The 185,490-nt window shown below is 65.8% G+C and carries 193 protein-coding genes and 1 pseudogene (1 of these 194 cut by a window edge); 84 read left to right on the forward strand and 110 right to left on the reverse strand.

Annotated features, from left to right (window positions below):
• Nucleotides 1-2,735, forward strand: the 3' portion of a protein-coding gene (mfd, locus tag ACQKIE_RS15275; RefSeq protein WP_427460615.1) for a transcription-repair coupling factor. Its footprint begins 715 nt before the window's first position; 2,735 of the gene's 3,450 nt are visible here — the last part of the coding sequence; its start codon lies off the left edge, out of view; it ends in the stop codon at nucleotides 2,733-2,735.
• 106 nt (nucleotides 2,736-2,841) lie between these two features.
• Here the strand turns inward: mfd and egtD are convergent, their stop codons facing one another.
• The gene (gene egtD, locus ACQKIE_RS15280; protein WP_427460617.1) at nucleotides 2,842-3,825 is read right to left on the reverse strand and encodes an L-histidine N(alpha)-methyltransferase; all 984 of its coding nucleotides are present in this window, start codon (nucleotides 3,823-3,825) and stop codon (nucleotides 2,842-2,844) included.
• Complete coding sequence (gene egtB / locus ACQKIE_RS15285; RefSeq protein WP_427460619.1) at nucleotides 3,822-5,090, reverse strand: ergothioneine biosynthesis protein EgtB; 1,269 nt, start codon at nucleotides 5,088-5,090, stop codon at nucleotides 3,822-3,824. Before egtB ends, egtD begins: the two co-directional genes overlap by 4 nt.
• Nucleotides 5,091-5,268: 178 nt before the next feature.
• Here egtB and ACQKIE_RS15290 point away from each other — a divergent pair, with 178 nt between their 5' ends.
• Nucleotides 5,269-5,703 carry a DUF6491 family protein gene (locus ACQKIE_RS15290; protein ID WP_427460621.1) on the forward strand — a complete coding sequence of 145 codons (435 nt, stop codon included), beginning with the start codon at nucleotides 5,269-5,271 and terminating at the stop codon, nucleotides 5,701-5,703.
• A 22-nt stretch (nucleotides 5,704-5,725) separates the two neighbouring features.
• On the opposite strand, the gene ACQKIE_RS15295 is transcribed toward ACQKIE_RS15290, so the two are convergent.
• Together ACQKIE_RS15295 and ACQKIE_RS15300 are read right to left on the reverse strand one after the other, a co-directional pair.
• Nucleotides 5,726-6,283 carry a hypothetical protein gene (locus ACQKIE_RS15295; RefSeq protein ID WP_427460623.1) on the reverse strand — a complete coding sequence of 186 codons (558 nt, stop codon included), beginning with the start codon at nucleotides 6,281-6,283 and terminating at the stop codon, nucleotides 5,726-5,728.
• Between the two features lie 14 nt (nucleotides 6,284-6,297).
• A complete protein-coding gene (locus ACQKIE_RS15300; RefSeq protein WP_427460625.1) occupies nucleotides 6,298-6,972 on the reverse strand; it encodes a pyridoxamine 5'-phosphate oxidase family protein in 675 nt (224 codons plus the stop codon).
• Nucleotides 6,973-7,082: 110 nt separating this feature from the next.
• Between ACQKIE_RS15300 and ACQKIE_RS15305 the strand changes: the two genes are divergently transcribed.
• On the forward strand, nucleotides 7,083-8,528 hold the full coding sequence (locus ACQKIE_RS15305) for a PLP-dependent aminotransferase family protein (protein WP_427460627.1): 1,446 nt from the start codon (nucleotides 7,083-7,085) through the stop codon (nucleotides 8,526-8,528).
• A gap of 49 nt (nucleotides 8,529-8,577) precedes the next feature.
• Here ACQKIE_RS15305 and ACQKIE_RS15310 read toward each other — a convergent pair whose 3' ends face one another.
• From ACQKIE_RS15310 to ACQKIE_RS15320, 3 genes are all read right to left on the reverse strand, one after another.
• The gene (locus tag ACQKIE_RS15310; RefSeq protein ID WP_427460629.1) at nucleotides 8,578-8,979 is read right to left on the reverse strand and encodes a hypothetical protein; all 402 of its coding nucleotides are present in this window, start codon (nucleotides 8,977-8,979) and stop codon (nucleotides 8,578-8,580) included.
• Between the two features lie 77 nt (nucleotides 8,980-9,056).
• Nucleotides 9,057-11,201 (reverse strand): bifunctional 23S rRNA (guanine(2069)-N(7))-methyltransferase RlmK/23S rRNA (guanine(2445)-N(2))-methyltransferase RlmL, encoded by a 2,145-nt coding sequence (gene rlmKL, locus ACQKIE_RS15315; RefSeq protein ID WP_427460631.1) that lies wholly within the window; start codon nucleotides 11,199-11,201, stop codon nucleotides 9,057-9,059.
• Entirely contained in the window at nucleotides 11,198-11,716 is a 519-nt protein-coding gene (locus tag ACQKIE_RS15320; protein ID WP_427460633.1) for an alpha/beta hydrolase, read from the reverse strand. The genes rlmKL and ACQKIE_RS15320 overlap by 4 nt, the downstream gene beginning before the upstream one ends.
• Nucleotides 11,717-11,761: 45 nt before the next feature.
• Here ACQKIE_RS15320 and ACQKIE_RS15325 point away from each other — a divergent pair, with 45 nt between their 5' ends.
• The 3 genes from ACQKIE_RS15325 to ACQKIE_RS15335 are packed head-to-tail and all read left to right on the forward strand — an operon-like array spanning nucleotide 11,762 to nucleotide 14,127.
• Nucleotides 11,762-12,316, forward strand: coding sequence for an N-acetylmuramoyl-L-alanine amidase (locus tag ACQKIE_RS15325; RefSeq protein ID WP_427460635.1), 555 nt, complete (start codon nucleotides 11,762-11,764; stop codon nucleotides 12,314-12,316).
• Nucleotides 12,317-12,365: 49 nt separating this feature from the next.
• Nucleotides 12,366-13,232 (forward strand): acyl-CoA thioesterase II, encoded by an 867-nt coding sequence (gene tesB / locus ACQKIE_RS15330; RefSeq protein ID WP_427460637.1) that lies wholly within the window; start codon nucleotides 12,366-12,368, stop codon nucleotides 13,230-13,232.
• A 4-nt stretch (nucleotides 13,233-13,236) separates the two neighbouring features.
• Nucleotides 13,237-14,127, forward strand: coding sequence for a LysR family transcriptional regulator (locus ACQKIE_RS15335; protein WP_427460639.1), 891 nt, complete (start codon nucleotides 13,237-13,239; stop codon nucleotides 14,125-14,127).
• Here the strand turns inward: ACQKIE_RS15335 and ACQKIE_RS15340 are convergent.
• From ACQKIE_RS15340 to ACQKIE_RS15355, 4 genes are all read right to left on the reverse strand, one after another.
• Entirely contained in the window at nucleotides 14,102-15,334 is a 1,233-nt protein-coding gene (locus ACQKIE_RS15340; RefSeq protein ID WP_427460641.1) for an MFS transporter, read from the reverse strand. The genes ACQKIE_RS15335 and ACQKIE_RS15340 overlap by 26 nt on opposite strands.
• A 166-nt stretch (nucleotides 15,335-15,500) precedes the next feature.
• Nucleotides 15,501-16,205, reverse strand: coding sequence for a C40 family peptidase (locus ACQKIE_RS15345; protein WP_427460643.1), 705 nt, complete (start codon nucleotides 16,203-16,205; stop codon nucleotides 15,501-15,503).
• A gap of 256 nt (nucleotides 16,206-16,461) precedes the next feature.
• Nucleotides 16,462-17,166: a YggS family pyridoxal phosphate-dependent enzyme gene (locus tag ACQKIE_RS15350; RefSeq protein WP_427460646.1), complete on the reverse strand. Its 705-nt coding sequence runs from the start codon at nucleotides 17,164-17,166 to the stop codon at nucleotides 16,462-16,464.
• The gene (locus tag ACQKIE_RS15355; RefSeq protein WP_427460648.1) at nucleotides 17,163-18,605 is read right to left on the reverse strand and encodes a M20 family metallopeptidase; all 1,443 of its coding nucleotides are present in this window, start codon (nucleotides 18,603-18,605) and stop codon (nucleotides 17,163-17,165) included. The genes ACQKIE_RS15350 and ACQKIE_RS15355 overlap by 4 nt, the downstream gene beginning before the upstream one ends.
• Before the next feature lie 191 nt (nucleotides 18,606-18,796).
• Between ACQKIE_RS15355 and ACQKIE_RS15360 the strand changes: the two genes are divergently transcribed.
• The 3 genes from ACQKIE_RS15360 (at nucleotide 18,797) to ACQKIE_RS15370 (ending at nucleotide 20,249) form a co-directional block, all read left to right on the forward strand.
• Entirely contained in the window at nucleotides 18,797-19,114 is a 318-nt protein-coding gene (locus tag ACQKIE_RS15360; RefSeq protein ID WP_427460650.1) for a ComEA family DNA-binding protein, read from the forward strand.
• A gap of 115 nt (nucleotides 19,115-19,229) precedes the next feature.
• Nucleotides 19,230-19,691 carry a hypothetical protein gene (locus ACQKIE_RS15365; protein ID WP_427460652.1) on the forward strand — a complete coding sequence of 154 codons (462 nt, stop codon included), beginning with the start codon at nucleotides 19,230-19,232 and terminating at the stop codon, nucleotides 19,689-19,691.
• Nucleotides 19,692-19,706: 15 nt separating this feature from the next.
• Nucleotides 19,707-20,249, forward strand: a complete 543-nt coding sequence (locus tag ACQKIE_RS15370; RefSeq protein ID WP_427460654.1) for a GNAT family N-acetyltransferase — start codon at nucleotides 19,707-19,709, stop codon at nucleotides 20,247-20,249.
• 6 nt (nucleotides 20,250-20,255) lie between these two features.
• On the opposite strand, the gene ACQKIE_RS15375 is transcribed toward ACQKIE_RS15370, so the two are convergent.
• The 4 genes from ACQKIE_RS15375 to ACQKIE_RS15390 form a co-directional block, all read right to left on the reverse strand.
• Nucleotides 20,256-21,140, reverse strand: coding sequence for a hypothetical protein (locus tag ACQKIE_RS15375; protein WP_427460656.1), 885 nt, complete (start codon nucleotides 21,138-21,140; stop codon nucleotides 20,256-20,258).
• 23 nt (nucleotides 21,141-21,163) lie between these two features.
• Nucleotides 21,164-23,401 carry a M1 family metallopeptidase gene (locus tag ACQKIE_RS15380; RefSeq protein ID WP_427460658.1) on the reverse strand — a complete coding sequence of 746 codons (2,238 nt, stop codon included), beginning with the start codon at nucleotides 23,399-23,401 and terminating at the stop codon, nucleotides 21,164-21,166.
• 82 nt (nucleotides 23,402-23,483) lie between these two features.
• A complete protein-coding gene (locus ACQKIE_RS15385) occupies nucleotides 23,484-24,344 on the reverse strand; it encodes a 2OG-Fe(II) oxygenase (RefSeq protein ID WP_427460660.1) in 861 nt (286 codons plus the stop codon).
• Nucleotides 24,345-24,391: 47 nt separating this feature from the next.
• A complete protein-coding gene (locus tag ACQKIE_RS15390; RefSeq protein WP_427460662.1) occupies nucleotides 24,392-24,637 on the reverse strand; it encodes a GIY-YIG nuclease family protein in 246 nt (81 codons plus the stop codon).
• Nucleotides 24,638-24,665: 28 nt separating this feature from the next.
• Between ACQKIE_RS15390 and ACQKIE_RS15395 the strand changes: the two genes are divergently transcribed.
• Entirely contained in the window at nucleotides 24,666-25,736 is a 1,071-nt protein-coding gene (locus ACQKIE_RS15395; RefSeq protein WP_427460664.1) for a PLP-dependent aminotransferase family protein, read from the forward strand.
• 3 nt (nucleotides 25,737-25,739) lie between these two features.
• Here ACQKIE_RS15395 and ACQKIE_RS15400 read toward each other — a convergent pair whose 3' ends face one another.
• Entirely contained in the window at nucleotides 25,740-26,555 is an 816-nt protein-coding gene (locus tag ACQKIE_RS15400) for a tRNA threonylcarbamoyladenosine dehydratase (RefSeq protein WP_427460666.1), read from the reverse strand.
• Between the two features lie 65 nt (nucleotides 26,556-26,620).
• Between ACQKIE_RS15400 and ACQKIE_RS15405 the strand changes: the two genes are divergently transcribed.
• From ACQKIE_RS15405 to cqsA, 4 genes are all read left to right on the forward strand, one after another.
• Nucleotides 26,621-27,010 (forward strand): cytochrome c, encoded by a 390-nt coding sequence (locus ACQKIE_RS15405; protein ID WP_427460668.1) that lies wholly within the window; start codon nucleotides 26,621-26,623, stop codon nucleotides 27,008-27,010.
• Between the two features lie 25 nt (nucleotides 27,011-27,035).
• Nucleotides 27,036-28,412 carry a sensor histidine kinase gene (locus ACQKIE_RS15410; protein ID WP_427460670.1) on the forward strand — a complete coding sequence of 459 codons (1,377 nt, stop codon included), beginning with the start codon at nucleotides 27,036-27,038 and terminating at the stop codon, nucleotides 28,410-28,412.
• Nucleotides 28,412-29,449 (forward strand): response regulator, encoded by a 1,038-nt coding sequence (locus tag ACQKIE_RS15415; RefSeq protein ID WP_427460672.1) that lies wholly within the window; start codon nucleotides 28,412-28,414, stop codon nucleotides 29,447-29,449. The genes ACQKIE_RS15410 and ACQKIE_RS15415 overlap by 1 nt, the downstream gene beginning before the upstream one ends.
• A gap of 273 nt (nucleotides 29,450-29,722) precedes the next feature.
• The gene (cqsA, locus tag ACQKIE_RS15420; protein WP_427460674.1) at nucleotides 29,723-30,988 is read left to right on the forward strand and encodes an alpha-hydroxyketone-type quorum-sensing autoinducer synthase; all 1,266 of its coding nucleotides are present in this window, start codon (nucleotides 29,723-29,725) and stop codon (nucleotides 30,986-30,988) included.
• 18 nt (nucleotides 30,989-31,006) lie between these two features.
• Here cqsA and ACQKIE_RS15425 read toward each other — a convergent pair whose 3' ends face one another.
• The 4 genes from ACQKIE_RS15425 to ACQKIE_RS15440 all read right to left on the reverse strand — a co-directional run bounded on the left by ACQKIE_RS15425 (nucleotide 31,007) and on the right by ACQKIE_RS15440 (nucleotide 33,118).
• Nucleotides 31,007-31,312, reverse strand: coding sequence for an Mpo1-like protein (locus ACQKIE_RS15425; RefSeq protein WP_427460676.1), 306 nt, complete (start codon nucleotides 31,310-31,312; stop codon nucleotides 31,007-31,009).
• A gap of 12 nt (nucleotides 31,313-31,324) precedes the next feature.
• Entirely contained in the window at nucleotides 31,325-32,194 is an 870-nt protein-coding gene (locus ACQKIE_RS15430) for a pirin family protein (protein WP_427460678.1), read from the reverse strand.
• Nucleotides 32,195-32,361: 167 nt separating this feature from the next.
• Nucleotides 32,362-32,565 carry a transcription antiterminator/RNA stability regulator CspE gene (cspE, locus tag ACQKIE_RS15435; protein ID WP_036111837.1) on the reverse strand — a complete coding sequence of 68 codons (204 nt, stop codon included), beginning with the start codon at nucleotides 32,563-32,565 and terminating at the stop codon, nucleotides 32,362-32,364.
• A gap of 343 nt (nucleotides 32,566-32,908) precedes the next feature.
• Nucleotides 32,909-33,118 (reverse strand): cold-shock protein, encoded by a 210-nt coding sequence (locus ACQKIE_RS15440; RefSeq protein ID WP_371024729.1) that lies wholly within the window; start codon nucleotides 33,116-33,118, stop codon nucleotides 32,909-32,911.
• A gap of 328 nt (nucleotides 33,119-33,446) precedes the next feature.
• Between ACQKIE_RS15440 and ACQKIE_RS15445 the strand changes: the two genes are divergently transcribed.
• Entirely contained in the window at nucleotides 33,447-33,917 is a 471-nt protein-coding gene (locus tag ACQKIE_RS15445) for a hypothetical protein (protein WP_427460681.1), read from the forward strand.
• Here the strand turns inward: ACQKIE_RS15445 and ACQKIE_RS15450 are convergent, their stop codons facing one another.
• Nucleotides 33,918-35,186: a winged helix-turn-helix domain-containing protein gene (locus ACQKIE_RS15450; RefSeq protein WP_427460683.1), complete on the reverse strand. Its 1,269-nt coding sequence runs from the start codon at nucleotides 35,184-35,186 to the stop codon at nucleotides 33,918-33,920.
• Between the two features lie 116 nt (nucleotides 35,187-35,302).
• Between ACQKIE_RS15450 and ACQKIE_RS15455 the strand changes: the two genes are divergently transcribed.
• Nucleotides 35,303-35,899 (forward strand): EF-hand domain-containing protein, encoded by a 597-nt coding sequence (locus ACQKIE_RS15455; RefSeq protein ID WP_427460685.1) that lies wholly within the window; start codon nucleotides 35,303-35,305, stop codon nucleotides 35,897-35,899.
• A gap of 155 nt (nucleotides 35,900-36,054) precedes the next feature.
• Nucleotides 36,055-37,122, forward strand: a complete 1,068-nt coding sequence (locus ACQKIE_RS15460; RefSeq protein WP_427460687.1) for a phospholipase A — start codon at nucleotides 36,055-36,057, stop codon at nucleotides 37,120-37,122.
• Nucleotides 37,123-37,160: 38 nt separating this feature from the next.
• Here ACQKIE_RS15460 and ACQKIE_RS15465 read toward each other — a convergent pair whose 3' ends face one another.
• Nucleotides 37,161-37,643 carry an FKBP-type peptidyl-prolyl cis-trans isomerase gene (locus ACQKIE_RS15465; RefSeq protein ID WP_427460689.1) on the reverse strand — a complete coding sequence of 161 codons (483 nt, stop codon included), beginning with the start codon at nucleotides 37,641-37,643 and terminating at the stop codon, nucleotides 37,161-37,163.
• Between the two features lie 193 nt (nucleotides 37,644-37,836).
• Here ACQKIE_RS15465 and ACQKIE_RS15470 point away from each other — a divergent pair, with 193 nt between their 5' ends.
• From ACQKIE_RS15470 to kynU, 11 genes and pseudogenes are all read left to right on the forward strand, one after another.
• The gene (locus tag ACQKIE_RS15470) at nucleotides 37,837-39,831 is read left to right on the forward strand and encodes an acetyl/propionyl/methylcrotonyl-CoA carboxylase subunit alpha (protein ID WP_427460691.1); all 1,995 of its coding nucleotides are present in this window, start codon (nucleotides 37,837-37,839) and stop codon (nucleotides 39,829-39,831) included.
• A gap of 11 nt (nucleotides 39,832-39,842) precedes the next feature.
• Complete coding sequence (locus ACQKIE_RS15475) at nucleotides 39,843-40,742, forward strand: hydroxymethylglutaryl-CoA lyase (protein WP_427460693.1); 900 nt, start codon at nucleotides 39,843-39,845, stop codon at nucleotides 40,740-40,742.
• A gap of 67 nt (nucleotides 40,743-40,809) precedes the next feature.
• A pseudogene (locus ACQKIE_RS15480) lies at nucleotides 40,810-41,295 on the forward strand (GNAT family N-acetyltransferase); the annotation flags it as partial.
• An 18-nt stretch (nucleotides 41,296-41,313) separates the two neighbouring features.
• Nucleotides 41,314-41,781 (forward strand): GNAT family N-acetyltransferase, encoded by a 468-nt coding sequence (locus ACQKIE_RS15485; protein WP_427460992.1) that lies wholly within the window; start codon nucleotides 41,314-41,316, stop codon nucleotides 41,779-41,781.
• Nucleotides 41,778-42,356, forward strand: coding sequence for an N-acetyltransferase family protein (locus ACQKIE_RS15490; protein ID WP_427460695.1), 579 nt, complete (start codon nucleotides 41,778-41,780; stop codon nucleotides 42,354-42,356). The genes ACQKIE_RS15485 and ACQKIE_RS15490 overlap by 4 nt, the downstream gene beginning before the upstream one ends.
• Nucleotides 42,357-42,419: 63 nt before the next feature.
• Nucleotides 42,420-43,187, forward strand: a complete 768-nt coding sequence (locus ACQKIE_RS15495; RefSeq protein ID WP_427460697.1) for an SDR family oxidoreductase — start codon at nucleotides 42,420-42,422, stop codon at nucleotides 43,185-43,187.
• A gap of 29 nt (nucleotides 43,188-43,216) precedes the next feature.
• A complete protein-coding gene (gene efpL, locus ACQKIE_RS15500; RefSeq protein ID WP_427460699.1) occupies nucleotides 43,217-43,780 on the forward strand; it encodes an elongation factor P-like protein EfpL in 564 nt (187 codons plus the stop codon).
• An 80-nt stretch (nucleotides 43,781-43,860) separates the two neighbouring features.
• Entirely contained in the window at nucleotides 43,861-45,930 is a 2,070-nt protein-coding gene (locus tag ACQKIE_RS15505; protein WP_427460701.1) for an FUSC family protein, read from the forward strand.
• 54 nt (nucleotides 45,931-45,984) lie between these two features.
• Complete coding sequence (locus ACQKIE_RS15510; protein ID WP_427460703.1) at nucleotides 45,985-47,010, forward strand: amidohydrolase family protein; 1,026 nt, start codon at nucleotides 45,985-45,987, stop codon at nucleotides 47,008-47,010.
• 95 nt (nucleotides 47,011-47,105) lie between these two features.
• Complete coding sequence (locus ACQKIE_RS15515; RefSeq protein ID WP_427460705.1) at nucleotides 47,106-47,603, forward strand: hypothetical protein; 498 nt, start codon at nucleotides 47,106-47,108, stop codon at nucleotides 47,601-47,603.
• 15 nt (nucleotides 47,604-47,618) lie between these two features.
• Complete coding sequence (gene kynU, locus ACQKIE_RS15520) at nucleotides 47,619-48,899, forward strand: kynureninase (RefSeq protein ID WP_427460707.1); 1,281 nt, start codon at nucleotides 47,619-47,621, stop codon at nucleotides 48,897-48,899.
• 97 nt (nucleotides 48,900-48,996) lie between these two features.
• Here kynU and ACQKIE_RS15525 read toward each other — a convergent pair whose 3' ends face one another.
• The 7 genes from ACQKIE_RS15525 to ACQKIE_RS15555 all read right to left on the reverse strand — a co-directional run bounded on the left by ACQKIE_RS15525 (nucleotide 48,997) and on the right by ACQKIE_RS15555 (nucleotide 56,770).
• Complete coding sequence (locus ACQKIE_RS15525) at nucleotides 48,997-50,289, reverse strand: argininosuccinate lyase (RefSeq protein ID WP_427460709.1); 1,293 nt, start codon at nucleotides 50,287-50,289, stop codon at nucleotides 48,997-48,999.
• A gap of 9 nt (nucleotides 50,290-50,298) precedes the next feature.
• Nucleotides 50,299-51,246 (reverse strand): N-acetyl-gamma-glutamyl-phosphate reductase, encoded by a 948-nt coding sequence (argC, locus tag ACQKIE_RS15530; protein ID WP_427460711.1) that lies wholly within the window; start codon nucleotides 51,244-51,246, stop codon nucleotides 50,299-50,301.
• 6 nt (nucleotides 51,247-51,252) lie between these two features.
• The gene (locus ACQKIE_RS15535) at nucleotides 51,253-52,569 is read right to left on the reverse strand and encodes an acetylglutamate kinase (protein ID WP_427460713.1); all 1,317 of its coding nucleotides are present in this window, start codon (nucleotides 52,567-52,569) and stop codon (nucleotides 51,253-51,255) included.
• On the reverse strand, nucleotides 52,559-53,656 hold the full coding sequence (locus ACQKIE_RS15540) for an acetylornithine deacetylase (RefSeq protein WP_427460715.1): 1,098 nt from the start codon (nucleotides 53,654-53,656) through the stop codon (nucleotides 52,559-52,561). Before ACQKIE_RS15540 ends, ACQKIE_RS15535 begins: the two co-directional genes overlap by 11 nt.
• 7 nt (nucleotides 53,657-53,663) lie before the next feature.
• On the reverse strand, nucleotides 53,664-54,869 hold the full coding sequence (locus ACQKIE_RS15545; RefSeq protein WP_427460717.1) for an argininosuccinate synthase: 1,206 nt from the start codon (nucleotides 54,867-54,869) through the stop codon (nucleotides 53,664-53,666).
• Between the two features lie 41 nt (nucleotides 54,870-54,910).
• Nucleotides 54,911-55,918, reverse strand: coding sequence for an N-acetylornithine carbamoyltransferase (locus ACQKIE_RS15550; protein ID WP_427460718.1), 1,008 nt, complete (start codon nucleotides 55,916-55,918; stop codon nucleotides 54,911-54,913).
• Nucleotides 55,919-56,218: 300 nt separating this feature from the next.
• Entirely contained in the window at nucleotides 56,219-56,770 is a 552-nt protein-coding gene (locus ACQKIE_RS15555; RefSeq protein WP_427460720.1) for a glycine zipper 2TM domain-containing protein, read from the reverse strand.
• A 206-nt stretch (nucleotides 56,771-56,976) separates the two neighbouring features.
• On the opposite strand from ACQKIE_RS15555, the gene cysS reads away from it, so the two are divergent.
• Both cysS and ACQKIE_RS15565 read left to right on the forward strand, forming a co-directional pair.
• Nucleotides 56,977-58,356 (forward strand): cysteine--tRNA ligase, encoded by a 1,380-nt coding sequence (gene cysS, locus ACQKIE_RS15560; protein ID WP_427460722.1) that lies wholly within the window; start codon nucleotides 56,977-56,979, stop codon nucleotides 58,354-58,356.
• Entirely contained in the window at nucleotides 58,353-58,799 is a 447-nt protein-coding gene (locus ACQKIE_RS15565; RefSeq protein WP_427460724.1) for a SufE family protein, read from the forward strand. The genes cysS and ACQKIE_RS15565 overlap by 4 nt, the downstream gene beginning before the upstream one ends.
• Nucleotides 58,800-58,873: 74 nt before the next feature.
• On the opposite strand, the gene dksA is transcribed toward ACQKIE_RS15565, so the two are convergent.
• Nucleotides 58,874-59,980: an RNA polymerase-binding protein DksA gene (gene dksA, locus ACQKIE_RS15570; RefSeq protein WP_427460726.1), complete on the reverse strand. Its 1,107-nt coding sequence runs from the start codon at nucleotides 59,978-59,980 to the stop codon at nucleotides 58,874-58,876.
• 169 nt (nucleotides 59,981-60,149) lie between these two features.
• Between dksA and yidD the strand changes: the two genes are divergently transcribed.
• Genes yidD through ACQKIE_RS15585 form a run of 3 tightly spaced genes read left to right on the forward strand, consistent with a single transcriptional unit; the run spans nucleotide 60,150 to nucleotide 62,483 of the window.
• Nucleotides 60,150-60,356: a membrane protein insertion efficiency factor YidD gene (yidD, locus tag ACQKIE_RS15575; RefSeq protein WP_427460994.1), complete on the forward strand. Its 207-nt coding sequence runs from the start codon at nucleotides 60,150-60,152 to the stop codon at nucleotides 60,354-60,356.
• Entirely contained in the window at nucleotides 60,349-61,686 is a 1,338-nt protein-coding gene (locus ACQKIE_RS15580) for a dihydroorotase (protein WP_427460727.1), read from the forward strand. The genes yidD and ACQKIE_RS15580 overlap by 8 nt, the downstream gene beginning before the upstream one ends.
• Nucleotides 61,683-62,483, forward strand: a complete 801-nt coding sequence (locus ACQKIE_RS15585) for a M23 family metallopeptidase (protein WP_427460729.1) — start codon at nucleotides 61,683-61,685, stop codon at nucleotides 62,481-62,483. The genes ACQKIE_RS15580 and ACQKIE_RS15585 overlap by 4 nt, the downstream gene beginning before the upstream one ends.
• 54 nt (nucleotides 62,484-62,537) lie before the next feature.
• Here ACQKIE_RS15585 and folE2 read toward each other — a convergent pair whose 3' ends face one another.
• From folE2 to efp, 7 genes are all read right to left on the reverse strand, one after another.
• Entirely contained in the window at nucleotides 62,538-63,461 is a 924-nt protein-coding gene (folE2, locus tag ACQKIE_RS15590) for a GTP cyclohydrolase FolE2 (RefSeq protein WP_427460731.1), read from the reverse strand.
• Between the two features lie 98 nt (nucleotides 63,462-63,559).
• On the reverse strand, nucleotides 63,560-64,396 hold the full coding sequence (locus ACQKIE_RS15595; protein WP_427460733.1) for a squalene/phytoene synthase family protein: 837 nt from the start codon (nucleotides 64,394-64,396) through the stop codon (nucleotides 63,560-63,562).
• The gene (locus tag ACQKIE_RS15600) at nucleotides 64,393-65,073 is read right to left on the reverse strand and encodes an HAD family hydrolase (protein ID WP_427460735.1); all 681 of its coding nucleotides are present in this window, start codon (nucleotides 65,071-65,073) and stop codon (nucleotides 64,393-64,395) included. Before ACQKIE_RS15600 ends, ACQKIE_RS15595 begins: the two co-directional genes overlap by 4 nt.
• Nucleotides 65,070-65,777: a bifunctional 2-polyprenyl-6-hydroxyphenol methylase/3-demethylubiquinol 3-O-methyltransferase UbiG gene (ubiG, locus tag ACQKIE_RS15605; RefSeq protein ID WP_427460738.1), complete on the reverse strand. Its 708-nt coding sequence runs from the start codon at nucleotides 65,775-65,777 to the stop codon at nucleotides 65,070-65,072. Before ubiG ends, ACQKIE_RS15600 begins: the two co-directional genes overlap by 4 nt.
• A 5-nt stretch (nucleotides 65,778-65,782) precedes the next feature.
• Nucleotides 65,783-66,067: a YciI family protein gene (locus ACQKIE_RS15610; protein ID WP_427460740.1), complete on the reverse strand. Its 285-nt coding sequence runs from the start codon at nucleotides 66,065-66,067 to the stop codon at nucleotides 65,783-65,785.
• Nucleotides 66,064-67,401, reverse strand: coding sequence for a TRZ/ATZ family hydrolase (locus ACQKIE_RS15615; RefSeq protein WP_427460741.1), 1,338 nt, complete (start codon nucleotides 67,399-67,401; stop codon nucleotides 66,064-66,066). The genes ACQKIE_RS15610 and ACQKIE_RS15615 overlap by 4 nt, the downstream gene beginning before the upstream one ends.
• A gap of 93 nt (nucleotides 67,402-67,494) precedes the next feature.
• Nucleotides 67,495-68,073 (reverse strand): elongation factor P, encoded by a 579-nt coding sequence (gene efp / locus ACQKIE_RS15620; RefSeq protein WP_427460743.1) that lies wholly within the window; start codon nucleotides 68,071-68,073, stop codon nucleotides 67,495-67,497.
• A gap of 65 nt (nucleotides 68,074-68,138) precedes the next feature.
• Between efp and epmB the strand changes: the two genes are divergently transcribed.
• Together epmB and ACQKIE_RS15630 are read left to right on the forward strand one after the other, a co-directional pair.
• Complete coding sequence (epmB, locus tag ACQKIE_RS15625; protein WP_427460745.1) at nucleotides 68,139-69,164, forward strand: EF-P beta-lysylation protein EpmB; 1,026 nt, start codon at nucleotides 68,139-68,141, stop codon at nucleotides 69,162-69,164.
• A gap of 99 nt (nucleotides 69,165-69,263) precedes the next feature.
• Entirely contained in the window at nucleotides 69,264-71,327 is a 2,064-nt protein-coding gene (locus ACQKIE_RS15630) for an EAL domain-containing response regulator (protein ID WP_427460748.1), read from the forward strand.
• 75 nt (nucleotides 71,328-71,402) lie between these two features.
• Here the strand turns inward: ACQKIE_RS15630 and rplS are convergent, their stop codons facing one another.
• From rplS to ffh, 5 genes are all read right to left on the reverse strand, one after another.
• Nucleotides 71,403-71,801, reverse strand: a complete 399-nt coding sequence (gene rplS / locus ACQKIE_RS15635) for a 50S ribosomal protein L19 (protein WP_427460750.1) — start codon at nucleotides 71,799-71,801, stop codon at nucleotides 71,403-71,405.
• 17 nt (nucleotides 71,802-71,818) lie between these two features.
• The gene (gene trmD, locus ACQKIE_RS15640) at nucleotides 71,819-72,565 is read right to left on the reverse strand and encodes a tRNA (guanosine(37)-N1)-methyltransferase TrmD (RefSeq protein ID WP_427460752.1); all 747 of its coding nucleotides are present in this window, start codon (nucleotides 72,563-72,565) and stop codon (nucleotides 71,819-71,821) included.
• Nucleotides 72,566-72,584: 19 nt separating this feature from the next.
• Nucleotides 72,585-73,100: a ribosome maturation factor RimM gene (gene rimM, locus ACQKIE_RS15645; protein WP_427460754.1), complete on the reverse strand. Its 516-nt coding sequence runs from the start codon at nucleotides 73,098-73,100 to the stop codon at nucleotides 72,585-72,587.
• Nucleotides 73,100-73,351 carry a 30S ribosomal protein S16 gene (gene rpsP / locus ACQKIE_RS15650; protein ID WP_166699047.1) on the reverse strand — a complete coding sequence of 84 codons (252 nt, stop codon included), beginning with the start codon at nucleotides 73,349-73,351 and terminating at the stop codon, nucleotides 73,100-73,102. The genes rimM and rpsP overlap by 1 nt, the downstream gene beginning before the upstream one ends.
• 126 nt (nucleotides 73,352-73,477) lie before the next feature.
• Nucleotides 73,478-74,857, reverse strand: coding sequence for a signal recognition particle protein (gene ffh, locus ACQKIE_RS15655; protein WP_427460757.1), 1,380 nt, complete (start codon nucleotides 74,855-74,857; stop codon nucleotides 73,478-73,480).
• Between the two features lie 211 nt (nucleotides 74,858-75,068).
• Here ffh and ACQKIE_RS15660 point away from each other — a divergent pair, with 211 nt between their 5' ends.
• Entirely contained in the window at nucleotides 75,069-75,866 is a 798-nt protein-coding gene (locus ACQKIE_RS15660) for a cytochrome C assembly family protein (RefSeq protein ID WP_427460759.1), read from the forward strand.
• A gap of 90 nt (nucleotides 75,867-75,956) precedes the next feature.
• Here the strand turns inward: ACQKIE_RS15660 and radA are convergent, their stop codons facing one another.
• From radA to ACQKIE_RS15710, 10 genes are all read right to left on the reverse strand, one after another.
• Nucleotides 75,957-77,348 (reverse strand): DNA repair protein RadA, encoded by a 1,392-nt coding sequence (gene radA / locus ACQKIE_RS15665; protein WP_427460761.1) that lies wholly within the window; start codon nucleotides 77,346-77,348, stop codon nucleotides 75,957-75,959.
• A 61-nt stretch (nucleotides 77,349-77,409) separates the two neighbouring features.
• Nucleotides 77,410-78,498 (reverse strand): alanine racemase, encoded by a 1,089-nt coding sequence (gene alr, locus ACQKIE_RS15670; protein ID WP_427460763.1) that lies wholly within the window; start codon nucleotides 78,496-78,498, stop codon nucleotides 77,410-77,412.
• Between the two features lie 106 nt (nucleotides 78,499-78,604).
• Nucleotides 78,605-79,567: a CsgG/HfaB family protein gene (locus tag ACQKIE_RS15675; protein ID WP_427460765.1), complete on the reverse strand. Its 963-nt coding sequence runs from the start codon at nucleotides 79,565-79,567 to the stop codon at nucleotides 78,605-78,607.
• A gap of 116 nt (nucleotides 79,568-79,683) precedes the next feature.
• Complete coding sequence (locus ACQKIE_RS15680) at nucleotides 79,684-80,442, reverse strand: SGNH/GDSL hydrolase family protein (RefSeq protein WP_427460767.1); 759 nt, start codon at nucleotides 80,440-80,442, stop codon at nucleotides 79,684-79,686.
• 156 nt (nucleotides 80,443-80,598) lie between these two features.
• Nucleotides 80,599-82,044, reverse strand: coding sequence for a flavin-containing monooxygenase (locus ACQKIE_RS15685; protein WP_427460769.1), 1,446 nt, complete (start codon nucleotides 82,042-82,044; stop codon nucleotides 80,599-80,601).
• A gap of 96 nt (nucleotides 82,045-82,140) precedes the next feature.
• Entirely contained in the window at nucleotides 82,141-83,559 is a 1,419-nt protein-coding gene (locus ACQKIE_RS15690) for a replicative DNA helicase (protein WP_427460771.1), read from the reverse strand.
• Nucleotides 83,560-83,729: 170 nt separating this feature from the next.
• Entirely contained in the window at nucleotides 83,730-84,176 is a 447-nt protein-coding gene (gene rplI, locus ACQKIE_RS15695) for a 50S ribosomal protein L9 (protein ID WP_427460773.1), read from the reverse strand.
• Nucleotides 84,177-84,277: 101 nt separating this feature from the next.
• Complete coding sequence (gene rpsR, locus ACQKIE_RS15700; protein WP_029214018.1) at nucleotides 84,278-84,508, reverse strand: 30S ribosomal protein S18; 231 nt, start codon at nucleotides 84,506-84,508, stop codon at nucleotides 84,278-84,280.
• Nucleotides 84,509-84,523: 15 nt separating this feature from the next.
• Nucleotides 84,524-84,946: a 30S ribosomal protein S6 gene (gene rpsF / locus ACQKIE_RS15705; RefSeq protein WP_166699056.1), complete on the reverse strand. Its 423-nt coding sequence runs from the start codon at nucleotides 84,944-84,946 to the stop codon at nucleotides 84,524-84,526.
• A 132-nt stretch (nucleotides 84,947-85,078) separates the two neighbouring features.
• Nucleotides 85,079-85,402 (reverse strand): HesB/IscA family protein, encoded by a 324-nt coding sequence (locus tag ACQKIE_RS15710; protein WP_427460776.1) that lies wholly within the window; start codon nucleotides 85,400-85,402, stop codon nucleotides 85,079-85,081.
• Between the two features lie 118 nt (nucleotides 85,403-85,520).
• Here ACQKIE_RS15710 and asnS point away from each other — a divergent pair, with 118 nt between their 5' ends.
• The 6 genes from asnS to ACQKIE_RS15740 are packed head-to-tail and all read left to right on the forward strand — an operon-like array spanning nucleotide 85,521 to nucleotide 90,781.
• A complete protein-coding gene (asnS, locus tag ACQKIE_RS15715) occupies nucleotides 85,521-86,924 on the forward strand; it encodes an asparagine--tRNA ligase (RefSeq protein WP_427460778.1) in 1,404 nt (467 codons plus the stop codon).
• Nucleotides 86,925-86,936: 12 nt separating this feature from the next.
• Complete coding sequence (locus ACQKIE_RS15720) at nucleotides 86,937-87,755, forward strand: MalM family protein (RefSeq protein ID WP_427460780.1); 819 nt, start codon at nucleotides 86,937-86,939, stop codon at nucleotides 87,753-87,755.
• Nucleotides 87,756-87,760: 5 nt separating this feature from the next.
• A complete protein-coding gene (locus ACQKIE_RS15725; RefSeq protein ID WP_427460782.1) occupies nucleotides 87,761-88,093 on the forward strand; it encodes a hypothetical protein in 333 nt (110 codons plus the stop codon).
• Between the two features lie 31 nt (nucleotides 88,094-88,124).
• On the forward strand, nucleotides 88,125-88,913 hold the full coding sequence (locus tag ACQKIE_RS15730; RefSeq protein WP_427460783.1) for an SDR family oxidoreductase: 789 nt from the start codon (nucleotides 88,125-88,127) through the stop codon (nucleotides 88,911-88,913).
• Between the two features lie 7 nt (nucleotides 88,914-88,920).
• Nucleotides 88,921-90,372, forward strand: a complete 1,452-nt coding sequence (locus tag ACQKIE_RS15735) for an aldehyde dehydrogenase (protein ID WP_427460785.1) — start codon at nucleotides 88,921-88,923, stop codon at nucleotides 90,370-90,372.
• Nucleotides 90,362-90,781 carry a RidA family protein gene (locus ACQKIE_RS15740; protein ID WP_427460787.1) on the forward strand — a complete coding sequence of 140 codons (420 nt, stop codon included), beginning with the start codon at nucleotides 90,362-90,364 and terminating at the stop codon, nucleotides 90,779-90,781. Before ACQKIE_RS15735 ends, ACQKIE_RS15740 begins: the two co-directional genes overlap by 11 nt.
• 28 nt (nucleotides 90,782-90,809) lie before the next feature.
• On the opposite strand, the gene hutG is transcribed toward ACQKIE_RS15740, so the two are convergent.
• Both hutG and gorA read right to left on the reverse strand, forming a co-directional pair.
• Complete coding sequence (gene hutG / locus ACQKIE_RS15745; RefSeq protein WP_427460789.1) at nucleotides 90,810-91,601, reverse strand: N-formylglutamate deformylase; 792 nt, start codon at nucleotides 91,599-91,601, stop codon at nucleotides 90,810-90,812.
• A 16-nt stretch (nucleotides 91,602-91,617) separates the two neighbouring features.
• Complete coding sequence (gorA, locus tag ACQKIE_RS15750) at nucleotides 91,618-92,979, reverse strand: glutathione-disulfide reductase (protein WP_427460791.1); 1,362 nt, start codon at nucleotides 92,977-92,979, stop codon at nucleotides 91,618-91,620.
• Between the two features lie 137 nt (nucleotides 92,980-93,116).
• Between gorA and ACQKIE_RS15755 the strand changes: the two genes are divergently transcribed.
• Nucleotides 93,117-93,689: a C40 family peptidase gene (locus ACQKIE_RS15755; RefSeq protein WP_427460793.1), complete on the forward strand. Its 573-nt coding sequence runs from the start codon at nucleotides 93,117-93,119 to the stop codon at nucleotides 93,687-93,689.
• 27 nt (nucleotides 93,690-93,716) lie between these two features.
• The gene (locus tag ACQKIE_RS15760; RefSeq protein ID WP_427460795.1) at nucleotides 93,717-94,169 is read left to right on the forward strand and encodes an organic hydroperoxide resistance protein; all 453 of its coding nucleotides are present in this window, start codon (nucleotides 93,717-93,719) and stop codon (nucleotides 94,167-94,169) included.
• A 69-nt stretch (nucleotides 94,170-94,238) separates the two neighbouring features.
• Here the strand turns inward: ACQKIE_RS15760 and ACQKIE_RS15765 are convergent, their stop codons facing one another.
• Both ACQKIE_RS15765 and ACQKIE_RS15770 read right to left on the reverse strand, forming a co-directional pair.
• Entirely contained in the window at nucleotides 94,239-94,727 is a 489-nt protein-coding gene (locus ACQKIE_RS15765; RefSeq protein ID WP_427460797.1) for an FKBP-type peptidyl-prolyl cis-trans isomerase, read from the reverse strand.
• A 31-nt stretch (nucleotides 94,728-94,758) separates the two neighbouring features.
• A complete protein-coding gene (locus tag ACQKIE_RS15770; protein ID WP_427460799.1) occupies nucleotides 94,759-96,015 on the reverse strand; it encodes an MFS transporter in 1,257 nt (418 codons plus the stop codon).
• A gap of 122 nt (nucleotides 96,016-96,137) precedes the next feature.
• On the opposite strand from ACQKIE_RS15770, the gene ACQKIE_RS15775 reads away from it, so the two are divergent.
• The 4 genes from ACQKIE_RS15775 (at nucleotide 96,138) to ACQKIE_RS15790 (ending at nucleotide 99,373) form a co-directional block, all read left to right on the forward strand.
• The gene (locus ACQKIE_RS15775; RefSeq protein ID WP_427460801.1) at nucleotides 96,138-96,434 is read left to right on the forward strand and encodes an EF-hand domain-containing protein; all 297 of its coding nucleotides are present in this window, start codon (nucleotides 96,138-96,140) and stop codon (nucleotides 96,432-96,434) included.
• Nucleotides 96,435-96,489: 55 nt separating this feature from the next.
• Complete coding sequence (locus ACQKIE_RS15780) at nucleotides 96,490-97,164, forward strand: SAM-dependent methyltransferase (protein WP_427460803.1); 675 nt, start codon at nucleotides 96,490-96,492, stop codon at nucleotides 97,162-97,164.
• 294 nt (nucleotides 97,165-97,458) lie between these two features.
• The gene (locus ACQKIE_RS15785; RefSeq protein WP_427460805.1) at nucleotides 97,459-98,835 is read left to right on the forward strand and encodes a DEAD/DEAH box helicase; all 1,377 of its coding nucleotides are present in this window, start codon (nucleotides 97,459-97,461) and stop codon (nucleotides 98,833-98,835) included.
• A gap of 100 nt (nucleotides 98,836-98,935) precedes the next feature.
• Nucleotides 98,936-99,373, forward strand: coding sequence for a hypothetical protein (locus ACQKIE_RS15790; protein WP_427460807.1), 438 nt, complete (start codon nucleotides 98,936-98,938; stop codon nucleotides 99,371-99,373).
• On the opposite strand, the gene rimJ is transcribed toward ACQKIE_RS15790, so the two are convergent.
• Entirely contained in the window at nucleotides 99,357-99,911 is a 555-nt protein-coding gene (gene rimJ, locus ACQKIE_RS15795) for a ribosomal protein S5-alanine N-acetyltransferase (RefSeq protein WP_427460809.1), read from the reverse strand. The two genes, ACQKIE_RS15790 and rimJ, sit on opposite strands and share 17 nt — an antisense overlap.
• Nucleotides 99,908-100,756: an S-formylglutathione hydrolase gene (gene fghA, locus ACQKIE_RS15800; protein ID WP_427460811.1), complete on the reverse strand. Its 849-nt coding sequence runs from the start codon at nucleotides 100,754-100,756 to the stop codon at nucleotides 99,908-99,910. The genes rimJ and fghA overlap by 4 nt, the downstream gene beginning before the upstream one ends.
• Before the next feature lie 149 nt (nucleotides 100,757-100,905).
• Between fghA and ACQKIE_RS15805 the strand changes: the two genes are divergently transcribed.
• Nucleotides 100,906-102,756 carry a DEAD/DEAH box helicase gene (locus ACQKIE_RS15805; protein ID WP_427460813.1) on the forward strand — a complete coding sequence of 617 codons (1,851 nt, stop codon included), beginning with the start codon at nucleotides 100,906-100,908 and terminating at the stop codon, nucleotides 102,754-102,756.
• A gap of 82 nt (nucleotides 102,757-102,838) precedes the next feature.
• On the opposite strand, the gene ACQKIE_RS15810 is transcribed toward ACQKIE_RS15805, so the two are convergent.
• Both ACQKIE_RS15810 and ypfJ read right to left on the reverse strand, forming a co-directional pair.
• Complete coding sequence (locus tag ACQKIE_RS15810; protein WP_427460815.1) at nucleotides 102,839-103,180, reverse strand: YkgJ family cysteine cluster protein; 342 nt, start codon at nucleotides 103,178-103,180, stop codon at nucleotides 102,839-102,841.
• 3 nt (nucleotides 103,181-103,183) lie between these two features.
• The gene (ypfJ, locus tag ACQKIE_RS15815; RefSeq protein WP_427460817.1) at nucleotides 103,184-104,053 is read right to left on the reverse strand and encodes a KPN_02809 family neutral zinc metallopeptidase; all 870 of its coding nucleotides are present in this window, start codon (nucleotides 104,051-104,053) and stop codon (nucleotides 103,184-103,186) included.
• 100 nt (nucleotides 104,054-104,153) lie between these two features.
• Here ypfJ and ACQKIE_RS15820 point away from each other — a divergent pair, with 100 nt between their 5' ends.
• Entirely contained in the window at nucleotides 104,154-104,582 is a 429-nt protein-coding gene (locus ACQKIE_RS15820; protein WP_427460819.1) for an MAPEG family protein, read from the forward strand.
• 59 nt (nucleotides 104,583-104,641) lie between these two features.
• On the opposite strand, the gene ACQKIE_RS15825 is transcribed toward ACQKIE_RS15820, so the two are convergent.
• Complete coding sequence (locus tag ACQKIE_RS15825; protein ID WP_427460821.1) at nucleotides 104,642-106,216, reverse strand: TerC family protein; 1,575 nt, start codon at nucleotides 106,214-106,216, stop codon at nucleotides 104,642-104,644.
• Nucleotides 106,217-106,338: 122 nt separating this feature from the next.
• Between ACQKIE_RS15825 and ACQKIE_RS15830 the strand changes: the two genes are divergently transcribed.
• Nucleotides 106,339-107,118: a CPBP family intramembrane glutamic endopeptidase gene (locus ACQKIE_RS15830; protein ID WP_427460823.1), complete on the forward strand. Its 780-nt coding sequence runs from the start codon at nucleotides 106,339-106,341 to the stop codon at nucleotides 107,116-107,118.
• On the opposite strand, the gene ACQKIE_RS15835 is transcribed toward ACQKIE_RS15830, so the two are convergent.
• Nucleotides 107,115-107,711, reverse strand: a complete 597-nt coding sequence (locus ACQKIE_RS15835) for a class I SAM-dependent DNA methyltransferase (RefSeq protein WP_427460825.1) — start codon at nucleotides 107,709-107,711, stop codon at nucleotides 107,115-107,117. The genes ACQKIE_RS15830 and ACQKIE_RS15835 overlap by 4 nt on opposite strands.
• Nucleotides 107,712-107,809: 98 nt before the next feature.
• Between ACQKIE_RS15835 and ACQKIE_RS15840 the strand changes: the two genes are divergently transcribed.
• Nucleotides 107,810-108,109, forward strand: a complete 300-nt coding sequence (locus ACQKIE_RS15840) for a hypothetical protein (RefSeq protein ID WP_427460827.1) — start codon at nucleotides 107,810-107,812, stop codon at nucleotides 108,107-108,109.
• 6 nt (nucleotides 108,110-108,115) lie between these two features.
• On the opposite strand, the gene ACQKIE_RS15845 is transcribed toward ACQKIE_RS15840, so the two are convergent.
• From ACQKIE_RS15845 to ACQKIE_RS15855, 3 genes are all read right to left on the reverse strand, one after another.
• Nucleotides 108,116-109,912 carry a glycoside hydrolase family 15 protein gene (locus ACQKIE_RS15845; RefSeq protein WP_427460829.1) on the reverse strand — a complete coding sequence of 599 codons (1,797 nt, stop codon included), beginning with the start codon at nucleotides 109,910-109,912 and terminating at the stop codon, nucleotides 108,116-108,118.
• A 96-nt stretch (nucleotides 109,913-110,008) separates the two neighbouring features.
• Complete coding sequence (locus tag ACQKIE_RS15850; RefSeq protein WP_427460830.1) at nucleotides 110,009-112,240, reverse strand: DUF5916 domain-containing protein; 2,232 nt, start codon at nucleotides 112,238-112,240, stop codon at nucleotides 110,009-110,011.
• A gap of 81 nt (nucleotides 112,241-112,321) precedes the next feature.
• Nucleotides 112,322-113,209: a LysR family transcriptional regulator gene (locus tag ACQKIE_RS15855; RefSeq protein WP_427460832.1), complete on the reverse strand. Its 888-nt coding sequence runs from the start codon at nucleotides 113,207-113,209 to the stop codon at nucleotides 112,322-112,324.
• 100 nt (nucleotides 113,210-113,309) lie between these two features.
• Here ACQKIE_RS15855 and ACQKIE_RS15860 point away from each other — a divergent pair, with 100 nt between their 5' ends.
• Both ACQKIE_RS15860 and ACQKIE_RS15865 read left to right on the forward strand, forming a co-directional pair.
• A complete protein-coding gene (locus tag ACQKIE_RS15860) occupies nucleotides 113,310-114,728 on the forward strand; it encodes an aldehyde dehydrogenase family protein (RefSeq protein ID WP_427460834.1) in 1,419 nt (472 codons plus the stop codon).
• A gap of 57 nt (nucleotides 114,729-114,785) precedes the next feature.
• Nucleotides 114,786-115,697: a peptidylprolyl isomerase gene (locus ACQKIE_RS15865; RefSeq protein ID WP_427460836.1), complete on the forward strand. Its 912-nt coding sequence runs from the start codon at nucleotides 114,786-114,788 to the stop codon at nucleotides 115,695-115,697.
• A 126-nt stretch (nucleotides 115,698-115,823) separates the two neighbouring features.
• Here the strand turns inward: ACQKIE_RS15865 and ACQKIE_RS15870 are convergent, their stop codons facing one another.
• The 4 genes from ACQKIE_RS15870 to ACQKIE_RS15885 all read right to left on the reverse strand — a co-directional run bounded on the left by ACQKIE_RS15870 (nucleotide 115,824) and on the right by ACQKIE_RS15885 (nucleotide 121,983).
• On the reverse strand, nucleotides 115,824-116,648 hold the full coding sequence (locus ACQKIE_RS15870; protein ID WP_427460838.1) for a DUF3014 domain-containing protein: 825 nt from the start codon (nucleotides 116,646-116,648) through the stop codon (nucleotides 115,824-115,826).
• 55 nt (nucleotides 116,649-116,703) lie between these two features.
• Nucleotides 116,704-117,471 (reverse strand): SGNH/GDSL hydrolase family protein, encoded by a 768-nt coding sequence (locus ACQKIE_RS15875; RefSeq protein WP_427460840.1) that lies wholly within the window; start codon nucleotides 117,469-117,471, stop codon nucleotides 116,704-116,706.
• A gap of 80 nt (nucleotides 117,472-117,551) precedes the next feature.
• A complete protein-coding gene (locus ACQKIE_RS15880; protein WP_427460842.1) occupies nucleotides 117,552-121,004 on the reverse strand; it encodes a methylmalonyl-CoA mutase family protein in 3,453 nt (1,150 codons plus the stop codon).
• Between the two features lie 109 nt (nucleotides 121,005-121,113).
• Nucleotides 121,114-121,983 carry an alpha/beta fold hydrolase gene (locus ACQKIE_RS15885; RefSeq protein WP_427460844.1) on the reverse strand — a complete coding sequence of 290 codons (870 nt, stop codon included), beginning with the start codon at nucleotides 121,981-121,983 and terminating at the stop codon, nucleotides 121,114-121,116.
• A 154-nt stretch (nucleotides 121,984-122,137) separates the two neighbouring features.
• Between ACQKIE_RS15885 and ACQKIE_RS15890 the strand changes: the two genes are divergently transcribed.
• Entirely contained in the window at nucleotides 122,138-122,476 is a 339-nt protein-coding gene (locus ACQKIE_RS15890) for a YXWGXW repeat-containing protein (RefSeq protein ID WP_427460846.1), read from the forward strand.
• A 187-nt stretch (nucleotides 122,477-122,663) separates the two neighbouring features.
• Nucleotides 122,664-123,767 (forward strand): Glu/Leu/Phe/Val dehydrogenase dimerization domain-containing protein, encoded by a 1,104-nt coding sequence (locus ACQKIE_RS15895; RefSeq protein WP_427460848.1) that lies wholly within the window; start codon nucleotides 122,664-122,666, stop codon nucleotides 123,765-123,767.
• Nucleotides 123,768-123,833: 66 nt separating this feature from the next.
• Here ACQKIE_RS15895 and ACQKIE_RS15900 read toward each other — a convergent pair whose 3' ends face one another.
• Nucleotides 123,834-123,962 (reverse strand): hypothetical protein, encoded by a 129-nt coding sequence (locus ACQKIE_RS15900; protein WP_427460850.1) that lies wholly within the window; start codon nucleotides 123,960-123,962, stop codon nucleotides 123,834-123,836.
• 421 nt (nucleotides 123,963-124,383) lie between these two features.
• Between ACQKIE_RS15900 and ACQKIE_RS15905 the strand changes: the two genes are divergently transcribed.
• From ACQKIE_RS15905 to ACQKIE_RS15980, 16 genes are all read left to right on the forward strand, one after another.
• Entirely contained in the window at nucleotides 124,384-124,653 is a 270-nt protein-coding gene (locus ACQKIE_RS15905; protein WP_427460852.1) for an acyl carrier protein, read from the forward strand.
• 8 nt (nucleotides 124,654-124,661) lie between these two features.
• Entirely contained in the window at nucleotides 124,662-125,447 is a 786-nt protein-coding gene (locus ACQKIE_RS15910) for a glycosyltransferase family 2 protein (RefSeq protein WP_427460854.1), read from the forward strand.
• Nucleotides 125,448-125,508: 61 nt separating this feature from the next.
• A complete protein-coding gene (locus ACQKIE_RS15915; protein WP_427460856.1) occupies nucleotides 125,509-126,735 on the forward strand; it encodes a beta-ketoacyl-ACP synthase in 1,227 nt (408 codons plus the stop codon).
• On the forward strand, nucleotides 126,735-127,961 hold the full coding sequence (locus ACQKIE_RS15920) for a beta-ketoacyl-[acyl-carrier-protein] synthase family protein (protein ID WP_427460858.1): 1,227 nt from the start codon (nucleotides 126,735-126,737) through the stop codon (nucleotides 127,959-127,961). Before ACQKIE_RS15915 ends, ACQKIE_RS15920 begins: the two co-directional genes overlap by 1 nt.
• Complete coding sequence (locus tag ACQKIE_RS15925) at nucleotides 127,958-128,683, forward strand: beta-ketoacyl synthase chain length factor (protein WP_427460860.1); 726 nt, start codon at nucleotides 127,958-127,960, stop codon at nucleotides 128,681-128,683. Before ACQKIE_RS15920 ends, ACQKIE_RS15925 begins: the two co-directional genes overlap by 4 nt.
• Nucleotides 128,659-129,444: a lysophospholipid acyltransferase family protein gene (locus ACQKIE_RS15930; protein WP_427460862.1), complete on the forward strand. Its 786-nt coding sequence runs from the start codon at nucleotides 128,659-128,661 to the stop codon at nucleotides 129,442-129,444. The genes ACQKIE_RS15925 and ACQKIE_RS15930 overlap by 25 nt, the downstream gene beginning before the upstream one ends.
• The gene (locus ACQKIE_RS15935) at nucleotides 129,441-129,704 is read left to right on the forward strand and encodes a phosphopantetheine-binding protein (protein WP_427460864.1); all 264 of its coding nucleotides are present in this window, start codon (nucleotides 129,441-129,443) and stop codon (nucleotides 129,702-129,704) included. The genes ACQKIE_RS15930 and ACQKIE_RS15935 overlap by 4 nt, the downstream gene beginning before the upstream one ends.
• Nucleotides 129,692-130,864: a hypothetical protein gene (locus tag ACQKIE_RS15940; protein ID WP_427460866.1), complete on the forward strand. Its 1,173-nt coding sequence runs from the start codon at nucleotides 129,692-129,694 to the stop codon at nucleotides 130,862-130,864. The genes ACQKIE_RS15935 and ACQKIE_RS15940 overlap by 13 nt, the downstream gene beginning before the upstream one ends.
• Entirely contained in the window at nucleotides 130,857-131,810 is a 954-nt protein-coding gene (locus ACQKIE_RS15945; protein ID WP_427460868.1) for a glycosyl transferase, read from the forward strand. Before ACQKIE_RS15940 ends, ACQKIE_RS15945 begins: the two co-directional genes overlap by 8 nt.
• Nucleotides 131,800-132,258 carry an acyl-CoA thioesterase gene (locus ACQKIE_RS15950; RefSeq protein ID WP_427460870.1) on the forward strand — a complete coding sequence of 153 codons (459 nt, stop codon included), beginning with the start codon at nucleotides 131,800-131,802 and terminating at the stop codon, nucleotides 132,256-132,258. Before ACQKIE_RS15945 ends, ACQKIE_RS15950 begins: the two co-directional genes overlap by 11 nt.
• Nucleotides 132,255-132,977 (forward strand): class I SAM-dependent methyltransferase, encoded by a 723-nt coding sequence (locus ACQKIE_RS15955; RefSeq protein WP_427460872.1) that lies wholly within the window; start codon nucleotides 132,255-132,257, stop codon nucleotides 132,975-132,977. Before ACQKIE_RS15950 ends, ACQKIE_RS15955 begins: the two co-directional genes overlap by 4 nt.
• Nucleotides 132,974-134,152 carry a beta-ketoacyl-ACP synthase gene (locus tag ACQKIE_RS15960; RefSeq protein WP_427460874.1) on the forward strand — a complete coding sequence of 393 codons (1,179 nt, stop codon included), beginning with the start codon at nucleotides 132,974-132,976 and terminating at the stop codon, nucleotides 134,150-134,152. Before ACQKIE_RS15955 ends, ACQKIE_RS15960 begins: the two co-directional genes overlap by 4 nt.
• Nucleotides 134,149-134,622, forward strand: coding sequence for a 3-hydroxylacyl-ACP dehydratase (locus tag ACQKIE_RS15965; protein ID WP_427460876.1), 474 nt, complete (start codon nucleotides 134,149-134,151; stop codon nucleotides 134,620-134,622). Before ACQKIE_RS15960 ends, ACQKIE_RS15965 begins: the two co-directional genes overlap by 4 nt.
• Nucleotides 134,619-135,347 (forward strand): 3-oxoacyl-ACP reductase FabG, encoded by a 729-nt coding sequence (gene fabG / locus ACQKIE_RS15970; RefSeq protein ID WP_427460878.1) that lies wholly within the window; start codon nucleotides 134,619-134,621, stop codon nucleotides 135,345-135,347. Before ACQKIE_RS15965 ends, fabG begins: the two co-directional genes overlap by 4 nt.
• 36 nt (nucleotides 135,348-135,383) lie before the next feature.
• The gene (yccS, locus tag ACQKIE_RS15975) at nucleotides 135,384-137,501 is read left to right on the forward strand and encodes a YccS family putative transporter (RefSeq protein WP_427460880.1); all 2,118 of its coding nucleotides are present in this window, start codon (nucleotides 135,384-135,386) and stop codon (nucleotides 137,499-137,501) included.
• Nucleotides 137,502-137,578: 77 nt separating this feature from the next.
• Nucleotides 137,579-138,736 (forward strand): isovaleryl-CoA dehydrogenase, encoded by a 1,158-nt coding sequence (locus ACQKIE_RS15980; RefSeq protein ID WP_427460882.1) that lies wholly within the window; start codon nucleotides 137,579-137,581, stop codon nucleotides 138,734-138,736.
• 63 nt (nucleotides 138,737-138,799) lie between these two features.
• Here ACQKIE_RS15980 and ACQKIE_RS15985 read toward each other — a convergent pair whose 3' ends face one another.
• Nucleotides 138,800-141,604, reverse strand: a complete 2,805-nt coding sequence (locus ACQKIE_RS15985; RefSeq protein ID WP_427460884.1) for a S8 family serine peptidase — start codon at nucleotides 141,602-141,604, stop codon at nucleotides 138,800-138,802.
• Nucleotides 141,605-141,800: 196 nt separating this feature from the next.
• Between ACQKIE_RS15985 and ACQKIE_RS15990 the strand changes: the two genes are divergently transcribed.
• The 5 genes from ACQKIE_RS15990 (at nucleotide 141,801) to ACQKIE_RS16010 (ending at nucleotide 148,200) form a co-directional block, all read left to right on the forward strand.
• Complete coding sequence (locus ACQKIE_RS15990) at nucleotides 141,801-142,976, forward strand: thiolase family protein (protein WP_427460886.1); 1,176 nt, start codon at nucleotides 141,801-141,803, stop codon at nucleotides 142,974-142,976.
• Between the two features lie 156 nt (nucleotides 142,977-143,132).
• Nucleotides 143,133-143,513, forward strand: a complete 381-nt coding sequence (locus ACQKIE_RS15995; RefSeq protein WP_427460888.1) for a hypothetical protein — start codon at nucleotides 143,133-143,135, stop codon at nucleotides 143,511-143,513.
• Between the two features lie 153 nt (nucleotides 143,514-143,666).
• Entirely contained in the window at nucleotides 143,667-145,274 is a 1,608-nt protein-coding gene (locus ACQKIE_RS16000) for a carboxyl transferase domain-containing protein (protein WP_427460890.1), read from the forward strand.
• Between the two features lie 74 nt (nucleotides 145,275-145,348).
• Nucleotides 145,349-146,695: an exodeoxyribonuclease VII large subunit gene (xseA, locus tag ACQKIE_RS16005; RefSeq protein ID WP_427460892.1), complete on the forward strand. Its 1,347-nt coding sequence runs from the start codon at nucleotides 145,349-145,351 to the stop codon at nucleotides 146,693-146,695.
• A 74-nt stretch (nucleotides 146,696-146,769) separates the two neighbouring features.
• On the forward strand, nucleotides 146,770-148,200 hold the full coding sequence (locus ACQKIE_RS16010; protein WP_427460894.1) for an aldehyde dehydrogenase family protein: 1,431 nt from the start codon (nucleotides 146,770-146,772) through the stop codon (nucleotides 148,198-148,200).
• A 9-nt stretch (nucleotides 148,201-148,209) separates the two neighbouring features.
• Here the strand turns inward: ACQKIE_RS16010 and ACQKIE_RS16015 are convergent, their stop codons facing one another.
• The 38 genes from ACQKIE_RS16015 to ACQKIE_RS16200 all read right to left on the reverse strand — a co-directional run bounded on the left by ACQKIE_RS16015 (nucleotide 148,210) and on the right by ACQKIE_RS16200 (nucleotide 180,745).
• Nucleotides 148,210-149,601, reverse strand: coding sequence for an FAD-containing oxidoreductase (locus ACQKIE_RS16015; protein ID WP_427460896.1), 1,392 nt, complete (start codon nucleotides 149,599-149,601; stop codon nucleotides 148,210-148,212).
• A 798-nt stretch (nucleotides 149,602-150,399) separates the two neighbouring features.
• Complete coding sequence (locus ACQKIE_RS16020) at nucleotides 150,400-152,679, reverse strand: hypothetical protein (protein WP_427460898.1); 2,280 nt, start codon at nucleotides 152,677-152,679, stop codon at nucleotides 150,400-150,402.
• 37 nt (nucleotides 152,680-152,716) lie between these two features.
• Entirely contained in the window at nucleotides 152,717-155,254 is a 2,538-nt protein-coding gene (locus tag ACQKIE_RS16025; RefSeq protein ID WP_427460900.1) for a hypothetical protein, read from the reverse strand.
• The gene (locus tag ACQKIE_RS16030) at nucleotides 155,251-157,500 is read right to left on the reverse strand and encodes a zeta toxin family protein (protein WP_427460902.1); all 2,250 of its coding nucleotides are present in this window, start codon (nucleotides 157,498-157,500) and stop codon (nucleotides 155,251-155,253) included. The genes ACQKIE_RS16025 and ACQKIE_RS16030 overlap by 4 nt, the downstream gene beginning before the upstream one ends.
• Entirely contained in the window at nucleotides 157,497-160,253 is a 2,757-nt protein-coding gene (locus ACQKIE_RS16035; protein WP_427460904.1) for a hypothetical protein, read from the reverse strand. Before ACQKIE_RS16035 ends, ACQKIE_RS16030 begins: the two co-directional genes overlap by 4 nt.
• Complete coding sequence (locus ACQKIE_RS16040; protein ID WP_427460906.1) at nucleotides 160,253-160,858, reverse strand: hypothetical protein; 606 nt, start codon at nucleotides 160,856-160,858, stop codon at nucleotides 160,253-160,255. Before ACQKIE_RS16040 ends, ACQKIE_RS16035 begins: the two co-directional genes overlap by 1 nt.
• A complete protein-coding gene (locus ACQKIE_RS16045) occupies nucleotides 160,846-161,289 on the reverse strand; it encodes a hypothetical protein (RefSeq protein ID WP_427460908.1) in 444 nt (147 codons plus the stop codon). Before ACQKIE_RS16045 ends, ACQKIE_RS16040 begins: the two co-directional genes overlap by 13 nt.
• On the reverse strand, nucleotides 161,282-162,940 hold the full coding sequence (locus ACQKIE_RS16050; protein ID WP_427460910.1) for a hypothetical protein: 1,659 nt from the start codon (nucleotides 162,938-162,940) through the stop codon (nucleotides 161,282-161,284). Before ACQKIE_RS16050 ends, ACQKIE_RS16045 begins: the two co-directional genes overlap by 8 nt.
• Before the next feature lies 1 nt (nucleotide 162,941).
• Nucleotides 162,942-164,465, reverse strand: coding sequence for a hypothetical protein (locus ACQKIE_RS16055; RefSeq protein ID WP_427460912.1), 1,524 nt, complete (start codon nucleotides 164,463-164,465; stop codon nucleotides 162,942-162,944).
• Complete coding sequence (locus ACQKIE_RS16060) at nucleotides 164,462-165,136, reverse strand: hypothetical protein (RefSeq protein WP_427460914.1); 675 nt, start codon at nucleotides 165,134-165,136, stop codon at nucleotides 164,462-164,464. The genes ACQKIE_RS16055 and ACQKIE_RS16060 overlap by 4 nt, the downstream gene beginning before the upstream one ends.
• A gap of 77 nt (nucleotides 165,137-165,213) precedes the next feature.
• Nucleotides 165,214-165,570 carry a hypothetical protein gene (locus ACQKIE_RS16065; protein WP_427460916.1) on the reverse strand — a complete coding sequence of 119 codons (357 nt, stop codon included), beginning with the start codon at nucleotides 165,568-165,570 and terminating at the stop codon, nucleotides 165,214-165,216.
• A gap of 15 nt (nucleotides 165,571-165,585) precedes the next feature.
• The gene (locus ACQKIE_RS16070) at nucleotides 165,586-166,032 is read right to left on the reverse strand and encodes a Bbp16 family capsid cement protein (RefSeq protein WP_427460918.1); all 447 of its coding nucleotides are present in this window, start codon (nucleotides 166,030-166,032) and stop codon (nucleotides 165,586-165,588) included.
• A gap of 69 nt (nucleotides 166,033-166,101) precedes the next feature.
• Nucleotides 166,102-167,109 carry a major capsid protein gene (locus tag ACQKIE_RS16075; RefSeq protein ID WP_427460920.1) on the reverse strand — a complete coding sequence of 336 codons (1,008 nt, stop codon included), beginning with the start codon at nucleotides 167,107-167,109 and terminating at the stop codon, nucleotides 166,102-166,104.
• Between the two features lie 6 nt (nucleotides 167,110-167,115).
• Nucleotides 167,116-167,790: a hypothetical protein gene (locus tag ACQKIE_RS16080; protein ID WP_427460922.1), complete on the reverse strand. Its 675-nt coding sequence runs from the start codon at nucleotides 167,788-167,790 to the stop codon at nucleotides 167,116-167,118.
• 58 nt (nucleotides 167,791-167,848) lie between these two features.
• A complete protein-coding gene (locus ACQKIE_RS16085) occupies nucleotides 167,849-168,166 on the reverse strand; it encodes a hypothetical protein (RefSeq protein ID WP_427460924.1) in 318 nt (105 codons plus the stop codon).
• Complete coding sequence (locus ACQKIE_RS16090) at nucleotides 168,166-169,884, reverse strand: portal protein (protein ID WP_427460926.1); 1,719 nt, start codon at nucleotides 169,882-169,884, stop codon at nucleotides 168,166-168,168. The genes ACQKIE_RS16085 and ACQKIE_RS16090 overlap by 1 nt, the downstream gene beginning before the upstream one ends.
• A gap of 2 nt (nucleotides 169,885-169,886) precedes the next feature.
• A complete protein-coding gene (locus ACQKIE_RS16095) occupies nucleotides 169,887-170,102 on the reverse strand; it encodes a hypothetical protein (protein ID WP_427460928.1) in 216 nt (71 codons plus the stop codon).
• Nucleotides 170,102-171,547 (reverse strand): hypothetical protein, encoded by a 1,446-nt coding sequence (locus tag ACQKIE_RS16100; protein ID WP_427460930.1) that lies wholly within the window; start codon nucleotides 171,545-171,547, stop codon nucleotides 170,102-170,104. Before ACQKIE_RS16100 ends, ACQKIE_RS16095 begins: the two co-directional genes overlap by 1 nt.
• On the reverse strand, nucleotides 171,544-171,978 hold the full coding sequence (locus ACQKIE_RS16105) for a terminase (RefSeq protein WP_427460932.1): 435 nt from the start codon (nucleotides 171,976-171,978) through the stop codon (nucleotides 171,544-171,546). Before ACQKIE_RS16105 ends, ACQKIE_RS16100 begins: the two co-directional genes overlap by 4 nt.
• 191 nt (nucleotides 171,979-172,169) lie before the next feature.
• Nucleotides 172,170-172,319, reverse strand: a complete 150-nt coding sequence (locus tag ACQKIE_RS16110) for a hypothetical protein (RefSeq protein WP_427460934.1) — start codon at nucleotides 172,317-172,319, stop codon at nucleotides 172,170-172,172.
• Nucleotides 172,316-172,474 carry a hypothetical protein gene (locus tag ACQKIE_RS16115; protein ID WP_427460936.1) on the reverse strand — a complete coding sequence of 53 codons (159 nt, stop codon included), beginning with the start codon at nucleotides 172,472-172,474 and terminating at the stop codon, nucleotides 172,316-172,318. The genes ACQKIE_RS16110 and ACQKIE_RS16115 overlap by 4 nt, the downstream gene beginning before the upstream one ends.
• On the reverse strand, nucleotides 172,471-172,956 hold the full coding sequence (locus tag ACQKIE_RS16120; protein WP_427460938.1) for a hypothetical protein: 486 nt from the start codon (nucleotides 172,954-172,956) through the stop codon (nucleotides 172,471-172,473). Before ACQKIE_RS16120 ends, ACQKIE_RS16115 begins: the two co-directional genes overlap by 4 nt.
• Nucleotides 172,953-173,168, reverse strand: coding sequence for a hypothetical protein (locus ACQKIE_RS16125; RefSeq protein ID WP_427460940.1), 216 nt, complete (start codon nucleotides 173,166-173,168; stop codon nucleotides 172,953-172,955). The genes ACQKIE_RS16120 and ACQKIE_RS16125 overlap by 4 nt, the downstream gene beginning before the upstream one ends.
• A gap of 13 nt (nucleotides 173,169-173,181) precedes the next feature.
• Nucleotides 173,182-173,673, reverse strand: a complete 492-nt coding sequence (locus tag ACQKIE_RS16130; RefSeq protein ID WP_427460942.1) for a hypothetical protein — start codon at nucleotides 173,671-173,673, stop codon at nucleotides 173,182-173,184.
• Between the two features lie 16 nt (nucleotides 173,674-173,689).
• Nucleotides 173,690-174,130, reverse strand: a complete 441-nt coding sequence (locus ACQKIE_RS16135; RefSeq protein ID WP_427460944.1) for a lysozyme — start codon at nucleotides 174,128-174,130, stop codon at nucleotides 173,690-173,692.
• 169 nt (nucleotides 174,131-174,299) lie between these two features.
• The gene (locus ACQKIE_RS16140; RefSeq protein ID WP_427460946.1) at nucleotides 174,300-174,953 is read right to left on the reverse strand and encodes a hypothetical protein; all 654 of its coding nucleotides are present in this window, start codon (nucleotides 174,951-174,953) and stop codon (nucleotides 174,300-174,302) included.
• 496 nt (nucleotides 174,954-175,449) lie between these two features.
• Nucleotides 175,450-175,893, reverse strand: a complete 444-nt coding sequence (locus tag ACQKIE_RS16145; RefSeq protein ID WP_427460948.1) for a hypothetical protein — start codon at nucleotides 175,891-175,893, stop codon at nucleotides 175,450-175,452.
• Between the two features lie 11 nt (nucleotides 175,894-175,904).
• Nucleotides 175,905-176,192 (reverse strand): hypothetical protein, encoded by a 288-nt coding sequence (locus tag ACQKIE_RS16150; protein ID WP_427460950.1) that lies wholly within the window; start codon nucleotides 176,190-176,192, stop codon nucleotides 175,905-175,907.
• A gap of 20 nt (nucleotides 176,193-176,212) precedes the next feature.
• Nucleotides 176,213-176,494 carry a hypothetical protein gene (locus tag ACQKIE_RS16155; protein ID WP_427460952.1) on the reverse strand — a complete coding sequence of 94 codons (282 nt, stop codon included), beginning with the start codon at nucleotides 176,492-176,494 and terminating at the stop codon, nucleotides 176,213-176,215.
• On the reverse strand, nucleotides 176,491-176,661 hold the full coding sequence (locus ACQKIE_RS16160; protein ID WP_427460954.1) for a hypothetical protein: 171 nt from the start codon (nucleotides 176,659-176,661) through the stop codon (nucleotides 176,491-176,493). Before ACQKIE_RS16160 ends, ACQKIE_RS16155 begins: the two co-directional genes overlap by 4 nt.
• The gene (locus ACQKIE_RS16165) at nucleotides 176,654-177,064 is read right to left on the reverse strand and encodes a recombination protein NinB (protein ID WP_427460956.1); all 411 of its coding nucleotides are present in this window, start codon (nucleotides 177,062-177,064) and stop codon (nucleotides 176,654-176,656) included. Before ACQKIE_RS16165 ends, ACQKIE_RS16160 begins: the two co-directional genes overlap by 8 nt.
• A 207-nt stretch (nucleotides 177,065-177,271) precedes the next feature.
• Nucleotides 177,272-177,571: a hypothetical protein gene (locus tag ACQKIE_RS16170; protein WP_427460958.1), complete on the reverse strand. Its 300-nt coding sequence runs from the start codon at nucleotides 177,569-177,571 to the stop codon at nucleotides 177,272-177,274.
• Nucleotides 177,568-178,371 (reverse strand): ATP-binding protein, encoded by an 804-nt coding sequence (locus tag ACQKIE_RS16175; RefSeq protein ID WP_427460960.1) that lies wholly within the window; start codon nucleotides 178,369-178,371, stop codon nucleotides 177,568-177,570. Before ACQKIE_RS16175 ends, ACQKIE_RS16170 begins: the two co-directional genes overlap by 4 nt.
• Entirely contained in the window at nucleotides 178,334-179,122 is a 789-nt protein-coding gene (locus ACQKIE_RS16180) for a helix-turn-helix domain-containing protein (RefSeq protein WP_427460962.1), read from the reverse strand. Before ACQKIE_RS16180 ends, ACQKIE_RS16175 begins: the two co-directional genes overlap by 38 nt.
• Nucleotides 179,123-179,140: 18 nt before the next feature.
• A complete protein-coding gene (locus ACQKIE_RS16185; protein ID WP_427460964.1) occupies nucleotides 179,141-179,479 on the reverse strand; it encodes a hypothetical protein in 339 nt (112 codons plus the stop codon).
• On the reverse strand, nucleotides 179,476-179,988 hold the full coding sequence (locus tag ACQKIE_RS16190; protein ID WP_427460966.1) for an HNH endonuclease: 513 nt from the start codon (nucleotides 179,986-179,988) through the stop codon (nucleotides 179,476-179,478). The genes ACQKIE_RS16185 and ACQKIE_RS16190 overlap by 4 nt, the downstream gene beginning before the upstream one ends.
• A 224-nt stretch (nucleotides 179,989-180,212) precedes the next feature.
• Nucleotides 180,213-180,398, reverse strand: a complete 186-nt coding sequence (locus tag ACQKIE_RS16195; RefSeq protein ID WP_427460968.1) for a hypothetical protein — start codon at nucleotides 180,396-180,398, stop codon at nucleotides 180,213-180,215.
• 65 nt (nucleotides 180,399-180,463) lie between these two features.
• Nucleotides 180,464-180,745 (reverse strand): Cro/CI family transcriptional regulator, encoded by a 282-nt coding sequence (locus ACQKIE_RS16200; protein ID WP_427460970.1) that lies wholly within the window; start codon nucleotides 180,743-180,745, stop codon nucleotides 180,464-180,466.
• Between ACQKIE_RS16200 and ACQKIE_RS16205 the strand changes: the two genes are divergently transcribed.
• Both ACQKIE_RS16205 and ACQKIE_RS16210 read left to right on the forward strand, forming a co-directional pair.
• Nucleotides 180,744-181,535, forward strand: coding sequence for a LexA family transcriptional regulator (locus tag ACQKIE_RS16205; RefSeq protein WP_427460972.1), 792 nt, complete (start codon nucleotides 180,744-180,746; stop codon nucleotides 181,533-181,535). The genes ACQKIE_RS16200 and ACQKIE_RS16205 overlap by 2 nt on opposite strands.
• A 950-nt stretch (nucleotides 181,536-182,485) precedes the next feature.
• Nucleotides 182,486-183,418 (forward strand): hypothetical protein, encoded by a 933-nt coding sequence (locus tag ACQKIE_RS16210; protein WP_427460974.1) that lies wholly within the window; start codon nucleotides 182,486-182,488, stop codon nucleotides 183,416-183,418.
• Between the two features lie 25 nt (nucleotides 183,419-183,443).
• Here the strand turns inward: ACQKIE_RS16210 and ACQKIE_RS16215 are convergent, their stop codons facing one another.
• A complete protein-coding gene (locus tag ACQKIE_RS16215) occupies nucleotides 183,444-183,677 on the reverse strand; it encodes a hypothetical protein (protein WP_427460976.1) in 234 nt (77 codons plus the stop codon).
• A gap of 200 nt (nucleotides 183,678-183,877) precedes the next feature.
• Here ACQKIE_RS16215 and ACQKIE_RS16220 point away from each other — a divergent pair, with 200 nt between their 5' ends.
• The 5 genes from ACQKIE_RS16220 to ACQKIE_RS16240 all read left to right on the forward strand — a co-directional run.
• Nucleotides 183,878-184,084: a hypothetical protein gene (locus ACQKIE_RS16220; protein ID WP_427460978.1), complete on the forward strand. Its 207-nt coding sequence runs from the start codon at nucleotides 183,878-183,880 to the stop codon at nucleotides 184,082-184,084.
• Nucleotides 184,085-184,139: 55 nt separating this feature from the next.
• Entirely contained in the window at nucleotides 184,140-184,466 is a 327-nt protein-coding gene (locus ACQKIE_RS16225; protein WP_427460980.1) for a hypothetical protein, read from the forward strand.
• 144 nt (nucleotides 184,467-184,610) lie between these two features.
• Complete coding sequence (locus ACQKIE_RS16230) at nucleotides 184,611-184,991, forward strand: hypothetical protein (protein ID WP_427460982.1); 381 nt, start codon at nucleotides 184,611-184,613, stop codon at nucleotides 184,989-184,991.
• Complete coding sequence (locus tag ACQKIE_RS16235) at nucleotides 184,988-185,137, forward strand: hypothetical protein (protein WP_427460984.1); 150 nt, start codon at nucleotides 184,988-184,990, stop codon at nucleotides 185,135-185,137. Before ACQKIE_RS16230 ends, ACQKIE_RS16235 begins: the two co-directional genes overlap by 4 nt.
• Nucleotides 185,138-185,167: 30 nt before the next feature.
• A partial coding sequence (locus tag ACQKIE_RS16240) for a pentapeptide repeat-containing protein (RefSeq protein ID WP_427460986.1) occupies nucleotides 185,168-185,490 on the forward strand: 323 nt, incomplete at its 3' end.

The raw sequence follows: 185,490 nt of genomic DNA on the forward strand, positions 1-185,490 counted from the left end.
TCGACATCCGGCGCTGCCCGCTCTACCAGGACATGAAGGAAGGCGTCACGCCGGGCGGCATCGAGTACTACCTGCCCCTCTTCTTCAAGGCCACGGAAACCCTGTTCGACTACATCGCCGGCGACGCACTGTTCGTGCTCGGCGAGGGCGTGCTGGAATCCTCCGAGCAGTTCTGGGCGCAGACGGCCGAGCGTTACGAACAACGTGCCCACGACATCGAACGTCCCGTGCTGCCGCCTGGCGAGATCTACCTGCCGCCGGAGCAGTTGCGCGAACGGCTGAATCGCCAGGTCCGCGTGGACGTCGTCGCGAAGGGCCACGAGCACGCCGTGGACCTCGGCACCCAACCCGCGCCCGAGGTACCGCTGAACCGCAAGGGCGAAGAGCCCGGCACCGCACTCCGGCATTTCCTAAAGAGCTACCCCGGTCGCGTGCTGATCGCCGCCGACTCGGCCGGCCGCCGCGAGGCCCTGATCGAACAGTTGGCCGGCGCCGGTCTGAAGCCCGTCAACGTCGACGGCTGGAAGGACTTCCTGGCCCGCAGTGAGCCGTTGGCGATTACCGCCGCGTCGCTGGAACAAGGCTTTGCCCTCACCCGGCCTGCCCTCACCGTGCTCACGGAACGCGAGCTGTTCGGTGAACGGGTGCGCACGGACCGCAAGCGTCGCGCCGGCGCCGCGCGTGATCCCGAAAGCATCATCAAGGACCTCACCGAACTGTCGATCGGCTCACCGATCGTGCACATCGACCACGGCGTCGGCCGTTACCAGGGGCTTGTCTCCCTCGATGTGGGCGACATGCCTGGCGAGTTCCTGACGATCGAATACGCGAAGGGCGACAAGCTCTACGTACCGGTGGCCCAGCTCGGCCTCGTCAGCCGTTACACGGGCACCGCGCCGGAACTGGCGCCCCTGCACTCCCTCGGCGGCGACGCCTGGGAACGGGCGCGCAAGAAAGCCGCGGAGAAGGTCCGCGACGTGGCCGCCGAACTGCTCGCGATCTACGCACAGCGCGAGGCACGGCAGGGCGAGTCGCTGCCGGTCGACCGGCAGATGATCGAGGAGTTCGCCGCCACGTTCCCCTTCGAGGAAACCGCCGACCAGCAAGCCGCGATCGATGCCGTGATCGTCGACCTCGCCGCCCCGCGCGCCATGGACCGAGTGGTCTGCGGCGACGTGGGCTTCGGAAAGACCGAGGTCGCCTTGCGTGCGGCGTTCGCGGCAGCCACGGCCGGCAAACAGGTAGCCGTGCTGGTACCGACCACGCTGCTGGCCCAGCAGCACTACCGTAACTTCGCCGACCGCTTCGCCGACTGGCCCGTCCGCGTGGACGTCCTCTCGCGCTTCAAGTCGAAAAAGGAAGTCGATGCCGCGCTGGAACGACTGGCGGACGGCCAGATCGACGTCATGGTTGGCACGCACAAGCTCTTGCAGTCGGACATCCGCTTCAAGAACCTGGGCCTTGTCATCGTGGACGAGGAACAGCGTTTCGGCGTCCGGCAGAAGGAGCAGCTGAAGAAGCTGCGCGCCGAGGTGGATCTCCTGACGCTGACGGCCACCCCCATCCCGCGCACGCTGAACATGGCGATGAGCGGTCTGCGCGACCTCTCCATCATCGCGACGCCACCCGCCCATCGCACGGCGGTGCGCACGCTCATCTCCACTTACCAGCCGGCGCTGATCCGCGAGGCGATCCAGCGCGAACTCGCGCGCGGCGGCCAGGTGTACTTCCTGCACAACGAGGTGCAGACGATCGACCGCACCGCCCGCGAACTCGGCGAACTGGTGCCTGAAGCGCGTATTCGCGTGGCGCACGGCCAGATGCCCGAGCGCGAACTGGAGGCGGTCATGGCGGACTTCCACCGTCAACGCTTCAACGTGCTGGTCTCGACGACCATCATCGAGTCGGGCATCGACATTCCCACCGCCAACACGATCGTCGTCAATCGCGCGGACCGCTTCGGCCTCGCACAGCTGCACCAGTTGCGTGGCCGCGTGGGCCGTTCGCACCACCGTGCGTACGCGTACCTGATCGTGCCCGATCGCAAGGCCATGACGGCCGACGCGGAGAAGCGGCTCGAGGCGCTGGCGTCGCTGGAGGAACTCGGCGCGGGCTTCACCCTGGCGACGCACGACCTGGAAATTCGCGGCGCGGGCGAGATGCTCGGTGAAGAACAGTCGGGCCAGATCCAGGAGATCGGCTTCGGCCTCTACACGGAGTTGCTCGACCGCGCGGTCCGCGCGTTGAAGTCCGGCAAGGTGCCGGACTTCGACCTCACGTCGGAGCACGAGACCGAGGTGGAACTACACCTGCCGGCACTGATTCCCGAAGATTACCTGCCCGACGTGCACACGCGCCTTACGCTGTACAAGCGCATCGCGAGCGCGCGCAACGACGACGGGCTACGCGAACTCCAGGTCGAAATGATCGACCGCTTCGGCCTGCTGCCGGACCAGACGAAGTGCCTGTTCGCAGTTGCCCAGTTGAAGCTGATGGCGACGCCGCTCGGTATCCGCAAGCTCGACTTCGGCCCCAGTGGCGGCCGAATCACGTTCCGCGACAAGCCCGACATCGACCCGATGGCGCTGATCAAGCTGATCCAGCAGCAGCCCCGGGTCTTCAAGATGGACGGCCAGGACAAGTTACGCGTGATCATGGAACTGCCCGGCTCCAGCGAGCGCCTCCGCGCCGCGCAGGACCTGCTCGTATCGCTGGGAGCGCCCAGGCCGTCCTGACGAGGATCGCCGACAGGGTCGGCTCCCACCGGTTCGGTGGCGGAGCCCACGGCTCGGCTCCGGCGTCCGCCCGATAGGAGCCGACCCTGTCGGCGATGCAAACGGATCAGCTGACGGGCGTGGCGCGTACCAGGTATTGGACGCTGAAGCGGTGCTCGTCGTCCATCCAGACCTCGGCAACCGACAAGCCGGCCTTGGCCGCCATCTGCGCGAAATCCTCGAGCGAGTACTTGCAGCTGTACTCCACGTGCATCGCTTCGTCCTCGCGGAACGCGAACGTTTCACCCCCCACGTGCACGTCCTGACGCGTCGTACTCACGAGATCCGTTTCGATCCGGCCCGCCAGGGCGTTGTAGCGCGCGCGGTGGCGGAACGCCGCAACATCGAAGTCGGCGCCGACCTCCTTGTTCAGTCGCACGAGCATGTTCAGGGTGAAGTCCCGCGTGACGCCGGCGGCATCGTTGTACGCCGCTTCGATCACGGCAGGATCCTTCTTCAGGTCCACGCCCACGAGGATGCCGCCGCCATCGCTCATCTCGGCGCGCATCTGGCGCAGGATGCGGATGGCTTCCTTTGTTTCGAAGTTGCCGATGGTCGAACCCGGGAAGTAGATGACGGTGCGCCGCTGGGGTCGCATCGCCACAGGTAGCCGCAAGGGCTGCGTGAAGTCCGCGCACACCGGCTGCATCGGAACGTCGGGAAAGCGCGTCGCCAGTTCGGCCACGCTTTCCATCAGCGCACTGCGGGAAATCTCGACGGGCACGTAAGCGGCCGGCGTTTCGAGGTGCTCCAGCAGCATGCGCGTCTTGATGCCGCTGCCACTGCCGTACTCGACCAGGCGCACGTCCGGCCCGAGCACCTTCGCGATGTCGCCAGCGTGATCGCGCATGATCGCGATCTCGGTGCGCGTGAGGTAGTACTCGGGCTGTTCACAGATGGCTTCAAAAAGCGCGGAGCCGCGCTCGTCGTAGAACAGGCGGGAAGGAAGTTTCTTCGGCTTCGCAGCGAGTCCGCGCCGCACGACGTCGAGGGTGTCCTCTACATCCGGATGGCGGTCGTCGACGCGGATGTCCTTCGGTTGAGCACTCATCGATCGGTTCCCAGTCGTATCCCCGAAAACTGCCAGCGGGCATGGGGAGGAAAAAAATTGCGGTACGTCGCGCGCATATGGTCGGCGGGCGTGGCGCAGGATCCGCCGCGGAGGATCCACTGCCCATTCATGAACTTTCCGTTGTATTCACCCAGCGCGCCGGCCAGGGGCCGGAAGCCCGGATAACTGATATAGGGGCTCATCGTCCATTCCCAAACATCACCGTACATCTGCCCGAGCGCCGTCTCGAACGACGCCGCAACGGGTTGGAACATACCCTTGTCCTGAAGGTTCCCATGAACGGGAATGTCCACCGCCATCGTCTCCCACTCCACCTCCGTGGGTAGGCGTGCGCCGGCCCAGCGCGCAAACGCGTCGGCTTCGAAATAGCTGACGTGGCATACGGGCGCGTGCGGATCGATCGCGCGACGGCCCTGCAAGGTGAATTCGGTTTCCAGCGCCTCGTCCCAGTACAACGGCCGTTGCCATCCTTCCGCTTGTACCGTTGCCCATCCGTCCGAGAGCCAAAGCGTCGGTTCGCGGTAACCGCCATCGGCGATGAAAGCCATGAATTCCGCGTTGGTCACGGGACGGTTCGCGATGGCGCCCGCCTGGCGGTAGGTACGATGTCGGGGGCCCTCGTTGTCGAAGGCGAATCCGTTACCGTCATGACCGATCGTCACGACAGCTTCGTCGAACGGGACGTAACGCAACGGTTGCGCGGCCATCGCCAGCGCACGGGGCGCACCGACCTGGTAGGCAGGTTCCAGAGGGTTCTGCGCGAGCGCGTGCTTGATATCCGTCAGCAACAGCTCCTGGTGCTGTTGCTCGTGCTGCAGGCCAAGCTCGACGAGACCGGGCAATGCCTCGTCGTCATCGCGCGCGATGCGCTCGGCGACAGCGTCGTCGACCCGCCGCCGGTAAGCCAACACTTCATCGAGGGTCGGGCGCGTGAGCATGCCGCGGCGCGGCCGTGCGTGCATGGGCCCGACCGACTGGTAATAGGAGTTGAACAGGTAATGCCACTCCGGATTCGCGGCAACATAGTCGGTGTCCCGTCCCAGCACGAACTGCTCGAAGAACCACGTCGTATGGGCCAGGTGCCATTTCGTGGGGCTGGCGTCGGGCATCGACTGGATCACGGTGTCCTCGGGGCGCAGCGGCGCGGCCAGCTCCGTGGAACGGTGGCGGATACGGAGGAAGCGTCGGGCGAGGTCCGCGCAGGCAGGCGGGGGCGATGGGATGCCTGGCTGGCGGACGGTCATGCGGGTGTTCCGTTACGGCCGGGGGAGCCGCGGTCACGGGGCACGATGCCCTAGGAAACGTTCAACGAACGTGAGCGAGCCCTGCCAGCGGCTTAACGACGAATGCACCCAGGCCCCGTGCACTCTCGCCTCCGGGCCCATTCGGGCTTAACGTTGGCTACCACTCGGAGGATGTGCCATGAACGTCCGCTACCTGCTCGCCGCCTCGCTCCTCGTCACCTGCGCCGTACAGGCACAGGATGCCCGTCCGCAGGCGCGTCACGAACTCCCCGTGAACGATTGCATGCGCACCGACCGCATCAGCAACTGGGCCATGGTCGATGATCGCACCGTGGTCGTGGCGAATGGTCCGAACTTCTTCAAGATCACTACCAGCACGGACTGTCCGCGCATGGATCTCGGCGGCGGGGTCCGATTCCGTGGTGCGGAGAATATCCAGGCAGTGGCGCCGATGCGCATCTGCGGGAGCATCACCGAGAAGATCGTACGCCGCAACGAACCGCCGTGTGACATCGCCTCGGTCGAGAAGATCGACAAGGAAACCTACAAGAGCCTGGAAAAGAAAGCCAAACGTAAGGGCTCCGGCGCGGAACCGAACGGCATGGTGCATTGACCCCTCGCACCAAGGCGCCCTCCTACGGCCTTTCGATCATGTCGGTCGCGACCCAGTTGGTTTCCCAGGTCGCGCCGCCATCGGCCGAGTAAGCCTGCTCGAAACGGGCAGAACCCGGTGACGCCCGGGTTATTACGAAGCGCACCAGGATTGCCTTGCCGTCGAGCACGTCCTGCCCAACGAACGTCCCCGCTCCTTTCTCGTCAAACCGGCCATAGACCGGCGCCGTCAGCATGCCGTTCCGAAGGCTGGCGAAGTTGAGGCTCCACTGCCTCGATCGCGGGTTGTACAGGCGAAGCGAGCCACCTTCAATGCGGCCGGCGCTTCCGGCGACCGAGAGTTCGACGAAGTTCGCCTTGCCGTCGAGTAGCGGCTTGATCACGCTCGTTCCCGCGAACTCGGCCCACTTCGGCGCCTCACCCGAGAGCGGGTTCTGCAGGACCCGCACCTTGGTGGTCCAGCGGCCCCACTCCCAATCGAAATCGCGCTGACCGTCGCGGGGAGCGGTTGGCGATGCCGCGGCTGCGGGCCGGACCGTGGCGGCTGAACTCGCCGCAGCGACGATTGCCAGGACGAGCATGTAGCAAGGCCACCTCACGGCACGTCCTCGCCGATGGTCTCCGCCGCGCGGCCCATGGCCATGCGTCCTGCAAAGTCTCCGATCTCTTCGAGATAGCGAGGGAGTCCCAGCCCCGGGTCGAGCTGTGGATCGGCCATTGGCGTCGCGGTCACCGTCGACAGGGGCAGCACGCCTGCCCAGACCGGACGCGGGAGGTCGGCCTCGTCGTCGATGGGCGGCCCTGCCCGAACCTTGGCAGACGCGTCCTCGATGTCCAGCTGCAAGACGGCGGTCTGCGCGAGTTCGGCGCGGTTGGGACCTCGCACGTCGGACCAGCGCCCCCTGAGCAGATGGTCCGAGATCGCGCGGAGCGCCTGCAGCTTGCCCCGCGGGTCGTCGATGAGCCGCGCCGTGCCGAAGGCGACCACTGAGCGGTAATTCATGGAGTGATTGAAAGCGGACCGGGCCAGGACCACGCCATCGACCAGGGTGATCGACGCACAGACGGGTGTCGATCCTCCCAACGCGGTCATGATGCGAGCGCTCGCCGCCCCGTGGAGGAAGAGCGCGCGACCGCTCCGGCCATAAAGCATCGGGAGGACGAAGGGCTGGCCGTCCACGGCGAAACCGATGCTCGCCAGGAAGCCCGCGTCCAGGATGGCGGCGATCGCCTCCCAGTCGTGGGTGCCGCGAGTGGCGATCTGCCTCAATTCGGATCGCGGTGAGTGTTCCAAGCTTTTTGCCCCTCACAAGCCGCCTGCCGGCTTTCGTCAGGGAAATGCTCGCGCGTTATAGTGGCATCACTGAAGAGCCATTTTTCATGGAACTGACGATACCACTTCACTTACAAGGGCCGCTCGGGCGGCAGGTCTTCGAGGGCCTCAGGGACGCCATTCTGTCGGGCCGGCTGCGCGCCGGGGATCGCCTGCCCTCCACGCGCGAGCTGGCGGAACAATGGGGCGTCTCGCGCACTGTCGTCGTGCTCGCCTTCGAACAACTCCTCGCCGAGGGCTACGTCGAAGGCCGGCGCGGTTCGGGAACTTACGTCCTGCCCGGGATAGGCGCGCGGCCGAGCGACCGCCGCATCGCCGCCATCGCGCTATCGACCTACGGGAAACGGGCAGCCGAGGTGCCGCGCGCCGCGTCCGTTTCGCCTGCTGGCACAGCGAGTCGTCGGTTCGACTTCGCCTATGGGCGCGGCGACATCGGCGACTTCCCTTTCGCCCACTGGCGGCGCCTCCTGGCGAAGCACGCCCGGCAGACCTCGATTCGCGAACTGGACTATGGTCCCGCAGCCGGGCATGCCGCCCTGCGGGAGGCGATCTGCCACCACGTACGGCGCTCAAGGAGTGTCGTCTGCGATCCGGACCAGGTCATCGTGGTCAACGGCTCCCAACAAGCGATCGACCTCCTGACCCGCGTGCTGGTCGACGCCGGAGACACGATCGCGATCGAAGATCCGCATTACCAGGGTACGCGCGCCATCCTCGCGACCGCCGGCGCGCGACTCGTCCCCGTGCCCGTGGACGATGCGGGCCTCGATCCGGGCAAGCTGCCTCCTTCCGCGAGGGCGCTTTTCCTCACGCCGTCCCACCAGTTCCCCATGGGGTCCGTGCTCACGCTGGCGCGCAGGCTCGCCATCCTCGAGTGGGCCAACCGCTGCGAGGCCGTCGTCGTGGAAGACGATTACGACGGCGAATTCCGTTATGACGGGCAGCCGCTGGAATCGCTCCAGGGCCTCGATGGCGGCGGAAGGGTGATCTATGTCGGAACCTTTTCCCGCACGATCTTCCCGGCCCTGCGTGTCGGCTACCTGATCGTTCCCAAAGCGCTGGTGGGCGTCTTCGAGACGGCGAAGTGGCTCACCGACCGGCACACCGCAGGGCTCGAACAGCGGGTGCTCGCGGAGTTCATCGCCGCGGGGACGTATGAATTCTACCTGCGCCGGGTTCGCCGGAGCCTCGCGGCCCGGCGCGACGCACTCGTCGAGGCGATCGATGGAGCCTGGCGAGGCACGATGCGCCTGAGCGGCGCGGCTTCCGGCGCCCACGTGGTGTTGTGGCCCGACGCGCCCTTCGACGAACCAGAGGCTATCCGCGCGGCAGCCGGCAACGACGTCGCTGTCTACCCGGTCTCGGGCTACTTCTTCGGCGAGGGACGGCCTGGATTACTGCTCGGCTATGCGCAGATGAGCGTCGACGACATTCGCGAAGGCATACGTCGCCTTGCACTGTCGCTCGAAGCGATTCGTCACGCTCGCGCATAAAAAAAGCCCGGCCTGCCAAGCCGGGCTTTTGATGCGTCACCGCGACGGATCAATAACCGTCGTCGCGGACGTAGCGCGTGCCGTAGCCATCGTCCACGTAGGTCGTGGTGGTGGTCACGCGGCGCGTCACGACCGGCGCGTCTTCGTAGACGACCGTCGACGGACGGCTGTAGTACACCGGGCGGTCGTAGACGACCGTGCGCGGCGCGGTGGCATTCGCCACGAGGCCGACGACGGCACCGGCGACGATGGCGCCGGCGATCCAACGACCCGCGTGGTCGTAATGACCGCCACCGCGGTAGTAACCGCCGTGATAACCACCGTGGTATCCGTACCCGCCATGGTAGCCGCCGCCGTAGTAGCCGTGTCCGCGCGCGAACGCGCCGGGCGCGAACGCCATCAGACCAGCGGCGGCAAGGGCGAGACTCGACTTGACGAACTTACCTTTCATGACAGTTACCTCCGGGTGTCGAGCGCAGATTCGCGCTTTGGCGCTGAATCCGGACTGAAGTTTTCTCGACCGTCCCTTCACGTTTTCCACGGGTTCACGAACGGCTTTCGGAGCAGCCAGCAGCCATGGATGTCGTGCCGCCGCGTGAAGTCGAAGGGGATGCTCGGGGCGCTCCAGTCTTCAATGGAGAAATGGGGTTCGAGCGCCGCCCGATCAAGCTGGAAACGCCGGAAGTTGTTTGAGAAAACGATCACGCCGTCGGGCAGCAGACGCTCCGCGCAGAGCATAAGGAGTTCGACGTGATCGCGCTGGACGTCGAAGTCGTCCGCCTTCTTCGAATTGGAGAACGTCGGCGGGTCCACGTAGATCAGCCCGTACTGCATCGACCGGTTGCGCAGGAAGGTGAACGCGTCCTCCTGGACGAGACGGTGCCGGTTGCCGGTGAATCCGTTCAACGCGAGGTTGCGCGAGGCCCAGTCCAGGTAGGTGCCGGAGAGGTCGACCGTGGTCGTGTCGCGGGCATCGCCGGCCGCCGCGTAGACGCTCGCGGTACCGGTGTAGGCGAACAGGTTCAAGAAGTGCTTTCCGGCCGCCAGTTCACGAATGCGCGCGCGCACGAGGCGATGATCGAGGAACAAACCGGTATCGAGGTAATCCGTGGGATTGATGAGGAAGGCCAGCCCGCCCTCGTGCACCTCCACGAACTCCCCCTTCTGGTCGAACTGGCCGTACTTCGAACCACCCTTGCCGCGCTCGCGCGTCTTCACCGCGATCCGCTCGCGCGGCACGCCGAAGACCTCGCCGGCCACGCGCACGATCTCGCGCACGCGGATGCGCGCAACGTCCACCGGCACGTCCTGCGGCGCCTTGTATTCCTGGACGTGCAGCCAGTCCTCGTACACGTCGACGGCGGCGGCGTACTCGGGCAAGTCCTGATCGTAGGCGCGCCAGCAGGTGATGCCTTCCCGAGCGAGACGCTTGCGCAGGTGGCGAACGTTCTTCTCGAGCCGGTTCTTCAGCATCTGCGCACCGGTCGAGAGCGGCTTCACCTCGCGCGGCGCTTCGTCCCTCGCACGCAACGCGAACGTCAATAGCGGTGTTTCCAGCGCGCCGTTGTACAGCGCGTAGCGCTTGTCGGGGCTGAGGCGCAGCGCGCGGCCCAGTTCTTCGTCGCCCGCGAGCACGGCGGCGCGCCAGCCGGCAAACCGATCCTTGAGGGCCTGGCCGAAGTCGCGGTACAGCAGCGGCAGTTCCGCGCGGTCGCCCAGGCGTTCGCCGTAGGGCGGGTTCGTGATGACCAGGCCGAGCGGCGTACCGGGCGGCGGCTCCACGTGCACCGCGTCGCGACGGTCGAGGTGGAGGAAGCCCGCCACGCCGGCGCTTTGCGCGTTGCGCTTCGCGGTCTGCACCATGTGCGGATCGGAGTCGCTGCCGAAGAAGACGGGGCGCAGGTTTCGCAGGCCCTCATCGGCGCGCGTCTTCGCTTCGTCATAGATCGAACGCCAGAGCGCGTAGTCGTGCTTCAGCCAACCGAGGAAGCCGTAGTAGTCGCGGCGCAGGCCCGGTGCGACGTCGGCGGCCATCAGCGCGCCTTCGATGAGCAGCGTGCCCGATCCGCACATGGGGTCGACCAGCGCGCCGCCTTCCGCGTAGATACGCGGCCATTGCGCACGAACCAGCATCGCCGCCGCGAGGTTTTCCTTCAGCGGCGCCTCGCCTTGCTGCTCGCGCCAACCGCGACGATGCAGGGGCGAACCGGACAGGTCGATCGAGACCGTGGCGCGGTCGCGTCGCACGCGCACGTTCACGCGCAGGTCCGGCTCCTCCGGGTCCACGTCGGGCCGCGCGCCGCTGGCGGCGCGGAACTGGTCGACGATGCCGTCCTTCGTCTTCAACGCGATGAACTGGCTGTGGGTGAGCTTGCTCTGCGCGGTGTTCGCGTCGACGGCGAGCGTGCCGTGCGGCGCGACGTGTTCCGCCCAGTCGATGCCCTGCACGCCCGCATAGAGCGCGTCCGCGTCCGCGGCGTCGAATTCCGCCAGCGGCAGGAGCACGCGGCTGGCCATGCGCGACCACAGGCAGGCCCGGTAAGCCGTTTCCAGCGCGCCGGTGAAAGACACGCCCGCCAGCGCCTCGCGCACGTCGCCGGCACCCAGCGCGACGAGCTCGTCCTTCAGCAGGTATTCGAGGCCTTTCGGGCAGGTGGCGAAGAAGTTGCTCATGCGAGCCCGTCCAGGAAGCGGCGGAAGGCCGCCTCGATATCCGGCAGGCTCGCGCCGAGGCGATGATCGTCCTCCACCAGGAGGGCCGGCATGGCATGGCCACGGGCGAAGGCCACCGCCTCGTCCAGCGGGCATACGTCGTCCGCATAACCGTGCACGAGGAAGGAAGGGACACCTTCGCGAACGGCGAATGGCCGCGGGTAGCCGGGAATCCGCGTCGGCAAGGCAAGCAGGAAAAGGCCCGCCACGGGCGCGTCGATGGACGCAAGGCCGGAAACGAAGGCGCCCATGCTCGACCCCACGAGCACCGGCGGTACCGGCGAGGCCGCGATGGACGCCGCCAGCCGCGCCAGGCGCGGCGCGATCGAGCCGGCGTGGCCCTGGGCATCGTCTTCACGGTAATCCGGGCGAGCCGTGCGCCAGCCGAGCGATTCGGCGAGCGCCGCCAGCGCGCTTACCTTGGTGGCGTCGGGCCCGGAATCGGAACCGTGGGAAAGGATGATGTGGCCGCGCATGGCGGTCTCCGTACGCGGAATGACCGCCTATGTTATCAAAGCGGCATGATCGACATCCTCCACGCCCCCCTGCCCTACGAGTCGCGCCTGCCCGAACGCAGGCCGGACGACATCGACCTCGTGGTAATCCACTGCACGGAGTTGCCCGACCTGGCCATGGCCCGGGAGTACGGCGAACGGGTCCTCCATGACTCCGGCGCGGGCAACAGCGGCCATTACTACATCGACCGGGACGGCTCGGTGCTGTGCTACGTCGACCCGCTGCGCGTCGCCCACCACACCCGCGGGTACAACCCGCGCTCCATCGGGATCGAACTCGTGAACACGGGCCGTTACCCCGACTGGTTCCATTCCGCGCGCCAGACGATGACCGAGCCTTACCCCGACCGGCAGATCGCGGCGCTCCGCGCCTTGCTGGACCACCTCGTGGAACGTTTCCCGTCGCTTCGCCACATCGCCGGCCACGAAGACCTGGACACGGCCATGGTGCCGTCCAGCGACGATCCCGAAAACGAGGTACCGCGGAAGCGCGATCCGGGCCCGCAGTTCCCCTGGGCGCGCGCGTACGACACAGGGCGCCTCGGGCGGCTCGCCGGCTAGCCCCGGTATACTGCCGCCCTTCGCGCCACCGCCTTATCCAGGGATCCCCATGTCGGACAACCACGTCGGCGAACTCGTCGAACTGCTCGAACTCGAACGCCTGGAAGACAACCTGTTCCGCGGCCAGAGCCGCGACATCGGCACGCGCTTCGTCTTCGGCGGCCAGGTGCTCGGGCAAGCGCTATCGGCTGCGCAACGCACGGTGGATGCGGGACGCGAAGCGCACTCCCTCCACGCCTACTTCCTGCGTGCCGGCGATATCAACGCGCCGATCGTCTACAGCGTCGAACGCACCCGCGACGGCGGCTCGTTCTCCTCCCGCCGCGTGGTGGCGATCCAGCACGGCCAGCCGATCCTCAACAGCTCCATCTCGTTCCAGGAACCGGAAACGGGCTACGAACACCAGATGTCCATGCCCGAGGTGCCCGCGCCCGAGGACGTGGAACCGATGCCGTCGGTGTCCGCCGAGCAGCTTGGCCGGTTGCCCGAAAAGACCCAGCGCTGGCTCGGCGTCGACGGCCCGTTCGAGTTCCGCCATGTCTGGCCGCGTGACGAACTGCGCCCGGCGAAGCGGCCGCCCTACCAGCACATCTGGTTCCGCCTCACGGCGCCCATCGAAGACACACTGTCGTTGCACCAGGCACTGCTGGCCTACGCTTCCGACTTCCACCTGATCGGCACCGCCACGCTGCCGCACGGCATCTCGTACCTCACCCGCAACATGCAGATGGCGAGCCTGGACCATGCACTGTGGTTCCACCGGCCGTTCCGCATCGACGAGTGGCTGCTGTATTCGTTCGACAGCCCGACGTCGCAGGGTTCGCGCGGCCTCGCCCGCGGCACTATCTACACCCGCGACGGCGTCCTCGTCGCCTCCACGGCACAGGAAGGCCTGATCCGCGTCCGCCCGGACTGACGGCATGGGCATCGAGCTCCGCCACCTGCGCTATTTCATCGCCGTGGCCGAGGAGCTCCACTTCAGTCGCGCGGCGGAACGGCTGGGCATGTCCCAGCCGCCGCTGAGCCAGCAGATTCGCGACCTGGAAAGCGCGCTCGGCGTGCGTTTGCTCCGCCGCACCAATCGCCGTGTCGAGCTTACCGCCGCCGGCCAGTTCTACCTCGACGCGGCAAAGGACATCGTGGCCCGCGTGGACGATGCGGGCGACATGGCCCGCCGCGCCGAGCGTGGCGAGATCGGCGAACTCCAGGTCGCCTTCACGCGCAGCACGCCGCTCAGCGACGTCTTTCCCCGGGCGATCCGCGCATTTCGCGACGCCTATCCCGCCGTGCGTCTCGTGCTGCAGGAACGGAACACGCTGCAGCAGGTGGAATGCCTGCTGGACGGCCGCCAGCAGGTCGGTCTCGTGCGCGGTACCCGCGTGCCTCCCGCACTGGTCACGCACAAGCTCGTCGACGACCCGCTGGTTGCCGTCTTACGCGCCGACCATCCCCTGGCGCGGCGGAAGCGCGGCTCATTGCAGATGGAGGAACTGGCGGATGAGAACTTCGTCGTGTTCGTCCGCGCCGCGGGCACCGGCATCCATGACCAATTGCTCACGATGTGCCGCAATGCCGGATTCGTACCGCGCATCGCCCAGGAAGCCGGCGAGTCGTCCACGATGATCGGACTCGTGGCCGCCGGCATGGGCGTGGCGGTGCTGCCGCGTTCGCTGCGACAGGTGCAGGTGAAAGGCGTGGCCTATGTGGCCATCGACTCGCCCGATGCGGCAAGCGCGCTCTACCTAACCCACCGCCGCGACGACGCCTCGCCCCTCGTGAAAGCCTTCATGAAGCTGATGCTGAAGGCGTGAGGCTGCGGAGCTTCAGCGCGATGACGAGGCCCACCACGACCAGCGCCGCCACGTAGCAGCCCACGCCGTTCCACCCCCCGTGCGTCCAGGCGAATCCGCCGAGCGACCCGGCGATACTCGATCCCATGTAGTACGAGAACAGGTAGAACGAGGACGCGTGCGCACGAGCGAACGTGGCGCGCTTGCCGACCCAGCTGCTCGCGATGGAATGGCCGCCAAAGAACCCGAAGGTAAGGACGGCGATACCGAGGACGATCGCCCATACCGACGCACTCAGCGTCAGCGCCACCCCTGCCAGCATCATCACGAACGTGCTCCAGAACACGCGGCGGCGGCCCAGGGTTCCCGCGATCGAACCGATCCAGGCCGAGCCCACGACGCCGACGAGGTAGACCAGGAAGATCGCCCCGACGAAGGCCTGCGACAGCGAGAACGGCGGCGCGAGGAGACGGAACGACACGTAGTTGTAGATCGTGACGAACGCGCCCATCAGCAGGAAACCCTCGACGAAGAGCCACGGCAGTCCCTTGTCGCGCCATAGCGACGCGAAGGAGGCAAGCAACGCGCGCGGACGCGCGCGACGCTTCACGAAGTGCAGCGACGGCGGCAGCCCGCGTGCTACCAGCACGGCGGCGACCAGGCCCATGGCACCAATGACGGCGACGGCGACGCGCCACGAGCTGTGGCCTGCCGCGAACCCGGAGATCAGCCGCCCACCCATGCCACCGATGGCGTTGCCACCGATATACAAGCCCATGGCGAAGCCCAGCGAGTCGCCGTGGATCTCCTCGCTGACGTAGGTCATCGCCACGGCCGGCAGGCCCGCCAGCGTGATGCCAAGTAGCGTGCGCAGCACCAGCAGCGACGACCAGTTCGGCGCCACTGCCGCCGCAAGGACCAGTACGGACGAGCCGATCAAGGAAGCCAGCATGACCGGCTTGCGTCCCCATGCATCGGAGATGGCGCCCGCGAAGAGCATCGCGACCGCGAGCACGCCCGTGGTCAGCGACAGCGACAGACTGCTGCCCGCCGCATCGACGCCGAACGCACGTGAGAACGCCGGCATCAGCGGCTGCACGCAATACAGCAGACCGAAGGTGGCGAAGCCCGAGGAGAACAAGGCGAGATTGGTGCGCCGGAACGCCGGCGTGCCATGACGTATGCGCCGATCGACAACCGCCGGCGCGGCGGACGAAGAGCCGTCCACGATGACCTCCAGGAATGAGCCGATGACAGTAGGCTAGTCCCTGAATTGAGTCGAATCGATAAGGGAAGAGATCCTCTTCCATACATGAAACGTATCGTTCGACGCGGCGAAAAAAAACGGCATGCCGGAGCATGCCGTTTCGGAAATATGCGTTGAAGGGTGCCCGTCAGATCTTTGCGATGCCTTCGGGACGCTTGGCGCCGACGAAGTGCTTGGCCCAGTAGGCCTCGTTGAGGCTGTCGACGCGGACGGTCTTGCCCGCCGACGGCGAATGGATGAACTGTCCGTTGTCGATGTAGATACCCACGTGCGAGATCGCCTTGCCGCGGGTGCGGAAGAAGACGAGGTCGCCCGTCTTCATTTCGCTGCGCTTGACCTTCAGGCCGGCAAGGAACTGGCTGGCCGAGTTGGTCGGGAGGTCGAGGCCGATGCTGTGCAGGAAGACGTAGCGGACGAACCCGCTGCAGTCGAAACCGGTGGAGGGCTTGCGGCCGCCGCGGTGGTAGCGGATGTCGCGAAGCTTCATGGCGAAGGAGAGCAGTGCCTCCCGAGCGTGGCCATCGACGTGGCCGGCGAGCTTGGTGGTGGCGGCGGCGACGAGGCTGTCGTCGTCATCGTCGGAGAGCGCGTCGTCATCGGAGGCAATCGCCGTATCCGTATCGACAGCCTTCGGAGCGGTGAGCGATGCGGCGTCGGGGACGGCGGACTGGGCCAGGGCGGTGGCCGGGGCAAACACCGGCAGGTCGGTCAGGAGGAGCGTTGCGGACTGATCAAGGGCCTGTGGAGCGGTGATCGTGTCGGCGATGACGGGTGTTACGGTGGCGAGACAGCAGGAGGCTAACGCGAGAGCGGTCAGTCGCTTTAAATACATGAGCGAAAAGGCCTATTCATCGTGGAGTTAAGCCGCCGTGAAGGTGAGACGACCGTGAACGAGCGGTGAAGTTACCAAACCCGTTCCCCCTAGTTGTTCGCATAAAGTTAAAAACCGCCATTCCTAGGAAAGATTCAGACTAGTCGCAAAAAACTGCGGCCTGGAAGGCGAAAACCTGAACAGGTATAGGCACTTGGCTTCACATACGTGAGGACGCGGCGGGCTGCGGAGCTCCGCCCGCGGGCCAGCGTCAGCCTCAAGGCTTGTAAGCCCTTGCCCCGAAGATCGCGGAGCCGATGCGCACTTCGGTGCTTCCTTCGGCGATGGCCAGCGCGTAGTCGCCACTCATGCCCATCGACAGCCGGTCCACCGCATGGCCCGCCTCGCGAGCCCTGTCACGCAGGCGATACAGGGTGCGGAAACACGCCCTGACCCGCTCCTCGTCCTCGCTCGCCTCGGCCAGCGTCATCAGACCGCGGACACGCAAGGATGGGAAGGCCTTCAGGTCATCGAGGAAGGACAGGAGCTCCTCGGGGGCGATGCCCGACTTCGTTTCCTCGGGCGAGGTCTTCACCTGCACCAGCACGTCCATGCCCCGGCCACGCGCCTGGAGAGCCTTGTCCAGGGCGATCGCGAGGTCGATCCGGTCCAGCGACTGGACCTCACTGGCGAACTGGGCCACGACCTTGGCCTTGTTCGTCTGCAGGTGGCCGATGACCACCCATGCCAGGTCGTCCGCCGCGAGCGCCGTCGCCTTTGCCTGGAGTTCCTGTGCCTTGTTCTCGCCGAAGCGGCGGAGCCCGAGGCCGACGGCCTCGCGCACCACGTCATCCCCGAAGGTCTTGCTCACCGGCAGCAGGATGACCTCCGCCGGATCGCGGCCGGCGCGTTGGCATGCCGCCGCGATCGACGCCTGAACGGCACCGAGGCGTCCGGCAAGCGTCGCCGACGCCGCGGTCATGCCTTCGACGCTTCCTGGAAGTGCCGGGCCACGACATCCGCCACCACCATGCTCACGCGCTTGCCGGTGGGAATGTGCAGGAACTCGTTGGGGCCATGCGCGTTCGAGTGCGGCCCGAGCACACCCGTGATCAGGAACTGGGCCTGGGGGAACTTCTCTCCGAGCATGCCCATGAAGGGAATACTGCCGCCTTCGCCCATGTAGGCCGCGGGCGCGCCGAAGTAATGCTCCGACGCCTTCGCCACGGCTTCCTCGAGCCACGGCGACAGGGCAGGCGCATTCCAGCCGCTGCCGTCCTTCTCGAGGTCGAAGGTGACTTTCGCGCCGTAGGGCGGATCTTTTTCGAGCAACTGCTTGAGGAACTGGCCGGCCTCGGCCCCGGACAGCGTGGGCGGCACGCGCAGGCTGAGTTTCACGGCCGTCTTCGGACGCAGCACATTGCCGGCGCTGTCGAGCGGCGGCATCCCGCCGATGCCGGTGACGGCCAGCTGCGGGCGCCACGTCCGGTTGAGCACCAGTTCCGAAAGGTCGTCCGTCACGGGCTTCATGCCCTCGACGAAGGGGAATTTGTCGTAGACGGCCGTGCCGAGCACCTCCGCCGAACGGCGTGCCTGCTCCATGCGCTGCGGCGGGATATCGACATAGAGTTCCTTCGGCACGATCCGTCCGGTCGCCGGGTCTTCGAGACGTCCCAGGATCTCGCGCAGAATGCGAAAGCTCGACGGCACCACGCCGGATGCGTCACCGGAGTGCACACCTTCTTCCAGTACCTGCACCGTGAGGTTGCCGCCGGTCATGCCGCGCAGCGACGTCGTGAGCCAGAGCTGGTCGTAGTTGCCACACCCCGAATCGAGGCAGACGACCAGCGCGGGATTGCCGATCCGGTCGGCGAGATGGTCAACGTAGTACGGCAAGTCGTAACTGCCGGACTCCTCGCAGGCCTCGATGAGGATGACGCAGCGCGCATGCTGCACGCCCTGGTCGCGCAGCGCCAGCAGCGCCGCCAGCGAGCCGAAGATGGCGTAGCCGTCGTCCGCGCCACCGCGGCCGTAAAGCTTGTCGCCCTTGATGACGGGCGTCCATGGGCCGAGGTCATCGGCCCAACCCGTCATCTCGGGCTGCTTGTCGAGGTGGCCGTAGAGGACAACGGTTTCATCCGTGCCCTGCCCCTGCACGCCTTGCGCGGGCACGTCGATGTAGATGAGCGGCGTGCGCCCTTCCAGGCGCACGACGTCGAGCGAGGCGCCGTCGAGGGCCGGCAGTTTGGATCGCGCCCAGGTCTCCATGAGAGCCACCGCCTGGTCCATGTACCCATGCTCCCGCCACTGGGCGTCGAACATCGGCGACTTGTTCGGAATGCGGATGTACTCGACGAGTTGCGGGACGATTTCCGCGTCCCAGAGGCCACTGACGAAGGAGGAAATTCGGGAGGTATCCATGGCTGGCCACGATCGTTGGTCAAAAGTGGATTGTAACAGCGACGACAGCGCGGCCCGGGAGCGTGTGGGCGGGCGCGGCCACGCGCTGCGGTAACCACGCACGCGCATTTCCGTCGCCCGCCGGTTCGCCTGCATGACGGCGCATCCCAGAGTGCCCCAGCGCCATCCGGCGCTCCATGAGGAGAACCACCGTGAATCGTTATCTCATCGCCCTCGCAGGGCTCCTGCTCTCGCCGCTCGCGATCGCCTCCACGCCCGTGAACATCAACACCGCCGATGCCGCCACGCTGGCCGAGTCGCTCGATGGCGTGGGCATGGCGAAGGCCCAGGCCATCGTGGATTGGCGCGACGCCAATGGCGCCTTCGAGTCCGCCGACCAGCTCGCCCAGGTGAAGGGCATCGGCGCGTCGCTCGTCGACCGCAACCGCGACGCCATCCAGGTGGACGGGGGCAAGCCCGCCAAGGAGGCGAAGCCGACCCGGCGGTCAAAGGGCGGCGACGAGGACTGAGGCAGGATCGCGGGCGGCGCGCTCGCCGCTTCCCACCGGCGGCGAAAGCGCTACACTCGCGCCCCATGCTGGGACGCACCTGCGTCCCCGCATGGAACAGGGATTCGATGAAGCAATGATCCTGCCGCGTTACCGCATCGCCGATTCCGCCATTCCCGGCGCCGGCAAGGGCTTGTTCGTCGACGAATTCGTCGCGGCCGGCCGTATCGTCACCGCGCCCGATCGCATCGACGAGACCTACGGCTGGGCGGAGGTCACGACCTCCCCGGCGCTCGCGGCGGACCTCCACGCCGCCGCCCGTTGGTTCGAGGACCGCTACACCGTCTCGCCGGATTGGCCGGACGAGTGCTACGTCAACCACAGCTTCGAGCCCACGGGCCTCTGGCACCTGGGCTTCATCTTCGCCGCGAAGGACCTCGCGCAAGGTACTGAAATCACGGTGGATTACAGGCACCTTCTCGCACCAGGGCAGGAAGAAAGCTTCCAAGACGCCTCCACTGGTGAGAAAATAACCGGCTTGTCCTGGCAAGAAAGCCTCGCGCAGAGCACCCGCGCGCTGGCACGTCTGCTGGGCTGACACCTGGTCACTTCGATGGCACTAGCAGACATTCCCGTCCTGGAAACGCCGCGCCTGCGGCTTACCGCCCTTACCGAACGCCACTTCGACGATTACGCGGCCATGCTCGCGGACGCCGACAGCACGCGTTGGATCGGCGACGGCCAGCCCCTGGACCGGATGAACGCCTGGCGCTCCATGGCGATGCTCCTGGGTCACTGGGCGTTGCGCGGCTGCGGCATGTGGGCCATCGAGCTCAGGGACACCGGCGAATTCATTGGCCGCGCCGGCCTGATGAAGCCCGAAGGCTGGCCCGATCTTGAGTTGGGCTGGATGCTGAAGCCGGAGCACCGTCACCACGGTTATGCCACCGAAGCGGGCGAGGCGATCCTCGACTTTGCGTGGAAGCAGATGCACGCGCAGCGCGTCATCAGCCTCGTGCGCATCGGCAACGAGGCGTCCGACCATGTCGCCGAACGCCTCGGCGGCGAGCACATCGACAACATCGATTTCCTCGGCGGCGCGACCCACCTGTTCGCGTACTACCCGCCGCACCGGGCCGTCCGCCGCGTCGGCTGATCGGTCCTACAACACCGGCGCGAAATCCGTCCGGCGGCGCCGATGCTGGCTGGCCGCCACGAGGCCCGCGAGGGCCAACAAACGCGCCGTGCGCATCCAGGCCACCACGATCACGCCCAGCTGCACGATGAGGAGGCCCAGCGGGAGCCCGCTATCGGCCGCCGCTGTGTGACCGCGCCATGATGCGATGGCGACCAGGAGCACCGTGCCCACCAGCGTGATCACGAGATAGACGAACAATGTCGCGAATGGGCGGCGAACGAATTGCACGAAGCCGCGACCGAGCGCGAGGAAGGCGGAACGCAATCCGATATCCGCGATGAACTGGGCTCGCGCCGACTCGACGATCGCTTGCGCAATGACGAAGAACAAAAGCGTGACGGCGAGCGCGCCATGTTCGTACCAGTCCGCTGTCGACGCGAGCAAGGCGGCATCGACCTTGTCCTGCGCGAACGACGACGTGCCGTAAGCGACCGCGGCGAAGAGCCCATACGGAATGAGCGCAAGGATCGACAGGCGAAGCATCCGACCGTACTCCGCGGCACCGCCCTGGAGCAGCCCGCCAAAACCGAGCGCACGATGGGCGCGACCGCCCGCCACGATCATGCCGGCGAGGAATGGGGCGGTGAGCAGCGTCAGCAGCATGCCTGCGACGAAGGCCATCCCGGTCCAGCCGTTGTCGTTGTGCAGCGCCGCCATCACGTCGCCGAACATGAGGCCGTCCAGGTGCGCGGCCCACGCCTCCGCGTGCACGGAATGCCCTAGCAGGTCGTCCAGCACCCGCCACAAAGGCAGGGCCACCACCATCGTCGGGAGCAGCGTGACGAAGATCCAGAGGAGCATCAGCCGCCACTGCAGCCCGGCGACGCTCGCGCCTCCGATGGCCGACAAGGAGGAACGTCGTTTGTGACCGTTCATAGGGTCCCCAGGAGCGCGTAGAAACCTTGCAGGAGGGCCGCGACGTCCGCCCCCCAGCGATGCGACGCCGCGTGATCGGCCTCTACCGTGCGGCTGTCGTTGAGCTTGTTCGAATCCAGGTAGATCTTCCGGTCCGGATCCAGTTCGGCCGAGGCACCCTTCACCGGCTTGGTGAAGACGAAGCGCGCCCAGCGACGGTCGTCATCCCAGCGCACCGTTTCCACCGAGCCGTCCATGAAAGTCACCTTGAGCATCTGCGGAACACGGGCGGCGTCACGACGGACCGTGACGGTCGTCTTCCAGGGGAAGGGACCCGTTCCCGGCGCCGCCTTCGGATGCGCTTTCTCCCAGGCGTCCCGTTGCTTCTCCACCGCGGCCGCGTTGTCGTCGGAGGTCAGTTCCTCACGACGGCCGTCCTTCGTGCGATTGCCGGCGAGCGGCAGCACTTCCTCACTGACGATCTCGCTCACGCTGTCGTCGATGCGTTCGGTGCCGTACACGTACTGGTCGAATACCTGTGCCACCACGTCCGGCTTGCCGGAGACGGCGGCGAGCGTGGCCTGCAGGTCGGCGATGCCGGGATGACGAAAATGCCACGTCGCGTAGTACTGCCTGAAGGCCTCCTCGGTCACGTCCTTGCCGAGTCGCTCCTCCAGGTCGTGCATCGCCGTGGCCGTGCGCGAATACACGGTGCCGTAATCCGCGCTGGACAAACGATCCCATGCGTTCTGGCCGAGAGGATCGGAGGGATGGCGCAGCGTCGCCGACAGGCGCTCGAGGGTGAACACGTCGAGGGGCGGTTCCACGCCGAAGAAGCGCCAGAACGGCTTGGTCAGGTACACCGCCTGACCCCGGTCACGAAGCATCCGGTCGTCCCAATATTCGTTCAGCCCCTCGTCGAGCATCGGCTCTTCGAATTCGTTCGAGGCTAGCAAGCCGTAGAAATACCCGTGGCCGAACTCATGGATCGTCACGAAGTCGAGCTCGTACTCGTCCAGCGTCTTCGGCGCCACCTTGGTGAAACTCTCGGCAGTGAAGAACGTGGGGTACTCCATGCCACCCGCCTCCGCCGCGTTGAACGGCGGAACGACGGCGGTCACCGTCTTGTAGGGGTACGGACCCAGCGTGCTCGAAAAATAGGCAAGGGAATCGATCGACGCCTCGAGCACGGGCTTCGCGCTGGCGGCGTATTCCGGTGGATAGACCACCCTGACCTTCACCTTCGGGCTGCCTGGGCCCGCGTATTCGCCATCGAGCGTCTTGTAACCCGGTGCCGCCATCCAGGCGAAATCGTGCACGTCGCCCTGGATGAAGTGCCAGGTGAGGTCGTTGCCCTCGGGGGCGGGAGCGCCCTGCTGCTCCCCGACCGCGGCCACGACGTACTCCTTCGGGGCCGTCACCCGCACATCGTACTCACCGAAGTCCGCATAGAACTCGCTGTTGAAGTGGAACTCGTGCACGTTCCAGCGCGGTTCGGTGGCGCCGCGTTCGCCCGGTAACTCGAGGACGCCGATCTTCGGGAACCACTGGCCCACCATGTGGAACGTGCCCACATAGCCCGTGCGGAGGATGACTCGCGGCAACTGGCTGTGGAAATTCATGTCGAGCGTGATGCTACCGCCTGCCGGCACGGGCTGCGCCAGGTCGACGCGCACGACGGTGTGATCGGTATCGGGGCCGCCGTCCGGATGCACGTAGCGCCAGCGCAGTGCCGCACCGTCCTGCTCCACGTTCCCGAGGTCGATGTAACCCCATTCGCCTTTCTTCACAGGGGCGATGCCGCGCGATCCGCCGTGCGCGGCGAGGAGGCGCCGCTCGGTGAAAAAGGTGCTGCCTTCGCTCTCGAACGCGTTGAGGTACAGATGGAGGAATACCGCCGACACCGGCCGGTCGCTGCGATTGCGCCAGGTGAGCTGTTGCTGGCCGTCGACCGTATGCTTGTCGGGATCCAGGCGTGCCTGGATGCGGTAGGACACGACGCGATCGGAGAGTGTCGGCTCATTGCCGGTGCGCGGTCCGCCCCATGCCTCCGGCGCGCTGGGTGTGCGAACGAACCCGGCGCGGGGCGATGCGAAGGGTATGTCCGCCGGCACAGCCGTCACCGCCGGCGGCGTCGCTGCCGTGGATGCGGCTGCCGGCTGCGGCGCCGGAGATACCTGCGCCCACGCGCCGCCGGCGTATGACAGCGCACCGGCCATGGCCGAAAAGACGAATCTGGCTAACTCGCGACGCATCGCTCCACCCTCCCCTGGAAGCCGACGAGATTGCGTTTCCCCGCGCGTGGCCGATATAGGCCAAAGGTCACGGTACGGCTCGTCAACCGGCGAAGGATCGCTCGCGCATCCACTTGGTCAGGATCCATTTCTCGCCCGAGAGGACGGGCGCTCCGCCGTGCAAGGACAGCGGGTCGAGCGAGCCGTCGGGCGCGGTGTATTCGAAATACAAGGCTTGGCCGCGACGGGGGACATAGCTGAAGTCGATGCGGGGGAAGACCGTCTCGCCGCCGGCTTCGACATCGTCGAGGTACATGATGAGCGTCGAAACGCGCTGGCCACCATGGCGCAGGTGCGGCTCGCTGCCCGGATCGTCGGGCGGGAAGAAGTCGAAGTGCGGCACGTACTCGGCCCCCACGCCGTAGCGCATCGCCTGCAAGCCTTCCCCGTGTTCTTCGTCCAGGCCCATGATCGCGGCGGCGCGCGCGTCGATGCGCGCGATCAACTCGGTTTCGCCCCTGCCGAAGTTGGCGCCTTCGCTCGTGCGGATATCCTGCACCACGCCAATACCCGTGCCCGGATTGACGACCTGCGACCGCTCGAGCCGCGACTTCGCCAACTCGCGGAGCATGAAGCATTCGTCCGTATCGAGCACGCCGTCGAGCACCGCGATGGTTGGGCGCGACACGCGCACGAGCACGCGGATGTCACGGTCGCCCGCGTGCAACGTGTGGCCTGCGGCCAACCGGCTCCTGAACGTCGCGGCCGTCATGGTGGGTGACGGCGCGACAGGCGACACGGAGCCGAACATCGCGTCGGCGATCGCCTCGCGCGCGACGCGCTCGTCGAAGCGATTCTCCTTCATGGTGGCCAGCAGTTCCGCGGGCGGGTTCCCGGCGGCCAGTGCTTCGCCGATCCAGCGGTGCCAATCCGCGGTAACCTTCGTGTGCAAGCGAGTGTTCATCGCGCCCATCGTAAGCCACGCCAATGACCACGGGTACCCCGCTCCCATCACCCGCCGTACGACAGCCAGGCCAGCTTTTTCGCCTTGGGCAGGCGCTTCACCTCGTGCTCGGCCTTGGACGCGGCGGAACGGTCGGGAAACGCTCGCGAGCCGAGCAACCGGACGGGCGGGTTCGCGCGCGTATAGCGGGCGCCCTTCCCTGCGACGTGCGCAGCATAGCGCGCCTCCAGGTCATTGGTGATTCCCGCGTACCAGGCGCCGTTACGGCATTCGATGAGATAGACACACCACATGGCGCGCAGCCTAACCGATGATGTGCCGATGAATCCGACTTACAACCTCGCGGTCAACCTGCCGCTCCTACGCCAGGCTGCGACACGGCTCTGCGAAGCGCTCTCGACCACACGCGTGGACGCGGACGACCTGGGCTATCCGGATCCCGCGGGACCGTTCGAGGTAAGGCAGTCCGTCGCGCGCTGGCTGGAGCGCACCGGCGGGCACGGCGCCGTCGATCCCGCCCTCCTCATGTTGACCAACGGCGCGCGGCACGCCCTGCGCCTCGCGCTCCTCTCCGGGCAAGCAGACGAGTCGTCTGCCGTGCTCGTCGAAGAGCGGACGTACCAGGGGTTCCGGACGATCGCGCAAGCGTCCGGACTGCGCTGCGTCGCGGTGGCCATGGACCAGCACGGCATGCGACCGGACGCCCTCGCGCAGTCCAAGCGCGAGAGCGCCGCCAACGCGGTCTACCTGCAGCCCACCCTGCACAACCCCACGACCGCGACCATGCCGTTCTCCCGTCGCGTGGAGCTCGCCCAGGTCGCCGAGCAGCTGGACCTGCGCATCATCGAGGGCGACGTGTACGCGCCACTCGCCTGGCACGGAGGAACCCCACTCCCTCCGTTCTCGGTCGTCGCGCCATGCCGGACCGTGCATGCCGGCGGCATCGGGAAGATCCTCGGACCCGGCTTGCGAATGGGTTGGCTGCTGCATCCCGACCCGCCCTCGCATGCACGAGCGACCCGCGCCGTCGAGCGCGACCTGGACGGCCTGCCTGCCCTCTGGCCGCGCGTGGTCGGCCGCCTGATGGACGACGGCACGGCCGACGTGCTCCTCGACGACCTGGCGAGCGCGATGAAGGAACGTGCCGCCATCGCACGGCGAATCCTCGGCCCCGGGCTCGTCACCGCCGGTGCGAGCTTGCACGCGTGGCTACCGTGCGCCGAAGCGACCACGCTCGAAAGTCGCCTGCTCGCGCGAGGCGTTCGCGTGGCGGCACCAACGGGCTTCGTGGGCGAGGGACGGCCGGTCGACGGCATCCGCATCGCCCTCGGCGCTGAGGAACGTCTCGATCGACTGGAGGAGGCCCTCCGCATCGTGGCGGACGCGCGCTGAGCCTCAGCCCTTCGTCGCCGTCAGCTTTTCAAGCGCCTTACCCACCGCCGCAAAGGCGAACGCGCCCGTGACATGGGTGGCCGCACCGAGGCCGCCGCCGCAGTCGAGCTTCAACGCATCCGCGCCGGGAGGCCGAACACCGCAGACACTGCCGTCCGCCTGCGGATACTGCACGTTCTGCAGCGAGTAGACCGCCGACACGCCGAAGAAGCGATCGGGATTGCGGGGAAAGCCGTGCTCCTGGCGCAGCTTCTTCCGGATCATGCTGAGCATCGCGTCATGCTCGGTACGCGACAGGTCGCGCACGCGGACCTGCGTCGGGTCCGTTCGCCCGCCTGCCGCACCGACGGTCACCAGCGGCACCTTGCGCCGGCGGCACCAGACGATCGTTTCCAGCTTCACCTTCAACGCGTCGCACGCGTCGATCACCACGTCGTAATTCCGGTCGAGGAGGTCGTCCAGGGTGGACGGCGTGAGGAACCGTTCGACCGCCTCCAGACGGATGGTCGGGCTGATGGCATGCATCCGCTCCGCCACGACGCCGACCTTGGGCTTGCCGTACTGACCGTCCAGCGCGTGCAGCTGGCGATTGGTGTTGGACAGGCAAACGTCGTCGCCGTCGATCAAGGTCAGCCGACCGATACCGCTGCGAGCGAGGGCCTCGGCCGCCCACGAACCGACCCCTCCCACGCCGATGACGCAGACGTGGGCGTGGCCCAGCCGGTCGAGGCTGCCACGGCCATACAGGCGTTCGATGCCGGCGAAACGTTCGGCCTGCGCCGTGCTCACGGAAGACTCGCTGGTGGAAGGTGCGTCCATTGTCTCATATCGAAAAATCATGGCCCTGGGCTATGCTGGCGCCCTCGTGTTGCGATGGACCCCCGATGCGCCCGCTGCTACTCGTCTTTCTCGGCCTTGTCGTGGGCGCGATGGGGGCCACATTCGCCCTGTCGGCACTCCACCAGGGCACGCCGTTCCACCGCGGCGTCATGGCCGTGATGCAGCACCACATGGGTGTGCTGCGCGAGAACGTGCGGGCGAAGCAGTGCGATGCCAAGGCCTCCGCGGACCACCTGTCGCGCATGCGCCAGGCGGCGGGTGATCTGCGCGATGCCTTCCCGGACATGGACGCGCCCTTCTACGAGGTGGCTGGCCGGCTGGGCAAGGTCATCGACGGTGCGACCGCGGCGGTACCCGCCACCTGCGAAGCGCTTACCCGGGCGATCGCCCCCATCGGCGAGGCCTGCCAGGCCTGCCACCGACAGTATCGATAGCGTGGGTTCGGGGATGCCACCGTCCATGTCGACGCCGGCTGACAAGCAGCATCGACCGCGGCACTTCATCCGCATGCAGCTTTGGTTGCTGCTTCGGGCGATGGCACGTTTCGAAAACACGATGTTCCTGCGCACGCGCTACTCGCAGCCCAAGATGGTGGCGATCGGCGTCGTGGGCAGTTTTTCCCTGGCAGTGTACTACCCGGTCTGGGCCTACTTGTTCCCGCAGCCCTACGAAAACCTGCCAATGCGGCTCGTCTGCAGCGCGACGTTCATTCCCCTGGCGCTGCTGCCGTGGTGGCCGCGCCGGCTACGCACGCACCTGCCGACGTATTGGTACTTCGCGATAACGGTGGCGATGCCGTTCTTCGTGGGATACATGACATTGCGTAACGCGACGCCGGCGTGGCTGATGACCCACCTCGCTTGCGTCATGCTGCTGATGATGCTGTTCGACATCGCCAGTTTCGTCGTGGTTTTCAGCATCGGCAGCCTGCTCGCCGCGCTGGTGTTCGTGCTGTCTCCCGAGGCGCACCTGCAGACACGGACGATGCTCGAATACATTCCCCTGCTCCTCTTCGCCATGGTCGGCGGCGCCACCTGCACGGTCTCATCGAACATGGCCGAGCAGTCGCGTATCGACGCACTGACCGCGGCGTCGAACAACATCGCGCACGAACTGCGCACGCCGCTGGGCTCCCTGCGGATCGCCGCGCGTGCCGTGGCGCGTTTCATGCCGGACCTGATCCGCAGCCACCGGCTGGCCGAGGGCGAGGGCCTGGCCGTGCCCGAGGTGCGCGCGCAGAACCTCCATGCGCTGGAGCGAAGCATCGGCGTCATGGAGCGCGAGGTCACCTACGCGAACACCATCATCGACATGCTGCTGCTCTCGGCCCGGCCGATCGGCGAAATCCCGCTGTCGCCGCTCGTCGCGCGGGAATGCGTCGAGCAGGCCCTCCGCCGGTTCCCCTACGGTTCACGTGCGGAGCGGGAACGTATCACCCTCTCGCCCACGGGCGATTTCCGCCTCCTGGGCGAGGAGGCGCTGGTGGTCCATATCCTGTTCAACCTGCTCCGAAACGCCCTTTTCCACACCGACAGGGCCGGCAAGGGGGACATCCAGGTGTTCATCGAGCCGGACGAGCTGGCCAACCGGATCCGCATCTACGATACGGGTCCCGGCATCCCGCCGGACGTGCTTCCCCGCATTTTCAACCGCTTTTACTCCTATGGCAGCGACAGCGCGGGGGCGGGCACCGTGACCGGCCTCGGAGTAGGACTCGCTTTTTGTCGCGCGGCGATGGAGCATATGGGCGGTGGCATCGCATGCCGTACCAACCTGGGCGAATTCACCGAGTTCACCCTCACCTTCCCGCATCCGGAGACCGGGGACCGGCAGTGATGACGTTGAACTCGCAGGGCGACATCCAGCCCTTCCACTTCCCGACGACCACGGTGCTCGTCGACGACCACGAGGAGTACCTCGAGGTCGTGCCGTTGCTGCTCGACCCGATGATGCGGGTCCGCACGTTCAGCTCCCCGCGCAGCGCGCTCGCCACCCTCGGGAACAACGGCAGCCGCCCCGTGCCCGGTGGCGGCTGGCTCTACCGCTGGAAGGACCGCCCCTCCGAGACGCAGGAACTGGTGGCCCTCGACATCGACTCGATCCACCGCGTGGTCTACGACCCGGAGCGCTTCGCGGAGATCTCGGTCGTCGTCGTGGACCAGGCCATGCCGGAGATGGACGGCATCACCTTCTGCAAGCGCCTGCCCAACCCGCACATCGGCAAGATCCTGCTTACCGGCCGGGCTGACGATGCGACCGCCATCGACGCGTTCAATTCCGGCGTGATCGATCGCTTCATCCGCAAGAACGATCCCGCGGCGATCGAGAAACTGCAGACCGCCATCAGCGAGCTCCAGCACCGCTACTTCGAGCGGGCCAGCGCCTTCGTGGCCGAGACGCTGGCCCTCGGCAACTTCCGGTTCCTGCGCGACCCCGCGTTCCGCGAGGTCCTCCAGTCGGTAACCGCCACCTTCCAGCCCGTGGAGTGCTACGTCCATTGCAATCCCACCGGGCTGCTCCTGGTCGACGCCTGGGGCATCGGCCGGTTCCTCCTCGTCCAGACCGACGAGGACCTGCGCACCCACTATGAAATTGCGGCAGATCTCGGTGCCCCGCAGGGGGTGCTCGAGGCGCTGCGGCGGGGCACGGCCCTGCCCTGGTTCAATTCGCGCGACGGTTTCTACCATAAGGGCGTGGTGGATCCCGAGTCGCAGCTCCACGTCGCGACGGCGGTTTCCGGCGAACAGTGGTACTACTACGCGCTCATCGACGACGTGCAGCGTTTCCGGCTGCAGCACGTGAAGTCGTACCGCACCTGGTTGCGCGAGCAGGACTTGAGCCTCGCCGCCGACAGCAGGTCGCGGTTCATCTAGGGATTCGTTCCGTCAATTCTCAAGCGAGCGAAGCACTTCGCGCCGGCCTGTCCGGCGCGCAGGGCCCGTGTCGCCTGGATTCATCTCATTCGGACGACGCTGTCCGCATAACGTCTCTCTGTTAATGGCATGAGGGGCCAGGGTCTCGACGTCGTGCCGTCGACACCCTCCCCCTTCCGCTACGCGCCTGCCTGGGCGAGGCCGGCGCGCGCGCCGTCGTGGCACGCGACGGCGCGAACCCGCCTGTCCCTTGACCACAGAGAGAGATGATCCATGGAAAACGTTTCCATTCTTTACCCGATCGCCAAGGCACCGGCTCTTCCGGACTTCGTTGCGTGCAGGGTCGATCGATTTCACAACGAACGGGTGGCCGTCGATTGGGGCGGACGTCACATTTTGCGTGGACGGCGGCCAGAAGGAGGCGATCTCATGCTCCAGAGCAACGACTACCTCGCGATCGCGGGTCACCCGGCCATCGTCGAGGCACAGCGAGGCGCGCTGGCTCGAGGTGGGCTAGGCATGATGATGTCCGCGCTGTTCCAGCAGGACGAGGGACAGCCGCTGCACCGGGTCGAGGCAGAGCTTGCCCGGGCCGTCGGCAGCGAGGACGGCATCCTCGCCCAATCGGGCTTCGCCGCCAACGTCGGACTGATCCAGTCGATCGCCGGGGAGCGCGTGCCGGTATACATCGACATGCTCGCCCATGCGTCGCTGTGGGAAGGCATCCGCAGCGCCGGCGCGAAGGCCGTGCCCGTCCTGCACAACGACATGGCGCACCTGGAACGGCAGGTGCTGCGCAATGGGCCCGGCGTCATCGTCGTCGACGCGGTCTACAGCACCAACGGCAGCCTGGCACCGCTCGCGGAGATCGCCGCCATCGCGCATGCCCAAGGATGCGTGCTGGTGGTCGACGAGTCCCACTCGCTTGGGACACACGGCCAGCGGGGCGAAGGCCTTGTTGCCAGTCTCGGCCTGACGGACCGCGTGCACTTCGTCACCGCGAGTCTTGCCAAGGCCTACTGTTCCCGCGCCGGCTTCATCGCCTGCACCACGCGGTTCAAGGACTATTTCGGCTGCGAGGCATTGCCGGCGATCTTCAGCTCCTCGTTGCTGCCACACGAACTGGCGGGACTTTCGGCGTCGCACCGGGTCATCCAGACCGAGGGCTGGCGACGCCAGCGGCTCCGGGCGATCACTCGCCAGGTCCGGAGCGAACTGACCGCGATGGGCTACCCGATCAGTGACGGCACGGAGCAGATCGTGGCGTTCGAGGCAGGACAGGAAATCCTGACCGGGCGCGTGCGCGACATCATGGAACGGCACGGCGTCTTCGGCTCGGTGTTCAGCGCACCGGCGACAACGGTCAACCGCTCGCTCCTTCGTCTCACCCTCAATGCGGGCATGAGCGATGGCGACGTGGAACGACTGCTTGCCGTCTGCCGGACGGCGCGCGACGAACTGGAACTGGACGCGTGGAGCGCCTCCCGTCGGGCGCAGCGTGAAACGACCCGGTCGCCGGCGCCGGCGGAAGTCGCTTGAGGGCCAGCGCGGGCGTGCTCAGCGCAAGGAGACGCGCCCGCGCAGGATGTCCCCGAACATCGCCCAGTCGCCCATCAGGCTGTAGAGCGGGTGACGGAAGGTTGCGGGCCGGTTCTTCTCGTAGACGAAGTGCCCGATCCATGCGAAGCCATAGCCTCCGACCAGCGCCAGCAACAGCCACAGGAACTGACCCGTGACGACGAGCATGACGAGGGCGAAGAGGACTATCCAGCTGCCCGCGAAATGCAGGCGGCGGCATCGGACATCGGCGTGTTCGCCGAGGTAATAGGGATAGAACTCGCGAAAGCTCGCAAAACGGGCCATGGCGCCTCCCGCTCAGTAGGTGGGTAACGGAATCCGCTCGTATTCGTCGCCGGGCACAAGGGGAAACCGCCCTGCCGCCCAGTCGGCCTTCGCCGTCTCGATCAGTTCCGGCGAACTGGCAACGAAATTCCACCACAAATGTCGCTCGCCATCGAGCGGTGCTCCACCGAACAGCATCACCAGCGAGCGCTCCTTTGCCTCCAGCACCGGCGGCGGCCCGTCATGCGCCACCGCCATGTCGAGGGCATCGAGTTCCACGTCATCGAAACGAGCGGATCCCTCGACGACGTAGGCGCCCCACTCCGCGTGCTGTTCCGGCATGGTCAGCCGCGCGCCGGCCTCGAGGCGGGCTTCGACGAAGAACATGGGCGCGAAGACGCGCACGGGCGACGTCGCGCCGAAGGCCTCACCGGCGATGACGACCATGCGGGCGCCGTCCCGATCGACCTTCGGGAGTTCGGCAGCCGGATGATGATGGAATTCCGGTTCAATCCGCTCGTGCGACCTGGGCAAGGCGACCCAGACCTGGATGCCGTGCAGGCTCGCGTGGTGGTGACGCGCCTCCGGCGGCGTCCGTTCCGAGTGCGCGATGCCGCGCCCGGCCGTCATCCAGTTCACGTCGCCCGGATGGATATCCACGGCGCTACCCAGGCTGTCCCGATGACGGATCACCCCGTCGAACAGCCAGGTGACTGTCGCCAGGCCGATATGTGGATGCGGTCGCACGTCCAGGCCGGCATCGTCGTCGAAAGCGGCCGGGCCCATCTGGTCGAAGAAGACGAAGGGGCCGACGTGGCGCGCCTTCAGATGCGGCAGCATGCGCCGCACGACGAAGCCGCCGCCGAGGTCGCGTTGCTTGCCGTCGATGGAAAGAGTGGTCATGGCTGGCTCCCGTGATGCGTGGAGCCTAGCAAAGCCGCGCCGATCCGGCTGGCATGAATCTATCGGCGGTGCTGGCGCCCGAGGAAACGCCAAAAACTCCCCCGGCGCAGGGCACCGGGGGAGTCGAAGTCATGCAAGGACGGGCGGCGGTAGCCGGCCCGAACGGATTACTTCGGAACGACGTTGTCCGCCTGCGGGCCCTTCTGGCCCTGGGTCACGGTGTATTCCACCTTCTGGCCCTCGGCAAGCGACTTGAAGCCGTTGCCCTGGATGGAACGGAAATGCACGAACACATCCGGACCACCTTCATCCTGAGTGATGAAGCCAAAGCCCTTGGCGTCGTTGAACCACTTCACAGTACCTGTTGCCATCACACACACCTCTATCCAACACACGAAAACCCGGCTCGCGAGCCGGCGACTTACTGGGCATGCAGGACCGGGTGAGGCGATGGAGCGCAAGAACTGCTCGCTTACATCGGGTCACTCTCGTGACCGCGCAGACACAGTAGGGTGGATCATAACCACATTTTCCCAAACTTCTGTAGGGGAACCCCTACAGAAGTCGGATTTTTGACGCCGATCACGAGGAAAGATGTGAAGAAGATCGAATAACCGGCGATTTTCTTGCCGATAATGCATGTGGATACCTCGCGCGCATAAAAAAAGCCGGGCGTTGCCGCCCGGCTTTTTTCGCGAGAATGGTCCGGGCCGATTAGGCGGCCTGGACTTCCTCAGCCTGCAGACCCTTCTGGCCGTTCACGACCTTGAAGGAGACCTTCTGGCCTTCGGCGAGGGACTTGAAGCCGTTGCCCTGGATGGCGCGGAAGTGAACGAACACGTCCGGACCCGCCTCACGGGAAATGAAGCCGAAGCCCTTGGCATCGTTGAACCACTTTACGGTGCCGATCTCACGATCCGACATAGAAACACTCCAATACGATTTTTACGAATGAAACCAGCGACTTGAAATAAGTCGCCGCATTACTGGTGTGCAAGGAAACGCGAGGAGCGAAGCGATGTTGCGGATCCGTGATCAGCGGCATCGGGTCAACGTAACTCTATGACCCCGGCAAACACAGTGCGCGGACTATACCTGTACCCGCGGGAAATAGCGATGGTGTCGAATCCGCGTCCTCCCATGATCGCTGACATCGATTTCACCCCTCGTGGGCACATGCTTGCTTCGCGTCGCATCAATGCTGCGACTTGGCTACCATCCGTCCACGCTTGCCAAAGGGGGACCCGTCGACATGAACCGCTCTATGACCCGCCTCATTCCTCTGCTCGCCGGCGCTCTCGCGCTGGCCGCCTGCTCCGATCACAAGACCAAGCCCGAAAGCAGCACGGGCCGTACCGCCAGCCCGACGACAACCACGACGATGAGCAGCAGTCCAAGCAAACGCTCCTCGACCAGCACGACGTCGCCCGCGCCTCGCTCGGGGAGCAAGAAGGAGGCTGCGCTGCCTGAAAGCACCGGCATCGCCGCCTGCGACGAATACCTCGCCAGCTACAAGAGCTGCCATCTCGCGGCCGGCATCTACGCCCGCGACCAGATCGACAGCCGCTATGACCTCATGCGGACCAGCCTGTTGCGGCAGTCGCAGGATCCCGACATGCGCGGCCAGCTCGGTGCGCGCTGCACGTCGCTGGCGTCACAGCTGAAAGATGCCTTGCACGGCAAGTCGTGCGCCGACGTGCCGGCCCCGGCTTCCACGCGTTGATCAAACGCTAGCGGCCTTCCGCAACCGCGTAGCCAGTCCGGTGGGCTGGCTGCGCTCGATGGCGATGCGCGGTGTGCCATGCCATGCCGCGCATTCACCTATCGCACCGGCGATGCCCTCGACAAGGTCGGGCGACACCGCGGTGCCGTCCTCGAGCCAGATGCCCAGGACCTGGAACAAGCCCGCCTGGCGGTGCGCCTTCGCGTCGAGGCGGCCGACGAGACGGCCGCGATGCAGGATCGGAAGCACGTAGTAGCCGTATTTCCTCTTCGCCGCTGGTGTATAGCACTCGATCGTGTATTCGAAGCCGAAGAGGTCCTGCGCACGCGCACGGTCCCACACGACCGGGTCGAAGGGCGAAAGGAGCGTGGTGCGCGTCGCCCGCAGCCCGTTCCGGCTCGCGTCCGCGAGCACCGTGGCCTGCGCACGATGCACGTAGGCCGGCTCATCCCATCCGTCCACCGACACCTGGAGCAGGCTGCCGTCGGCGACCAATGGCTCCAGCTCCACGTCGGTCACGCGCGGCCGCAACCGGAAGTAATCCGCGATCCAGCGTGCCTTCGCGATACCTAGCGCGCGCACGCTCTCCAGGACGAAGTGCCGCCGCACGATGGCCTCGTCGAGCGTGCCGGCCGGTGGCGGCTCGGGCCACGTCGCCGTCACCCGTTCGGCCAGGTCGTAGACACGCTGGAAGCGCTCCCGCCTCGCCACCATGAGGCGACCCAGCGCGAACCAGGCCTCCAGCCAGCGCTTCTCCGGTTTCCATCCCCACCATCCCTTGCCGCCGGGGCCCTCGCGTTCGAAATCGGCCGCGCGTAGCGGACCCTCGCGGCGAATCCTCTCGATCAGCGCGTCCATGTCCGCACGCGCCTCGGCGTGCGTCCTCTCCGCGATCTTGTGCGCCCAGTGCCCTGCCCTTCCGGAACGGTAATCGCGGTGGTAACGGTACGCCGGGGACGGCACGAAACACGCCTCGTGCGCCCAGCACTCGGCAATGGCGCCCTCCGCCAATGCCTCGTCCAGCCATTCGTTGCGATAGGCACCCAGGCGCGAGAACAGGGTCATGTAAGGACTTCGCGCGACGACGTTGATCGTGTCGATCTGCAACAGTCCCATGCGTGCGATCGCGTCGACGACATCGGTCTTTCGCGCCTTGCGCGTCCGGCGCTTCAGGAGTCCCTGGGCAGCGAGGTGCATCAACTGCGCCGACCGCTGGGAAAGGCGGAGCACGTTGCCCGTGGAGGGCGCGTCGGATACGCGTGACGGCACGGTAGAGGCCTTTCGCCAGTTGGGTCGCCATTAAATCGCTCCTTGCTAGCGTCGGCAACGATGCCGCGATGCAGGACATCGCAGCACCCCAACCACGTGACGAAAGGAGGCCATCCATGAAGAAGCAAGTTCGCGCCGTTGCCATCGGCGCTTCGCTGCTGCTGGCAGGCGCGGCATTCGCCCAGGTTCCGCCGCCGCCGAACCAGGTTCCGCCTCCACCCCCGGGCGAGGCCACGCCGCCGCCCCCTCCGCCGCCGGGCGCAGTGCCGCCTCCGCCGCCTGGCGAACCCCTGCCGCCGACCACCCAGGCACCCGATCCGACCATGCCGCCACCGGCCAGCCAGCCGGCCGACCCGGCCATGCCACCGCCGGCGAGTGAAGCGCCACCTCCGCCGCCGGCCGCGCCCGCCGCTCCGATGCCGCCTGCGCCACCGGCGCCGCCCGGGTCGGAATCGGGTTCCACCGGAGCCACGATGCAAACGCCGCAAGGACAGGTCAGCGTGAACAGCGGCCCGGCCCCGGCTAAGCCGGCAGGTCCGGCGCCTGACTTCGCCACGCTGGCGGGGGGCAAGGGCTCCATCTCCGAGAGCGGCGCGTCGGCCTATCCGCTCCTGGCCAACGACTTCCAGTACGCGGACAGCAACCGCGACGGAAAAATCTCGAAGGCCGAGTACCAGCGCTGGGTGGCGAAGTCCGGCGCGGGCGGTCAATAACGAGACGCCGGGACGACCCGGCCCATGCCGTGGGAAGCCCGCTCGCGGGCTTCCCACCTTTCGCGACCCTGAACGCTGCACGTTCTGCTGACGGCCATGGCCGCTACACTCCCCCGCCTCACCGGCCCGCCCGGTCCGCAGGGAGTCACCTCACCATGAAGCCATTCCGCGCCGCCGGCGCCCTCGGCGTCTATGCGTGCCTGCATGCAGGTATCGCCGTGGCGCAGAACCCTAGCCCGCTGGACATCCGCGCGTGCTCCGCCATCGAAACCGATTCGCAGCGCCTCTTGTGCTACGACAAGGCGGTGGGCCGCGATCGGCTTCCTCAGGCCGCGAAGAAAGAGGATCCCTCGGCGCATTCGATCAGCGTGGACCTCGCCACACGCGATTCGGGCAATGTCGCCCGGCCGTTGTCGCTGCTCGACAGCCGCTGGGAACTGTCGCCGGAGTCCAAGCTGGGGACCTTCAACCTGCGTGGCTACAAGCCGACCTACGCGCTCCCGTTCTTCGGCGCGTCCCGGCAGAACACTCGCCCGCACAGCCCGGCGCCTGACCACACGGTGGCGACGCCGCAACAACTGGACGATGTCGAGGCCAAGTTTCAGATCAGCCTCAAGACCAAGGTGGTCGAGAACCTGTTCGGCGAGAACGGCGACCTCTGGGTCGGCTATACCCAGTCCTCGCGCTGGCAGGTCTACAACACCGACAACTCGCGCCCGTTCCGCGAAACGAACTACGAACCCGAGGCGATGCTCGCGTTCAACACGCACTACGAGATACTGGGGTGGACAGGTCGCCTCGCCAGCATCGGCATCAACCATCAGTCGAACGGTCGCGCGGACCCGTTGTCGCGCAGCTGGAATCGTGTGGTCGCGGACATCGGCCTGGAACGCGACGGCTGGACCGTCATGCTGCGCCCGTGGTGGCGCATCCCCGAGGACCGGAAGGACGACGACAACCCGGATATCCAGGACTACATGGGGCGCGGCGAGATCCAGGTCGTCCACGAAGTGGGCCGGCAGGAATTCGGCCTGACCGCGCGGCACTCGTTCCGCAGCGGCGATCGCTCGCACGGCTCGCTACGCGGCACCTGGAGCTTCCCCGTCGTCGGCAACCTGCGCGGTTACATGGAAATCTTCAACGGCTACGGTGAGAGTCTGATCGACTACAACCACCGCGCGACCTACCTCGGTATCGGCGTGTCGTTGCTTGATTGGTACTAAGGCATGTGGGAGCCGCCATGGCGGCTCCCCCACCATCATCAATGGTGGTGGCCACCCTCACCGTGCACGTGGCCGTGCGACAGCTCTTCCTCGGTCGCCTCGCGGACATTGGCGATCTCGACCGCGAAATGCAGGGTCTGCCCGGCGAGCGGGTGGTTGCCGTCGACGGTGACGTTGTCGCCCTCGATCTTGCTCACGGTGACGTTGATGCTGCCCTGGTCGTTCCGACCCTGGAACTGCATGCCCGGCTGGAGGTCTTCCACGCCCTGGAACGCCGCGCGCGGCACGACCTGGACCAGCTCCTGGTGGCGCGGGCCGTAGCCCTCTTCCGGCGTGACGTCGACCTTGAACTGATCGCCCGCCGAGCGGCCTTCCAGCGCCTTCTCGAGGCCCGGGACGATATGGCCTTCGCCATGGATATAAGCCAGCGGCTCGCGCCCTTCCGAGCTGTCGATGACGTTGCCCTGGTCGTCGGTCAGCGTGTAGTGGAAGGAAACGGCGTGGCGGTTGGCGATCTGCATGGAATTCTCGCTCTGGAGGAGGGGGATCGTGGAAGGCAGGGAACGCCCTCCCGGGCCTCCAAGGCTAGGCGACCGGCCATCAGATCGCAAATCACGAAACCGTCGCGATGCTGCGGCGCAACCCGCCGCGGGGCCGCAATCTGCTAGTTTTCTCCCTTTTTCCCCCACCATCCGACACCGTGCCGGGAGCCGCATGTTCGACTGCATTCTGATCGCCAACCGTGGCGAAATCGCCTGCCGCGTGATCCGGACCTGCCGCCGCCTGGGTATCCGTACCGTCGCGGTGTATTCCAGTGCCGACGCGGGAGCCCAGCACGTACGGCTCGCGGACGAGGCGTGGCCGATCGGCGGCCCGCGTCCGGCGGAATCCTACCTGCGCGGCGACGCGATCATCGAGGTCGCGCGACGCACCGGTGCGCAAGCGATCCATCCCGGGTACGGCTTCCTGTCGGAAAACACGGGCTTCGCGCGTGCCTGCGCCGAGGCCGGCATCGCCTTCATCGGCCCACGGCCCGAGAGCATCGACGCCATGGGTTCCAAAGCGGCGGCAAAAGCCCTCATGGAGCGCCATGCCGTTCCGCTCGTTCCCGGCTACCACGGCGAGGACCAGGAACCCGAACAACTGGCCACCGAGGCGAGGCGTACCGGCTTCCCGCTCATGATCAAGGCGGCGGCGGGTGGCGGCGGCAAGGGCATGCGCATCGTGCGCGACGACGCCGGCTTCGCGGAGGCGCTCGCCTCGGCCCAGCGCGAAGCCGCGAACGCCTTCGGCGACACGCGCGTGATCCTCGAGCGCTACGTCGAGCATCCGCGCCATATCGAGTTCCAGGTGTTCGGCGACACGCACGGCAACATCGTCCACCTCAACGAGCGCGAATGCTCGGCGCAACGTCGTTACCAGAAGGTGCTGGAGGAAACCCCCTCGCCCTTCCTCGACGAGGCACGCCGGGCGCGCATGGGTGCCGCCGCGGTAGCCGCGGCGCGCGCGGTGGATTACGTGGGCGCGGGCACGGTCGAGTTCATCGTCGGGCAAGACGGCGAGTTCTTCTTCATGGAAATGAACACCCGCCTGCAGGTGGAGCATCCGGTCACCGAGGAAACCCTCGGCCTCGACCTGGTGGAATGGCAGCTGCGCGTCGCCGCGGGTGAACCGTTGCCGCTGGCGCAGGACGCGATACGGGCACACGGTCATGCGATCGAGGTGCGCCTCTACGCCGAGGATCCCGAAGCGAACTTCCTTCCCGGTTCCGGCCGGCTCGTTTCCCTCGAGTTGCCATCGCCGTCAGAACACGTGCGGCTCGACGGCGGCGTGGTCGCCGGCGACACGGTCACGATCTTTTACGACCCCATGATCGCGAAGCTCATCGTGCACGACCGCAATCGCACACAGGCCCTCGAGCGCCTGCGCGAAGCGCTCGCGCAGACGGACATCGTGGGACCGAAATCGAACGTGGCCTTCCTGGAGCGGCTGGCGCGCCATCCCGTCGTCGTCGAAGGCCGGATCGATACCGGTTACCTCGATCGTCACCTCGATGAATTCCTGGTCGGCGCTGCCGAAGCAGCCGAGCTCGACCTGTTCGCCGCGGCGACCGCCATGCTCCTCGCGGACGAGGTGTCGTCGCGCAACGGCGATGGCGATCCGCATTCGCCGTGGGGCAGTGCCGATGCCTGGCGCATCGGCCACCCGGGTAAGCGTGTCGTCGCACTGGTCGAAGGGGGGCGTCGCCACGAGATCGAAGCGCACGGCCACGACGGCGATTACGTCCTTCATCTGCACGACGGCTCGTGCACCGTATCCGGTGCGCGGCTCGCCGACGGTACGCTTTCCGCCCGCTTCGACGATCGTGCGCGACGCGTACCACTGTCGCTGACACATGGACGCGTGCGGCTGCATGACGAACAAGGCCGCCGCTGGACGTTCGAGCGCGCCCCCGCCTATGCATGGCAGGGCGAGGCGGCGGCCGGCGCCAGGCAACTCGTCGCGCCCATGCCTGGCCGCATCGTGCTGGTGCGGGCCGCCGTCGGCGACGTCGTGGAAGAAGGCCAGGAATTGCTGGTGATGGAAGCGATGAAGATGGAACTGGCCTTGAAGGCGCCCCGCGCCGGCAGCATTGAGTCCCTATCCGTCGTACAGGGCGACTTCGTGGACGCCGATGCCGTCCTCGTTCGCTTCGTCGAAACGGCTTGACCGGAGACTGCATGAACGCTTCCAACCATGTTCGCATCGTCGAGGTCGGCCCCCGCGATGGTTTGCAGAACGAAAAGACGATGCTTCCCTCGGCGGTCAAGATCGCCTTGATCGACCGCCTGTCCGACACGGGCCTCGCCACCATCGAGGCCACCAGCTTCGTCAGCCCCAAATGGGTCCCTCAACTCGCCGATGCCGCCGAGGTCTATCGCGCCATCCGTAAAGCGCCCGGCGTCGTCTACCCTGTCCTGGTGCCGAACCTGCAAGGCTACGAGCGCGCGCGGGACGTCGGCGCCGGCGAAGTCGCCGTCTTCACGGCCGCGTCGGAAGCGTTCAACCGCAAGAACATCAACGCCTCGATCGACGAATCCATCGATCGGTTCCTGCCCGTGCTCGAGCGCGCGCGTGCCGACGGCGTCGCCGTGCGCGGCTATGTCTCCACCGTGCTGGGCTGCCCGTACCAGGGCGAGGTACCTATCGCCGACGTCGTGCGCGTCGCCCGTCGCCTGCACGAACTCGGCTGCCATGAGGTATCGCTCGGCGACACCATCGGCGTCGGCACCCCTGCGAAAGCCCGGGCCATGTTGCGCGCCGTGGCGAGCGAGGTGCCGATGGCGTCGCTTGCCGTCCACTTCCATGACACCTACGGGCAGGCCCTCGCCAACATCCTCGCCTGCCTCGAGGAAGGCGTCCGCGTCGTGGACAGCGCCGTCTCGGGCACCGGTGGATGCCCCTATGCGAAGGGCGCCACGGGAAACGTGGCGAGCGAGGACGTGGTGTACATGCTGCACGGCATGGGCATGACCACAGGGGTAAACCTCGACCGCCTGGTGGAAACCGGTGCATGGCTGGCCGGCCAGCTCGGCAAGGCCACGGCCAGCAGGGTGACCCAGGCCCGCACCGCCGTCTGATACGCCGGCCCCCGGTGGGACCCGAGGCTCCCTTCATTGCCGGCACCATCCATGGCAGCATCCACGTATGCCTGCCGACTACCTCATCCGCCCCATCGAGCCGCGCGACGATGCCGACATCGCCGCCGTGATCCGCACCGTCATGCCCGAGTTCGGCGCCGACGGCCCCGGCTTCGCCATACACGACACGGAGGTCGACACGATGTCGACCGCCTATGCGCGGCCCCGTGCCGCGTACTTCGTCGTCGAGATGGGCGGCCGTGCGGTCGGTGGTGGCGGAATGGCGCCGCTGGAAGGCGGGGACGCGGAAACGTGCGAACTGCGCAAGATGTACTTCCTGCCCGAGGCCCGTGGCACGGGCGCCGCTTCACAGCTTCTCCGCCGCTGCTTCGACGCCGCGCGGCGCGCCGGATTCTCGCGCTGCTACCTCGAGACATTGACCGGCATGGACGCGGCACAGGCGCTGTACCAGCGCCACGGCTTCACGCGCATCGACGCGCCCATGGGCGGCACCGGGCATTTCAGTTGCGATCGTTTTTTCCTGCGCAGCCTCAACGATGGTGACCTCACGGTGGCACCGACACCGCCGTCGCTGGTCTTCGCGATTGACGATCCCGGCAGTGAGGACGTCCTGCCCCTCATCGAGCAACTGCACGGCTACCTCTCGGACCTGGACAGGCACCTGCCGCCGCCCTCGGTCGGCGTCGAAAGCCTGCGCCAGCCGCACACTACCTTCATGACCGCGCGCGTCGACGGTCTCCCGCTCGCCTGCGGCGCAAGCGTCGACCACGGCGATTATGTGGAGCTCAAGTACATGTACGTGCTTCCTGCCTGCCGAGGCATGGGCCTGGGGAAACAGATGCTCGAGGCGCTCGAGCAACAGGTCCGCTCCGCTGGCGGCAAGGTCGTCAAGCTCGAGACTGGCACGGCGCAGACCGAATCGATCGAGTTGTACGAGCGCGCAGGCTACCGCCGCTGCCGGCCGTTCGGTGACCACCGCGCCAACGCGTCGAGCATCTTCATGGAAAAGAGCCTGTGATCCGCGTGGCCGTCGAAGGCGATGCCGCCGCCTGTCATGCCATCTATGCGCCCGTCGTCGAAAGCAGCGCGATCACGTTCGAAACCGAGTTCCCCGGCAACGACGCGATGGCGGCACGCATCCGCGCCCGCCTCGCGAGCCATCCGTGGCTGGTGTGGGAAGAGGACGGCGAGGTGCTCGCCTATGCGTATGCCGGCCGTTTTCGCGAGCGCGCCGCCTACGACTGGATCGCTGAAACCTCGATCTACGTGCACGAGAAGGCGCGGCGGCGCGGCATCGCCCGCCGCCTCTACGGCGCCTTGCTGGACGCCATGCGCCTGCAGGGCATCAACCAGGCCGTGGGCGTGATCACCCTGCCCGGCGAGACCAGCGTCGCGATGCATGAGGCCATGGGCTTCGTCCCCGCCGGTGTCTGGCCGAAGGCCGGCTACAAGCTGGGCCGCTGGTGGGACGTCGGCGTATGGAGCCTTTTCCTCGCCGAGCCAGCCAATCCACCCGCGCCGGTGCTCCCTTTCGCGGAGCTGGCGAATTCCGCCGCGTTGGCCGGGCTGCTGCAGGGATCCACGCCGAAGTAGGCTGCCGTCGCTTGTGCGCTCCGCTAAGATGCGCTTCTTTGCCATTCGCAACGCGGAGTCCCCATGAAGCTCGAACAGGTCAAGGCGGTGATCACCGGCGGCGCATCCGGCCTGGGTCACGCCGTCGCCCAACGGCTCGTCGCCGCAGGCGCCCGGGTCGCCCTCTTCGATGTGAACGAGGAGAAGGGCCAGGCCGCCGCGGCCGCGCTCGGCAGCAAAGCGTCCTTCCATCGCACCGACGTCACCTCCGAGGACGGCGTGACCGCCAACATCACTGCCGCCAGCGAGGCGATGGGCGGACTGAACGTGGTGGTGAACTGCGCGGGCATCCTCGGCGCGGGCCGGGTGCTGGGCAAGGAAGGTCCGATGCCGCTGGCAAATTTCTCGACCACGGTCATGGTGAACCTGGTCGGCAGCTTCAACGTCGCGAAGGCCGCCGCGCAGTTGATGCAGGGCAACCCCGCCGGCGAAGACGGCGAGCGCGGCGTGATCGTCAACACGGCTTCCGTGGCCGCGTACGAAGGGCAGATCGGACAAGCCGCCTATTCCGCGTCGAAGGGCGGCGTGGTGGGCATGACGCTGCCCATGGCGCGTGAGCTCGCGCGCTTCGGCATCCGCGTCAACACGATCGCCCCCGGCATCTTCTGGACGCCGATGGTCGACGGCATGCCCCCACAGGTGCAGGAATCGCTGTCCGCGTCCATCCCCTTCCCGTCGCGCCTGGGCAAGCCGGAAGAGTTCGCCGACACCGTTGCTTTCATCCTCGCCAGCCGCTACGTCAACGGCGAGACGATCCGGCTCGACGGCGCCGTCCGCCTCGCGCCGAAATAATCCAACCCACGACACGAAGTCGAACAGCCATGAAAGCATCCGAAGTCAAGAAAGGTAACGTCGTCGAGAACGAAGGCACGGTGTACCAGGTCCGCGACATCGAACGCAGCGCGCCCACCGCGCGCGGCGGCAACGTCACCTTCCGGTTCACCCTGTACTCGATCCCCGGCAACCGCAAGTACGACCTCAGTCTCCGCGCGGACGATGAACTGAAGGAAGTCGAGCTCACCCGCCGCCAGGCGAAGTTCTCGTACATGGACGGCGACGCGTTCGTGTTCATGGACGACGAGGATTACACGCAGTACACCCTCGGTGCGGAAGTGATCGGCGACAACGCCGGCTACATCGTGGAAGACCTCGAGGGTTATTACGTGCAGGTGATCGACGATGCGCCGGTCGGCCTGCAGGTACCGACCTCGGTGGTGCTCACCGTGACCGACACCGCACCGGAGCTCAAGGGGGCCAGCGCCACCAAGCGCACGAAGCCGGCGACCCTGCAGACCGGCATCGAAGTGCAGGTCCCCGAGTACATCACCACCGGCGAGAAGGTCACCGTGAATACCGTCACCGGCGAGTTCTCGGGCCGCGCCTGATCGGCAACCGTTCCGCTCGCCATCCAGTCAGGCGAATTGCGGCAGAATCGGAGGCTCACAGGACGAGCCTCCCCGACACCATGAGCAACGGCTACTCGCTCCGCGCCAGCGTCATCGGCACGCTGATCCGGACGAAACGACCCGACGTCCCCATGCGGGTCGCGCTGCGCAACACCGCGGCCGTGGTCCTGCCGCTCGCCCTCGGCCTCGCGCTGGGCTACCCGCAGGTGGGCATCGGTATCGCCGCCGGCGCGCTGGACACGATGTTCTCCGACCAGCCCGGGCCGTACCAGCAGCGCCTTAACCGCTTGTTCCTCGCCGCGCTGGCCGCGGGTGCCGCGTCGCTGGTCGGCTTCCTGATCGGCGACTGGGTCGGCCCGATGTCGGTGGCCTGCGCGGTCTGCGGCTTCTTCGGAGGCCTCCTCGTCGTCTTCGGTCCCGACATTGCACGCGTCGGCATGACAAGCATGCTGCTGCTCGTGATCACCGCCGCCACGCCCACCGATCTGCGCGGTGCGCTCGCGGGCGGCGCCCTGATCTTTTCCGGCGGCATGTTGCTGGCTCTGTTCTCTATCGCGGCGTGGCCGCTGCAACGATACCGGCCCGAGCGAATGGCGCTCGCCGCCGTCTACCGCGGACTGGCGGTGCTCGCCCGCAAACCGCAGCAGGACGGCGAGGCGCCCGGCCTCACCGACGCCATGGACGCCTTGCAGGTCACGCTGCTCGGCCGGCACCACGCGCGCGGCCGCGCGATGGAAGCCTTCCGCGTGCTGTTGGAACTGGCGGAGCGCATCCGCCTCGAACTCATCGCCATGGCCGTCCTGGAAACGAGCCGCGACGGCATGGGGGAGATGTTTCGCAACGACGCGGCCCGTGTCCTGATCGCGACGGCCGACGCACTCGACGCGGCCGAGCCCCCGCAACGCGCCGAGCGCGCGCTCGCGACGTTACAGGCCAGCGAGCGTGCGCTGCTCGCGGGCGGCACGGCCGTCGGGCTGGGGGCGCACATCCAGGCCTTGTCGGGACAGCTCGCGGCCGTCGTGCGCAACACGAACTGGGCCGGTTCACGCGGCGAAGAGCGCGCGCAGCGGGCTGAAACCACTCTTCCCGAGACGCTGCGTAGCGCGTCGGCGCTGTCGACGCTGCGCGCGAACCTTACCCCGGGCTCGGTCGCGTTCCGGCACGCCGTGCGCTGCGCCGTCGTGCTAACGCTCGCCTTCGCCATCTCCCGCTACTACGCGCTGCCACACGGCTACTGGCTGCCGATGACGGCGGCGATCGTGCTGCGCCCGGATTTCGCCGCCACGTTCAATTTCGGGCTCCTGCGCGTGGTGGGAACGATCCTTGGGCTCATGCTCACCACGCTCGTCCTTCGCCTGACGCCCGATGTCGTCTGGGCGCATATCGCGGTAATGGGCGTGCTCTGCGTCATCTTCCGCTACCTCGCCGGCGCGCATTACGGCATCGCCGTCGCCGCCCTGACCGGCACCGTGGTGGTGCTGCTTTCGTTCGAGGGCGTGGATCCGTTCAACGCGATGTCGGACCGCGTACTCAACACCGCGCTCGGCAGCGCCCTCGCCTTGCTCGCCTACCTGCTCTGGCCCACCTGGGAGCGCCACCGGGCTCGCAGCGCGCTCTCGGACATGCTCTGCGCCTATGCGGACTATCTGGAAGCCCTCGTCGCGCCCGCGGACAGCCGCACACGCTACGAGGTGCGCGCCGCGACGCGCACGGCCCGCACGAACGCCCAGGCGTCGCTCGATCGCATGCTTGCCGAACCCGGGACGCCCGCCGTGCTGAGCGAATTGGCCGAGACCCTCTACGCCAATGGCAACCGCCTCGCCCGTACCGCGATGGCATTGGAGTCGCTGATCGACGCGGGGGAGGTGCCCGAAGCGTGGCCTGGCGTGGGGGCGTTCATCCACGAGGCTTCGATCGCGCTGCGTGCGCAGGGAGGAGCATTGACCCGAGGCGAGCCCATCGCGATGCCGGTCGGATTGCGCGAGCACCAGCGAGCGCTGGTCGACGCGCTGGCCCGGCACAAGGACCGCGAGTTCGTGGAAGCGGTCTCCCGCCTTACCGACCGCCTGACCGACAACGTCGACACGATCGCGCACGTGGTCAACCGCAGGTCGACCGCGCCGGCCTGAGGGTTGCTGCACCGCGAGAGGCTCCTCCGGGCCGGCGGCGCTACACTCGGCCCCATGCTCAAGATCGACACCCACGCGCACATCCTGCCCCGTGACTGGCCCGATCTCGCCGCCCGCCATGGCGACGAGCGCTTCCCGGTGATGACCCATTCCAGTGGGCACCACCGGATCTACAAGGACGGAAAGTTCTTCCGCGAAGTCTGGGACTCGGCCTTCGACGCCGAACACCGCATCGCCGACTACGCCCGTTTCGGCGTCGGCGTGCAGGTCGTCTCCACGGTGCCGGTCATGTTCTCGTATTGGGCGAAGGGCCACCAGGCACTGGAACTGCACACGCACCTCAACGACGCCATGGCGGAGGTATGCGAGGCGCACCCGCGACATTACGCGGGCATCGGTACGGTGCCGCTGCAATCGCCATCCCTCGCCATCCGCGAGATGGAACGTTGCATCCAGGAACTGGGGCTGCAGGGCGTGCAGATCGGGTCGCATTGCAATGCGTGGAACCTCGACGCGCCGGAGTTGTTCCCGTTCTTCGAGGCCGCCGCCGACCTCGGCGCGGCCATTCTCGTGCATCCCTGGGACATGATGGGCACCGATACGATGCCCAAGTACTGGCTGCCCTGGCTCGTGGGCATGCCGGCTGAACAATCGCGCGCCGCCTGCGCCTTGATCTTCGGCGGCGTACTCGAACGATTGCCCGCGCTCAGGGTCATGCTCGCCCACGGCGGCGGCAGCTTCCCCTATTCCATCGGCCGCATCGAGCACGGTTTCCGCATGCGTCCCGATCTCGTCGCGACGGACAACGCGCGCAATCCGCGCGAATACATGTCGCGTCTTTATTTTGATTCCTGCGTGCACGACGAGGCCGCGCTGCGCTACCTGCTCGCCACTGCCGGTAGCGATCGCGTCATGCTCGGCACGGACTATCCCTTCCCGCTCGGGGAGCAGGAACCGGGAAGTGGCATCGAGGCCCTCGGGCTCGACGACGCGGAGCGCGCACGGCTGTTCCACGGCACCGCGCTGGAGTGGCTTGGCGTGCCCATGTCGCGTTTCCAGTCCGTTGCCGCCGTGGCGTGACCTGGCGCACAGCCTGCACGCCATGCCGGCGCGCGCGCTGTGCCAGAATGCCGCCGTTACGCGGCGCCGCCGCGTCCTCCAAGGGGACCCCGATCGTGAACCGCCTTCCGCGCCTCCTCCTGACTGCCCTGGTCTTCGCGAGCCCCGCGCTCGGCGCCACCGACGTGTCCATGATGGGGGGCGATCTCCGCTTCACGGTACCCGACGCATGGGTGCCGATCATGCAATCGGAAGGCGAGAAGGAAACGCAGGTGTTCCAGGTACCGGGCTCGAGCGCCGCGGACGCCACACTGGCGCGCGTCTCGATCACCTCGCAGAAGGTGCCGAACCTCAACGGTTTCCAGCAGTTCGCAGGCAACCTGCGGAGCCACGCCACGGCCCTTCCCGAGTACGCAGCGGGCAAGGCGGGCTCACCCACGGAGAATGTCTATACCGCAAAGGAAGGCACCGTGAAACTGAACTATTTCGAGCGCTATTTCTATAGCAGCGGTTACGCCATCCAGTTGCGCTGCATCCGCCCGGCGGACGATGCGCGCTTCGGCGCCGCTTTCGACAAGGGTTGTGCCGAGGTGGCCGCCCGCATGTCTTCCTGATTCCAGGATGTCCCAATGACCGTTTTCGAAGCGACGCGCGCGTGGGCAGACGCCCAGGACGCCGCCGATCCGCTACACGCCTTCCGCGATGAATTCCACATTCCGTCGCACGAGGGACGCGACGCCCTGTACTTCTGCGGCAACTCGCTCGGATTGCAACCAAAGGGCGTGCGCGCCGCGATCGAAGCGGAGCTGGCGGACTGGGCGGACCTAGCGGTCGAGGCACATTTCCGCGGCCGTTCGCCGTGGATGCATTACCACGAGTACGTGCGCGACGCGATGGCCGAGGTCGTCGGCGCGCAACCGCATGAAGTGGTCGCGATGAATTCCCTCGGTGCCAACCTGCACCTCATGATGGTGAGCTTCTACCAACCGACGGCAGAGCGCCCCGCCATCCTGATGGAAGCAGGCGCGTTTCCCACCGATCGCTATGCGCTTGAATCGCAAGTGCGCTTCCACGGTTTCGACCCTTCGCGCGACCTCATCGAATTACAACCTGACGGCCCCGGCGGCACGTTGTCGATGGCGGCGATCGAGCGCGCCATCACGGAGCATGGCCATCGCGTCGCGTTAATCATGCTGCCCGGTGTGCAGTACAGGACGGGGCAGGTCTTCGATCTGGAGACGATCGTGCGCCTTGGCCATGCGCGGGGCTGCGTCGTCGGCTTCGATCTCGCGCACGCCGTGGGTAACTTGCCGCTGGCCCTGCACGAGAGCGGCGCGGACTTCGCCGTCTGGTGTACGTACAAATACCTCAACGCCGGTCCAGGCGCCGTCGCGGGTGCCTTCGTGCACGATCGCCACGCACGGGCCGACCTGCCGCGATTCGCCGGCTGGTGGGGTCATGACAAGGCCACGCGTTTCCAGATGGGTCCGCACTTCGTGCCCACGCCGGGAGCCGACGGCTGGCAGCTCTCCAATCCCCCGATCCTCGCGCTCGCGCCACTGCGCGCATCGCTCGACGTCTTCGCCCGCGCCACGATGCCGCGCCTGGTGGAGAAAAGCCGTCGCCTGACCGCCTACCTCGACTGGCTCATTCGCACGCGGCTCGACGAGGTGCTGGATGTCGTGACACCGAACGATCCGGCCCAGCGCGGCGCGCAGTTATCGATTCGCGTGCGTGCCGGTCGCGATGCGGGACGTGCGCTGTTCGAGCACCTCGAAAAGCACGGCGTCATCGGGGACTGGCGCGAACCGGACGTCATCCGACTGTCGCCGACGCCGCTCTATAACCGGTTTGCGGATTGCTTCGGGGCCGTGGAGGCCATTGAGGCGTGGCTCAGCCAAAGGACGTGAGCGAGCATGGCATGTAGGAGCCGCTACAGCGGCGAGAGCAGTCCCGCAATGACGTCGCGAGGTTCTTCGCCGCTATAGCGGCTCCTACAACGCTCGTTCAGCGCATGGCGGTCAGTCGCGCCTGCAGCGAATCCAGCATGAGGTCGTAGCCAGCGCCTGGCGACGTGCGGGCCGCCAGGCTCGACTCGGGCGTGCGCCCTTCCCCTGCCGACGCCGCCGTTTCCGCCGCGGCGCGATACGCATCGCGGAACGGAACACCGGCCACGGCCTGCTCGATCGCCACGTCGGTCGCGTACATCGCCGGCTCGATCGCCGCGCGCATCCTGTCCGCTTTCCATTCGAAGCGGGCGAGCATGTCCGGCAGCAGTTCGAGGGCGCCAAGGCCCATCGAGAAGCCGTGGAACAGCGAGCCCTTGGAGAACTGCAGGTCGCGCTGGTAACCGGAGGGCAGCGAGAGCAGCTGCTCGATCTCCGTGCGCGCGGCGGCGACACTGGCATAGCTGGCACGCAGCAGTTCGACGACGTCGGGATTGCGCTTGTTCGGCATGATCGAGGAGCCGGTGGTGTACTCCGCCGGTAGCTTCACGAAATCGAATTCCGCCGTGGTGAACAGCGACAGGTCCCACGCGAGCCGGCGCGTGTCCAGTAGCGCCGTACCGACGGCGTCGAGTGCCGCCATCTCGAACTTGCCGCGGGAAAGCTGTGCGTAGATCGGCGACACCTGCATGCGCCCGAAGCCCAATGCCGACGTCGTGTGCGCACGGTCGAGCGCGACGTTGACACCGTAGCCCGCCGCGGTACCAAGCGGGTTGGCGTCGATGAGTTCCAGCGCCTGTCGTGCCCGCAGCGTGTTGTCGATGAAGGCTTCGGCGAAGGCGGCGAACCACATGCCCGTCGAGGACACCACCGCGCGCTGGATGTGCGTATAACCGGGCATCGGCAGTGCCTCGCCCGCGGCCCGCTCGAGGCAGACTTCGGCGACACGGCGACACAGCGATTCCAGCGTCGACAGTTTCTCCTTCAGCCACAGGCGCGTCGCCACGAGGATCTGGTCGTTGCGGCTGCGCCCGGTGTGCACGCGGCGGCCGGCGTCGCCCAGTCGCTCGGTCAGCCTCGCCTCAATGGCGGAATGACCGTCTTCGAAGCGTTCGTCCAGGATGAAGCTGCCCTCCGTGAAGTCGGCCGCCAGCGCATCGAGCTCGCGCAGCAAGGCATCGCGCTCATCGGCCGACACGACGCCGATGTTGGCGAGGCCTTCGACATGCGCCTTGCTCGCAACGATGTCGTGCAGGAAGAACTCGCGGTCGAGCACGACATCGTTTCCCGCCAGGAAGCGCATGATGCGCGCGTCGACCTGCGTGTCGGACTTCTGCCAGAGCGGCTGGGTCATGGGGGTTCCTCAGAGCGGGATGGCGGTGAGCTCGTCGAAGCCGAGCGCGCGGTTGACGTTTTGCATGGCCTGCGTGGCGGCGCCCTTGAGCAGGTTGTCGAGCGTCGCGACCACGACGACCCGGCGGCCGTCGGTGGACAGCGCGAAACCGCCCACGTCGAGGTGGTGCCGGTTCGCCACATGGCTGACCCACGGCGCCTCGTCGACCACGTGGATCAACGGCTCCTTCTCGTAACGCGCCTCGAAGCGACGGACAATGTCCTCGCGCTTCGCCTGCTTCGCGAGATAGAGGTTCGTGGTGACCGTGAGACCCCGGAAATGTGGCGCCACGTGCGGCATGAACTCGACAGGCAGGCCGAGGTGGCGGCTGGCTTCCTTCTCGTGCATGTGCCCCGTGAGCGAGTACGGCATGAGGTTGTCGCGCAGCTTGTCGGGATCGTTGCGGTCGGACGGCGTGGTGCCCGCGCCCGAGTAACCCGACACGCCGAAGGACACGGGCGGCGCGGCGAGCAGATCCTTCACCGGTGCGATGGAGACCTGGATCGCCGTGGCGTAGCAACCGGGGTTGCTGATGCGCTTCTCGCCGCGCCAGCGCTCGCGATACAGCTCCGGCAGCCCGTAGTACCAGCGCTCGTCGAAGCGGTAATCGGCCGAAAGGTCGACGATCACGGTACTTGCGCCCGCCTTGTCTATCGCCTCGACGTAAGGCGCGGCCTTGCCGTTGGGCAGTGCGAGGACGACCGCGTCGACGCCTGCCGCGGACACCGCGGCCGGGTCCAGGTTGCCGTACGCGAGGTCGCCCCGGTACGCATCGCTATGCTCCGCGAGGCGCTGTCCGTCGAGTTCCCGCGACGAAACGAAGGCCAGTTCGAGGCCGGGATGCCCGGCGACGAGCCGGATGAGTTCGGCGCCCGTGTGGCCGCGCGCGCCGACGATGCCGATGGTCTTCTTGGCCATGACGCTTCAGTCCTGCAAGGTGGGTTCACGCGCGGCGCAGTGCGTCACGCAACGCTCGATGTCGTCGAAGTTGTCCAGGCCATACCAGAACACCTTCCACCGGGCCTGCTTGAGGCAGCCGTCCGATTCCGAGTAATAGAACGGGTTGATCGGGTTGCCATGGCGCGAGCGCCAGAACAGCTTCGGATTTTCGTCCCGCATCACCTGCCATACGGCACGGCCGAGGCCTTCGCCCTGGGCGTCGTCGAGCACGGCGAACTTGTCCAGATAGGCAAAGCCTTCTTCTTCCGTGAGGACCATCGCGGCGCGGTAATTCTCCGAGACGTACAGGCGGTGCAGCCTGGTACGTTCGAAATAGCCGTCCACCAGGGTACGGCCGAAGCTCGATTCGATGAGCTGCCGCATGCGCGCCAGGTCCACGCCGCTCCACGACGTGAAGCGCAGGACGCGCTCGCCCCGGCGCACGAGCGTGCCCGAACCTTTATGGGTGAACAGTTCCTTCGCCAGTTCCGCCGGACGCGTGATCGATACCGAGGACGTGAGTGGCAAGCCGTCCAGCAGGTCCTTGATCTGCTCGATCTTCAGGCGCATGCCCGAATGCAGCCAGGGCTGCTGGATGAGCTGGTCGTACTCGGTGGAAAGATTGATCGAGTCGATGACGTTGCCATCCCCGTCGAGCAAGCCGCCCGTGCCGGTGAGGAACACGATCTTGTACGGCTGCAGCACGCGCACGAGCTCGTTCGCCGCGAAATCGGCATTGATGTTGAGGATCTGCCCCTCGGCGGTCTCGCCGAGGCTCGCAATGACCGGAATCGACCCTGCGCGAAGGCTCGCCTCGATCGGCGCAAGGTTGATGTCGCGCACGCGACCCACCAGGCCGAAGGTGCCGCGGTCGAGGAAGTCGGCAGTGAAGACCCCCGACGGCACCGAGGTGGCGCGGGTATCGGCTTCCTGCAGCGATTCCACCAGCCGCAGGTTCTGCGCCTGGAACACGCGTCGGACGATCGCGAGGGCCTCGGGCGAGGTGACGCGCAAGCCATTGACCGTCTTCTTCTCGATGCCGGCCGCCGCGAGTTCCTCGTCCAGCTGCGGCCCTGCCCCGTGCAGCACGATCGGCGTGAGACCGACCTGCTGGAGGAAGGACAGCGAGGACGTAAGGTCCGGCAGTTCGTCGCGCAACACGGCCCCGCCGACCTTCACGACCGCGAAGCGCGCGGCGTCGAGTTGCGAGAACCGCTTCAGGTATTGCTGGATTTCGCGCGCGCTGCCCATGGAGGAAAGCAGGCGGACGATCGTCTTGCGGGTGTGTTTGTCAGAGTGCACGGTCGACAATCCGGTGGATGGTCCTGGCGTACGCCGCCAGTTGGTCGAGGGCAACCCACTCGTCGGCGCTGTGCGCCTGGGCGATGTCGCCAGGGCCATAGACGATGGAGGTATAGCCTGCCTTGGAGAACAACGCGGCTTCGGTCCAGAAGTCGACCGCGTTGCCGACCGGGATGCCGAGCTCGTCGGCGAGGTCGCGGGCGGCAAGCCGGCGCGCCTCGGCCGTCGCGGTGTCGCCCGCCGGCAGCGAATCGCCGCGGAAGGTCTCGCCGTACTCGACCGGATGCGGCTCCACGAGTGTGCGGAATGCCTCGAGGAGCGCATCCGCATCCATCGACGGCAGGGGGCGGAAGCCGAAGCGGACATCGGCCGTCGGCGCGATCACGTTGGCCTTGATGCCGCCCTCCACCTTGCCGACGTTGAAGCGCAAGCCCGTGAGGCCGCCAAAACGTTCGTGCGACTGCGCCTGCACGTGGTCCAGCGCGGCGGCGCCCCAGCGAATCGCCTGGTGCAGGGCGCTATCGGAGGGTTTCTGCTCTCCCGAAGCATGCCCTGCCCTGCCCTGGAAACGCATCTGCACCGAGTGGATGCCACGATGCGCGAGCACTGCTTCGCCGCGGGTGGGCTCGGCGACGATGATGGCCTCGTAATCGCGCGGCACCTTGAGAAAGCCGTCGATGCAACGAGCATCGTTGGCCTCCTCATCGGTCGACAACAGCAGCGCCATGTCGCCCTGGGTGGCGTTCGCGACGGCGACCAGCGCGGCGGCGGCCCCCTTGATGTCGCAGGCGCCGAGGCCGATGGCACGATCGGCGGTCACGCGAAGGTCGAACGGGCTCGCGGTCCAGTGCGGCGAGTCCGGCACCGTGTCCATGTGCACGTTGAACACGTACTTCGGCTTGCCTCGCACGGCGTACAGGTTGACGGCACCGGCACCGAAGTCGGTCACCTGCAGGTCGAACCCCGGAAGGTTCGCACGCAGGTAATCGAAGATGCCGCCGGTGCCGATCGTTCGCGGCGGATTGCGCGTGTCGAAGCCGACCAGCGCGCGCAAGTGGGTGAGCGTATCGGTCAGGAGGGAGTCCATGGGTTCGTCACTTCCCGTTCGCGCGGTCGACTTCGGCCCAGAGCGTGGAGCTCATGCCGTAGAGCTTGATGAAGCCCTCCGCCTCGGCCACGCCCCAGTCGGCGGCTTGCGCGTACGTGGCCTTCGCGGACTGCAGGATGTTCTTCGATTCCACCTTCACGGCGTACACGGTGCCGCCACGCGTCTCGATGATCACCTTGCCGTCCACCTTGCGCTGCGTGGAGACGAGGTAGGCTTCGAGGTCCGCCTTGATCGGGTCGTTGAAGAAGCCTTCGTAAGCGACTTCCGTCCACTTCCGGCCGATGTCGGGCTTGAAGCGGTTCTGCTGCTTCGACAGCACGGTTTCCTCGAGCGCGCGGTGCGCGGTCAGCAACGCGGTGAGCGCCGGCGCCTCGAACACGATGCGGCCCTTCAGGCCGATGTTGGTGTCGCCCGTGTACATGCTGCGGCCCACGCCGTACTTAGCCAGTTCGCGATTGAGGAAGCCGAGGATTTCCGGACCCGACGCCGCCTTGCCGTTCAGCGACACCGCGGTGCCCTGCTCGAAGCCCAGCTCGACGCGCAACGGTTCGGACGGCCATTCGGAACGCGGTGCGCACCAGGCGACGGCACCTTCTTCCGGGATGTCCCATGCGTCGATTTCGCCGCCGGAAATCGTGACGCCGAGGACGTTCTCGTTGATCGTGTAATGCTTCGTCTTGGCGCGTACCTCGAAACCCTTGTCCTCGAGGTACTTCTGCTCGTACGCGCGGACCTGTGTGTGCTCGCGCTGGATCTCGCGGATCGGAGCGATGATCGTGTAATCGCCGAGCGCCTTCACGGTGAGGTCGAAGCGCACCTGGTCGTTGCCCATGCCCGTGCAGCCGTGGGCGAACAGCTTCGTGCCGAGCTCGTCGCAACGCTCCAGCGATGCCTTCACGATGAGGTAGCGGTCGGAGACCAGCAGCGGATATTGGCCCTGATAGAACTCGCCGGCCCAAATCAGCGGCGTCACGAAGCTGTCCCAGATGGCCTGCGCGGCATCGACGGTGCGGTGCGAGGCGGCGCCGAGTTCATTCGCGCGCTGCTCGATGTAATCGCGCTCTTCGGCGGAGACACCGCCGGTGTCGACGAACACCGTGTGCACGGCGTAGCCGCGCTCGATCAGGTAAGGAACGCAAAAACTGGTGTCGAGGCCGCCCGAGAAGGCGAGGACGATATCGTTGCTGGACATGCGGACTCCGAAGGAAGCGTTGGACCGAAAGATGGGGCGAATCAGGATTGCGAAATGAGCGAGGCCATCACGGCCTTCTGCACGTGCAGGCGGTTCTCGGCTTCGTCGATGGCGATGCAGGCCGGCGAATCCATCACCGCATCGGTCGCCTTGATGTTCCTGCGCAGCGGCAGGCAGTGGCTGAAGAGCCCGTTGTCCGTGAGCGCCATCTTGGCCTCGTCGACGATGAAATGTTTGTTCGCGTCGCGGATCGCCTTCTCCTCGTCCCAGCGGCCGAAGTACGGGATGGCGCCCCAGCTCTTGGCGTAGACCACGTGCGCGCCGCTATACGCCGATTCGATGTCGTGCGATACCTGCAGCGAACCGCCGTTCTCACGCGCATTGTCGCGGGCGAACGCCATGTAGCGCTCGTCGAGCACGTATTCCGGCGTGGGGCACAACAGCGTCACGTCCATGCCCATCTTCGTCGCGATCAGCAGCGCGGAATTCGCCACGGCGGTATTCAGCGGCTTCGGGTGGTAGGTCCAGGTCAACACGTACTTGCGGTTCTGCAGGTCGCCCAGGTGCTCCTTGAGCGCCAGCGCATGGGCCAGCTCCTGGCAAGGATGGGTGATCGTCTCCAGGTTGATGACCGGTACCGTGGCGTACTGCGCGAACGCGGCCAGCACCTTGTCCTGACGATCCACCGACCAGTCGACGAACTTCGGGAAGGCCCGCACGCCGATCAGGTCCACATAGCGCGACAGCACGCGCGCCACCTCCGCAATGTGCTCCTCCGTGTCGCCGTCCATGACCGCGCCGACCTCGAACTCGATCGGCCATGCGTCCTTGCCGGGCGAGAGGACCACCGCGTGACCACCCAACTGGAAGGCGCCCAGTTCGAAGCTGGTACGCGTGCGCATGGAGGAATTGAAGAACAGGAGCGCGATGGACTTGCCGGCCAGGTGGCGGCCCTGGGGCGATCGCTTGAACTCGGCGGCCTGCTCGAGCAGCGCGTCGATCTCGCCGCGGCTGTAGTCCTGGGTGGAGAGGAAGTGGCGAACGGTCATGGCGATCCGGATCGGTCGGTGGCCCAGGGGGCGTGGAGGAAAGGAGGAATCGGAAACGAAAAAACCCGGCACATGGCCGGGTTTTTTAGTCGGTACGAATGAAACGCGCGCGACAGCCTACCCGGCAGTGGGTCCGATGTTCGGTCGACGAGCACGCGACGTCATCCCCGCGGCCATACGGGCGCTGGTCAGGACGATCGCGGTGTAGACGGTGTGGGACACGGAGGAGCCTGGGTAGGTGGAACGGCGATCATGCCGTGGATTGCTGCGTTGCGCAACAGGGCACGGCGCCGGCGACGATCAGTCGGCCGGCGACACGCTCACGCGGACGCGCAGGCGCTCGCCCGGGTCGTAGTTGAGCCGCGAAACGTACACCTCGCCGCGATAGCGATATTCCACGTCGTAGCCGGCGATGCGCCGCTGTTCGGACACCGTGCTCACGTCGCGGCAGCGGGTTTCCGTGCTTTCGTACGTGCGATCGCCGCGGCGGGAGAGGCCGTTGCCGACCGCGCCGCCAGCCACCGCACCCGCCACGGTCGCGGCCTTGCGCCCGTCGCCCTTGCCCACGGTATTGCCGAGCACGCCGCCGACCACGGCGCCGAGGATGGTGCCCGCGGTGCTGCTGCCACCCGACTCCTGGCGGACTACCGGCTGGTCGTAGCATTCCTGGCGCGGCGTCTCGACGCGCGAGACGCCATACACGGGATCGACGCGCAGCACGTCGGCCCACCCGTAGTGGGTGTTGTCGTCTGGGCCCGGGCCGCCCGGGCCGGGACCGTAACGACCGTCCTGGGCTTGGGCACCGGTGGCGAAAACCGCGAGCATGAGCGCGGGGATGAGCAAGCGAGACATGTAGGAGAACCTCCAGCCAGGCGCACGAGAGCGCCTACTGGCATGCATTTCATCAAGTTCACGCTGAATCCACGCTTAGAACCCGGGAGCGTAGTATCCAGGGCTCTGTCAACCAAATCCGCGCCCGCGCGTGGGCCGATTCCGGGGCCGCCCTTGTTACTATTCCGGACTGGCTGCCTCGCCGCGACCCGCCCCACGGATTCCCGATGCCGATCTCGCTCTACAACACCTTGTCGCGCCGCACGGAGGCGTTTACCCCGGTCGACCCCGAACGGGTGACGATGTATCTCTGCGGGCCCACGGTCTACAACTACATCCACATCGGGAACGCCCGTCCGGCGGTCGTCTTCGACGTCCTGGCGAGCCTGCTCCGCCGGCATTACCCGAGGCTGGTCTTTGCCCGCAACATCACGGACGTGGACGACAAGATCAACGCCGCCGCCGCCGCGGCCGGCGTGCCGATCGAGCAGATCACCGATCGCTACGCCCAGGCCTATCGCGAGGACATCGCCCGCCTCGGCGTCGCCCCGCCCGACGTGGAGCCGCACGCCACCGCCCATATCCCTCAGATCGTCGCCATGATCGAGCGGCTGATCGCCGGTGGCCACGCCTATGAGGCGGAAGGCCATGTCCTGTTCCACGTCGAATCGTTTCCTGAATACGGCGCGCTGTCCGGCCGAGACCCGGACGAACTGCTGGCCGGTGCCCGCGTCGAGGTCGCCCCCTACAAGCGGAGTCCGGGCGATTTCGTGCTGTGGAAGCCGTCCGATGCCACCCTGCCCGGCTGGGACAGCCCCTGGGGCCGTGGCCGTCCGGGCTGGCACATCGAATGCTCGGCCATGAGCGAAGCCCACCTGGGCGACACGATCGACATCCACGCCGGCGGCGTGGACCTCACCTTCCCGCACCACGAGAACGAGATCGCCCAGAGCGTCTGCGCGCATGGCGGCAAGCCCTTCGCGCGCTACTGGCTGCACAACGGCATGCTCACCTTCGACGGGCGCAAGATGTCGAAATCGCTGGGCAACGTGCTCCAGCTGCACGAGTTGCTGCGGCAGCATCCGGCCGAGGCCCTCCGCCTCATGCTGTTGCGCGGCCATTACCGCCAGCCGCTCGACTGGTCCGACAGCGCCATGACGCAGGCCGTGCGGACGCTGGACGGCTGGTACGGCGTGCTGCGCGACATGGCGGATGTCGAGACGGGCGATCCCGTGCTCCCCGAGTCGGTCGAGGCGGCGTTGTGCGACGACCTCAACACGCCGCAGGCGCTCGCCGAACTGTCGCAACTGGCGGACGCGGCGCGCCGCGCCACCGGCGGCGCGCGTGCTTCCGCGAAGGCCGCCTTGCTTGGCGGCGGCGCACTGCTCGGGTTGTTGCAGCAGGATCCGGAAGCGTGGTTCCGTCAGGGGAACGCCGGCGAGGCGATCGACGCGGAGGCCATCGAAGCCCTGCTCGAAGAGCGCCGGGCGGCCCGTGCCGCGAAGGACTTCGCACGGTCCGACGCCATTCGCGACGAACTCAAGGAACGAGGCATCGCGATCGAAGACAGCGCCCAGGGCACGCGCTGGAGCGTGGTGAAGGCATGAATACACCGATCGAAGCCACCGCCACCGAGGCCCAGGCCGCCATCGCGGAGGAATTCGCGTTCTTCGGCGACTGGACCGAGCGTTACCAGTACCTGATCGACCTCGGCCGGCAGCTGCCGCCTTTTCCCGACGAGCGGAAGACCGAGGAGAACCGAGTGCATGGCTGCCAGTCCATGGTCTGGCTGATCCCCTCGGGCGACACATCGCGGATGCATTTCGACGCGGCCAGCGATTCGGCCATCGTGTCGGGGCTCATCGCGCTGGTACTGCGCGTGTACTCCGACCGCTCCGCACGGGAGATCGTGGAGACGGAGCCGGCGTTCATCCAGGAGATCGGACTGGCGAAGCACCTCTCGCCCACGCGTTCCAATGGCTTGGCGGCCATGCTGGCGAGACTGAAGGCGTACGCCGCGGAAGCCCTGGCGGCTGACGGAAACGCCTGATCGGGCATCCATGGACGGCTGACAAAAAAAGCCCCGCTAGTGCGGGGCTTTTTCGTTGGCAAGGCCGGAAGACCTCAGTCGCCCATCTGCTTCTGCAGGTGTTCGCGGCGTTCCTGGGCGTCCAGGGACAGCGTGGCGATCGGGCGGGCGTCGAGACGATCCACGCCGATTTCCTCGTCGGTCTCCTCGCAATAGCCGTAACGACCTTCCTCGATCCGGCGCAGGGCCTTGTCGATTTTCGAGATCAGCTTGCGATAACGGTCGCGGGTGCGCAGTTCGAGTGAGTTTTCCGTCTCGCGCGTGGCGCGCTCGGCTTCGTCGCCGACGTCGCGGACTTCCTCGCGGAGGTTGTCCATGGTCTGGCGGGATTCCTCGACCAGCTGCTCGCGCCATTCCTTTAGCTTGTTGCGGAAATAAGCGAGGTGGCGAGGATTCATGTACTCCTCGTCGTCGCCCGGACGGTAACCCTTGGGCAGGTCGATGACGGTGGAAGCGGGCAGCGCGTAGCGGCCGTCTTCACGCGTGATGCCGTTGTCGGCGGTATTGGAGGCAGTGCTGTTCATGCTGGCTTGCGCGGACTTCTCGTTTCTGGATGAGTTGGTGCCTGCCACCGCGGACGCTGTCCGGGGCGGCGCGGCGGCAACGGCCGATGCCGTGCGTCCCTTTGCGGACGCGGCAGGCGCGGCAGTGGCGACTTTCTTTGCCACCGGCGCGGGCGCCGGCGCGGGTGCGGGTGCGGCCTTGGCCGGCACCGCGGGTGTCTTCTTCACGGCGGCAGGCGACGCCTTTTTCGCCGCGGCGGGAGCGGGCTTGGCCGCCGGCTTCGCTGCTGGCTTCGGCGCCGGCTTGGCTGCGGGCTTCGTCACGGCCTTCGACGAGGCCGACTTGGCGACCGGCGCCTTGGCGGTCTTTGTCGGCGCCTTGGCGGCTGGCACCGACTTCGCCGGAGCCTTCGCGACAGGCTTCGCGGCAGCCTTTTTCGCCGGCGCCGGTGCAGCCTTCTTCGGCGCGGACTTGGCAGCCGACTTCACCGGCGCCTTGACCGCCGCTCGCGCCGCTGTCTTGACCGGCGCCTTGGTCGCCTTTCCGGCCGCTACCGTCCTGGCCTTCTTCACGTCGCCGGCTCCGCCCTTCTTGGCGGCTCCCTTGGCGGTTGCGGAACTACGAGCGTTTTTCGCCATTTCCTTCACCTCGGTGGCCGTGGCGGCGGGGTGTTATAGCCCAGATGCGTTACCCCAGCAACCCGTCTTCTGGGATACTGTCGGCTGGCCTACGCCGGTCGATACCGGACACACAGTGACCCGCCTCCTCCTATTCCTGCTGTCCCTCTACAAACGGTGGCTGAGCCCGATGCTGGGGGCCCGCTGCCGGTTCCATCCATCCTGTTCCGATTATGCACGGGTTGCCATAGCACGCTTCGGTCCGCTGCGTGGCGGCGTCCTCGGCGCGTGGCGCATCCTGCGCTGCCAGCCCCTGTGCGAAGGCGGGCTCGATCCCGTCCCGGAACAATTCGTCCTGCGCCGCTGCGGCGCCCAAGGAGCACATACCCATGACTGATGCCTGGCTCATCAAGAACGCCGAACTCGTCAACGAAGGCCGGCGCTTCACCGCCGACGTCCGTCTGCGCGACGGAAAAATCGAGACGATTGCGCAGGGCCTGGAAAAAAACCGTGACGAAGAGGTTATCGACGCCTCGGGCCTGTGGCTGCTGCCCGGGATGATCGACGACCAGGTCCACTTCCGCGAACCCGGCCTCACCCAGAAGGCCGATATCGCCAGCGAATCGCGCGCCTGCGCCGCCGGCGGCATCACCAGCTTCATGGAAATGCCAAACACGAAGCCGCCGGCCCTCGACCGCGATTCGCTCGAAGCGAAGTACACACGCGCCGCCGAGACCTCGGTGGTGAACTACGCCTTCTACATGGGCGCGAGCAACGACAATCTGGAAGCGATCCGCGCGCTCGATCCGAAGAGCGCCCCGGGCATCAAGGTGTTCATGGGAGCTTCCACCGGCAACATGCTCGTGGACAACCCGGAAACGCTCGACCACATCTTCCGCGACGCGCCCACGCCGATCATCACGCACTGCGAAGACACGCCGATGATCGATGCCAACCTGGCGAAGGCGCACGAGAAATACGGCGAGGACATCCCGGCGCGCGAGCATCCGCTGATCCGCTCGCGCGAAGCCTGCATCAAGTCGACGAAGCTCGCGATCTCGCTGGCAAAGAAACACGGCACCCGTCTGCACGTCTTGCATATCTCCACCGCCGACGAACTTGCCCTGTTCGAGCCGGGCCCCATCGAAGGCAAGAGGATCACCGCGGAAACCTGCGTGCACTTCCTGCACTTCGCGGCACCGGATTACGAGCGCCTCGGCTTCCTCATCAAGTGCAACCCCGCGATCAAGGACGAGTCGGACCGCGAGGCGATCACCAAGGCCCTGGCCGAAGGCCGCCTCGATGTCCTTGCCACCGACCACGCGCCGCACCTGCTCGAGGAAAAGGAACAGAAATACGACAAGGCACCGTCCGGCCTGCCCCTGGTGCAGTTCGCCCTGCAGGCGGCGTTGGAGCGTGTGTTCGAAGGCAAGCTCACGCTCGAGCGCGTGGTCGAGGCCGTCTGCCACGCACCGGCCAAACTCTTCGACGTGGAGCAACGCGGCTTCCTTCGCGAAGGCTACGCCGCCGACCTCGTTTTGGTGGACCCGAAGCGCAAGCACACGGTCACCCGCGACGAAGTGTTGTCGAAGTGCGGCTGGTCGCCGTTCGAAGGCACCACTTTCAGCAGCAGCATCGCGTCCACCTTCGTCAACGGTCGACGTGTGTTCGACGGAAGCAAGGTGGACGGAACCATTCGCGGCCAGCGGCTGACGTTCGATCGATGAGAACATTCTTAGGCGCACTGGGTGCGCTCACCCTCGCCTTGCCGGCGGTCGCCGCGACGGCTGCCGTGCCCGCCAGCGTGTCGCAAGGTGCGTTGGTCATCGGACATGCCGCACCGGGTTCCCGCGTGACCGTGGCAGGCAAGCCCATACACGTGGGCGACGACGGGGTCTTCGTCTTTGGCGTGGGCCGCGACGAGCAGGGCCCTATCGCCGTCATGGTTGGCAAGGACCGGCGCAGCGTGGCGGTCACGCCGCGTGACTGGCCGATCGAGCGGGTCGACGGCGTGCCACCGAAGACGGTGAACCCCCCGCCGGCGATCGCCGCGCGTATCGCCCGTGAACAGGCGGCAGTGGTCGCGGCGCGCGATCGGGACGACGCGCGGGAGGATTTCGAGAAGGGATTCATCTGGCCGGTGACGGGGCGCATCAGCGGTCGCTTCGGTAACCAGCGCATCTACAACGGCGAGCCGAAGGCGCCGCATTCCGGCATGGACATCGCGGTGCCCGAAGGCACGCCGGTCAAGGCGCCGGCGGACGGCGTGATCACGTTCGCGAACCCCGGTCTCTACCTCACCGGCGGCACCTTGCTGCTCGACCACGGCTTTGGCCTGTCGTCGAACTTCCTGCACCTGTCCCGAATCGACGTGAATGTGGGCCAGCGCGTGCGCCAGGGCCAGGTCATCGGTGCCGCGGGGAAGACCGGCCGCGCGACCGGGCCGCACCTGCACTGGGGCTTCAACTGGTTCGGTGTGCGGCTCGATCCGCTGCTGCTGCCCGGAATTGCGCCTACCTCGTAGGAGCCGCTATAGCGGCGAGAAGCCAACAGAGCGGGGACGCCGAAAGCCGATGCCTCAGCGAACCTTCGACGCGAACGCCACCGCGTCGTGCGGGTGCAGGCTTTCGTGGTGCGCCACGCGCAGGTGGAAGTCGGCGATGTTCGGATCGTTCGACAGCGCCTTCTGGATGCGTCGCGCCGCGTCCTCGCAGAACATCAGGTTCTGGCCGTTCGCCAGGGCAAAGGCCTGCTCGTCGGCGCGCTTGACCGCCGTCTGCACGGGCGTGCCGAGCGCGGCCTCGACGTTGTCGATCATGCCGATCAGCGGGAAGACGCCCTCGCCCGCCGGTCGCACGCGGATGGTTGCCGTGCTGCGCTGGGCGTGCGGCGTGGCGACGATGCCCTGCTCCGTGCCAAGCCATGCCAGGATCGTCTCGCGATCCAGCGGCTGGTCGGCGGCGAAGGACTTGGCGAAGTTGTCCTGGATCAGTTGGCGCGACAGCGCCGCGGAAGCGGGACAGGTCGACGAATACACGACATCGGTGGTGATCTCGATGCGGAACGTGCCGCCGGTGAGCGTGGCGTCGATCGTGATCGGATAGGCGCGCCAGCCACTGTTGTCGCTACGCAGCGACCGGCGCCGAACCAGGTGCTCGAAGCCGACAGTGAGGCGGGCGTGGTCCGAGAGGCCCTCATGCGACGCCAGGAAGGACTCGAGCAGTGCCCGGATGCCACCCGACGTAAGCGGCCCCGCCGACAGCGCCTCGGACACCAGGAGGTACAGCCGCGACATGTGGATGCCGCGGACCTCGGGTTTGACGAGGTTGACGAAAGCACCCACCCGGGCGCCAGTGGAACGCACGTCGCCGTCGCCGGCATCGAACGCCACCGGCATTTCCATGCCATCCATACCCACCCAGTCGAGGGTGCCGATGGCCAGGGCATGCTCCTGGGAGGCGACATCGGGCAGAAGGCGGGTGGGAGAATCGTGGATGTACATCAGGGAGATCCTTGGGACGTGCCGGTATCCGGCTTACCGAGACCCACATGGGGGGTCCGTGGAAGTGGCTCAATGCTTAGTGCCGGGAAACGGTCAGTTCAGCCAAAACGACCCGCATGCCGGGCCGCGAGCCATGCACGGAGCGCCGTGGCTGGCCCGGTGCGCCACTGGCGGCGATGCAGTTCGACGAAGGGCTCCTTGGCCCGCGCGGCCGCGGTGGCCGTGGCGAGTGCGGTCCGGCCCTCCAGGCCGCGGAAGGTACTGAGCGGCTCGCCCTGTGCCAGCGCCTCGCGCAAGCCGGTGGCCAGCGCCCGCAATTGTTCCCGCAGCACCTCCCGGCGCGCCGGCGAATCGGCCTTCAGCTGGGATCGTGAGAGGCCATGCCGGGCCAGGCGCGCCATGGGCAGCGGCAGGCGCTCGCGCTCGGCGTCCAGTTCGAGCCGTGACAGCGCGAACACCAGGTGCGACAGCGTCGCGATCCGCGCGGCGGATTCCATGGGTGCCGCCTGGCCGAACCACCACGCGTTCTCGAGCGCGGCCAGGGCACCGTGCAGCCCCCGCGCCGCCGCCACCTGGGCGTCGAAGTCCGACGCCGTGCCCTGTTCGAGCTGGGCCATGGCCGCCAGGACCGGGGCCAGCCACAGGTTCGTCGGTATCGCCCGTGCGCGTTCGCTCGCGAAGAGGACTTGCGTCAAGGGATGCCGGCCGCCGCTCGCGGCCGCGCCGGACAATTCCTCCGCCCACCACTGCAGCTTCGCCGCGGCCACCTGGGGCTCGCGGATGCCATACGCGGATGCGACGAGCTCCTGTTCCAGCGCCGCCAGCGCGACACGCTCGTCGCGTACGGGCGCGTCGACGAAGCCGAGCGCGACCCGCTGCTGCGGCTGCACCGCCAGCCATTTCTCCACGAAGCTTTGCGTGGCGCCGTCGCTCACGCCGCGACCTCGCCCACGCCGAGCAGCGCGGCGAGTTCCTCCGCCGTGTCGAGCACGGCATCGGCACCCCAGCTGTCGGGGTCGCCGCCGTCAAGGTAGCCCCAGCGCACCGCCACGGTGAACATCCCCGCCGCGCGACCGGCGAGGATGTCGCGGCGATCGTCGCCGACGAAGACGGAGCGTGCGGGATCGCAGCCCGCGATCGTGCTGGCATGGAGCACGGGCGCGGGATCCGGCTTCTTCACCGGCAAGGTATCGCCGGAGACCACGGCGGCGGGCTTCCAGTGCGGAACGGCCTGCGGCAGCAACGCGTCGGTGAGAAAACCGGGCTTGTTGGTCACGATGCCCCAGCGGATGCCCGCGGCGTCGAGACCTGACAGCATCGACTCGATACCGTCGAACGGCACCGTGTGGCTGGCCATGCCGGCCTCGTAGATGGCCAGGTAACGCGGCACGAGTTTCAGCAGGTCGTCGGGATTGGCGCCGGGAAAGCCGGCACCGATGATCGCGCGCGAACCGCGCGACACGACCGGCCGGACGCGCTCGTACGGCGGCGGCTCGAGGCCGTGTTCGGCGCAGAGCACCTGGAGGCCGGCATAGAGGTCGAGCGCGCTGTCGAGCAGCGTGCCGTCGAGGTCGAAGAAGGCACCTTCCGGCTTGAACGGAAGCGCGATCACGCGACCTTCCTCGCGGCGAGGACGTAGTTCACCGACGTGTTCGTCGACAGGCTGGCGTTTCGCGTGAGCGGGTTGTACGAAAGACCCTGGAGGTCTTCCAGTTCCAGCCCGAAGCGACGGAGCATGGCGGCCACTTCGGACGGCTTCAGGAACTGCGCATAGTGGTGCGTGCCGCGCGGCAGCAGGCGCATGAGGTATTCCGCACCGACGATGGCGGCGCCGAACGCCGCCGGCGTGCGATTGAGCGTGGAAAGGAAGAGCTGGCCGCCAGGCTTCACCATGCCGGAGAGGTCGCGAACCAGCGCCAGCGGATCCGGCACGTGTTCGATCATTTCCATGCAGCAGACGGCATCGAACGACGCGGGCTCGGACTCCGCGAGTTCCGTAGAGGACTGCACGCGGTAATCCACGTGGAGGTTCGATTCGAACAGGTGCAGTTTGGCGATCTGGATCAGCTTCTCGCCAAGGTCGATCGCCGTGACGTTCGCTCCCGCGCGCGCCAGCGCCTCGCTGAGGAGGCCGCCGCCGCAACCGACGTCCACGACTCGCGCGCCGCGCAGATTGGCGCGGCCGGCAATATATGCGGCACGCACGGGGTTGAGGTCGTGCAACGGGCGCGACTCGCCATCGGGATCCCACCAGCGCGCCGCGAGTTTCTCAAAGCGGGCAATTTCCTCGGGGCTGACGTTCGTCTGGTTCTGCATGGTCTTCAGTCCTTCGCGCCGGGACGGCGCGCGCGCCATTCGTGGACGGTGAGCGTCGACGAGCCGGTCACGTGCAGCGGATCGCTGTGCGCGATCTGGGTCGCGGTAGCGAGGTCGGCGGCGCGCAGGATATAGGCACCACCGCTGCCGTCGGTGAACGGCCCCGTGAGTTCGAGCAGGTCCTGCTCGATCAGGTCCTCGAGGAACGCCTGGTGCGCCTCGCCCGCTGACGCCTGGAAGGCAGGCGTGCGCATGGCGAGCACGAGGTAGAGATGCAAGGGTTCGTTCATGCTGCGTCCTCCGCGGCGATGCGTTCGCGCCATGCGCGCGCCTTGGCGCGGATGGCGGCGGTGTCGATGTCGACGAGATCGCCGGCGGCGAGCTTGCGCCGTCCGTCGATCCAGACGTCGCTGACCTGGTGCCTGCCCGTGGCGTACACCAGCTGTGACGCCACATGGTAAAGCGGCTGCGTTTCCAGCGCGTCGAGACGGACGGCGGCGAGGTCGGCGCGCTTGCCCGGTTCGATCGAGCCCACGCGTTCGCCGAGGCCGATCGCCTTCGCGCCGTTCAGGGTGGCCGCGCGCAGCGCGTAAGCCGCGTCGAAGGCGGCCGCGTCGCCCGCCACGGCCTTGGCCAGCAGCGCCGCGGTGCGCATCTCGCCGAACATGTCGAGATCGTTGTTCGACGCGCAGCCATCGGTGCCGATGCACACGTTCACGCCGGCGGCGCGCAGCTTTTCCGCGGGACAGAAGCCCGAGGCGAGCTTGAGGTTCGACTCGGGGCAATGCACCACCGAGACGCCCGCCTTCGCGCATGCGGCGATTTCCGCATCCGTCAGCTGCGTCATGTGCACGGCGACGAGGCGGTCGTTGACGATGCCTAGCTTCTGCAGGCGCTGGAATGGCCGGATGCCGTCCTTCGCCACCGCCTCTTCCACTTCATGCGCGGTCTCGTGCGTATGCAGGTGCACGGGGATGTCGAGCTGGTCCGCGAGCATGCGGATGCGCTCGAAATTTTCGTCCGACACGGTGTAGGGCGCATGCGGCACGAAGGCGGTGGTGAGCAGCGGCTCGCCACGCAAGCTGTCATGCACTTCCAGCGCGCGGCTGAAGTACTCGTCCGAGGTCTTCGCCCAGGCCGTGGGAAAGTCGATAACCGGCAGCCCGATCACGGCACGGAAGCCCATGGCCCGGTAGGTGGCGGCGATCACGTCCGGGAAGAAGTAGTTCTCGTTGGCGCAGGTCGTGCCGCCACGGATCATCTCGGCCACGGCGAGTTCGACGCCATCGCGAATGAAGTCCGGCCCCATCACCCGCCCTTCGGCTGGCCAGATGTGGTCCTGCAACCAGGTCATCAGCGGCAGGTCGTCGGCGAGGCCGCGCAACAGCGTCATGGGATTGTGCGTGTGCGCGTTGATCAGTCCCGGAATCAGCGCGTGCTCGTCGAGCACGACGCGCTCGCGTGGCGCATAGGCGCTCCGCGCCTCCGCGATCGGCAGCAGGGCCACGATCTCGCCGCCGTGCACGGCGACGGCATGGTCTTCGAGGACGACGGCATGGGGCTCGACGGGGACGACCCAGCGGGCCTCCACGAGGAGGTCGATGTCGGTGGGGCTGGCGCTCATCTGGGGCCTCGGTGGGGAAGTCGGGAGCCTCATGCAAGAGCGGCACGGCACCCAGGGGGTCGCCGTGCCGCGGTAGAGGGCGAACTGCTGGCCTTACTTGACGCGGCTGTCGTACTCGCCGGTGCGGGTATCGACCTTGATAATTTCGTCCTGGTTGACGAAGAGCGGCACGCGGACCACGGCGCCCGTTTCGAGCGTCGCCGGCTTGCCGCCGCCACCCGAGGTGTCGCCGCGCACGCCCGGATCGGTCTCGACGATCTTGAGGTCGACGAACTTGGGCGGCGTCACGGCCACGATGTTGCCGTTGAACAGGGTGACGACGCACTCCTCCTCACCCTTCAGCCACTTCCAGGCATCGCCCATGGCGGCCAGCGTGGCAGTGTGCTGCTCGAAGGTCTCCATGTGCATGAAAACCCACTTGCGCTCGTCGCCGTTGCCTTCGATGTACGAAAGCTGGGCGTCGGTATCGACGACGTCGGCTTCCTCGAAGGAGTCGCTGGACTTCAGCGTCTGCTCGGTGGTGCGGCCGTCCTTGAGGTTGCGGATGCGGATGCGGGTGAACGCCTGGCCCTTGCCCGGCTTGATGAAGTCGGCCTCGGTGATGATCCACGGATCGCCGTTGTGAAGGATCTTCTTACCCGTTTTGACGTCATTGAGGCCAAGGGTCGCCATGCGAATCTGCTCCAGAGCTAAAATGGGGGCTGTCACGGGCCTCCGGGCCCGATCCAAGGTCCGCAATGATAACCGCAAGCCCCACTTCCCGCCTATCGCCGCCCTCCCGGGGCTGGCGCGAGATCTGGCGTGAATCCATCACCGACGCGGGCGAACTCCTCGCCGCGGTCGGCCTCGCCCATCGCACCGATCTGCTGCCTCCGGACGACGCCGGCTTCCCCTTGCGGGTCCCGCGTGGCTTCGTGGCCCGCATGCGCCAGGGCGACCCGGCCGATCCGCTGCTGTTGCAGGTGCTGCCGCGGGCGCTGGAGCACGAGGCGGCCGAAGGCTACTCGGTGGACGCCGTGGGAGACATGGCCGCGCGTGCCGGTCATGGGGTGCTGCACAAATACGACGGCCGCGCCCTGCTGATCGCGAGCGGAAGCTGCGCCGTGAACTGCCGCTACTGCTTCCGCCGCCATTTCCCCTACGCGGAGGAGATCGCCGCCGCCGCGCAATGGCGCGAGGCACTGGCACACGTGCGGGCCGACACGTCGATCCGGGAAGTCATCCTGTCCGGTGGCGACCCCCTCTCCCTGGCCACGCACAAGCTCGAGGAGCTGACCGAGGGTCTGGCCGACCTTCCCCAAGTGATCCGCCTGCGCATCCACACCCGCCTGCCGGTGGTGCTGCCCGAGCGCGTCGACGACGCCTTCACGGCGTGGCTTGCCGACCTTCCGCTGCAGAAGGTGGTGGTCCTGCACGCCAACCACGCGAACGAATTCGATGCCACCGTGGATGCGGCCTGTGCACGGCTCCGTGGCGCGGGCGCCACCCTGCTGAACCAGGCGGTGCTCCTGCGCGGCGTGAACGACGAGGTGGGCGCGCTGGCGGCACTGGGCGAACGCGCCTTCGCCGCGGGCGTGCTGCCCTACTACCTGCACCAGCTCGACAAGGTGCAGGGGGCCGCCCACTACGAGGTGGACGACGACCGCGCCCTGTGGCTCATGGAGGCCCTGCGCGCCCGCCTGCCGGGCTACCTCGTGCCCCGCCTGGTGCGTGAACTCCAGGGCGATCCCGCGAAACGACCTATTGCCGATTTCGCGCGTTAGTATGGGCTGCATCCGGCCAGCATGACCTGACCGGACCGCTAGGGGGGAGCGGGCCGGTCGACCGGTTCGCGGGATAGGCAAGCGGCGACTCGGAACGGCATGAAACACGACAACGTCATCAGGATCCTTTTCATCGAAAGCTCGGTGGAAGACGCCGAGCTCTTGATCAACGTTTTGCGCAACGGCGGCATCGCTGTGCGCCCTGCCCGCGCCACCAACGCCGACGAGATCCGCGCCTCGCTCGACGAGATCGTGCCGGACCTGGTGCTGATGAACCCTTCCACCCCCGGCATCGACGTCGCCGCGGTGATGCGCCAGCTCGACGGCAGCGGCCGCGACCTCGCGCTCATCGCCGTGGTCGACAGCCTGCAGGACGAAGCCGTTGCCGACCTGATCGCCAGCGGCTCGCGCGGCGTCGCCATGCGCAAGCGCCCGGACCAGTTGCTGGCGGTGGTCCAGCGCGAGTTCGAAGCGCTCTCCACCCGTCGCCAGGTGCGCCGGCTCGAGACGTCGCTGCGCGAAACCGAGCGCCGCTGCGACGCCCTGCTCGATTCCTCGCGCGACGCCATCGCGTATGTGCACGAGGGCATGCACGTCCGCGTGAACCAGGCCTACCTCGAGGCCTTCGGCTTCGCGGAGTTCGACGACATCATCGGCTTGCCGATCCTCGACCTTATCGCCGGCACCCATGCCGACGAGTTCAAGAACACCTTGCGTGGCCTGTCCAAGGGAGAGAAAGCCCCGCCTTCCATGGAACTGCTGGCCCGCCGCGACGACGGCAGCACGTTCAAGGCCTTGGTCGATTTCGCCCACGCGACCTTCGAAGGCGAGTCCTGCCTGCAGATCGTCTTCCGCCAGCAGACCGTGGATGCTGCGCTCGTCGCCCAGTTGCAGCGCGATCCGGTCACCGGCCTGTTCAATCGCGCGCGCACCCTCGAGCACATCGACGAAGCCGTGGCCGCCGCGGCCGACGGCCGTGCCGGCCAGGCAGTGATCCTGCTCGAGCCCGATAACTGGAAGGACATCGTCGCCGGCATGGGCATCGGCAACGCGGACCACCTCCTTGCCTCGCTGGCGGCGAAGGTGAGCGAATCGATCGACGACGAGGACATCGCCGGCGTGGTGGGCGACCACACGCTGGGCCTGATCCTCTCGCCACGCGGTGACCTGGAACACGCGGCGCTGACCGAGCGCCTGCGCACGACCATCGCGGAAACCATTTTCGACGCGGGATCGCGGTCCCTGACGGTGACGATCACGATCGGCGGGACCTTGCTCGCCGAGAAGAACGCGAACACCGAGACGGTGCTCGACCAGGCCAGTGCCGCGCTCAGGGCGGCGCAGAACCAAGGCGGTAACCGTGTCGAGCTGCACGACCCCAGCGCGCGCGAGAAAGCGGACGCCGAGCGCGAGCAGTACTGGCTGGACCTCGTGCGCGAGGCGCTCGCGCAGGACGGCCTGCGCCTGTACCACCAGCAGATCATCAGCCTGCAGGACGCGGCCGGGGAGTACTACGAGATCCTCGTGCGCATGCGCGGCCCCAAGGGCGACGTGCTGCCGTCGTACTTCTTCCCCGTGGCGGAACGCAACGGGCTCCTGCCCGCGATCGACCGCTGGGTGCTGGGCCATGCCATCGACGCGCTCGTCCATCGCGAGAACGACGGCCTGACCACGACCTATTTCGTGAAGATGACGCTGCAGTCCCTGGAGGACCCGGACCTCCTGCCCTGGCTGGTCCGCCGTCTCGAGTCGGCGAAGTTAGGCCGGAGCAAGCTCGTCATCGAAATGCCGGAATCGAAGGTGCTGACCAGCCTGCGTCCCACCCAGGAATTCGTCGCGGGCTGGCGCAAGGCCGGCGGCGGCTTCGCCATCGAGCAGTTCGGCTCGGGGCTCAACTCGTTCCAGCTGCTGACCCATGTCGAGGTCGACTTCCTGAAGATCGACCGCAGCTTCATGACCGACCTGCCGCAGCATCCCGAAAACCAGAAGAAGATTGCCGAGATCTGCAAGGAAGGCCACGCATCCGGCAAGCAGACCGTGGCCGAATGGGTCGAGGACGCCGTCAGCACCTCGCTCCTGTTCGCCTGCGGCGTGGACTTCATCCAGGGCAACTTCCTCCAGGAACCGGCGAAGGTGCTGGCCGAGGAATACATGCCGGTGTAAGCCTTCCTGGTGGAACAGGAACAAAAAAAGCCCGCGATCGCTCGCGGGCTTTTTTGTTCGCCTTGCGGCAGCCGGTTACTCGGCGGCGGCAGCGGCGGCCTTCTTCGCGGCCTTGGCGGCAGCGGCGGCGGCGATGTCTTCCTTGATGCGAGCAGCCTTGCCTTCCAGACCACGCAGGTAGTACAGCTTCGCGCCGCGGACCTTGCCCTTGCGCTTCACTTCGACCGAGTCGATGGCGCGGCTGTGCGACTGGAACACGCGCTCCACGCCGGTGCCGTGCGAGATCTTGCGCACGGTGAAGGCGGAATGCAGGCCGCGGCTGCGCTTGGCGATGACGATACCCTCGAACGCCTGGACGCGCTCGCGGTTACCTTCCTTGACCTTCACGTTGACGATCACGGTGTCGCCAGGACCGAAATCCGGCAGCTGGCGGGTGATCTGCTCGGCTTCGAACTGTTGGAGGAGTTTGTTCATGGCGCACCTGTCAATTTTCAAGGCCGTGCGTATTCACGGCGGAATTCATCCAGCAATGCCCTCGACTCGTCGTCGAGCACACGCTGCGTTAGCAGATCCGGCCGGCGCAGCCAGGTACGACCCAGCGACTGCTTGCGACGCCAGCGGCGTATGGCCGCGTGATCGCCGGAAAGCAGCACCTCCGGCACGCCGCCCCAGGCATCGTGATGCACGGGACGGGTGTAATGCGGGCAATCCAGCAGTCCATCCGAGAAGGAGTCCTGCTGGGCGGACTGCGCGTCGTTCAACGCGCCTTCCTGTAGACGACCTACCGCATCGATGACCACCGCTGCGCCAAGTTCGCCGCCAGACAGCACATAATCGCCGATTGAGAGCTCCTCGTCGACCTCGTGCTCGAGCAGGCGTTCGTCCACACCCTCGTAACGTCCACAGATCAGGGCGATTCGCGGCATCGCGGCCAGCGCTTCCACCCGTTTCTGCGTCAGCCGCGCACCTTGCGGGCTGAGGTAAATCACATGCACCGGCTCCGGTGCCGCCTCGCGAATCGCCGCGAGCGCGGCTCGCAGGGGCTCGATCAGCATCACCATGCCCGGCCCGCCACCAAAAGGGCGCCCGTCCACGGTGCGGTAGTTGTCGGTGGCGAAGTCGCGAGGATTCCAGGCTTCCACCTGCAACAGTTCGCGTTGCTGCGCCCTTCCGACCACCCCGATCGCGGCCGACTGGCGGACGAAATCGGGAAACAGCGAAACCACGTCGATACGCATGATCTTCAGGCTTCGCCGCTCAGAACTCGGGGTCCCAGTCCACCACGATGCGCCCGGCGTCGATATCGACCGAATGCACGTAGGGGCCCTGGACGAACGGAACCAGTCGCTCCCTGTCGCCGTCCTTCACCACCATGACGTCGTTGGCGCCGGTGGAAAAGAGATGGCTCACCCGCCCCAGGTTGACGTCCTCCGTGGTGACGACCTCGAGGCCTTCGAGGTCGGTCCAGTAGAACTCGCCCGGCGCGGGCGGCGGCAGCAGGTCGCGCGAAACCGTGATTTCGCAGCCGACCAGCGCAGCCGCCTGGTCGCGATCCTCGATGCCCGGCAAGGAGGCGACGATGCCTTTCCCCTGCGCGCGCCCTCGGACTCCGTTCACTTCCCGCTCCACGCCCGGCGCGGTGAGCAGCCACGGCTGGTAGCGGAAGATCTGGATGCGGGGATCGGTCCAGCTTTCGAGCTTGACCTGTCCCTGCACACCGTGGAGCCCGACAATGCGCCCTACGCGGACGCGCTTCCCGGACTCCGTCGACATCAAGCCGCCAGCTTGCCGGCTTCCTTGACGAGGGCACGGACCTTATCGGTCAGCTGTGCACCCTTGGCCACCCAGGCCTGGACCTTGGCGACGTCGAGCTCGAGGCGCTTGTCGGCGCCCGAAGCCACCGGGTTGTAATAACCGACGCGTTCGATGTTGCGACCATCGCGCGGCGCGCGCTGATCGGTCACGACGACGTGATAAAACGGACGGCCCTTGGCGCCACCGCGCGAAAGACGAATCTTGACCATAAGTTACGAGCTCCAGAATGCCGCAGACCGGCAAGGCGCGCGCGAGAAGCGGGCGCGGTAAAGCCGGACATTTTAGCGAAAGTTTCGAAAAATGGAAGGGGTTCAGACCCTTCCGCGTGCTGCCGCTCAGCGCGGCGGCATCATCCCACCCATGCCGCCCATGCCCTTCATGGCGCCGCGCATCTGGCGGAGGAGGCCCTTGCTGCCGCCCTTGGACAGCTTGGACATCATCTTTTCCATCTGCATGTACTGCTTCAGGAGGCGGTTCACGTCGGCGGGCTGGGTACCGGAGCCACGCGCCACGCGCGCCTTGCGCGACCCGTTCAGCAAGTCGGGATGGCGGCGCTCCTTCTTCGTCATCGACCCGATGATCGCGACCATCCGCTTGAGCTCGTTGTCGTTGACCTTGGACTTGACGCTGTCAGGAATGCTGCCCATGCCCGGGAGCTTGTCCATGAGGCCGGCCAAGCCGCCCATATTGCTCATCTGCTCGAGCTGGTCGCGCATATCGTTGAGATCGAAGCGCTTGCCCTTGATGACCTTCTCGGCCAGCTTCTGGGCCTTCTCCTGGTCGACTTTGCGCTCGACCTCCTCGACCAGCGACAGGACGTCGCCCATGCCGAGGATGCGCTGGGCCACGCGATCGGGGTGGAACGGCTCGAGGGCGTCGGTTTTTTCGCCGGCGCCGAGGAATTTGATGGGACGACCGGTGACGTAGCGTACCGACAGCGCCGCACCGCCACGGGCGTCACCGTCCGTCTTGGTGAGGACCACGCCGGTGAGCGGCAGCGCGTCGGCGAACGCCTTGGCGACGTTGGCGGCGTCCTGGCCGGTCATGGAGTCGACCACGAACAGGGTCTCGATCGGATCGAGCGCGCCATGCAGCGCCTTGATCTCGTCCATCATGGCTTCGTCGACGTGCAGGCGGCCGGCGGTATCCACCAGCAGCACGTCGATCACTTCCCGGCGGGCGGCCGCGACGGCGGCCTTCGCGATGTCGACCGGGTTCTGGCCGGCCTCGGACGGGAAGAAGGAGACCTCGACCTGGCTGGCCAGGGTCCGCAGCTGCTCGATGGCGGCCGGACGGTAGACGTCGCAGCTGACGACCATCACACGCTTCTTCTTGCGCTCCTTGAGGAAGCGCGCCAGCTTGCCCACCGTGGTGGTCTTGCCCGCGCCCTGCAGGCCCGCCATGAGCACGACGGCCGGCGGCTGCGCGGCAAGGTTGAGCTCGCTGTTGGCCGCGCCCATCAGAGTAGTCAGTTCGTCACTGACGACCTTGACCAGGGCCTGCCCCGGCGAAAGGCTCTTCAGCACCTCCTGACCCACGGCGCGCACCTTCACGCGCTCGACGAGTGCCTTCACGACCGGCAGGGCCACGTCGGCCTCGAGCAAGGCGATGCGCACCTCGCGCAAGGTCTCGCGGATGTTTTCCTCGGTCAGCCGGCCGCGGCCACGCAGGCGGTTGACGGTGTCGGACAGGCGCTGGCTGAGCGATTCGAACATGGGGGATTCGGCAAGATGCGGTAAACCACGGATTATAGCTGAACCTTCGACCCGCCACTTTTCTTGTGGGAGCCGCTATAGCGGCGAGAAGCCAACAGAGCGCTGAAGTCATGAGGCGGCTGTCCTCGCCCTATAGCGGCTCCTGCAACGCGCGGCTCGTACAACCGCGCCGCTCCTAAAACCGCGCCGCTCTATGCCACACTGCGCCCCCATGATCGTCACCGCCCTTTCCCTGGCCGCCGTCGTCCTGTACCTGTCCGCGGCAGGCGTCCTCGCCCGGCCGCTCGCGACGGGTGGGCAGCCGTTGGCGCGGGTGGGCATGACCCTGGCGACGTTCGCCGCGCTGGCCCATGGCGCCCTCCTGCTCACCGCGCACCGCGGGACGCTCGACCTGCACTTCTTCGCCGCCCTGTCCCTCGTCGCGTGGATCGCCTCGGCGCTGACGATCGTGGTGAACCTGTCGCGCCCCATCGCGGGTCTCGGCATCCTCGTCTTTCCGCTCTCGGCCGCCCTCCTCGCCATCGACGCCTTCCTCGCGCCGCGCACGGCGCCGGAGTCGATGAGCTGGCAGATCGAATTGCATGTGACGATCGCCGTCTTCGCGTTCGGCATCCTCTCCATCGCCGCCGCGCTGGCGATCCTCCTCGCGATCCAGGAGCGCGCGCTGCGCCGCAGCCGCTTCGGACACTGGCTGCGTGCCCTGCCCCCGCTCACGCTGACGGAAGTACTGCTGTTCCGCCTGATCGCCGCGGGCTTCGTGCTGCTCACCCTCACCCTGGTCACCGGCGCCTTGTTCGTGGGCGACCTGTTCGGCCAGCACCTCGTGCACAAGACGGTGCTGTCGATCATCGCGTGGGTCGTCTTCGGCGTGCTGCTCTGGGGACGCTGGCAGTACGGCTGGCGCGGCATCCGTGCGGTCTACCTCACGCTGATCGGCATGGGCATCCTGTTGCTCGCGTTCTTCGGAACGAAGGCCGTTCTCGAGCTGATCCTGCACCGCACACCGTAGGAGTCCGCCGATGGAGCCGACCCTATTGGCGCCGGGTGCCTCGCGGTAAGTTTGCTATTGCCGACCGGATCGGCTCCCTCTCGCGTGCTTCTACGATTCCCGGCTCGCGTCGATTGCCTGGGACAGGCGCTCGACGCCGATGACTTCCATCTCACCCACCCGCCCGCGCTTCGGCGCGTTCGCGGCGGGAACCACGGCACGACGGAAGCCGTGCGTCGCGGCTTCCTTCAATCGCTCCTCGCCGTTCGGCACGGGCCGAATCTCGCCGGAAAGACCGACCTCGCCGAACGCGATCGTCTTCTCCGGCAGGGGGCGGTCGCGCAAGCTCGAGAGCACGGCCATCAGCACGGGAACGTCCGATGCCGTTTCCTGCACGCGAATGCCGCCGACGACGTTGACGAACACGTCCTGGTCATACGCCGCGACGCCGCCGTGTCGGTGCAGTACCGCCAGCAGCATCGCGAGGCGGTTCTGCTCCAGCCCCAGGACGACGCGGCGGGGATTGCCCAGAGAGGACTGGTCGACCAGCGCCTGCACTTCCACCAGCAGCGGCCGCGTGCCCTCGCGGGTGACCATCACTGCACTGCCCGGCGTCGGACCACTGTGCGCGGACAGGAAAATGGCGGACGGATTCGGCACTTCGCGCAGGCCCTTCTCGGACATCGCGAACACACCCAGTTCGTTCACCGCGCCGAAACGGTTCTTGAATGCGCGCAGGACACGGAAGCGGCTGCCCGATTCGCCCTCGAAGTAAAGCACCGCGTCGACCATGTGCTCGAGCACGCGCGGGCCGGCGATGCCGCCCTCCTTCGTCACGTGGCCCACGAGGAACACGGACGTACCGGTTTCCTTCGCGAAGCGGGTGAGCTTCGCGGCCGATTCGCGCACCTGGCTGACCGAGCCGGGAGCCGCCGTGAGCAGCTCCGTCCAGATGGTCTGGATCGAGTCGATGACCAGCACGCGCGGCCGTGCCGACGCGGCCTGTTCGAGGATGCGCTCGATGCAGGTCTCCGCCAGCGCATGCAGCGGACCGAGTGGCAGGTCGAGTCGTTGCGCGCGCCCCGCGACCTGGCCGAGCGACTCTTCGCCGGTGACGTAGAGACTGGGCAGGCTGGCGCCGAGCGTACCCAGCATTTGCAACAGCAGCGTGGACTTGCCGATACCGGGATCCCCGCCGATCAGCACTACCGAACCGTCCACCAGGCCGCCGCCGAGCACGCGGTCCAGCTCGCCGATACCGGTATTCGTGCGAGCTTCGGCCGTGAGCAGGACCTCGGTCAGCGGCGTGATGCGAGGCGCACCCGCCGCCTCGCCCGCGTAGCCGCCGCGCCGCGCGCCGGTCGAGACCGCATTCGGCTTCGCCGCTTGCACGACGAACTCCGAGAGCACGTTCCACTCGCCGCATTCGGCGCACTGGCCCTGCCACTTGCTGTGTTCGGCGCCGCACTGGGTGCAGACGTAGGCGGTCTTGGCCTTGGCCATCGTTCGGGGTTTCCTCTGGCGGAGCGCGATGTATAACGCGGATGCGTCGCAAGGAGCGCGATCAGGATTCGTCTTCGACGAATAGCACGCGCCGCGTCATGCCGCAGGTCAGATCGTACGAGATGGTTCCCGCCGAGGCAGCGACAGTCTCGACTGGCAAGCCCTCGCCCCAGAGGGTCACCTTGTCGCCGACGCGCGCGTCGGGCACCGCGCGCAGGTCGAGCGTGATGAGATCCATGGACACACGGCCCACCAAGGGCGCAGGACGACCGTTGACCAGCACCGGTGTGCCCGCGGCGGCACTTCGCGGATAGCCGTCGCCGTATCCAATCGCGGCGACACCCACGGCCATGTCTTCCGGGCACGCGTACGTGCCGTTGTAGCCGACGCGCTCGCCCTTCACGAGATGGTTGATGGCCACCAGCCGCGTCGTCAGCGACATTGCCGGACGGAAACCGAAGTCTGCCCCCGATCGTCCGTCAACGACCGAAAGGCCGTAGAGCAGGCCGCCCGTGCGCACCCAGTCGCCGCGCGCGTCGGGCCAACCAAGGACGGCCGCGGAATTGGACAGGGCACGAGGGCCGACCAGACCGTCGGTGGCCTCGCGGAAGCGTTGGATCTGGACCGCCGTGTCGCGCCCCTCGAACTCCTCGGACGAGGCGAAATGGGTCATGAGGCCGATCTCGCCCTCGATAACCGCCATGGCCGCCAGGCTGGCGTGGACTTCCCGGGCCCGCTCCGGCGGGAATCCGAGGCGGTGCATGCCGGTATCGACCTTGATCCACACGCGCAGCGGCCCGCGCGCCGGATCGGCCTTGGCTAGCCAGGGCAACTGCGCCTCGTGGTGAATGAGCGCGTCGAGCCGGAGGCGCTGCATTTCCACGAGGTCGGATGGCGTGTCCGGCCCCGACAGCACGACGATCCGCTGCCGGTGCCCCGCCGCGCGAAGACGGAGGCCGTCCGCGATGGCGGCCACGGCGAAGGCTTCGGCCTCGTCGTCGAGCGCGCGCGCCACGCGCTCCAGACCATGACCATAAGCGTCCGCCTTTACCACCGCCATCACCTTGGCAGGCCCGGCCAGCGCCTTCACGCGAGCGAGGTTATGGCGGAGGGCGCCCAGGTGGATGGTGGCGACGGTGGTACGACTCATGGCGTTTGGAGGGCACTGGCAGCGACTGACCGCCCAGTCTATCCGCAACGAACAGGCAACCATGTGGCGGCCGGAAGGCAAACCGCTGGGTGCCCTCACATCAAGGTCATTTCGCCAGGTCGAAGTCCGCCGAGGACACCCACCCGCGATTGCCGTGCTCGTCCTCCACTTCCCACATAAGCCCGACCTTGTCGCCCGTCGGGTAGACCAGCATGCCGGGCTGGAGCGAGCGGAGCGCCTTGCCCTTGCCGTCCATGCGCGCCGAAAGGCGGGAAGGCACGCGGATGGTGCCGGACTGGCGGCTGTTGGCCGCCGAGGCGTCGGCCGGAAGGCCGCCGAGTTCGGAAACCAGCTTCGTATAAGCATCGAGATAGGCCATGGTGATGACCTGACCCTGCGTCGTATTCGTGTATCCGCCGAGTCCCGCCGCGCCGAGGCTCTGGCTACCCCAGAGCTGGCCGCTGCCGCCGAAACCGATGTCGTTCTTCTCGCCGTGCCCTTCGACCATCGCCATCTGCTCAGAAGAGCGCACATCGGTGACCGTGAGAGTGACGTCGGCCGTCTTGGCGTTGAAGCTGACAGAGCCGGCGAGGCGCCCCGCCTTGCCGCCGAGGAGGCTTTGCGCGAGGCCACCGATAGCGCTGCCACCCGCATCGCTGTTGCTGTCGACCAGATCGGGGACAAGCACGTAATCGGCAGCCTTCACCTGTCCCTTGCCGAGGTTGGAACCGCCGCGGAGTTCGCCACCCGAGGCCAGCGCGCGTTCGCGCATCGCCGCGTCCATGCCGGCACTGCGGTCGACAAGGGTGAAGCAGCCCGACTTCGCCACGAACACCTTGATGAGCTTGCTGGGCGCGGGGAGCTGTTTGCCCGTCCACCAGTTCAGGGAAGCTTCCGGCTCGATAACTGAAATGGAGCCGAGTTTCTTCGTGCAATGCGGGATCTGCGCGACCTTGGCGTCGTGCTCCTTGTTCTTCTTGTTGAAGAAGGGCAGCCCCGCCTGGGCGGGCTGACTCAGGGCAACGAGGAAGAGCGCAGCAGCGGCGCCACGCGTTAGGGAAAGATGCATGGTCGGTTCTATCCTTTGAATGCGCCCGGTTCGAGGCGGGCTACATCCTAAGAAACGCCAACCCGAACGTCTTTAGGATGTCGTCCTAAAAGTGGCACGGCGCGGTCCGCCATCGTTCATCGGACTTTGCCGTCGAGCGCCTGCTCGATTGCCGACTGCGCGAGTGGGGCCATCACCTGGTAACCCGCCGCGTTCGGATGCAGGCCGTCGTCGCTAAGTTCCTTCCTCAACGCGCCGCGCGTGTCGACCGTGGCCGCGTAATAGTCGACGAAAACCAGGTGCTCCCGCGCGGCATACGCCTTGATCCAGGCATTGAGCGCGCGAATCTGTTCCGGCGGTCGCCGCACCGTCTGGTCTTTCACCACGGCGTCGTGCACCGGCAGCAACGACGCAATGACCACACGGATGCCGTGCGCACGAGCCAGGTCGGCCATCGACGCCAGGTTGTCCTCGATCGTCGCGAGTGTCGCGGGACCCGTGTTCCCTGCGATGTCGTTCGTCCCGGCAAGGATGACCACCGCCGCCGGTTTCAGCGCCACCACGTCCGCGCGGAAGCGAACGAGCATCTGCGGCGTGGTCTGTCCGCTGATGCCGCGATTGATGTAGCCACGACCCGGAAAGAACGTCCCGACCGATCGGCCCCAGAAATCCGTGATCGAGTCGCCCATGAAGACGATGCGCTTCTCGTCGGGTTTCGCCGGCGGCAGGGCGGCATTCTCGGCGGCGTAGCGCTGGAGTCCCGGCCAGTCGTTGAGGAGGCGTTCGAGATCCGCGCGTTGTTCCGCCGACGGATGATCAGGCAGAGCGATGCGTTCTGAGGCGAAAGCATTCGCTGCGATCAGGCAGGCAGCGAGCATCAAACTGGAACGGAACATGGGCGATCTCTCCTCGATTGACACGCGGAGGTTATCTTGTAACTGCGGGGAGCGCGCGCGAATGGATGCCCGCCGCAAGCTCCCCTTCGCGCGCCAGCGCACTTCCCACGGGCATTCACGGGTCGGGGGCTGTGCACCGCACACCCCGCCCAGGGCTCAGGTCACGCTCAGAGCGGGGTCCTCGATCGCATCATGCAGCAACGTGCGCCGATCCCACTCGTACCGGTGGCTCACGCGCCACGGACCGCGCCTCCCCTGCCTCGGCATCGATGCCTCGCCGCGGGCGACATAGCCAGCGCGCAGCTCGTCGAGGATGCATGCCTCTAGCGCCTCGTGCTCCGGCGCCCGCGGCGTCGCCGTGGCTGCGCCCCGCTCGTCCATGTGGCGCAGGAGCCGGCACACGTATTGCGCGGCGAGGTCGACCTTCAGCGTCCACGATGCATTGATATAGCCGAACAGCACGGCGAGGTTCGGTATCCCGTCGAGCAGCACGCCCTTGTAGGTCAGCGTCTTCCCGGGATCGCGCGGGACCCCGTCGACGTCGATGCGCATGCCCCCGAGGGCCTGGAGGTTGAAGCCCGTGGCGCTGACGACGATATCGGCGTCGAGTGTCCTGCCCGACGCCAGCCTGATCGCGGCGCCGTCGAAACCCGCCACCTCGTCGGTCACCACGGACGCCCTGCCCGCGGCCATCGCCTTGAACAGGTCGCCGTCCGGGACGACGCACAAACGTTGCGTCCACGGTGCATACGAGGGTGTGAAGGCGTCGATCGGCGCATTGCCGAGCTGGCGCCGTACGGCCCCGAGGAGGATCGACCGCACGCGCGACGGCCAGCGCTTCGCTGCCTTGTAGAGCACGCGTTGCAGGAGGATGTTCCTGCGACGGGCAAGGCTGTAGACGACGTTCGCTGGCAGCAGTCGCAACAGCACGGCCGAGATCGCATCGCGCGAGGGCACCGAGAAGATGTAGCCGGGCGAACGTTGCAGCATCGTCACGTGGGCGGCTTCGTTCGCGAGCGCCGGCACGAGGGTGATGGCCGTGGCGCCGCTACCGATGACGACGACCCGTTTGTCACGCCAGTCGAGATCGGCCGGCCAGTGTTGCGGGTGGACGAAATGCCCGGCGAAGTTTGCGCGGCCGGGAAAGTCGGGGACGTGGCCCTGGTCGTAGTCGTAGTAGCCGGTGGCGCCGACGAGGAAAGCGCACGTAAAGACACGGTCGGAGCCGTCGTCGTGCCGCGCATGCACGGTCCAACGCCGCTCGGCGGAGGACCAGCTGGCGCCGAGGGTCCGCAGGCCGAACATGATCTTGTCCTCGACATCGAACGCGCGGGCTGTGTCGACGACGTACTCGCGGATGGACGGGCCATCGGCCAGCACCTTCAGTTCGTTCCACGGGCGGAAGCCGAAGCCGAACGTGAACATGTCGGAGTCCGAGCGCACGCCCGGGTAGCGGAACAGGTCCCAGGTGCCTCCCATGGCCTTGCGGCGCTCGACGATGCCCACGCGCTTGTTTGGACAGGCCAACGCGAGCCGACAGGCCATGCCGATGCCGGAGAGCCCGGCGCCGATGATGAGGACGTCGTAGTGGTCGGCGTGCATGGCGAGCCTCCGCGTTGACGACAGACTACGCCTCATCGTCCCGCGTCGCATCGCTCCGCCCCATCGCGGACAGGGTCCGCTCCCACCGGGCCCCGCTTAGTCGAAGCTGCCCACGTACGAGTCGGGTGCCCAGTTCTCGAACTTCGTGTAGTGGCCGAGGAAGGCCAGCTTCACTGTATCGGTGGGGCCGTTACGCTGCTTGCCGATGATGATCTCGGCGAGTCCTTTGTCCGCGGATTCCTTGTTGTAGTACTCGTCGCGGTAGATGAACATGATCACGTCCGCGTCCTGCTCGATAGCGCCGGATTCGCGCAGGTCGGACATCATCGGACGCTTGTCGGCGCGCTGCTCCAGCGAGCGGTTGAGCTGCGACAGCGCGATCACCGGCACGTTGAGCTCCTTCGCCAATGCCTTCAGTCCGCGGGAAATCTCCGATATCTCCGTCGCGCGGTTTTCCGAGTTGCCGGGCACCTGCATCAACTGCAGGTAGTCGATCACGATCATGCCCAGCCCGTGCTCGCGCTGCAGGCGACGTGCACGCGAGCGCATTTCAACGGGCGACATCGCGGGCGTGTCGTCGATGAAGATCTTGGCGTCGGAAAGCATGGTGATCGCCGAGGTGACGCGCGGCCAGTCCTCTTCCGCGAGGTCACCGTTGCGCAGGTGCTGCGCGTGCACGCGGCCAAGCGAGGAAATAAGACGGAAGGCCAGCTGCGACGCCGACATTTCCATGGAGAACACCGCCACGGCCTTCTTGCCGCGCATGGCGGCGGCCTCGGCGAGGTTGAGCGCGAACGCCGTCTTGCCCATCGACGGACGCGCCGCGATGATGATCAGGTCGGACGGTTGCAGGCCCGAGGTGAGTTCGTCCAGATCGGTAAACCCGGTGGACAGGCCGGTGAGCTGGCCCCGCTTCTCGTAGCGCTCGGTGAGCATGCGGAACGCTTCGGCCGTGGCCTCGCGCACCGAGACGATGTCCTTCTTGCCGCGGGCGCCGGATTCCGCGATACGGAACACGCGTTGCTCGGCCAGTTCCATCACTTCCGAAACGCTCTTGCCTTCGGGACGGAAGCCATCCTCGGTAATCGAGGTACCGGCATCGATCAGCTGGCGCAGCACGGATTTTTCGCGAACGATGTCGCCATAGGCGCCGATGTTGGCGGCGCTCGGCGTGGAATTGGCCAGCTCCATGAGGTACGTGGCGCCACCGACCATCTCGGCCATGTCGTTGGCGACGAACCAGTCGCCCAGCGTGATGGCGTCGCAAGGCATGCCCTTGTTCGCCAGTTCGTTGATCGCGCGCCAGATCAGGCGATGGTCGCGACGATAGAAATCGTCGTCGGTCAGCTTGTCGGCCACCTTGTCCAGCGAATCCGGCGAAAGCATCAGACCGCCCAGCACCGCCTGTTCGGCTTCGATGGAGTGCGGCGGGATACGTAGCGCGTCGATGGCGGAAGGCTCGCGACGGCGCTTGCGGTCGCCACGCTCACCGCGCTCGGCAGGATTGAAGGACATGGATTACCTCGTGTTGCGGACGGCACCCTAACCGGAACGGCGGGCCGTGAGGGCGATCATACGCGGACCTGTCTCACCCGTTGAGAGGATAAGTCTGTGGATAACTTGTGTGTAGAAAAGAAAACGGGCGCCTTTCGGCGCCCGTCTTCGGATCGCAGGTGGATCGCTGCTTACGCTGCGACGACCTTGACCTTGACCGTCTGCTGCACGTCGGCGTGGAGGACGATAGCGACCTCGTACTCACCGGTGTTGCGGAAGGGGCCTTCGGCCTGGATCACTTCGCTCTTGTCGACTTCGAAGCCCTTGGCGGTCAGGGCTTCGGCCACGTCACGCGGGGTGACCGAGCCGAACAGCTTGCCTTCCGGCGAGGCGTTCACTTCGATCGTGACCTCGGCGCCTTCGAGCTTGGCGGCACGACCCTCGGCGCCGGACAGCTGGTCCTTGGCCTTGGCTTCGTACTCGGCCCGGCGGGCTTCGAACGCGGCGATGTTGTCGGCGGTGGCGCGAGCGGCCTTGCCGGTCGGGAGGAGGAAGTTACGGCCGTAGCCCGGCTTGACGTTGACCTTGTCGCCGAGATTGCCGAGGTTCTTCACCTTCTCGAGGAGGATGAGTTCCATGGGTGTTCCTTATCGTTAGCACGGAATGGGCCCCGTGCAGCCAAAACTGGTTGTCCGAGTGTCGTTCAACGAGCGCCCTCCCTAGGAAGGGCGCGCGACGATCAGACGTCGTGGTTGTCGGTGTACGGCAGCAGCGAGAGGAAGCGAGCGCGCTTGATCGCGGTCGCCAGCTGGCGCTGGTAGCGGGCCTTCGTACCGGTGATGCGGCTCGGGACGATCTTGCCGTTCTCGGTGACGTACTGGCGCAGGGTGTTGAGATCCTTGTAATCGATCTCCTTCACGCCCTCGGCAGTGAAGCGGCAGAATTTGCGGCGGCGGAAAAACTTGGACATGGCTGTGATCCCCGATTAGTCGTCGCTGTCGCGATCGTTGTCGTTGTCGCGACCGCCACGGCGGTCGTCGCCATCGCTGTCGTCGTCACGGCGACGCGAACCCTTCTGCTCGTCCTTTTCCTTGCTCTTCAGGATGAAGGACTGCTCGGTGTCGGCCTCGTCGCGACGGATCACGAGGTGGCGCAGGACGGCGTCGTTGAAACGGAAGCCCGTCTCGAGCTCGTTGAGGGCGTTCTGCGAAACCTCGATGTTCAGCATCACGTAGTGAGCCTTGGCGAGGTTCTCGATCGGGTAGGCCAGCTGGCGGCGGCCCCAATCTTCGAGACGGTGGATCTTGCCGTTGTCGCCTTCGATCAGCGTCTTGTAACGCTCGATCATGGCGGGCACCTGTTCGCTCTGGTCCGGATGGACCAGGAACACGACTTCATAATGACGCATGGTGGCTCCTTGTGGATGCACCCCTTCACGGGGATGGCAGCCTCCCGCGCATGGCGGTGAGGCAAGAAGACCCTCCTTTGGAGAGGGCCAGCCGCGCATTGTAAGGAGAAACCGGGGGTAGCGGCAAGCCTCTCAGGAAACGGTGAAGCTCTCCCCGCAACCGCATTCGCCGGTGGCGTTGGGGTTGTGGAAGACGAAAGAGGCGTTGAGGCCCTGGCGCTGGAAGTCGATCAGGGTGCCGTCCACGAGGGGCAGGCTCTTGGGGTCGACCACCACGCGGATGCCGTCGATGTCGAGGACGCGGTCCTCGGCGGCGATCTCGCCGGCCAGGTCCACGACGTAGCCGAAGCCCGAGCAACCCATGCGTTTCACGGCGAAACGGACGCCCGGGGCCTCGGGGGACCGGGCCAGGAAGGCGCGCATGCGCTCGGATGCGGCGGGAGTGATCTGTATCATGAAAACGATTTCTTGCCGTGGTATACCGAAGAACGGTGCCGTTAACGCGGACCTTACATTATCATGCAGGGTCGCGTCCTACGCGCCTATATGCGGCGCCAACCTGGAGTTTCAATCGATGACGGTGGTAAGCGTCAAGCAGGCCCTCGCCGGCGGCACGAGTGCGGGGGAACATGAGGTCACGGTCCGGGGCTGGGTGCGCACCCTCCGCGAGTCCAAGGGTGGACTCTCGTTCGTGAACGTGAGCGACGGCTCCTGCTTCGCGCCCATCCAGGTGGTCGCCACGGCCGATCTCGCCAACTACGAGACCGACGTGAAGCGCCTCTCGGCCGGTGCCGCGGTCATTGCCACCGGCAAGCTCGTGCCTTCGCAGGGCAAGGGCCAGGCCTACGAGATCCAGGCAACCCGGATCGACGTCACGGGCTTCGTCGAGAACCCGCTCACCTACCCCATCCAGCCCAAGCAGCATTCGATGGAGTTCCTCCGCGAGGTCGCCCACCTGCGCCCGCGCACGAACCTCTTCGGCGCCGTCACCCGCGTCCGCCACACGATGATGACGGCGATCCACCGCATCCTGACGGAACACGGCTTCTTCTGGATCAATACGCCGATCATCACCACGTCCGACGCCGAGGGCGCGGGCGACATGTTCCGCCTGTCCACGCTCGACCTGGCCAACCTGCCGCGGGACGACAAGGGCGCGATCGACTTCCGCAAGGATTTCTTCGGCCGCGAGGCGTTCCTCACGGTATCCGGGCAGCTCAACGTCGAGGGCTACGCCCTGGCTATGAGCAAGGTCTACACCTTCGGCCCCACCTTCCGCGCCGAGAACTCCAACACCACGCGCCACCTGGCCGAGTTCTGGATGGTCGAGCCGGAAGTCGCCTTCGCCGACCTCAACGACAACGCCGATCTCGCGGAGCTGTTCCTCAAGGGCATCTTCAAGGCCGTGCTCGACGAGCGCCCGGACGACATGGCGTTCTTCGCCGAGCGCATCCAGCCGGATGCCATCTCGCGCCTGGAAGCATTCATCGCCGAGCCGTTCGAGCGCATCGACTACACCGAGGCAGTGTCGATCCTGCAGAAGTCGGGCAAGAAGTTCGAACACCCCGTCGCCTGGGGCGTCGACCTGCAGACCGAGCACGAGCGCTACCTCGCCGAGGAACATATCGGCCGTCCCGTGGTCGTCATGAACTACCCCGAACAGATCAAGGCGTTCTACATGCGCCTCAATGACGACGGGAAGACCGTGGCGGCCATGGACGTGCTCGCGCCCGGCATCGGCGAAATCATCGGCGGGTCGCAGCGTGAGGAACGCCTCGATTACCTCGATCGGCGCATGGACCAGTTCCACCTCGACAAGGCCACGTACGACTGGTACCGCGACCTCCGCCGCTACGGCACCGTGCCGCACGCCGGCTTCGGCCTCGGCTTCGAACGCCTCCTGGTCTACGTGTGCGGCCTGTCGAACATCCGCGACGCCATTCCTTATCCTCGTGCGGCAGGGAGTGCCGAGTTCTAGCAACGAAACCTCATGATGCCCCCTTCCCTGCTCCGCCCGCTGCTCCTCGCCCTCGTCCTCCTTGCGCTGGGTGCCTGCCGCTCCATCGTGCCGCCGAACTTCCGCCCGCCGGAGAACTCGACGAACGCGATCGATGTCGCGCGGAAGACGCTCGAAGGGGCCGCCCCCTGCTGCGGCAGCTTCGCCGACCTGTCCTACCAGGACATGCTGCCGTGGCAGCCGCAGCGTTTCGAGTTGAGCAAGGACAGCCCGGTCGCCAACCTCAACGGCGACCGTAGCTACTTCCTGGCCTTCCGCCTGCCGCAGGGCGCGCAACTGCCGTACACGATCGCGATGAAGTCGGAGCTCAATGGCCGCTGGCTGAGCTCGAGCTACCTCTTCGCCCCGACGGTCGTAGTGCTCGACGACGCCTTCCAACCGCTGCATTCGGAAGACATCCAGCTCTGCGAGTACATCGGCTGGACGAGCGAAACCACGGGCGCCTTCGGCAAGTTCAAGGTCATGGACGACAAGGCCCGTTACCTCGTGGTGTATTCGTCGGCCAAGCAGCAGGGAAGCCAGACCTACTGGGAACAATCGCCCACGACCTTCTCGGCCGAGGCGCCCGTGAAGATGAATCCGGCGGGCAGCTTCAAGATCGCCCATGGCCCGGACGGCGTCCTCTTCGTCGGCATGCAGAACGACACGTACAAGCGGGCGATCAACAACGCGGTGTGCTCCAAGGCGGAACAGGGCAACGGCGTGATCTCCACGATCCGCAGCGTCGTCACCACCGACCTGCTGGGCAAGGACCCGGAGACGAACGAGAAAGACAAGGAAAAGGGCAGCTGACGGCCATGCAGACCGCCGTTTACCTGTACCTCTTCCTCCTCCTGGGCGCGGTCGCGTTTTTCGTCCTGCACTTCATCGCGCAGTGGCGCTTCACCGCGCTCCTGCGCAAGCGCTATCCGGACCAGTGGAACACCATCGTCGAGGCGGACACCGGCCGCCCCAACGGCATGGCGAACTGGCTGCGCATGCGTCGCGTGCTGCGCTCCGACGCGCCGGCCCTGTTCGACGACGACGACTTGAACCGCTGGCAGCGCGTGTGGCGCCTTGCGCCGTGGTTCGCCTGGCCGTGCTGGTTCATCGCAATGGCGATACAGTGGTGGGCGATGAAACAGGGCTGATCCGCCCGTCCACTGTCCTGGGGAGCGCCGCATGGATCTTCGTCTTACCGGTCGTCACGCATTGGTCTGTGGCGCCTCGCAGGGCCTGGGCCGCGCCACGGCCTTCGAGCTGGCCGAACTGGGCGCCAGCCTGACCCTCCTCTCCCGCTCCGCCGACGCGCTCGCCGCGCTCGCCGCCGAACTTCCCTCGGGCCATCCCGGCCAGAAGCATCGCCACGTCGCGGTGGATATGCTCGACACGGCGGCCCTCGCCACGGCTGTCGGCGAGATCGTCGGCGACCACGCCGTCCACATCCTGGTGAACAACAGCGGCGGCCCGCCGCCCGGTCCCGTGTGGAGCGCCGAGCCCGACGCGTTCCTGACCGCCTACCGCCAGCACGTGATCGCGGCGCAGGTCATGACCCAGGCGTGCCTGCCCGGCATGCGCGAAGCGCGTTACGGGCGCGTGGTGAACATCATTTCGACCTCGGTGAAGGAACCCATCCCCAACCTCGGCGTCTCCAACACGACGCGCGCGGCCATGGCCGGCTGGGCGAAGACGCTGGCGAGCGAGGTCGCGGCCGATGGCATCACCGTGAACAACATCCTCCCCGGGTACACCCGCACACCGCGACTGGAAGCACTGGTCGAGGCGAGCGTGAAGGCCGGGCGCACGCGCGAGGAAGTGGAACGTGGCCTCCTCGCCAGCGTGCCCGCCGCACGTTTCGCCGAACCCGCGGAGATCGCCGCGATGGTGGCTTTCCTCGCCAGCCCCGCTGCCGGCTACGTCAACGGCACCAGCATCGCCATCGACGGCGGGCGCACCCGCGCGCTGAACTGAGGCGACCATGCTCGTCTTCTCCAACCTCATCGACGGCAAGCCATGCGCCCCGCTCGGCGGCGGGTACCTCGATATCGTCGATCCGGCGGTCGGAAAACCGTTCGCCCGCTGTCCCGACTCCGGCGCGGATGACGTGTCGGCCGCCGTCGACGCGGCGACCCGCGCCGCGCCCAGATGGGCACGACTCCCTGCCGAGACGCGCGCCCGCTGCCTGCAGCGCCTGGCCGACGGCATCGAGGCGCGACTGGAGGCCTTTGCCGAGGCGGAGTCGCAGGACAGCGGCAAGCCGCTCGCCCTGGCCCGTTCGCTCGACATCCCTCGCGCCGTCGCCAACCTGCGCTTCTTCGCCGCCGCGGCCGGACAGTGGAGCAGTGAGTCGCACGCCATGGCGCATGGCGCGATCAATTACACGCTACGCCTGCCTCTCGGCGTCGTGGGATGCATCAGTCCCTGGAACCTGCCGCTTTATCTCTTCACCTGGAAGATCGCGCCGGCGTTGGCGGCCGGCAATACGGTGGTCGCCAAGCCCTCGGAAGTCACGCCTTACACGGCATGGCTGCTGGGCACCCTTGTCGAGGAAGCGGGCTTCCCCGCGGGCGTGCTGAACATCGTCCATGGCACGGGTCCCGCGGTGGGCGAGGCCATCGTGACGCACGACGACGTCAAGGCCATCTCCTTCACCGGCAGCACGCGCACCGGATTGGCGATCGCCACGGCCGCCGCGCCGCGATTGAAGAAGGTGTCGCTCGAGCTCGGCGGGAAGAATCCGGCCATCGTCTTCGACGATTTCGATTTCAGCGACGCGGCCATGGCGACCATCGTGCGCTCCGGCTTCGCCAACCAGGGCGAGATCTGTCTCTGCGGTTCGCGGCTGCTCGTGCAACGTACCATCTACGAGCGCTTCCGCGAGGCGTACCTGCAGCGCGTGCGCGCATTGCGCGTAGGCGATCCGCGTGACGCAGGGAGCGACCTGGGCGCCCTGGTATCGCAGCCCCACTTCGAGAAAGTCAGTGGCTGCATCGCGCGTGCCCGCGCCGAGGGCGGCACGGTCCTCACCGGTGGCGGACGGGTCGCCGTCGGCGGCCGCTGCGCCGATGGCTGGTTCATCGAGCCGACCGTCATCGAGGGGCTGGCGCCGGATACCGCGACTAACCAGGAAGAAATCTTCGGCCCCGTCGTCACGCTCATTCCGTTCGACAACGAGGACGAGGCGCTCGCCATCGCGAACGGGACACCCTACGGCCTCGCCGCGTCCGTCTGGACCCGCGACGTATCGCGTGCGCACCGCTTCGCGGCGAAACTCGACTTCGGCATCGTCTGGGTCAACTGCTGGATGCTGCGCGACCTGCGCACGCCGTTCGGCGGCACGAAGCAATCGGGCGTGGGCCGCGAAGGCGGGTTCGAAGCCATGCGTTTCTTCACCGAAGCCAGGAACATCTGCATCGACCATGGTCAATGACATCATCCGCGCCGACCGCGCACCCGCCCCTGTCGGCGCCTATCCGCATGCCCGGCGTGTCGGGCAGCTGCTGTTCCTTTCCGGGATCGGGCCGCGCGAGCCTGCGACGAACGCGATTCCGGGGAACGTCATGGACGCCGACGGCAACCTGCTCTCCTACGATATCGAGGCGCAATGCGGGCAGGTGTTCGCGAATGTCCGCGCGGTGCTGGAGGCCAGCGGCGCACGATTCGAAGACCTCGTCGACGTCACGGTCTACCTGACCGACATGGCGCATGATTTCGCGACCTTCAATCGCCTGTACGCGGAAGCATTTGCCGGGGTCGATGCGTGCAGGACGACCGTGGAGGTCAACGCGTTACCGACGCCGATCGCGATCGAACTGAAATGCGTGGCGGCGTTCGCTTAAACAGAAACTCGGTTCGCATCATGCCTTGTTAAGCAGCGCGGGCATGCTTCAGGCATGCCTTCAGCATCTCCGCTATCAGCAGCTGCACGTTGGCGGCGTTTGCGGGCAGGTATTCGAACGAGTCCTCGTCCATGTAGTTGAGCTGCGCCAGTTCGAGCTGCACGGCCTCGATGCCCTGCTCGGGCTGGCCGTAGTTGCGCGTGATGTAGCCGCCCTTGAAGCGCCCGTTCACCGCGTGCGTGTAGTCGTCCTGCCGTTCGAGCAGCGCCGCCAGTTTCGCCTGCAAGGCGGGCGAACAACTGGCGCCATCGGCCGTCCCGAGATTGAAGTCCGGCAGGCGGCCTTCGAAGAGCATCGGCACGTGGCTGCGGATCGAGTGGCCTTCCCACAGCACGACGCGACCGAACGCTTTCCTGAGGCGGGAAAGCTCGTCCGCGAGCGCGCGGTGGTAAGGCTTCCACCAGCGCTTCACGCGATCGGCGATCTCGTTGGCGTCGGGTTCGGCACCCGGTCGGTAAATCGCTTCGCCGCTGAACAGGATCGTGGGAACCAGGCCGGTCTCACTCTGCCCCGGGTACAACGCATGGCCGTCCGCCGGCCGGTTCAGGTCGATCACGTAACGCGACGCGAACGGCCGGATGACGCTCGCCCCCATGTCCCGGGCGAAGTCGTACAGCTCAGCCACATGCCAATCTGTGTCGGGCGAGCGGCGTGCTGGGCGCTTCATGCGCGCGGCAAGCTCGTCGGGAATCGCGCTTCCGTTGTGCGGCAGGCTGATCAGGAGCGGCGCGCTGCCGCGATGCAAGGTATACGGGCTCATGCCGGCAGTGTACCGCTCATCCGGGCACGCGATCCCCCATCAGCACCATCTCTTCCGCCGCCGTGGGATGGACGGCCAGGGTGGCATCGAGGTCGGCTTTGGTCGCGCCCATCTTGATGGCCACGGCGAAGCCCTGGAGGATCTCATCGACGCCCGGGCCGAACATCTGCATGCCCACGATGCGCGAGTCGTCGCCGACGCAGATCAGCTTGAACAGCGTTTTCATGGGCCGGTGGGCCAGCGCCAATTGCATGGGGATGAAGGCTTGCTTGTAGAGGTGCACGTCGGCCCCGTACCGCTCGCGGGCCTGCTCCTCGGACATGCCGATCGTGCCCAACGGCGGGTGGGAAAAGACCACGCTGGGAATGTTCTGGTAATCCAGCTTGGCGTCCGGCTTGCCGCCGAACAGCCGGTCGGCCAGCTTGCGCCCCGCCGCGACGGCCACGGGCGTCAGTTGCATGCGCTGTGTCACGTCACCCACTGCGTACACACCGGGCACGTTGGTGTTCTGGTAGTCGTCGATCTCCACGTGACCGTGTTCGCCGGTGCGCAGGCCGATGCGGCCGATGTCGAGCGAGGCGGTGTTCGAATTCCGGCCGATCGCCCAGATCAGCGCGTCGTACGGCCCGGGCTTTTCGCCGCGGTCGCAGTCGAGCAGCAGCACGCCATCTTTCTCGTGCACCGCCTCGATCTGGCACCCGTAGCGGATGTTGATGCCGTGCTTGCGCATCTCCTCGCCCAAGCCGTAGGCCATCTCCTCGTCGAAACCGCCCATCAGCCGGCCACGCACGTACATGTCCACGTCGCAGCCCAGGGCGCGGAGCACGCCGGCCAGTTCGACCGCGATGTATCCACCACCGACGATCGCGGCGCGCCGCGGGCAGGCCCTCAGGTCGAAGAACTCATCGGACGTCATGCCGAGCTCGACCCCGGGTTTGTCCGGTCGGTTCGGCGAGGAGCCGGTAGCGATGATCACGTGCGGCGCGGTCAGTTCGCGGGTACCCGCCTTGATGCGGTCTGGCGCGAGGAAGCGGCCGTACTCGCGGACGCGGGTGATATGGCTGGTGTCGAGCGTCTGCGCGTACTTGTCACGGATTCTCTGGACGTACTCGTCGCGGCGTTCGATGAAGCGCGGCCAGTCCAGGCTGCCTGGCTTGTCGTGGAAGCCGTAGTCGACGGCGATGTATTGGGCCTCGGCCATTTGCGCCGCATACCACATGGCCTTCTTCGGTACGCATCCGACGTTGACGCAGGTCCCTCCGAGCTCCTTCGGCTCCAGCAATGCGACCTTCGCGCCATGTTTCGACGCTCGTATCGCCGCGGCAAGCCCGCCCGATCCGCCGCCGATCACGATGAGGTCGAAGGTTTCCGCGGTCATGCCTCGCTCCTGGTGTGGGGAGGCGACACCGTACCAGATGCCCCGACGGCCTGGAATTCGCGCTCTTTGGCAGCTATTCCTTGCAACCCCTTGATTTGATACCCTCGTTTCGCCCGACGCCGACAGGGAAACGCACGATGCATCCAGCCCGACACCGCCCTCGCTTCCGCACCTGCCTCGGCGCGGCGGCCGTCACGACCATCGTCGTCCTCCTGGCCGCCTGCGGCAGCGCCCCGCACAAGCCGTCGTCGTCGCAACGTCGCAACCCGGCCTCCGCCGTGCCCATCGCGAAGAACCTCACCTGGTCGATGACGCCGGCCGCCGCCCCACCCGCCGACGCCGCGAACGACGTCCTCTTCCGCGCCATCGGCCTGGTCGGCACGCCGTACCGCTGGGGCGGGAACACCCCGCAGGGCGGCTTCGACTGCAGTGGGCTGATCAATTACATCTACATGACCTCGACCGGACTTCGCCTGCCGCGCACCTCCGCCGAGATGGCCGCCCTCGACAAACCGAAGGTCCGCGAAGGGGAACTCGCCAGCGGCGACCTTGTCTTCTTCGGCCACGGCCATATCACGCACGTAGGCGTTTATGTCGGCAAGGGTCGTTTCGTGCATGCGCCCAACTCGGGCGGCACGGTACGCTTGGACGACCTGGACGGCGCCTACTGGAAAGAGAACTTCGCTTATGGGCGACGCGTTCTGAACTGACCCCTCACCTGATCCAAGGACAGTGCAATGAGCAACATTTCGAAGGTACAGAAAGTCCTCTACACCGCGCATGCCCACGTCGAAGGCGGTCGCGAAGGCCATGGGGAAACCGACGACGGCCAGATCAAGGTCGACCTGCGCCTGCCGAAGGAGATGGGCGGCAACGGTGGTGGCACCAATCCCGAGCAGTTGTTCGCGGTCGGTTATGCCGCCTGCTTCGAAGGTGCCGTGCGCTTCGTCGCCGGTCAGCGGAAGGTGAACGTCAAAGGCGCGCATGTCGACAGCAGCGTGAGCATCGGTCCGCGCGAAGGCTCCGGCTTCGCGATCCAGGCAAAGCTTGAAGTCAGCCTCCCCGAAGTCGACAACGAAACCGCCAAGGACATCGTCAAGACCGCGCACGAGCAGATCTGCCCGTACTCGCACGCGACGCGCGGCAACATCGATGTCGAGATCTCGGTGAACGGCGAATCGGTGGTCTGAGCGAAACGACCGTCAGCCAAGAAAAACGGCGCCCATGGGCGCCGTTTTTTTATCTGTGCCGTGCCCGCCTCAGTGCGCGCCGTCGCCGTTCGGGTGGGCGTGCCCGTGGGCGATTTCTTCTTCCGATGCGTCACGGACGGACTGCACGTCGACGTGGAAGGTGAGGGTCTTGCCGGCCATCGGGTGGTTGAGGTCGACGTCGACAACGCTGGAACCGACCTTCTGCACCACGACGACCCGGTTGCCGCCTTCCTTCAACGAGAGCACCGTGCTGTCGCCGGCCTTCAGGCCCTTGCCCTGCTGCGGGAAGTACTTCTTCGGCACGCGTTGGGTCATGCCCTCCTGGCGCGGGCCGTAGCCCTGCTCCGGCGCGATCTCGATGTCGAACGCGTCGCCGACCGACTTGCCCTCGAGACCGGCTTCCAGGCCGGGGATCAGCTGGCCATGGCCCAGCAGGATCCACAGCGGCTCGCCGCCTTCGATCGAGCTTTCGACCTTCTCGCCGTCCACGGTGAGGGAATAGTGGAACGAGATGACCTTGTCCTTGCCAGCCTGCATGTTGGTTTCTACCCGAGGAAAAAGGGGGATTTTAGCCGCGCCCGGCCGCGCCGTCACGCGGCTCGCGGGGGCGTCCGAAGCCCACGCCGCGGGCTTCCGGCCCGAGCCACGTGAGCAGGGCCAGCAGGAGCGCCACCGCGGCGATCCAGGTGGACATGGCAAAGGCGAAGTCGCCGCCCCGGCGCTCGGCCAGCCAGGTCTGCGCGGTGGCGGTGATGGCGGCGAGCAGATTGCCCATCTGGTAGGCGAAGCCGGGCAGCGTGCCACGCACGGCGTCCGGCGCCAGCTCGTTGAGGTGGGTGGGCACCACGCCCCAGGCCCCCTGCACCATCACCTGGATCAGGAAGGCGCCGAGGCCGAGGAGGAGCAATGACCCGCCGTAGGTCCATAGCGGGATCACGGGGATCGCCAGCAACGCCGCGATGATGATCGCCTTGCGCCGTCCGATCCGTTCCGAGAGCGAGCCGAAGGTCAGGCCTCCGGCGAGGGCGCCCAGGTTGAGCAGCGCCGTGAGCATGAAGGCCGTGCCCGAGCCCGCGGGAATCTTGAGCTGGGTCTGGACGAAGGTCGGGTACATGTCCTGCGAGCCATGGCTGAACATGTTGAACGCCGCCATGAGCAGCATGAGGTAGACGAACAGCTTCCAGTTCCCGCGCATGGAAACGAAGACACTCTCCCGAGCCTGGTGGCGCCGCCCTTCCCACACCGGCGATTCCGGCACCTTGCGGCGGATGTAGAGCACCAGCAACGCCGGCGCCGCCCCGACGATGAAGAGGCCGCGCCATCCGATCGCGTCGACCAATAACCAATTGACCAGTGCGGCGAGGAAGAAGCCACAGGGATAACCGCTTTGCAGTAGCCCTGACACGAAACCACGTGACTTCGCGGGGATCGATTCCATCGCCAGCGAGGCACCGATTCCCCACTCGCCGCCCATGGCGATGCCGAAGAGGAAGCGCAGGCCAAGCAACACGCCGAGGCTGGGCGAAAACGCGCAGGCGAGTTCCAGGACGGAGAACAGGACGATGTCGACCATGAGCACGGGGCGGCGACCATAGCGGTCCGCCAGCCGTCCGAAGAGCAACGCACCGATCGGGCGCGCCGCCAGCGTCAGGAACAGCCCGTACGTGACCTCCTGCTTTGGCACGTTGAATTCGTGTGCCACGGCGAGGATGACGAAGGTGAGCAGGAAGTAATCGAAGGCGTCCAGCGTCCAGCCCAGGAAGCTGGCCAGCACGGTGTGCCGCTGCGTGTGATCGAGTTCGCGCAGCGCGGCGAGAAGCGGCATGAGAATTTCCTCAACGATCGGGCGCCAGCGAGGCTAGCACAGCGCTAAGATCGAACGGACGCCTCACGGCGCCATGACAGTGTCTCGTTACACTGGCCTTCTCACGACAGACGGAGGACTCAATGAAGTACTCGCGATCGATCGTTTCATTCGCATTGCTAGCAAGCCTCGGCACCGGTCTCGCTTTCGCGCAGGCCAGTGCGCCGCAATCCAGCGGGGACAGCGGCGCTCCCGCCTTCTCTAGCCTCAACGATGGCAAGCCCCTCCGTCGCGGCGACGTGCCCAAGGACGTGGATGCACTCAAGGAGCTGCGGGCCCACTTCAACGAAGCGGACACGAACCACGACGGAAAGGTGGACGAGGGCGAATATGGCGCCTACGTCAGCAAGGCAAACGCAAGGCCGCAGCAGCAGCGGTAGCATCCAGGGCCGGGGCGACGTTTCGCCCCGGCCCTTCCGACGGACGGAGATCCGCATGATTCCCGACAGCCGCACGAGGCGACGCATTGCCGCCCGGTTCCGTCGCCGCGGCGATCGGATCTACATCCACGGCAAGCTGGCCACCGATCCCGTTTACGGCGCGACGGCGCGAGCCATCGCCGGTCGACGCCTTCCCTTGCTCGACATCGGCTGCGGGCTGGGTCTGCTTGGCCACTACCTGCACGATTGCGACGTCCTCGACGGCTACGTCGGCCTCGATCACGACGGCCGCAAGATTGCCATGGGCCGGGACGCCGCCGAGCGCGCGGGATTGGCTGACGAAATCGCCTTGCGCGAAGCGGACGCCGTCACGCCGCAGCCCGTCCGTGGCCACGTGGCGATGCTCGACGTGCTGCATTACCTCCCGCGCGAGCGTCAGGCGGAACTGCTCACGTTCGCCGTGGACCACCTGGCCGACGACGGGGTACTGATCCTGCGTAACGTCATCCGCGACGCCTCGTGGCGTTACCGGGCGACGGTGTGGGAAGAAAAGTTCATCAAGGCGGTGGGCTGGATCCCGGGCGGCGCGCAGTATTTCCCGACCGCGGACGATATCCGCGGCGTCCTGGAGCCGAGGGGGATCGGCGTCGAATTCCGGCCCCTGTTCGGGCGCACGCCTTATAACAGCTGGCTGATGACGGCTTCCCGCCGGAGTGTCTCGCCGCCATAGCGGCTCCTACACGGGCCGGCCCCAGCAGGCTCCACCCCTTGGTAGGAGCCGCCATGGCGGCGAGGCCACCCGGCAATCGCCATTGTGCGCCGCAATAAGGTATACTTGACGGGTCGTGCCTGCGCTCCGACTCCCTTGCGGACCCTCGGCGTGGAGATTTTCCCGCCCGTTCCCCCACCCCCGGAAGCGCGCGCGACACCGGCCAGCCTGCTGTCTTCGTCATGGCTCGCGGCCGCCAAATCCATAACTCGCAGCGCGGTTCCAGGGAACGCTCGAGTCACGCAGGAGTTTTCCATGTCTTTCGATTCGCTGGGCCTTGCGCCCGCGTTGCTGCGCGCGTTGTCCGAGGCCGGCTATGAGAAGCCCACGCCGATCCAGTCCGCCGCCATTCCCGAGGTCCTCGCGGGCCACGACCTGATGGCCGCCGCGCAGACCGGTACCGGCAAGACCGCCGCTTTCGCCCTACCCGTCCTCCATCGCCTCGCCCGCGAGGAACGTACAGAGGGTCGCCGTCCGATCCGCGCCCTCATCCTCACCCCCACCCGCGAACTCGCCGCCCAGGTGCAGGAAAACCTGCGCGACTACGGCAAGTACGTGCGCCTTTCCAGCACCGTCATCTTCGGTGGCGTCGGCATGGGCAACCAGTTGCAGGCGCTGCGCCGCGGCGTCGACATCGTCGTCGCTACGCCGGGCCGCCTGATCGACCACATGCAGCAGCGTTCGGTCGACCTGTCGAAGGTGGACGTGCTCGTCCTCGACGAGGCCGACCGCATGCTCGACATGGGCTTCCTGCCGGCGCTCAAGCGCATCCTCGCCGCGGTGCCGCGCCAGCGCCAGACGCTGTTGTTCTCGGCCACGTTCGCGCCGGAGATCAAGGCACTGGCCCAGCAGTTCATGCGCGAGCCGCGTGAGGTCTCGACCACGCCCGCCAACACCGTCGCCAACACGGTCACGCACGTGGTGCATCCGGTGGATGCGGCGAACAAGCGCGACCTGCTGCTGCACATCCTCGCCCAGGACAGCCGCCGCCAGACGCTGGTGTTCGGCCGTACCAAGCACGGTGCCGACAAGCTCGTTCGCCACCTGGAACAGGCCGGCATCCGTGCCGCCGCGATCCACGGCAACAAGAGCCAGAACGCGCGTACGCGCGCGCTCTCCGACTTCAAGAGCGGTCGCGTCACCGTGCTCGTCGCGACGGACATCGCGGCGCGCGGCATCGACATCGACCAGCTCCCGGTCGTGATCAACTTCGACCTGCCAATGGTCGCGGAAGATTACGTGCACCGCATCGGCCGCACCGGCCGCGCGGGTGCCGAAGGCCAAGCGATCTCGCTGGTCAGCCACGACGAGTCGGGCCTGTTGCGCGACATCGGCCGCCTGTTGAAGACCGACCTCGCGATCCGCGACATGGCCGGCTACGAGCCAAGCACGCCGCTGCGTCTCGATGCGGGCGCACCGCGTCCGAAGCAGCAGCAGCGCCAGCCGCGTTCGCAGCAGGGCGGCGGCCAGGGCCGCCCCGGCGGCAACGGTCAAGCGCGCCAGGGTGGCAACGGCGGCGTTCGTTCCCCGTCGCACCGTCCGCACGGCCATGCGGCGGCGGGCAGCGGCGAGAGCACCGGCAGCCACAAGCGCCGTCGCCAGCGTCGCGGCCCCGCCACGAACAAGGCGTAAACGCACCCTGAACGGACTAGCCGCATGGGCAATGGTCCGCCCATGCGGCAATCGGGATCATGCGGGATGGCAGGTCATCCGACCCAGGTAAGCACCCCGCATGTCCCGACTCCACCGCTTTAGCGTCGCCGTGCTGCGCACGGCCTTCGGCGCGTTCTTCACGTTTTCCGGCCTGAACCACATCTTCGGCTTCTGGCAGCCGCCGGCTCCGCATACAGCTGCCGGCCGGGCGTTCATGGCGGGACTCGAAGCCAGCGGCTTCGTCATGCCGCTCATCGGCGTGGTCTTCGTCTACGCCGGCGTGGCGCTCATGGCGGCACGGCTCGTACCCCTCGCGCTGCTCCTGTTGGCCGCACCCGTCGTGGTCATCTTCGGCTACCACTTCGTCACCGAAGGCCACACGATCGGGCCGCACCTCGCGGTGCTGGCGATCTACCTCCTGCTCGCCTGGGACGAGCGCGGCGCCTGGCGTGCGATGTTCGCGGCCGAATACCGCGCCGCGCCGCAAGATGCGACGCCGCTCAGCCCTGCGTTCTGATCTTCGCGGTGAGGACGTGGTCCTCCCATAGCCCGTCGATCTTCAAGTAGCGCTTCGCATAGCCTTCCTTCTCGAAGCCGAGGCGCGCGAGGAGAAGGCCGCTGCGTTCGTTACGCGGCATGTAGTTGGCCATCACGCGATGGAAATCCAGCGGTCCGAAGGCATAGCGCAATGCCGCATCGAGGGCCTCGCCCATGAGGCCCTTCCCTTCGTGCCGGCTCGCGATGCCGTAGCCGAGATGACACGCCTGGAAGACGCCGCGCACGACATTGGCGAAGGTGAAACTCCCCAGCACCTCGGCTCCATCCGGACTGAGCACGACGAAGGGATAACCGCGGTCGCCGCGTGCCGCTTCCAGGCCCGCCTCGATCGCCTGCCGGCAACCGTCCAGCGAATAATGCGATTCGGTGCGCAGCGGTTCCCACGGCGCGAGGTGCTCGCGATTTTCGAGGCGGTAACGCAGCAGCAGCTCCGCTTCGTCCGCATCGAGCAGGCGGATCACCGTGCGCGCGGTGCGCATGCGGATCGGTTCGCTCATGCGGCGAGTGCTTTCGCATGGTGGCGGAGATGGTCTTCCACAAAGGTCTGGATGAAGTAGTAGCTGTGGTCGTACCCCGGGTGCATGCGCAGCTCGAGCGGCTGCCCCGCTTCCTCGCAAGCCGCTTCGAAGCGCTGTGGCTGCAACTGGTTCACGAGGAAACCGTCGGCCTCGCCCTGGTCGATGAGGATCGTGCCGTCGAAGCGCGCGCCGCCGTTCACGAGGGCGGTGGCGTCGTAGCGCTCCCACGCCTTCCTGTCCTCGCCGAGGTAGCGCGTGAAGGCCTTCTGCCCCCATGGCACGACCGCCGGGGCGACGATGGGTGCGAATGCCGATACCGAACGGAAGCGGCCGGGATTGCGCAAGGCGACGGTCAGGGCGCCGTGGCCGCCCATCGAGTGACCGAAGATCCCTTGCCGCCCCATGTCGAGGGGGAAACGTCCTGCGACCAGGCGTGGCAGCTCGTCCACCACGTAGCTGTACATGCGGAACCGCGCGTCCCACGGCGCCTCCGTGGCATCGAGGTAGAAGCCGGCGCCTTCACCGAATTCCCAGTCGCCCGTTGCGCCCGGCAAGCCCGTCTCGCGCGGGCTCGTGTCGGGCATCGCGAGCGCCAGCCCCAGCTCCGAGGCCAGGCGCTGGGCACCGGCCTTGATCGTGAAGGTCTCGGCGGTACAGGTGAGCCCCGCCAGGAACCACACCAGCGGGACCGGTCCGTTTTCGGCGGCGGGGGGCATGTAGACGGCGAAGCGCATGTGGCCGCCGCAGGCCTCCGACACATGGGAATAAAAGCCCTGGACGCCGCCGAAGCAACGCTGTTCCGAAACCGTCTCGATGTCAGTCATGGCACCCGTTCCTTACGAAAAGCTGACCGAAGAGTGTAGCGCCGACGCGACATGCGACCACCGCCCACGGCGAAGCGCTTCCATCGCTGCTACAATAGGCGTACTGCCCGGCGCCGAATGTCGCCGCCGCGCCCCTCCCTGAGGTCGCCATGTCATCCCCCGATACCGAATCCGCTCCGGCCCTGCCCGGTTTCAGCGCGCTTGCCCTCGACGCCAACGTCGTGCGCGCGCTGACCGAGGTGGGCTATGAAACCCCCTCCCCCATCCAGGCCGCCACCATCCCGGCCTTGCTCGAAGGCCGCGACGTGATCGGCCAGGCGCAGACCGGCACCGGCAAGACCGCCGCGTTCGCGCTGCCCATCCTGTCACGCATCGACCTGAAGCCCGGCAACAAGCCGCAGGCGCTCGTCCTCGCGCCGACGCGCGAGCTGGCGATCCAGGTCGCGGAAGCCTTCCAGAAGTACGCCACCTACCTGCCCGGCTTCCAGGTGCTGCCGATCTATGGCGGCCAGAGCTACGGCCCGCAGTTGCAGGGCCTGAAGCGCGGCGCGCAGGTGATCGTCGGTACGCCGGGCCGCGTCATCGACCACCTCGACAAGGGCACGCTGGATCTTTCCGGCCTGCGCTTCATGGTGCTCGACGAAGCGGACGAAATGCTTCGCATGGGCTTCATCGACGACGTCGAGAAACTGCTCCAGGCCACGCCCGCCGGTCGCCAGGTGGCGCTGTTCTCCGCGACCATGCCGGCGCCCATCCGCCGCATCGCGCAGACGTACCTGAAGGACCCGTCCGAGGTCACGATCAAGAACAAGACCACCACCGCGGCGAACATCCGCCAGCGCTACTGGTGGGTCAGCGGCGTGCACAAGCTCGATGCGCTCACGCGCATCCTCGAGGCCGAGAGCTTCGATGCGATGATCGTCTTCGCGCGCACCAAGTCGGCGACGGAAGAACTCGCCAGCAAGTTGCAGGCGCGCGGCTTCGCGGCTGCCGCCATCAACGGCGACATCGCCCAGGCACAGCGCGAGCGCGTGATCGACCAGCTCAAGACGGGCAAGCTCGACATCCTGATCGCCACCGACGTCGCCGCGCGCGGCCTCGACGTGGAGCGCATCAGCCACGTGCTCAATTACGACATCCCGCACGACACCGAGTCGTACGTGCACCGCATCGGCCGCACCGGTCGCGCGGGCCGCAGTGGCGAGGCGATTCTCTTCGTCACGCCGCGAGAGAAGAACCTGCTCCGCCAGATCGAACGCGCCACGCGCCAGCCCATCGAACAGATGCAGCTGCCCACGATCGAAGCGGTGAACGACACCCGCGTGAACAAGTTCAACCAGCGCATCACCGATACGCTGGCCACGGGCGACCTGGGCCTGTTCCAGCAGCTGGTGGAGAAGTTCGAGCAGGAGCACAACGTGCCGGCGATCGAGATCGCGGCCGCGCTCGCGCGCATCGCCCAGGGCGAGCAGCCGTTGCTGCTCGAACCGCCGGCCAAGCGTGAATACACCGAGCGTCCGCCCCGCGAGTACGACCGCGAACGGCCGCAGCGCGATTTCGATCGCGACCGTTCGCCCCGTGACGGCGGCGACTTCAGCGACCGTCGTCCCGTTCGCGAAGGCATGCGCCAGCCGCGTCCGCACGTCACCGAGAACGGCAAGCGCACCTACCGCATCGAAGTCGGCCACGAGCACGGCGTGAAGCCGGGCAACATCGTGGGCGCCATCGCCAACGAAGGTGGCGTCGAGGCGAAGTTCATCGGTCGCGTCAGCATCCGCGACGACTACAGCCTGATCGACCTTCCGGACGGCATGCCCGCGGAGACGTTCAACCACCTGAAGAAGGTGTGGGTCGCGCAGCAGCAGCTGAAGATCCGCGAATGGGACGGCACGGAGGCTCCGCAGAGCGGTGCCCCGGCGCAACGCCCGCGCGGTAACTTCCGCCCGTCGGGCCCGCGCCCGAGCGGTGGCAAGCCGCCACGTCGCAAGCGCGATTCCTAAAAAATGTGGGAGCCGCTATAGCGGCGAGAAGCCCACGAAGCGATGAAGCGGCAAGGGTGGATTCCCTCGCCGCTATCGGCTCCTACAGGAAGTCCTCGGGCGTCAGCGGCTGCATGCCGTGTCGCAGGCGGGCCTTGTCGCATTGCGGGCTCGGCGTGCCGTCTTCCCACGCCGGCTTCAGGTCGTGGCAGGGCGACGGCCGCACGTCGTAGACGCCGCAGTGCGCGGCGACACCCACCTCGCCCACGAGCGACTTGCAGCGCGGCTCATACGCGTTCGTGCCGTGCATCGCCACGCGATGCGGGTCGAGGTGTTCGGTGAGCGCGGCCGGCGTGATCCCGCCGGCCGTGTCGGTTTCAAGCCAATGGAAGGCGACGCGATAGGTCGCGCAGCATGCGCCGCAGCGCAGGCAGGGATGTGTCATGGGTCAGATCGGGCCCGAGAACGTGTTGCACTTGCCGACATCGCCGCTATCCAGCCCGGTGCGGAACCAGCGCACGCGCTGCGCCGACGTGCCGTGGGTGAAGGAATCCGGGACCACCCTGCCCTGGGACTGTTCCTGCAATGCGTCGTCGCCGATGGCGGTCGCCGCGTTGATCGCCGACTCGATGTCGCCTTCCTGCAGCCAATGCTGCCGCTGCTGCGAGTGGTTGGCCCACACCCCCGCAAAGCAATCGGCCTGCAGTTCCTGGCGCACGGAAAGACCGGATGCGCCTTCCAGGCTCGCACCGCGCCGTCGCGCATCGCTCACCTTATCGAACACGCCGACGAGGTTTTGCACGTGGTGGCCCACCTCGTGCGCGATGACATAGGCACGAGCGAAGTCGCCCGACTCGCGAAAGCGCGCCTGCATCTCCTGGAAGAAGCCAAGGTCGAGGTAGACCTTGTGATCGCCCGGGCAATAGAACGGACCGACAGCCGACGACGCGGATCCGCAAGCCGTGCGCACGCCGTTGCGGAACAGCACGAGCTTCGGCTGCTCGTATTGCTGTCCGTTGGCCGCGAATATTTCGCCCCATGTGTCCTCGGTCTCGCCCAAGATCGCACGTACGAAGTCCACCTGCGGGTCATTCGCCGCCGCCTGGTGCGGCGCCTGCTGGGTTTGCGGTGCCTGCGCGGCACCGGGATCGCCCTGGCCCAGCAGCGCCGTGGGGTCCTTGAAGAACACCAGGCCGAGGATCGCCAGGATGACGATGCCGCCCAGGCCCAGGCCGCGGCCCCCGAAGGATGGCCCGCCGCCACGCCCTGCGCCGGCGTCTTCCACGTTGTCGCTTCTACGGCCTTTCTGCCAGAGCATGGCCCATCCTCCCGTTAGGCGTCCCAAGCGAGACGCGGTAAACATGATCGCATGGACGGTTGCCGGTAGAATCCGCGGTCAAGTCGTCCCCGGATCCGCCATGACCAGCCAGCTCCCCGCCGTCGTCACCCTGTTGACCCTGCTCCTGATGTTCGCCACGGTCTGGATGGTAGGCCGTGCCCGTGAACGTTATGGCATCAAGGCGCCGTCCATCTCGGGCGACCCCGCCTTCGAGCGGGCCTGGCGGGTGCAGATGAACACGCTCGAGAACGCCGTGATGTTCATCCCGGCGCTGTGGCTGGCGTCGCAGTACGTCGACCCGCTGTGGGCGGGCATTGCCGGACTGGTCTGGCTGGCCGGACGCGTGTGGTACGCGCTGGCCTACCTGCGCGACCCGACGCGCCGCGGTCCCGGCTACATCGTCTCGATGCTCGCCTGGGCCGTACTCATGCTGATGGCGGCCGGCGGCATCGGCATGGCCATCATGGAGAACAACGCGACGCCCGCGGAAGACGCCACGGGCGCGTGACCGGAAAGCGTCGGTTCAAGGCGCGCCCTTCCACGCTGTAGCTCGGTGGGCCCCGCCGGTCAGTCTTCGGCGCGGGCAAGTGCCATCACGCGCACGCGCTGGATGCGTGCGCCCTCCATCGCGGTGACCTCGAACGAGAGCCCGTCGGTCACGAAGCGATCGCCGGCGCTGGGCAGGCGGCCTAGCTGCTGGAGGACGAAGCCTGCAAGGGTGGAGAAGCTGGCATCCGCCGCGCCTGGCAGGCGGTGGCCGAGCAGGTGCTCCACGCGACGTGCGTCGAGGCTGGCGTCGAGCAGCCAGGCGCCGTCCGGCTCGCTGACGGCGGACGGATCGCCCTCGCGGGTCTCGTTCGGGAATTCCCCCGCGATCACCTCCAGCACGTCGGCCGGCGTCACCAGGCCAAGGATGCTGCCGTACTCGTCCACGACCAGCGCCACCTGGAGCGGCGCGCGACGGAACTCGTCGATCAGGCGGAGGACACTCAGCGACTCCAGCACCGTGATCGGCTTGCGGACGAAGCGTTCGGTGTCGAGGCGACCGTGGTCGTTGAGGCTGGCAAGCAGGTCGCGCGAGGACACCACGCCGACCAGCGCATCGAGGTCGCCGCGCGCCACCAGCATCCAGTGGTGCGACGACTCACGTGCCTCGCTGAAGAGGACCGAAAGATCCTCGTCGGGATCGACCCAGACGATCTCGGTGCGGGGCGTCATGATCGAGCGGACCGGCCGCTGCGACAGGTCGAGCACGCCCTGGACCATCTCCAGTTCGTCCTTGCCGAAGATCGCCGTCTCCGCGGGTTCCGGCACGGCCTCGCCCTTGCCGGCATCGGACTCGTCGTCCGCCTTGCCGCCGAGCAGGCGCAAAACCGCCTTCGCTGTTCGGTCGCGCATGAGGCGGCCCCCGACCAGGAGCGAACGGCGCCGATTGCGCCGCAACGTCTGGTTGAACACCTCGATCATGATCGAGAAACCAATGGCGGCGTACAGGTAACCCTTGGGTATGTGGAAGCCGAAGCCTTCCGCGATGAGACTGAAACCGATCATCAGCAGGAAGGACAGGCAGAGGATGATCACCGTCGGCCGCGCGTTGACGAACACCGTGAGCGGCTTGCTCGCCGTGATCATCAGGGCCATGGCGACGACGACGCCGATCATCATGATCGACAGGTGGTCGACCATGCCCACGGCGGTGATCACCGAGTCGAGCGAGAAGACGGCGTCGAGGACGACGATCTGCGCCACCACCAGCCAGAAGCTGGCCCGGCGCCGCTGCTCGCCCTCGTCGTGCTCGGAGGCCTCGAGCCGCTCGTGCAGTTCGAGCGTGGCCTTGAACAACAAGAACGCGCCGCCGACGATCAGGATCAGGTCGCGCCAGGACAAGCCGAAGCCGCGCCACTCGAACAGCGGCCGCGTGAGTGTCACAAGCCAGGACATGGCGGCGAGCAGGCACAGGCGCATGATCAGCGCGAGACCGAGGCCCATGAGGCGCGCGTGGTCGCGCTGGCGGGCGTGGAGCTTGTCGGCGAGGATCGCGACGAAGACGAGATTGTCGATACCGAGCACGATCTCCAGCACGATCAACGTGAGAAGACCCGCCCAGGCCGAAGGGTCGGCTAGCCAGTCGAATGCGAACATGGGACGGCGCGTCGTGGCGCCACGTTTCCTCCTCTAGGGACGGTCAACTATACAGGGCGACCGTGACCGCCTGTGCCGGAAGCGTCGTTGCGGGCCTCGCGGTCCGTCGGCTAGGGTGCCGCATGACCCACGACTACCTTCCTTCCTCCCCCTCGCCCGCCACGGAGACGGCCTCGCGCCCACCGGGCGTCGTCGAGACGATCCTCTGCATCGCGGCCTATTTCGCCATGCAGTTCGCCTTTGCCGGGCTGTTCGGCGGCATCTCGATGCAGCTGGCCCGGACGTTCCCGGATACGGTGCCCCAGGCTCCCGACCGGCTGATCGTGGTGGTGATCCTCACGGTGATCTGCTCCGCCTTCCTCGTCTCCTGGCTGCTGGTCCGGCGCTGGGGGCCGGGGCGCGCCATGGACCCCGGTCCCGCGGGACTGGGCTTCACCGCGCCTCCCGGGCGCTTCATCGCCTTGGGGACGGCGTTGGGCATCGCCGCTCCGGTCATCGGCGGACTGCTGACCCAGTTCCTGGCCGGCGAGCACGCCGTGAGCCAGGCGGTGAGCGATATCGCCGACAAGGCCCACGTCGGCATGCGCGTGGCGCTGTTGCCTGTGGTGGTCCTCATCGGCCCCGCCGTCGAGGAACTGCTGTTCCGGGGCGCCCTGCTCTCCATCCTGCGCACCCGCCTGGGTGACGGCTGGGCCATCGGCCTCTCGGCGGTTATCTTCGGCACGGTGCACCTGCCCGACCTGGCCTGGCTTTGGTACGCGGTGCCGAACCTGGTTCTGGTGGGCCTGTTCTGTGCCTGGCTGCGCGTGCGCAGCGGCTCGATCTGGCCCTCCTTCGTCGCCCACGCCGCCAACAACGCGCTGGCGACCATCGCCTGGTTCACGGCGACGGCTGCCTCCTAGAGGCGCTCGAGCGAGGCGACGTGGCGCGCCAGCCGGGGGCTGGCATAACACTGGGAGCCGACAGGGATCAGTCCTGCGTCGGCGAACGCCTCGCGGTACCAGCGAGCCGGCCGTCCGAAGAATCCTTCGCGGTCGCCGCCCGGATCGTCCTCGCGGGTGTATACCTCGAGAAAAGCCAGGCCCTCGACCATTTCCCCGATGCCCGACAGGCCCGCCTTGATCTCGGCAGGCTTCAGGTAGTGCAGCACGTCGGTGCAGACGATGAGGTCGAAGCGTTCGTCGAAGCGGAGTTCGGCCAGTTGTCCAAAGCGCGCATAGCCGATGTTGCGCGAGCGGCCGTAGCGCGCCACGGCGTACTCGCTGGCTTCGAGGCCCCGGTACGCGATGCCCGGCCGCAGGCGACGGAGTTCGGCGCGCCACGGCGCCTCGCCGCAGCCCACGTCGAGGACGTTCCGCACCGGGCGACCGAGGTAGAACTCGGCCTGGCCGAGCACCATCGCCACCTTGCGCCGGAGCTCGGCGGGCGAACGCACCGCGTGCCCGGCGCTGCGGTACCACTTGTCGAAGTAGGCCTGGTCGTAGGTCTTTGGCATGGGCGCGGCCGTCGAAAACGACCATGGTAGCCGCGGCGTACACTTCCGGCATACATGCCGCGCGCCAGCATCGACAGCCACCCGCCAAGGAGGATTCCATGCCCCGCATCCAGCTCCGCATCACCGGCGACCGCGACGTGTTCGACGATGTCATGACCGCCATCCACGGCATCGACAGGATCGAGCGGGTCGAGGAAGTCGACGACTTCATGAGCGACTTCCGCGACGATTCGAGTTCGCAGAACCTCTCGGACGACATGAGTTCGAGGACCTACACCCTCGAAGTGGAGGTTCCCAATGACAAGATCGGCGAACGCGTCCGCGAGATCGCCGAGGAGACGGCCGGCACCCGTGAGGCGGCGATCGAGTTCATCGGCCCCGACGAGAACGAGGTCTGACGGCCACTAAGGCTGCCAGACCTCACCCTGCGGACTGGAAAGGCGCCGGTCGAGGTAGTACGCGGCGCTGATGAAGGCCAGGTGGGTGAGCGCCTGGGGAAAGTTTCCCAAAGGCTCTGCCCGGACACTCAGTTCCTCGGAAAACAGGCCGAGGTGATTCGCGTAGTGAACGCCCCGCGCCATCACGTCGCGGGCCTCCTCGAGGCGGCCCGCGCGAGCGAGGCATTCGACGTACCAGAACGTGCACGTGGTGAATGCGCCCTCACCGCCTTCGAGGCCGTCCGCGTTGCGGTAACGGAAGACCATGCCGTCGTCGGTGAGTTGCTCGCCAATCGCGTCCAGTGTCTTCAACCACACCGGATCGGTGGCGGAAACGAAGCGTACGAGCGGCATCATGAGTGCCGCGGCGTCCAGGTCGCGGCCTCCCTTGGTCTGGACGAAGTAGCCATGCTCCGGGTGACGGAAGTTCGTCCAGATGTCATCCGAAATGCGATCGCGTTCCGTCGCCCATTCGACGACGGTTCCTGGCAGCGAGCGCTTGCGTGCGAGGCGCACCGCGCGATCGAGCGCCACCCAGCACATCAGGCGCGAGTGCAGGAAATGACGCGGCTTGTCGCGCACTTCCCACATCCCTTCATCGGCGTCGCGCCAGTGCGCGCATACGTGGTCGACAAGACGCTTCACGTGCGCCCACCCGGCATGGCTGATCGCTCTTCCATACTTGTTCGACAGGTAGATGCTGTCGAGCAGTTCGCCGAAGATGTCCAACTGCGTCTGCGACCGGGCGGCGTTGCCGATGCGCACCGGTCGCGAACCGGCATAACCGGCAAGGTGGTCCAGCGTCGATTCCTTCAGTGCCTCGCTCCCGTCGAGCGCGTATGTGACGCGTAGCGCCGCGCCGTCCGCGAGCTCCATGAACCGTTCTTCAGACCATTGGCGGAAGTGCTCCGCCTCATCCACGTAGCCCAGGCGCATGAAGGCGTAAACGGTGAACGACGCGTCGCGCATCCAGCTCGCGCGGTAGTCCCAGTTGCGTGAAGCACCGGTCGCCTCCGGCAGGCCGAAGGTCCCGGCGGCGGCGATCGAACCATGCTCGTGCGAGACGAGCAGCTTGAGTACGAGGGCGGAGCGATCCACGTGTTCCCGCCAGCGCCCGCGATAGTTCGACCGGCGTGTCCAGCGGCGCCAGGCGTCGGCCGTGGCCTCCAGTGCAGCAGCACACTCCCTGGCATCCAGCGGATCGCATTCCTCGTCGCACACCACGAACCACGCGCTGTCGCCGACCGTTAGCTCGAACTCCGCGCGCGCCTCGCCGTCGTCCGTTACGAGGGGCACCGACGCGCCAAGGCGCAGGGAGTGCGCCCCATCGTGGAACACGACGGTATCGCCGTATTCCTGGGCTTCGGGTGTGCGGGACGCGTAATCGAGCCGCGGCCGGCAACAGGCGCGCACCTTTACCTTTCCCCGCGACACGCGAACGCATCGAACGAGACTGCGTGGAAGGCGCACGCCCGCCTCCGGATGCGGCATGAAATCCGTGAGTTCCACGCTGCCGTCGTCGGCCATCCAGCGGGTGACCAGCACGTTCGTCTCTGGAATGTAGAGCTGGATGCGGCGCGCGTCCTCGAGCACCGGGGTGATCGAAAACTCGCCGCCTTTCTCGGGATCCAGGAGTGCCGCGAAAACCGACGGACTATCCAGGTGCGGCCAGCACAGGAAATCGATCGTGCCGTCGCTCGCGACGAGCGCGATGGTGTCCTGGTTCCCGATGACACCGTGCTCGCCGATGCTGCGCCCCGGCACGGGGTTTTCTCGATGTGGCACAAGGCTCTCCGCGGACCGTCCTTGTCCGGAGGAATGCCATAGGCGATGTGAAGCCGGGCTCTACTTTTCCTGGCGTCAGAATTCGAGGCGGTAGGCCACTTTGACCAGTCCCTCGTTCACGTCCTTCAGGCTGAAGCCCTGGCGGAACTGCGAGCCCACATCGTCATCCGTGTCGTCGACGTAACCGCCGCGGTTATAGACGATGTAGAGGTCGGACAACGGCGCGATCTCGTAGCGATAGCGGATCTGGAAGCCCAGGTTGGCCACGCCGAGGCCGTCCACCGGTTCGTCGCTGTGGACGGTGCCGCCGCTCGGGGTCACCTCGAGCGTGTCGCGCAGCTTCGCGCCCACTGCCAGCGTCTGCAGCTTCACCCGCAGTTCCTGCCGGTTGCTGAGGTTCCAGTTCAGGCCGCTGTCGATGCCGACGGTGCGCCCGTCGTAGGAACCCAGCAGGTTGTCGTGTCCCTGCCAGATCAGCCAGTTCGGGGTCCACTCGTAGCTGCTGCCGAAGAACACGCTGAAAGCGTCGGTGATGAAGTACGTGGGCGTGAACTTGAAGTAGTAGCCGAGGCGGTGGTAGCCGGTGAGCTGGTTGCCGGTGACATAGCCTTCGGCCTCCCACGCCCAGCGGCCGACGCGTGGGCGCGTACGGTCGTACATCAGCTTTGCGGTGGGCGGCGTGTGCAGCGGATGTCCGCCGCGGGTGAGCAAGTCGTCGAAGGCGGCGGTGAACGCATCCAGCCGCCACTCTTCCTCGCCGCCGTCCCGGCGCCGGCTGTCACGCACGATGCGGAAGCGGCGGCTGATGGCGAGGCCCTGGGTGTTGTTCGCGCCAGAGATGCGGTACTGCCACATGTGCGAGGTGTACGCCGAGTCGGCGGGCAGCCCCGTCAGGCGACGCCGCACCTCCCAGTGCAGGTATTCCATGTTGTTGCGCGGCAGGTAGCCGAAGTCGTCGATGTCCAGCCGGCGGCCGAAGTACATGCCCAACCACTGCTGCGCCCAGACGTCGTTCATCTGCCAATACGCGATGCTGGTCGCGCCGAGGCCTGACGTGTCCGCGTTCGGCTGGTCGATCTTGCTGCCCACCACGTTGCTGGTGATGGTGAAGTCCGCGTTGGGCTGCCAGCGGTGGTCGAAGCCGAGCACGTTCGCATCGCGATCGAGGTACGGATGGTTCACTCGCGTGGCGAGCATGCCGAACGTCTGCGTACCGACGTTCTGGCTCAGCCGGAAGGCACCGAAGCTGCGTCCCGCGTCACCCTTCTCCTGCGCCGTGAGGATGCCGTAGTTCGTCGAACCGACGCTGCCGTTGACCTTCACCGCCGCCGAGATGTCGGCCGGGCCGTGACCGTCGTCCGATTCGCCCCCGACCCGCCGCGTATAGACGAGCTGCGAATAATCGTCCAGGAGGCTGAAGTCGAAGATGCCCTGGTTCTCGGTGAAGAACGGGCGCTTGTCGGTGAAGAAGGTTTCCTCGGGGGAGAAGTTGACGACCAGATCGTCGCTCTCCACCTGGCCGAAATCGGGATTGATCGTGGCCGTGAGCTGGGTCTGGCCGTTGGGCTTCCAGAGAATGTCGGCACCCTGTTCGAACGACGCGCCGCCGTTGGCGCGATCGACCCTGCCCACCACGTACGGCGTCACGGCGAACAGCGACTGCGAATACGCCGGTAGCTGCACGCGCTGGAAACTGGAAAGGAAACGCCCCTGGTCGAAAGTGATCGTCGGCCATCCCATGCGTTCGCCGGTGCTGCCGACCACGCGATCGATGTAGAGACCGATGGTGCGCTCGCCGCCATCCGCCTTGCGCATCGGTGCGATGTACCAGGGGATCAGCACCTCGACGGAATAGCCCTCGGCGTCCTCGCTCACGGCATGGTCCCAACGGCCGTCCCAGTCGTAGCTGAAGTCGGACTCGTTCGTGATCACTTCGTCCGCGATACCGCCCTGCGACTTCACCTCGAAGTCGTAGCCGACGCGGCCGTCGCCGTTGAAGTCGACCATCACGTTGACGCGATCGACCAGGGCATTCTCGTCCCGGCGGGTCTGCTGGCGCGATCGCGTTCCGTCGTCCGGCTGCGTGGCCCGGATCGCCACGGCGAGGCCTTTGGGTGTCGACAGGATCCACGCCTCGGTCGGCCGGCTACCGGGCTTCCCGGTCAACGGCTGTGTCTGCCGGAAGTCGACGATGTGTTTCGCGCCTGCCCATTCCGCGGGATCGATGTGCCCGTCGATCGTCACCTCGGCGTACGCGGGAGCGACGACGAGGCCCAGGAGGGCGGCAAGGATGGAGCGAGAACGCATGGTGGGTCCGGGGACGTGGGAACTTGCGGTAAGGATGCCTGCCGAACCGGAAAGGTTTGCCATGACCCTTGGCCCATGCGCTCAGCCCGTCTCCCTGATCAGCTCGGCCAGGGCCCGCAAAGGCGCGGGCACGTGCCGCCTGCCGGGATAGTAGAGGCACAATCGATCGAACGGCGGCGTCCACTCCTCCAATACGCGCTCGAGCGTCCCCGCGGCCAGGGAGTCGGTCACGTGGAATTCGGCAAGGTAGGTGATGCCGAGCCCCGCCAGTGCCGCTTCGAGCATGAGGCGCGGTTCGTCCAGCGTCAGCGGACCGCGGACGTCGACCGCCAACGATTCCCCGCGGCGTGCGAAGTCCCAGCGATAGATATGACCGGCCGGCATGCGCGCCCGGATGCACGCGTGCTGCATCAGATCCGTCGGCGCGACAGGCCTGCCGTGCCGTGCGAAATAATCGGGCGAGCCGACCACGGCAAAGCGGATCGGCGGTCCGAACGGCACGGCGACCATGTCGCCAGGCACGATGTCGGTGGTGCGAAAGCCTGCGTCGAACCCTTCGCGCACGATGTCGATCAAGCGTTCCTCGGTGACCAGATCCAGGTGCACGCCCGGGTACTTCCTGAGGTACGGGACCAGGTACGGGCGCATGACGAGTTGGGCCGCGCCCGCCGACGCATTGAGCCGCAGCGTCCCCGTCGGGGCGCCGCCCTCCTCGCTGGCGCGCTCCAGTGCGCCACGGATGTCCGCCATGGCCGGTCCGACCTCCGCCACGAACCGCTCGCCGGCCTCGGTCAGGCGGACGCTGCGAGTGGTGCGGTGGAAGAGCCGCGTGCCGACGCGCGCTTCGAGCGCCGCCACCGACTGGCTGACGGCAGAGGTCGAGACTTCCAGGGCTGCGGCGGCCGCGCGGAAGCTGCCGAGGCGAGCCACGGCCAGCACGGCCTCCAGTTCGGTGAGCCCGGACCGCATTATCCGCTCCTGCTTAACAAGTCATTCTCGCTTGTCCTTCTTATCAGACTAATCGCCCGGCCGCATCCTTCGGGACACCTCCCTCCCGAAGGACACCCTCGTGCACACCATCGAACACATCTACGTCGACGGCGCCTTTGCCGTTCCGCATGGCCAGGAGCGCTTCGAACTCTTCAATCCGGCCACCGAGGACGTCATCGGCACGGTGCGCCTGGCCGACGCGGAGGACGCCCGTCGGGCGATCGCCGCCGCGAAGCGCGCCTTCGCCACGTTCTCGAAGACCGGTATCGACGAGCGGATCGCCCTGCTCCAACGCATGCACGACGCCGTACTGGCCCGCGAAGCGGACCTGTTTGACGCCATCCGCGAGGAATACGGTGCGCCCGTATCGCGGGGCCGCTGGATGGCCCGGCATGCCGCCGACGTGTTCGCCGAAGCCATCGACACGCTACGCGCCTTCGACTTCGAGCGGCGGATGGGCTCCGCCGATGTCGTCATGCAGCCGGTCGGCGTGGCCGGCCTCATCACGCCCTGGAACAGCAATGCCGGCTTCATCTGCGGCAAGCTGGCCGCGGCCATCGCCGCGGGCTGCACGGCGGTCATCAAGCCGAGCGAGATGAGCGCGTTGCAGACGAGGATCGTCACGGAAGCGCTGCACGAAGCGGGCGCGCCGGCGGGCGTGTTCAACATCGTCACGGGTCGTGGCTACGTCGTAGGCGCGGAGATCGTCGCCAGCCCCGACATCGCGAAAATCTCCTTCACTGGTTCGACGGCCGTGGGTAAAGGCATCGTCCGCGCCAGCGCGGATACGCTGAAGCGCGTCACGCTCGAACTGGGCGGCAAGTCGCCGAGCGTGATCCTCGACGACGCGGATTTTTCCAAGGCCGTGCCGCTCGCGATCGCGGCGGGCTTCATGAACAGCGGCCAGGCGTGCATCGCCGGCACGCGCATCCTCGTGCCGCGTGCGCGGTTGGGCGAGTTCGAGGCCTTGGCGAAGGCGACCGTCGAGGCCGTCGTCTCTGGCGATCCCGCCGACCCCTCCACCGACGTCGGCCCTATGGTCAGCGCGAAGCAGTGGGAGCGCGTCCAGGGCTATATCCGCAAGGGCATCGACGAAGGCGCGCGCCTGCTTGCCGGCGGCGAGGGGCGGCCGGATGGGCATGCGCGCGGATGGCTGGTACGCCCCACCCTGTTCACCGACGTGCGCAACGACATGACCATCGCCCGCGAGGAAATTTTTGGGCCGGTCCTTTCGGCCATCGCCTATGACGACGAGGAAGAGGCGATCGCGATCGCCAACGACACGTCCTATGGCTTGCAGGCCTATGTGCACGCCACGGACGAGGCCCGCGCGCGCCGGGTGGCGTCGCGAATCGACGCGGGGCGTGTGCTGGTCAACACGCTTGCGCACGAACCGAAGGCGCCCTTCGGCGGGTTCAAGCAATCGGGCCTGGGACGCGAGCATGGACGCTTCGGCCTGGAAGCCTACCTGGAGCCAAAGGCCGTGCTCGGCCTCTAGGACTCCTTGCCCACGCTCTGCTAACGTCCCCGGAGTCAACACGCCCCAGGGGATCCCATGCTCGCACGTACCTGCCTCGCGCTCGCCCTCCTCCTCGCCCTGCCTGCGGTCGCGGACGAGGCGAAGAAAACGCCCACGCCGAAGGAACTGCTGGCGAAGTCGGCGCCCGCCGAGTGGCGCACGCCCGATCCGCAGAACCTCGTCTATATGGACCTGCCCCAGGGCCGCGTCATCATCGAGCTCGCCCAGGACTGGTCGCCGCTGCACGCGGCGAACATCCGCACGATGATCCGCGAGCATTACTTCGACGGTACGCAGGTCATCCGCGTGCAGGACAACTTCGTCACCCAATGGGGCGATCCCGACGGCGACGACAAGAAGAAGGCCAAGAGCCTTGGCACGGCCAAGGAAACCCTCGCGCCGGAGTTCACGCGAAAGGGCGGCAAGTCCTACCCCTTTACCAAGTTGCCCGATGGCGATGTGTATGCACCGGAAGTGGGCTTCTCGGATGGCTTCCCGGTCGCGCGCGACGGCAAGGGCGAAGCCTGGATCACTCATTGCTACGGCACCGTGGGTGTCGCGCGCGACACGGGCGCGGAGAGCGGCAACGGCAGCTCGCTGTACGCCATCATCGGCCAGGCGCCGCGCAACCTGGACCGCAACCTCGCCGTGGCCGGCAAGGTCATCAAGGGCATGGAGATCCTTTCGGCCTATCCGCGTGGCGGCGAACCGATGGGCTTCTACGACAAGCCCGAACAGCGCGTGACGATCAAGAGCGTCCGTCTCGCGGCCGACGTGCCCGAAGCGGAACGCACCCCGATCCAGGTCCTACGCACCGACAGCAAGACCTTCGCCGCCGTGGTCGACGCCAAGCGCAACCGCCGCGACGACTTCTACACCCGTCCGGCGGGCAAGATCGACCTGTGCAACATCAATGTTCCGGTGCGCGATCCGTCGAAGAAGCTCTGATTTCGTCGTCAGGGCGCGGACCGGTGGGAGCCGACCCAGTCGGCGATCGGGGGCTGCGGCGAGCTTCCATCGCCGACAGGGTCGGCTCCCACCAAGCACGCACGGGTCTAATCGAACATGCCGTTTCTACTTCACGGTTGAGGGCGCATCGGCCACGATGGCCTCGCGCAACGCGCGCAGCTTCGTCTTGAGCTTCGCCTCGTTCGCGGAGCCCACGCGGATCATGAACTTCTGCCCCACCGAAAGCTGCTCGTAGTTCGGATCGGCGTACACGTAGCCTTCCTTCGCGGGTATCAGCTGCAACGTTCCCTTGGGTTCCGGCGCGGCCAGCAAGTGGTCGATCACTTCAATCAAGCGGTCGTTGAAATAACCACCCGTGCCGAGATCGCGGTACGCGGCCTGGAAAAGCGGGTAGTTGCGCTTGTACCAGCCGGCGGCCGCCTTGGGATTCACCCTATCGGCGACGTACATGTACGTGTCGTAGCGCGCCAGGTTCTTCTTCGACTCCACGAACATGCCGTCGTCGGACTGCACCTGGAAGCGCCCCGTGGGCGTGCGCAACGGCACGATGTTCATGCCGATGGTGCGCTTGGGCAGCGCGTCGATCGTGGAAACCATGCGCGAGACGATCGCCTGCGGCTTCAGCAGTGACTTGAGCGCGTCGTCGCTCGTGAGGGCCATGAGGCCGGCCAACACCGCGTCGTCGCTCTGGTCCAGCGCCGGCAGGCCCGCCGTCGATCCGCTGGCGGGTCCGATCGGGTGCTGCGGCAGCGCCGCATCGCGCACGGTGCCGGCATGGGCGGGTGCGGAGGAATTCGTCGCCGCGAACGGAGGCGCACCCGCCTTGTCCCGCGCCAATTTCTCGCGGTACATGAAGATCCCGACCACGACGGCGATCGCCACGACCAGGACTCCCGCGACCCACTTCGAACCCGACGACTGACTGCTCAACGTACCGCTCCCACGAAAACCAAGCCCCCATGGGACTACGAACCGGTGGTCGAGTTCAAATCCCGCCGGCAAGCTCGGGAACGATGCCAGCGGGAACGAGGCACGTCCGCGGCGTCAGCGAGGGGTCGATATGCAGGACGCCATTCGGGCGCGGGGCCCGATAGTGCACTTCGCCCGCGACGCAAGGCACGGCCGTCGGCGTCACGTCGAACAGGGCGCCCCAAATCCGGAGTACCATCATTGCCGTGGTCGCATAGCCCGGATGCTGGCCGTCCGCGTGCGTCCAGGCCTCTCCGGGATGCGCGAGCATCAGCCTGCGGCGTGGTTCCGCGATCTGGATATACGTTGCCTGGCTGGCCTTCGCAATCGCGCGCTCACCAAACTCGAGCGCTCTGTTCGCTTCCCTGTCCCATTGCCACGTGCCGAGATAGAAGACGCGCGCTCCGCCGGCACGGGCCATTCGAGCCAGCTCCTTCGCGGATTGCATGGCGGGAAGTCCGAAGCCCGACTTTTGCTGGCAGGACGCAGGACAGAAGGCATCGCCGCCCCGCTCCTGCAGGATCACATCCGTGTATCCGCCCTTCGCAAGCGTGTAGGCGATAAGCGGGTCCCGCACGGCGTCCGCCAGCGACGCGCCGCCACTGGCGATCATGTCTACCTCGAGCCGCGTTCCTTCCGGTGCCAAGGATGCAAATGCATTGGGAAGGTCGTTGACATAGGTGATGCTGTTGCCGATGAAGAGCACCCGGCGCGTGCCTTGACCTGCCTGAGCCGCGGCAACCGTGCACAGACCCAGGAAGAGGACGGCGATGAAACGGCGCATAGGAGTTCCCGAGGGCCTCGAGTCGCCAGCCCCAGAATTCGCAGGGGCGGCGTGCGGATCGCATTGAGCCGTGCGAGCCTTTACATGTTCCGGCGATATTCGCCGCCCACGTCATAAAGCGCGTGGCTGATCTGCCCCAGGGAGTTGTGCTGCACGGCTTCCATCAGCTGCTCGAACACGTTGCGTCGGTCTCGAGCGGTCTTCTGCAAGACCGTGAGGCTGTCGGGCGCGAGGCCGTTGCGGGCCTTGCCGTAGAGCAGGACGTTCTCGATCTGCTGGCCCTTCTCTTCTTCCGTGGAACGGATCAGCTCGATTTCGGTGGCGATCTCGCCGCCGTGGTCCTTGGGCAGGAAGGTGTTGACGCCGATGAGCGGGAGCGAGCCATCGTGCTTCTTGTGCTCGTAGTACATCGACTCTTCCTGGATCTTGCCGCGCTGGTACATCGTGTCCATCGCGCCGAGCACGCCGCCGCGCTCGCTGATCGCCTCGAACTCCTTGTAGACGGCTTCTTCCACCAGGTCGGTGAGTTCGTCGACGATGAAGCTGCCTTGCCACGGGTTCTCGTTGAAGTTGAGGCCCAGCTCGCGATTGATGATGAGCTGGATCGCCACCGCGCGACGCACGCTCTCCTCGGTCGGCGTGGTGATCGCTTCGTCATAGGCGTTCGTGTGCAGGCTGTTGCAGTTGTCGAACAGCGCGTACAGGGCCTGCAACGTGGTGCGAATGTCGTTGAACTGGATCTCCTGCGCGTGCAGCGAACGGCCGGACGTCTGGATGTGGTACTTCAGCATCTGGCTGCGCGGGCTGGCGCCGTAGCGCTCGCGCATGGCGCGTGCCCATATGCGGCGGGCCACGCGGCCGATCACCGTGTATTCCGGGTCCATACCGTTGGAGAAAAAGAACGACAGGTTCGGCGCGAAGTCGTCGATCTTCATGCCACGCGCGAGGTAATACTCGACGATGGTGAAGCCGTTCGACAGCGTGAAGGCCAGCTGGCTGATCGGATTCGCGCCGGCTTCGGCGATGTGGTAGCCGGAGATCGACACCGAATAGAAGTTGCGTACCTTGTGGTCGACGAAGTACTGCTGGATGTCGCCCATCATGCGCAGCGCGAACTCGGTGCTGAAGATGCAGGTGTTCTGCGCCTGGTCTTCCTTCAGGATGTCGGCCTGCACGGTGCCACGGACCGTCGCCAGGGTGTATTCCTTGATGCGGGCATAGGTCTCCGCGTCGACCACTTCTTCGCCCGAGACGCCGAGCAGCCCGAGGCCCAGGCCGTCGTTGCCCTTCGGCAGGTCACCGTTGTAGCGCGGGCGGTTACCGTCCGGATACAGCTCCGCGATGCGTGCGTTCGCCTTCTCCCAGCGCGCGGCGTCCTCGTTGAGGTACTTCTCTACGTTCTGGTCGATCGCCGTGTTCATGAACATGGCGAGGATGATCGGCGCCGGACCGTTGATCGTCATCGACACCGAGGTCGAGGGTGCGGACAGGTCGAAGCCGGAGTAAAGCTTCTTCATGTCGTCCAACGTGGCGATGGACACGCCGGAATTGCCGATCTTGCCGTAGATGTCGGGGCGCGGCGCGGGATCTTCGCCGTACAGCGTCACCGAATCGAACGCCGTGGAAAGGCGCGCGGCGCCGCCCCCCAGCGAGAGGTAGTGGAAGCGACGGTTGGTGCGTTCCGGCGTGCCCTCGCCGGCGAACATGCGCGTCGGATCCTCGCCAGCCCGGCGGTATGGGAAGACGCCGCCGGTGTACGGGTAGTGGCCCGGCAGGTTCTCGCGCATGAGGAAGGACAGCAACTCGCCCCAATCCTTCGTCTTCGGCGGCGACACCTTCGGGATCTTCTGGTGGCTCAGCGACTCGCGGTAGTTCTCCACGCGAATGACCTTGTCGCGCACCTTGTACTCGTTGAACTCCGCGGTGACTGACTCGAAGCGGCCTGGCCATTCGCGCAGCAGGTGGATGGCCTCGCTGGAAAGCTCGCGCACGGCCTCGTTGTAGCGCTGGCGCAGCGTGATGAGCGAACGGTCGCCGTGCACCGTGAGAAGCGCATGGTCATAGAGGTCGAACGCGCGCGGCAGCGCCTCGTCACCAATGTCCTTCAGCGATTCGTAGTAGTGCTGCGCCTTGCTCGCCGCCGCGGCCTGGGTGGCGATCGTGGCATTCACGCCGCGGCCCTGCTCCGCAATCTCCGCGAGGTAACGCACGCGATTGCCGGGGATGAGCACGGTGGCGCGCGGCTCGCGCAGGCTGGTGTCGAGGTCGGGCGTCCACGTCGCCTCGGGCAGCGAGAGCTTCTCGCGCAGCAGGCGGCAGAGGTTGTCGAACATCCAGGTGACGCCAGGATCGTTGAACTGGCTGGCGATGGTCGGATAAACCGGCACCTTCTCATCGGCCAGCTGGAACGCGGCGCGGTTGCGCTTCCACTGTTTGCGCACGTCGCGCAGCGCGTCCTCGGCGCCGCGCTTGTCGAACTTGTTCAGCACCACGAGCTCCGCGAAGTCGAGCATGTCGATCTTCTCGAGCTGGCTGGCGGCGCCGTATTCGCTGGTCATGACATAGACCGGGAAGTCGACGAGGTCGACGATCTCCGAGTCGCTCTGGCCGATGCCAGCGGTTTCCACGATGACCAGGTCGTACGCCTGCGCCTTGAGGAAGTCGATGCAGTCGTGCAGCACGATCGACGTGGCCGCGTGCTGGCGGCGCGTGGCCATGGAACGCATGTAGACGCGCGGGCTGCGCAGCGAGTTCATGCGGATGCGGTCGCCGAGCAAGGCGCCGCCACTGCGACGACGGGTCGGGTCGACCGCGAGCACGGCGATGCGCATGGCCGGGAAGGCATGGAGGAAGCGCAGCAGCAACTCGTCCACGACGGACGACTTGCCCGCGCCACCGGTGCCGGTAAGGCCCAGCACCGGCGTCTTGCCACCGGCGAGCTTCCACTCCCTGCGCAGGCGGGCCAGTTCCTCGTCGCCCAGCAGGTCTTCCTCGATCGCCGACAGCATGGCGCCGATGGAGATTTCGTCGTCCACCGAGGCGGCCTGAGGCGCCACTTCCACGCGCTGGTCAGCGGCGGCACGGGTGCGCGACATCACGTCCTCGATCATCTCCACGAGGCCGAGCTTCATGCCGTCGTTCGGATGGTAGATCCGCTCCACGCCATACGCCTGGAGCTCCCTGATCTCTTCCGGCGTGATCGTGCCGCCGCCACCGCCGAACACGCGCACATGGCCCGCCCCGCGCTCGCGCAGCATGTCGACCATGTACTTGAAGTACTCCACGTGGCCGCCCTGGTACGAGGACAGCGCGATGGCGTCGGCGTCTTCCTGCAGCGCGGCGCGCACGACGTCTTCCACCGACCGGTTGTGACCGAGGTGGATCACTTCGGCGCCCTGGCTCTGGATGATCCGGCGCATGATGTTGATGGCCGCGTCGTGCCCGTCGAACAGGCTCGCCGCCGTGACGAAGCGCAGCGGCGTCGACTCCGCGTCCGTGTTGCTGGCGGGAATGTGCTTGGGCTGCGAACTCATGGGAACTCCGGGGACGATCGAACGACGGGTGGGCAGTTCCCGATTCTACTGCGGCGACGCCGGTGCCCTTTGGTGCAGTGCAGCGTACCGTTGTGCGTCCCCTTGCGGGTCACGCGCCTGCGAGGAACGTCAGCGCCGCCTCCCTCACTCGTGCATCGTCCACGACGGCACGGTGACCCAAGCCATTCGTTTCCATGAAGGTCGCGCCGGGCCAGAGATCCATGTACATGCGCGCTTCGTCGACCGGCACCTCGGGATCGCCGCGATCGTGCACCACCAGCAAGGGCTGGGTCCGCTTCGACGCGTACCTGGCGATGTGCAGGTCGTCGATCGCCACGCCGGTTCGCTGCGCCAACACCTCGTGCAGTGCCGGCCGCAGATGTTCGCCCAGCCGGACGAAACGGGCGAAACGACGCGTGGCGCCTTGCACGTCTGCCGCCGCACCGATCAACACGACGCGTTTCGTCGTCCAGCCATCGTCCAGCGCGAGCGCCACGGCCGCGCCGCCGAGCGAATGCGCGACGACGCCCTCCGGATCGCCGTAATGGCACGCGACGGCACCGACGGTGCGGGCAAAGTCGGGCAACGTGCACAGGTCGCCGCCGCTTCTCCCGTGGCCGGGCTGGTCGAACGCCACCGCCGCCCAGCCCTTCGCTAGAACCTGCGGCACCCAGCTTTCCCAACGCAGTCCGAGGCTGGACCAGCCGTGCGCGAAGAGGATGTATGGCTGTTTGGCCGGATCTCCCCAGACGTAGGTGGCGATCGGCGAGCCGCCGACATCGATCGCCGCCTCCCGCGCCGTGGTGGACGTGAGGGCGTGCGCGGCGCGCACGCGACTGCTCGGCAAGGGGGTTTGGAAGATACGTGCGGCATGCGCCACGGTGCGGGCCGGCGCCAGGCGGCTTCCGACGCGGTAGGCGAGGCGGAGCGCGAGGATGGTCGCAACGGTACGGATGCCGAAGCGGCGAGCTGGTTTCATCGATCGGATCGGCGGCAGGTCGGGAGGCGGAGTATCCCGCAACCGCCTGCCTGGCGAACCTGAACGCACGATGCGGGCAGCGGTCAACCCGCCCGCAGGAGCCTGCGTTCTGGCGCACGAACCCGCATCCACGCGGAGTCCCAAGGAGACAGCTATGAGCCTGACCCGCACCCTCGCCGCCGTGGCCGCCCTGGGCTTGGCCGTCGGCGCCGCGAGCTATACCCCGCCCGCCGCCGCGCGGGAGTATGTCTCGGTCACCGTGGGCACCCGACCGCCCCCGCCGCGCTTCGAGCGCGTGCCGCCGCCGCGCGCGGGCTATGCCTGGGCACCGGGCTACTGGAACTGGGCTCGCGGCCGCTACGTCTGGGTCGGCGGCCACTGGTACGCCCCGCGGCCGGGATACGTCTACCGCGCCCCGGCATGGCGCCCGTACGGCCATGGCTGGCGCTTCGAGCGGGAGACCTGGCACCGCGATCGCCGCTGGCACCGATAGCCCTTGCTGCGGCGCACCTACACGGAGCCCCGCAAGGGTTTAAACTAGGCAGCTGACACGACATATCGCCCCCGCCTGCAAGGTTGGGGCGATTTTTTTGGACGGTCACATTCCACCGGGGGTCCCCACCGCCGGTTTTCACCTGAAGGGCGGCCCCGACGCCGCTTGTAACTGGAGTTTGCGTTCGATGATTTTCGAAACCATCGCCAACACGGGCCACGAAGAAGTCGTCTTCTGCCATAACAAGGACGCGGGCCTGAAGGCCATCATCGCGATCCACAACACCGTGCTCGGCCCGTCGCTGGGCGGTCTGCGCATGTGGCCCTACAAGACCGAGCAGGACGCCGTGAACGACGTGCTGCGCCTGTCGCGTGGCATGACCTACAAGAACGCGGTGGCCGGCCTGAACCTCGGCGGCGGCAAGGCCGTGATCATCGGCGATCCCTCCAAGGACAAGTCCGAAGCGCTGTTCCGCGCTTTCGGCCGCTTCGTGAACTCCCTCAACGGCCGGTACATCACGGCCGAGGACGTCGGCATCGACGTCAACGACATGGAATACGTCTTCCGCGAGACCGAGTACGTCACGGGCGTGCACCAGGTCCACGGCGGCTCGGGCGATCCCTCCCCGTTCACCGCCTTCGGCACGCTGCAGGGCCTGATGGCCGCGCTGCAGCACAAGCACGGCAACGAGGACGTGGGCAAGTACAGCTACGCCGTGCAGGGCTGCGGCCACGTGGGCAGCGAGTTCATCAAGCTGCTCCGCGAGCAGGGCGCGAAGGTCTTCGTCACCGACATCAACAAGGACGCCGTGCAGCGCTGCGTCGACGAACTCGGTTGCGAAGCCGTGGGCCTCGACGAGATCTACGACGTGGACGCCGATGTTTATAGCCCGTGCGCCCTCGGCGGCACGGTCAACGAGCAGACCATCGACCGCATCAAGGCGAAGATCATCTGCGGTGCGGCCAACAACCAGCTGGCCACCGACGCGATCGGCGACGAACTCGCCCGCCGCGACGTGCTCTACGCTCCGGACTACGCCGTCAACGCCGGTGGCGTGATGAACGTCTCGCTGGAAATCGATGGTTACAACCGCGAGCGCGCCATGCGCATGATGCGCACGATCTACTACAACGTGGGTCGCATCTTCGAAATCTCGTCGCGAGACAAGATCCCCACCTACAAGGCGGCGGACCGCATGGCCGAGGAGCGCATCAGCGCCATCGGCAAGATCCGCCTGCCGCACATGGGCAACGGCGCACCGCGTTTCCAGGGCCGCATGCGCGGTCAGTAATCGCGTCTGGGATGCTGCAAGAAGCCGCCGGCGCCCCCGGCGGCTTTTTTGTTTCGGCGCGCTGGTTCAGCGCAGCGCGACGACGGCCTGCGTCGCGATCGAGGTCTGCGACGTGACCATCGCGCCCAGGGTCAGCAGGCAGGTCAGGACGGCGGCGACGAAGAAGGTCTTCAGCATGGCGGCTTCGTACTTCATGGTGTGTCTCCTCGGACAATGATGGAAGGGGTCTCGGGAGGTATGTCGCAAGAGGCGTGCCAACTACCGGAATGCCTTGTACAGCGCATTGCAGAGCCATCTCGCGCGATGGCCCGCGCAGCGCCTATCTGTCCGCGGACGCCGCGACCGTTCCGTCCGGACAGTGTCCGGCATCGTCCGGTGATCGTTGTCCATGCTGAACCGGAGCATTGTTCCGGAGCGTGATCTGTTACAATTTCTCCACCCAAGGGATCTTGTAAGGCTTTGCCTACGCGGTGCTTTTGGGCCAGGGGAGCCGCCCACGGGGCGGAGACAACCAGAGCCTTTCCGATCACCTTCGTCGCCTCGGTGATGACGCACGGCACCCTTCAGCGAAAGGGGCCTGCCGGCCATCCGGGGATGAAATGGACTTAACCGAGCTATGAGCGCGATCCCAGCCGAAACCTTCACTTCCGACGATGTCCTCGCTCGCCTTCGGTCGGTCCTGCACGAGACCTTCGAAATCGACCCGGCCAAGGTGACTCCGGAAGCCAACCTCTTCACCGACCTGGAACTGGACAGCATCGACGCGATCGATCTCGCGATCCAGGTGCAGGACATGACGGGGACCCGGATCAAGCCGGAAGACTTCAAGAGCGTGCGTACGGTGGGCGACGTGGTCGCCACCGTGCAGGCATTGCTCACCCGCTGAGCGGACCGATGGCGGGCAGGCCCGGACCGCGTGACGCCGCGGCGCGACCTTTCGCGCCTTGCGCCGTCGTACCCGTCTACAACCATGGCCGCACCGCGGGCGCGACAGCCGACGCCCTCGCCGCGCATGGCCTTCCCGTGTTCCTGGTGGACGATGGTTCGAACGCGGAAACGCGTGACGCGCTCGACCGTCTGGTGGCCGGGCGGGACGACCTGCACCTGATTCGGCTGCCGAGGAACGGCGGCAAGGGCACCGCGCTTACCGCCGGATTCCTCGCCGCGCACGAGGCCGGCTTCAGCCATGTGTTGCAGATCGATGCCGACGGCCAGCACGACACGGCGGACGTGCCACGCTTCCTGGAGGCAGGCCGCGCCGCGCCAGCAGCGATGGTGTGTGGCCGCCCGATCTACGACGACTCCGTGCCGCGTGCGCGGCTCTATGGCCGATACCTCACCCACGCCTTCGTGTGGCTGGAGACGTTGTCCTTCGACATCGACGACTCGATGTGCGGATACCGGCTTTATCCGCTCGACGAGACGCGTGCGGAGATCGCCCGCAAGCCACTGCCCGCACGCATGGACTTCGACACAGAGATCGCCGTGCGCCTCTACTGGCGCGGCGTGCCCGTGCGCAACCTCCCCACCCGCGTGATCTACCCGGAAGACGGCCTCTCGCACTTCCGCATGTGGCGCGACAACGCGCGCATCACCGCCATGCACACGCGCCTCGTGCTCGGCATGTTGCCTCGCGCGCCACGCCTGCTCCTGCGCAGGTTCGATCGCCGGCATCCATGACGCGCCCCGTAGCAAAGACCGATGGCATGAACTCACAGCACACCTCACGGGAGCACGCGGCATGAAGCGCGTCGTCGTCACCGGCATGGGCGGCATCACGCCGCTCGGCCACGAATGGGCCGCCATCGAGCCGCGCCTGCGCCGGTTCCAGAACGCCGTGCGCCGCATGGGCGAATGGGACTACTTCGACAAACTCAATGGCAGGCTCGGCGCCCCCGTGGACGACTTCGTCCTGCCTGCGCACTGGTCGCGCAAGCACGTGCGCTCGATGGGCCGCGTGGCCCAACTCGCCGTCGCGGCCAGCGAGCGTGCACTGGTCGACGCCGGCCTGCTCGGCGACGAGCGCATCGCGGACGGACGCATGGGCGTGGCCTATGGCTCGTCCGGCGGCAGCATCGAGCCGGCCCGCACGGTCGGCCACATGCTCGAGACCGGTTCGATGCAAGGCGTCACCGCCACCAGCTACATCCAGATGATGGCGCACACGACGGCGGTGAACGTCGGCGTGTTCTTCGGCCTGAAGGGCCGCGTGATCACCACGTCCAGCGCGTGCACCTCGGGCAGCCAGGCAATCGGGTACGGCTATGAGGCGATCCAGCAGGGTAAGCAGGCGCTGATGCTTTGCGGTGGTGCCGAGGAGCTCTCCGGTCCCGGCGCGGCGGTGTTCGACACGCTATTCGCCACGAGCACGCGCAACGACACCCCCGGGCTCACGCCGCGTCCGTTCGACGCGGGCCGCGATGGTCTCGTCGTCGGTGAAGGCGCGACCACGCTGATCCTAGAGGACTACGACCACGCCATCGCCCGCGGCGCGCGTATCTACTCGGAAATCGTCGGCTTCGGCACCAACTCGGACGGCGCGCACATCACCCAGCCCACGCGCGAAACGATGGCCGCGGCGATGCGCATGGCCCTGGCCGACGCGAACCTGCCTCCCGCCGCCATCGGCTACGTCAGCGCGCACGGCACGGCCACCGACCGCGGCGACGTCGCCGAGAGCCACGCCACCGCGGACGTCCTCGGCGGCGGCATCCCGATCAGTTCGATGAAGAGCTACGTCGGCCACACCCTCGGCGCCTGCGGCGCGCTGGAAGCCTGGTGGGCGATCGAGATGATGCGCGGCGGCTGGTTCGCGCCGACCATCAACCTGGAAACCCCCGACCCGGAATGCGCCGCGTTGGATTACCTGGTCGGCGAGGGCCGCGAGATTCGTACCGGCTACGTGATGAACAACAACTTCGCCTTCGGTGGCATCAACACGTCCCTGATCTTCAAGGCACACGGCTGATGCGGCGAGCCGTCGTCACGGGCATGGGTGCGGTTACCTGCCTCGGCGCGGGTCGCAAAGCCTTGTTCGACGGCTTGCGCGCGGGGCGTGCCGGGTTCCGTGCCATGGACGACTTCGCCGCGCTCGGCATGCGTTGCCGCGTGGCGGCACCCGCGGACACCTCGGCGCTCGAGCCGCCGCCGCGCAAGTTGCGCCGCTACCTGCCGCAGGCCGCCGAGTTCGCCTGGCACGCGACGACCGAAGCCCTCGCGGAAGCCGGGCTGGATGCCGCGCGCGTGCGCGAGCGCGACGTTGGCATCGTGATGGGCGGCGCGGCGGCGCTGAGCGAATACGAGGCAGGACTGGACGTCTTCCATGCCAAGGGCATCTCGCGCCTCTCGCCCTTCATCGTGCCGCGCAGCATGGGCAGCGCGGTGTCCGCGACGCTCACGCAGGCCTTCGGTTTTGGTGGACGCGGCTTTACCGTGGGCTCGGCATGCACCAGCGCCACGCACGCCATCGGCCAGGCGATGGAGCTGATCCAGCTCGGACGCCAGGAAATCGTGGTGTGTGGCGGCGCCGAAGAGCTGCACGACAAGGCCGCCATGTGCTTCGACGTGATGAACGCCCTCTCGGCCACCAGCGTGGCGGGCGAGCGCGTGTCGACGCCGTATGCGGCGGATCGCGACGGGATCCTGCTCGGGGGCGGTGCGGGCGTGCTCGTGCTGGAGTCGCTCGAGCACGCGCAGGCACGCGGCGCCACGATCCTCGCGGAGCTGACCGGATACGGCGCGGCCTCCGACCCGGACGGCATGATCAGTCCGGCCGCCGACGGCATGGCCGAGGCCATGCACCAGGCCATCGACCTCGCGGGCACCCTGCCCGGCTACGTCAACACCCATGCCTGCGCCACGGTCGCCGGCGACCAGGCCGAATGGGAGGCGTTGCGCCGCGTCTTCGGCGATCGCGGCCTCGATGTGCCGCCGATGTCGTCGATCAAGGGCCTTATCGGCCACGCGCCGGCGGCGGCAGGCGCGATCGACGCCATCGCCTCGATCGACATGATGCTCGAGGGCGTGCTGCTCGGCTGCGCCACGCCCACGGTCCGCGACCCGTCCTTCGCGGATGCGCCGCTCATCGACGGCGAGTTGTCGCTGCGCGTCGACAGCGTGCTCTCGAACACCTTCGGATTCGGCGGTAGCTGCGCGGCACTGATGATCCGCCGCTTCGCCGGGACCACGGCATGATCGACGTGCGCATCGACGCATGGCGCGCCTGGGCGCCCGGCCTCGAAGACGCCGGGGCATGGGCTGCGTGGGCCGCCGCGCCGCACCCGATCATCGACCGCGGCGAGCAACCCGCCTGCGAATTCGTGCCGCCGATGCAGCGCCGCCGCCTGAGCCGTCTGGCCCGCATCGTGATGCACGCGGCGTGGCCGCTGTGTGGCGACGACGAGCAACTGCCCTTCGTGTTTGCATCGCGCCACGGCGAAACCACCCGCACCTTCGCGATGCTCGACGAGATCGCTCGAGAAGCACCGCTGTCGCCCACGCAGTTCGGCCTCTCGGTGCATAACGCCATCGCCGGCCAATGGTCGATCCTGCGCGGACAGCGGGGCGAATCCGTGGCCATCGCCGGTGAGGCCGATACGTTCGAACACGCCATCGTCGAGGCCGCCGCGTTGCTGGGCGAGGGCGCCCCGGCCGTCGTCGCGGTCATCGCGGAGGAGCTTCCTGCGGCGGCTTACGAGGGCTGGATCGACGACGTGCCTTTCTCGTATACGCTGGCCCTGCGCTTGTCCCTCGCGGGCAACGGCCCCGGGTGGCGGCTGTCGCTGGCGGCCAACGACGGGGCCGCGCCGGTGACGGGCGTTCCGCACGCCCTGCGTTTCGCTCGCGCCTTGCACGACGGCGCGCCCCTGGACCACCCGTGGAAGACGCGACGATGGACCTGGCAGCCGACAGCTTGACCCGCCGCGACGCCTGGGCATGGCGTTTCGTGTGCACCGCGCTCAGCTTCGCGCTATTCGGTATCGGCGGCATCCTGTTGCGCGTGCTCATCCTTCCGGTGGTCCTGCATTGGCCCGGACCTCCTGCCGTGCGCCGGCGGCGCGCCCGGCGGACCGTCGGTCGCGCGTTCTGGCTGCACTCGCAGTTCATGTACCGCACCGGGGTGATCGACTACCGCTTCCAAGGGCTGGAGCGACTGGGTCGCCCTGGCCAGATGGTCGTCGCCAACCACCCGTCGCTCATCGACGTGGTGTTCCTCATCGGCCACCTGCCCGATGCGAACTGCATCGTAAAGCACAGCCTGTGGAAGAACCCGTGCATGCGCGGCCCGGTGCGCGTGGCCGAGTACATCAGCAACGACGGCAGCGCCGAGATGCTCGATCGCGCGGCCGCCGTCTTGCGCGAGGGCGAGACGCTCATCGTGTTCCCGGAAGGCACCCGAACCACGCCGGGCAAGCCGCCGGTTTTCCACAGGGGCGCGGCCGCGATAGCGGTTCGCGGCGCGCGGACGATCACGCCGGTGTTCATCACGGTCCGCCCCACGACGCTCACCAAGGCCGAGCCGTGGTATCGCGTTCCGTACCGTCGCGTGCAGATGGATTTCCGGGTGGGCGAGGACATCGCGGTGGCCGACTTCAGCGATGGCGTCCCCGCGCCGATAGCCTCGCGCCGCATCAACGAACACCTGCACACCCTTTACGCCAGGGAACTCATGGCATGACCGACCTCGAACGCGACATCGCCCAGCTGATTATCGAAACACTGGCGCTCGAGCACCTCACGGCTAACGACATCGCCGTGGACCAGCCCCTATTCGGCCAGGGGCTGGGACTGGATTCGGTCGATGCCCTGGAACTGGCGCTGGCCCTGCAGAACCGTTACGGCCTGCGGATCGCCTCCGACTCACGCGACGCGCGGCGACACTTCGAAACCGTGCGCAGCCTGGCGGCATACGTGGGGAACGCCTCGTGCGCCGGCTGAGCGACCTCGTCCTGGTCGTCGTCGGCGTCCTCTACCCCTTCATCGTGTACTTCGGCACGAACCATGTGTCGACGCCGGTTTTCGGCCTCATCCTCGGTGCGCTCTGGCTCGTTCGCGCGCCGGCGCTCCTGCGCCAGCCCGGCGGACGCTGGATGCTCGGCATCACCCTCGTCTACTGCGCCGTGCTCGCCTTTGGTGGGGAAGAACACCTGCTGCGCTGGTACCCCAGCCTCATCTGCGGCCTCCTGCTCGCGGCCTTCGGCCTGAGCTTGAAGTTCGGCCCACCGATCATCGAGCGCATCGCGCGGGTGAGCGAGCCGGACCTGCCACCGGTGGCGGTGCGTTATACGCGTCGCGTCACCTGGGTCTGGGTCGTGTTCTTCGCAGCCAACGGCACGGTCTCCGGCCTGCTCGCCGAATGGGGGCCGCTATCGTGGTGGACCTTCTACAACGGCATCCTCGCGTACTCCGTGATGGGAGCGCTGTTCGTGGGCGAGTGGATCCTCCGCCAGCGCTTGCGCCGGCGGATCAACAAGGCACCGATGGACACCGCGGCGCGGCGGCTCGCCTCGCACCCTTGGGTGGCCGCCGCGGCCGGCGGCTACGCGGGAAAACTCGGGCCCGGCATGATCGTGGCGCTCAGCGCCGCGGGTCGCACCGCGTTGCTGCGTCACGGGCGCGCCGGGCTGGTCAACGAACTTGGGCAGGAAGCCGCCGGCGACGACGCCCTGTCCTCGCCGCTGGTGTGGCGCTTCGTACACACACTGCCTGAGCCGGCGAAGGTGGACGCGATGTTGCGCGCGCCGCTACCCGAGACAGCGACCATCCTGGTCGAGCACCGGGAAGGCGACACGCTCGTCCTCGATCTGGAACTCCCGCTGGACCTGGCCTGTTTTACCGATCATTTCCCCGATGCCCCCGTCGTGCCCGGCGTGCTGCAGGTGGCCTGGGCACTGCGGCTCGCGGCCGAGCGCCTCGGTACGCCGGCCACCTGCCGCGCGATGGACGGCATGAAGTTCCAGCGCCTCATGCGTCCCGGCGACCGCGTGCAGCTCACGCTGCGCCACGACGCCACGCGAGGCCGGTTGCATTTCACCTACCGCAGCGGGGACGCCGCGGTCTCCTCCGCGCACCTGCGACTGGAGGGCGCCGATGGCTGATTCCGTCGCGAGCCCGCACTGGGCCGACCAGAAGGAGCGCGGCAACTTCCTCGGCATCAAGCTGACCGCCGTTGCGGTTCGCCTGCTGGGCCGTCGCGCGGTCACGCCCTTCATCCGCCTGATCGTGCTGTACTTCTACGTCACCGGCCGGCCGGCACGACGCAACGTGGTCGAGTACCAGCGGCGACTCGCATCGTGGAGCGGCCGCGACGACCTCTTCCCGCGCTCGCGGGCCGCCTTCGCGCAGTACCTGGCATTCAGCGAATGCATGCTCGACCGGCTCGACGTGTGGCGCGGCAAGCTGCGCCTGTCGTCGGTGGACATGGACGACCCGGACGGCGTGCGCGACGCGCTGCTCGCAGGAGGGCGCGGACAACTCCTGGTCTGCACGCACCTCGGCAACCTGGATGTCTGCCGCGCCATGGCGGAACTCGGCGATGGCGTCGCGCTCAACGTTCTGATGCACCTGCCGAACGCCGCGCACTTCAATCGTCTGCTCCGGGAGTCGGGCGACAGGCGGCTTCGTCTGATGCATGTGGGCGACCTCGATACCGCCGCGATGCTGGACCTGTCGCAGCGGTTGGACCGCGGCGAATGGATCGCGATCGCCGGCGACCGCGTCCCCGCGCACGGCGGTCGCACCGTCGATGCCGACTTCCTCGGCGCCGCCGCGCCGTTTCCGCAGGGCCCATGGCTCATGGCGGCGATGCTGCGCTGCCGGGTGAACCTGGTGTGCTGCCTGAAGCACGGCGACCGTTATCGCATCCACCTGCGCCACTTCGACGATGCCGCGACCTGGGAACGCGGCCGCCGCGATGCGATCATCGTCTCGGCGGTCGGCCGTTACGCGGACTGGCTCGCGATGCACTGCCTCGCGGCGCCGTTGCAATGGTTCAATTTCCACCCGTACTGGCACGCCGCCAACGGAGATCCCCATGCGCGCTAAGGGCGTCCACGCCACCGATGTCGAAGTAACCGTCCCCTTCTTCGACGTGGACTCCATGGACGTCGTATGGCACGGCCATTACGTCAAGTACCTGGAGATCGCTCGCTGCGCCCTGCTCGAAGAGCTGGGGCACGACTACGTGCGGATGAAGGAAACGGGCTACGTTTGGCCGATCATCGACCTCCAGCTGCGCTATGCCCGCGCTGCGCGCTTCGGCCAGAAACTGGTCGTGCGCGCGGAACTGGTCGAGTGGCAGAACCGGTTGAAGATCCACTACACCCTGAGCGACGCCGGCACCGGCGAGCGCCTTACCCGCGCAAGCACCATCCAGGTGGCCGTGCGCCTCGCCGATGGCGAGATGCAACTGGTCTCGCCTGCCGTTTTCGTCGACGACGTGGAGCGCCACATCACACCGTCGGCATCACGCTCCACCGGAAGCCCTCCATGAAGTACGCCAGCGCCACCTACGTCGAGGAAACCCGCATCGGTTTCGTCTTCCTGCGCACCCACACGTGGCAACACCACGTCCTGCGCGTGGCGATCAACGACCTCAAGCGGCTCGTTGGCGAACCCTTGCCGCGAGGCGGCACGCTGCTCGACGTCGGCTGCGGCCAGGGGCGCTCGTTCCGCCTGTTGCGCGACGCTTTCGCGCCGCAGCGGTTGATCGGCCTGGACGCCGACCCACACAGCGTCGACCTGTCGCGCAGGGAAGCGGAGCGCGAAGGGATCGACGCCACGCTGCTCGTTGGCGACTGCGCGAGGATCGACCTGCCCGACGCAAGCGTCGACGTCTTGTTCTGCCACCAGACCTTCCACCACCTCGTGGAGCAGGAGCGCGCGCTCGACGAGTTCTGGCGTGTGCTGAAGCCTGGCGGCGTGCTTCTCTTCGCCGAGTCGACGAAGGCATACATCGACACCTGGATCATTCGCTGGTTCTTCCGCCATCCCATGCACGTGCAGAAGAGCGCCGACGAGTACCTGGCGATGCTGCGCGATCGTGGATTCGAGTTCGCCGAGCACAACGTCTCGTTGCCTTATCTATGGTGGAGCCGCGCGAAGGACTTCGGCCTGATGGAGCGCTGGGGCATCAAGGCCGCGCCGCCGCCCGGCAAGCGCGACGAGACGCTGGTCAACGTGGCCGCCCGCAAGCCTCTCGCAGGCGCATGAAGGCCTACCTCAACGCATTAGGCGTCGCCTGTTCGCTCGGCGTGGGCAAGGACGCGGTCGCGGAGGGCCTGTTCCAGGCGGCTGCGCACGGCCTGCGCCCGCTTGATGGCTGGGTGCCAGCGCGCACCCTTCCGCTAGGCGACGTGACCGCGGTGCTGCCGGCCATCCCGCCTGGGCTCGAACACCGCGACACGCGCAACAACCGCTTGCTGCTGCTTGCGGCGCAAGAAATCGAAAGCGACTTGCGGGCCGCCATCGCGCGTTTCGGCGCGGCCAGGATCGGCGTGGTGATCGGCACCAGCACCACGGGCATCGAGGAAGCCACGCGCAACATCGCCGCGCGCGGGACCACGGGCACCTGGCCCGAGGACTATCGCTACGCCGACCAGGAACTGGGCGCGCCCGCGGCGTTCCTCGCGGAATGGCTCGACATCGCCGGCCCGTGCTACGGCATTTCCACCGCCTGCACGTCCGGCGCCAGGGCCTTGCTCAGCGCCCGGCGGCTGCTCCGGCTGGGACTTTGCGATGCCGTCATCTGCGGCGGCGTGGACACGCTCTGCCGACTCGCCACGAACGGCTTCCATGCGTTGGAGGCGACCGCGTCCGAACGCTGCCTTCCCTTCTCGCACGCGCGACGCGGGATCAATATCGGCGAGGCCGCGGCGCTGTTCCTCATGACCCGGGACGACGCACCGGTGGCGTTGCTCGGCGGCGGCGCCAGCTCCGACGCCTATCACATGTCGTCCCCCGAACCGGACGGACGCGGCGCCGCCGAAGCGATGCGCCGCGCCCTGGCCGCGGCGGGCATCGATGCCGAGAGCATCGATTACGTGAACCTGCACGGCACCGCCACCGAACACAACGACGCGATGGAAAGCCGCGCGGTCGCCGATACGTTCGCACGTCCCGTGCCCTGTTCGTCGACGAAGGCTCTCACCGGTCATACGCTCGGTGCCGCCGGTGCCCTGGAAGCGGCGTTCTGCTGGCTCGCCCTGATGGATCCGCAGCGCCGCCTGCCGCCACACGCCTGGGATGGCGCCGCCGATCCGGCACTGCCGGCCCTGGCATTCACCATCGTGGGCGACACCCTGTCCCAAGGGCGTCGGCACCTGATGAGCAATTCGTTCGCGTTCGGCGGCAACAACGCCAGCCTGATCCTGGAAGGTGGCGCATGACGATCTGGCCGATCGAGACGCTTCTGCCGCACGCCGGTCGCATGATCCTGCTCGACAGGGTCCTGGTTTGGGACGCGGAGCGCATCGTCTGCGAACGCGTCGTCCGGCGCGGCGATAGCTTCGTCGAAACCATCGGCCTGCCGGCGTGGGCCGGCGTGGAACTGATGGCGCAGGCGATCGCCGCATGGAACGGCTGCCAGGTGCTCGCCGCCGGCGGCAGTGTGCGTCCCGGGTTCCTGCTCGGCACGCGGGCCTACCGCGCCGACGTCGATGCATTCCCTATCGGCGCGAAGCTCAACATCGAAACGGTGCGCAGCTTCCATGACGAGGATGGCATGGGCGCCTTCGCCTGCCGCATCGACGCACCCGGCTTGCACGCCGAAGCCCGCCTCACCGTCTTCAGTCCACCGGATCCCACGCCTTACCTCGATCCACGCAACAGTCTCGATTCGAAGGGAACCGCCCCATGACCGACACCGTCCTCGTCACCGGCTCCAGCCGGGGCATCGGCCGCGCCATCGCCTTGAACCTCGCCGATGCCGGTTACGACATCGTCGTGCACTGCCGATCGCGGCGCGAGGAGGCCGAGGCCGTCCAGGCGGAGATCGCCGCGCGCGGCCGCCATGCGCGTATCGTCCAATTCGACATCTCCGATCGCGCCGCCTCGGCGTCGGCGCTCGAAGCCGACGTGGCGGCGCACGGCGCCTACTACGGCGTGGTCTGCAATGCCGGCCTCACCCGCGACGGGGCGTTCCCCGGCCTCACGTCGGAAGACTGGGACCAGGTGCTGCGGACCAACCTCGACGGCTTCTACAACGTGCTGCATCCGCTGGTGATGCCGATGATCCGCCGCCGTGCCGCCGGCCGCATCGTCTGCATCACCTCGGTCTCCGGCATGGTCGGCAACCGCGGGCAGGTGAATTACAGCGCGTCGAAGGCCGGCGTGATCGGTGCGGCGAAGGCATTGGCCGTGGAACTCGCGAAGCGCAAGATCACGGTGAATTGCGTGGCGCCCGGTCTTATCGACACCGACATGCTGGAGCCGGAAGTCCCGGTGGAGCAGATCCTCAAGGCGATTCCGATGGAGCGCACCGGCACACCGGAAGAGGTGGCCGCGGCGGTGCGCTTCCTCATGAGTCCGGGGGCGGGATACATCACCCGTCAGGTGCTGGCCGTGAATGGCGGGCTTTGTTAGGTCGAGGACCCGTCGCCGTACCGCTAAGCTAAGCGGATGCGCTTCCTACGCCACCTGGCTCAATCCGACCGGCTCGCCGACGTGCTGCGCGTCTTCCTCGCGATGACGGGTGTGGTCGCCTGGTGCACGCCCACGGGTCACTCCGCTGCCGTCGTCCCTGCCTTGCTCGGCACCATCGCCTGCGCGCTGGCCGAGACCGACGACGCCTGGCGGGGGCGGCTACGGGGACTGGTCGTCACCTTGGCCTGCTTCACCACCGCCGCGGTGGTGGTGAAGACGACCCTCGGCATGCCGATCCTGTTCGCCCTGCTCCTGCCGGTGGGAACCTTCGTGCTGGTGATGCTGGGCGCCGCCAGCGGACGGTATGCCACGATCGCCACGGCGACGTTGATCCTCTCGGTCTACACCATGCTCGCATCCGATACGGCCGCTGCGACCGCCGATGGCTGGAGCGACACGCTCGCCATCGTGTGCGGAGCGGGCTGGTACGGTCTTCTTTCCCTCCTATGGAGCGCCATGGCGCCCCAGCGCGCCGTGCGCCACGCGCTTGCCCGCCTCTTCGAATCGCTCGCGGCACTGATGGAAGCGAAAGCGGCGCTCTTCGAGCCGGTGCATGGATTGGACCGCGACGCGTTGGCAGTCGAGTTCGCTCGACACAACCTGCGCACGGTGGACGCGCTGGCGGCCACGCGCGCCGTGCTGATCGACCGCATCGGACGGCGCCAGCCGCGCGGGCGCTCAGCGGCACGTCTCGCCATGTTCTTCGTCGCCCAGGACATCCACGAGCGGATCAGTTCCTCGCACTATCCCTATGAGGATATGGCCGACGCGCTGTACCACAGCGACGTCATGTTCCGCTTCGGACGCCTGCTGCGCTTGCAGGCCAATGCCTGCCGCGAGCGCGCGGACGCCGTTCGTCATGGTAAGCCACCCTCGTCGATCGCCCTACCGCAAACGGCGCTCGATGACGTACGCACCGCCATCGACTATCACCGCAGTGCAACCTCGATCGATCGAGCACTGGACGACGCCTTGGTGGCCCTCCTCGCCAACCTCGAACGACTGCAGCATGACATCGGCGATGAGGGTCACCTGAGCAACGATTCGGATGTGTCCCTGCAAGGCAATGAACCCGACTCACTCCGCGAAGCCATCGCGCGCATTCGGGTGCGCCTGGACCGCCGCTCCATGCATTTCCGCCATGCCGTGCGCCTCGCCACGGGTATGCTCGCCGGTTACGTCGTCATGCTCCTCCTGCATCCGAGCCACGGCTACTGGATCCTGATGACTACGTTGTTCGTCTGCCAGCCGAGCTACGGCGCGACGCGCAAACGCACCGTGCAGCGCGTCGCCGGCACCACCGTCGGTCTGGTCGTCGGCTGGGCAATGCTTCGGCTGTTGCCTGGTGGCGATTGGCGACTGCCTGTCCTGGTCGCCACGGGAGCCGCCTTTTTCGCTTTTCGTCTCCGCCGCTATGCCCTGGCCACGGCCGTCATCACGCTCTTCGTCCTCCTCTGCTTCGACCTGGCCGGTGCCGGTTACGACGCCATTGGGCCGCGGCTGCTCGATACCCTGCTTGGCGCCCTCGTCGCCGCGACCGTCATCCGCTTCGTGCTGCCGGACTGGCGGGTACGACGCATGGAGGACGTCGTGGGAGAGGCATTGCTGGCCTATGCCCAATACCTTCGGGGCATCGCGGCGCAATACGCCACCGGCAAGGCGGACGACCTGCCCTACCGCATCCTGCGTCGTGACGCCCATGCGGCACAGGCGATGGTCGCCGGCAACGTGGCCGAACTCGTCGTCGAGCCGGGCCATTCGCGGGAGCTCGAGGAAAGGGCGTTACGCCTGGTCGCCGCCCTCCAAACCGGTCTCGCCCACTTGTCCGCCCTCGGCGCCCATCGGCGCGCCTTGTCCCCGAAAGAAGCAGCCGTCATCGAGGCGCTCTGCGGAGAGGTCGCCGGTCGATTCGATGTCTTGGCCGCCCGCTTTCGCGCCGGGTCGGCACCACCCCTTTGGCAGGACGCGCCGCCCTCATCCGAGGGTCCCGCGACCATGACGGCAAGTCCCTCCCCCACCCTGCGTCTGGTGGCCGACCAGTGCCAGTTGCTGGTCCGCGTGCACCACCGCATTGCCGCCCTCGCGACGGCCTGATGCTGCGTCGCGCCGTGGCTTGACGCGGCGCCCACGCTACGATGGGCAGCTTTCCCTGCATTTTCCGGAGTTGCACCATGCGCCCGTTTTCCCTCGGTGAAGACCTCGACCTCCTGCGCGAAAGCGTCCACGCTTTCGCCGAGAAGGAGATCGCGCCGCGCGCCGATCGCATCGACCGCGAGAATGTCTTCCCGGAAGACCTCTGGCGGAAGTTTGGCGACATGGGCCTGCTCGGCGTGACCATCCCCGAGGAATTCGGCGGCTCCGGCCTCGGTTTCCTCGCGCACATGGTGGCGATGGAGGAGATTTCCCGCGCGTCGGCATCGGTGGGCCTGTCCTACGGCGCGCACTCAAACCTGTGCGTGCAGAACATCTACCACAACGGCAACGATGCCCAGCGGCGCAAGTACCTGCCCAAGCTCGCCAGTGGCGAGTGGGTGGGTGCGCTCGCGATGAGCGAACCCGGCGCCGGATCTGACGTGGTCGGCTCCATGAGCTGCCATGCGGAACTTGTCGGCGATACGTGGATCGCCAACGGCTCGAAGATGTGGATCACCAACGGTCCCGACGCTGACGTGCTGTTGGTGTACATGCGCACCGCGCCCCGCCCCGCGGGTAGCCGCTGCATGACGGCCTTCATCGTCGAAAAGGGCATGAAGGGTTTCTCGACAGCGCAGAAGCTCGACAAGCTCGGCATGCGCGGCTCGAACACCTGCGAGCTGGTCTTCGACAATTGCGAAATCCCGGCCGAGAACATCGTCGGCGAAGTGAACGAGGGGGTGCGCGTGCTGATGGGCGGCCTGGACACCGAGCGCCTGGTCCTTTCCGGCGGCCCCATCGGCATCATGCAGGCCGCGGTGGACCTGGTGCTGCCTTACGTGCGCGAGCGCAAGCAGTTCAACGCGCCGATCGGCACCTTCGGGATGATGCAGGCGAAGATTGCCGACATGTACACGGCACTGCAATCCTCGCGCGGTTTTGCTTACATGGTCGCGCAGCAGTTAGACAACGGTGTGAAATCGCGCATCGACCCCGCGGCATGCCTGCTCAATGCGTCGACCAACGCGGTCAAAGTGGCCCTCGAGGCGATCCAGGCCCTCGGCGGCAACGGGTATATCAACGAGTTCCCGGCCGGCCGCCTGCTCCGCGATGCCAAGCTCTACGAGATCGGCGCGGGCACGAATGAAATCCGCCGCATGTTGATCGGCCGCGAATTGTTCCACGGTAAGTCGTAAGGCAAAGCCGCTCCTACCGAGGTAGGAGCGGCTTTGACAGGCCATCCGGAACAGAGACCGCCGTTACCAGTTCATCCGGAACGAAGCCCGCGCCGAACGCGAGTGGTCGCGGTCCGCGAAACGCTGGTCCACGTCGATGCCGAGCTGCGTACGCTCGCTCATGTCAAGCGCGAGGTTCAGCCCCGCCGTGCCGGCGCGGCGCGAGAGGCCGATGCCGTCGACCGGCGCCCATTGCGCGAAGCCGGTGTACCGGGCGGCGAACACTTCGCCCTTCGTGGCGAAGGCATTCTGCCAGCCGAGCTTGGCGTTCAACTGGAGCTTGCCGACGGAGGTCAGCCACGAGCCGCCTGCGCGCAAGCCGAAGCCCGCCTGCCAGCGCGATGTCGTGTGCCCGTCCGCGGCCAGCCCGAACCCGTCGCCGCCGTTTTCCTGGAAGCCGTCACGATGGATGCTGGCGTACTGCACGTTCGCGAAGGGCGTGAGCGTGAATGCACCGGCATTCGTGCGGAAACCGACCTCGCCATACGCGGAGTTGTAGGTACCGTTCAGATCGGTGCCGGCAAAGGTCGCCTGGTCGCCAAAACGCAGCATGCGCTGCATGTCGCCGCGGAAGCTGCCGTATCCGACCTGGCCTACGCCGTACCAGTTCGCACCCCGCGTACCGGCATAGAACATGCCTTGCGTTGCATTGCTGCGCTGGCGGTCGAGGCTACCGTTGAGCTGGCCATTGCTGCTCATCTGGGCGACGGCGACACCTGCGAAGCCGTTGCCACCCAGGCGCACGTCGTGGCCGACCAAGCCGCCGCCGAGATTGAAGCCCACGTTGCCGAATCCGGAGCGGCTGAGGCCGCCCTGGTAGCCGAGCGACTGCGACCACGATCCGGCCACCTGCTTGTCGAGGTGGGACATCAAGGCGTCGTTACCGGCATCGATGCCGGCCAGCGTGACCGCGGTGCCCGCGGCATAAAGCTGACCCGACAGCGATTCCAGCGAGGCCTGCGCGGTCTGCGTGTCCCGCGACTGCTGGATGCCGCCCGCGGCAACCAGCGTGCCCTGTGCGACCCCCGCTGCCGAAACCGGCGACGACAAGGCCTGGTCGAGCTGGCCGAAGGCGCCATCGAGCCGAGCCGCCGAAGACACTGCCGCGAACGACTCAGACATGGTCTCGGAAGCGACCTTGACGACCGTGACGGTCGACGTGTCGACCCAGACTTCGGTCGGCGTGTACTGCAGCGACGTCGACAGGAAGACGCTCGGGTCGGTCGAAAGACTGGCGAAGGTGCCCGTCACGGTGGACGCTGTGAGTACCGGCTGGTGCGACGTCTTGACGTAGCCGTCGGTGACGCCCGAGACGTGGAAGTCACCATCCAGGATGGCCTTTCCACCGACAGCCAGGGGCGCGCCCAGGACCTGCCGGAGTTGTCCGGTGGGACCTTGGGTGAAGTCGCCATTGATCCGGGTACCGGCAGCCGTTGACTGCAGCATGCCGTCGTTCGTCACCGATCCGCCGATGTTCCCTCGCGCCAGCAGCATCCCCGAGCCGAGGATGGTGGCCGAACCCGGGAAAAACCCGGTGGAATCCAGCGTGGCGCCGTTGCCGATCGTGCTCTTGCCGGTGAACGTGTTGCCGCCGTTCGCCAGCACGAGGGTGCCGACACCATTGACGTCGAAGCCGCCTGAGCCCGCGATCGGATTGGAGAAGGTGACGACGTTGCCCTTGTCGAGGTCGACCGGAAGCTCGCCCCAATCCACCCTGCCCGGGCCCTTGATGGCCTTGCCGACGTTGAGACGCCCATACCCGAAGACCGGGTCCGGCCCGGTAGCGCCCAGGTCATCCGCCGTACCAAGGATGATCTGTCGCACCGCGTCCATGGACAGCGTGGGAAAGACGCCCTTGACGACCGCCGCGGCACCCGACACCTGCGGTGCGGCGAACGACGTGCCGCTTCCTTCCACGTAAGTCAGGTTGGTAGCCGTGGCCGTCGGTGCCAGTGCCACCACCCCGCCTGGCGCGGCGAGGCAGTAGTCCATAGCCACGCCGCAGTGGTTCGAGTAGCTGGCGATCGTGTCGAGGTGATTGCTATCCAGCGCCACGACGGCCAGCCAGCCCTTCTCGAGCGCCGGCACACGGCTTGGCAACGCGGCGAGCGTCGACGGGTCGGCGGCACCTTTGTTACCCGCGGCGAAGACATACAACGTGCCCGTGGCGGCCGTGGCATAGGCGTTGGCGAAGCTTGCGGTCGTCGCGGTGGCGGTCGCGTCCCAATAAAGGCCGTCCCACGAGTTGTTGACGATGGAGGCCCCGGCGGTAATCACGTCGTGGTTGATGTCGCCCAGCGGGTCGGCGGTGGTCACTCTGTTGCCCTGGCCAGACCCGTCGTCAGTCGGCGATTTGTCGGCAACGATGCGCGCCGAAACAAGGTCGGCCGCCGGAGCGACACCGCCGGCGAAGTAGCCCGTGGTCGTGCCCGCCGCGATCTCCGCGACGACCGTACCGTGGCCGACCACGTCGTCGACAGCGACGTTGTTGACTGCCGGATCGACGTATACGAGGCTCTTTTTAACCCGGCCCGCCAGTGCGGGATTGGTGGTCGTGACGCCCGAATCGACGATGGCGATGGTGACAGTCGCTCCCTTGGCGCCGGCATCCTGCGCGGCCTTGGCATTCGTACCCGACAGTTGCACGTCGGTGGGGACGCTGAAAGTGGGTGCCGCCGGCGGGGGCGGTGGAGGGGTCGGTGCCACGACTGGCGGGACGTTGTAGTTGGTGCGGGTACCCCCGCCTCCGCCGCCGCATGCGGTCAGCCCCACACCTACGGCGATGGCCAGCGCGATTTCGCGCCGACGCGGCATAGTGATCGTATTCACGTTGTCCCCTGCTTTGACATCAATGTCTGCGCCGCCGAGCCACCGGGCGCCCCTGCGGCGATATTGCCACACTTTTTTAAGGAATTTCTCAAGGGTGTCTTGCGGCAGCGCAGATTGCCCCGCCCCCGGGCCCGCTGCGATACTCGACGGGTTTTCCGCCTCGAAAGGCGGCCTTCCGAGTCTTACGGAGTACCCCATGTCCGACATCGTCATCGCGGGTGCCAAGCGCACCGCCATCGGTTCCTTCCTCGGCCAGTTCACCGGCGTCCCCACGCCAAAGCTGGGTTCCATCGCCATCAAGGCCGCCCTCGAACAGGCCGGCATCGCTCCTACCGACGTGAGCGAAGTCATCATGGGCTGCGTGCTGCCCGCCAATCTCGGCCAGGCCCCCGCGCGCCAGGCATCGCTCGAGGCCGGCCTGCCCGTTTCAGCCGGTTGCACCACAATTAATAAGGTGTGCGGATCCGGCATGAAGGCGCTGATGTTCGGCCACGACCTGATCAAGGCGGGCTCGGCCAGCGTCGTGGTGGCGGGCGGCATGGAGTCGATGACCAATGCGCCGCACATGGTCGCCGCACGCACTGGCATCCGCTACGGCGACGGCCAGCTGGTCGACCACATGGCGTGGGACGGCCTGACCAATCCTTACGACGGCAAGTCGATGGGCGTATTCGGCGAGCAGTGCGCGGACAAGTACCACTTCTCGCGCGAGGAGCAGGACGCCTACGCCATCGCCTCCGTCGAACGCGCGCAGGCCGCGCAGAAGAGCGGCGCCTTCGCCAACGAAATCGTGCCCGTCACGGTCCAGGGCCGAAAGGGTCCGCAGGAGTTCGCCGAGGACGAGCAGCCGGGTCGTTCCGACGTGGCCAAGATCCCGACCCTTCGTGCCGCGTTCCGCAAGGAAAACGGCACGATTACGGCGGCGAGTTCCTCCAGCATTTCCGACGGCGCCGCCGCGCTGGTCCTGTTGTCGGCGGACGACGCCAAGGCACGCGGGGTGATACCGCTCGCCCGCATCGTTGCCCACGCGACCCATTCGCAGGAGCCGGAATGGTTCACGACGGCACCGGTCGGCGCGATCTCCAAGGTATTGGAGAAGGCTGGCTGGAGCGCCGGCGACGTCGACCTTTACGAGGTGAATGAAGCCTTTGCCGTCGTTCCCATGGCCGTGATGCGGGAGCTGGGCGTGCCGCACGACAAGCTCAACGTGCACGGCGGTGCTTGCGCGCTGGGCCACCCGATCGGCGCCAGTGGGGCCCGCGTCGTGGTCACCCTTCTCAATGCCTTGACGGCCCGTGGGGCAAAAAAGGGCGTCGCCGCGCTCTGCATCGGTGGCGGCGAGGCAACGGCGATCGCCATCGAACTGGTGTGAAGCCCACGTCGAAAGGCGCACGTAGCGGAACAATCACGCGATATGGATAGGCTTTAATGCGCCCTGAAGCGAATTGGCTCCATCTGTAGCTAAGTGAGTACAACTGAGCTATTAATACGCCCGCCTAATGGCATTCCACGGCTAAGGAGAAACAAAATGAATTTGACGCGTACCCTTCTCGCCTCTGCGCTCGTCGCGCTTCTGGCAGCTTGCAGCAACGGCGCGCAGGATTCCGCGCAAGACGCCCAGAAGTCGGCTGCCGATGCACAGCAGCAGGCGGACAAGGCTCAGCAGGCCGCGGACCAGTCGCAGAACGCCGCGACCTCGCAGGCTGCCGACCAGGCTCAGCAGGCTTCCGACCAGGCGAAGGACGCTGCTTCGCAGGCCCAGGCTGCCGCTTCGGCCTCGACCTCGGGTGGTTCCGACATGGCGAAGGACGCCGCTTCCAATGCCGCCGATCAGGCCGACAAGTCGGCTGACCAGGCCAAGGACGCTGCCGACAACGCCAAGAGCGCTGCGGACGACAGCAAGAAGTAAGCCCTCCGGGTCTGCTTCCACGATGAAGAACGGCCACCTTCGGGTGGCCGTTTTCGTTTGGGCGGATGGCTCGAATCCCCATCTGTCGCAACGCAGCGTTTGCCCCGCGAGTCGCGCCGTTATCATGTGGGTTTCGCCCGGCCGTGCCTCCTCATGCCTATCCTCACTTCGCAGATCGATACCCGTTCCGCCGAATACCATGCCGCCAGCCTGCGGCTGCGCGCGCTGACGGAAGACCTGCGCGAGACCTTGCGGCGTACCGCAGAAGGTGGCGGCGCCAAGGCGCGCGAGAAGCATGTCGCGCGCGGCAAGCTGCTTCCCCGCGAACGCATCCGCGCCCTGCTCGATCCGGGCTCCCCGTTCCTCGAGATCGCGCCGCTCGCCGCGCATGGCATGTATGACGACGCGGCACCGGCGGCCGGCATCATCGCCGGCATCGGTCGAGTGATGGGGCAGGAGGTCGTCGTCCTGGCGAACGACGCCACCGTCAAGGGCGGCACGTATTTTCCAATGACGGTCAAGAAGCACCTGCGCGCGCAGGAAGTGGCCATGGAAAACCGCCTCCCCTGCGTCTATCTCGTGGACTCCGGCGGCGCGTTCCTCCCCCTGCAGGACGAGGTGTTCCCGGACCGGGAGCACTTCGGTCGCATCTTCTATAACCAGGCGCGCATGAGCGCCCAGGGGATCCCGCAGATCGCCGTGGTCATGGGCTCGTGCACCGCCGGCGGCGCCTACGTTCCCGCGATGAGCGACGAGACCATCATCGTCCGAGAGCAAGGCACGATTTTCCTCGGCGGTCCGCCACTGGTGAAAGCTGCCACCGGCGAGGTGGTCGATGCCGAGGCGCTCGGTGGCGCCGACGTACATACGTCGGTGTCCGGTGTCGCGGACCACTTCGCGGAAAACGACGCTCATGCACTGGCCATCGCCCGCGATATCGTCGGGTCGCTCAACCGGGTGAAGAAGCAACCGCTCGCGGTGCGCGCCCCACTGGAGCCGCGATTCGCTGCCGACGAGCTCTACGGCGTCATTCCCGAAGACACGCGGCGCCCGTTCGACATCCGCGAGGTCATCGCCCGCCTCGTCGACGATTCGGAGTTCCACGAGTTCAAGGCGCGCTACGGAAAGACGCTGGTCACCGGCTTCGCGCACATCCATGGTTACCCGGTGGGCATCGTTGCCAACAACGGTATCCTTTTTGGGGAGTCGGCCCAGAAGGGCGCGCACTTCATCGAGTTGTGCAACCAGCGCAACGTGCCGCTGGTGTTCCTGCAGAACATCACCGGCTTCATGGTGGGCCGCAAGTACGAGAATGGCGGCATCGCGAAAGACGGCGCGAAGATGGTCACCGCGGTGGCCTGCTCGCACGTGCCGAAGTTCACCGTGGTCATCGGCGGCAGCTTCGGCGCCGGCAACTACGCCATGTGCGGCCGTGCGTATGGCGCCCGCTTCCTCTGGATGTGGCCGAATGCCCGGATCAGCGTCATGGGCGGCGAACAGGCTGCCTCGGTCCTCGCCACGGTGCGCCGCGATGGCATCGAAGCGGGTGGCGGCCAGTGGAGCGCGGACGAGGAAGAGGCGTTCAAGGCGCCGATCCGCGACCAGTACGAGCGCCAGGGACACCCTTACTACGCGAGCGCGCGGTTGTGGGACGACGGCATCATCGATCCGGCGGACACGCGGCGCGTGCTCGGGCTGGCGATCTCCGCGTCCTTGAATGCGCCGATCGAGCAGGGGCGGTTTGGCGTCTTCCGTATGTGAGGCCGGCGTCAACAATGTCGCCTAAGTCCCTGCCTTATCGACATTCCCTGCGACCGTGATAACCTCATCGGTCCATGTCCGACATCGACGATCGCGCGCCTCCCGAGATCCTGACGCCGTCCGGCCTCAACCGGCTGGTGCGCGACCTGCTGGAAGACGCCCTGCCCATGGGCGTATGGATCGAGGGCGAACTGTCCAACGTGGCACGGCCGGCGTCGGGGCATGTCTACTTCACCCTCAAGGACGCCAACGCACAGGTCCGCTGCGCCATGTTCCGCATGGCCGCCTCGCGGCTGCGCTTCCGTCCCGTGGACGGCATGCACGTACTCATGCGCGCGAAGGTCGGCCTGTATGAGGCGCGCGGCGAATTCCAACTGGTCGCCGACCATATGGAGCCGGCCGGCGAAGGCGCCTTGCAGCGGGAATTCGAACAACTCAAGGCGCGCCTTGGTGCCGAAGGACTGTTCTCCCCCGAACGCAAGCGCGTCCTGCCCGCTTTTCCGCGGCGCATCGGCGTCATCACGTCGCCCTCCGGCGCCGCCATCCGCGACGTGCTGAGCGTCATCGGGCGCCGTCTCGGACTGGCCGATGTCGAGGTGCTGCCGGTACCGGTGCAGGGTCGCGAGGCGCCACCGGCGATCGCCTCGATGCTGCGCCGCGCATCGGCCAGCGGCCGCTACGACGTCTTGCTGGTGACGCGGGGCGGTGGGTCGCTGGAAGACCTCTGGGCCTTCAACGACGAGACCGTCGCACGCGCCATCCACGCCAGCGCGGTTCCCGTGGTGTCCGCCGTGGGACACGAGGTCGACTTCACCATCGCCGACTTCGTTGCCGACCTGCGCGCGGCCACGCCGTCTGCGGCGGCAGAACTGCTCGTGCCGGACCGCGCCGATCTTGCGCGCCAGCTGGAACGCCTGCGCCAGCGCATGGCGACGCTGGTGACACGTCGGCTCCAGTCATCCGCGCAGCGCACCGATAACTGGCAGGCGCGGCTCAACGCGCAGCGGCCACAGGCGCGACTGGCGCGCGACGCGAACCGGCTCGACTCGCTGCGCCGACGGCTCTTCGTCTCCATCGGTCAGTCCAACCATCTCCGCCGCGCGCGTCTGGAGCGCCTGCAAGCCCGCCTGGCGGCACAGCATCCGAAGCTGCGCCTCACGCCTTCACACATTCGGCTTTCCGAATTGCGCCAGCGCATGGCCGCCAGCATCTCGCGCCGCATCGAGCGCGATCGCCTGCGCGTCGCCGAACAGGCACGCACGCTTCACGCCGTCAGCCCTCTCGCGACACTCGAGCGGGGCTACGCCATCGTCTTCGACGAACGCGACGCGGTCGTGCGGCGCGCCACGGATGTCGCGGTCGGCGAGCGGGTACGCGTGATGCTCGGCGATGGCGAACTGAAGTTGCTCCGCGACGAGTGACTGCAACGTCTCACGGGAACTGAACGCTCCGGCTACGATCATGGGCGCTGTCGCCACCGCAGGGATACCTCCCCGTGCTCCGGAAAAACTACCCCTACTACCTCGCGAACGCCGCCGTCAAAGGCAAGGCGAAGCTCGACGTCATCGACAAGTACACGGGCGACGTCGCCACGCGCGTCGCCCTTCCCGACGCCGCCGTCCTGCTCCGGGCCATCGAAGCCGCACACAATGCGAGCGGCGCGATGAAGCGCTTCAAGCCTTTCCAGCGACAGGCGGTCCTGGAGCATTGCGTGGCGCGCTTCCGCGAGCGCCGCGACGAACTCGCCTACGCGCTCTGCGTCGAGGCAGGCAAGCCGATCAAGGACTCGGCCGGTGAAGTCACCCGCCTCATCGAGACCTTCAAGATCGCCGCGGAGGAAGCGGTGCGTATCAATGGAGAGACGATCAACCTCGAGATCTCCGAGCGCAGCGCCGGCTACCACGGCTATACGCGGCGAGTCCCCCTCGGACCGGTCGCCTTCATCACACCGTTCAACTTTCCGCTCAACCTCGTCGCGCACAAGGTCGCGCCCGCCATCGCCGCCGGCTGCCCGTTCGTGCTCAAGCCCGCCGAGAGGACTCCGCTAGGCGCCCTGATCATTGGTGAGGTGCTGGCCGAGACGGACCTGCCGAAGGGTGCGTTTTCGATCCTGCCGATGGAAGGGCGCGATGCGGAAGCACTGGTCACGGACCCTCGCCTGAAGTTGCTCTCGTTCACTGGCGGACTCGTGGGTTGGGACCTGAAGGCGAAGGCGGGGCACAAGAAGGTCGTGCTGGAACTCGGCGGTAACGCCGCCTGCATCGTGGATGGCGACCAGGGCCACCAGCTCGATGCCGTGGTGGAGCGCCTGGTTTTCGGTGCCTTCTACCAGTCCGGGCAAAGCTGCATCAGCGTCCAGCGCATCCTCGTGCACGACGACGTCTACGACGCGCTGCGCAGGAAACTGGTGGCGAAGGTCAGGGCCCTGAAGGCGGGCGATCCGAAGAAGAAGACGACCTTCCTGGGGCCGATGATCGATGCCGCCGCGGCGGAACGGCTGGAGGGTTGGATCGGCGAAGCACGGAAGGCCGGCGCACGAGTCCTCTGCGGTGGCGGTCGCAAGGGCGCCATGCTGGAGGCGACGCTCCTCGAGAACGTGCCGTCCGACGCGAAGCTGCAGCGAATGGAAGCCTTCGGACCAGTCGCGGTATTGCAACGCTTCCTCTCGTTCGACGAAGCGCTCGCAACGGTCAACGATTCCGACTTCGGGTTGCAAGCGGGCGTCTTCACGAACGACCTGCGCCATGCGATGCAGGCGTGGGACACGCTGGAACAAGGTGGGGTGATCGTCAACGACGTACCGAGCTTCCGCGTCGACAACATGCCTTACGGCGGCGTGAAGTCATCGGGACTCGGGCGCGAGGGTGTGCGTTATGCCATCGAGGAAATGTCGGAGACGCGGTTGATGGTGATTCGCGACGTTTGAGGGCGCAGGCTACGATCCTGGGACGGGCTCGGCCGGCTGCAGCTCGCCGATGACCGTGGGGATGAGTTCCGACACCGTCGGATGGATCGGAACCGCCCACTGCAGCGTGTCGATGGAGGCGTCCGCGTTCATCATGTCGAGGATGCCGTGGATGGCCTCGTCGCCGCCGGTACCGAGGATCGCGGCGCCGAGGATCTTTTTCGTTTCCGCGTCCGCGACGATCTTCATGAATCCCCGGGTTTCGCCCTTTTCCACCGCGCGGCCGACGCGTGTCATCGGACGCTTCGCCACGAGCAGCGGCCGGCCCGTCTTGTGCGCCTGCGACTCGGTCATTCCGACACGGCCCAGCGGCGGATCGACGTACAGCGCGTAGCCGAGGATGCGGTCGCTCACCTTACGCAAGGCGCCGTCCAGCAGGTTCGCCGCCACGATCTCGTAGTCGTTCCATGCGGTATGGGTGAAGGCCCCCTTGCCGTTGCAGTCGCCCACTGCCCAGACGCCGTCCGCCGTCGTGGCGAGGCCGTCGTCGACCTTGATGTAGCCGCGTTCGTCCGTCTCGATGCCTGCGTGCTCAAGTCCGAGGTCATCGGTATTCGGCCGACGTCCCACCGCCAGCAAGACATGCGTGCCGACGACTTCCGGCGCACCTTCGGTACAGTCGACGCCGACCGTGACGCCCTCGGCGTGCCTGCCGAGACGTATGCAGCATGCGCCCGTACGCACCTCGATACCCTCGTCCTCGAGGAAGGCGCGGATTTCCGCGGAGGTATCCTCGTCCTCACGCTGCACAAGGCGCGGTCCCTGCTCCACCACCGTCACTTTTGCACCGAAGCGCCGATACATCTGCGCGAACTCCAGCCCGATGTAGCTACCGCCGACGACCACGAGATGACCGGGCACCGATTCGAGCGGAATGATCGTGCTGTTCGTCAGGTAGTCGACCTCGTCGATACCCGGGAAATCCGGAACGTTCGCGCGGCCGCCGACATTGAGGAACACCTGCGGCGCCTCGATGGTTTCCCCGTTCACTTCTAGCCGGCGTGGACCGACGAACCGTGCATGTCCGCGAATGAACGTGAGTCCGGGCATACCGGCCAGCCAGTCCTCATTACCCTTGCGTGAGTCGAGGATGACCTGGCGCGCCCGTGCAGCGATGGTGGGCATGTCGATGGCGATCGGACCCGTCGTCACGCCGTACTCCGCGCCACGCTCCGCGAGGCGTGCGGCATAGGCACTGGCGACGAGTGTCTTCGTCGGTTTACAGCCGGTATTGACGCAGGTGCCGCCGACAAGATGGCGCTCGACGATGGCGACGGTCTTGCCCGCGCCGGTGAGGCGGTTTGCCAATGCAGGCCCGGCTTGCCCAGCCCCGACGATGATGGCATCGAACGTGCGGGACATGGCGGATCTCCGGATAGGGCGGTCTGTCCATGCTATCGGACATCGCCTGGAACTACTGGTGACCCCGGCCCGATTCGAACGGGCGACCTTCCCCTTAGGAGGGGGCTTGTTCGCGGCTCTGGAATGCGGGTTACGGGACGAAGTGTGCTTGCACTGTGCTAATTCTAGCCTATCGCCGCTTCCTATTCGGCCTCTTAGGCGGCACGTACTTGGCCGAGAAGGCGTCATATCGGGCCTGTTGTTCCGGCGTGTTCTCGGGCAGTTCCTGGCGCGTTCTGTACGGCCCGACACTGGGACTTGCCGCAGCCCGTCCAAGGTCGAACAGGCGGGGCTTCGCGAACCTCTCGACCCACGCCACCGCCTTAGTCTCGGAGGGCGCCCTGTATCGCCCTACAGGGCCGACCCACCACGTCACCCACCACTGGCCTTCCTCGCATGTCACGGACGCAAACGGCCCGCCCTGGTAGGCATAGCTGGCGTCGAGTCGGTTACCTACACGGTCCCATACGATCATGGGCCCATGATGACAGGCTTAGTGGTAGGCGGGATCGCCTGAAGGCTGGACGCGGCTCGCCTCTGCGGGCGGCTGGCAGTTGACCCCGGCCGTGCATGGCATGTCTGTGTTGAGCTTCTGTGCCCGGGCGTCCCAGCGTATGTCACCGCGGTCCGGCTGGCTTGCAACGTTAGCCAGGACCCAAGCAATCACGACGAGCATGATTCCCGTGATGATTTTCGACTTCAATGGCACCGGTTCAGCAGTCATAGATCGATTCCCCTGGTTACCCATTCACAATATCATCACTTGCGAAGTAGCTGCCAGTTGAGCTTTATCGAAGCCCCCGCCGCCGCGGCCAAGGTGATCGTGAACGAGGTGGTCGTCTTGCTGAGTACCGCCCAGGCAGGGGCCGCAGAACCTTCCCAGCTTCCAATGATTTCGTAGGTGGTATCCAGTTCTGGCGTGGGAAGGGTCTGTGTAAAGCTGGTCCCTGTGGACGCCACTGACAACTGGCCGAAAATGGGCACAGGTGCACACCAGCGGGTCATCCGGACTAGTGGTCGGTAGACATGAGAAGCTGCGAACCCACCGGGGTGGTTCCAGCCGGAACCGCCATGGACGTCGATCGACGAGCTGCCATCACCCCACAGAAGGCTGTTCTTCACCGAAGGGACATTCGTCCGATATTCGCCGTACGAGAAGTCAGCCGCGGTAAGTATCGTCTGCACATTGGAAATCACCTTGGGAGTGAACTGACCGCCGAGACGAACGATCGGTTGAGTCAAGTATGGGTCGTTGTACTGACCAATGCTCCCATCGGCGTCGTAGTAGATGCGCATGACATCGTTGCTCACCTCGATGGTGAGAGCGATATAGCTGCCACCCGGAGGGTTAAACGTGAATGTCTGCGTCGTAATCGCTGCCGAATCCGATCCACCGCAGAAGAACGCGCACTGCAAGGTCGTAGACGTTGGGCGGAGGATCTGAACGAAGTCGTTCACTCCGTTGCCATAGTTGACCGTGATGTAGTTGGTCGCGGACAGGTTGGCCGCAGTCATGTTGATGCGGACCTTGAAGTCTCGGCATAGCTTCGTGCCGGTGATAGATGCCCCGCCCGACCCATTGCTGACGGCAAGGACCGTATCCCCACGGGTCATGATGCTGCTTGCAGGATCGAAGCCATCGCGCACCATGCAGACCTTGCGGTGGAAGTCGAGCAGACCTAAGCCGTTGTACTTCGCGAAGCTGCGCGTCAGACCCGCGGCCATGTCCCGCCCTTCGTTGCCAGCCTCCCCTTCGGGGAAGGCCGTGGACGCCGGATTGGGAACGAGGTTCGTGCAGAAAACGACGCTGGGGATCTTCGCCCAGCCGTTAACGTAGGACATCGTGTTGATATACTCGTTGACTTTGACGGCCGTGGAGTCGTTCATGCCGAACGAGAAGATCACGAGGTCAGGCGCCAAGTCCTTGACGTAATCGATCCACGCCTTGCCCGGCGTAACAGCCCACGGTATGCCGCTCAAGGACGATCCGAATACCGAGCCAAGGGTCATGCCAGCGACCGATCGGTCATAGAATGTGACGCCGTTGGGCATCTGCTGGTTGAGCGTGTCCCTCAACGTCTCGACAAGAAGATCAGAACGGGCAATCGAGTTGGCGAAATACGTGCTAATACTATCGCCCACCAGCACAACGACGGGCTTTGCCGTCTGGTTGAATCGCTTCAGGTGCTTTCCAGCAATAACGCCTTGGTCAACGAAGCAGTCTGAGGCGGCGTTCTCGGGGACCACGGCCTTGCGGTAGACGCCCGTCAGGCTTCCCTCGCCTCGGAACGTGGCATCGGCAACGGCCGGATTGGTGAGGGACGCACCGATCCCATTGACTGCGGCGGTGACCTGTACGGTATTAGCTGCCGTCGCCGCTTGGGTAACGTTTCCGTAGTCTTCCGCGTTAACCCGCAGATTGCGAAGCTTGGCAAGAACAGTACGGGTTAGCGCCCCAGCGAATCCGCCGACAAACGAAAGCTTGCTGGCGTTGATGCCAGCGTTGGAGTTGATGTTGACGTCGGTAAGCTGACCAGCACCTACCCCCGTAGGGCCGAGATTGACGATGGCCGTACCACTTTCGTTCCAACCGACGAGCGAGCCCGCCTGTGGCACCGGAAGCTCGCCCGATGCTGGCGGGAACGTCCCATCAGGAAGCGTCAGCACGCGGGACTGCTGGTCGGAAATCTGCTGGATCTGCATCTCCAGCCGGTCAGCCATATCTTGGTGCAACGTGGGGAAGAAACCGGCCTGATTCTTAAAGCTAGTCGGCTGGGTATACGGAAGAATGCGCTTGACTAGCAGGTTCTTTCCACCGCTTACTGGCGCAAACGTGGTAACCGTGAATCCATCGTCGTCATTCGCGCCACTGATGCTGTAGTCGCTGTTGAGCACGAGCGGCACGGACGTTCCGGCGATCTGATCGACCAACGACACAACCACATCGGTCGCGGCGAAGATACGAAAATCGCAGTCGAAAAGCTGAGTGACGCCGTTACCCTGGAACGTCCGAGAACTCTTGGTTGTGGTGACGGGCATGGGTATCTCCGGGCAAAGAAAAACCGCCTTTCGGCGGTCAGTTGGCTATGGTTTCGGGATTAGGGGCCCGGGTAGGTGTCGGCTGGTCAGGCTCCCACCAACTGGTCCTATGCTGCTGTCTTGCTCGTGCCTTCATTCGCGACAAATAGCCCGGCGAGAAGTAGTCGGCTACCTGGTTGAAGATCAGTCGGTCCATGGCCGCACGGGTGTAGAACAGCGTGGCGCCTGGGATGTACGCCTTGAGCGCGTTGACGGCGTTGGCGCCGACTGGACGAAGCTTCCTCGCTACATCGGCGTCGGGGTCGCTGGAACTTGCGATGGCCTGCTGCGCTGCGTTGAGAACGACCGAGGCATCGCCGACTAGCGGCCCACCGATCGTCTCCGCCAGCGTGTTCCCACGGCTTCCGTAGGTGTTGATCAGGAAATCACCGTACAGGCCAAGTCCGCCTCCAGTCGTCAGGCCAGCGATCCAGTTCTTACGACCATCGCTCTCGCTCGGATTGAGCGTTCGCGGGTCGCGACCATTCACCAGGTCTTTGATACTGTTAGCGATGACGCCCATGATCGTCGACCCAGCAATCAACGCGGCCATGTACGCTGTGCTTCCGCGCTTCGTCTCGAACGCATGCAGGGCACGATCCATGTGCTGAGCCGTCAGTTCGAACGAGAACGACTTGAACAAGGAAAAACTCTTGGCGATGAATCCGCCAAGACCATCGGCCGACTTGTCAGCACCTAGGCGCACGCGAGTCTTCACGCCAGGCTCGATGACGGCCCGATCCTGCTCTGCGATAACGAAAGCCATGAGATTAGATGCGGCACGGTCCCGTGCCAGCGCCGGACTTTCGTTCGTTACAGCGGCGATGGCCGAGTCAGGAATCTTGTAGATCGATTCCGGCGTCAAAAGGGTGCTGTTCCCACCCCAGTTTTCCGGGGTCGCTAGGCGCAGGACGCCCCAATCGGCATCCGTGATTCCGGAGTGCTTCAAGAACCGCTGGTCCGCATCGTTGAGCTTAGCGATGGAATCGACGTCACGGACGGCCTTGCCCACCTGATCCATCATGCCGTAGCTGAAGGCGCGGCGCCTGGCTTCGGTTAGGTACGGAAGGAGCGTCACCTTCATGAAGGTGTTCGCCAGCTTGGACGACCAGCCATGCGCTCCGACATCGCCGCCGAAGCGTGACATCGATTGCGCGTACTCGCGGACCATCAGGCCGGCCGATTCACCGATGCGCTTCTCCGCAACGTCCAGCGGGTTCAGTGCGCGAATCTCGTTCAGAAAGATCTTGAACTTCGGGATGCCATTGACGTGGGCCGTCAGGTAGATCGTCGCGTAGTCTCCGAGCGACGAGATAGCCGTGCTGCCCAGCTTCAGGACGTTGAGGTTCCGCCATGTCTGAATGGCCTTGCCGTGGAACGACTCCGGAGGTGCCGCCCCGTTCCCGGCTTGGTAGTTATACAGTCGCTCGGCAAATTCGGCCTGGTTCTGTACACGACCTAACCGCTTTGGGTCCGCCTCTACCGCCTTGGCACTTTCCTGCTCCAAGAACTGGGCGAATTGCCGATCCGCATTGGGTCCGAACTGCTCGATAAGCGCGATGTCGCGCGCCATGCGGTTGACGTGTCCCAGCATGGCGTCAAACACGCCGCGCTCGCTAAAGACCTGCATGGCCTGGCCGTAGGCTTCCGGGCCATTAAGGTGGATCTGACGCTCCGCGCTGTTGCGGTTGGCCTTGATGCCACTGCCGATGCGCTCGCCTCCGATGATCTTGTTCGCGCCACCCGTTGCGACGCTTTTCCATGCCTCGTCGAGGAAGGCGCGCATCTCCGGATCGGAATAGGCGCGGCCGTCATCGTGCACGTACTTGGTGCGATCCATCAGCGGAAGCATGGTGTCGGTCCATGCCCGCTGACCTGCCTGCAACAGATTCGCCTGCGACCAGCTATGCGGCATGCCCCAATTGTCAAGACGACCGATGTCGCCGCCTGCCGCATTGAAGCGCTGGCGAAGCCGCTCCGCGATTTCGTGGAAGTCGTCGGCCGCGGCCTTGAATTCCTTCGGCACCGAGGTATCGCCGTGCAGGGCACGAACGAGAACGGCTTCGGCCTGCTTGTCGCGAATCAGCTTCAGAAACTTGCCGCCCGCCACATCCCAGCTTCGCGTGAGGAAGGTCGAAGCCGTCGAGGTGATGCCGTGAATCTGTCCTTCCAGCGACGTGATGTTGTTCTTTCCATCGGCCCGACCTGACAACATCCGGGTAAGGGCCGTCACGCCATTGTCGTCGGCGCCACTCGCGATCTGGCTATCGATGTAGTTCCGCATGCGGTCATGGGCAAGGATCGCCATGGCGGTGCGGTGCCGCTTTTTGGCAGCTTCGGCAATGATCTCCGTTGCCGCCTTCTGCCCCGCCTGCATCAGACGGTCGCCTTGGCTGAGTGACTGCCATCCCTGCGGATCGGCCTGGGCCAAGCTGCGCATGGCGAGCCGGATGCGGTTCTCGATGTCCCTGGTTTCGCCTTGGTTCGGGGTGCGCCCTAGGGCTGACCGAACGGCCTGGATGCATTCCTGCCTCATGCGGCCTCCTCTCCGAAACGCAGGAAGCAAGCCACCGCGGCCTGGATGCCGGAGCTTGTCTTCTCTGCCTGGGTGACTTCTTCGTCAGCCGCGCGCAACGCGTCAGCCGCGGTGGTCCCGTCTTCTAGGACGAGATCGGGGGTTTCAGCGACGGATTGGCGCGCGAGGTTAACCTCTGCATCTCGCGCCGGATCGAGTCCAGTTCGCTGCTGAGTTTCCGAATCTGCGTGAGGATTTCCCGGCTCCGCTCGTCGAGCGCCTTCAGGTCCGCCATCTGCTGCGCCGCTTGGCGACGTGTCAGCGGAGCCACGCGAACTTACTTGCTGTCGCTGAGGTTCTTGCGAAAGTTCGCTTCTATCGCGCCGTACAGTTTCTCGCGGTACTGCTCTCTCTCGGCCCGCTGCGGCGAACCCTGCCCGTGTCGCGTCTGAGACTCGACCGGCTTGGTGTTCTTGCGCAAGGGCAGCTTGAAGCCTTTCATGGAGACCATTGTCCTCCACCCTCGGGATGTCCGCAAGATCGGCCAAACGGCCATTTCCGCGGCCCCGGCTATTGTCGAAAGCACGGATATTGACCCGGTCATCATCCTTGTACTTCTCAGCCAGGCGCTCCATCACGTCCCTGACCCCAAGGTGGGTACGGGCATGCTCCGACAGGGGCACTGTCCGCCCCGTCCCGAACTCGGCCCGCTGCCTCTCCGCCCGAGGTAGTGCCCCGCCCGTGAGGGCTTCGACCGGATCACGGTAGACATAGAGGATTTCGACGTTCCTCCCTGCCTCAAGCGCCTGCTCTACCTTCATCTCGGCAGAGGCGTAGGTGTTCATGTTGGTGTCGTAGACGATCTCCGGAGGCCGCTCGGCGGCAAGTCCGCGAATCGCCGTACTCTTGCCCGCTCCGGTGCCTCCGGCCGTGAAAAGTACCGTGGGGTCCATGCCTTCGGGAGTCGGCTCAGCCAGCTTCTTGGCATAGAGCCGCTTGATCGTCTCGCTGGCTGCTTCGTGGACGTCAGCGGAGCGGGTGCGGTCGGCCAGATACTCCGGGGCGAGCTCGCGCGCCGTATCCGTATTCAGGACGCGACCGCCCTCGGAATCGTGGCGCTGGGCGTACTCGGCAAACACTTGTTCCGGCTGACCGTCCAGACGCGCCATCAGGGCGTCGTTGGCAGCGATGGCGGCATCGGATCGCTCGATAGCGGATAGCTCATCCGGCGAAACACCGTCACTGACAAGCGCCTCTCTCACGGCGCCGTCCTGGGGCGCCACCTTTTCGCCGCGGTCGAGAAACTGAGCATCCCTGACCATGGGATCGACGGCAACGGCTTGGCCGTCGAGAAGCTGTCCCGTTGCAGTGTCCAGCGCGTCCACATGGGCCGCTGTGGAGCGCGCATCGACCGGGACACCGGGAGCCGCATCCGCGATGCTATCCGCGTTCTTGGCCGTTACGGCAGCGTCCAGCACATCGGCGGATATTCTCGGCCGCTCGGTGGCACCATGAGGAAGCAACCCGAAAGCGCCACCGATCACCACGTCCGCGGCAATAGACGCCGCATCGTTCCAGCGCTGCTGCTGGGCCTGCGCGGTATAGCCATTGCTGGACAGGATGGCCGAATCAAGGGCCCGCGTACCAGCACCAAACGCCAGGTTCGTGGCGGCACCCGAAGCCACCCGAGCAGCAATGGTCTTGCCCACCGTGGCCGAGAATCCACCGGCAAGCAACGAGCCCGCGGTAAGCGCACCAGAGGCGAATGCCGTGTTGCTGTCTACGCCCTCGGCCTCAAGGTCCGCTGAACGCTCATAGCCAGTCGTCAGCGCGCCCGCAGCGAGGCCGGACCCTGGGAGAAGGACGTTGCCTACCGCGACGCGCGTAAGTACATCCGAGACGCCGTAGAGCGTTTGCCCGACAAACCCCGTCGTGGTCGGATCGGGGCGGTAGGACTCGGCTGTCTCGCGGCGAAGATCCTCAATCGCGCGATGCTGCTGGTTCCATGGCGCATCCTCCATGCCGTCCTTGTAACCAATGGCGTCGGCGTAGGTGTTGCCGAGAATGTCGTTGGCGTCCGTGGCGAAGCTGGCCGTGGACAAGGCGACACCCGCCGCACCGGCCGGAATGCCAGCCAAGCCGCGCCCTGCCCCCGTAAAGATGCCGGGGCCACTGGGCGCAGGCGTAGCGGCTGGCTGGGTGCCATAGAGGGCGTCAAATCGCGCCTGCTCGTCCTGGCCGAGGCCGTTCTCGTTGAGGTCCGTCACTGGTTCACCACCGTGGCCGGGGTGGATGCTTGGCCGGAAAGGTCGCTTGGCCCGAAGGACAACTTGGGACCGCCGATCAGAAGTCCCTCATTCCTTGCCTTCCGGCCATCCTGCTGACTTGGCTCCGCGGGCTTCTGCCAGGTAGGCGAAATGCGGAGCACGACCGGGCGGCCGTTCTCATCGCGAATAGGCGCTTGCCCATTGCTGACGGCATAGACGCCATCACCGATGCGGTCGAGGTCGTAACTGTCCACGTCCACATCGAAGGCGTCGGGAACCGTAGCCTTGACCTGGCTCCATGCGTCGGCCGCGGCATCCTTGAAAGTGTTTCCATCCATTCCATAAGGCGGTATCACGACCTTGCCGTTCCAGTCGGTGACGGCGCCCACCGTGGCGCGCGCGGCTGTGATGGCGAGGTTGTCGTCAAGCGCGCCATCGGATATGCCCTTCTTCGCGGCAAGACCGGCGTACATGGCCCTGAACGCCTGGAATGACTGAACATCACCATCCGGATCTCCACGGAAGGCATCACCCACCTGGGCGGACCACACGGAGCGAAGTCCGTTGGCCCCACCGTCAGAAGGCATGGCGAACTTCGGAGCGCCATTCGCGTCCTTGTCAGCCTTCGTCGGGTTCAGGAGGGCCTCCCCAGTCAGCATGGTCTGCGCGATGGTGGTGGCATCCATATCCACGGGCGCCTTCCACCACAGCGCGCCCTTGCTTCCCACCTGGGCAGCCCGCTGAGCGCCCATGATCTGCCCAGCGATAGCCGTCGTCGGGGAGTTCGGCTTCACGATACTCACGATCTGCGCGTAGTCCGCGGGCTGGAGGGCGTTCGCCAGCTTGCCCATCGTCTCGGCCTTTACCGTCGCGGGCTGGTCGTTGAGGTACGACGAGAGCGCCGTGGCTTCGGGCTTGGTTAGGAGGCGATAGGGCGCCTGGTACGCCTGCGATATGGTCGTCGCCGGTCCGACGCGTGAAGCAATGGAGTTCGCGATCTTGTCCGGGGATGACGTGTCGAGGTTCTGGAACCCACCGATCCCTACCGTCTGCGCCCATAGCACCGGGTCGGCGGCACGCGCCTTGATGGTCTGATCCATGGCCGAGATGAGCGAGTTCTGCGCCTGCTGCTTGACCGCGAAGTTCTCGCCGGGCTGAGGGGCGCGGGCCTGTGCCAACTCCTGCATCTGCTCCGGTGTAAGCGTCTGCACGGTCTGGAGGTCTTGCCCAAGCTGCATCTGCGCCTGGTAGGCGCCGTAGCGTTGCATGCCCTCACGGTCACCATAGGCGCCGGTGAACTCCCCCAGCGTGAGCGGCTGAGCGACGGACTTGCCCACAGAAAACGCGGCCGAATCGTCGCGTACCCGCTGCTCCAGAAGGCCGCGCCCCTCGACCTGACGACGGTTCGTCTCGGCTCGTGCTCGGTTGTACAGTTCGACGATCTGGCCCGTATCCAGGGCATCGACTGCGGGGTTACCCGACTTTCCAAGCGTTCCATCATGCGGCTGGTCGCCAGGCACGACAATGCCGCTACCGTTTACCGCTACGGCCGGATGCGGGTTCGACAGCTTCGTCTTGCCCAAAGCCGCCTCGACACCCGTCTGAACCTGCTGCGGCGTGTAGTGCCCCGGGCCGTTCTCGTGATCGACCACGGCCTGCGTAAAGGCCGTCAGCGTCGCAGGGTCTTGCAGGTCGATGTTCCCATTCGGGTCAACCCCCATCTGCTTAGCCACCGCGTTGATGTAGGCCGCCGTGTTGTTCTCGTTCGGCGGCGCCCACTTCGTGATGAGGTCGGATACGGACTGCGCGCCCTGCCCCTGCATGTGCTGCGCATTAAGGGCGAGCGCACGTATGCCATGCTCGGGGGTCGCGAACGACTCATACTGGGGATCAGCCGAGGCCGTCTTGCCCTCCCACTGCACATCAGTCTGTATGAGGTTGCCGGGGTTGTTGTTACGGACACCTCGCGGCGCGTTCGCATCGCCACCTGCGGTCACGCCAGGCGTGGCGTACTGCCCGAGCTTCAGACGGGCGGAAAGGTCAGCCAACGCGCCTGTGGGGTCTTGCAGGATGAGTGCCTGCACGTTATCCACATTGGCCTTCTGTACCGCGGCGTCGATGCCCTTGTTGAACTTATCGATGGTGAAGCGGGCATAGTCCTCGTCCCAGCCCTGCGCCGCCGCATGCTGAGCGATGGAATTGATGCCGTCCGCGCGCGCTAGCTCGGCGCCATTGATGTCGCCTGCCGCTGCCTTGGTTGTCGCAGCACTCGCAGCACTGCCTACGGCGCCCTCGAACGCCTGCCGTTCAAACTCATTCTTCTGGCCTAGCGCGTAGGAGTTTGCGCGGTCAAGGATCTGGTTTCGGTGGTCGGCGTAGATGCGGTCAAAGCCCTGTTGCTGGCTTGGCGTCATCGTCTGCCGTAGCTGCTGGGAGTAGGAGGTCAGGTCGTCGTTGACCAGCTTGGGCACCTGTAGCCCGTTCTGGCCCTGGTAGCTGTAGACGCCGGACTGGTTACTCGGATCGAACCACTGCCGCTCGTGATCGGCAAGCTGCACCCTGGCCTGGTTCAGTACTGCGGCGTCGGCCTTCTCCTGCTCGCGCTGGAAGATTTCTCCACCGATCCGGGCAAGTTGAGCAACGCCCGGACCTATGCCGTTGTCGAAGCCACCGCTGCCACCCCGGACCCGAACGCCAGGCATGGCGATGGGATCGACTTGTCCACTAGAAACCCGCGGAACCGTGATCGTCATTATTGCTTCCACCCGTTGCCGTAACCTGCCCACCTCGTCGAGTAGGACTGGGTGCCCGCTGTTCCGTTATAAGAGCCGCCCGTAAGCAACGTGTTTCCTGGCTTGGCGCCTCCGCCTCCAAGCGAACCTCCAGCCCCGTAGAACGCGCCCACGGTCGATCCAGCGCCCTGAATAAGCGTCCCTGTGGCCGCGGAGTTACCCGCCCACTTGGAGTAAGCCGCCTGCCCCTGATCGCTCAGGGCTTGGACTTGGAAACCGTAGGACCGCAGGGCCGCATTGGTCCGTGCCTGCCGTTCGTCCTCGGCAGTGAAGATTGCCGTGTCGCCGAGGATGTCGGCCGCGCTGCCCGTGGTGCTGTCCACGTTGTTCGCCGCGAAAGCGGCAAGCTGCTGGCCTCGGGCAAGGTTGCCGCGGATGCGCGCCTGATCGGCCTGGTAATCGCCGAGGGCAGCGGCATTGGCAGCCTGCTGCTTATCGAGCTTGGAGTTTTCCTCGGCGACATCGGCCGCGTACTGACCCTGCTTTTTCTGCTGGTCCGCACTGTACACGGCGCTCGCCGCGGTGATGGCAGCAATAACCCACGGGACGGCTGCTACTGCGCACATAGGAGGAATCTCGCTTCTTTTCCGTGGATGTCGAATCTCGCCCCGAGCCAGCGGAGCCAGCGTAGGGAGAGCGTGCTTTCGATGTAGGCGGCGTTAGCCAGGACCGGATAGCGGGTGTGGAGACCGGCAACCACATCCCGAGAGCGGCGCGCGAAGGCCCGCCAGTGCGTTACAAGCGCATCCGTTCCTAGCAGCCATGCAATCGCCGTCCCGCCGATGATCGAGACGGGGATGACTCCGAAGATCGCCGCAGGCTCGCCATCGAACAGCGCGGTCCAGGCATCGCCGGGATGGCCGAGGCTGTGATTGAGGGCGGCGCGAGGCGTATACCCGCCCATCGCCATCACCTCTTTCGCATCCTCAGTGCGCATGTGCTCAGCAACGTGCGCCACATGCCAGTCCTCGACCGGAACGAAGCGGATATCAACCACCGGCCACACTCACATCGGGGATGACGCCGAGGATGCAGGCAGGGAGTGGGTCATCTTCGCGGACGAACACCCGTCCGCTGGTGCTGAACGTCGTGTCGATGTACGCCTCGACGAGATCGTTCTGGAGACTGTTCGGGTTGTAGTACCCGTCTGTGATGACTCGCGGCGGCGTCTCCCGAAGCCTGCTCGGGCCCGGCCCAACCTTCAGACCGCGGGTCTGGTTCACGACCAGTGACACCTTGCTGATCGTCTTGCGCTTGTCCCGCACGCTCTCCTGGCCGATGACGTTGACTTCCAGCGTCTCGAAGTCGGCGACGATGGGAAGGCCGATGTGGACGACGGCGGCTGGGTGGTCAAGCGACAGCGCACCTGCCGCGACCTTACGGGGCAACACCACGTTGCCATCGGCAAGGATGGATACGGTCTGCCCTTCGAGGTGGTCGAGGCCCGCGAACTTGATCGGGCAGTAGTCCCATACGGCGATGGGAGTGTTCCGGAACTCCGGCTCGATGTTTCCGATACCGCGGACCGTGACAAGGTTGGGCGTCTGGTAAGCCCTGATTTCGACCACGCGCGGATCCGTGCCAGAGCCGTACAGCTTCACCCACGCCCCAACGCTCGCCGTTGAGAATCGGCTGGTCGGGCAGTAGAGCGTCAAGTCCTCCTGATCGCTCCATGTCACGCCGCCGCTCAGGGTCATGGGCGACGTGGCGAACCCATTGGTGTTCCTGCCGTCGTAGCTCAGGCCAGCATCGACGAAGAAGGCGTCACGCTGGTCCGTAAAGAACCGGTCGCCCATGCGCTCGACGTATCGCACCGTCTGCCCGTTGATGACTCGACGAACGATGACGTAGACAACGTCTGTATCGCCCTCCGTGATGGAGCACACCGACTCATAGAAGCCGTTCGTTGTGTCGCAATGGAACCAGCCGGATACCTGCTGCTCCTTGAAATAAGCCAGGCCGAGCAGGACTCCGTCGTCGCGCACCGCCCATACCACCGAGAACGGCGCCTGCTGGTATGTCCAATCGACGATCCGATGCCCTTGCACAAGGTGAGAGGCGAAGATCGTCAGGTCGCTGCCGGTGTAGGAATCGACGGCGAACTGATAGCCGATGTCGCGGACGTATGACCCTCGCCCCTGGATGAACAACCCCGTGTCACCTACGACGAGGCCGGGAACCTTGGCGGCGCCATACTTGGACTGCGGCTTGAAGCTGACCGTCGATGGCGTCAGCACGTCGTTGGAGCCGCCGCCCGTCTTCCACTCCCCGCCCGTGGTCAACATGATCATGTTGTCGAGCGGAATCAGGTCCGTAATGGCGTTGACCTGCTTGGCGTTGAGTGTGGCCGTGATGGCGTCGTCGTCTGCGGTGGGAACGCTCTTACCGAAGTTGTTGTAATTATTGATCTTCGTAGACCAGATGGTCTGTGGATTGCGCATCGTGCCCGCGAAGAACAGGCGGGAGGCGAAGAACTCCACTTCACCCGGATAACCCACCGCATCACCCCAGGCACCGAGCGCCCACAGGTCCGAGGCGTTGACCGATCCCTGGGCGTATTCCTTGACGGTGATGGGCGCACCCGCTGCGGGAGGCTCAAGGAAAGTGATCGTGTGCGCGGTGTTGTCGATGTTCCAACCCTGGGCCATGTCAGTCCTTCACCGCGATCATGTTGTGGGTTGAGATGTAGCGACCCGGCTCTCCGCCAGCGAGGTAGTTGTGGTCGCCCGTGTCGATCTTGGCGACGAGATGCGTTCCGGCATCGGTAACGGAAACGATCTGCTCCCAGGCCACAACGCCATCATCCCCACCGCAAGGAAGGGACAGACCCTCAAGTTCATCGCCAAGCACATAGCCGCGCTCGCGCGTCTCGCAGCGCGTCGCCTTGGAGAAGACCAACCATGCGCCAGATTCCGACTCAGCACGCCAGCATGGCTCGTAGGCGATGTTGAAGACCTTCGCCATGTGGACGGTTGCCTTCAGGTCCGCATGGTCAATGCACAGCACCATCCGTCCATCGGCCTCTCCCGCGAGGAAGCCGCCTGGCATGTGCATATCCACGGCCACACAGTTGCTTACCGGCCCGGTAGGCTGAGGCTGGTAGTTCGGATTGGACTGAGTTGGCGTGCCACCGATGGTGACAGCGTAGAGAGACGTGTTGTTGGACACGTTGCCAGCGATGGGAAATGTCACCGTAGACCCGTCGCCCGTCAGCGTCCATGAACCACCAGGGCTTCCCACGCCACCCACGACGTTGAGCGGCATCTGCTTGGTGACCAGCGCGTTCACCGACGTCGGGCTGTTGTAGGCCGTGATCTTGGCTATTCCATAGCCCGAATCGATGTACGTCCAGGCCACGCCTACCGAATAGGTATTCGTACCGTCGTTGCGAACGTCGCCTGGTCCGTCCCACTGCGTGCCTTCATCGTGGGTCGGTGCGTTTCCTCCGGTAAGGAGGTAGCTGCCGCCCGTGGACACCTGGGTTACTTGGTAGGTCTTGCCTGCATTACGGCGGTAGGCTCCGACCCCAATACCCTTCTCGCCCGATGTCCAGGGTTTGATGGCGGAAAGGTTCTTGTTCTCTAGGTAGACGAACATCCCCACCATGTCCGACGTGAAGACGTTCGCATTGCAGGTGATCGTCACGTTGCCACTCACGCCCGATGACGCCATCTTCTTTGACTCGTCCGGGTTGACCGGCTGGAACGGCCCCTCGGCGGCGTCGTAAAGGTCGATGGAAAAGGTGTTTGCACTCGTGCGGGTGACGACCCGAGGCGGGTGGGAGACGTGCGTCAGGTACATCACGTCCGCCGACTGCGAGTAGGACACGTCCCAAATCTCAGCGGCTGACCACGGCGTGGGAATTTCAGCAGGAGACGCGCCATTCATCACCAGCGCGCCGTTGGCATAGAACCGCGCATAACGGTCCCCAAGCTCGACGACATAGTTCTGGTCGATGCTGAACTGGAAGGGGATGAGCCGGGATGCTGACGCGCCGCTCCACTTGGTCCGTGACACGAACCGGTGGCCGTGACGGTTGTACACCCCGCCGTAACTGGAGACGATCCAGTTCCGGCAGGTCTTGAGGCTGTTCGCGTAGCGCTGGAGATCGACGCGCGCGTACAGGCTCGGGCTGATTTCTCCGCCCGTGAATGAGGGTTGGACGATCTTCATCGGCAGGAGAGGGCCGGAGACTCGGGGCGGTAGTCGGAACCGGATTCGTTGGCAGAGCGGACATGCGCGGCGTTGAGCGCGGCGCGGTACTGCTGACCAGCCGCCTGCGCGGTGTTGATGCCAGTGGGCATGCCGTGGAACGGAGCGGCGATCTCACTCGCGATCAGCCATTCCAGCGCTGACAAGGCCAGCGGGTCGAACAGATTCAGGTCTGTGACGCTGACGACGTGAAGGCAGTACGCCTCCGGCATGTCGCACACGATGACCTTGGAAACCTTGGTGTCTGACTCCCTGTCGTTCATGATCTCGAAAGGCACCTGACGACGCACCCAGCCGCAGTAGTCGTCCCAGCCGTAGCCCCATGCGCCGTAGTAGCCGGTAATGGCCGAGCGCGCACCGCTGGCATCGACGATCTGCCGGACCATCAGGCAGTCCACCGGATAGGCGTACTTCTTCTGCCATCCCGGCGTGAGGTCCGTCGCCAACTCGGCAAGCGCCGTGATGCGGGTGGCGAAGTTCCATGGGAAGTCGGTCAGCAAACGCTCCACGCACACGTCGAACCACGTCCGGTAGAGGTCACCCTCCTTCGACGATTCGAGAGGGTCGGCCATGAACTGGTCGATGCCGATGCGCGACAGCGCCCGGTTGAACGTTTCAATCGAGGACGTCATGGTCTATCCATGGGTGGAAGGGATGCAAAAAAGGAAGGCCCAGGTTTCCCCGGGCCAACCTTCCACTGCCGTGGCTGTTACGCGTTGCGCGCTTCGATTTCCTTCTCGATGGCATCGATCACGCCCTTCCGGGCCTTGCCATCCTGCTCGGCCTCCAGATGCTCGGCGAGATCGTCATCGGTGCACGCTTCGAGGTCCTCGACGATCTCGGGGATCGTCCTGTCGAGGAACTCGTTGCCTTCGTCGCTCCGTTCATCCTTGCCATCCACACGCTCCAGATTCGCGCCCGCCGTCGTGCCTTCTGGCAGGTAGACGGGCTCGGTTCCGGCAACATGCAGGGAGCCGTTGATGAACGAGGTTTCCAGCACCCGGTATGGAACCGGACTGAAGGCCACCTCTTTCTCACGGGGTGCCGCTTTCTTCGGGTTACTCATGGCTGAGTCCTCCTATCAGGCGTTCGGCGCGATCGGCTGGCGGTCGGCGTAGGCGCGATAAGCCTGGACATCCTTGGTCAGGAACGAGTTGACCTTGCCAGCGGTGCCCGTACCAACCACCGTGAACTGCGTGCCGAGGTACTGCTTGTAGCTACCCGGGGGCAGCTTTACGGCGTACTGGTAGCCCGCCACCAGCGACGCGACCGGAATGGCGATGGTCGTGGCATGGGTAACCGGGGCGGACTGGAGGCCCAACGTGGTATCGGAGACGAGGGCCGCCTGAAGCGAAGTGAGGCCGGTGAACGTGGTGTCCACCGAGACGACCCAGTATACGTCCTCGCCCGTGCCGATGTCGCGGGTCGGGTTGTCGGTCACAGGACCGAGGTCGATAACGTTGGTCGAGATCGCCGTGGCGGTGACCGCCTGTGCGTCCGACATTTCGAGCAGTGCGTCGAGAATCATGGGGTATACCTCTGAATGGAGATGCAGGAACGAGCAGCGCCGGGCGACCCGGCGCGCTCATGCGGGCGATCAGGTCACGCGTGCTTCCGTGTTGAGCAGCGCATCGGTGCGGCGGACCGGTACCTCGGACGCCATCAGCACCCGCTTGCCGTACAGTTCCTCGACGGTCAGGGTCGAGCCCTTCACCGCGTTGACCTGCTGCTGGCGGAGGATCGAGCGGATGGTCCGGTTCATGTAGAACACCGGACGGACGCCGTTGAGGCTGTGGATACGCTCCAGGGCCTGCGTCATCAGGTTGATGAGCTTGGCGCCGGACGAGGCGTCGGTGACCAGCGTGGTGACATCGATGTTGGCGATGCGGACCACATAGCGCCAGTCCTTCAGCGCGATGCCGCACTTCCACTGGTAGTGATCGCGGTAGGCGCGGTACGGGTTGCCGTTGGCGTCCAGCACCGTATCCAGGCCCAGGTCTTCGTGCTGGAGGCCAGCGCGCGAGCCCTTCGGGTAGATGCCAGTGATGGTGTTCGGGCTCCAGCCGACGAGCCAGATGGACGTGTTCGTCGATCCAGTGCCGCCCGCGTCGATCACGTTGTCCTTGTTCTCCGCGCCGCCAGCCGTGGTCGGTACATCATCGAAGCGCGGAGCCAAACCAAGGAAGGATTCCGGCGTGGCGACCGAGTTGCCGTAGAACAGCGTGGTTGCCATGGTCTGGTTCATCGACTCGATGAACGCGGACGATTCGCTCAGGCGGAAGTCGGACTCCAGACCATTGAGTTCGGCGAGATCCTTATCCACGTCGGACCAGGCTTCGAGCATGGCCGTCGCTTCGTCGATCTGCGCCGTGGTTGACTTGCTGCGCGGAACGCCCTGGTTGAGCTTGCGCCAGGCGGTAGCCGGGAGGCCGGTGCGGACGGTCACACGATGGCCGGTGGGCAAGTTGCCCTCCTGCCACGGCATGTCATCGAGGATTTCGTTGTCCTGCGACAGCATCTCCGCGATCTTGGAGGTCTTGCCGTCCGGGTCGATACGCTTGGCGACGTCAAGAAGCGTCGGCATGCTTGCACTGAGGGTTGCCATGGGTGATTACCTCTGAGGCTGTGAAGTGGGGTGGTCGAACAGGACCGATGCCGGCGACTTGCCACTCGTGCCGCCACCCGAAGGCGCGTTCACGAAGGTGTCGTCAGCGATGGCTTGGCCGATGCGATGGAAGGCGCGGACGATCTCGGGGTGATTCCCGAAGCCCGACGTGTCCATCAGTTGCTTGAGCTCCGGCGTGCCGAAGCGGTCGAGGGCCTTCTTGGCGGTGGCTACGGTGGCGTCGAAGTTCGCGCCGCCGAGTTCCTTGTCGTTGCGGACTGCATCGGCCCACTGGGCCACCTGCGATTGGTGTGTCTCCGCCTGCTTCGCCTCGATGCGCTGTGCGAGCTTCACGCCGAGCGGGATCAGCTTGTTCGCCTGGTCGTTGTCCAAGTCGAACTCGCGCGCGATCTGCTCGAACTCCGCCGTCGTCTCGGGCTCCAGCTGGAAGCCTTCGGGGACGGATAGCTCGTACTTCTCGGGGGCCTTGGGTGCGGTCTTATCGCCATCCTTCGGCTTTCCATCGCCTTCCGGCTTGTCGCCTTCCGGCTTGGCATCGGGTGTGGCAGGGGTTTCGGTGTTGGCAGGTTTCGCGTCTCCCGCGGGCGGGGTCTGCGTTTCCGGCGTTGCATCGGCGGCCGCTGTCGTGTCGGTGGTCGCGGCGGGGTTCTGCTCAGCCATGGAACTTTCTCCGGGCATAAAAAAACCCGCCGAAGCGGGTTGGGTTGGGTTGGAGGGGTCACTGGTCCGAGCCTGGCTCGGGTTCGGGTTCATCGTCCGGCATGCGCTCGGCCATCATTTGCGCGAACTGGCCGGGCACGATCTTCATGATCTCGCCGAGGATGGTTGTTCCCACCGCGCGCTTACCCTCGCGGAAGAACGTCTCGCTGGATCCAGTGAAGGTCGTTTCGAACACGTTGCAAAGCGTGAGATACCTGCGGGCATAGCGACGGAAGGCAGGAAGCTGCATGAGTTCCTTCACATCCTTCAACTGCGCACGCTCGATCCTCTCAGCGCGTTCCTGCTCGCGCTTGCGGTCTTCCTCGGTCTGTCGCATCAGCGGCCCGCGTTAGCCAGCGCGAGAGCGCCTGGACCTGCCTGCTCAGCGAGGCCACCAAGGACGGATGCGGGGTCCACCGTGGCCGAGCCTGCCGCCTTGGCCGCGTCGGCGTACTGCTTGACGGCAGGAGCCATGGCTGCGGCTTGCTGCATCTGCTGCTGCTGCTGACGAGCCTGACGAAGTTCGGCAACGCGGTCGTCTGAGACGACGATGGCGGGCGGGACGCCGAGGTCGGCACCGTACTCGTCCGCGGCCTGATCGGTGTCCAGCTTGTCCAGCGCAGCCGGGTTGAACTTGGCCAGTACCGCGATGAACTGCACGTAGCGCTCGATGGAGCCCGTCATGAGCACCTTCTGAGCTTGGGCAAGGATCGAGATGTAATCGATCTTCAGCGCGACGCCCTGAAGTTCCTCGGGCGGCTCGGGGATGAGCCCGCGGTCCAGCATGACGCCGAAGGTGCGGTCGATCAGGGGATCGAGCAGTTCCGTGTTCAGGCGCTCGACGACCGGGCCGAGAGCCATCAGCTTCTCTTCCCGGATCTGCGACACCTCGTAAGCCGTGCGGTTGGGCGCATCGGGCTGGGAGATCATCAGGAACAGGTCGGCGTAGTACGCGTCGCGAATCCGCTTGATGATGTCCTTCTTGTCGATGAGAGCGCCCTGGTAGTCGGGCTTCACCTCGTAGACCGGACGGAGGCCAGCACCGCCAGTCGCGAGGTTGTTCACGAAAGTGACAGAACCCGGCAACGTGCTGATCGAGGCGTTCTTGAGTTCGGCCGGCCCCTGGAGTTGAGGGTCCACATGCTTGTCCACCGCCATGGCGAACTGCTTCTCGCGGACCTGCAAGGTCTTGGCGTCGCCAATGGCATCCATGCCGCAGGACGACCCGTAGATGTCCTCGCCGAGCACGTCCCAACGCGGGGCCATGAAGGGCTTGGTGTCAAAGCCAGATTCGCTCAGGAAGCCCTCGGCACCCTTGCCGCACTCCCAGTAGCAGGACGACCACGGCTTGTTCTTGGAATCAGCCTTACCATATTCCCGTTCGGTGTTAGGGCACACCATGTGTGCGATATCGACCGTCGCGTCACGGTTGCCGGCGAGGTACTTGGATTTCAGGTCGGGGCTGAGCTTGTCCTCGCCCCACTTGTCCACGACCTGGCGGACCGTCATGCGGATTTCGCGGTACAGCGTGTCCACATCACGGCGGTGGTCGGTCGCGATCCAGTAGGTGCCCACCGTCAGCGGGTAGAACCGGATGATCTGCTCGTCGTCAGGCTCGGCCCACAGCGCCGCGGTGCCATAATCGGCCAACTCACGGTAGATGTTCGGCAGGACGCTGTAGATGTTCGACCGGGCCAGGACGTCGCGGATGCGGACCTCGACCTGAAACAGCCACTGCTTGACCGCCGCAATCTCCATCATTGCCGGGTCGGGCGTCGTGATGCGGAACCACGGCCGTGACTGGCTGGTGTTGCCGGACATCATGCCCGCGGAGCATGTCTTGCTTGCGATGGTGGCGGCACCGTTGATGATGCGGAAGCCCTTCTTGCCGCCCTGGTTCTGCTCGGACAGCGACCAGCGGCCGGAGCGCGGCGAGATGAACTGCTGGATCTCGCGCCAATGCGGCTCCCAGGAGCTACGGTCCGTCTTCATCGCCGTCACGCGCTTCTTGTACCGCTCGAACTTCGTCTCGCGGGAAGCCATGGAGTCAGCCATGGTCAGCCGCCAATCAGCGTCTTGGACGACGAGGTGGGCAGCCCGGCGCCGCTGCCCCCCGTGACGATGGTCGATTGCTGGCCGGTCGATGCCTGCAAGCGGCGACGCTCGTTGGCCGAGTCGATGTTCGACTGGTCGCTGATCGCCTGCGAGGGCTGCACCACGGGAGTGATAGCGGCCGTCTTGGGCGCGCTGGGTGTACCGCTACCAAAGCACATTAGCCGAGGCTCCTGAAGGGGTCGTAGTCTTGGACAGCCGCAGAGGCACGCGCCGGAGCGCGCCCCACCTTGGGTGCCACGGGGAAAGCGAAGGTCAGGGCCAGGGCGTCCGCCATGTCAGGCGAGCGTCCCAGGCGCTTCTTGATGTCTTCCTTGGGCTCAATGAGCAGCTTGTCGCCCTTGAACGCGTAGGTCGGCGTTGTCAGTTCGGCGATCAGCGAGGGGATCTTGGGCAGTGCACCACCACCCTTGACCCATTCCGCCATCTTGAACCACATCTCCGCGCGCTTGTTCGCGTAGCCGGGCTCCGTGGCTGACGAGGCGAAGTGGACCCCAATCGGGCTGTGGCCCAGGTTGATCAGCTGGTCAATCCAGCCGCCACCAAAGCCGCCCGTGTTGTCCACGAACTCTGCGTCACTGCCCCAATCGTTCTTCTTCGTCGCGACCCTGGCCGCACCTTCTATCGATCTCGCATTTCGCATCACGATGGGCGTGAACGAGGCCAAGCCCTGGCGCGGGAAGATCACGCTTGAGTCATCGCCCTCGCGAGCCACGTCCACGCCGAGCACTTTCGCCGCGAACGAGTAGTCGTCCTCGCGATAGTGCCGCTCCATGGCCGCGTTGACTTCCTCCACGCCGAGCAGCGACCGGAAGCCCGAGGGCGGGAACAGTCCGAGGATTGTCGCCATCACCCACGGGTTATCCCGCCCGTAGGTGTCGATCATCTCCTGTGCGTGCTCAGCCGAGACACGAGGCGTCCGCTTCGGGTCGGCCGGGTCCGCAGTGATCGTGATGATGTCCCACGTCGCCGCGCTGTGGACGCACGACTCGTAAAGCAGGCCGTCCGTGCTGGTCGGGTTGCCTGCCTGCGCTAGAAGCGCATCGGTCGGCATGCCCGTGAAGATCTGTTGCGCCGCCTTACCCACCGCCGTGGGCATATCGCCGCTCTCGTCCAAGAGAATGAACGGGAACTGCGAGTGCAGGCCGGACAGAGCGCGTCCAATAGCCTCCGTGTTGGCGTCCTTGGCGAACGACCTTGCCGAGAGGAACCACGTCTCCGGGTGGTCGTTGGCGTAGATCTTCTCCTTCGTCCATGTGAAGGCGGCTTTCAGGAACGGCGAGCGTGACTGCCACTTGGACAACTCAGCCCACAGGTTGTCCTTGAGGTTGTCCGCGGTAATCGACAGCGCCGCACCCTTGGGATGCTCACCCGGTGCAGCAAAGCACGACAGCCGGTGCCAGCCAGCCCAGGCCATCATGGCCGACTTACCCGGGCCCGTGCATGCCTTCATGCAGAGCTTGCGCTTCGGGTTCGTCTCGCCCCCAAGGAACGCCAGCGCGTCTCGCTGCCAGGCGTCCGGCTCTACCTCAAAGTTGTCACGGACAAAGCGGACCGGATCGAGGCGCCACTGCCTGATCCGGTCCTGCGCTGCGGAGAGGCTCACTCGGCTTCCGAGCCCTTTACACCGGCTACCAGCGATTCGAGGGTGAGGTTGCCGCTGTGCTCCATCTCACGCTTGTCGCGCCACAGGTCCGGTCGGCGGTTCTTCAGCCAGAAGATGCAGGCCGTGGTATCGGGAGCGACGTGCTCAATCACTGGAGTCCGAACCACCTCGCCCTGGAATTGGAATACCTTCTCGGACTCGAAGCTATAACCCACGGCGCGCTGGAACAGCGACCGCTCCACGCGCTCATCCGGCTCCGTCTTGCCGATCTTTAGGGCAGGAACTAATTCAGGATGAAGTTGCTTCCACTTGCGGAAGCCGCGCTCCGTGATCCCGAAGAACTGGGCAATCTCAAGCTCGGTCGCGCCAAGGGCAGCCAGCTTTTGGGTCTGCTCGACGTACTCGGGCTTGAAGGTGGACGGGCGTGCCATATCAGCCGTACATCCTTTCCTTGCGCATCTGGCAAATCTTCCCCCATACGTGCTCGACCAATTCCCCTAGATATTTCGTCTCTGCCACCGCCGTGGACCCATCGGGCCAGTAGTAGAACCACAAGGAGCCACTGGCATTCATCCGGAGCCTGGGCTTGGGGATGTCTTCAACGATGCGGAGGTAGGCCATATCAGTTCAGCGTCTTGCGCTTCAGGTGCTCGGCCTTCATGGCCTGGAAGTCATCCCACATACGGTCGTACTCGTCTTTGGCCAGGTCGGGCTTGAACTGGCGAGCGATGTCGAACCACTCGTCCTTGGTGTACTCGTCCAGGCGGGTCATGCCGAGGGATTCGAGGGCAGCATGCCCCCTTGGTTGTACCAAGCCATCTTGAGTTCGAGCAGCTTGGTCAGGTTGTTCAAGTCGCTCAGATCGAATGCCCGGGTAATGGCGCGCTCGATCTGGTCGGAAATATCGGTGGAGTTCGGGTCAGTCATTGTCCTGCTCTCTCGCCCATCAGGGCTTCTTGGAGGGCGTCACGCTGGGCTTGGCACTGTCCAACGGCACGAAGAATTCGTCCGACACTTTCTTCACGTAGTCGGTCTTCTCCATCAGCGCGCTGTCCAGCGCCGGCAGATGACACTGCGGCGGAACTGGCTTGGCAGGTTGCCCACTGGTCGCGCAGCCTGCGATTGCCAGCAGTGAGATCGGCCACAGCCTTGTCAGCGGCTTGTTTGGCATCGTCTTTACCCTTCTGGTAGCTGGACGCCGCCTTGGATAGAGCCTCGGCTTGTCCCTGTTCTGCTAGGCGCTGAGCCTTCTCGGCATCCGCTCGCTTCGTCTCAAGGTCTGCACGGGCCGTGTCCCAGGCGCTTGTTGCCTTGGCAAGATCGCGCTCTCCGGACAGGTGAGCCACGTAGTAGCCAGCACCGAATAGAGCGGCCGACACGCCTAGATAGGCGATGAGTTTCAGGTTCACGAGCCATCTCCTGACGAGCGCAGGCCACGGCTATTACCGAACAAGTCACCCACCACTGCGCCGGCGTTACCGATGAGCGCGCCCACCATGAGATTGAGCATGTCCTTGTTCTCAGGCGGCACCTTGAACTGGAGCAAAGCGGCTCCCAGGAGGCCCATCAGGAGCCATACGAGGATGGCGATCCCGGCTTTCAGTGCTCGGGCATCGCGCATCGGGTTCACCACGTCAGGCGGCCAGTGAGGGAGGCTCAGTGCCGGTCCGCATCATGCGAGCGAGTTCCAGCACGCGCCGCTTCTCACCGTCATCCACAGCCTTCTCAGGCCAGCGGGTCATCAGCAAAGCATCCGCGGCATCATCCCAGTCCTGGCGGTCCACAGCGGTCCACAGCGGCTTGCACTCAAGAAGGGGCTGTAGCCGTATCGCCAGGGCGACGTGGGCCAAGACGGAAAGCCGGACGCCATTCAACTGGGGGTAGATCGCCGTGCGCGTCCTCAGCATCCCGACAAACCGGGATAGGTTCTTCTCGGCCATCCTCAGCATCTCGCCTTGCTCGACCACGCGAGTGGCCGCGATCCGCTGGAAGTCGGACAAGTCCCGGTCCCCAGCGTCCGCGAGAGCACCGAGGAATGGCGCATGCAAGGCGATATGTCGTAAGGCAACAGTGATCGCCTCGGCCTCGGTGGCTTCGACGCGAGCAATAGCCTCATCCAGTTCCACATCGCGTTCCGTCACTTCACACCGGCCGCTCAAACAGGTCGCGCTCCAACTTCCGGCGAGCTACAAGCCCTGGAAGCTTCTTCTTGGCGGCGTACACCCACCGGTCGAACTCCTTGGCTGCTCCGGCAAAATCGCCTTGGTTCAGCAGTTTCAGCAGGGTCGATCCCCTGAAATTTGCCTGCCCGATGTTGAAAGCCAGGCTACACAGGGCGTCGAACTGGTTCTGGTTTAGCTTGACCGTGACCAAGCGGTTGACCGCATCCGCAGCTTCGGTCATGTCCTCGACTAGTCGGGCACTAGCCTCATCCGGCGTGATGGTCATGCCCTTTGTCACGCCATGCGTACTGCCGTAGCCAATCGTGTAGGGCTCACCGCCCGTGCCCGGGTCGGGGTACGCAGACAGACGCAGCCCTTCGGACGCCTTGACCACGTTGTAGGCGTTAGCGCTGGGCTTCATCAGTGTTCCGAATAGGTGCCCGCCCACCGAGCAGGGGAACAGGGTGAGCGGGCGGGGCGTTCCCGCGGCGGGAACAAAAAACCCGGCGCATGGCCGGGTCGGGTGGGCAGCGTGCCCACATACACAGATTGCCCGAAAATGTGGGGGTGATGACATCCCCCACTTGTCGTTATGCCACTGCCTGCCGGAGCCGATCATGCGCAGGACCGATGACCTCGTTACACAGGCCTATGGTCCACTCGTAGACGGGTGCCCAAACCACGGAGTAGGTCTTCTTGTCCCGGTCGATCATCTGCGCGCGCTGGCGGTCGCTGACCTTCTGCTTGCCCGATCCCTCGCAGGCCGAACAGGCAGTGATGAGCCCGGCGTCATCCCGCACATGGCCCAAACCATGGCAGGACTGGCAGAGGCAGGACGAGCTCATCTCCGCCAAGACAGCCTTGCGAATGGCGGCGTAGCAAGAGTCCGGGCCAAGCCTCGGCCACATGCGCGCGCGCGCGGAGTCGAGTTTGGCGACGGCTCGATAGCGGTCCGATGGCGTCTCGGCCATGGCCTGGAAGATCTGCGCGTTGACCAGCCGATCCATGCGAGCTCGCCATTCTGCAAGCTGGGCCTCCATGAGAAGGCGGTCCAGTTCCTTGGCGGACAGCTTGGCTCCATCGGGCCACCACAGGCGGCAGACGAGCTCGCGCCCCAGCCCCTCGGGGACCATGGCAATCGCCGCGGCAACATCCTGCGGCGTCAGTTCGGGGATGCCGCCCCTGCCCTGCTCGTACCGCTGGGTGGACGGGTTGAGTCGAGCTAGCAGTTTTCCGACGTGCATATGACCCCCTGCAATTTCACATGGTCAGGTTCAAAACTCAGCCCCGGCACCGTCAGGCAGCGGGGGAATGACCGATGCGGCTGGTCGCAGGCGACGCGGTTCCAGCCTTCGACGCGATGGGCACAGTAAGCGCAGCCACCCGCGGCTCGAACCTTGGCGGCCAACTCAGCGCAGCCAAGGCGATCGGCAAACATCTCGGGGCGGGAGAGCTCACCCACGGCGCTTCCTCCGCTTCATCTCGGTTGCGATCTTGTCGAGCCTGCCTTGGGCTTCCCGCTGGACTTTGAGCCAGTGCTGCTGGCTTTGGAAAAGTCCGAGGTCGGAACGGTCTTCGTACCCTGTTGCCGGTACAGGGCGATTCGAGCCCGGTCGCGGAGGAAGGTGCGAACCTCGTCCTGTGCCTCCGCTGGTAGGGCGTCGATCATCGGACCCCACTCCCGTAGATCCGGTTGCTGCCTCATGATCCGCAGGGCGTGGTGTAGGTGGTAATGCACGCTCATGCACGTGGCACCTCCAGTGCAGTTACCGCGACGGCCAGGGCCGCCCATGCGTGGGACTTCACGCCATAGGTCGGCCCTGGGTTCTTCTTCGTCCCCTGCGGCCCCAGCTTGTCGATGAGGGCCTGACGGATGTTCCCGTCCTTGGCGCGTGGCGAGCCACAGAGGTGCATCTTCACGTCCTTTCGGAAGATCAGACGCACTTGGTCAGGTAAGTGAAAGGCCTGCTGGAAGCGGCCGATCCAGCGCACGGTATCGAACACCTCGGCACCTACCGGCATCCCGTAACTGGCTACCATCTCGATAGCCAGATCGGGGCAGGTCCACCACCGAATGCGCTGGATGACCTGCTCATTCGGCATGATGTACGAGGCGTGGACTCGACCGGCATCGAACTCAATAACGCCTGATTCCGTCGTGCCTGGGTCGATAGCCAAGATCATGCCGGCCTCCTTCAGACCGTGAGGCTGTCAAGAAGATGGCCCAAGCGCTCGTCAATATCCGTCACGCGGTCACCTGCCCGAAGAATGTTATCGACGATGGGGCTCGCACCTACCGCCTGGGGCTTGGCTGACGACTCCCCCTTCTGCCCTGACGAAAGGATGGGGCGAAGGCGCTGCTCCAGACGTGCAACAGTTCCTTCGACGTTCTCCAGCATCCCCGAAAGTCGAATCAGGGAGGATTCGGCCGGGGAATTCTGTGTGATTTGCGGGATTGCTTCGTTCGCGTTTGCAAGGTTCATGGTCTTTCCTCGGTTATGGCTCATGCGAGCCTTAGTTTTCCGGCCCTGATGAGCCGGTCATGGGTGATGACAATGGCTCGGTCCATAAGCGCTCGACGCTCATCGCGACTCAGGTTCTTACCGTTGTCGATCTCGTAGTGTTCAGGTGTGCAAAGAGCCGCCGTCATCCACGGAGCCGACTTCTGCCCCATGCCTCGGTCCTGATTGCTATGGGCAACTTGGATGCCGTAAACGCCGCACAGGGAGCACGTTTCCAGTGAGGCAACGGCCTCGAACCACTTGCGTTCGGTTGCGGTGGTCATGCGTGCTCCGAGCCCTGAAGTCTGCGCAGTAACTGCTCACGAGCCACATCCTCGCGAAGTTCAGCGATGGTCATATGCGCTTTCTCCACTCGCTTCGCCCACTGCCAAGAGGCGAAAACGTAGCCGAGGATGCCTCCATCGATTAGCAAAACGATCACGTCAACCATTGGGATCGCTCCACTGAACCTGTCGCTCAGCACCGAAGGCGAACATCATCTCGATCACGTCCATGCACTCCGGCACCGTGAGCCCGCGGGAACTGGCGCCGAGGACGATGAAACCTCCGTCGAAGCCAGGCACCACCCGCTGCTCTTTTCGGTATGCAGCGACAAACATGTGCCGCCAGTCGTCCTTGGATAGCATCTGGCCGTGCCATTCAACCTGCTCGGCCAAGTCACCACACATGGCGTTCAACTTCCGGTTCTGTTCAAGACTTCTCCGCGACTTGAACTCGTCTATGGTCACCATCACCGGCTTGTCGTGCTGTAGGTACTCGCACACCTTCTTCCATGCGAAGTCCCAGCGATTGGGCGCATTCTCTGGACGGAGGACGACGGCTTGGGCGGTCATGGCTGGTCGTCCTTTCGTGCGTTGTAGTAGGCAAACAGCCCAGCAGCGACAGCCCATGCCAGCCACATGCAATCCCAGTAGGTCATGACCGCACCTCATTGCACCCCAAGCAGCGGAGATAGGACGAGCCGTCCTTGCGGTGCGCCTTGGCCCACTCGTGGCCGTGGCGAAGGCAGATGAGGGCTCGGGTTAGGAGGAAGCTGAGGATCATGCCGCGACCCCGTTCATCTGCTCGTTGTAGACGAAGACCAGCGCCTCAGCGATGTCGAGGGACGTTGCGGCGTCGTTGAAGGTGCCGGCGACCATCGACGGGTAACGCGATGCCATTAGGGCGGCCCGTGGTTCGTCAGCAGGCCGGATGAAGACACGGCCGTGATGGTCAACCAGCACGACGTGCGGACCGTACGTCGCAATGCGGCGCTTGACGGCAAGACCCGCAAGGCGGGGTTCTCTGCCGATGCCGACGCTTCCGCAGGATTCCGGAAGAAGAGTCTTGTAGTTGGTCATGAGGCGTCCCTCTGGCCGCGGTGGCTATTCCAGTCGAAGGCGACTATGGCCCCGTTCTCGCGGAAGCGATCCATTACCCGGTCGCCTAGGAATTCGGTCAGTTCGTCGCCGGTAAGGTTGCTGATGAGGATGGTTGAGCGGCAGTTCTGATAGCGCTCGTTGATGATTTCGAACATGAGCATCTTCTCGTGCTCGCTACCAAGCTGGGCTCCCACTTCGTCGAGGATCAGAAGCTCCGGCTCCATCAGCTCGGCCATCGCCTTTTCCTCGGTCCGCGTGCTGTCCTTTCGGTATGTCTCCTTGATGTGCCGGAGCGCCTGTAGGACCGTCATAAACAGGACTGGCTTGCCCATGTGAATGAGTGCATTCGCGATGCCGCAGGCGATGTGAGTCTTTCCGGTGCCGGGCTTGCCAGCCAGGACCATGCTCGGACCGACAGTGGCGCTGTCAGCGAACGTCTCGACGTAGCGAGTGGCTATCCGTAGCGCGCGGCGCTGGCCGTCATTGGTCGCCTTGTAGCCTTCCAGCGTCCGGTCCAAGAACCGCAGGGGAATCGCACTGCGACGGAACAGTTGGTCAATGCGCTCCTGCTTCCGTCGCCGGGCCTCTTCCGCTGCGCGAAGCTCTTCACGCTCCCGGCGTTCTTCCGAGCACTTCGGGCAGTTCATCGTGATCGGCGGAAGGCCACCGCCCATAGCCACCTGCTTGGCCTTATATGGGCCATGCTTCTCGCACTCGGCGTCGATGACCCGAGCGATGGGCTCAATGCGTTCCGGTTCGGAGGAAGTCTGGGAGTTCATTGTCAGGGGTTCCGTGGTAGGTCTTGTCGGCGAATCGCTGGGCTATGGGTGGTTTCACGTGCGCTTGGTTCGGCGGGTGCACTGGATCAAGCCATCGCTCGCCGTTGAGGTACGTGGAGCCGTGAGGGATGTACTTGCCGTCCTGCTCCGTCCACCTCGCGCTTTTCGCTTGAAGGGCCAGGGCACTGAGGATCTTGGTCAGCAGTTCGGCGTTCGGCTTGAGCTTGTTCCAAGCCTTCACTGCATCCTTCCGTCCATCCTTCCGGGGGTACGCTGCCCAGAACTCATCGAATCCATCCGCAGGCGCGTCCGTGCTGGTGGATGCTTTCTTGGTGGATGCTTTTAATGGTGGATATATGGTGGATTGGGTGACATGGGTGTCACCCGTCTCTGTCGCGGATGTCACCCGTCCTGTCACAGATGTCACCCGTCTACCTGCTTCATTTGTCACCCGTGACTTTTTGTCACCCGTGACACTGGCGTCACCCGTCTCGATTGCTTTGACGTTGATTCGGTATTGCCTGGTCTGTCCGGGGGCACCACCAAATTCGTTGCCGATCACGTCTACCCAGCCTTCTTCAATCAGGCCATGAACGACCCGCTTAGCCTGCCGCTCGCTGATCGAAGCGCGCGTAGCGAGGGCCCTCATCGACGGGTGGCAACTGGTGCCCTCGTCATTGGCCCAATCACACATGGCAAGCAGAACCATCTTGCGCGTGGCAGGCATCGCCAGCTTCCAGACGGCGTTCATCAACCCAATGCTCATTGCTTACTCGACCACCTTCCACAGCGTGACCGGGTGCATGTGGCACGCCTTTCCCTCGGCCTGGGTGTAGTTCACCTTGCAGATGCGCCCCTCCCGCGCCAGGCGCGTCAGGATCGATCCCCATGCGCGGTCGTCGGTCGGTTCCTCAAGGCCGTTCCGATAGGCCCATGCGCGGATCTGCTCCGCGGTAAAGGTGCGCTTGATCCGATGGAGGAACTTGCGCGCCTTGAGGCAGGCCCGGTCGGACCATCCGGCATTGCGGTGGTCGGCGTGGGATGTAGCGCGAGCCATGCCGGCGTCGCGGCCTATGCGGCCTTGGTTGAGCTTGAGTACGGCGTTCATGCGGCGTCCCTCGTTAGGGCCCTCTGGCCGGTTGGGAAATTCGGCCTTGCGAAGCGGCCAAAGTGGTCCGAAGCTGCCTTGTCATACGCGCGAGCGGCTTCCTCGGGCGTTGCGAAAACCCCGATCTGGATCTTCTTTCCGTTGGTTGTGATGCGCGCTGCGTAAACGTCCTTTGTAAGGCGATGGAGAATGCTCACGCCTTTGAATCCGGTTTTTGAACGGCAGGAAAGCTTTCGATTGCGTAGGTTCTCGGTATTGGTGCAGACACGAAGGTTGCATCGCCGGTTGTCGAGAGTGTCGCCATTGATGTGGTCGACACACATTCCCTCTGGCGCACCTACGATCAGCCGATGAAGCCGCACCCCCTGACGACCGAAGGACTTGGAGACGGCATAGAAATACCCGTCATATCCGCTTTTCTTTGCGTACCACTTAGCTTCGAAGACGCAGCTTGGGGCGTCGTCGTCGACTATCGCCTCAAGACCATGCGTCAGTGGGATAACCTTCATTCGTTGCTTCCCCTGTTCAGGGCCCTCATGGGCACTACGTTGGATCGGTGCTTCCGTACGACGAAGTGCTCCTGAATCTGCTCGCGCGCCAAGCGGGAGACGGCTTCCTCAAGGGTCAAGCCGTGTTGCAGCGCATATGCCTTAACCCGAGCGTTCTCGGATGGCGTTAGATCGATGGCGTGTTCATGCCGCACAGGGCCTCCAAGGGGACTGCAATGGGACCTTCAGGCGGCGATGCCGTGCGCGGTACGCTTCTCCAACGCTTCCAGGCGTTCCAGTACAAGGTCACGAAGGAGAACCGCGGGCTGCGTCTTGTTGATGCGCGCCAGGGCGTCTACGAGGTCACGCTCGTCCTCGTTCAGACGGACCTTGATGACCTTGTTCCTCAGGTGGGTCGGTTCGGCGTACATCGATGAATCCTTTGGAGGCTCGTGTGGATATGAATGGGGAAACGGAAAAAGGCCGCACTGACGAATCAGGCGACCTTGCGTTTTTGCTTCGTGGTGCTGTTGACAGGAACGTTGTAGCCGGTGACGGATCCGCGCTTGTCGCGCGTCCACTCGACGCCAGGGCATACTTCTTCGCAGCGCAGGACTCCGTTCGAGGCGGCCTCGATGAGCGGCGCCCGGTCGACGGGAATGCCCTGCCGCTGCCACTTATAGATGGCCTGCGGAGAAATAGAGACGCCCTGGACGGTCAGGGCCTGAGCCAGACCGGAAGGGTTCTTGAAGTGCGCCATCAGCAGTTGGTAGCTCATGGACGCGATTGAACCACAGGTTGCATTACGTGTCAAACCCGTGGTTGCTTCGGCTCAACCTACGGCGGCCTCACACTCTCAACCTATGGTTGAAGTCTCTGACGATCACGTTGGCCCGAACCTCGATGCCCTCATACGGCGGTCGGGTAAGCAAAAACTTGCGCTTGCAACTCACCTCAATGTGAGCGAGCAGGCAGTCCAGAAGTGGATCAAGAAAGGCACCCTGGCCAGGGAGCACATTCGTGCTATCTGCGAATTCCTCGGCTGCTCGGCCGATGAGCTTCTTGGACTTTCCCCGATCAGCGGCGAGCCCTCACGGCAGGTATCGCCATCTGAGACTGCCGAGGGCTACCTTCGCTTCCAAGTCATGGGAGAAGGGGGCGCAGGGCCGGGCATGATCAACAATGAGCGACCGGAAGTCCTTCAGGAGGTTGATCTAGCCGAATGGAGCGTCAGAAATGCCTTGGGGCGAATGGTTTCGCCCTCCCGCGTGAAGCTCCTGACAGTACGTGGAAACTCTATGGCGCCGAGGATAAAGGACGGTGACGTGGTGTTTGTAGACGTGCATGACACAGCGATCATGGATGGCGGGATATTCGTTTTCGTCATGCATGGGCAGGCCATCGTCAAAAGGCTCGATGTCCGCTCGGACGGATTTCACATAGTCAGCCTGGCTGAACCAGGCAACCCAGATGTCATTGACCCGGACCACTTCGAGGCGGTGACCATAGCTGGACGCGTACTCGGTGCGATCCAGTTGCGCAGCGCAAATGAAGTCGCTTACGGATAACTAGGAGGGGATGGAATGCTTAGAACGATTGCGGTGCTTTGCCTTGCTGCGCTCGCTGGTTGTGCCTCTAACTCTGGCGTGGTGCGTATCGGGCCAGACACATACATGGTGTCCAGGCAGGCGGCCACTGGATTCATGGGGTTAGCCAAGATCAAGGCCAAGGCTTTTGGTGAAGCCAACGACTACTGCACCAAGCAAGGAAGGGTCGCCCAGGTGACCCACACAGAGGATTCCCGTCCACCTTACATTCTAGGGAACTACCCGCGATCTGAGATCCAGTTCATGTGCCTAAGCCAGAATGATCCCGAGATCGGAAGGCCAAAGGCACACGCCGAGAACTGAGCACAGGAGGCTATGTCCTCCCCACGTGGGCGGGATTCTTCCGCCGAGCGGGCGACAGTCATAGATGGCACCCCTCTTGCTGGATCCTTGGCTCCACCAGCAAAGCAAAGGACCGTGCCATGAATCGAATTGCGCTCTGCGCTCTCGCTGCCGCCATTGTACCGCTGACGGGCTTTGCCCAATCAGCTTATCGAAGCTCTTATAGCCACCAGCCCTTTCGTAGCTCCGCTTACTCGGCGCCACGGCAGCAGAGCTTCAATAACAGCAGTTATTCCACGCCGGTGCATGTAAGCGGCTACGTCAAAACGGATGGAAAGTATGTCCAACCGCACTATCGTTCGTCAGCCGATAGCAATCCGTACAACAACTACTCGACTAAGGGGAATACGAACCCTTATACGGGCCAGGAAGGTACTGTAGACCCATACGGGTACTGACGCTGAAGGTCAATATTTGACCACTGGCGTCACAGCAAGCCCCGCCTCGACGGCGTTTGCTTATGAGCCGATAGCCGAACGGGTTCACCTACGGCGCAGAGGCCGAATGTCGTCAGGTGAAAGGTAGCTCCAAAAACAACTTTTTAACACGTTGAGCACCAGGGAAAGTGCATGAATAATCAGATAGTTATTAAGGCGGATGGGTCGATTGAACACCACCCGCAAGGAGAACTGTTCGCAGTTCGCGAGGTGGAGGTTGACGGTATCCAGATGGGCGTCCTCAACGATGGGACGCCATACCTCACGGCTCGTGGCCTAGCCAACATGTGCGGAATCGACCATTCCGTCCTTGTGCGAATGGCGAATAACTGGCGAGAGGAATCGGAGAAGCCGAGGGGCCGGAAGATATCTCAGGTATTGGCGGCTCAAGGTCACGCTGGGTCGTCTTTATACCTGCGCACCATCCGTAACGGCACAGAGACACACGCATATACGGATGCGGTGTCGATGGCGATCCTTGAGTATTACGCATTCGATGCTGAGCAGGGCAATAACACCGTAGCTCTCCGTAACTATCGGATACTGGCCCGAGCATCATTCCGTAAGTTTATTTACGATGCTTGTGGGTATGACCCGAACCCAAGCATCTCTGAGTCATGGAAAAATTTCCAAGAGCGCGTTCTGCTTAATGACCAGGTGCCGCACGCCTATTTCTCTGTGTTCCGCGAAATAGCAGACGTGGTCATTCACATCATCCGCAGTGGCTGTTCGGTCGATGACCACACGGTTCCAGACATAAGCGTCGGGTTGACGTGGGGAAAGCACTGGACCGCTATCAGCGGAGATACGAAATATGGCGATCGCCAGAAACATCCTCATGTGTATCCAGAATGGTTTCCTCAAGCCGCGGTTAACCCAGTTGAAGCTTGGGTCTATCCACTATCAGCACTTGGCGATTTCCGCCTCTGGCTTTATGAGACGTATGTAACTACTAAGTTCCCGAAATACGTTCAAGGAAAGGTGGCGGAAGGCCGATTCTTGCCATCTTCAGCGAAGATACTCATCGAAGCGATGAAAAGACCGGAACTTCCATCTGGCCTTTGAACGCGGCCCGCTTCGGCGGGCCTTTTTATGCTACCTCCGGCACCTCCCCCACCCTAGCCAGCACCACCGGATCGCCGTACTCCCCGGCGTCCACGTCTGCTGTCTGAGCCCAGGCCAGCGCGCCGGCACACCCCTCCCCAAGCCTCTCGGCTCGGCCTACGGCCTGGCTTTCCGTGGAGCAGCCTACGGCCTCCATAGGCACCAGCTGGCCGCGTTTCCCGGCTTTGAAGCCCTGTACGAAGTAGATGGTCTCTTGCATGGCTGTTCTCCCTTGTGAGGCGGCCATGGTGAATCGTGGTGGTCGCAAAGGCTGCGAAATGCAAAAAGCTATCGATATGAGCTTGTCGATAGAAACAAACAATCAGTAACGCAACCGTAGGCAACAACCGCTGGTTGCACTCGACTTGAACCTGTGGTTTAATCTCTCTCAAGCCGGAACACCCCGGCAGGGAGCAGACCATGCACGCACCGATCATCACCGGCCACGACCACTTCAAGGCCCCGGAGCTTCCGGAGGCGCTGGAGTTCGACCTTGGTCCGGGCGACGCCGAGCTGGTTGCTCGCTGCGCCTCCGCTGTCTCGGCGCTTCGCCCGCAGCACACCCGGGACTCGCTGACGAAGGAGCATGAAGCCGCCGGCTTCGAGTTCGTGGGGGATGTCGTATGAAACCCGCCCTGGTGTTCCTCGTCCTTGGCTTCCTCGGTCGCGTGGTGGGGCTCGTATGAAGACTTCGCCCTGCTACGCATCCCACGCAGTGCATCACTACCTCGGCATGCAAGCCGAAGCCGAAGCCGCGCAGGAACGCCTCAACGCGCAGACGGCCGTGGAGCTTCGCAAGCGTGACACCTGGGTGGACGGCCTACAGGATCTTGCCGCCGCAGAGAGGCCGACGATTCCCTCGCCAATCATCGACGCGTTGATGGCTGGTGATACCGCCCATTTCGGCCATCTAGTCCACAAGTACATAACCGAAGACTTCGCCAAACAACAGGCGGAATCCGCTATCGAAATTCAGGACGAGGATTGGGCTAATGGCCGCTACGTCTAAGATCATTCCGTTCCCCGCCCCGTGCATCCGCATCTGCCGTGTTGTGAATGGCGTGACCGAATACCGCACGATTCCCGGCTCTTGGGAGGACTGCCCTCATGGTTGGTCTGTCTGCTTGCGTCGCGTGGTGATGAGGGTTGCAGCATGAACGCCGGAATGCCGCCCATGGCACACACCCCTGGACCTTGGCATGTCGTTGAGTGCGCTTCGCCGGATTGCTGGTGTGCACTCATCGAGGCTGATGTTGAGGATGTGGATGGCGACAAGACAATCATTTCGTCCGGCTCACTTCGAAAGCATAACGCGCTAGTCGTCGCGCAGGCGCCCCGGCTTCTTGAGTTGTGCATCAAGTTCAACAACCTCTATGGGCACCTATGGGATGTGGTCGATCCGGGTGGCTACGGAATGCTTAGCCCGGAAAGCGTTGCCAAGTACGACGAGCTTCACCGAGAGATGAATCGCGCCATAGCCGACGCGACAGGCAGAGACGCATGGGTTTCACTGGACGAGGACAACAACGCATGACCCCCGACTACGACGACTACATCGCCCGCGTCCGCGCACACGCGAATGCCCGTAAGCCGATGACCAAGGCCGAATGGCGGTTCCTCGGCGTGTACCTCGGCCTTGTGGCAACCGCTGTGCTTATTGCGCTGGTTACGGGGCACTGAGCCCACGGCACCACTTCTAAGGAAACGACAATGGCGAAGTTTGAAATCAAGAATCGCTTTACCGGTGCCGTGCAGTTCTCCTGCGAGATCGATGCGGAATTTGCGGGAAAGTCGTACTCGTTACAGCTTGGTTTTGCGGTAAAGAAGGCTGTTGAGTCCCGGGCGTACCTGTCTGGTGCGTACCTGTCTGGTGCGAACCTGTCCGGTGCGGACCTGTCTGGTGCGAACCTGTCTGGTGCGTACCTGTCCGGTGCGGACCTGTCTGGTGCGTACCTGTCTGGTGCGAACCTGTCCGGTGCGGACCTGTCTGGTGCGAACCTGTCTGGTGCGTACCTGTCCGGTGCGGACCTGTC

It is taken from the genome of Luteibacter sp. NPDC031894 (assembly GCF_050273135.1).
Classification (GTDB): Bacteria; Pseudomonadota; Gammaproteobacteria; order Xanthomonadales; family Rhodanobacteraceae; genus Luteibacter.

Coding starts and splice junctions, on each gene's coding strand:
- ACQKIE_RS15290 (WP_427460621.1), top strand. CDS start 5,269: ATGAACGTCCGCTACCTGCTCGCCGCCTCGCTCCTCGTCACCTGCGCC.
- yidD (WP_427460994.1), top strand. CDS start 60,150: ATGCTGGGGGCCCGCTGCCGGTTCCATCCATCCTGTTCCGATTATGCA.
- ACQKIE_RS15550 (WP_427460718.1), bottom strand. CDS start 55,918: ATGACCGTTCGCCACTTCCTCTCCACCCAGGACTACAGCCGCGGCGAG.
- ACQKIE_RS16155 (WP_427460952.1), bottom strand. CDS start 176,494: ATGACCACCGCAACCGAACGCAAGTGGTTCGAGGCCGTTGCCTCACTG.
- ACQKIE_RS16220 (WP_427460978.1), top strand. CDS start 183,878: ATGCACGCACCGATCATCACCGGCCACGACCACTTCAAGGCCCCGGAG.
- ACQKIE_RS15825 (WP_427460821.1), bottom strand. CDS start 106,216: ATGTTCGCATTCGACTGGCTAGCCGACCCTTCGGCCTGGGCGGGTCTT.
- ACQKIE_RS15555 (WP_427460720.1), bottom strand. CDS start 56,770: ATGTCTCGCTTGCTCATCCCCGCGCTCATGCTCGCGGTTTTCGCCACC.
- ACQKIE_RS15395 (WP_427460664.1), top strand. CDS start 24,666: ATGAATCCGACTTACAACCTCGCGGTCAACCTGCCGCTCCTACGCCAG.
- ACQKIE_RS16055 (WP_427460912.1), bottom strand. CDS start 164,465: ATGAAGATCGTCCAACCCTCATTCACGGGCGGAGAAATCAGCCCGAGC.
- ACQKIE_RS16135 (WP_427460944.1), bottom strand. CDS start 174,130: ATGAAGCCCAGCGCTAACGCCTACAACGTGGTCAAGGCGTCCGAAGGG.
- ACQKIE_RS15905 (WP_427460852.1), top strand. CDS start 124,384: ATGAGCGCGATCCCAGCCGAAACCTTCACTTCCGACGATGTCCTCGCT.
- ACQKIE_RS16235 (WP_427460984.1), top strand. CDS start 184,988: ATGACCCCCGACTACGACGACTACATCGCCCGCGTCCGCGCACACGCG.
- ACQKIE_RS15350 (WP_427460646.1), bottom strand. CDS start 17,166: ATGACCGCGGCGTCGGCGACGCTTGCCGGACGCCTCGGTGCCGTTCAG.
- ACQKIE_RS15505 (WP_427460701.1), top strand. CDS start 43,861: ATGAGCAACGGCTACTCGCTCCGCGCCAGCGTCATCGGCACGCTGATC.
- ACQKIE_RS15820 (WP_427460819.1), top strand. CDS start 104,154: ATGACCAGCCAGCTCCCCGCCGTCGTCACCCTGTTGACCCTGCTCCTG.
- ACQKIE_RS15755 (WP_427460793.1), top strand. CDS start 93,117: ATGCATCCAGCCCGACACCGCCCTCGCTTCCGCACCTGCCTCGGCGCG.
- ACQKIE_RS16050 (WP_427460910.1), bottom strand. CDS start 162,940: ATGGCCCAGGGTTGGAACATCGACAACACCGCGCACACGATCACTTTC.
- ACQKIE_RS15585 (WP_427460729.1), top strand. CDS start 61,683: ATGAGAACATTCTTAGGCGCACTGGGTGCGCTCACCCTCGCCTTGCCG.
- ACQKIE_RS15355 (WP_427460648.1), bottom strand. CDS start 18,605: ATGGATACCTCCCGAATTTCCTCCTTCGTCAGTGGCCTCTGGGACGCG.
- fghA (WP_427460811.1), bottom strand. CDS start 100,756: ATGACTGACATCGAGACGGTTTCGGAACAGCGTTGCTTCGGCGGCGTC.
- ACQKIE_RS15965 (WP_427460876.1), top strand. CDS start 134,149: ATGACGATCTGGCCGATCGAGACGCTTCTGCCGCACGCCGGTCGCATG.
- ACQKIE_RS16145 (WP_427460948.1), bottom strand. CDS start 175,893: ATGATCTTGGCTATCGACCCAGGCACGACGGAATCAGGCGTTATTGAG.
- ACQKIE_RS15980 (WP_427460882.1), top strand. CDS start 137,579: ATGCGCCCGTTTTCCCTCGGTGAAGACCTCGACCTCCTGCGCGAAAGC.
- ACQKIE_RS15465 (WP_427460689.1), bottom strand. CDS start 37,643: ATGCAGATCGCCAACCGCCACGCCGTTTCCTTCCACTACACGCTGACC.
- ACQKIE_RS16165 (WP_427460956.1), bottom strand. CDS start 177,064: ATGACCGCCCAAGCCGTCGTCCTCCGTCCAGAGAATGCGCCCAATCGC.
- ACQKIE_RS15730 (WP_427460783.1), top strand. CDS start 88,125: ATGGATCTTCGTCTTACCGGTCGTCACGCATTGGTCTGTGGCGCCTCG.
- ACQKIE_RS15580 (WP_427460727.1), top strand. CDS start 60,349: ATGACTGATGCCTGGCTCATCAAGAACGCCGAACTCGTCAACGAAGGC.
- cspE (WP_036111837.1), bottom strand. CDS start 32,565: ATGGCAACAGGTACTGTGAAGTGGTTCAACGACGCCAAGGGCTTTGGC.
- ACQKIE_RS15890 (WP_427460846.1), top strand. CDS start 122,138: ATGAGCCTGACCCGCACCCTCGCCGCCGTGGCCGCCCTGGGCTTGGCC.
- ACQKIE_RS16075 (WP_427460920.1), bottom strand. CDS start 167,109: ATGGCAACCCTCAGTGCAAGCATGCCGACGCTTCTTGACGTCGCCAAG.
- ACQKIE_RS15295 (WP_427460623.1), bottom strand. CDS start 6,283: ATGCTCGTCCTGGCAATCGTCGCTGCGGCGAGTTCAGCCGCCACGGTC.
- ACQKIE_RS16140 (WP_427460946.1), bottom strand. CDS start 174,953: ATGCACGTCGGAAAACTGCTAGCTCGACTCAACCCGTCCACCCAGCGG.
- gorA (WP_427460791.1), bottom strand. CDS start 92,979: ATGACCGCGGAAACCTTCGACCTCATCGTGATCGGCGGCGGATCGGGC.
- ACQKIE_RS15885 (WP_427460844.1), bottom strand. CDS start 121,983: ATGAAACCAGCTCGCCGCTTCGGCATCCGTACCGTTGCGACCATCCTC.
- ACQKIE_RS16025 (WP_427460900.1), bottom strand. CDS start 155,254: ATGAGGCAGGAATGCATCCAGGCCGTTCGGTCAGCCCTAGGGCGCACC.
- ACQKIE_RS15855 (WP_427460832.1), bottom strand. CDS start 113,209: ATGCGGTCCGGGCTCACCGAACTGGAGGCCGTGCTGGCCGTGGCTCGC.
- ACQKIE_RS15415 (WP_427460672.1), top strand. CDS start 28,412: ATGACGTTGAACTCGCAGGGCGACATCCAGCCCTTCCACTTCCCGACG.
- ACQKIE_RS16215 (WP_427460976.1), bottom strand. CDS start 183,677: ATGCAAGAGACCATCTACTTCGTACAGGGCTTCAAAGCCGGGAAACGC.
- radA (WP_427460761.1), bottom strand. CDS start 77,348: ATGGCCAAGGCCAAGACCGCCTACGTCTGCACCCAGTGCGGCGCCGAA.
- ACQKIE_RS15455 (WP_427460685.1), top strand. CDS start 35,303: ATGAAGAAGCAAGTTCGCGCCGTTGCCATCGGCGCTTCGCTGCTGCTG.
- ACQKIE_RS15785 (WP_427460805.1), top strand. CDS start 97,459: ATGTCTTTCGATTCGCTGGGCCTTGCGCCCGCGTTGCTGCGCGCGTTG.
- ACQKIE_RS15510 (WP_427460703.1), top strand. CDS start 45,985: ATGCTCAAGATCGACACCCACGCGCACATCCTGCCCCGTGACTGGCCC.
- ACQKIE_RS16125 (WP_427460940.1), bottom strand. CDS start 173,168: ATGCGCGATGCCCGAGCACTGAAAGCCGGGATCGCCATCCTCGTATGG.
- ACQKIE_RS15930 (WP_427460862.1), top strand. CDS start 128,659: ATGGACCTGGCAGCCGACAGCTTGACCCGCCGCGACGCCTGGGCATGG.
- ACQKIE_RS15925 (WP_427460860.1), top strand. CDS start 127,958: ATGATCGACGTGCGCATCGACGCATGGCGCGCCTGGGCGCCCGGCCTC.
- ACQKIE_RS16070 (WP_427460918.1), bottom strand. CDS start 166,032: ATGATTCTCGACGCACTGCTCGAAATGTCGGACGCACAGGCGGTCACC.
- yccS (WP_427460880.1), top strand. CDS start 135,384: ATGCGCTTCCTACGCCACCTGGCTCAATCCGACCGGCTCGCCGACGTG.
- ACQKIE_RS15770 (WP_427460799.1), bottom strand. CDS start 96,015: ATGCCGCTTCTCGCCGCGCTGCGCGAACTCGATCACACGCAGCGGCAC.
- cysS (WP_427460722.1), top strand. CDS start 56,977: ATGCCGATCTCGCTCTACAACACCTTGTCGCGCCGCACGGAGGCGTTT.
- ACQKIE_RS15830 (WP_427460823.1), top strand. CDS start 106,339: ATGACCCACGACTACCTTCCTTCCTCCCCCTCGCCCGCCACGGAGACG.
- ACQKIE_RS16110 (WP_427460934.1), bottom strand. CDS start 172,319: ATGACCCGCCTGGACGAGTACACCAAGGACGAGTGGTTCGACATCGCT.
- asnS (WP_427460778.1), top strand. CDS start 85,521: ATGACGGTGGTAAGCGTCAAGCAGGCCCTCGCCGGCGGCACGAGTGCG.
- ACQKIE_RS16115 (WP_427460936.1), bottom strand. CDS start 172,474: ATGACTGACCCGAACTCCACCGATATTTCCGACCAGATCGAGCGCGCC.
- ACQKIE_RS15380 (WP_427460658.1), bottom strand. CDS start 23,401: ATGCGTCGCGAGTTAGCCAGATTCGTCTTTTCGGCCATGGCCGGTGCG.
- ACQKIE_RS15900 (WP_427460850.1), bottom strand. CDS start 123,962: ATGAAGTACGAAGCCGCCATGCTGAAGACCTTCTTCGTCGCCGCCGTC.
- ACQKIE_RS16205 (WP_427460972.1), top strand. CDS start 180,744: ATGGACGCGATTGAACCACAGGTTGCATTACGTGTCAAACCCGTGGTT.
- ACQKIE_RS16085 (WP_427460924.1), bottom strand. CDS start 168,166: ATGCGACAGACCGAGGAAGACCGCAAGCGCGAGCAGGAACGCGCTGAG.
- folE2 (WP_427460731.1), bottom strand. CDS start 63,461: ATGTACATCCACGATTCTCCCACCCGCCTTCTGCCCGATGTCGCCTCC.
- ACQKIE_RS15875 (WP_427460840.1), bottom strand. CDS start 117,471: ATGCGCCGTTTCATCGCCGTCCTCTTCCTGGGTCTGTGCACGGTTGCC.
- ACQKIE_RS15305 (WP_427460627.1), top strand. CDS start 7,083: ATGGAACTGACGATACCACTTCACTTACAAGGGCCGCTCGGGCGGCAG.
- ACQKIE_RS15540 (WP_427460715.1), bottom strand. CDS start 53,656: ATGGACTCCCTCCTGACCGATACGCTCACCCACTTGCGCGCGCTGGTC.
- ACQKIE_RS15895 (WP_427460848.1), top strand. CDS start 122,664: ATGATTTTCGAAACCATCGCCAACACGGGCCACGAAGAAGTCGTCTTC.
- ACQKIE_RS15385 (WP_427460660.1), bottom strand. CDS start 24,344: ATGAACACTCGCTTGCACACGAAGGTTACCGCGGATTGGCACCGCTGG.
- ACQKIE_RS15810 (WP_427460815.1), bottom strand. CDS start 103,180: ATGACACATCCCTGCCTGCGCTGCGGCGCATGCTGCGCGACCTATCGC.
- ACQKIE_RS15995 (WP_427460888.1), top strand. CDS start 143,133: ATGAATTTGACGCGTACCCTTCTCGCCTCTGCGCTCGTCGCGCTTCTG.
- ACQKIE_RS15440 (WP_371024729.1), bottom strand. CDS start 33,118: ATGTCGGATCGTGAGATCGGCACCGTAAAGTGGTTCAACGATGCCAAG.
- ACQKIE_RS15990 (WP_427460886.1), top strand. CDS start 141,801: ATGTCCGACATCGTCATCGCGGGTGCCAAGCGCACCGCCATCGGTTCC.
- ACQKIE_RS16065 (WP_427460916.1), bottom strand. CDS start 165,570: ATGAGTAACCCGAAGAAAGCGGCACCCCGTGAGAAAGAGGTGGCCTTC.
- ACQKIE_RS15610 (WP_427460740.1), bottom strand. CDS start 66,067: ATGAACGAACCCTTGCATCTCTACCTCGTGCTCGCCATGCGCACGCCT.
- ACQKIE_RS15725 (WP_427460782.1), top strand. CDS start 87,761: ATGCAGACCGCCGTTTACCTGTACCTCTTCCTCCTCCTGGGCGCGGTC.
- ACQKIE_RS15335 (WP_427460639.1), top strand. CDS start 13,237: ATGGGCATCGAGCTCCGCCACCTGCGCTATTTCATCGCCGTGGCCGAG.
- ACQKIE_RS16230 (WP_427460982.1), top strand. CDS start 184,611: ATGAACGCCGGAATGCCGCCCATGGCACACACCCCTGGACCTTGGCAT.
- ACQKIE_RS15690 (WP_427460771.1), bottom strand. CDS start 83,559: ATGTCCTTCAATCCTGCCGAGCGCGGTGAGCGTGGCGACCGCAAGCGC.
- ACQKIE_RS15935 (WP_427460864.1), top strand. CDS start 129,441: ATGACCGACCTCGAACGCGACATCGCCCAGCTGATTATCGAAACACTG.
- ACQKIE_RS15460 (WP_427460687.1), top strand. CDS start 36,055: ATGAAGCCATTCCGCGCCGCCGGCGCCCTCGGCGTCTATGCGTGCCTG.
- ACQKIE_RS16105 (WP_427460932.1), bottom strand. CDS start 171,978: ATGGCACGCCCGTCCACCTTCAAGCCCGAGTACGTCGAGCAGACCCAA.
- rpsR (WP_029214018.1), bottom strand. CDS start 84,508: ATGTCCAAGTTTTTCCGCCGCCGCAAATTCTGCCGCTTCACTGCCGAG.
- ACQKIE_RS16090 (WP_427460926.1), bottom strand. CDS start 169,884: ATGGCTGACTCCATGGCTTCCCGCGAGACGAAGTTCGAGCGGTACAAG.
- ACQKIE_RS16160 (WP_427460954.1), bottom strand. CDS start 176,661: ATGGTTGACGTGATCGTTTTGCTAATCGATGGAGGCATCCTCGGCTAC.
- ypfJ (WP_427460817.1), bottom strand. CDS start 104,053: ATGCTCTGGCAGAAAGGCCGTAGAAGCGACAACGTGGAAGACGCCGGC.
- ACQKIE_RS16150 (WP_427460950.1), bottom strand. CDS start 176,192: ATGAACCTTGCAAACGCGAACGAAGCAATCCCGCAAATCACACAGAAT.
- ACQKIE_RS15765 (WP_427460797.1), bottom strand. CDS start 94,727: ATGCAGGCTGGCAAGGACAAGGTCATCTCGTTCCACTATTCCCTCACC.
- dksA (WP_427460726.1), bottom strand. CDS start 59,980: ATGGCGAAAAACGCTCGTAGTTCCGCAACCGCCAAGGGAGCCGCCAAG.
- xseA (WP_427460892.1), top strand. CDS start 145,349: ATGTCCGACATCGACGATCGCGCGCCTCCCGAGATCCTGACGCCGTCC.
- ACQKIE_RS15950 (WP_427460870.1), top strand. CDS start 131,800: ATGCGCGCTAAGGGCGTCCACGCCACCGATGTCGAAGTAACCGTCCCC.
- egtB (WP_427460619.1), bottom strand. CDS start 5,090: ATGACCGTCCGCCAGCCAGGCATCCCATCGCCCCCGCCTGCCTGCGCG.
- rpsF (WP_166699056.1), bottom strand. CDS start 84,946: ATGCGTCATTATGAAGTCGTGTTCCTGGTCCATCCGGACCAGAGCGAA.
- ACQKIE_RS15545 (WP_427460717.1), bottom strand. CDS start 54,869: ATGTCCAGCAACGATATCGTCCTCGCCTTCTCGGGCGGCCTCGACACC.
- ACQKIE_RS16035 (WP_427460904.1), bottom strand. CDS start 160,253: ATGACGATCACGGTTCCGCGGGTTTCTAGTGGACAAGTCGATCCCATC.
- rlmKL (WP_427460631.1), bottom strand. CDS start 11,201: ATGAGCAACTTCTTCGCCACCTGCCCGAAAGGCCTCGAATACCTGCTG.
- rimM (WP_427460754.1), bottom strand. CDS start 73,100: ATGTCGACGGAGTCCGGGAAGCGCGTCCGCGTAGGGCGCATTGTCGGG.
- trmD (WP_427460752.1), bottom strand. CDS start 72,565: ATGCGTATCGACGTGGTTTCGCTGTTTCCCGATTTCGTCCGCCAGTCG.
- ACQKIE_RS15805 (WP_427460813.1), top strand. CDS start 100,906: ATGTCATCCCCCGATACCGAATCCGCTCCGGCCCTGCCCGGTTTCAGC.
- ACQKIE_RS16225 (WP_427460980.1), top strand. CDS start 184,140: ATGAAGACTTCGCCCTGCTACGCATCCCACGCAGTGCATCACTACCTC.
- epmB (WP_427460745.1), top strand. CDS start 68,139: ATGATAACCGCAAGCCCCACTTCCCGCCTATCGCCGCCCTCCCGGGGC.
- ACQKIE_RS15710 (WP_427460776.1), bottom strand. CDS start 85,402: ATGATACAGATCACTCCCGCCGCATCCGAGCGCATGCGCGCCTTCCTG.
- ACQKIE_RS15910 (WP_427460854.1), top strand. CDS start 124,662: ATGGCGGGCAGGCCCGGACCGCGTGACGCCGCGGCGCGACCTTTCGCG.
- ACQKIE_RS16175 (WP_427460960.1), bottom strand. CDS start 178,371: ATGAACTCCCAGACTTCCTCCGAACCGGAACGCATTGAGCCCATCGCT.
- ACQKIE_RS15740 (WP_427460787.1), top strand. CDS start 90,362: ATGGTCAATGACATCATCCGCGCCGACCGCGCACCCGCCCCTGTCGGC.
- ACQKIE_RS16210 (WP_427460974.1), top strand. CDS start 182,486: ATGAATAATCAGATAGTTATTAAGGCGGATGGGTCGATTGAACACCAC.
- ACQKIE_RS15495 (WP_427460697.1), top strand. CDS start 42,420: ATGAAGCTCGAACAGGTCAAGGCGGTGATCACCGGCGGCGCATCCGGC.
- ffh (WP_427460757.1), bottom strand. CDS start 74,857: ATGTTCGAATCGCTCAGCCAGCGCCTGTCCGACACCGTCAACCGCCTG.
- ACQKIE_RS15720 (WP_427460780.1), top strand. CDS start 86,937: ATGATGCCCCCTTCCCTGCTCCGCCCGCTGCTCCTCGCCCTCGTCCTC.
- rplI (WP_427460773.1), bottom strand. CDS start 84,176: ATGGAACTCATCCTCCTCGAGAAGGTGAAGAACCTCGGCAATCTCGGC.
- ACQKIE_RS15680 (WP_427460767.1), bottom strand. CDS start 80,442: ATGTTCCGTTCCAGTTTGATGCTCGCTGCCTGCCTGATCGCAGCGAAT.
- rpsP (WP_166699047.1), bottom strand. CDS start 73,351: ATGGTCAAGATTCGTCTTTCGCGCGGTGGCGCCAAGGGCCGTCCGTTT.
- ACQKIE_RS15960 (WP_427460874.1), top strand. CDS start 132,974: ATGAAGGCCTACCTCAACGCATTAGGCGTCGCCTGTTCGCTCGGCGTG.
- ACQKIE_RS15390 (WP_427460662.1), bottom strand. CDS start 24,637: ATGTGGTGTGTCTATCTCATCGAATGCCGTAACGGCGCCTGGTACGCG.
- ACQKIE_RS15565 (WP_427460724.1), top strand. CDS start 58,353: ATGAATACACCGATCGAAGCCACCGCCACCGAGGCCCAGGCCGCCATC.
- ACQKIE_RS15405 (WP_427460668.1), top strand. CDS start 26,621: ATGCGCCCGCTGCTACTCGTCTTTCTCGGCCTTGTCGTGGGCGCGATG.
- rplS (WP_427460750.1), bottom strand. CDS start 71,801: ATGAACAAACTCCTCCAACAGTTCGAAGCCGAGCAGATCACCCGCCAG.
- ACQKIE_RS16000 (WP_427460890.1), top strand. CDS start 143,667: ATGCCTATCCTCACTTCGCAGATCGATACCCGTTCCGCCGAATACCAT.
- kynU (WP_427460707.1), top strand. CDS start 47,619: ATGACCGTTTTCGAAGCGACGCGCGCGTGGGCAGACGCCCAGGACGCC.
- ACQKIE_RS16080 (WP_427460922.1), bottom strand. CDS start 167,790: ATGGCTGAGCAGAACCCCGCCGCGACCACCGACACGACAGCGGCCGCC.
- ACQKIE_RS15780 (WP_427460803.1), top strand. CDS start 96,490: ATGATTCCCGACAGCCGCACGAGGCGACGCATTGCCGCCCGGTTCCGT.
- ACQKIE_RS15430 (WP_427460678.1), bottom strand. CDS start 32,194: ATGACCACTCTTTCCATCGACGGCAAGCAACGCGACCTCGGCGGCGGC.
- ACQKIE_RS15790 (WP_427460807.1), top strand. CDS start 98,936: ATGTCCCGACTCCACCGCTTTAGCGTCGCCGTGCTGCGCACGGCCTTC.
- ACQKIE_RS16180 (WP_427460962.1), bottom strand. CDS start 179,122: ATGAACGCCGTCTGGAAGCTGGCGATGCCTGCCACGCGCAAGATGGTT.
- ACQKIE_RS16190 (WP_427460966.1), bottom strand. CDS start 179,988: ATGAAGGTTATCCCACTGACGCATGGTCTTGAGGCGATAGTCGACGAC.
- ACQKIE_RS15470 (WP_427460691.1), top strand. CDS start 37,837: ATGTTCGACTGCATTCTGATCGCCAACCGTGGCGAAATCGCCTGCCGC.
- ACQKIE_RS16020 (WP_427460898.1), bottom strand. CDS start 152,679: ATGCCCGTCACCACAACCAAGAGTTCTCGGACGTTCCAGGGTAACGGC.
- ACQKIE_RS15915 (WP_427460856.1), top strand. CDS start 125,509: ATGAAGCGCGTCGTCGTCACCGGCATGGGCGGCATCACGCCGCTCGGC.
- ACQKIE_RS15760 (WP_427460795.1), top strand. CDS start 93,717: ATGAGCAACATTTCGAAGGTACAGAAAGTCCTCTACACCGCGCATGCC.
- ACQKIE_RS15365 (WP_427460652.1), top strand. CDS start 19,230: ATGATCCTGCCGCGTTACCGCATCGCCGATTCCGCCATTCCCGGCGCC.
- ACQKIE_RS15525 (WP_427460709.1), bottom strand. CDS start 50,289: ATGACCCAGCCGCTCTGGCAGAAGTCCGACACGCAGGTCGACGCGCGC.
- ACQKIE_RS16015 (WP_427460896.1), bottom strand. CDS start 149,601: ATGTCCCGCACGTTCGATGCCATCATCGTCGGGGCTGGGCAAGCCGGG.
- ACQKIE_RS15685 (WP_427460769.1), bottom strand. CDS start 82,044: ATGCACGCCGACCACTACGACGTCCTCATCATCGGCGCCGGGCTCTCC.
- ACQKIE_RS16200 (WP_427460970.1), bottom strand. CDS start 180,745: ATGAGCTACCAACTGCTGATGGCGCACTTCAAGAACCCTTCCGGTCTG.
- ACQKIE_RS15400 (WP_427460666.1), bottom strand. CDS start 26,555: ATGGACGCACCTTCCACCAGCGAGTCTTCCGTGAGCACGGCGCAGGCC.
- ACQKIE_RS15945 (WP_427460868.1), top strand. CDS start 130,857: ATGGCTGATTCCGTCGCGAGCCCGCACTGGGCCGACCAGAAGGAGCGC.
- ACQKIE_RS15325 (WP_427460635.1), top strand. CDS start 11,762: ATGATCGACATCCTCCACGCCCCCCTGCCCTACGAGTCGCGCCTGCCC.
- ACQKIE_RS15880 (WP_427460842.1), bottom strand. CDS start 121,004: ATGAGTTCGCAGCCCAAGCACATTCCCGCCAGCAACACGGACGCGGAG.
- cqsA (WP_427460674.1), top strand. CDS start 29,723: ATGGAAAACGTTTCCATTCTTTACCCGATCGCCAAGGCACCGGCTCTT.
- efpL (WP_427460699.1), top strand. CDS start 43,217: ATGAAAGCATCCGAAGTCAAGAAAGGTAACGTCGTCGAGAACGAAGGC.
- ACQKIE_RS15345 (WP_427460643.1), bottom strand. CDS start 16,205: ATGTATTTAAAGCGACTGACCGCTCTCGCGTTAGCCTCCTGCTGTCTC.
- ACQKIE_RS16195 (WP_427460968.1), bottom strand. CDS start 180,398: ATGTACGCCGAACCGACCCACCTGAGGAACAAGGTCATCAAGGTCCGT.
- ACQKIE_RS16185 (WP_427460964.1), bottom strand. CDS start 179,479: ATGAACGCCGTACTCAAGCTCAACCAAGGCCGCATAGGCCGCGACGCC.
- ACQKIE_RS15425 (WP_427460676.1), bottom strand. CDS start 31,312: ATGGCCCGTTTTGCGAGCTTTCGCGAGTTCTATCCCTATTACCTCGGC.
- ACQKIE_RS15775 (WP_427460801.1), top strand. CDS start 96,138: ATGAAGTACTCGCGATCGATCGTTTCATTCGCATTGCTAGCAAGCCTC.
- ACQKIE_RS15840 (WP_427460827.1), top strand. CDS start 107,810: ATGCCCCGCATCCAGCTCCGCATCACCGGCGACCGCGACGTGTTCGAC.
- ACQKIE_RS15370 (WP_427460654.1), top strand. CDS start 19,707: ATGGCACTAGCAGACATTCCCGTCCTGGAAACGCCGCGCCTGCGGCTT.
- egtD (WP_427460617.1), bottom strand. CDS start 3,825: ATGAGTGCTCAACCGAAGGACATCCGCGTCGACGACCGCCATCCGGAT.
- ACQKIE_RS15630 (WP_427460748.1), top strand. CDS start 69,264: ATGAAACACGACAACGTCATCAGGATCCTTTTCATCGAAAGCTCGGTG.
- ACQKIE_RS15835 (WP_427460825.1), bottom strand. CDS start 107,711: ATGCCAAAGACCTACGACCAGGCCTACTTCGACAAGTGGTACCGCAGC.
- ACQKIE_RS15955 (WP_427460872.1), top strand. CDS start 132,255: ATGAAGTACGCCAGCGCCACCTACGTCGAGGAAACCCGCATCGGTTTC.
- ACQKIE_RS15410 (WP_427460670.1), top strand. CDS start 27,036: ATGTCGACGCCGGCTGACAAGCAGCATCGACCGCGGCACTTCATCCGC.
- fabG (WP_427460878.1), top strand. CDS start 134,619: ATGACCGACACCGTCCTCGTCACCGGCTCCAGCCGGGGCATCGGCCGC.
- ACQKIE_RS15850 (WP_427460830.1), bottom strand. CDS start 112,240: ATGCGTTCTCGCTCCATCCTTGCCGCCCTCCTGGGCCTCGTCGTCGCT.
- ACQKIE_RS15675 (WP_427460765.1), bottom strand. CDS start 79,567: ATGCATCTTTCCCTAACGCGTGGCGCCGCTGCTGCGCTCTTCCTCGTT.
- ACQKIE_RS16060 (WP_427460914.1), bottom strand. CDS start 165,136: ATGACGTCCTCGATTGAAACGTTCAACCGGGCGCTGTCGCGCATCGGC.
- ACQKIE_RS15445 (WP_427460681.1), top strand. CDS start 33,447: ATGAACCGCTCTATGACCCGCCTCATTCCTCTGCTCGCCGGCGCTCTC.
- argC (WP_427460711.1), bottom strand. CDS start 51,246: ATGGCCAAGAAGACCATCGGCATCGTCGGCGCGCGCGGCCACACGGGC.
- ACQKIE_RS15320 (WP_427460633.1), bottom strand. CDS start 11,716: ATGCGCGGCCACATCATCCTTTCCCACGGTTCCGATTCCGGGCCCGAC.
- ubiG (WP_427460738.1), bottom strand. CDS start 65,777: ATGCAGAACCAGACGAACGTCAGCCCCGAGGAAATTGCCCGCTTTGAG.
- ACQKIE_RS15660 (WP_427460759.1), top strand. CDS start 75,069: ATGATCGTCACCGCCCTTTCCCTGGCCGCCGTCGTCCTGTACCTGTCC.
- ACQKIE_RS15310 (WP_427460629.1), bottom strand. CDS start 8,979: ATGAAAGGTAAGTTCGTCAAGTCGAGTCTCGCCCTTGCCGCCGCTGGT.
- efp (WP_427460743.1), bottom strand. CDS start 68,073: ATGGCGACCCTTGGCCTCAATGACGTCAAAACGGGTAAGAAGATCCTT.
- tesB (WP_427460637.1), top strand. CDS start 12,366: ATGTCGGACAACCACGTCGGCGAACTCGTCGAACTGCTCGAACTCGAA.
- ACQKIE_RS15475 (WP_427460693.1), top strand. CDS start 39,843: ATGAACGCTTCCAACCATGTTCGCATCGTCGAGGTCGGCCCCCGCGAT.
- ACQKIE_RS16170 (WP_427460958.1), bottom strand. CDS start 177,571: ATGACCAACTACAAGACTCTTCTTCCGGAATCCTGCGGAAGCGTCGGC.
- ACQKIE_RS16040 (WP_427460906.1), bottom strand. CDS start 160,858: ATGTGCGCAGTAGCAGCCGTCCCGTGGGTTATTGCTGCCATCACCGCG.
- hutG (WP_427460789.1), bottom strand. CDS start 91,601: ATGAGCCCGTATACCTTGCATCGCGGCAGCGCGCCGCTCCTGATCAGC.
- ACQKIE_RS15615 (WP_427460741.1), bottom strand. CDS start 67,401: ATGAGCGCCAGCCCCACCGACATCGACCTCCTCGTGGAGGCCCGCTGG.
- ACQKIE_RS15735 (WP_427460785.1), top strand. CDS start 88,921: ATGCTCGTCTTCTCCAACCTCATCGACGGCAAGCCATGCGCCCCGCTC.
- rimJ (WP_427460809.1), bottom strand. CDS start 99,911: ATGAGCGAACCGATCCGCATGCGCACCGCGCGCACGGTGATCCGCCTG.
- ACQKIE_RS15865 (WP_427460836.1), top strand. CDS start 114,786: ATGCTCGCACGTACCTGCCTCGCGCTCGCCCTCCTCCTCGCCCTGCCT.
- ACQKIE_RS16095 (WP_427460928.1), bottom strand. CDS start 170,102: ATGTGCTTTGGTAGCGGTACACCCAGCGCGCCCAAGACGGCCGCTATC.
- alr (WP_427460763.1), bottom strand. CDS start 78,498: ATGAGTCGTACCACCGTCGCCACCATCCACCTGGGCGCCCTCCGCCAT.
- ACQKIE_RS15920 (WP_427460858.1), top strand. CDS start 126,735: ATGCGGCGAGCCGTCGTCACGGGCATGGGTGCGGTTACCTGCCTCGGC.